Source organism: Ruminococcus sp. 8Y-12, from assembly GCF_058119865.1.
Window position 1 is genome coordinate 1,860,515 of sequence record NZ_CM176623.1, and the last position, 171,986, is coordinate 2,032,500.

Genomic DNA, 171,986 nt, shown 5'->3' on the forward strand with positions numbered 1-171,986 from the left:
GCCCTCAGTTAGTGTCCGTTGAACCGGAGGATGGAAAGACAGGGGCAGCTCTGGACACCAGTGTACAGGCTGTCTTCAGCAAAGAGATCCGTATCCGGGAGGAGAAAGAGCACACCATCTGCCTGCGTTCAGCGGCAGCCAAAGAGACAGTCAGCACGGTTGTGAGCGCAGCAGGAACCCGTCTGACGATCAAGCCGGTAAAGAAGCTGGCATATGGCACTGTCTATGAAGCAGTGATACCGGCCGATGCAATCGAGGACAGCAGCAAAAATACTTTGGATGCTGGGCTAAAAGTAAGCTTTACCACATTGACAGGAAAGCCGTATATTACCGGAGCCAAAGAAGCTGAATACGATTCTGAGAATCCGGCAGAGATCACAGCAGGGCTGGTACTAAGTGGAAACACCATAATAGAAATCCGCAGCAAAGAAAGTATACTTGGGAAGAATGATTACGCCTTGAATGGGGAGAAGATTGTATTTTCCAGGAGCTACCTGGATGGTATAAAAGATAGCACAGAGCTGACGTTTGTGTTCAGCAATGGGTACGAAGACCGCTTTTACATTCAAGTGGTAAAGCATGAGACAGTAGCAGAGTATCACTTGGATGGAGCGGACGGAGTGGTGACTGACCTTACCGGATATGGTAACAGTGGTGAACTGAACACTGGCAGCGCAATTGTAAAGGACATAACAATGGGGGACGTGCTCTCCTTTGACGGCTCCCCAAATTCCGCCATTCAGATCGGAAACAGTGATTCCCTGAGCAGTTTCCGGGATTTGAATATAGAACTGTGGATGAAAGTACCCAAAAAGAATGCTGCTACACAGACCATTGTACACAAGAAAGGCATGGGAGCAGCCGGGTTTGCACTGGAGCTCCAGGCAGACCAGTCCCTGAACTTTGTCATACGCAAGAACGGCGGAAATGTGAACCTGAAAACAGAGGCAGGGCTTATCACAACCGGGGAGGAGGCAAAATGGCATCACGTCAAAGCTGTCTATGACCGCCGGGCGCAGACGATGACCATGACGGTGGATCAGACAGAGAAGAGTGTGGCAGCCGCAGGGGTTACAGCCGCTACTCTGAACAATACCGCTATCAACCTGAACCTGGGACACAGTGTCAACGGGACCACAGCAGACACGGAAAAAGCCAGCTTTTATAAGGGATATCTGGCATATCTCGCCCTCTCCAACACAGCAAAGGATGTGACGGCACCCAGAATCCTGGCGGCGGATGTGGCAGAGGGACAGGTGACAGGCACTGAAAGTCCTGTGGGAATGATTGTCAGTGAGACGGATGTTCAGGTGGATGATGGGAAAATCGCACTAAGAGAAGAGGACGGGGGCGCGGATGTTGAGTTCACTGTTCAGGTGACAAAGAACCGGGTGGAGATTATTCCCAAAGGCCTGAAAAACGGAACCGCCTATCAGCTTTCCGTAAAGAAGGGCGCTTTCGTGGATAAAGCCGGAAACTTTTCAGAGCATACCTTTGTCCGAAACTTTGTCACAGAGAAAGCAGCGGTGGATTTAGAACCGCTTCGGAAGCTGTATGAGGAAAAGAAGAAAATCACCGGGGAAGACTATACAGAGGACACCTATGAGAAACTGCAGGATGCATTAAATACGGCAAAAGAAGTGTTGGACAAGGGGGAAGAGGCAGAACAGAAAGAGGCGGACCAGGCATACGAGACACTTATGACAGCCGCAGACGGACTGACGCTGAAGAAAGCGGAGAAAGGCAAGCTTCGGGAACTCCTGGAAAAGGAACAAGACAGAGATCTCACATATTACACCAAGGACAGCACAGAGGACTACTTAACTGCACTGGAAACGGCAAGGACAGTGGAGAGTGATGAGACATTGACCATCCGAGACCAGCAGAGAGTGGAGGATGCGAAAACGGCCCTGGAGGAAGCTATCCGTAAACTGAGGGTTTCTGAGGCAACCAGGGAGGCTCTCCGTCAGAAACTGGAGGATGCCAAAGGGGCAGATGAAAGTCTCTTTACGGAGGAGAGTGTGACAGCGCTTGCGCAGGCTGCCCAAAAAGCGGAAGATCTTTTAAATGACCCGCAGCTGGATCAAAAAACGCCGGAGGAAATTCGCGAAACCATGGAGACTCTGGAGAAGGCATTGGACAGTCTGGTATACAGAGCAGCGGATACAAAGGCTCTGGAGGAGGAACTGGCTAAGGCAGACAGCCTGGAAGATGCGGATACTTACACAGAGGAGACGGTAAAGGCGCTGCGGGAAGCGGCGGATCAGGCGAGAGAACTGCTGAAGAGAGAGGGCTTAAATATTACCCACCAGGCAGCGGTTGATGATATGACCAGGCAGTTAAAAGCAGCCCTGGAGGGATTGGAGAAAACCAAAGAAGATCCCACGCCGGACAAACCGGACCCGGAGAAGCCGGATGACTCCAAGCCGGACCAGCCGGAACCGGTAATGGTGAAAAAAGTAACCATAACCGGAGAATCTAAAAAGATAGCGGCAGGGAAGAAGATTGGCCTGAAGGTTAAGATCAGTCCTGCAAATGCCACAGACCCGAAGGTGGAGTGGAGCAGCAGTAACCGCAGATATGCGTCAGTGGACAAGAATGGTAAAGTGACCGTGAAGAAAGCAGGGGCAGGAAAGACGGCGGTGATCACTGCAAAGGCGCTGGACGGAAGCGCAAAGAAGGCCAGCTATAAGATAAAGATTATGAAAAGGGCTGTGAAGAAGATCCGGCTGACTGCCAAGACCAAGACCGTCAAAGCAGGAAGGAAGCTGCAAATCACAGCGAAGCTGGCGCCATCCACCAAGATCAACCGGGATATGAAGTGGAGTGTGAGCAACAGTAAGTACGCTAAGGTCAGCCGGAAGGGACTGCTGACAACGAAAAAGGCAGGAAAAGGCAAACGTGTGACTGTGACTGCCAGGGCTTTGGATGGAAGCGGGAAGAAGGCGTCCATTCGGATTCGGATCAAATAGCTTATAGGTTTAAGGGGCTTCTTTAAATATTAATATGCTCCCTTCTAAGCAGACAAGTGAATCAATAAAAACTTGTCTCTTAGGAGGGGGCATAGTTTATTTTAACTCCCGGGAGTTGTGGTATTTGATGAGTCTGACAAATAAGATATTAAAGAATTTATGTAAGATATTATATTTACGTTGTCTTTTTCGTATGATATATGTACTATTATAGACTAATTAGGAGGAAAATTCTATGAATAAGGAGAGGGTATTTTTTTGTAAACGGCTACTCCCCATGCTGCTGACTGCCTTTGTGATTGTTGCCGGGGTTTTAACAGGGGACTTGTTCGAACACGGGGGAAATGAGGTTCAAGCTGCTCCCGCAGGTGCACAGATGATCAGCGCACCGGACGTTGATTTACAGATGTATCTGTGGCTTGAGGACGGGAGACCATATTACAGTATTGTTTTTAAAGACCAGGAGATAGTGAGAGCTTCCAGGATCGGGCTGGAAACCTCGCTGGGCAGTCTGTCAAAGGATTTTACTGGAATTCGTGTGATATCCAGTGACTCGGGCGACAGTACCTGGTCACCGCTGGTGGGCGAAAAAGCGGAGATACAGGATAAATACAATGCCAAGACATTTCAGTTAGAGCAAAGTGGAGACCTGAGTCTCGCAATCGAAATGAGGGCATATAACACCGGTGTGGCATTCCGCTATCTGCTTCCAGATGCATCTGATCACGGAAATTATCGTATAACGGAAGAACAGACCAGATTTGACTTTGCACCTGAGGGGATTGTACTCTGTCATGAAAACGGACAACAGCAGACTCCGTCAAAATATAAGATCGGCGATCTGCAATCGAAGACAAGCAGGATATACCCGCCCCTCACGGCAGTATTTGACGACGGGCCGGCAGTTACGTTGGCTCTCTCAAAGTTAAATAACTATGCCTACAGTTTATTAAAAAGCAACGCCGAAGGGCGCTTAAAGCCGGAGGCATCCACGGTGAATGTCACAGAGGAAGGACCGGAAGCGTCTCCTTACTGGACATTTGTTGTGGGGGAGAACCTTGCAGAGCTGCCAGTCAACAAAGAAATTATTCTCAATCTGAATGATGCGCCGGATGAGGACAAATATCAGTTCAGTGAATGGGTAAAGCCTGGAAAAGCACTGATGATGGGCATGTTTAATGAAACTACCGAGTCAATGAAGCTCCAGATCGATACTGCGAAAAAATGCGGACTTCAATACCTGCTGATGGATTTTGGATGGTATGGTCCGGAGTTTGCAAAAAAATCTGATCCAAGACTGGACCCTGAAAAACTGCAGCCAGATCCCAATGATTCCCCTGAAATTGCTGCGGCAAAAGATTTTATGAGACCCTATGTTCCGCGCAGCGGGGTATTCGATGCGACCGGGAGGCCATTTAACGTATATGAGGATTGTCCCTGGGGAGGGAACATCCAGATGGCTCCCAGCCTGGACATACCGGAAATCGTAAAATATGCGAATTCTCAGGGGGTGGGGATATTTCTCTATGTGAATGATGTGCAGTTAAATGACAAGCTCAACCGGTTTGAGATCGAAGAGCTTTTTGAGCAATTCGTATCCTGGGGCGTCTCGGGAGTGAAACCCGGATTTGTACCGGATAAAACCCAGGAGGCAGAAAAGAGTACGCGAAGATTGGTAGAGATTGCTGCGAAATACAAGCTAATGCTTACTGTACATGATGAATGGGCTGAAACGGGAATATCAAGGCAGTACCCCAACTTACTCAGCGCGGAAGGCGTGCTCGGCGATGAGGGGCTGAGGACTTACCATGTGGAAGGGGATGTAAATGCTCTATTTTCCAGAGGTATCCAGGGATTTGCAGATCATACCACCTGTTATCCGGGCAAGGCATCCAGAGGATATCAACTGGCATCCGCCGTACTGTGGCCAACCGGTCTGAATTGCCTCTACTGGCCATGGGCAAATACTGATACCAATAACCGCGCCACAATTGAGAGTCTGCCGGCTCAGGAGCGGGAATTCTGGAAGTACATGCCGGCCACCTGGGATGAGCTCGTGATTTTGAATGCGGATCTTTCAGAATCAGCCGCTACAGCCAGACGGACAGGAGATGAATGGTATCTGGGAGGAATCAGCGCCGCTTCAAAATATTTGAAGCTTCCTTTGGATTTCCTTACACAGGGGGACCAGTATGTAGCGGAGATATACTTTGACCGAAAAGGAAACAATGGTAACAACAGCAACCGGGATAACCATACGTCAAGCGCTGAGCTGCTATTTGCACGGTATAGGGTTGACAGTAATACGATAATCGGCCGCCAGATGGAATTTGGAACAGGAATCGCCGTACATATCCGGCCACTGGAGGCAGGGGATGAAAATCTGCCGGATTATACAAGCTATCACCAGCTTGAAGATTTGGTTAACACCTGTGAACAGTTGTATCCGGATGTCTACAGTCCGTCTTCATGGGAAACATTTGAGTCTGCGCTAAGGAAAGCCAGGACCTATGTTGGCGGTGAGGTACATGCAGATAATGAACTGCTGAAACAAGTATATACCACCCTCATAAATGCGTACGAAGGACTGGTGAAACTGGCTGAGCCAATGATTGCGGATGCGGATGGAGATGTGACAATTCAAAGCTGGATCAACAGTTCGGCCAATGAGCAGAAGAGAAACTATGGCGGCGCCGGTATACTGAGGTTATTGTCCATGCCTTCAGGGGTATATGGGAAGTATGGCGAGTCGGAGAATACAGTGGATGTCTATAGCCTGGATGCTAAGATTTCACTTATCAGATTCAATATTGAAGAATTAAAGGCTGATCGGAAGCTGGTGGGAGGCAAGCTCTATCTGACCTACAATGGACTTAAAACGGACAACGGCAAAACCCAGACTTCACTGGCCGCAGCCAGGGTGATAGATCCAAACTGGACTGAGGGCACCGGAAACGATGGGGGAGATAAAAACGATGGAGTAATGTGGAACCATTTAAGAGCCGGTCAGGATTATCACTTAAAGTTTGATATGGAGACCTTGTGTGAATCGGAACCGTTCGCTCTGTCTTCGCCATCAGGGACGAGGATTACCATTGATGTGTCGAAGATTCTGGAAAAAGCGCCCAAGGGTGAAAAGTATATTAGCTTTGCCCTGTTTGAAACAGCAGGGGCGGAGATCCAGCTTTACAGCCGGGAGGGCGCAGGAGAGTCGAAGGCATATCGGCCTACGCTGGCCTTACAGTTGGGGGCTACCGACCGTATGGAAGTGAAAGACGTCTCGGTGTATGACAGCAACAATCAACCTTTGACCAGCCTTACCTCTGATACCATGAAAACGGAACTGACCGTTTGGAACGGGTATTCAGGAGAGACGGCTGCCACCATGTCCGTAGCGGTCTATGCACCTGATGGAAAACTCGTTCATTTGGAGAGAGAGAACAAGTCTATCCGGGCATTTACTAAAACCGTTTGTCAGGTTGAGGTCCACATGCCCGAAAACGTACAGGGGCAGTATGCAAAGAATGGGTATTATGCAAAAGTTTACCTGTGGGAGAGTGGTACCGGAAAACCGTTAACAGAGGGAATCCATCTTTTTAAATAATTAGTAATCCAAAAAGGAACTCATTAAGGTCAAGGGAACGTAGAAATGGAGGAAAGAAAATGCGAAAAACGATTAAAAAATTGTTTGTTTTAGCGGCATCTGTATGCATGCTGTGCGGGATTGGAGTCATGCCGGTATCGGCGAAAACCACAGATGTAACCATTACCGCGAATCAGCAAAGCAAAACGGTCAGCGTCACGGCGGAAAATGCAGCAATCTCAGGAAAAGATATTTCCGTAATCTGTTATAACCCGTCATGGGATCAAAACCCGGCTAATATTGAGGGGAATCTGGATAAAATCGAATATCTGGATCAGTACACCATGACGAATGGCAAGGTATCCTTTACGTTTCCGCTTAGCGGCACTCCTGTGGAAGGCGAGTATGCGCTGGTGATCGGTTCTGAGGATGCACAGTCACCGCTGGTAAAGAAATTCCGGGTAAAATCCAGTACTCCTCAGGAGGGAGATAAAACGAACCTGACACAGACCGTAAAGATGTACGAGGCCATCCAAAAGAATAAATATACGACAGAGAGCTGGGCGGTATTTGAGACACAGCTAAAAGCAGCGAAAGCCATCCTGAGTAAACCCGGCGCCTCACAAAAAGAGATTGATGCTGCCCTGTCTGCACTGAAGACAGCCTACAGCGGCCTGACTGAACGGAAGCCGGAACCAATACCAGAACCAAAACCGGAACCGTATTTAAAAAAGGGTACAAAAATAAAGTATAAGAATGGCACTTACGCCGTTTTACAGGCATCAAAATCAGTCAAAGCAGTTACTTTTGTAAAACCCAATAAGAAAACGCTCAAGAGTTTCGTGATTCCGTCCAATATAGTATATAAAGGCCAGAGCTACAAGGTAACCGCTGTGTCGGCGAAAGCATTCTATAAGAATAGAAAACTGGGAAAAGTGACCATTGGAGCAAACGTAAAGCAGATCGGAAACTACGCGTTTAAAGGCTGCGGTAAGTTAAAGACCATCAGCATTAAAGGTAAATCAGTGACAAAGTTTGGAAAAGGAACCTTCCAGTCAATCAACAAGAAGGCGAAATTTATGATACCGTCAAAGCAATATAAGAAGTATAAAAAAGCGATCATCAAGGCGGGAGCTAAGAAAACGATGACCTTTAAAAAAACAAAATAAGGTGAGAGGAAATTTAAAAGAAGGGAGGGGGAGAGGTGAAAAAAACATCGGGAAGCAAAAAGATCATCCCCGTCTGTATGGTTTTAGCTATTTTATTGTTTGCCTTCATAAAACCTGGGAATTGGCCGTTGGGCTTTTACAATCTGAACGTTTATGCGCAGGATATAGCTTCAAACCAAAGCAGAGCCATAGCGGATAAGGCCGCGCCGCCTAAAGAAGCGTACGGAAACATCTATCTGGCGGATTCCGTAGATGGCATCAAAATCCGGTGGAATTCCGGCAATCCAGATATCATCACGGATCAGGATAACGGAAGATATAAAAAAGGAGTGGTGACAAGACAGGATGAGGATACTGTTGTAAGGCTGACGGCTTCGTTTACAACAGATGGGAAAGAGCAAACACAGAACTATGATGTTACAGTCAAGGCGAAACCTCCGAAGCAAGAAGATATGGAGGCATATCTGATGGTGACGTTTGGACAGGACCAATTTCCCCACCAGAGTGAGAAAATATTATTCCTGGTATCGGAGGATGGTTTGAACTGGGATGTTCTGAATGAGGGGAATCCAATCTTCACAAGTACGCTGGGCTCAAGAGGTCTGAGAGATCCGCAGATTGTCCGTTCACCTGAGGGAGACCGGTTCTTTATGGTAGCGACAGACCTGAAATCCACTGAGACCGGATACGATACGAGAACTGGTTCCAAATCCATCATGGTATTTGAGAGCGCGGATCTGGTAAACTGGGAGCCGCAGAGGATGGTGAAGGTAGCGCCGGATGATGCCGGGTGCGCGTGGGCACCGGAGAGCAGCTACGATAAGGAAACCGGTGATTATCTGGTGTACTGGTGTTCTACAACCGGATGGGATAATTTCAAGCGGCAAAGAATCTATTGTGCCAGGACAAGAGACTTTAAGAATTTTTCAGAACCGGTCGTGTATATGGAGAAAGAAGGATATGATTTAATTGATATCAGCATCCTGACCGAAGGCGATACTTACTATCGGTTCGTCAAAGATTGTGATCCGGTGGCGATTATCATGGAGCAATCCAAGTCGTTATCCGGCCCCTTCACACCGGTGGAGGGCTACACGTTAGCGACAACGACCGGCTTTGAGGGCCCGGCTGCCGTGAAGGTAAACGGAGAGAAGAAATGGTATCTCTATCTGGACCGCCATATGGAGAATAAAGGCTATGGGGTATATGAGACCACCGATCTAGACAGCGGAAATTTCACACCTGTTAAGACTGCGGTGGAAGATGGGATGACATCACCGGTCACCTTAAGACATGGAGGCGTGCTGCCGATTACCCGGGCGGAGTATGAGAGACTGATCGAGCGCTATAGCCCCAAGGATGTGGTGACAGATAAAAAGGAGCTGCTTCACTATAACTTCACTGAAAACGAGAATGGGTCTTTAAAAGATTTATCAGGCAACGACCATACCGGAACGGTAAAAGGCGGCGCAGTGGTGAAGGATGGCATGATCACCTTCGATGGCGTTGATGATTATGTGCAGATGCCAAACGGAATCCTTAAAGACTGCAGCAATGCGACCATCACCGTAAACATAAAACCGGAACAGGAGAAACAGAACGTGTTTGCATGGACCTTTGGGAATTCTTCGTCTGACGGCTACATCTTCATGAATCCTATAAATCCCGGCGGCTCCTTAAGGACTGCAGTGACAAAGAGCGACTGGAGCGGGGAGAGGGGCATAAATATCAACGGTTTGCCGGTAAATCAGTGGTCAAGCGTTACGGTTGTATGGAAAGGGGCAAACTCTAAGATTTATGTTGACGGAGAGCTAAAAGGAAGCGCGGACTTGAGCATTTTACCATCGGAACTGGGGGATACCATTCAAAACTACCTTGCAAAATCGCAATATGCAGGGGATGCGTATTTCAAAGGGCAGATGCGGGATTTCAGGGTCTGCAACTACGCCTTTAGCAGCGAAGAAGTAAGGAGACAGTCGGATATGCATGCTGTGGAGAATCGGACGGATGGAGGCATGAAAATTACAGCAGTATATGATAAACAGGGTACATTAAAAGAAAAAAAGGTTGAGCGCTATGAAAAAGGCACCAAGATTGACAGCCCACAGTTAAATGAAAATGAAGAAGCAAAGATATTTATCTGGGATGAGAAGCAGCGGCCTCTCATGGATGCATTTGTTTTTAAATAAGTTATAAAAACGATTGCGGGGTCCAAACCATTCTGGTTTGGGCCCCTGTGCTTTCAAGCCCCGCATGTAAAAGATTGTGGCTGGCAGAAACGCGCAGATGATTTATATCATGCACAGCACACGAAGGCGTTCTGTTTATAACACGCGCTTCGCCGCAAATACGCCCAGGCGTATTTCGCCAACATTAGGTCAGGAGGCTTAAAAATAATATGAAATTAAAATTTTCAAAGCGGAGGTTCGTTGTTCTCCTATGCCTTATTCTCACCCTGGTAAGCTCTGCCGGTCAGATCTCCGGACACGGGGTTCTAAGGGCAAAAGCAATGAGTGGGCAGAGTCAGCCAGATGAGCTGGCAGCGTATATTTTTGTCCATTTTATCGGTAACCAGAGTACACCCAATGAAGAACAGGTGTATTTCAGCGTTTCGAAAGATGCTCATAACTGGATCACCTTGAACAACAAAAGACCCGTACTGCGCAGTACGATCGGTGAAAAAGGGGTGCGTGATATGTGCATTGTGCGCTCACCCGAAGGGGGCAAATTCTATATTATCGCGACTGATTTAAATATGTATTTAAATCACAACCGCTATGACTGGGGACATGCCTCCAGCAATGGTTCGGACTCCGTTATCATCTGGGAATCCGATAATCTGGTGGATTGGTCAGAGGCCCGTCGGGTAAAAGTAGCGCCAGAGGGGGCAGGAACCGTCTGGGCGCCGGAAGCGATCTGGGATGAGAAGGAGCAGGCATTTATGCTGTACTGGTCCTCCAATACCTATGAGGGAACCAGCAGCAGGCAGTTTAAAATATACCGGGCATATACCAGAGACTTTAAAAGCTTTACAAAACCGGAGCTTTTTATGTCAAACGGTGATAAAGAAGTGATTGATTCGCACATTATAAAATCCACAGCGGATAATAAGTACTACCGATTTGCCAAGCTTAATGGCTCGGTTACCGGAGAAGTGTGCAAAACAGACTATATTTCCGCCAACGATGCGGACTGGGAACGAACTGGGCTGGTTATTGGAAATTCGGAAGGGCCTACTGCTTTTCAGTTTAATGGAGAAGAGAAATGGGGATTGTTTGTGGATTCAGATGAAAAGTATATGCTGTATACCACAGATGATCTGTCAGCCGGGAATTTTACCAGGGAGCAGTTTCAAACGGAACAAGGGCTGCGGCATGGAACCATTATGCCCATCACCCAGGCGGAATATGATGCTTTGATGGAGAAATACGATATTGAGATCCAAGATCCTGCGGACAAAAAAGAACTGTTGCATTACAACTTTTTACAGAGTTCAGAAGAAATATTGGCAGATGCCTCCGGAAATGGGAACAACGGAACCATTCTTGGTGGTGCGGATGTGAGAGAAGGCAGAATTACGTTTGACGGCGTGAATGATTATGTGACAATGCCGGCAGGGCTATTGCAGGAATGCAACAGTACCACAATAGCGGTAAATATAAAACCATCGGAAGAAAGAAAAAATGTGTTTGCCTGGACCTTTGGGAACTCTTCTGAAAATGGTTATATTTTTATGAATCCGGCAAACCCCAGCGGCTATTTAAGAACAGCCGTAACATTGGGGGATTACAGAGGTGAAAATGGAATTGACATCGATAGTCTGCCGATAAACCAGTGGACAAGTGTGATTGTCACATGGAAAGGTACGGATGCCAAGGTATACGTTAACGGGACATTAAAAGAGAGCGGGAATTTTGGATACTTTCCGTCTGACCTGGGCAGAACCGTCCAGAATTACCTGGCGAAATCTCAATATGGGGCAGATGGCTATTTTAAAGGCCAAATGAGTGATTTCAGGGTGTATAACTATGCATTTAGCAGCGATGAAGTGAAAGAACTGTCTGATATGCATGCAGCGGAGAATATGACAGACGGAGGCATGAAGATCACAGCAATATATGACAGACAAGGTTCATTAAAAGAGAAAAAGGTTGAGCATTTTGAAAAGGGTATTAAGATAGACAGCCCTCCGCTTCATGCGGAAGAAGCAGCCAAGATATTTATCTGGGATGAAAAGCAGCGGCCGATTATGCATGCATTTACGTTTCATTGAGGAATCAAAAGGGAGCGGGGTTCAAACATTTTTGGTTTGAACCCCGCTGTTTTCGTATTGGAAATCTAAGTTATAATTCTTTAGATATATATACAATATTTAAAATTGAAAAGGATATCTGACGATATTAATATTATAGAGTAAGAAGTAACTGTGAAGGTACGGAACAGTTACAATAAGTAATCAGTTACCCGTAGTAATTCTCGAAAAGGGAGGAAGTAATTTTATGAAGAAAAAAACAGTAAGTGTTTTACTGGCAGCAATGATGACATTGACGGCAGTTACAGGCTGCAGTAAAAGCAGCTCAGAACCGGCAGGCTCCACATCGAAAGAGTCCCAATCAACAGAAAAGCAATCGGCACAAGACCAGACGGCAGAACAATCGGCTGAGGAAGAAGCGGATCGTGACGAGGACATCACGCTGACTTGGGCAGTCTTTGAGACGGATAATTATACAGCCGAAGTGTGGCAGCATATTATCGATGCCTTTGAAGCGGATAATCCTGGAATTAAGATTGAGAAGGTCCTGATGACCGGGGATTCCAGACCTCAGTTTCTAAAAACAATGTTGGCGGCAGGCAATATGCCGGATATTAATATTGACCCCGTTGATCTTGCAAGTACAGAGGGAATTTATGCGGAAGTTCCGGAAGAGCTATTGGCCAAATATGAGGAGACATCCATTGCTACATACAATGGAAAACATACATTAGTCCCGGCATACAAAGCACTGCGGACTCAGTGTTTTTACCATAAGGACCAATTTGAAGAGGCGGGGATAACGGAAGAGCCCAAAACCTGGGAGGAATTCCTTGAGGTTTGTGAGAAACTGGCGGCAGCCGGAAAAACCCCATTGATGGGCGTCGGCGCTTCGGATATATGGGCTACCAGCTTTGGGTGGTGGACCGGTGTGACAAATTCAGATATTATGAAGAAATATCCAACATTTAATGAGGATGTCTTGAGCGGAAAGGTCAAATGGACAGATCCGGTGATCGTGGACTCAATAAATGCCTGGAAGACCTTGATTGATGCCGGTTACTATCACAAGGGAAGTATGACATTCAGCTATACACAGGCCAGTGAAGAATTCGCCAATGAGAGCGCAGCCATGTTTATGGATGGTGCATGGAAAGCGCCCACCTATGACGCAGAAGGCAAGACCACAGAGGATATCGGAGTATTTGTGGTACCGGCTCCGTCAGGTGCAAAAAGCTACTGCACCATGCCGCAGTATTGGGGGGTAGCTGAAACCTGTAAGAATAAAGAAGCGGCATTTAATTTCTGCGAATATGTGCTGGGCGGCAATCCCGAAATCTATAAATACTATCTTCAGGCTGACGGAACCTATTCTGTGACGAAAGATCCTGTAGAATACGAGATGGGACCAATCCAAACCGAGTTTGTGGAAAATTATAAAGAGTGTGAGCTGGTTCCGGAAATCATGAAAGCGGTAGGCGATACGGCTATGCCCACCGGATTCGAAGACTTTACGTGTAAATCTTTACAGAATGTATTCACCGGGGCAGATGTGAAAAGCGAACTTGCAACCTGGGATGCTGAGATGGAACGTTTACAATCAGCAGGAAATTAGTGGAAAACCGATAGCTCATCAAATAGCCTGAAGTGCAAAAGAATCCTGTATTTCAGGCTATATTTAATAAGGGATTGGAGTAGTAATATGCGTAAGAAATCAAAAATCTTTTTATTGCCCGCGCTCTTAGTGTACACTCTGCTAATGATCATTCCTATTCTGGGCGCTTTTTATTTAAGCCTGACGAATTGGAACGGAATCTCTCCGGGATTTGACATCATCGGGATTCAGAATTATGTGGCAATGCTAAGTGATACACGTCTCCATAATGCAATCGGTGTCACGGTTACCATAACCCTGGTGGTCAGCATTACGGTGAATGTGCTGGGTCTGTTTATTGCAAGCTTACTCAGCCGTGCAGGAAAAATTATAAATGTGCTGAGAAGTATCTTTTTTATGCCTTATGTAATGAGTACCGTCGCCATATCCTTTATCGGACTTGCGATTTTATCCTATACGGGAGTGCTGAACAGTGTGCTTGAGACCTTGGGATTCGGGAATTTGGCGGGGGATTACATTGGAAATACAAAGAATGCTGTCATAAGCATCTGTATTATTGAAATCTGGCGTACTTTGGGATTTCATATGGTCCTGTACTTAGCATCCTTACAGACCGTGCCGGAAGAATTGTACGAGGCATGCACGGTAGACGGCGGAAGCAGATGGCAGAAATTCCGCTATATCACACTTCCCATGATCGTGCCGGGAATAACGATCAGTGTCATTATGAGCATTATGACCGAGATGAAACAATATGATATCGTAAAAGTAATTACCAATGGGGGGCCGGGCTACTCCACAGAGACGGTCACCTACAATATTGTAACACAGGCATTTGGCAATAATATGCTGGGCTACTCATCGGCAATTGCGGTATTTCTGTTTGTTGTTATTGCAGTGATTTCTGTGATCCAAATAAAAGCCAGTAACAGGATGGAGGTATAGCTTATGAAACATACGATGCGTAAAAAGCTTCGTCCAGGGAATCTGATTCTGAAAACAATTTTAGTGCTCATGGCAGCCATTTTTGCGTTACCTTTATACATAACGCTGATCAATATTTTTAAGCCCACAAAACTAATATCAGCTTCTCCGATGGCTTTGCCAATCCCACCGGTACTGGATAATATTATAAACATATTAAATAACCCCAATATAAAAATTGGCCATATGTATTTTAACTCCATATGTATTACCGGGTTCGGGGTGGTCATCTGCATACTAATATCTTCAATGGCAGCTTATTATATCGTGAGAACCAAAAAAAAGATTGCGGAATATTTATATATCTATTTTCTGTTTGGGCTTATGGTCCCCTATGTAATAGTATATGTGCCGCTGGTGATGATATTTAATAAAACAGGCATAAGCGGTAATCTTCCAAGTCTGATCATGGTGTTTGTTTCCGGAAGCGTTTCCTTTTCGGTTTTTATGTATAAGGGTTTTATCGGGTCCTTGTCATATGAATTAGAGGAGGCAGCGATTATTGACGGGGCGGGGCAATTCACCATATTTTATAAGATCATCATGCCCCTGGTAAAGCCCTGCACCACTACCGTGGGGATTTTTATTGGCTTATCTATGTGGAACGATTTTTTGACACCGTTGCTGATCGGCCAGGTACAAACGATTACGGTTGGGATCTATACGGCTATCGGCCCGTTTACCGCTGATTGGGGAACCGTCTTTGCCTATGTTATGTTTGCCACAATGCCGATCATCATAGCCTATTTACTGGCTCAGAAACAGTTTATAGCAGGCCTGACGGCGGGAGCATTGAAAGGATGAGGCCAATGAGAAAGAAAAGCTCGGAATACAAACTGGGAGATATGCTGATTCAATATTATCAATCTGAACATGGACAGACGGAACTCTGTATTGCACCCTATGAGCTGAGAGACAAGATAATAGAAAATAAGGAGTGTTCCACAGATTCCCTGGTTCAGATAAAAATAGAAGGGGATGCAGCCCCCTTTGGTTTTGGAAACGGACATACCATGCGAAATTCCGCCTCCGTATCTGAATTTTGTTTTAAAGACCAACGGTTTGATGAGAATGGGGATTCCTGTGTGATCAGGACAATCCTGGAGAACCGGCGGGGACAGAGACTGGAACATACATTGACGTATCACAAAGGATATCCGGGGCTTAAGATAAAAACGCGAATCACAAACCAGAATGAAAAAGAAACTGCGCTTGAAATGCTTTCTTCTTTCTCTCTTGGAGGAATCACACCTTTTTCCAGAGAGGAGGGAACGGACATGCTTTTGTTACACCGGATAAGGAGTAAGTGGAGCAATGAGGGACGTAAAGAGACCAGAACCATCGAGGAGCTTCAATTAGAGCCGTCCTGGTCCCGCTGGGGCGTGCAGAGTGAAAAGTTTGGACAAATCGGTTCTATGCCGGTAAGAAAATATTTTCCCTTTGCGGCAATCGAGGATAAAGATAACCAGGTGATTTGGGCAGCTCAAATCGCCTGTCCGTCCTCATGGCAGATGGAGGTATACCGCAGGGATCAGGCACTGTGCTTCTCAGGAGGCCTTCCGGACTATGATTTTGGCCATTGGATGAAAAAAATAAGCTGTGATGAGTACTTTGATACCCCGGAAGTATATCTGACGGTATGCCGGGGGACCCTGGACGATGCGTGCCAAAGACTTACCCGAATGCAGGAAAGGGCGTGCAGGTTTGATAAAACGAAAGGGCTTCCTGTACTTTTTAACGAGTTTTGTACCACATGGGGGAACCCCAGCTTCGAAAGTATTTGCAGGATAGTTGATATTATCAGTGATAAGGATATTGATTATTTCATTATTGATGCAGGATGGTATGCTGACCGGGACCAAGGTTGGGAAAATAATATGGGAGACTGGGATGTTTCCAGTGAACTATATCCCATGGGTATGCAGGCCGCGGTGGATAAAATAAGAGAGGCTGGGTTAAAGCCGGGGATTTGGTTTGAACCGGAGATTGTCGGAAAGGATGCCCAAGTCTCAAAGAAGCAGGATCATTTGTTGAAGAAACACGGTAAGGTAATTAGGGCAGGAAACCGGATGTTCTGGGATATGCGCGATCCATGGACCCAGGAATATCTGGCCGATAAAGTGATCGGGATGTTAAAGAAATATGGGTTTGAGTATATAAAAGTGGACTACAATGAGAGTATCGGAGTCGGCTGCGATGGCTGTGAGAGTCTTGGGCAGGGCTTGTATAAGCAGATGCTTGCCGCTCAGGATTTCCTTGGGAGGATCAGGAGAGAGATTCCTGGTATTCTGATAGAAATTTGTTCTTCCGGGGGGCATCGCCTGGAGCCATCCATGATGGAAATCGGGAATATGGCTTCCTTTTCGGATGCCCATGAGGAAAAGGAGATACCTATTATCGCAGCGAACCTGCATCGGACTATTTTACCAATGCAAAGTCAGATCTGGGCAGTGATCAGGAAGAATGATTCGAACAAGCGAATTGTGTATTCCCTTGCAGCCACCTTTTTAGGGGTGATGTGTCTGTCAGGGGATGTGTTTGACTGCAGCCGTCCGCAATGGGATTTGATAGAAGAAGGGATTCAGTTCTATCGAATGATTTCTCCGATCATTACCCAGGGGTATTCCTGCATTTACGGAACAGAGCAGCAGAGCTACCGCTGTCCCAGGGGATGGCAGGGAGTCATCCGATATGCCGGCAATGAGGAGCATGCGGTTGCAATCATACATACGTTTGCGATAAGGAATCCGGTTGAGATTGCGCTGCCTCTTAAAAACGATTATTATATCCAAAATGTTTTTGCGGCAGGGAGCTATTCAATAGATACAGGGGACAAACACTTAAAGATTATGGTAGAAGAGGGTTTTCAAGCGATCGCAGTTCTGCTCGCGGCCCAATGTGAAACGGGTAATATCTGAGGTGTTCCTATAGGGTAAAGGCGTTATGAAAAAACAAAAGAACAACATCAGGATGAAAATAAGAAGTTCCAGTATTTTTCTTAAAATCACGGTACTATTTGAAGCGGTATTGATCCTATCGCTTGTTTTTGTAGTTCTTTTTGTAACACTGCAATTCTCTAAAACTTTGAAAGACAAAGAGATAGCCCTGGGAGATACCAAAATAGAGAAACTCTCTAACTATATGCTGGAAAGGTATAATCGGATTTACAGCCTTTCAAATTATATGAACAGAGGTGAAATATCTGAAATATTCAGAAAGATTGAAAATGATGAGTCAGAAGCCTATGAATACAGGAATATCAATGCGATCAATGTTTTTTTCGCCGGAGTGGAATCCTCAGATGATGCGATTGTAGACGTAATCTTACTGTCAATTACCGGGGCGGTATTCTCCCGTACCGCAAAAGCCAGCTACGAAGTCAAGCCAAGTTACCCATTCTGGGAGGACGAGCACATTCAGGAATTTATTGCCTCTGAAGAAAATATGGAGATTTTTTATGATGATCCTACCGATTACTCTTTGAGAGCAAGGGAACCGGTGGTATCTTTTGTGGGGAAGATTCATGACGCCAGTTTATATCCACACAAACGGGCGGTAGGTATCTACATTATAAATATCTCCATAAACGATATTGACCAAGGTTTGGAGCTGGAGAAAGGGAATAGCAAAGGAGAGCTGTCCTTAATCAGTGCCGGGGGACAGATTTTATTCAGCACTGCAAAAGAGAAGCTGGGAAAACAGTTTGAAGATTCCTACGGTGAAATGAAAGAAGATGTCTACCGTAAAACACAAAAAATAGGAACATCAGGAATGACCATTGATTACCAGCTGCCCAATGACATCTTATTGTATGATATTAATCAAATAAAATACAATACGGCACTGGTATTGCTGGTTTCAATCGGCATTACACTGCTGATCAGCTATGTGATCTATTACATCTTTAATAAAAAAGTCAGGATTCTTTTGGAATCCATGGAGAAGGTTCAGGAAGGAGATTTCATGCTCAGGCTCCCCTTCAACTCCGGGGATGAGATTGGCTTACTCAGCCAATCCTTCAATGAAATGTGTGAGAGACTGAACAATTATATTGCACAGGTATACCGGGCCGAAATTCAACGGAAAAACGCAGAAATCAATGCATTGCAGATGCAGATAAATCCACACTTTTTATACAATACACTGGAAAGTATCAAGGCGAAGGCCATCGAGGAAGGGGATGAGGTGACACCGGAGATGATTGTACTCCTGGGCAAGCTTTTCCGTTGGAGTATGAAGACAAATGAGAAGATCGTCATTTTGGAGGAAGAAATCGAGTATGTCAGAACTTATCTGGAGCTGCAGTCCTACCGCTTTAACAAAAAGCTGGATATTGACATCCAGATACCAGAAGAATATCTGGATTTTGGAGTACCGAAACTGATCCTGCAGCCACTGGTCGAAAACGTGATAAAACACGCACTTGTCTTAACGGGTAAAAAAGGGATCGTTGGAATAACCGCAAAGCAAAAAGCGGGTAAACTGGAAATAACAATATTTGATAATGGCCAAGGGATGTCGGAAGAACATTTGATGAGTATAAGAGAACGTCTGGAAAATGCAGAGAGCCAGGATGAATTTGACAGTATTGGGATACAGAATATACATCAGCGTTTGAAGCTTTTGTTTGGACAGGAGTATGGGATTCAGATTCAGAGTATATTGCATTATGGTACTGCAGTGAAGGTGACTACACCGGCCATGTCTATAGAGGAGATGAACGCAATTGTATAACATGATCATTGTGGATGACGAAAAACAGATCAGAGACGGTTTAAAGAAAATGATGCCCTGGGAGGAGTATAATATTCAAATTTGTGGTGAAGCTGAAAATGGTCGGCAGGCTCTTGAACTGGTTGAACACCTCCATCCGCAGATAATATTTACGGATATACGGATGCCGGTTATGGATGGCATTGAATTGCTGCAGGAATTAAAGCAGAGAGAAGCAACTTCAAAGGTTGTTGTGCTAAGCGGGTATGATGATTTTAATCTGATCCGCAGGGCTATGAAAAACGGAGCTATGGATTACCTGCTCAAACCTTCCGGCAAAGATGAGATCCTCCAGATCGTTGAAGAGATCATTGAGAACTTTAAGGATGACATTAATTCAAAACTCATAAATAATGAACATTTGACATTGCTGAAAACAAATGTAATGAGTCGATTGATCAGAAATGATCTGTCACGGATGGAAATGAAACAGAAATTTGAACTGCTGGAACTGAAATTACCTGAGGGGCCCTACTCTGTGGTAGTAGTCGAAATCATAGAAAATGGGCAAAATCAAATGTTGGGACAGACGTTTCTTGCCTGTGAAATCTGCCAGGACATGATAGAAAGAAAAAACCGTGGCATTGTATTTATTGATTCCATCGGGAAAGTAGTGATTATCCTATCAGAAGTGAAGCGGGATAACAGCATGCTATACATAAAAGAGACTTTGGATGAGGCGCAGATCCGTATCCATCAGGAATTAGAACTGGACACAGTTATTTCAGCGGGCAGCACGGTAAAGACACACAGGAGCCTGAACCAGAGTTATAAGGAAGCGGCAGATACATTGGGACATCAATTTGTATTCGGAATAAACTGTGTACTTTTTTTTGATGAGATCAAGGAGTATTTTGAGAAAAAAAATAACCTGCCGGCAGTTGAACGCAATGAAATCAGAAACTTGATGCAAAATGGCAGCGCTTCAGAGGCGGATGCCTTTGTAGATGGGGTCTTTGAGGGGTATTTAAAAAAGGAGGTCATTGCGGATCAGTTTGTCCTTCGAAACTGTGCATTGGAAATGATCATACTGGCTTTTCAGTATCTGGATGAAAATCCAATGATAGACAGAACGAAAATACAGGACATGAAGGAGAGGGCGCTAAAGAAGAGTGCAAGCCAGAGCAGCTTAGATCTCATCCAAAAAACCGTCAAACATTGTTTTTATGAAATTATTGATTTGGTGAAAGAAAGTCATGAGGACAATCACTCAAAACTGGTGTATAACATGATAAAACGTGTGCAGCAACAATATTCGGACACGGAATTATCACTTTCAAATCTGGCGGAGGAATTTCATCTGAATACAGCTTATTTGGGAAGGATTTTTAAGAAGGAGACAAATAATACGTTTACCAATTATTTAAATGAGGTTCGTATTGAAAAAGCGAAGGAACTGTTAATCCAGACAAGTTATAAGGGAAGTGAATTGTTTAAGGAGGTGGGATTTGCAAATTATAACTATTTTTACACAGTCTTTAAAAAACGAACAGGCAAAAGCCCCATGGATTATCGGAAATAAACCTGTTAAATCTTGTAAACCAGGTAGTCTGTCTGACTACTCTTAAAAAGTGATTGGAGGAAATGCAAATGACTTTAAACGCCAGCCGGTTAAAACAAATGGTGCGGATTGTTGCTTTACTTTTCATAATATTCGTTCTTTCTGCAAGTACCTTATTTAAAATCCCTGCTTTTGCAGCGGAACCACAAGCGGTTTACTACATCTCACCGCAGGGCAATGACAGCAACCCAGGGACGAAGGATGCGCCTTTTAAGACCATTACAAAGGCCAGGGATGTTGTCCGGACAGTAAATAAAAATATGACAGGTGATATTATTGTGTATCTGAGAGAAGGCAGCTATAACCTGACAGACACCGTTACATTTACCCCGGAGGATTCCGGGACAAATGGATATACAATACATTACCGTGCATATCCCAAGGAAACGCCGGTGATTATGGCTGCTGAAAAAGTGACCGGCTGGACGCAGTATGACGGGGACATATACAGAGCGCCCTTGTCAAGATCAGCCAAGCTGCGCAGCCTTTATGTAAATGAGAAAAGAGCCTATATGGCCAGCAGGACCATCACCTGCCAGGGAGGCTGGGGAGAATATACCGTAACCGGGGGCAGCGCTCCCTGGGCATGGGACAGCGGCACACAGTCAGATGGGATAAAATACCGCGGGGAGGATTTTCCGGCATCGCCCAGAAATCCCTCTGACATCGAAAGCGAGTCCGGTTCCACCTGGAATAAGGCAATCGTCTGTTTCCGGGAGGTGACAACAGACGGAGGCGACAGAATCTTAAAGCTTCAGCAGCCATATGGATCGATTGCCCAGCGGGTGGATTCAGGGGCAGCTTTTCAGACAGGTTATGGTGCATCCCATAAGGTTTCAAACGTATTTGAATTTCTCGATACCCCCGGGGAGTTTTACTTTGACCGGTCAGAGGGATATGTTTACTATTATAAAGAATCCGATGAGGATATGTCTGCGGCATCGGTATATGCCCCAAACGGTCTGGAGACCTTGTTTGATATATCGGGAAGCTCCACAAGCGACAGGGTGGAGAGATTGACCTTCTATGGGCTGACCTTTAAATATTCCGACTGGAATCTGAAAGAGATTGACGGATCATACGGGAAAGCGAATCTTCAGGGAGCAGCAGTTCAGGTTGCTTATGAGCAGGGGAAGTACCAGAATGGATTTATGCGCAGGGATGATGTTTGCCCTGCGGCAATCTGTGTGAACAACAGTGATACCATCGTATTTGAGAGAAATACCCTGGCCCATACCGGTGCGGAAGGAATCAGCATGGTCAACGATGTCAGAAATTCCAGTCTAACAGGGAACGCCATATATGACATTGCTGGCAGTGCGATTCTCATTTCCCATCCCCAGCACGTTTTCATAGGCGACGGAGGACCCCGTGAAAAATATGCGCCGGGCATTGAAGGGGCATGTTCGAATATTGATGTAAAGAATAATTTTGTGAACCAGACAACCAGACTATTTAAAGGACATGCCGCAGTGATGGCATACTATCCGGACACACTGACCTTCTCCAACAACCTGGTCAATGATACTGCCTATAATGGACTCAGCATGGGATTTGGCTGGTGGGAATTTGACGGCGTGGACCGATGGGGAGCGGTAACACCGGGAAATCCGTCCACAACAATGAAAAATAATACGGTAGCGGACAACTGGGTCTTCAATACCATGCAGGAGTTAGCCGATTCCGGCCCCATCTACACCTTAGGGAGCCAGCCTGATACAACGATTAGCGGTAATTATATGAGAGGAGTTCCGGCCGGTCACAAATATGGGCTTCATCCGGATGAAGGGTCCGCTTATATCACAAACATCAATAATGTGATTGATACGGATCTCGGGGTGGATGATACGGTAGAGGTTGGTACCTGGGGCTATCAGCATGATCTGCATTACATAAATAACTATACTACGAAAGGCACCTACCACGATACCAATGTGCCAAACAGTACCTTTGAACCGTTCCATAAATATCCGGATGCGGTATGGCCCATAGAGGCTTATGAAATATGCGTCAATGCAGGTATTGAGGAGGAGTACCAGGATATTATTCCAAGCGCTTTTATGGGGCTGCAGGATATCATCTTTCCGGCCAGCTTAAAGGCAGCAGGGGGGATGTCAATACCTATCAAATCAACAAGAGATGAGACCGATACCGTTTGGCTTGCACCCAGTGGGACAACGGAGTTTCGGGAAGGATTTACGATGAAAACGGCGAAAGGGACGGATGGGACCATTGAGATACCGAAAGCAGACGGCAAGTATAAACTTTATATTGTCAGCAAGGATGGTACTACCTCACCGGAATCCCAGGCAACACTAACTGTCATACCAGAGGCGAACAGACTGCTTCCGGAATCTATTCCAAAAGTTAAACCGGGCAAAAAGATAGCATTTACAGAGAGTCTGAAAGATGCGGACGTATACATATGGGCAGCCCCGGACCAGACAAAAGAAGGAGAATTCGACGAAAACAGTCTGGGAATGAGCAGGGTGCCAGGGGACAGTTCCACGATCCATCTGCCTGTGATAGAGGGGAAATATTATATATATATCTTAAGCGCAGATGGAAAAATACTATCCAAATCAGATACCCACATTTACGTTTCATCGAAATACCTGGTCAGAGATGTTATATGGGCCGGGGACCCTGCCATCGAAGACAGGAGAGGCGCAAACGGAAGTGTAGAGACGAATAATCGGTTTGGCGAATTGCAGAACTATAATCCCAATACGATCGGGTTATTCTTTGAGGAAGGAATAAAAGAGATCGGCGGCTTAACCCAGTTAAACGCTTTGGATAACAGAGGCGGTGACTGGGCCGGATATATCAATATCAATGTTGATGTTCCAAAGACGGATACCTATGAATTGAGCTTTCTGACCATAGGAGGTTCAGGCCGCAAGCTTGAGGCCACTATAGATGGTGTGTCCACAGGAATTTTTGATGTCATAAATGATAAAAGCAGTCCCCATGCTTATTCCACAGGTGATGTATTAAATGTTTTTCAGCTGGAAGTACTCTTAGACAAAGGGAACCATGTGGTGAAACTGCAGGCGCCAAAGGATTATGAGGCTCCCAATTTTATTGCCATGGCGGTAGCAGCAGATGCAGATCCCATAACCGGCGGTATATCAGTGGATACGATCCTGGTCAGGGCTGGGAAGGATACGATACAGGTAGGGGAAAAGTTACAGATGACAGCCGCAGTGCTGCCGTCCTATGCAGAAAAGAAAGGTGTGAGCTGGAGCACAGAGGATCAGACGGTCACAATTGACCAGAACGGGTTGGTGACAGGAGCTGCAGCAGGGAGAGCAACAATCAGGGCAACGGCAAAAGACGGAAGCGGGATCACAGGGCTAAAGACGATTACAATAGAAAAAGCCGCGATTACCACCAAGACTCACACAGTAACCTTAGACGGGAACGGAGGTACTGTTACGCAGTCACAGCTGACGCGGGAGGATGGAAAACCGATTGGGGTATTGCCAACCCCGGCCAGAGCAGGATATGAGTTTACCGGGTGGTATACTTCCAGAACCGGTGACGTGAGGATCTCTGCGGATACCCAGGTAAAAGAATCGTTTACCATTTATGCACAGTGGAGGGCAATTCCGAAGCCGCCTGTCTCCCCGTCAAAAGGATTTCGGTTCAATTACAAAGGTCTGAGATACGCAGTTGCAAAACCCGCTTTATCTGGCAGGAACGGAATTGTACAGGTCACTGGATCGGTGAGCAAAAAAGTAAAGAGTGTATCAATACCGGCTAGGATAAAGCGCGGCACATTTACCTTTTCAGTGGAGAGCATTGCCCCAAATGCCTTTAAGAACAGGACGAAGTTAAAAAAGCTGGTAATAGGCAGCAATGTGAAGAGGATCGGAAAAAATGCATTTTATAACAATAAAAGCTTAAAGAGCATTGTGATTAAAAGTAAAAAAATAAAATTTATCGGCAAGAATGCATTTAAAAATATATACAAAAAAGCGAGGATAAAGGTTCCGGCTTCGAAGATAAGAACATACAAAAAATTGCTGAAAGGAAAGGGACAGAAGAAAACAGTAAAGATTGTCAAATAAAATTTTAGTATATTTGTATAAAAAAGTCCCTTTTTTCCCCCTATTCTTTTTGCTATAATGAGTATATCTGTTAAGCTATATTAGGAAAAATGAAGAGAAGGGAGAGAAGTATGGTGAGAAAGTTTGTTCAAAGGTTGGTATCTGTTTTATTAGCAATGTTACTGTTGATCCAGTCAGCGGTAGTATCTGTGCTGGCAAAAGAAAGCAGGGGTGACCAAAAACCGGTTGATCCTATTCTTGCGTATTTTGTCGATGCGGGCGATCAAAATCCCACAACGATCAACGATGGCGAGATGTACGGTGTTTATAACAGTGTCACAGACCAAGAATATGGAGAGGACGCAGTTACCGGAAAAACCTGGGGCGTCAATTCGCAGACAGACCGGGATGCGATGAGAGATTACCAGGATGGAATGGACAAGAAGCTCAGCTATCGCTGTGGCTCAACGGGTTATAATGTGAGCTACCGTTTCGAGCTGCCGGCCGGAACTTACGATTTGGAAATCGGGATACCACACTATTTTGCCGAGTGGGGTCAGCGGGTGGTCAATGTTACCGCGAAAGAAGGCGAGAATACAAAAACGCTGGCAACAGAGATTAAAACCCAGGATATACCCGAGGGCGAAGCGACATTGGTGGAAGACAGTGTGGTGACGACTGGGGGAGAACTGGAACTGTTATTTACCAAGTTTGAAGATGGAAATTGGGACCCCATTGTGGCATATATCAAAATATATGACAGAAACGCTGCGATGGAGCGGTTGGATGAGGTCAAGAAAGAGGCAGGCACTTATTCCCGGGATCAGTATACTGAGGAGAGCTATGGCGATCTGCAGGCAGCCTTACAGGCAGCGGAGCTCCTGACTGTGGATAATGCCACAACTGCCCAGATCAGTGCAGCAGCGGATCAGCTGGAAGCGGCAATCAAAGGTCTGGTGAAGAAGGATGTGGAAGTTCGGGAAGGAACCGACCCGGCCATCGCTTATTTTGTGGATGCCGGCTCCTATGATCCCAGCCAGACGGCTGAGGGAGATCTGTTCGGTACGCTTAACAGTGTGACGGATCAGGAATATGGACAGGACAGTGTCACTGGGTATGCATGGGGGTACTTTGGAGAGACCGTTCGCTTTTCCGGTACCAAACCGGGAATGACAAAGGAGCAGTCCTGCCGTTTTGGTGACACGGGTTGGGACATTGGGTATAAGTTTGCGCTGGATAAGGGCGAATACGATGTTGAACTGTATGTTCCCAAGGAGGATTACAGGCGTGTATTCGATGTGCTGAAAACGGATAAAAACGGCCAAGAGAAGATCGGATATGCGGAAGCAGCAAATGGTCCGTATACATTCTATACGAAGCTGGAAATGGACGGAGGAAGTGAGGCGGTTATCGATTTTAAGAAGCCGGATGGATCGTATTGGGACCCGGTGGTGTCCTATATTATCATTTATGACAATGCTGCTGCCGAAGATGCCTTCCATGCTTTGATCGCAGAGGCGGAGAAATACCGTGAGGAAGATCTCAAAGAAGAGAGTTATCAGAATCTGCAGGCAGCCATTGCGGCGGCAAAACAAGTCAATCCGGCTGAAATGGAATATCCGGGAAGGGATTTACACGCTGAAATAAGTAAACTACAGCAGGTTATTGACAATTTACTTGATAAAGATACATACAACCTTACGTTTCAGGCAAATGACAGGACTGGCGGTAAATTGCCAACCGGAGGATTTTTAGCTGCAAATAAGGTATATACAATTCCGGAAAGCAATCTTACAAGGACCGGCTATCGGTTTGCAGGATGGAGCTACAGCGGAAATGTCTATCAGGCCGGGCAGGAATTTACCATGCCTCAGGCAGACGTGGAATTTACCGCTGTCTGGAACAAGCTCTATACCGTATCCTTTGGCAGAAACGGAGGCAGCGGACAGCTCCCGGAGGCGTATCAGGATATAGAGGGCACCAAGATTTCCATACCGGAATCCGCCCTGCGCAGAAGCGGCTACATTTTTGCGGGCTGGAGCGATGGAAGCAAAACCTACCAGCCGGGGGAAGAGTATACGATAGCAAAGGAAAATAAAGTATTAAACGCAGTTTGGGAAGAGACGAAAAAATATTCCTTATCCTTTGAATCGCCGGAAGGAACCGGAACACTGCCGCGTACCATGTACAGCGAGGAGGGAGAACTTGTCATTATTCCTGACTGTAGCCTGGCGAGGGAAGGCTATACCTTTACGGGCTGGAGTGATGGAGAAATACAGTACCAGCCGGGAACCTCACTTCGGATGCCGGCAAACGACCTGGTCTTTACTGCACAGTGGGAGAAAAAGGAAAGTCCGAAACCACCAGAGCCAACCCCGCCAGAGCCAACCCCGCCGACTCCGCAGATAAAATACTATACTGTTAAATTTGCATCTTCAGGGAATGCAGCAATCGCCGACCAGCAGATCAAGGAAGGTGAGAAAGCATCTGAGCCCAAGGCACCGTCCAGAAAAGGCTATCTGTTTGACGGATGGTATCAGGGAAGCCAGAAGTACAATTTTACTGCAGCTGTAAATACAGATCTGACCCTTACCTCTAAATGGACACGGGTGAAAACAGCGAAAGCAATGAAGCCATCTGTAAAGAATAAAAAAGGCAGAAAAGCAGTGGTTTCTATCAAAAAGACAAAAGGTGCAAAGGGATACCAGATTCTTTATACAACGGATAAGCGGTTTAAAAAAGGGAAGAAGCAGGTACTGACTGTTAAGACAAAACGAATTATCAGTAAGCTGAAAAAAGGGAAGACCTATTACTTTAAAGTAAGGGCTTACAAAATGGATTCAACGGGACAGAAGGTATTCGGCACTTACAGTAAAGTGGCCAAACTGCGGATTGTGAGATAAGAGTAAAAGAACAGGGGGAAGAAGATGCAAGGTAAGAAAAAGAGTCTGGCATTGTTATTAGCAGCAGCTATGGTGATCGGAATCCCTTCACCGGCTGTTTACGGCAAAACGAGTGAAGAATTGGCGAAAGGTGTACAGGCACAGGAAAGTAGTAAAGTAGAGACCACAAAATGTTTCAATGAAAGCTGGACTGAGGTTACCGGAGACGGCTGGCGTGACGGTATGATAAGTGGAAATGGCGAGAACGGTGTGGTTACCACCGGATCACCTTATGGCGACCGGTTAATATACCAATATATGTATTTTTCCTTCCCGTCTGCGGCGACCAGATTTACGCCTGATGAGACTGGATATCTGGACGAAGCCAGACAGGCAGTCTTTAATCTTGATGACAGCTGGAATGTACACGGACGGAGTCCGGAATATTCTTATGCATTTCATCCCGGGCACCAGCTGGCGCTGAATATGGCAGAAAAAAATAGTTACAGCAATTATCAGCGCTGGACGGATTATGAGACAGCGGAGGTAGGAGTAAAGTATTCTGACAAAAATGGGGACTGGCAGCGCAAGACTTTCGTATCGCGGGAAGATAATGTGGTTATCACCAGGATTGACAAGTCATCAACAGGCGAAAAAGTGAATATGACGGTATCAATTGATGATATTCAGTCAATGAGCAAGTCATGGGATGGGATGTCGACAATCAGCAAAATGCAGTATAAGAAGCTGGTCGATGAGAATGCGGATTACATTGCCGAGGTGGGCCACTATCCGGCTTATGACAATAGTGAGCTGAAGGAAGGCGGTTTTGTCGGTCTCACCAGAGTAGTTACCGTAGGCGGACAGAAAGAACGGGTCTTACTGCAAGATACAAATGAGGCGATCAATGTCGGCGAAGATCAGAATCCGGCGATTAAGATTACCGATGCGGATGCGGTCTATCTCGTGACCAAGTCAAAACGTACCCATACGATGGGAACATATGAGGAATTCAGGAACCAGACCCAATATGATCTGCTGGATGAATTGCTGAATCATATAAACGGTGTCATTGACAAGGAAGAATATCAGACAGACGGTCATTTTGATTACGACAAGGCACTGGCACCTCATGCCAAACTGCATGGCGATCAGTTTAATGCCGTTAAGTTTAAATTGGACGGTGATGAAGCGGATAAATTGCTGGACAACGAGACCCTGATCAACAAGCAGAAAGGTGAGCGCGACCGACTGAATCATGCATTTATTGAGCGCGCCTACAACGCCGGACGCTATGCCCAGCTTTGCTGTGCCGGAATATCGGCGCCTCGTCTGTACGGCATGTGGACCGGAGAATGGCAGCCGGGATGGCGGGGCATCTATACTCTTGATGCCAATGTCAATATTCAGGTATCACCGATGAATACCGGAAATATGGAAGATTCGGCCCTTGGATACATCACTTTCTTTCTCAGAAATGCTCCGGACTTTGAAGTGAATGCCGAAAAGATTTATGGTATGCACGATGCAATTCAGGTTCCGGTAAATTCCGACGGTGAACGCGGAATCCTGGTGGAATATTATCGAGATTATCCGTTCCAGTACTGGAACTCCGGTGCGAGTTGGACGTTACTGCCGATTTTTGAATACTGGCAGTGTTACGGCAACCGTCAGATCCCGCTGACTGATATGTTGGATTATCAATCGCTGAAATCAGTTCTCTGTGTCGAGGATGGCGGATACACCGAAGAAGAAATGGAAGCGGTAATAGCAAAGGGATACCTGGATCTGGAGCAGGATATTTTACTGCCGCTGTTAACGAAACAAGCGAACTTCTGGGAACAATTCCTGACCCCGGAATACTATATCGATGAAAATGGTAAAGCCTGCTATCAAAAAGGTAAGACGGAGTTAGAGCCGGGTGAAACTTATATGCTGATCCCCACGTATTCACCGGAGAATCATCCGCGCGGCTATAACAGTACGATAACTGCAAATTCCACCATGGATATTGCAGCAGCCAGGGATGGCCTGAGCATGGTGATCGAGATGGAAAAGGCGGTGGGCAGACCGGGCAGCAAAGCGGCCATAGAGAAGTGGGAAAACTTAAAGTCACTGCTGCCAAAATATAAGTTTGACAATACCGATTCCGGTAAAGGTGCCCTGAGAGAATGGGCGATGGAAGAGTATATCGAAAATAATGACCACCGCCACCTCAGCCATCTCTATCTGGCCTGGCCGGGTTATGAGACCCAGAATGACGAAGCGCTGTTTAAAGCGGCAAAGCAGGCTGTCGCAAACCGCAATGATTATAATTACGGTGATACGACGGCGAGCCATGGCTGGATGCATAAGGCTCTGGTCAATGCAAGACTGAAGGATGGGGAAGGAATCATTACGGCACTGAAACCGTTGATGACAGACAATCTTTATTATACGTCAATGATGGGGGATCACGACACGAATCGCCGCAACGGCACATATTGTACAGATACCATAATCGGTACCGTAGGGGTGATCCAGGAAGCAATGGTATTTTCGAATACCGGCGAAATAGAAATCATACCGGCACTGCCGGAAGACTGGAAATCAGGCTCTATGGACGGTATACTGGCCAGAACCAGAGCGGAAGTTGAGAAGATGAGCTGGAATACCGAAAAAGGAACCGCAAATGTTCAGATCCGTTCGGATATCGATCAGACCATCCGGCTTAAGTGCGGCATGGAATGGAGCGATGCAGTTGTCTCAGAACCGGCAAAAGCAGAGATCGAGTACAGTGATTACATCACACTTAACCTAAAGCAGGGCGATGTGGTTACCGTGGACTTTTATAACGGGGATGTAACGAATGGTTCTCTGGCAGAAATGATCGATGCAGCCAATTCCCTGCTTCAGCAGAACAAGCCGGACAGCCAGTTGTACAATAAACGCGCCAACGAAGAGCTGCAGGCAGTTATCAATGCAGCGAAGGATGCCTACTTTGGCGAAAATTCCGACTCTAAAGCGATCCGGGAAGCAATCTGGAAACTGCAGGATGCAATGAGGCAGTATGAGGATTCCTACCGTTATCAGCTAGTGGGATCGCTTCAGCCGGGAATATACCAGAAGCGGCAGAAACTGGCCATTGAACACACCCAGAATGATCGGATGGAAGTGCGGTATACCCTGGATGGCAGTGAAGTGACGAGAGATTCCTGTCTGTATAGCGGTGCGGTCACGTTACCCACCGGAAAGGTAAGCGTTCGGGCAGCACAGTTTATTAAGGATACCGGTGTACCGGTCGGGGACTCTTTTGAAGCGGACTATTTGATTTATGCCAATAAAAATGAAGCGCTAAATAAAGCAGCGGCGATTAACCGCAATATATATAATGGGCAGGGAGCAGATAAGGCGGTAGATGGAAATGCCGGTACAAGGCTTTCGGTCAGTGGAAACTACAGCGACTATATTTTAAGTGTTGATTTAGGTGAGCCAACAGTGATTAACCAGGCTTATCTCGATGAATACGTGGAAACCGTAGACCGTGAGACAAACCGAATCCAGACATTTGAGCTCCAGTATCAGAATTTAGAGACAGGAGAATGGCAGACCGCTTACAATTTTGATGGAAATAATGTTGGGGCAGATATGTATTTATCCAGACCAAATCCGGGCGGAAGTTCAGCTCATGCGTATTATGGCATCAAATTTGATGAGATTACCGCTCGTCAGGTACGTCTGGTCATGACTGCGACCAAGGAGATTTCGATCTGGGAGTTCCAGCTTTTCAACCAGAGAGAGGAGCTGGGGCTGGCCAGTGCGATTGCAAAAGCAGAATCCCTTCTGGCAGATGAGCAGGAATATGATACGCAATCCTGGGCTGACATGGTAGCAGCATATCAAAAGGCGAAGGAATTGTTTGAGCGGACGGATGTAAGTCAGGCGGAGCTTGACACTGCAGTCAAAGAATTAAACAGTAAAGTATCGGCTCTGAAACGTAAAGAACCGGAAACAAAAAAGGATTTTACAGTATCCGCACCTTCCTCTCAGGTCTATACCGGAAAAGCCATCACACCTGCGGTTACGGTGAAGGACCAGGGTAAAGTACTGAAAGCCGGAAGCGACTATAGCCTTACCTATCAGAATAATGTAAATGTGGGCAGCGCCACGATACAGGTCAATGGATTGAATGGCTATAAAGACGTGAAGAAGAGTGTCTCCTTTACCATTACAGCGTACCCGGCCGCAAACCTGAAGATTAAAGCAGACTCGAAAAAAGTTTATACCGGCAAAATGATCAAGCCGGTACCAGTGGTCACCCATGACAATACGAAACTCCGGGAAGGGAGAGATTATACGGTTTCCTATTCAGGGAATAAGATGATTGGTACGGCAAAAATTACAATCAGAGGAATAGGAAATTATGCAGGTTCAAAGGCGGTTACGTTTACGATTATTCCGAAAGCGCCTGAGAAACTAAAACTGAAAAAATCAGGGGCGAATGGAATCACACTCAGATGGAAGAAGGTAAAAGGAGCATCCGGATATTATGTTTACCGGTCCACGGCTAAGAATGGTAAGTACCGCAAGGTAAAGACCTTAAACAAAGCCGGCATGGTGTCCTACCGGGCCGCTAATTTGAAAAAGAATAAGAAGTATTACTATTATGTGAAGGCATTTAAGAAGGTAAAGAATAAAAAAATTGAGAGTAACCGTTCGAAAGTCGTGATTAGAAAAAAGTAATATAAGCATTAAAGGTAAAATGATTACTGTTCACTCAGGTCTGAGCATCTACTGCTCAGACCGTGAGAAAATGATTCAAGGGTGCATAAATCCCATCGTCGAAGGCGATTTTGCATGGGTTTATGCATGTTACTGTGAACGTGTGAACAGTAACGTATAATGCGGAGGAGGATCGGCTCGGAACTCTTCCGCATTTTCGCGATACGGGTTAAAGCGAATAATATTTACTGGGATGACCGTAAGAAAATGATTCAGTAGTGCAAAAATCTCATACATTTACCGGATAAAAACGGGTATCAATTCAATTTTTAAACTGGTAAACTGAAAGACAGGAGGAATTTTACCAAAGCACGTTTGAAAGGTTAAAAACTGACATTAAGGCGGCGTATTTTACCCATTCAATTACTCCGAATTTACTTGTACTATATAGCTATCAAACGAATTAATAAAAGAAATCGTAAGGGAGGGATGCTCAAAATATGTATCAAATAAAGCATAAATTGTATAGGGCAATGGTCATAGTAATCGTTGCTCTGAGCCTGAATATGTCTGTAATGCCTCAGGTTCTGGCTTCCGGAACGGGTTTTGGTGATAGTGAAAGCCGGCTGGAAGGTGGAAACTGTTCTATGACAAGGGAGCTGGAGGCAGTTGTATCTTTAAACCGAAATTTTCTTGAGGTGTACGGGATAAAAGCAGATTTTCAATTGTGCAATAAAAGGACCACTGACAGAAATGTTTTCATGGTACTGAGCCTATATGACAGCCAAGGAAAACTTTTGAGGATTCATAATCAGACGCTTGCATTACCGCCCAATGCGGCGAAGCAAGCTGCCCTCAAGATATCCTTGTCACAGGAAGAAGTGACAAAATTTAAATCCGCCAAGGCATTTGTCTGGGATGCAAATACGTTGCGTCCGCTTACCTCAGTGGTACTGAAACAGGATATGTTCGGAGATACGGTGGAAACGCTCACAAAGGCGGCCATATTTGATGGGTTTGATGTGGGACTGAAGGGAGATTCTTATTTTAAAGAGCAGTTGGAAACGGGTGCGAAGTATCTAAAGTATTATGAGCCGGACAGATTGGCAGCCTCCCTGTATATCAATAATTTTCCGGAGAGATCACCGGCAGAACCGTATGGTGGTTGGGAAAGTGGCGGATTGCCCGGACATTCCGTAGGGCATTATCTTTCCGCCTGTGTTTCTATGTATATGCAGACTGGGGATGAAGATTTCAGAGATCGGGCATTGCGGCTAATCTATCTGATCGGGGAAGCCCAGTATGACGACGGATATGTGGGCGGTGTGGCAAAGAGCAAAATGGATAATGTATTTAATAACCCGGAAACCTTCTGGGCCGGAGGATACAACGGTGCTTACCTGGATGGAATGTGGGCTCCGTGGTATTCGATCCATAAGATCTATGGTGGACTGATTGATGCCTATCTTTATATGGGAGAAGAGAGGGCACTGGAAATTGCGGAGAACATGGCCAAGTATGCCAAAAGAGGTACGGATAAATTGTCTCCCGCACGTATGGATTACATGTTGGATGGCGAGTATGGCGGCATGAATGAGTCCTTTGCCCAGCTGTATGAGATTACCGGAAAAGAGGATTATTTAATATTGGCAAAGAGATTCAGCCACAAAAAAGTCATGGACCCGCTTTCACGTGGAGAAGACAATCTCTCTGGCCTTCATGCGAACACTCAGGTACCTAAAATGATTGGGGCGGCCAAAATATATCAGCTTACCGGAGACGAATATTATAAAAACGTAGCGGAAAATTTCTGGAAGTTTGTAGTTTATGACCGTTCGTATGCAACTGGCGGGCACTGTGATAAAGAGTTTTTCACAGAGCAGGGGACAGAGCCGCGCTCCGTTGAATCTACTGAAACGTGCAATGTCTACAACATGCTAAAACTGACCGAATATTTATATTCAGTAGACCCCAAAACAGAGTACATCGAATTTTATGAGAATGCCCTTTATAATCATATTTTAGGCTCGCAAAATCCTGTTGGGGACAAAACTTATAATATTGACCTGACTATGGGCGGACATAAAAAATACTTTGAGCATTTTAAGGATATGACCTGCTGCGAGGGTACGGGTATGGAGAACCCTGGAAGGTTTTACCGGATGATCTATTCACATGCAGACAATGGCATTGCGGTCAATCTATTTATAGATTCCGAGCTGCAGATGAAGGAGAAGGGAATCGTATTAAGGCAGACCACTGATTTCCCGTACTCAGATGAATCGACTTTGAAATTTGAACAGGCATCCGGCAAAAATCTGCCGCTTAAAATCAGGATTCCAGCCTGGACAAAGGGAGCGCAGATCGTGGTAAACGGAGAAAAAGTGAATAGCCAGCCAGGTGAGGATGGCTATGTTACCATTACAAAAGCCTGGTGTACCGGAGATACGGTTAAGCTGACATTGCCCATGGACTACAGCTTATATGAATCCAGGGAAGATCAGGAAGGCAAGATTGTTGCTTTTAAGTATGGACCGATTCTTCTTGCAGGTGAGTTTGAGGGGAATAAAGTTCCATATATTATTACCGAATCAAGAGATCCGAAAGAGATTTTAACCAAGACGGATGAAAGCAAACTTAGATTTGAGATCAGAGATATTTTGCAGCCGGGTTCAAAATCCATTTCGCTCAAGCCGTTCTTTGAGTTTGTTTCTGAAAAATACATGGTTTACTGGAATTTATACACACAGAAACAGTATGAAGAATCACGGGGTCCGGAAGAGATCTTTCAAGATCAGTTGGACAGTGCAACATACGATATGGTTCAGCCCAATGATTCCAACTCCGAGGCAGCACACAATCTTCAGGTGAACGGCACGACATCCAGTGGTATGTGGCAGGAGAAAGGCTGGAGAGACGCAGCAGGTCCAGGTTCCTTTTGCTATGATTTGAAGGTTAAGCCCACCTCTGTGAACTATTTGCTGAGTGTTTTTTATGGCAATGAGTACGGTAACGCCGGCATTCGAACATTTGATATTCTAGTGGAAGGGGAGGTGATCGGGACATATACACTTGATAGGAACAGACCAAACGATCCCTGGGAATACCATTATCTGGATATACCCAGCAGATTGACGGACGGAAAGACTAAAGTAACCGTTACCTATCGGGCAAACGAGGCGGGCTATACGGCGGGCGGAGTATTTGAAGTCCGCACCACCAGTGCGAAGCTGTGGCCTTATTGAGTAACGGGTAGATTTGGAAACGATAGCTGGGGGAAAGAGGGATACAGAGATTATCACGAAATCCTGTATAAGTATTTAAAGGAAAGGATATTGCATATGAGAAATTTTAAGAAAAAGAGTATGAGAATGACTCTGCTGATTTTGGTTTTGCTGACAATGATCTTGATGCCAATGAGTGCATCAAAGGTAATGGCAGGCTCATACAACAAAGGAGCCTGGGGCGACAACGGCGATGGAACTTACAACAATCCGATCTTGCCGGGGGATTATTCTGATCCCGATGTGATTCGCGTTGGTGACGATTACTTTTTAATCACTTCGACCTTTCAATTTGTACCGGGTATTACTGTTTTACACTCAGTGGACATGGTAAATTGGGAGACCTTGGGCGGTGCTATTAAGGATCTTACCCTTATAAGCGATAAATACAATTATGACAAAATGGAAAGGTATGGGAGGATTGTCTGGGCTCCGTGTATTACATTCAATCCGCATGATGAGAAATTCTATATTCACTTTGGTGATCCTGATGAGGGCTTGTATGTGGTAACGGCCACAAAGGATGGTATCTTTAACAACGAGTGGTCCGATGTTCAGCCTGTAACACGTGCAAACGGCGATTCATTCGGTTTCGGGTGGAATGACTGCGGTGTACTTTGGGATGATGACGGTCAGGGCTATCTGATTGCAAATAACTTTGGCGGCGGATATGGCAACTATCTCTTTAAGCTGTCCGCTGATGGAACAAGAGTCCTGGATAACGGCGTGAAGATTCATTCATCGAATGATGGTTTATTGGTTGGACGGGGAGAGGGGAACCCGGAGGCATATAAAATATTTAAAAAGGATGGTTATTACTATTTTCTGCATAACGCGGTAGTAAATGGACCCAGAGAGCTATTCTTTATGCGGTCAAAGAGTATCTACGGTGATAAAGAGGATGGTACCCCGGGTACGTTTGCGAATCCCGGAAAATATGAGCATAGTCAGCGCGGTGTTGTGGAGAATGGGTACAATGAGTGGTGTCAGGGGAATATCATTGATACCTCAGAGAATTATCAAGGCGAGAAGAAGTGGTACTTTTTGAGCCATCAGGGGAGTGGACAGCCTGGATTAGGACGCTGTATCTGCCTTGTTCCGGTGGAATGGGGAGAGGATGGATTCCCGGCAGCGAAGGAACATCGGGAGCAGTGGGAAAATATCCCCAAGCCTCTTTCGGAAAGCCAGGTGAAACGTCCGCAGACATCGGATGATTTTAATAACAGTGAACTGGGAGTTCAATGGATGTGGAGCTACCAGCCCAAGAGTGATATGTGGTCCCTTACGGAAAAACCGGGCCATTTAAGGCTGTATGCATATAAACCGATTACACCCAACCGTTTAGACCGGGCAGGAAATTCACTTGTTCAGCGAAGCTACGCTACGGATGCAAACATCGTGAAGACCAAGATAGACATATCCGGTATGGCCAACGGACAAAATGCCGGGCTGCAGCATTGCGCATCAGACGGATACGGCGCCCTGGGTATTATGATGAAGGATGATGTAAAATATATATGCTCTTATTCAGGCGGAGGTGTCAACCAGATAGCGGAGGTGCCCAAAGACGTAAATGTAGTGTATCTTAAGTCTGAATGGGACATCAACATGATGAGCAAATTCTACTACAGCTTTGATGATGCAAAGTATATTGGGGCAAATTCCTATGGCTTGGAATGGAGATCATACCGGGGGGATTCCGTTGGTTTCTTTAATTTCAACAACGATGGGGAGAGCGGCTATATCGACATCGATTATTTTACCTATGACATGGATGTCCATGAAAAAGCCCCCCTCATTATCGGTGCAGACAACGGCAGCGTCTATAAAAGAAGTGTAAGTGTGAAAATCCCCAGAGGCGTAGTCACCTTAAATGGGAAAAAACTATATAGAATTAAAAATTTAGAGTTAAAAGAACCGGGCGAATATACGCTGAAGGTTGAGGACAACGGTCTTGCCACGGAAATATCCTTTACCGTTATGGAAGCAGAAATGACTCCGCCTCCCGAGCCGATGCTCCATTACGACTTTGAAGATGACAACTGGGAGAAAAACTTTGTAAGCGTAAAAGATGGAAAACTTGATCCTTTGGGATCAACACCCAAGCTGGAGTATTCCGAGGGGAAAATCGGCCGCGCTCTTAAATTTGACGGCTCCTTTGGTCTAAAACTTGGTTCCATTGAGGGTAACACTCATACGGCATCCATGTGGGTCAAGCTTTCCACACCGAATCTTGGCGCCTGTAATTCCGTTTTGTTTGGAAACCGTGATGGAGGAACGCGCAGCAATGAGAACTGGATCAGCACCAGGTTTATAGATGGACGTCCGTTTTTGTGGAGTAATGGCAAAGGTTCTTCAAAGATCTGGCTACAACATGGAGCCAGTGTGGCAGAACGATGGGCTAATTATACCTATACGGTAGATGAAAACAATAATGCTACGCTTTATGTAGACGGTGAGAAAATCACTTCGGGAAAAGATGGTGTAGATACTCCGGCATCAAAGATCGATTTCTATGCGGGTGGCACTTTCTGGGACGGTGATGTTTTCTATGGATATCTGGATGATGTAAAAATTTATGACTACGCGTTATCGGATGATCAGGTTTATGGCCTCGTTCATGATGACACGGATATCCCGGTTGAAGAAAAGCTGTCTCAGGCAGCTGATGATATCACTCCGGAAACATACTATCTCGGCGTCGGTATCAGAGTTCCTGTAGTGGGGCTGTATGGTTCCACCATCAAGTGGACCTGTGACGATGAGAAAGCTGTGATGGATGAGGAAGTAGATCCTAAGGATAGAATCTGGATAAGAGTCAAGCGTCCAAAGGAGGGCGAGAAAAAGGTAGTACTCACTGCAGACATCACCATTGGGAAGACATCCATCAAACGCGACTATGAAGTGTCTGTGCCTTCAGGCTATTCACAGGAATATACAGGGAATAACAAGGTGAAGGTTCTGGCGGAGAATATGAAGTACGAGGATCCGGTATATGACGGAGCAGCAGATCCCACACTCGTATACAACCGGCAGACAAAGGAATGGTGGTTATTCTATACCCAGAGAAGAGCTTCCGTTGATTATGAACCTGGAACCAGCTGGGTATATGGATCGGATATCGGGATTGCAAAATCTGCAGACGGCGGAAACACCTGGGAGTACGTGGGTGTTGCCCAGGGACTTGCGCTTGGCAAAACCTATGGCTCCAGAGATACTTACTGGGCACCCGAGGTTATTTACAATGATGGAATCTATCACATGTACGTGTCGTATGTAGAAGGAATCCACTCCAATTGGGGAGGAGCCTCGAACATTGAACATTATACCAGCAAAGATTTGATTAACTGGGATCATCAGTCATCCGTTCCCGGACAGCCATCGGGAGGTATCATTGATCCGTGTATCTTCCGGCTTGAGGATGGAACCTATGGAATGTGGTTCAAGGCTGAAGGATCACAAACATATGTGTCATTTTCCGATGATTTGTATCATTGGGGGCCCTCTAAGAATATCAATATTTCAGGTGGCAAGGAAGCCCCAAATGTATTCTTCTGGAAAGGAAAATACCGGATGATTCTCGACTATAACCAGAGGCTGACGCTGTTCTCATCGGACGACGGGAAAACCTGGCCGATGGATTCCCAGATGGATATAGGCGGCCAGCACGGCGATGTGGTGAATCAGGACGGAGAGGCAATCCTGGTGTATTTTGCTGAAAATTACAATTTGCCAAGCGGCAAGGGAAATAAAACGGCATTATATTTGAACAAACTTGCCGAGAAGAGTGACGGAACCATCTGGTGTGATCATGAGGCAGTCTATGAGTATAATCTCCATGCCCCTGAAATCAGGAAAATAGAAGTAAAGACAAGACCGTCCAAGCTTACCTACAATGTGGGACAGGAGCTTGATTTATCAGGGCTGGAATTGTCGGTGGATTTTGCTGACAGTCTCCATGACACTTTGACAGCGGATGATTTTAAAGAATATTCCATTACGTCAAGTATTGCCCCGGGAAGCAAGCTTAAGAAGGGCGATACAGAAATCAAGTTAAGCACGGAGTATGGCGGAAGCGTTACGATTCCGATTACAGTGAAGGATGAGGGGACAGAGGAGCCGGTCAGGAGCATATCTTTGAATAAGAAGACGCTTGCACTGCAGCCCGGAGCGAAAGAGACTCTGACAGCGATTGTTTTGCCGGATGCTGCGGCTGACAAGAATGTATTATGGAGTACCTCCAATGGGGCTGTGGCAACGGTGAACAATGGTGAAGTAACAGCAGTGTCAGAGGGAACGGCAGTTATTACGGCAATGCTTGCTTCTGATAAAACAAAAAAAGCAGAGTGCACTGTGACCGTCAAGAAAGCGGCGCCGGATCAACCTTCAAAGGATCCTTCAAAAGAACCTCCAAAAGATAAGGTAAAACGGGGAGATACCTTTACCATAGGCAGTCTTAAATATAAAATAACGAAAATGCCCACTTCGAAAGCGGATGGAACCGCCCAGGTGATCGCGATTGCCAGCAAGAAATCTAAGACAATCAGTGTGCCGTCTGTAGTAAAGCATGGAGAGTACCGCTTTAAGGTCACCAGCATGGCATCGAATGTCTTCAAAAACAATAAAAAAGTGACCGCCATATCAATTGGAAATGGAATAGCCAAAATACCGACAAAAGCATTTTCAGGCTGTACCTCACTGAAAAAAGTAACCCTAGGGACAGGAATTACCAATATCGGGAAATCGGCATTTTCAGGTGATAAGAAGCTGAAATCTATAACCATTCGGAGTAAAAAACTGAAAAAGGTAGGATCAAAGGCATTCTATAAAATCCACAGCAAGGCTAAGATTAAGGTGCCAGCCAAAAACCTGAAAAAATATCGCAGGATCTTAAACAAAAAAGGGCAGAAAAGTTCAGTTAAAATCGTTAAGTAGAGTTATGTGAGGTGATTTTTACCCACTTAAAGCATGATCGCAAGGAGAGGTACGATGAGAAATAATGTGAAACGGGCAATTACGTTTATTACTGCAGGAGCGATGTTGTTATCCGTCGCCCTTCCGGCACGGAACGTTCAGGCAGAGGAGCTGTCTGTTACCAGTGAAACCGCTGGTGTGACACAGTTTATGGACTGCTTTGAACCAATGCCGATTGTAGAAAGTCTGTCAACTGATTGCTGGGGCGCCCCGGAGGTAGGGGCGCGCGATCAGGGCAATGGGCTGGAGGACAGAAAAATGGCGGCCTACTCTTACTGGGATGGCGGCATTGTGAAGGACGATGAGACCGGGAAGTATTATATGTTTGCCAGCCGATGGAATCAGGCTGGCGGGCATTGGGGGCAAGATGGGATTCCCGGATGGCAGGGGTCACAGGCCGTTTATGCGGTCAGTGACAATCTGTATGGACCATATGAGGATAAAGGTCCCATTTGGCCGGATTGGTGCGAAGGTGCCGGACATAATGTCTTTCCGTTTGCACTCAGCGAAGATGATCCACTGTACGATAATGGGTATCGGTATGCCATTTCAATCAGCGATACCGGTATGCATGGAGAGACGGCTAATGGCACGATTCATATTGCAAAGAGCGTTGCCGGACCGTGGGAATTGGTATCTAACAATAACGGCGGCAAGTTAAAAGCGTCAGGGGGGACGGGATTTTCCCTGTCCAATATCAGCATCATGGTCAGGCCGGACGGCAGGTACGAGGCCACAAACCGAAACGGCGATATTGCCATAGCGGATTCTCTCGCCGGTACCTGGGATGTAAAGGTTAACGGACTTTGGTGGCAGGTACCCGGAATGTCCACCGAAAATATTGAAGATCCGGTGATCTGGTACTCAGATGGCTTATACCACATTGTAGTGAATAAGTGGGATGCACGGATGGCGTATTATCTGACCTCAAAGGATGGGATTACAAATTGGAAGCGTCATCCGGGAACGGCTTACACACCGGATGCAGAGTTCCTGAGATATACGGATGGAACCGAGAATAACTGGACAAAGATCGAACGCCCAAACATTTACGTGGAAGATGGAAAGATCAAAGCCATGACCTTTGCAGTGATCGATGTCCAGAAAGAATCAGACTTTGCCAATGACCAGCATGGAAGCAAGGTGATTGTAGTTCCGTTTTCTTCTGAGAAGCTCACAGCATTCAGCCAGCAGCCGAACCCCTTGGAAAACCGGGGCGGAATCCAGCCTGTGGAAGATACCAATTCACAGTCCTGGGAGGATGAAATCGGAAAGAATTATGGAGCCGAACATTATATCCAATTGCAGAAAGATCCGAATCATCTTAGCTATGGAAATGGTTACCTGGGAGAAGGAAGCAGACCAGTCAATAACTACGATAACAAAATAGGCTACCTGAAATACGATATCTCTGAATACCAATTAACAGCCGAGACAGATGTGGAAAAGGCCTATTTATCCCTGGTATATATCAGCCAGCCAGCTGGCAATGCGGAGAAGGGACAAGTGCAGGCGGTTCTGGCGGGTTCTGACTGGACAGAGGGAATCGGCCGGGAGAGTGTAAACGGGAATTGGGCAGATCCGGGAACCTTAACCTGGCAAAATCAGCCGGCGTTGTATTACGATACAGACGATATGGAGAATACCATGGCTTCTTCAGAGGCATTTCGTTTTGCGGATTTGGGAAAAGAGGTCAAACTGGATGTCACCGATTTGGTCAGACAGTTTATCAAAAAGAATCCCGGAGAGACAGTAATGAGCTTTGCGTTAAACATAAGTGCGACGGGCAACAGAATCAGGATCGGCAGTCGGGAGGCCGGTGAAAGCAATGCCCCTAAACTCTTGATTCAGGTTGACAAGTCAGAGATCAGGAAGCTGCTGGAAGAAGCAGATGAATACGCTTCTACCCTTTATACTAAAGACTCCTGGAACACATTTGCCCAAGCCTTAGAGGCTGCAAAGCAGGTAGAGCTGGATGAAAATGCAGCTGCAAAACAGATCAGGGATGCAGCGGCGGCGCTGCAGGCGGCAATCAGCGGACTGGTCAGGGAATACGCTGTCACCTTGGATTTGAATTATGATAACAAGGTGTCAGGACAATTAAAATACGCCGCTGGTACGCCACTGGGAAGTCTGCAGTCACCGGCCAGAACAGGCTATCATTTCCTGGGCTGGTATACCTCCCCCGCAGGAGGGCAGCAGGCCACAGCGGGGGTGAAGGTACAGTCAGATTTGACCTTGTATGCACGGTGGGAAAAGATACCTGAACGGCCCGACCCCTCTCCGAAGGCTGGATTTACGTTCGCAGCCGGTGACATCCGGTATAAAGTAACGAAAGCGGCATCCGGGGGGAAAGCGGGCAGCGTACAGGCAGTGAAATCACTGAAAAATAAGCGCACCAGCGTAAAGATACCGGATACAGTAAAATATCAGAATAATACTTATAAGGTAGCGGATATCGGTAAAAACGCGTTTAAGAATCATAAGAAAATGAAGACAGCCGTGATCGGAAATAATGTCAAAATGATTCAGAGCAATGCGTTTGCCGGGTGCAAGGCACTCAAGAAGGTAACGGTTGGTAAAAATGTTGAAAAGATTGGAAGCAAAGCATTTTATAAGGACAGTGCGCTGAAAAAAATCACGATTAAGAGTAAAAAGCTGAAGTCAGTTGGAGCGAATGCGTTAAGAGGTATCCATAAGAAAGCAAAAATATCAGTGCCGTCTGCAAAGCAACGGAACTACAAGAACAAAGTTCTCAAAAATAGAGGACAGGCAAAAACAGTTATCATTACAAGATAATGCGAGGCAATCATCAGGGCCACGGTTATATGGGAAGCCTTATAACCGGGGCCCCAAAGAGTTTATGGCATTGCATAGACAGCAGCGTACATATGGATGAAGGGTGAGACAATGTATAAAGTATTGTTAGTGGATGATGAAATACTGATCAGAGAAAAAATTTCAAAGCGGATTCCCTGGAATGATCTGGGGTTTGAGCTATCGGCCTGTTGTGAAAATGGAAAAGATGCAATTGAGTGGATGCAGAAAAATGAGGTTGACGTGGTATTAACGGATATTTGCATGCCATACGTGGATGGATTGGAGGTTGCCAGATATGTAGAGGAGAATATGCCGAGTACAAAAGTGGTCATTATCACCGGCTATGATGAATTTGATTACGCAAAAAAGGCACTGGAGTATCATGTGTTCTCTTACATATTAAAGCCGATTACAGCCGCTGAGCTGATCGGAAATTTAAAGCAGATATACCAATTGCTGGAGAGCGAACGTAAAAATCTCCAGGTATATTCGTCATACGAAAATAGTTTTCCAGCACTCAAAAATCAATTTTTAAATCAACTTATCCGTGGCCAAATATCCCGTGTAGAAATTCCCCGAAAGTTAGCGGAGTTTGGCATTGAACTGAAAGGTTCCTTTTATTCTACAGTTATTTTGATTCCAAAAGATTCATCTAAGCGAAATGAATTAGGGAATGCCATAAGCGTGATCCAACGGGATTTTGAAGGAGAAATGCTTGCCTTTGAGGGAAATGACGGAACGGTTATCGCCATAGTCAGTCAGGAGATGATTGAGAAGACAAGAGGGGTGATTAGATTTCAATGCCAGGCTTTATTAAATTCACTGCATAAGAAAACAGGGATTGTATTCTCTTGTCTGGTTGGTCCTGCAGTCCCCGAGCTTTTTCTGATGAATAGTTCCTATGAAAAAGCCAGAGAGTTAAGTGAATTTACGTTCCTGGAACGCCAGGGCTGCATATATGAATGGGAAATCTATAATAAGCAGCGGCTCAGTCTCCAGTGGGATCTCAAAAAAGAGGATCTGGAAAAGCGCCTGGTGTTTGCAGTTCAGAGTAACCTTACCGATGATATCCGAAAGGATATTTGCAGTATCCGTGAAGAATACGGCGAAAGATGGATTGCCAAGACCAAGGTGGTAATTATATACCAGAATTTAATGATGACGTTGATGAACTGTTTTGAAAGATTAAATATCGAAGACAAAGAGTTCTTTCAAAGGCACCAGGAAGTCATATCCAGATTATATAGCTGTGAGTATATATCAGATATGGAAAAGGCCGTATTGGACTACTTTTTGGCAGCAGCAGATTTGATGAATAAAAAACGGAGCAGCTACGGGGATCAGCAGGTGGAGATTGCGCTGGAGTATATGGATACACATTACGGTGATTATGAGCTATCACTTCAGCTGATGTGTGAAAAACTTGCGATCAGTGTCAGTTATTTTAGTACAGCCTTTAAAAATTACACCGGAATGACGTTTATTGAGGCTTTAACCAAAAAGCGAATTGAAAAGGCAATGGAACTATTGGCGAACACTTCCATGAAATTCTACGAGATAGCCGAAGTATGCGGTTACAATGATGCCAATTATTTTGGGTCTATCTTCAAAAAGACCGTTGGGAAGAGTCCTCGTGTATACGTGAAAGAGTTGAAAAATGATGAAAAGAGGACCAAGGTTTAAAAGTATAAGGACAAGATTGATTGCATATTTTTCCTCCTTGATTTTGCTGACATTGATGATTTTTATGTTTTTTTCGATCCGATATACTAAAGACAATATGACGGAAAATTCCGAAGAAAACAGCAGGATGCTGGTGGAACAGGTAAATCTAAACATTCAGAACTATGTTGAATATATGGAAAGTATTTCCCAGGTCGTTATCAACAACCGGGATATGAAGGAATACCTGTTTGGCCAAAGCGACAGGGAGGTTACCGCAAATCTCATTGAACAGTTTCAGACGCTGCTGAAGGCGAGAAAAGATATTTTTAATATTGCAATTATAGGATATAACGGAAAATATCTGATCAATGATGGGGAAGGGAAATTGAATCCCGGTGCATATCTGGACCGCAAAGAGTGGTATCAGGAGGCAAAAGAGGCAGGTTCAGACATTACGATATCCTCTTCGCATGTTCAGAATATGGTGCAGGGGGAGTACCGTTGGGTGGTCACATTAAGCAGAGGGATCACGAATCCACATACCAATGAAGTCGAAGGTATCCTGATTATAGATATGAATTACGATTTGATTAAAGACCTGTGTGAATCGGTTCGATTAGGGAATAAAGGTTATGTCTATATTGTTGATAAACAGGGTGAGATTGTTTATCATCCGCAGCAGCAATTGATTCTAAGCGGAGTGAAACATGAGTTGTTGAAAGAAGTTCTGAATGGCCGGTCCAGTATCCGCTTTCAGGATGAGAGTGGGGAAGAGAAGATATACACGCCATTTTTATCCCCAAAAACAAAATGGACATTGGTGGGTGTGGTTTACACCTCCGAATTGGTGAAAAATAATCAGGCGGTCAGGCTGATGTATTTTGCGACGGCATCTTTGCTTATCGTATTTACTATCGTAATTGCATTCGTCATTTCAAATAATATTGCCAAGCCAATCAAGCGCCTGCAGACCGCGATGCAGGAAGTAGAGAATGGGAACTTTCAGGGCCTCCACATTGAGGTTGGCGGAGATAATGAAATCGCCAGTTTAAACCGTTATTTTAACCGGATGATGGACCATATTGATGAATTAATGCAGCGCAATATGAAAGAACAGGCAGAAAAGCGCAAAAGTGAGATGAAAGCACTGCAGGCCCAAATCAATCCCCATTTTTTATATAATACTCTGGATTCGATCATTTGGATGATTGAAACCGATGATTCAGAAGAAGCGATTAAAATGACCTCTGTTTTGGCTCGTTTTTTCCGTCAGGCCATTGGAAATTCGGATGTATTTGTAACAATATGGAGGGAACTGGAGTATACCAGAAATTACCTTTTGATTCAGCAGATGCGTTACCGGGATAAGATAACATTTGATATTGAAGTGGATGAAGAAATCTACGATTGCCGGATTGTAAAATTGGTATTGCAGCCATTGGTGGAAAACGCCCTGTACCATGGCTTGAAATATAAAACACAGCAGGGAAATATTAAGATAACCGGTTATCGGGACGCAGAGAAAGTAATCATTCGTGTTACCGATAATGGTATTGGCATTGAAGAAAGTAAGCTGGAAAAAATATTTTCTATATCGGACAACAAGGAAAAGAAGGGACGGCATACGGGTGTTGGACTGGGAAATATTCAATCCAGATTAAAGCTACATTACGGAGAGGAATGTGGGATTAAGGTCGAAAGCAGAGTAAATATTGGAACCACGATTACGGTCACGATCCCGTATCAGAAGATGGAGTTTTCCGAAGGAGGGGGTTCCGATGAAAAGAATTAAGAAAAGCAGGGTTGTGAAGGCTGTATCCGCTGTTCTTCTTATCTTGGCTGCAATGTTTCTTATTCGGGATAAGTGGCAGCCGGAGAAGGTGCCGAAAATCGTTTTCTTACCCAAAGTAAAGGATGAGACCAATGACTTTTGGATGTCAATTATATCAGGTGGACACAGTGCCGCAAAAGAATTCGATGCGGAGCTCATCGTGCTTGCCCCGGATATTGAAACGGACTATGAGCTTCAGGAAAAATATGTCGAGGAAGCGATCAAGCTAAATGCAGATGCGGTGGTCATCTCGCCGATTTTGTATGAAGAGATGACGGATACGGTTAGAAAGGTAAAGGAAGCTGGGATAAAGCTGGTTATGATGGACTCTAACCTGGACGAGAGTCTGGAGGACTGTTATGTGGCCACAAATAATGTGGAGGCAGGCATAAAAATGGGCGAAAAAATTTTGGATTTCATTGAGGAAGACAGCAAAATAGTAATTATGTCCCATGTAAAAGATTCTTCTACTGCGATGGAGCGGGAGCAGGGGCTGCGGCAAGGACTTGGGCCCTATGAGAAAAATATTGTTGAAGTGCTGTACGCCAACTCGGATTACGAACAGGCTTATCAGCTGACCAAGGAGTTACTAAAACGGCGGAGTGATATTACCTTGATTGCCGGAACCAATCTCTATTCAACGGTTGGAGTCGGCCGGGCAGTGCGGGAAATGCAGTTGGAAGACCGGGTCCAGATTGTTGGTTTTGACAATGATGTAGAAGGGATACAGTATATGGAGGAAGGGATAATCGATACCCTGATTGTACAGAATCCCTTTAATATGGGCTATCTTTCCGTTCAGAAAGCGGTGGAACTGGTCAAAGGGCATAAGGTGGAACCTATTATTTATTCCGATACAGAGGTGATTACGCTAGAAAATATTTATGATAAGGAGAATCAAAAGCTGCTGTTTCCGTTCTAAATAACATACTGATAGAGTGTTGAAGAGGATTCGCTGATGCGTAAAATCCTCTTCTTTTTATATAAAATATTCTCTGTAAATCATATTTTAAAGCAGATATACTGATATCAGTCAGTAACCAGTGTTGGTGACAAGGAAAGAAGGTGAAAATGTGGAAGAACGATTGCTTAAAATGGAAGGCATTGACAAATCCTTCCCCGGGGTTCATGCACTGGATCATGTTGATTTCGAAGTCAGGCGCGGCGAGGTACATGCATTGATGGGGGAAAATGGTGCCGGTAAGTCTACCCTAATGAAGGTGCTTACGGGCATTTATAGTAAGGATTCCGGAACGATTGTATTTGATGGCAGAACAGTCGAATTCACGACTCCAAAAGAAGCACAGGAAGCAGGCATTGCAATCGTACATCAGGAATTGAATATGATGAGCCATCTCACAGTTGCACAGAATATTTTTATTGGCCGTGAGGTCAGGAAAGGCTGTTTTATTGATGACGCTTACATGAATAGAGAGGCAGGAAAAATCTTTAAACGGCTGAATATTGAAATTGATCCCACTGAAATAATGGGTAATTTAACGGTGGGTAGGCAGCAGATGTGTGAAATTGCAAAAGCGATCTCAAGAGAAGTCAAGCTGATCGTATTCGATGAACCGACAGCAGCATTGACGGAGTCGGAGATCAAGGAGCTGTTCAAGATCATTGAGGACCTGCGGTCAAAGAATCTGGGGATTGTTTATATTTCCCACCGTATGGATGAGATCAAGATCATAACAGACCGGGTAACTGTCATGCGGGATGGTACATATGTGGGGACGCTGGATACAGAAGCGTGTACCAAAGACGATATTATTAAGATGATGGTCGGAAGAGCGATCTATGAGGACCCAAAGCAGTTCAGCAGCATTTCTTCAGATGCACCCGTGGTGTTAAGGGTGGATTCGCTCAATGCAGGAAGGATGGTTAAAAATGTCAGCTTTGAGTTGCACAAAGGCGAGATACTCGGATTTTCAGGCCTCATGGGAGCTGGACGGACGGAAATGGCAAGGGCCATCTTTGGAGCAGATAAAAAGGACAGCGGTGAGATTTATGTGAACGGCAGAAAGATAGAGATAAAAAGTACGGTAGATGCAGTGGAAAATGGAATTGGTTATCTTTCTGAAGACCGAAAGCGGTATGGAATCGTGGTTCAGAAATCGGTTGCTGAGAATACCAGTATGGCAGTTTTGAAAAAGTTTGTTAAGCGGCTTTTTATCGATAAGGCCAAGGAAACCCGGGAGGCTGAAAGATATGTCAAGCTGCTGAATACGAAAACTCCTGGTGTAGACCAACCGGTCTTGAATTTGTCCGGAGGGAATCAACAAAAGGTAGTAATTGCGAAATGGCTGGTGCGGGACTGCGACATCCTGATTTTTGATGAGCCCACCAGGGGGATAGATGTGGGAGCCAAGAGTGAAATCTATCATCTGATGAATCAGTTGGTGGAACAGGGGAAATCAATTATTATGATTTCTTCGGAGATGTCAGAGATACTCCGAATGAGTGACCGGATTATCGTTATGTGCGAGGGCAGGATTACCGGAGATATACCGATCGAAGAGGCCAACCAGGAATGTATCATGTCGGCCGCAACGATGAGGAGTTAGAACTGGAGGAAATAGCAATGGATAAAATAAAAAATAGTGCGTTAGTAAAAGCAGTTGGTACCCAAAGGCTGGTAGCACTGCTGGCGCTAATCGTTTTGTATCTGGTTTTTGGCCTGATGAATCCAAGATTTGCTACCTATAATACGTTGGTTAATATTTTTGACGCCTCTTATTATATTGGATTTATGGCTATCGGTATCTGTTTCGTCATTGCCACCGGAGGGATTGATCTGTCCATCGGAACGGTACTTACCATGGCAGGGCTGGTTTCCGGTTTCCTGAGTGTACAAAAGGGCATTCCTATCTGGCTGGCGATGATCATTTGCGTGATGATCGGTACAATCTTTGGAATTGCAAACGGAATATTGGTAGCCAAAATGGGGCTCCCCCCATTTATAGCCACACTGGGAACCATGATGCTTTCAAAAGGAATTGGCTCAACCATAACCGGTGCCCAGTCAGTCACCTGGAAAGCGGGTACCGATGCGGAGGGCTGGTACCGGATTCTCTTTAAATGGAAAACAGAAAGCGGACTACTGATTCCAACCGGTTTTATTCTGCTGATAGCAGCAGCGGTTATCATGGCAATCGTATTGAATAAAACCCGGACGGGAAGATATATACTGGCGCTTGGCAGTAATAAAGAGGCAACCAGACTTTCAGGAGTGAATGTTGATAAATATCTGATTATTGCTTATATCATCAGCGGAACGTTTGCGGGCATTGCGGGTCTGGCCTATGCCACGATCTATTCCACCTTGCTGCCGGGCGGCGGGGGCGGTTTTGAAATGGATGCAATTGCCGGTGTGGTGATCGGCGGAACTTCGATGACAGGCGGCGTCGGAACGATTGCCGGAACCATGATAGGTGTCTTCATCATTTCCATATTGAAGACGGGATTGCCCTTTGTGGGCCTGCAAACTCACTTTCAACAGATCGCAACGGGTATTGTTTTAATTATTGCCGTTTTTGCCGATGTATACAGGAGCAGGAAAAAGAACTAAAAACGTAGTAGTTGGAGAAATATTTCACATACCCACAAATTTAAAACAGGAGGAATTGAAAATGAAGAAAAAGATTGTATGTACCTTATTAACCGTGGCAATGAGTGCGGCTATGATTACCGGATGCTCCGGAACACCCGCCAGCAGTCCTGCGGCTTCGGAAAACAGTGAAACGGTTTCCGGCAGTCAGACACTGGCCGATGCGCCTGAGAAGAAAGATAATGCAGCATCAAACGAAGATAAAACGGTCTACCTGATTGCCAAGGGATTTCAGTCCCAATATTGGCAGGCAGTGCTCCAAGGTGCTCAGAGTGCAGCCGATGAGCTTGGCGTAAAGCTTGAGTTTCAGGGGCCGGACTCAGAGTCAGATATCGCCCAGCAGGTTCAGATGATGAACAATGCCGTGCAGATGAGTCCCAGTGCAATTGGTTTGGCAGCCCTTGATGTATCGGCCCTAAATGATTCGATCAAAGCAGCCCAGGATGCCGGAATTCCGATCATCGGATTTGACTCCGGAGCGCCGAACGCCCCCGCAGGCTCAGTTGTGGCCAATGCGGCAACCGATAACTATAAAGCAGGTGAAGTTGCAGCGGAAAACACCTATCCGCTCATTGCAGATAAGATCAAAGAGGCATCGGGAAGTGTGAGAATCGGCGTGATGAATCAGGATGCCACCTCAGAGTCAATCATCAATAGAGGACTTGGCTTTATCGATAAGATCACAGCCTTGATTGAGGCGGACGGAAAGACCGTAAGCATAACTGGAAATGACCGGTTTGTAACGGATGCAAAGACAGAAAAAGGCGATTCCGCACAGGTCATCCTGGATGTAGCGGTTCCGTCAAAGGTAGAGGCATCCCTGATGACAACGGACGCACAGACCTTATTAAATAAAGATGACACAATCTGCATCTTTGCATCCAATGATAAAACCGGTGAAGGAATGATAACCGGTGATGAAAACCTCGAAAGACTGGGAAATGATGTGGTCGGTGTGGCATTTGACTCCGGAACAATGATCAAAAATGCCATTAAAGAGGGCAAATTAGCAGGAGCAGTTACCCAGGCACCCGTTGAAATCGGCTATCAGACGGTACAAATTGCGGTTAAGGCGGCAAACGGAGAGAGTGTAGAAGATGTGGATACCGGAAGTCAGTGGTATAATGCAGAGAATATTGAAAACCCGGAGATCGCGGATAATTTATATGATTAAATTTATGTTGCAGAGAGGTTTGGAGCGGATACTCCAGACCTCTATAACTTTTTTTAACTTTGTGATTGTCTGTAAAGCCGCCATGCCATCAAAACAATCCATACATAGGCCAGTGTTTTAGGGATCATAAGCATACCGACCATCGGTGCAATACCACTGAACAGGACGACGGGCAGATAAAATCCGAAAGAGAGGAAAACTGCCAAAGGTATGTATCGAAATACACGGTCGTCTGTTTTTTTGGCTTCCTGTGCAAAAATGATGATGATAATAATTCCCATAATGGCGAAAGGAATATTGCGAAGCACACCAAAGAAAAGAGGCTGATGGTAATGAAACCATTGATTTTGCGGAAGTAAGCAGAGAGCAATGCGCAGTATGGACAGCAGCCAGATTGTCCAGGTAAGGCTTTTACGGCCTTTAATCTGATAATGGTCGCGCCAGATATAGTACAGAATTAAGTAAAAGATGGTCATGGTAATAGAAGTAACGAATTTTCCAAAACCTAACGCAGACGCGTTCGCTTCCAGTCCTGTTGTCCAAAGGGCATAGGAACGGGGGACAAGATGGAAGGAATCCCCTGCCCCAAGAAGAGCAGCCATTAAACCTGCTTTTTTTACCAAAGGATTACGTCCCCTTACTAACATCGTAAGTCCTGCAATAAGTGCAAAGCTCAGATATAATACATCAAAAACAGTTTCAGCGATTGCCTGTGGCATAATCATTTCTCCTTTTCATTTAATAAATTGTACGTTTAATGATAATTATTAAAAAATCGATGTTGGGTGCGTCCACTTTTAATAGCATTATTATATTCAACATTAGAAAGCGCGCAAATTGCTCTTTTGTAAATACATCATTCCAAATATCTTTTCGAACATTGACGTCTTGCTCCATTCGTTGAATGAGAGCTGCTTCCAATTCTGACTGCATGGTTTCCATACGTGCCTGTCCTGTCATTTCTACATTTCCAAGACTGTTCATGAGTTTTCCGGCTGATTGGTTTATTCGCTCTTTCAGAAATGCAAATATCACTTGCAGCTGTCGGCAGAAGGAATCAGCAGAACCTAGTGCTTTTAGTTCTTGCAGTGTTTGTTTCCAGTATTCTTCCGTTAGGGCAAGTAGAATCTCATCTTTGTTCAAGAAGTAATTATACACTGTTCCGGTCGCTACGCCAGCTTTTTTAGCAATAGAACGGATATTGACCGCATATATGCCTTCCGTATCTGCAATATAGCGGGCTGAGTTCAACAATGTATCGCGCAGGGTATCGTCTTTTCTTCTCACAGAATTCCTCCTTTCGCATATTTTGTGAACGCGTTCATCTATAAAGATTATATGCAACGGTTGCTGATTTGTCAATGAAATTACACTAGTGTCGTGGAAGGCGCCAGCTCTTTTATTTTTCTTAAATAATACGTATCTTATATTTTTCCAGCCAGTAATTTACCTGCAGCATGTATGCCAGCATTTGAGGCCCGGCCATGAGCTGACCGTACCAGGGCCTTCCATAGTCTGAGGGACTGTCTAAAAAGCGCTTTACCTTTTGGCGGTCCAGCAGTGTGCGGATCGGGGCATTGGGATCAGAAAGCACCTCTTTTAACCGGGAACCCAGAAGCTTTTCGTAGTTTGGATCATAAGTCTTGGGATAAGGGCTCTTTTTGCGCCACAGTACCTCCTCCGGCATTTTGCCCGCACCGGAATGGCGGAGAAGGCCCTTTACGATTCCACCAGGACACTTCATGCTCCAGGGAACATTAAATACATACTCCACAATCCGGTGGTCAGCCAGGGGAACGCGTGCTTCCAGGCCATTGTACATGCTGGTGCGGTCCATCCGGTCCAGCAGGGTCACCATGAACCAGCGCAGATTCAGGTAAGCAATCTCACGGCGCCTTTTTTCCTCCGGCGCTTCCCCGGGAAGCACAGGGGTTTCCCGAATGGTCCTCTCATAGGCAGCCCGGGCGTAGGCTTCCATGGGGAGCTCCCGGATCACCTCATCCGAGAGAAGCGTCTGCCGCGGCTCCATGCTCATGGACCAGGGGAACGCGTTTCCCTCAAAGGCTTCTTTTTTGTGAAACCAGGGATAGCCTCCAAAGATCTCATCCGCACATTCCCCAGTGAGCGTAACCTTGTTGTGTTCAACTACCTGGGAGCAGAAGTACAGCATGGAGGATTCCACGTCCGCCATATTGGGCAGATCCCTGGCATCCACGGCCTTGAACAGACAGTCCAGCTGCTCCTGGTTGCCGCATTCCAGGAAGCGGTGGTTGGTCTTTGTATAAGATACCATCTTTTCCACCCAGGGACGGTCCTGGCTGGGCTGGAAAGAGTTGGAGGTAAAGTACTTTTGGTTGTCTGTGAAGTCAAAGGAGAAGGTGTTGAGCACCTTGCCCCGGGCAGCCAGCTCCTTTCCGCAGATTGCGGTCACCAGGCTGCTGTCCACACCTCCGGACAGGAAGGTGCTTATGGGGATGTCGGAGAGCATCTGCAGCTTTACCGCATCCTCCACAAGCCAGGCGGTTTTTTCCACGGTCTCCCCGTAAGAGTCCTCGTGAGGGCGGCTCTCAAGCTGCCAATAAAAATGGCTGGTTAATCCATGGCGCCCCAGGCAGACGCATTGGCCCGGAAGGACTTCCCAGATGTCCTTGAACACGCCCTTTCCGTAGGTTTTTGCAGGGCCCAGTGCAAAGACTTCACACAGTCCCTCCTGATCCAGTACGGCAGTGACCCCCGGATAGGCAAAGAGTCCCTTGATTTCAGAGGAGAAGATCAGTGTATCCCCCAGGCGGGTGTAGAAGAGGGGCTTTACGCCCAGGCGGTCCCGAAAGAGCCACAGCGTTTGCTTTCGCTCATCCCAGATTGAGACAGAGAAAATGCCGTTTAGCTTTTTCACATAGTCTGCGCCGTGAAGAAGGTATCCGTTTAAAATCACCTCTGTGTCGCTGGCGGTGGTGAATGTGGCTCCCTCCTCTTCCAGCTCCTTTTTCAGGGGTTTCATATTGTAGATTTCACCGTTGTAGGCAATTGCGCATTCGCCGGACGGCGTGGCCTTTATCATTGGCTGGTGGCCTGTGACAAGATCGATGATGGACAGGCGCACGTGGGCCAGACCACAGCCGCCATTTAGGTAAGTGCCTTCATCGTCCGGTCCTCTGCGTTTTTGAGCTTCATTCATCCGGTCCAGAACCCGGGTCCACTTGGACGTTTCCTCAGCGTAATTACGCTGAGGGTTACAAAAGCCTGCAATTCCACACATATAGATACTCCTTTCAGTCTGAGTTGTACCGTGCAGCCATTTTATTCCCTGCCAGTTTGCGGTGGAATCTTTGACTGAATCACAGGCTGGTACTGCCTGCCTTCAAGGGCGGCCTCCAGGGAGGGGATCAGAAGGTCTGTGTGGGCGATCATGGAATTGGGTTTCTTTTCCGGATCATCCTGACCAAAGGGAACAAAATAGACATTTTTGGCATTGAGGAGCAGGCCGATGTTTTTCATATTCATGCCCAGTGCATCATTGGTGGAGATGGAGAGAAGCAGGGGCTTATCATTGCGCAGGTGAGCCTTGGCAGCCATCAAGACCGGTGTGTCAGTGATGCCGTTGGCAAGTTTGGCAATGGTATTTCCCGTGCAGGGAAGGATGACCAGGATATCCAGAAGACTTTTGGGCCCAATGGGTTCTGCCTGGCTGATGGTCAGCATGGGATTTGTTTTGGAGAGGACGCGGGCCTTTTCCACAAAGTCTTTTGCCTCCCCGAAACGGCTGTCAATGGTCTGGGCAGCGTCCGAGAAAATAGTCTGGATCACAGCCCCCTCTCGGGAAAGATTTTCCAGTTCACTAAATACTTTTTGATAGGTACAGAAGGAGCCAGTAAAGGCCACTCCCACTTTTTTTCCTTTTATAGTCATAACTTAAACTCCTTTTCATTCTATTTAAAGCGGATAATCATGCATTACCTTCAAACGATCTGATCTGCGAAAGCACAGTGTCGGCGATGGCATTGGCCGAGGACTCGGGGGAATACTTACCGGGAAGGCCCGGGCAGAGCCAGGCGGAAACCCCCAGTTCTCTGGCAGCAGCATAGTCTACCCCGCCGGGGGAGGAGGCAATGTCTATGATTAGTGTACCGGGTTTCAATTTAGATAAGTTCTCTTTGGTGAGAACCAGGGCCGGGACTGTGTTGAATAAAAAATCATACTCCGGCAGGCAGTCTCCCAATTGAGAAAACGGGATTGCATTGTCGGCATTCAGTTCAGCCTCCGCGCGCGCGGCCGCATTTCTGGCACAAACGGTTACCTGAGCGCCCAGACCTTTTAGAGAGCCGGTCAGTGTACGGGCGCATCTTCCAAAGCCCAGTACCATACAGCAGCTGTGGTGCAGGTTTTGGCTGCTTTTACAGATTGCCTCTGCAAGAGCACCCTCCGCTGTGGCAATGGTATTGAAAACAGCCAATTCCCCGGCTTTCATCAAGTCATAAGTCAGAACGCCCTTTGCAGCGGCGGCTGCTTGAAAGTCCGCAGGAATACAGCCTGCAAACAAACGCTGATTTTTCAGCAGGGCATTTAAGAGGTGGGACATGGAAAGGTCGCAAGCCTTGGCTTGTTGGCTTATATTTTGCCTATCCTTACTGATCGGGACAGGGGCCAGAATCGTTTCTGAGTGAGCCACTGCGTCCTCCAGGGAGGATGCTGTGAGAACATTCGGCTGCTTTTGTTCACTGCACAGGGCGTATGCACATACACGAAAGCCCTGCTTTGAGAGCTTGGAGGCCAGATATACCTGCCTTGCGTCTCCTCCAATGACCGCGAAATCAAAATCTATTTTCTGCATAAATATGCTCCCAAGTGACTAAACTCTTTTTAATATATGTAGGAAAGTGGTAAGATGTGTAAAATTCCCGTTGACTGAGGGTAGACCGCAGAGCCCAGGGATGTTATCCTAAAAGAAAAGTCTCTCCAAAACGTACAGGGATTGAGAGGACAATAATTTTACAAACATGTATAGTAAAAGACGTAAAGGAGCGGATAGAATGGATTGGATCGAACGATTAAACAGTGTAATGGACTATATTGAGGGACACTTGGCGGATACAATTTCAACGGAGGAGGCAGCGAGGATTGCGTGTTGTTCCTCCTATCACTTTCAGAGAATGTTTGCCTATATGGCGGACATGCCACTTTCAGAGTATATCAGGCGCAGACGAATGTCTCTGGCTGCAAAGGACCTGCTCTCAGGAGAGAAGGTACTGGATGTGGCGCTAAAGTATGGATATGCCTCGCCCACAGCGTTTAACAGGGCTTTTCAGTCAGTCCATGGAATCGCCCCCTCCCTGGCAGGGAAAGAGGGCGTATATCTGAAGACCTATCTTCCTATCAGCTTCAAAATAACAGTAAAAGGAGCAGAAGAGATGAACTACAGAATTGAGAAGAAGGAAGCATTTCGTGTGATGGGAGTGGCAGCGCCCCTGGCTAAGGAAATTGAGCAGAACTTTGCTGCAGTGCCCGAATTGTGGCAAAAGGCAGCCACAGACGGCACGATTCCCAGGCTGGTACAGCATATGAACGGCAAATGGCAGGGGGTTTTGGGCGTGTCCGCATGTATGGCGGAGAATGAGTGGAGGTATTATCTGGCAGTAGCCACAGAGGACGCTCTGGAGGAAGGATGGGAGGAATATACGGTTCCGGCCTTCACCTGGGCGATCTTTGAGGGAACAGGCCAGTGTCCACAGGCGATTCAGGAGTTGGAAAAACGCATTGTCACAGAGTGGCTGCCGTCCTCCGGCTATGAGTACGACAACGGACCGGACGTGGAACTGTATATCAGCCCGGACCCAATGAATGCCAAGTTTGAGGTCTGGATACCAGTTGTGAAGAAGCAGTAACTATGGGGTGGCATTCATAAAACAGCATAGAATTATTTCCGCTTTGCTTTGTTCCCAGTAATGGCCATAGAAGCAGAAAGAAAAATTTCAGAATAATGTACAAAATAAAATACAATACAACCCTGCCGTACTTTTTAAAATTTATGTTATAATGATCTTGGAATAATATGTCCTTTGGGATTCATTATATCCAGCCTTGTGTCGGTGAATCCAGTGAATCTACCGACACCTAAGTAAACGGAGTTCAGAGGGTGAGAAAAAGGCACTTCTTTGTCAAGGAGTGCCTTTTTCGAAGTCAGGAAAATGATTTTCTGCAGTCTTGCAAAGTGGGAATGCTATAAGATGCCTGCGAGTAAGATGATAAAAAGAATATTGTTGATTTAACAGGGGAAGAAAGCGTGAATATAGGATGGAACACCTGAATAACAAAAATGAATGCTGGTGCAGGCAGCGCCGCGAATATTTGATCACCCCAGAGGAAACGGGTGAAAGAATCAGAATGCTTCAGCGGAGGGGATATAAGGCAATCCCTGACAGGCTGGTCAAGGATAAGGAAGAGATAAGCAGGATCAGAGAGAGCGGCAGGGTCAATATTGCAGTGCTGGACTATGTAGCTGCAAATATCAAAGAGGGCATTACCACAGAGGAGATTAACCGGTGGGTATACGACCAGACGCTGGCCTGCGGGGCGGTTCCCGCGCCTTTGCACTATGACGGCTTTCCAAAGAGCGTGTGTACCTCTGTGAATGAGCAGGTGTGCCACGGAATTCCATCAGAAAAGGTTGTATTGAAGGACGGTGATATCATAAATGTAGATGTCTCAACAAACCTGGGGGGATATTACTCAGATTCCTCCAGGATGTTCTGCATAGGGGAGGTGTCAGGGGAAAAGCAAAGCTTGGTGGATATTGCAAGGAAGTGTGTGGAAAAAGGCCTGGAGCAGGTTAGACCTGGGGCACTTATGGGGGATATGGGATGGGCGGTGTACCGCTGCGCACATGCAAACGGCTATTCAATCGTGAGGGAGATTGGAGGGCATGGTATTGGGCTTGCCTTTCATGAAGACCCCTGGGTGGGTTACGTCACGCGTCCTAAGACAGGGCTGATCATGCGGCCAGGGTTTATCTTTACCATTGAACCTATGGTAAATATGGGAAGACACGATATTTTCATGGATGAGAAAGACGGGTGGACCATCTACACCCGGGATGGGAAGCCTTCCGCCCAGTGGGAGATTCAAGTGCTGGTTACCCAGAGAGGTTACGAGATACTGGCCTATTAAAAAAATAAGATGCAAAAGGAAGCTGCTATGTGGAGCGATAGGAGGATAAACGATGGCGGTTAGAAAACTTAGGTATGAAGGGGATGCAATACTCAGAAAGAAATGTAGAGAAGTGGAAAAAGTGGATGACAGAATAAATCAGATTCTGGACGATATGATGGATACGCTGCATGAACTTGGGAACGGTGCTGCGCTCGCTGCCTGTCAGGTTGGAATACTGAAACGGTTGGTGGTGATTGATTACATGGGGAGAACCATGAAGCTGGTGAATCCCAGAATCGTGGCATCGGAGGGCAGCCAGATATGTATGGAAGGATGCCTGAGCATTCCGGAGCGGACGGCTAAAACACTGCGTCCCCAAAAAGTGGAGGTGGAGGCCATGGATGAACTCGGAAATCCGCTGCATATTACAGGGGAGGACGAGATGGCAAAATGTCTCTGTCATGAGCTGGACCATCTGGACGGAATCCTCTTTCTGGATCACGAGGTGGCGGATCAGGAGACAGAGGCAGAGTAATCTCATTTGAACCGGCTATTTTAGATACAAACAGAGAACGGCGCTCTATTGACGCCAAAGTGACAAAAGAAGGGGGAGAGATTTGGAATACTCAATCTATCATCTGTTGTGGTTTTTCCTGGTTTACTCGTTTGCGGGGTGGGCTGTGGGGACAGCGGTGGCTGCAGTACGGGAGAAGAAGTTTGTGGATGTGGGCTTTTTGTATGGGCCTTACTGTCCTGCTTATGGACTCGGCGCCGTTGCATTTGCGGTTTTTCTTCCGGAGCTGCGAAATAAGCTGTTCTTTTTATTTTTGGGTGGCGTGGTGTTGTCTTTTGGAGTGACGCTTCTCACAGGGTTTGTGTTGGAGCGGATTTTTCACAGAAAATGGTGGGACTATTCCAGAAAGAGATTTCAGTTCGGCGGTTATGTAAATCTCCCCTTTACTGTTGTGTGGGGAATTGCCTCAGTACTGTGCATCTCGTTTGCCAACCCGTTTTTGAAAAAGGCAATTTCCTTTATACCGGACGGTGTGGGCCAGATATTCTTGATTGCCTGCTATGTGATTGTGGGACTGGATCTGGTGGGGACAGTGACCGGTATTGCGGCAGTACACTCCCGGCTGCGAAAAGTTTTCATCATTGAGGATGTATCAGAAAATCTTCAGAAAACGGCGGACCTTATGGGTGAGGGGCTGGCTGGATGGGTACAGCGCCATATGGCCAAGGCTTACCCCAGCCTGGAAGCCAGGGAACTGGTCAAAGCGCGTCAGGAAAAAGAGAAAAAGCAGGAGGAAGCCAGGGAGAAGGCCGGAGTCTTTGCGGTAGGCTGTTCCTTCTATAAGCTGGTTTGTCTGTTCTTCCTAGGGGCGTTTTTAGGTGATATTACAGAGACGATTTTCTGCCTGATTACCACCGGAAGACTGATGAGCCGCAGCAGTGTGGTCTATGGTCCTTTTAGTATTGTATGGGGGCTGGGATGTGTTCTTCTGACCTCCATACTGTATCAATACCGCAGTCGCAGTGACGGATATATTTTCATGTTCGGCACTGTGCTGGGGGGCGCCTACGAGTACATATGCAGTGTTTTCACGGAGCTTGTTTTCGGCACCGTATTTTGGGATTACAGCGACATCCCTTTTAATCTGGGAGGCAGGATCAACCTTCTGTACTGCTTTTTCTGGGGAATCGCCGCAGTGGTGTGGATGAAGCTGATCTATCCCCGCCTCTCAGTCTGGATAGAAAAGATTCCTAAAAAACCAGGTATGATTGCCGCCTGGATAATGATTGTATTTATGGCTTTCAATATTGTGATTTCCGGGCTGGCATTAAACCGCTATACGGAGCGGCACACCGGCTCCAAGACAGAGGAGAGCACGGTCACCAGGTTCCTGGATGAGCATTTTACGGATGTACGCATGGAAAAAATCTATCCAAATGCCATATTGGTGGAGTGATATACGGTATTGTATAAAAGGAATCCCTTCTGTGTATAGCAGGAGGGATTTTTGTTAAGGATGGTAAGAAACAGACTTTTGAAAGGGGTACAATTATGGGAGAGATTTTTTGTAACGGCACAATACTGACCATGGAGGAGGGGACACTCTACACAGAGGCAGTGCTTGTTGAGGATGGAAGGATTGTGGAAACCGGTAGTCTCCGGGATTTGGAAGAAAGGGTGCCGGAGGCTCGGATAATAGATTTACAGGGGGCTGCGATGCTGCCGGCTTTCATTGACGCGCACAGCCATTTTTCAGGGTTGGCCTATGGACAGCTGCAGGTAGGTCTGGAGGAGGCTGCGGATCTGGAGGAGGTGCACAGTAGGATCACAGCATTTATGGAGGAGAGACAGGTACAGCCGGGAGAGTGGGTGAGCGCAAAGGGATATGACCACAATCTGTTCCTAAATGGAGAGCACCCCTCCCTGGCATTTTTAGATGAGTGCGCACCTGAGAATCCCCTGGTTCTTCAGCATAAGTCCGGCCATATGGGGGTGTTCAACACCTGCGCTCTGAACCGCCTGGGAGTCACCACACAGACAGAACCGCCCAAGGGGGGCGTGATCGGGCAGGCTGAGGGCAAACTTACCGGATACATGGAGGAAAATGCATTTGTCAGTTATCTAAAGCAGATCCCTATGCCGGATCTCGGGATGCTGACAGACGCATGCAGGAAGGCCCAGGAGAAGTATGCGGGCTATGGGATCACCACTGTCCAGGACGGAATGATGGTGGAGCAGATGATTCCGCTCTACCGCCATTGGCTTGCGCAGGATGAGCTGAAGCTGGATGTGGTGGGATATCCTGCCGTGGACGAGCTGGATGTGTTGGAGAAGGCGTTTCCTGAGAGCGTGGGAAGGTACTGGCGCAACTTCCGGATCGGCGGCATCAAAGTGATTCTGGACGGCTCGCCGCAGGGAAGGACAGCATGGATGAGGACGCCATATCAGCTTCAGGAGGGGTACTATGGATACGGTACCATGGAGGACAGGAAGGTGAAAGAAGCGCTTGCACAAGCGGCAAAAAGAAAACTGCAGATCCTGGCCCACTGCAACGGTGACGCGGCAGCGGACCAGTATATTCGGTGTGTGAAGGAGACGGAGGAGAAATATCCGTATTTTCGTAAGCTTCGGCCTGTGATGATACACGCCCAGCTGCTGGGACTGGATCAGTTGGCAAAGGTGAGAAAGCTGGGGATTCTCCCATCCTTTTTTGTGGCGCATGTCTACCATTGGGGAGATGTGCACAGGAAAAACTTTGGGGAGGAGAGAGCTGCAGTGATCAGCCCGGCGGCCTCAGCGCTTCGGGAGGGAATTCGTTTTACGTTTCATCAGGATTCACCTGTGATTGAGCCAAATATGCTGGAAACGGTGTGGTGCGCTGTCAGCCGAAAAACCCGGTCCGGGTGGGTGCTGGGAGCCCAGGAGGCTGTGACAGTGCTGGAAGCCCTGAAGGCAGTGACCATCCATGCAGCGTACCAGTATTCCGAGGAGGCCGAAAAGGGCAGCATCCGGGCGGGAAAGCGTGCAGACTTTGTGATTCTGGACAGAAACCCGCTGGAAGTGGAAACGGAGGAGATTCCTAAGATACGTATTCTTCGGACCATAAAGGAAGGGACCGTTTTGTTCTCTGCTGATTAGTCGTAACTGTCCAGTACCTTCACAGTACACTAGTTGTTCAATATGTCTGTAGGGCCGTCTGGCACTGGAGGAGCAGAGACACTGATGTCGCAGCTGTCTGTTTGGTTTTTTTGTTTGTTTAGTGAGGAACGAAAGGTGTCAAGTTCCTGTTGTGTGAGCGAGTCAAATTCTTCAGGGTAAAGACTGGCATATAGTTTTATTTTCTCGTATGTTTCAAAATACACAGGCAACAGCTCCTTTCCGTTTACTTTGATTGTCTTTTATACTATAATTATAATTGTAAAATGATATTATTAATATATAGATTTAGACAAATTATATAAAAATAAAGACAAGAAACCGAAAAACTATTATAAATGGGAGGGCGTTGTGAAGATAAGGCTGAAGGACAACCAATTGGAAGAAATCGAGGGATTGTCACCGGATTATCCCTACGTCTATCACTATGCAAATTTGTCCGCTACAAAGATTCCATGGCATTGGCATGAGGAGTTGGAGTTCAACTATGTTGTGAGTGGGAAAGTAAAGCTGATTACCCCCAATGAAACTTATCTGTTTCACAAAAACGAAGGCTTTTTTATCAACTCCAATGTATTATGCACCATGGAACAGGAGCTGCCGGCTGTCATGGATTCACATCTGTTTCACCCGGTTTTTCTGTACGGACATTTTAAGAGTGTCTTTGCCACGAAATATGTGGAGCCTGTTCTGCAGAATAAAAAGCTGGAGATCCTGGAGATCAGGGGGGTGAACCGAAGACAGAGAGAAATGCTGGTAAAGCTGAAGGGAGCAGCTTATCTGCAGAAGAGGGAAGACACGGAGTTTCAGACGAGAAACCTGTTTTCCGAAATATGGCTGCTTCTCTTGGAGGAAATGAAACAGCAGGATTTCCGGGAGGCGCCGGATACGAGGATGAACCAGGAACGGATTCAGTTCATGATGGCGTTTATCCAGCAAAATTATCAGAAGAAAATATCTCTTGAGGACATCGCACTGTCAGCTTCTGTCAGCAAGCGGGAGTGTCTGCGTTGCTTCCGGAACTGCATACATAAAACACCATTTGAATATCTGCAGGATTACCGGATAGAGATGGCAAAGCGTCTGCTGAGAACCACAGATCTGCCGGCCATGCAGGTGGCTTTACAGGCAGGGTTTTCCAATGGGGCATATTTTGGTAAGATTTTTAAGAGTATCTGCGGCCAGACGCCGGGAGAATATAGGAAAATACAAAAGCAGTAGCGGAATGGCATATAAAATACTTGACAGAAGGTGAGATAAGAGTTATAAATATAACTGTTATAAAAAGAACGTAACTGTTCAGTAACTGTACAGTTTCCTAAGCACATTATTTTGCAGGAGGGAATATGAAAGCAGAATTTTTGCCTTATCTCAACTATTATAAAAAGCTGTACAACCAGATGTTCAGAAAGCCGGCTGGTAAATATGAGCTTACACAGATAGAGATTGATATTCTATTGTTTTTGCATAACAATCCGTCATTTAACACGGCAAAGGATATCGTGGCTCTGCGGGGGCTGGCTAAGTCCAATGTCTCTAATGCATTGGATAATCTGAGGAAAAGAGGATACCTGGCCTCTGAGACGGACCCGGAGAACAGGAAGCTGGTGAGACTGACTCTTCTGGAAGAAGCAGGGGAGGCCGTGAGGGAATTGAAGGACTGTCAGAAGCAGTTCCAGGAGATCATCTATGACGGTTTCACCGGGGAGGAGCTGATGCTGCTCCGAAGCCTGCAGGAAAAATGCAACTTGAATGTGCTGCGGGCATTAAAAAATGACAGTGATGGAGGCGACAGCAAATGAACTTATGGATCAAGTTTATCGTATGTTTTATAGCGGGGATCGGAGCAGGGCTGGGAACGGGATTTGCGGGTATGAGCGCAGCCGCAGTGATCAGCCCCATGTTGATTACCTTTTTGGGAATGGACCCTTATCAGGCAGTGGGAATTGCTCTGGCAAGTGATGTGCTGGCAAGCGCCGTTTCCGCTTATACCTACGGGAAAAATAAAAATCTGGATATTCGTAACGGGCTTGTCATGATGGGCTCTGTACTCTGCTTTACTCTGGTTGGCAGCTATGTGTCCAGCCTGGTTCCCAGCCAGGCAATGGGTGGATTTTCCACCTTTATGACACTGCTTTTAGGTATCAAATTTATTGTAAAGCCCGTAATGACCACAAAAGAGAGCATGGCCTCGGTGAGCCGCAAGAAGCGCTTTATTCAGTCTGTGCTGTGCGGTGCATTGGTTGGATTTATCTGCGGGTTCGTGGGAGCGGGCGGAGGAATGATGATGCTTCTGATCCTCACCAGTGTCCTGGGATATGAGCTGAAGACTGCGGTGGGGACCAGTGTGTTTATCATGACCTTTACCGCCTTTACCGGCGCCGCCAGCCATATGGTTCTGGGCGGTATGCCGGATCTGTTCAGCCTGGCAGCCTGCATTGCAAGCACCCTGCTATGGGCCAGGATTGCCGCGAAGTTTGCCAATAAGGCGGAACCAAAGGTACTCAACCGGGCCACCGGGGCGGTGCTGACTGTTCTGGGTATTGCCATTTTGGCGGTAAATTACCTTTGATGTGCGTATGTGAACAGACCTGGTAATGCGCTGTGAATGTGTGAATAAGGGAGGAAGGTGCAGACAATGGAACACCTGCAGATACTCATAAAACCAGTGTCCTCTGACTGTAATTTAAGGTGCGCCTACTGTTTCTATGAAGATGAGAGCAGAAAACGGTCCTGCCGTTCCTACGGGCGCATGACAGAGGAGACCGCAGAGACAGTGATTCAAAAGGCCCTTGACAGTGCCAAAATCTCCTGCACCTTTGGATTTCAGGGGGGAGAACCTGTGCTGGCAGGACTGGATTTCTATAAACGCTTTGTAAAAGCGGTAAGGGAGAGAAAAAAACCGAATACAAAGGTATTCTATACCCTTCAGACAAATGGAACCCTGGTTGATGGAGATTGGATTCCCTTTCTGAAAAAGGAGAAGTTTTTGGTGGGGATTTCACTGGACGGCACAAAGGAGCTACACAATCGGAACCGGAGGGATGCAGGGGGGCGGGATAGCTACGAGACCGCAAAGCAAAATGCTCAAAAGCTCATAAACTCCGGAGTGGATGTAAATGTGCTCTGCGTGCTCACCAGACAGACAGCCAGGCATATTGCTGCTGTGTACCAGAATCTGAAAAAGGAGGGCTTTCGATATCAGCAATATATTCCCTGTCTGGACCCACTGGGGGAAAAGAGGGGAGCGCAGCCCTGGTCACTGCCCCCAAAGGACTACGGAAACGCTTTGAAGACCCTCTTTGACCTGTGGGTGCAGGATTTTGAGAGGGGAGAACAGATCTATGTGAGGGAATTTAATCAGTGGCTGGATGTGCTTGGAGGAGGGCAGCCCCAGGCATGTGTATGGGTAGGGAGATGTTCCATGCAGAATGTGGTGGAGGCCAACGGGGATATATTTCCCTGTGATTTCTATGCGCTGGATGACTGCATGGTGGGAAATGTGCAGGACGAAAGCTTTCAATTTGGGGCGCCTTCAGTAACGCATACATTTTTTACAAGAGGAAGGGAGCGCGGCGAAGACTGTCCCCAGTGCCGGTGGTATCCCCTGTGCCGGGGAGGCTGTATGAGAGACTACACAGAGGGGGAGGGCGGTAAGCAGAGAAATTATTACTGTGAGAGCTATCGGGCTTTTTTTCCTTATGCAATTGAACGGATGGAGATGCTTCTGCGGTCTGGCATAAGGAGATGATATAAGAGCAGCCTTTCCATATTTGACAGTAATGCAAAAAGCCTGCCGCCGGCAGGCTTTTTGCATTACTCTATATAGGGCTTGTAGGGGCGTCCGGGAATCAGAACGGTTCCGTCTGAGAAGCCCTCAGGCCTGTCTTTTAAACACTTTACCAGGTGGCCTCGCAGCTCATTGATACGGACGGCGTACCTGGGATTGTCAATCTCGTTGTGCAGCTCCCTGGGATCCTTCTCCAGGTCAAAGTACTGCTCCATCCCGGTCTGAGTATACCAGATATACTTGTCCTTTTCTGTTACGATCCACTGGTTAGAGACCGGGCCGTACTCGTGTTCCCCCTGAAGAAAGGTCCGCACCTCTTTTTTTATGTCTGATGTCAGAGGCAGAAGGCTGGCTCCATCCACGGTATCCGGAATGGGAGCACCTGCAAAATCCAGAATCGTAGGCATTACATCTCTAAGCTCCGCAACGGACGAACATACACTACCTGGCTGTATTCCCGGAAGCAGTTTTTCATTTCCACAGATCAGTAAGGGAATGTGGGTGCTGCCCTGGTAGGGTCTGGACTTTCTGAAATAGTGATGGTCACACAGCTCCTCCCCATGATCAGAGGTAAAGAGAATCAGCGTATTTTCATATAATCCATGCTCCACAAGAGCCTGGATTAAGCGGCCGATCTGGTGATCCAGGTGGGTAATGCAGGCGTAGTAGCCGGCCTGCGCCTGGTGAATCAGATCCGGGTCCATGGGGCCGCATTTGGAGTCAAAGACCCGGCCCTGGCTTCTTAGAAGCTCGGTATCCTCCCAGTCTCCCACCGCGGGGGGTGTGAGATCACGGCGGGCATAGAGATCCAGATAATAGGACGGGGCGTCAAAGGGCGGATGGGGCCTCAGATAGGAGGACATCAGGAAAAAGGGCTGGCCCGGATCTCTGCGCCGCAGAAAGTCAATGCTGCGGTCCGTCACCCAGTTGGTGGGATGATATTTTTCCTCATAGATCCAGGGCCTTGTCACCCAGCTGTTGCACTCGAGTCCCGTGTCTGTTACATCTGCGTCAATGCCCTTTGCCTGCTTCAGCCAGTGGAAATAGTCATCTGCGTTTTTCTGGGATTCCTGCCAGGGAACATCCGTGTATCTTGCGGAGTGAAGATAACCGTCGTGAAGCTCCACATGGTGAAAGCCCAGGTAGCTGCGAAGAGGATGGACATGCATTTTGCCCACGCACTGGGTGTAGTATCCGGACTTTGAAAGCTCGCCAGCCAGGGTGTGTGGATAGTCCCAGGGGATTCCATCCTGATAGCCTACACGCCTGTGGTGCTCCTGGGACATACCGGTGTGCAGGGCTGCCCTGGCAGCGATACAGCTGGGGCATGCGCTGTAGGTGTTTTCAAAGGAAACACCTCTGGATGCCAGAGTGTCCAGATAAGGTGTCTTTACTTCCGGGTGGCCTGCGTAGCCCAGGCAGTCACCTCTGAGCTGGTCTGTCATGATCAGCAGAATGTTCGGTTTATTTGTATCCTTCATGGTGTCATCTCCTCATGCTTGTATAAATTTGTTCTTTTATATAGCTCTATTGTACCAAGCCTCAGAGTCGGTGACTAGAGCAAACTACGGATATTTTTTGCACTTTCTCACAAATAATTACAATAAAATGGAATAAATCCCAAAAAGTTTGTGAATAATTGACGGGGTTGCATCCTGGGGAAAAAGTGTGTACGATGTGTAATACGACTTTTTACTTTTCATTTGAACAGGAGGGATTTCATTGACTGTTTATCAGGCTTTGCAACTCAATGCAGCAGGTTCTAAGGCTCTGATCCGTCAGGCCGGGGAGAAGAAGGAGAAGGTGAAATGGTCTTTTGTGTATCTGCTTAAGATACTGCTCACGGTTGGGTTCTGTTTTACCTTTGTCACGGTCTTCAGTCTGGTGTTTGGCAGCAGCAACAGTATTGCCGGTGTGGCTGTGCTGCTCACACTTCTGGCAGTGCGCCAGGCTGACTTTGGTATCAGGACTTCACACGGCACAGTGAATCTTTTGCTGGTATTTCTTATTTTTATCATTGGCCCCAAGCTCTCGAACCTGACAGGGCCTATTCCGGCCTTTTTTATCAATGCAGCCTGCATTTTCGGGATGGTACTCTTGGGATGCCACAATGTGATCATGTACAATCAGTTTACCTTTGTACTCAGTTATCTTTTGCTGCAGGGGTACGATGTCTCCGGGAGAGATTATGCCGCCCGGGTCTGTGCACTTGGATTTGGAGCTGCACTGTGTTGTTTTATCTTTTGGATAAAACACAGGCATATCTCATACAAGCGGACATGGAGGGATATCTTCCGGGAGTTTGACATCCATACACAGCGCACAAAGTGGCAGATTAAGTTTGTTCTCGGTATTTCCCTGGGAATGCTGATAGCATCCCTGCTTCATTTCCCACGGGTTATGTGGGTGGGGATCAGTGTGATGTCCATGCTGGTGCCTTTTTATCACGATACCGTCTATCGGGCAAAACGCAGAGCTCCCTTTAATATCGTGGGCTGTCTGCTGTTTTTGGCTCTCCACTATATTCTTCCACAGGAGGTTCTGCCGATTGTAGGTATTTTGGGAGGAATCGGTGTGGGATTTTCAGCAGGCTACAGCGCTCAGACCATATTTAATGTGCTGGGAGCCTTGACGGTTGCTGTGGGTATCTTTGGACTTTACGGAGCGATTGCAGTCAGGGTGTTGGCAAACGTTTTCGGAACCATCTACGCGCTGGTTTATCAGAACATTTACGAACGGATTGTAAAATGGAGCGTGTCTTGACCTGCTGTGCTATACTGAGAGGGTGACGAATGACATTCCCAAGCAGGGAAAAACTACAAAGGACGCAAGGAGATCAATATGGAAAACGAAGATATCCGCATAGAGAATGCCATTGTACATATTTTGGATTCCGCCATTGGGATGCCGGTGCTCTCCGACACCCTTTTGGATCATGGATCGGATTTCGGGGACTTTTTGCGGGGGCATATTTTGCGCACCGCCACCAGCGATGACCTGAAAAACTGCAGCTTTCAGCAGGAGGAATCGGATGTGTTCGCTCTATTGCAGGATTGGGATTCCCAGAGGTTTACAGCCGTATCCCAGGAGATCGGCAAAGCGCTCTACACAATCATGAATCAAAATATTGACATCCCGCCTGCCGATCTGCTGGTGGTGGAGTACACGGTGGAACAGCACCCATTTCTGGCGCTTTTAAAAATGAATTACAAGACCTCCTACACACACTTGACCAGCTCGGACCCATGGGGAAATAATAATGATATTATAAAACAAAAGGCACTGCTTCCCGGAGATAAGCAAAAGCTTCAGGAGGCAGCGCTGATCAACCTGGAGGATTATTCCATAAGGCTGATTGAGAAAAAGTATGATGTCAATGGGGTGAAGACAAACTACTTTTCTGCCATGTTTCTAAAGTGCAAGGGCTCCATGTCTCCCAGAACAAAGCTGGCCATTGTAAACAGGACGGTTTCGGATATCCAGAAAAAGTATTATGGCGAGTCAGAACAGTTTGAGGTACAGATGGAGACAAAAAGCATTATCAACCGGGAGCTGGCCGAGAAAGGCAGCCTGGACGTGCCGGTTGTGATTGACAGGATATTTAAGGATAAGCCGGAAATGAGGGTGGAGGTGGAGGAGAAGCTGGAAAAGTGGAACCTCACAGATGCGCCAGTGGCTCCTCAGAATCCCAACACCACAAAGAAATTTGGCAAGCAGCATTTGATGACGGACACGGGGATTGAAATCAAGATTCCTATGGAGGCCTATGATAATAAGGACACCATAGAGTTCATCACAAACCCGGACGGTACCATCTCCGTGCTTATCAAAAACATAGGAAGTATTGAGAGCAGATAAAATAAGCGGCTATTTAACAGGTCTGGGCATTTACTGCGCTGATCGTAAAAAATGATTCAGGAGTGCAAAAATAAAATAATAATAAACAAACTGTTAAAAGTAAATAACACATTGACTTTTGAAATCAGAGTGCTATGATGGGCATAGAAACTGAAAAACCGTGGAGGAGAAGCCTATGGAAATTCAGAACTGTGAGCAGACAGCCTCTGATTTTTGCTTTTTACTTTTGAAGATTTATGATATTTTCCTGGAGTATCCGGTAGACACCGGAAAATACCGGATCGATTCCAATGCCTTCCGCGCCCTGTGCTGTATCAGCCGGTGCAAAGAGTCCCAGATCAGCCTTACGGAGCTGACAGACAGGATGCATATTGCTAAGCAGCAGCTTACACGCCTGGTAAACGATCTGGAGGAGGCAGGACTGGTGGAGCGCAGACGGTATACCAGCAACCGGAGAGTGGTGTATCTGGCTCTGAGTGAAAATGGCCGGGAATACTTGGATACGGTTAAGCAATCTGTCCAATGCTCCATCAATAAGGGGATAGCTCAGGAAGAACCGGAAAGGCTGGAGCTGCTGGCCCGGGCAGCCGCAATGATGCGGGAAGCGCTGCAAAAGAAAGGAGAGTGATTTTGTGAAGGAAGTAAAGCCGCCGAAAAAACCAATTTTATTTTACTATGTATTGGCCATGATCGTACTGATGCTGCTAAATGCCCTGCTGTTTCCTAAACTGCTCAGCCCTAAGGTGACAGAGGTGGACTATGGCACTTTTTTGTCTAAAGTTGACGAGGGGGATATCGGGGAGGTGGAGATTCAGGCAAACCAGATCATCTTCAGCAATAAGGACAAAGAAAATCCGGAATATTTTAAGACCGGGAACCTAAATGATCCCAATCTGATTGAGCGCCTCTACAGTAAAGGTATTACATCATTCGGAACGCCTATCGTGGAGGAGATGTCTCCCATTCTGAGCTTTTTGGTCAGTTGGATACTTCCAATTGTACTGATCGTGGGCGTGGGGCAGCTTCTGATGCGCAGCATGACCAAGCGGATGGGAGGAATGGGAAATGCTATGGCCTTTGGAAAGAGCAATGCCAAGGTCTATGTGGAATCCAAGACAGGGATCAAATTCTCCGATGTGGCCGGTGAGGATGAGGCAAAGGACATCTTAAAAGAGATCGTGGAATTTCTACACAATCCAGGGAGATACCGGGAAATCGGTGCCAAGATGCCCAAGGGCGCGCTGCTTGTGGGGCCGCCCGGTACGGGGAAAACCCTGCTGGCAAAGGCGGTGGCCGGGGAGGCCAGCGTACCGTTTTTCTCCATCTCAGGCTCTGAATTTGTGGAGATGTTTGTTGGAATGGGCGCGGCAAAGGTGCGCGACCTGTTTAAGCAGGCCAACGAGAAGGCCCCCTGTATTGTGTTTATTGATGAGATAGATACAATAGGAAAGAAACGAGATGGCGCAGGTATGGGCGGGAACGATGAGCGTGAGCAGACACTGAACCAGCTGTTGACAGAGATGGATGGATTTGACGGGGGAAAAGGTGTGGTGATACTGGCTGCTACCAACCGTCCCGAATCCTTAGACCCTGCACTTTTGCGCCCCGGACGCTTTGACCGGAGGGTACCCGTGGAACTGCCGGACTTGGAGGGCAGGGAGGCGATACTCAAGGTGCACGGAGCCAATGTGAAGCTGGGCGACAATGTAAACTTTGCCGCGATTGCCAGAATGGCTGCGGGAGCCAGCGGCGCGGAGCTTGCCAACATCGTCAATGAGGCGGCTTTAAGGGCAGCCAATGACAATCGGAAATTTGTCACTCAGGCTGACCTGGAGGAAAGCGTTGAGGTGGTCATTGCGGGCTATCAGAAAAAGAACCGGATTCTCTCTGACAAGGAAAAGCTGGTGGTGGCCTACCACGAGATCGGGCATGCGCTTGTGGCGGCGCTGCAGACCGAGTCAGCCCCTGTCACAAAGATTACCATCATACCCCGAACCTCAGGCGCTTTGGGCTATACCATGCAGGTGGATGAGGGAGACCGCAATATTCTGTCCAAGACAGAGCTGGAGAACCGCATTGCCACCTATACCGGAGGGCGTGTTGCGGAGGAACTGGTCTTTCAATCCATATCCACCGGGGCGGCCAATGACATTGAGCAGGCCACTAAGATGGCCAGAGCTATGGTGAGCCGCTATGGTATGAATGAGGATTTCGGAATGGTGGCATTTGAGACCATCACCAATCAGTATCTGGGTGGCGATGCCTCCCTGGCCTGTTCTGAGAGTACCGCAGCCAAGATTGACCAGAAGGTGATTGATATTGTGAAAACGCAGTATCAGAAGGCCGCAGGACTTTTGCAGGAGAACATGTCCAAGCTGCATGAGCTGGCAAAATATCTGTATGAAAATGAGACAATCACTGGAGATGAGTTTATGGAGATCTTAAATCATAATACACAGATCCCCGTGCTTCAGGCACAGGAATAGGCAGAAAATACAAAAGAAATGCAGGCTTATCTTGAATAAGAGCAGCTAAGTTTAAAGAGAAAAAAAGATCCAACGCATGGTACAGTAAGTCTATGCGTTGGATCTTTTGATTATTTTGTAAAGCTGTGACTTAATTCTGCTCCAATAGGCTTAGTTCTGCAATGACAGATATAAAAAATTGTGCTATGATAAAGCCAATAAAAAATGTCGTTTGTTAAGCAAAGGCAGCTTATAATAATCAAGTGTATCAAAATGAGGGCAGAGAATGAACAGATACGAGTACGGTAAAATCTTAGGACAATGGAGAACAACCCACTTTAGAGTGGGGCTGGTGGCTGCATTTTGTTGTCAGTTGCGGAGATTGGTATGTTTTGGGACGACCGATATACCAATTGCTCCTTACATTCTAACAGCTTAAGCAACAAGATGGATAATTCCTTACTGGCTGTAAGGGATATTAACCATAAATATATTGAAGCAGGTGGCGAGAGGAATCACCTTAAACAAGCTTAACGGCAGTGGAGGGCGGAGAGAAAACGGTAACCCCCACTGACATGAAGTCAATCAACGCATTGAAAGATGTGGTCGTACTCTGTTAAATTACCGAGCGTGGATTGAAACAACAGCGTGTGCGTCATATTTGTGGTACCCATCTTTATGACCGTGGTGTATGCGGATAAGAAACTGACCACCTGGATCACCCAGTGGGGTCTGTCCTGAACTAGTAAGTTCACAGCTGATACAGTGGGATACGGAAAAGGATATCACCGAGTCGAAGCCTTTTGAACTGGCCGGGATCTTTAACCGGACAGCCATTAGGCGGTATCTGGATATTCTGCTGGAGGAAGGACGTGGAGAGAATGCCTATCTGGCTATGTTGGATATCGATGATATTAATCACATTAATGATACCTGGGGGCATACCGGGGAGACAGAGTAGTGAAGAAGGTCTTAGAGCTGATGGAGCCGATGCAGCAATGTACCGGGCAAAGAGAGAGGGAAAGGACTGCATACGCATCTTCAGAGGGGAGGAAGAAGAATGAGGCTTGGAATTTGCCAGACGCAGATAATGTGGGAAGACAAGGAAAAAAATAAGGAGAGTGCCCGTCTCTGGGTTGAGAAGGCCGCAGGGAAAGGCGCAGAGCTTGTGCTCTTTCCGGAGATGAGTTTTACGGGATTCTCTATGAATATACGGACCACTGGAGAGACGGACGGCCAGACGGTTCAGGATATGAGGGGACTTGCGGCCAAACAGCAGATCGCAGTAGGGTTTGGATGGACCAAACTCCGGGGCGGGAGGGGAGAGAACCATTATACTGTGGTGGATGATATGGGAAGGGTGACGGCTGATTACATCAAGCTGCACCCTTTCAGCTATTTGGGAGAAGACAAGTGCTTTTGGGCAGGGGAAAAGCTGGCGTCCTTTTCATACCGTGGAGTGTGTATAGGTATCCAGATCTGCTATGACCTGAGGTTTCCGGAAGCCTTTCAGATGCTCTCAAAGGAGTGTTCTCTGATTGTGGTTCCAGCCAACTGGCCTGCCGCCAGAAGGGCACATTGGAAATGTCTGCTTCAGGCCAGAGCCATTGAGAATCAGGTTTACGTGGCCGGAATCAACTGCTTTGGTGCGCAGGAAGAGACGGCTTACACAGGCGACAGTGCAGTTTTTGATCCCCTGGGAAGCCGCATTGCCGGATTTGCCGGACAGGAGCAGATGATGCTGGTGGATATTCCGGAGAATATAACAAAGTACCGCAGCTCCTTTCCGATGAAAAAGGACAGGCGCTGGGAACTTTACCAAAAATGGTATAGAGAAGATATGGGCTTATAAACCGTATTACTTACATTTTGCTTACAACCCAATGTATATTTTTGTGTGTACTTTCCTGTATACTGAAAAAAATGAAAAAAAATGAAACATTTTTGATGAAAAATGACTCTAATAGATGGAACTATTTTTGTAACTATATTTTTCAGATACAGGGGGAGCCGGCCATGGAGAAATATACACTGAGGGAATATTTGGAATTGTTAGAGGAGGAGGGACTGGTGGAGTACAGCAGCCTGAGGGACGCAGGCGGAGCAGAACTTGTGCATCTTACCTACGCGTCCGGACAGGCAGTGCCGGGCACCCTTTTTCTATGTAAAGGGGCGGCCTTTAAAGAAGAGTATCTTCTGGAGGCCATACAGAGGGGAGCCACAGCTTATGTGAGTGAGCAGTGCTATGAGGCATGTGGTCAGGTTCCCCATATTATTGTAAACAACATGCGCAAGGCTATGGCGGTGCTTTCCAAAAAGTTTTACGGAGCTCCGGATGAGCAACTCAAGGTAGTAGGGGTCACAGGAACGAAGGGGAAAACCACAACTGCCTATTATATTAAAGCCATCCTGGACGCATATCAGAGGGATCATGGGAGGCAGCCCTGCGGTCTGATTTCTACTATAGAGACCTATGACGGATGCAGCTGCCAGGAGTCCAGACTGACTACCCCTGAATCACCGGAGCTGTTCGGGCATTTTAGGAACGCGGCGGATAGCGGATTTCAATACATGACAATGGAGGTGTCCAGCCAGGCCCTGAAATATCAGAGAGTCAGAAAGATAACCTTTGACGTGGGAGTATTTTTAAATATATCTGAGGACCATATCAGCCCTTCGGAGCATCAGGATTTTGAGGATTACTTTAGCTCCAAGCTGTCCATATTCAGGCAGACAGGGACAGCCTGTGTGAATATGGATTCTGACCATGCCCAGCGCATTTTGAAGGCAGCGCGCATGGCGGAGCATATAGTCACCTTTGGGACCAAGGGAGAGCCGGACATTCTGGGGAGAAATGTGCGGATGCAGCAGGGGCATCTGTCCTTTGAGGTGGTCTGTAAGGAATTTACCAGGAAATTTGAGCTGGCTATGCACGGCCTGTTTAACATTGAAAATGCGCTTGCTGCTATTGCGGCAGCCTACAGTATGGGTATTCCCGCTGAATATATGGAAAAGGGCCTTGCGAAAGCCAGGGTCAGGGGGAGGATGGAACAGTACTGCAGTGCCGACGGTAAAGTGGCTGCTATCGTGGACTTTGCCCACAACCGTCTGAGCTTTGAAAAGCTCTTTGATTCCGTTATGCTGGAATATCCGGGCTGGAGGCTGGTGTCCATTTTCGGATGTCCGGGCGGTAAGGCGTACAACAGGAGGAGGGATCTGGGGCTGATCGCAGGGTTGTACTCCCAGAAACTGTACCTGGTTGCAGATGATCCCGGAACCGAGGCACCCATGGAGATCTCACGTGAGATCGGTCAGTATGCGGAGATTGTGGGATGCCCCTATGAATGTATTGAGGACAGGGGACAAGCTATCCGAAAGGCAATCCACGAGGCAAGGGAGAAAACAGTCATTCTGGTTTTGGGCAAGGGCAGTGAGGCCAGACAGAAGTACGGCAGGATCTCCTATCCCTGTCCTGCGGACGGGGAGTACGTGGAGCAGGGAATGCGGGAATATGACAATCAAAACTGCCGGAAAAATGCTTTGGCAGTGTAAAGGCAATAGAACACCGGGACCGTTGGCAGAGAGGCTGACGGTTCCGGTGTTTTATGTCATAGTGTAAAGAAAGGCTGACGGTGCCAGTCTTACTGCGCTCTCTATAATGTCAAAATAGTGTAGTTTTTGGTTAGATTATGCGAAGAAATCAACAGGAATCCCCACTATAATAGTAATGTAACGGTTTAATTAACGAACTTATTGGAAGTTGGATAAAGACAGAAAACGGAGGTTTTGGTATGGATAAAAAGTGGTGGAAGGAAAGCGTTGTTTATCAGATTTACCCCAGAAGTTTCAAGGACAGCAATGGAGATGGAGTGGGAGATTTGAATGGAATTACACAAAAGCTGGATTACCTGAAGGAGCTGGGAATTGATGTGATCTGGCTCTCCCCGGTCTACCAGTCACCCAATGATGACAATGGGTATGACATCAGCGACTACCGGGCAATTATGAAAGAGTTTGGGACCATGGAGGACTATGACAGAATGCTGGCAGAGGCGCACAGGAGGGGAATCCGTATTGTCATGGACTTGGTGGTAAACCATACCTCAGATGAGCATTCCTGGTTTGTGGAGAGCAGAAAATCCAGGGAAAATCCCCTCCGGGATTACTATATCTGGAGGGAGGCCAGGGAGGGAGGGGAACCCAACAACTGGGGGTCCTGTTTCGGCGGTTCCGCCTGGCAGTATGACGCTGCCACGGATATGTACTATCTGCACCTTTTCTCGAAAAAGCAGCCGGACCTGAACTGGGATAACCCCAAAGTGCGGGAAGAGGTGTTTGATATGATGGACTGGTGGTGCAGGAAAGGCATTGATGGATTCCGCATGGACGTCATCAGTATGATCTCCAAGGACGAGGGGCTTCCTGACGGGCCGATAGGCAGGAGCGGATTCGGTGACTTCTCACCCTATGTCTGCAACGGACCCAGGGTGCACGAATACCTTCAGGAGATGAACCAAAAGGTGCTATCCAAATACGATCTGCTTACAGTGGGAGAATGCTCAGGGGTGACTGTGGAGGAGGCAAAAAAGTATGCGTCTGCGGATGGAAAAGAGCTAAACATGGTTTTTCAGTTTGAGCATATGGATCTGGACGGTGGAGAGACCTTTAAATGGAATGACAAAAAGATTGATCTGCGGGAGCTGAAGCGGGTGATGACAAAATGGCAGAATGGTTTGGAGGGAAGTGCGTGGAACAGCCTCTACTGGTGCAACCACGACCAGCCCAGGATGCTTTCCAGACTTGGGGATGACAGTCCGGCCTTTCGGGAGGTGTCTGCCAAGATGCTGGCCACCTGCCTTCATATGATGCAGGGGACCCCTTATGTGTACCAGGGGGAAGAACTGGGAATGACAAACGTGCCCTTTGGGGATATCGGGGATTTTCGGGATATCGAGAGCATTAACGCCTATCATGAGCTGACCGGCAAGGGCGTGTTTGATGGGGATACGATGCTTCAATATCTGCGGTATAAGAGCAGAGATAATGCCAGAACGCCGGTTCAATGGGATGACAGTGAGAACGCTGGCTTTACAGCAGGAACTCCCTGGATCATGGTAAATCCAAACTATAAAGAAATCAATGCAGCCAGGCAGACAGGTGATCCGGACTCCGTCTTTTCCTATTATAAAAAGTTGATCCAACTGAGAAAAGAACAGGAGATCATTGTGTACGGGTCCTATGAACTTCTGCTGCCAGAGCACGGACAAATCTACGCATATCTGAGAAAGCTGGGCGAGGAAAGACTGCTGGTGGTATGCAGCTTCGCCAGGGAGGAAATCAGCATCCCAGCCTCGGAACTGGGGGATTACGCTGTGGTAGAACGCCTGATCGGTAACTATCCGGAGCAGGCCTGGGGAGAGCAGTTTACCCTTCGGCCCTTTGAGGCATTTGCGGTAAAGGTCCGGTAGATATATTGTAAAAAAGTGTGAAAAGGGTTATACTTTTGGAAAACGGTAAAGGATGGACTATATGAGAAAGATAATATTGGCCTCCGCGTCTCCGAGACGCAGAGAACTTCTGACGCAGGCAGGCGTCCGCTTTGAGGTGGTGGTGAGCGATGCCCAGGAAGTGATTACCAAAAGTGACCCCGCACAGATAGTAGAGGAGCTGGCATACACAAAGGCGAAGGCAGTGGCGGGACTGATGAGGGAAGAGGCGGCAGTGATCGGAGCCGACACCGTGGTTGCGGTGGAGGGTGAGATTTTGGGAAAACCTGGCAGTGAAGAGGAGGCTTTTGCCATGCTGTCAAAGCTGCAGGGCAGGACCCATCAGGTCTTCACTGGAGTGGCCGTGATCGTAAAGGATACGGACACAGAGGAAGTTCATATTTTTTCAGAGAAAACGGATGTGACCATGTATCCCATGGAGCCGGGGGAGATCAGGGACTATATTGCAACCGGAGAGCCCATGGACAAGGCGGGAGCGTATGGAATCCAGGGACGTGCCGCTGTCTTTGTGGAAAAGATTCAGGGGGACTACAACAATGTGGTGGGGCTGCCTATCGCCCGCCTCTATCAGGAAATGAAACAGTGGCTGAATGACCAGGGGGAGAGGGCATGAAGATCATTGACGCACATTTTCACTTTCACAGCTATGAGGACTTTTCCAGACAGGCAAAAGCAGCGGGCCATGAGAATACCGGGGAGCATCTTTCGCAGGTATATAGACAGACAGGGATTGTACACGGCATTGTGATGGGAAACGGGGGACTTGCCCTTGAGACACACAATTACCCGGAGTTTATGAGCTATTGCATTGGTCTGGATGAATCGCTTCCAGAGGGACTGGAGCGGGAAAGGGCGGTCTGGCTTGTGGAGGAGCATCTGCGCCGGAAGTCCTGTGCGGGGATCAAGATCTATGCAGGCTATGCCCACCATTACGTGACGGATAAAATCTACACCCCCTTTTATGAACTGGCCGAAAAATACCATAAGCCCGTGGCCATCCACACCGGGGCCACTGCCGGGCATATGGGGCTTTTAAAATACAGCCATCCCATGTCCGTGGACGAACTGGCATGTGCTTTTCCACAGGTACAGTTTGTCATGTGTCATCTTGGCAATCCCTGGATTCAGGACGCTGTGGCGGTGATGGATAAGAATGAAAATGTGGCGGCGGATTTATCCGGACTTTTGGAGGGGCGAATTGATATCCCCCAATTTTTTTACGAAAAGAAGGGATACCTGGACTATATCCGCACCTGGCTGTCCTATTTGGGAGACTATGACAGGATTCTCTACGGAACAGACTGGCCTCTTGTAAATCTGTTTGAATACATTGAACTGGTCAAAGAGCTGATTCCCGAAAAGCATTATGACAAGGTTTTCTATGAAAATGCCCAGAGGATTTACAAGCTTTCGGTATCATAAAAGAAGGGGGAAAGATTTATGTATTTTTATATGCCGGTAAAGATTTACAGTGAGAAAAATGCGGTGTCAAACCATGCCGGTGAGCTGGCCGCTCTGGGAAGCAGGGCGCTGATTGTGACAGGACGTCGTTCTTCCAGAACCAACGGGTCCCTTATGGATGTACAAAGAGCCCTGGATGGGGAGGGGATTCCCTATGAAGTTTTTGACCGGATTGAGGAAAACCCCTCCGTGGAAAATGTGATGGAGGCCAGGAGAACAGGGCTGGAGGCAGGGGCGGACTTTGTGATCGGCATTGGAGGCGGTTCCCCTATGGATGCGGCAAAGGCGGTTGCATTGCTTATGAGACAGAGGGATGCAGGAGAAGAGTGCCTATACCAAAAGGGGGATGACAGTGCCCTTCCGGTGGCGGAGATACCCACCACCTGCGGAACCGGATCTGAGGCCACGCCCTATGCTATTTTGACTGTTCATACCAGAAGGACCAAGGCAAGCATCTCCCACAGGGTATTTCCGGCCCTCTCCCTTTGTGATCCTGGATATCTGTCCAGTGCGGGCAGGGAGGTACTCTGCTCCACCGCTGTGGACGCCCTGGGCCATTTTGCGGAGAGCTATATCAATTCCAATGCAACACAGTACAGCAGGATGCTCTGTGAAAAGGGGCTGAAGCTTTGGAGCAGCGCCATGGATGTGCTCACCTGGGAGCGGCAGGCGGTTTGGACGGACTATGAAAATTTGATGAACGCCTCCACTCTGGCCGGCATGGCTATCACACATACCGGAACCTCTCTTCCCCATGGACTGAGCTATTATCTCACCTACCAGGATGGGGTTCCCCACGGAAAGGCAGTGGGGGTGTTCCTGCCAGGCTACGTAAAGGCAGCCAGAGAGGAGGACAGAAGGGCCTTTCTCTCCCTGATGGGGCTTGCCAATATGGACGAGTTTACTGCCCTGATCAGACGCACCTGCAGAGACATTCAGATCAGCGCAGACCTGCGAAGGGAGGCAGCGGAGGGGATGATGGGAAATGAAGCCAAGCTGGTGAACTGTCCCTACCCGGTTTCCCGCAAGACACTGGAAGATATTTTCAGAGAGTTCTTTGGGTAATTTACATTTTGATGATTCTTTTCACTCCCTTCATGTGGTAGAATCATTAGCATGGAGGGAGTGACGTCTTTGCAGAACAGAATATTGGTAATAGAGGATGATACGGCAATTTCAGATTTAATATGCATGAATTTAACGGTGGCAGGCTATGAGGTCCTGCCTGTTTTTGATGGAGATAAAGTGGAGGAAGTGCTGGAGACAGAGGGGAGCTTCGATATGGCGCTTCTGGATGTGATGCTGCCCGGAAAAGATGGATTTGAGCTGATGGAGGTGATGAAGGCCAAAAGTATCCCGGTGATCTACCTGACCGCTAAAGCGGATGTGGGTTCCAAGATTAAGGGACTGAGGGCCGGAGCTGAGGACTATATTGTGAAGCCCTTTGAAGTCCTGGAGCTGCTGGTAAGGGTGGAAAAGGTGCTGGAGCGGACCGGAAAGCAGAGGGATGTGATAGAGATCGGGGATGTGGCGGTCTACCTCTCAGAGCACATGGTCACCAAGGGGGGAGTGCAGGTGAGCCTGAAACCCCTGGAGTACGATCTGCTGGTCATGCTGGCGAAGAATAAGAATGTGGCTTTCAGCAGGGATCAGCTGCTGAACCAGGTTTGGGGTAGTGACTACCTGGGTGAGACCAGGACGATTGATGTGCACATCGGACAGCTGCGCAAAAAGCTGGGACTCTCCAATGTGATCAAGACCATTCCAAAGATTGGATACCGCCTGGAGGATTAGCTATGAAATTGTGGAAAAAGATCTCCCTGCTGGCAGTGCTCATGATTCTGCTGGCTACGGGGATATTTGGAGCTGTGGTGCTCTACCAGACAGCCACCTACAGCCTGAATCAGACCATTGCAGGTTACCGGAGACAGGTAACTTCTAATATTTATGCCATGTCCCAGGAGATGAAGGACAACTCCTGGCAGCAATTTGGAGAAACGGCCAGGAGGTCGTTTTTTCAATATATGCTGAACAAGTATGGGAATAATGATTATATGCTTCTGCAGGGGGACCGGGTGCTGTGCAACACGACGGATTTTGATATGGTGAATCCAGACTATGAGCGGTGGAGCAACCAGCAGGTGAACTATGTGGTTCAGAAGGATGGAAACCAGCATGTGCTGATCATGGGGAAAAAATTTTCCACTGACGGGAGAAATGTGTTCCTCCTTCTGCTGGTGAAGGATATCTCCTATATCTACAGCAATATCCAGCAGCAGCTGGGTCTGATGGCGGTTGTCTATCTGGCGCTGGCTGCGGTGGCGGTGAACATTATCTTCTGGGTGACCAGGCGGATGCTGAGGCCCTTGCATGAGCTGCAGAGGACTGCCACAGCCATCAGCGATGGAGATTTGTCCAGGAGGGTGAAGGTGCGCAGGATGGATGAGGTGGGACAGGTTGCCCAGGTGTTTAACCAGATGGCGGACCGGGTGGAAGCCCAGGTGGAGGAGCTGGAGGATGTCTCTGAGCGCAGAAAGCAGCTTTTGGGAAGCCTGACCCATGAGCTGAAGACACCCATGACCTCCATCATTGGCTATTCCGATACCCTGCTCCACGTGAAGATCAGCGAGGAGCAAAGAGACAGAGCTCTGGAGCACATCAACGCGGAATGCAAGCGACTGGAGAGACTTTCCGGCAAGATGATGAACCTGATCGGACTTTACAACAATGAGAGCATCCACCTGGAGGAGTTTTCCGTGCAGGAGCTTTTGGACCGGGTGGTGGCCCTGGAGCGCTATCACGTCAAGGAAAGTAACATGCAGATCATCGTGACCTGCACTATGGATAAGCTGCCTATGGACGTGGATCTCATGGAGAGCCTTCTGGTGAACCTGATCGACAACTCCATAAAAGCCTCAGGGCCCGGAGACACCATTGATGTTCTGGCCATGAACAATCGGATCACTGTGCGGGACTGGGGAAAAGGAATCCCGCCTGAGGAGATTCCCAAGATCACAGAAGCCTTTTATATGGTAGACAAGTCCAGGAGCAAGAGAGCAGGGGGAATCGGGCTGGGGCTGGCCCTGTGCAAGCAGATTGCAAAGCTGCACGGAGCACATCTGGAGATCGAGAGCTGGCTGGATGATGGAACCGCCATCAGCGTGGTGTTTGAGGATTACAAAACGTTTACATCTCAGTGCGGATTTTCGGGACAGAGTGAGGTATAGTATTGCTATCAAAAGTAAAAGGGAATCGAGGAGTGAAAATGAGAAAAATAAGAGGAGTTCTTTTGCTGACTCTGGCGGCACTGTTTTTGTCTGGCTGCCAGGAGACACCGGAAGCGCCCATTGTGATACAGAAAAAGGCAGCCACTGAGGCGGAGACGGTGACTGCAGAGGAGGGAATGAAGATCGCCGACCAGGTGCAGGTACCAGAAAAATATACGGCAGCGGTAAAGGATCCCAACGGAATTATTAAGGTGAATGTGGATGCGGATATTGTCATTCCGGAAGCGGAGGGATTTCGGCTCAAAAAAGTGGAGGGGCGCGTCTTTAACCAGGAGGATCTGGACAAGCAGGTGGATGTGCTTTTAAAAGGAGGAACACTGACCGCTAAGGTTTACCGGGAGGATGACCCGGCTGGCGGATGGACCAAATCGGAGCTGGAAGAAGTTATCGTACAGCTGAAAGCTAAGAGAGAGGCTGGCGTGGACTTTGATGAGTACTATGGGGAGGGCAACTACAATGTGGATGAGGAGATCGCCAAATTTGATAAGCTCTACGAACTGGCGCCTGAGACTGCAGAGACAGAGGTGGTAGAGCCGGTTATTAGCTACGATGAGAACAGCCAGGATTTGAATGATAATCAAATAGATGGGGAAGTGGACATTGACGGGAACCATTATTGGTATTATATGACAAACAGCTGGTCGCATGACTGGAAATGGGTTCAGAATTCTCTTCGCAGGGCTGGACTGAGCAGCAATTACTCGGAGATTTACGGGCCGGAATCCAAGGACAACGATCTGCCCATGAAACTGACTCCCGAGGAGGCCACAGAGAAGGCAGACAAGCTGATTGCAGACCTGGGATTTGACTATATGAAGGCGGCTGGAGGGGAATATTTTACCACAATAGCGCCGGAGGAGGCCGAACTCAGTACCGCTAAAGCCACAAAGGGGTATGGAATCCATTATACCAGAGTAGTGGATGGGATTCCCATCACTTATACGGACAATCCGGGGGCAAGTGTGGAGGAGACGGAGAACGATAAGTATACCACATCCTGGCCCTATGAGGTTCTGAAGGTGGTCTATGACGATGTGGGTCTCGCGGAATTTAACTGGGAGAATCCCTACACCATCTCGGATTTGTCCGATGAATATGTTTTCCTGCTTCCCTTTTCCGAGATTTCGTCAATCTTTGAGCAGATGATCCTGACGAAAAACGCGGATATGACTTCCGAGTATTTTAAAAGTGTAGAATTCAATATCACAGAGGTGCGCCTGGGATATTCCAGAATCATGGAAAAGGGGAGTCCTGGCAGCGGAACCCTGGTGCCAGTCTGGGACTTCTTTGGTTCCCAGAGAATGGTATATCAGCCGCAGGCCCTGGAGGATGGGACCACCACGGAGCTGGAGGATTCTAAAATGAATTTACCTTACCACAGTTTTATGACCATCAATGCCATGGACGGCACGGTGATCGACCGTGGGCTGGGATATTAGGTGCGGAGAAAGGCGGGCATTCAGGATGCCTGCCTTTTCCAGGCTTACGATAAAAAAGAGATGATGCAGGAGGATGGGAGATGGAAGAAATCAAAAGGGGACTGACATCCAAAAGCTTTCTTTTTACCCTCTTGGCTTCCGCCCTCTGTCTGGCGGCGGGGGCTGAGTTTGGATCTGTCACAGGGAGGCTGCCTGCAAACTATCACGCCGGCCTTGTGATGGGGGCTATGAAGAGTGATCTGTGGGCCATGGGAGTTCCCATACTTTCTGTTCTGCCCTGGACCACGGCCTTTGTGGAGGAGGTAAACTCAGGATATGTGAAATTTTACCTGATCCGCACCCGTAGGAGGACCTATCTGTGGGGAAAGGCAGTCTGTGCGGGAGTTTTGGGAGGACTGGGGGTAGCAGGGGGTGCGCTTTTGGACTATGGGCTTGGATGGCTGGTCTTTCGCCCGCTGGAGGAGGCGGCACCCCAGGGAATGTGGGGGGAGTTTTCAAAGCTGCTGTTGAACACAGGACTTACAGGGGCTGTCTGCGCTTTGGCAGGCGCCCTTCTGGCGGCATGGCTGATGTCTAACTATATGGCATATATTGCACCTTTTGTGCTGTACTATTTTCTGATCATGCTGGTGGAGCGGTACTTTACCTTTCTGTACTGCATTTACCCAAAGGAGTGGCTGGCACCCACACATTACTGGGGGGAAAACGGATGGGGGCTGAACGTCTTTTTGGCCCTTCTGTGCACAGTGCTGCTTCTTGGTTGTGTGCAAATGATGGAAAGGAGGTTATGGGATGTTTAAGGTGCGTCAGGTGGCACAGATTTCACTGTACAATTACAGGCAGTGGGTCAAAAGCCCTCGGATTTTCATGACTTTTGCGCTGTCATTCACGATCTGCTTTCTGCTGAGTGATAAGGCGCTGGATTTTTCCGCATCTTACGCCAAGGCCATGCAGGCGGCGGAGCCGTTTATCTGGACCTTTGGGGATGCGTCCTCTATAATGATTATTTCCACATTGCTGATTTTGCTTTACTCAGATATTCCCATGCTGAATGCAGGAGTGCCCTTTTATTTGATGCGTACCACCAGGAAACGGTGGCTGCTGGGCCAGGTGGCATATATTTTTTCATCCTGTGCCGTATATATGGCATTTGTGTTGGTATCCACAGTGGCTATGTGCGCGAAAAACTGTTTCCCGGGTAATATGTGGAGTGCCACAGGGGCGATCCTGGGCTACTCCAAGATGGGGGAGAAAGTGCAGCTGCCCATTGCGGTGAAGGTAATGGAGCATGTAAAGCCCTATGAATGCATGGGGCAGATTATACTGCTGATGCTGTGCTATTGTCTGAGCCTGGTGCTCTTGATGTTGGTACTGAATCTGAGATGGGGCAGGAGGGCCGGTATCGTGGGGGGAATCACATACAGCCTATATGGGCTGTTGTTAAGCCCGGAGGCCATACGAACTGTTTTTAATATTCCCCAGGAGGAGTCCTTTCGGGCAAATGTGATTCTGGGATGGATTTCCCCCCTGAATCACGCTACATACGAAATGCACAATTTCGGGTATGACAGGCTGCCCACACTTTCCCAGTCCTATTTCCTGTTTGCAGTATTGATTGTGGGACTGACGCTTCTGGCAGTCTGGCTTATGGGAAATTATAGCTTTCATTTTGATACGCAGTAACGATTCAGCAGTCCGGTTTTTTTACTGCACCGTTACGATGTACTTAGAAGCAGGGAGGTTAAACATGATAGAGTTGATAGAAGTCTCCAAGAAGTTTGGGGAGGAGACGGTTCTGCACAGCGTTTCTCATCGGTTTGAGATGGGAAAGATACACGGAATCGTGGGAAACAATGGTTCCGGGAAAACGGTGATGATGAAGTGCATCTGCGGTTTTTTACATCCCAGCACTGGAAAGATACTGGTTCGGGGAAAACAGGTGGGAAAAGATATGGATTTTCCGGAAAATCTGGGGGTGATCATTGAAACACCCGGATTTCTTGGGAATATGACAGGTAAAAAGAATCTGCAGATCCTGGCGTCCTTAAACCGGAAGGTGATGGACGGAGAGATAGAGGCAGTGCTGAGACGGGTAGGGCTGGACCCGGGACTAAAAAAATCTGTACAGAAATACTCACTGGGAATGCGTCAGAGACTGGGGATCGCCCAGGCGATCATGGAGGACCCGGATCTGCTGATTCTGGACGAACCCTTTAACGGGCTGGATAAGCGTGGAGTGCAGGAGATTCGAACCCTGCTAAAGGAGCTGAAGCAAAAGGGAAAAACCATCCTTCTGGCCAGTCACAACGGACAGGATATTGATGAATTGTGTGATACGGTCTGCGAGATGGATGCTGGGATTTTACAAGTGGTCCGGACAGAACATGTAAAAGAGGGGAGAGACGTTGCGCTATGAAGAGAGGAAAGAAACTGGTCATGCTGTGTCTGGCGTTGGCCTTGACAGCAGGACAGACAACCTTGGCCCAGGGAATGTCTGCGGGAAATGATGTGGTGAAATCAGCGCAGAGTGAGGCGCCGCAGAACCAGGAGGGGAAAAGCAGTATGTCTGCTGAGGCTCAGGGGGCAGGAAAACAGGCAGACCAGACAGAGAACGAGGGAGCATCTGAGGGGGAGGCCCAGAAGCCTCAGGATGAGCAATCAAAGGAAACAGAGACCAGCGGGAGTGAGAGTCCCGGAACGAACACACCGAAGGAGCCGGAAACAGGGGATGACAACCAGGGACAGGAGTACCAGGGGCCCTATCTGGAGATAGACAACAGCCATGTGTACGACGGCATGGACAAATCTTTCCAGGAGGGGTATCTCCCCGCAGTCAGGAAAAATAAGGCATCCCTCACAGTGCCTTTTACGGAGCTGGCTGCTGTCCAGGGAGGAAAGGTACAGGCTGAAATCGATCTGGGGGATGCCTCCAGTGCACCTTTTGTGTTTAAGAACTATAACACCACTCTGGAGAAAAAGAGCTACCGTCTCAAGGAGGGCAGCATCCAGGCGTATCTGCTGAAACTGGAGTTAGAGTTGAAAAAAGACCGGCAGCCTGGATCGTATCCTGTAGTGGTCACGCTAAAGGGTAAGGGGGAGAACGGGCAGGCTTTTTCCCAGGTACATACGTTTTATATAACCGTACAGGCAGGGAGCGACAGGAATCCGGGGGGCGGGCAGGGAACGGCAGAGCCTGGCGGGGGCCAGGATTTGGGCGGCTACGGAGGCGGGGAGGGAACACAGGAGACAGAGATTAAACCGCAGCCTAAGGTCATACTTCAAAATGTCAACATGGGTAACAGTATCCTGAGTGCGGGTGAGGAGACCGGGATTGAGGTTGTTTTTCTAAACACAAACAAGTCCTCCTTTATTCAGAACATAACAGTGGCTGTCAGCGCTGAGGGGAATTCCATGCTGTTTGAAAAAAAGAGTTTCTATATTGACAAGGTAGCGGCTGGAAATACTTTCTCTGTAAAACTGAAGGTGACGGTGATGAAGGATACCCTGATTACCACAGACAAGCTGCAGTTTACCATTGAGTATGAGGACCCCAAGGCCACAGCCATCACGGAGACTGAGGACTTTATTTTAAAAATCACCCAGCCTGTTGTCCTGGAGACTGAGAATCTGGATATACCCGCTAAGGTGTATGCAGCGGAGACCATACCGGTCTCTATGAAGGTGATGAATATGAGCAGAGTGAAGATTTACAACGTACGCTTTTCCATGGAGGCGCCGGGATTGATGCCCAAGGAATCTGCCTTTATCGGGAATATGGAGGCGGGAAGCGCAGCGGTGGGAACTATGTCTGTGTACATTGGCACCAAGGATTTGGTAGAGGCGGACGGAGACGTGGATACGGACGGAAGCGGGGTGAAGTATGGGACAACCCAGGGAAAAATCACCCTGACCTATGAGGATGAGTTTGGAGAAGTCTATACAGAGGAACAGGAGTTTACCACCAATATCAACAAACCGGAAATACTAAGTCCCGTGGTGCCCAAGGAAGAGCAGGCGGCAGGACAGTGGTGGATTTCCATTCTGGCTGCGTTTGGAGGCATGGCTGCTGTACTGGGAGCGGCAGCCCTTCGCAGGTTTGTGCTGAGAAAGGCGGATACCTATGGAAAGTAGCGGGGAAGGAAAGAACGTTTATCGGAAAATTTACAGGAAACAGAATGCTGTGTTTTTTGGGGCAGCGGTGATGCTGGCGGCGGCAGCGCTTGTAATCTGGGTGATGGTTATGGGGGCAAGAGCCAGCGCGCAGAAGAGGGAACAAGGGTATCTGAAGGCAGAGGCGGATAAAGTGGGGATTACGCAGGAGGTACTGGACTATCTGGGAGCCATGTCGGAGGTACGGGCAGCCACTGGGCTTTTGGCGTTTGAGGGGAGTATTGCCATGGGAGATTATCAGTGGAACGGTACGGTCTGGGGACTTGACTTTGAAGGGGCGGACTTGAGATTTAGATATGGGGGAGGAGATTTGGAAGGGGGAAGCCTGCCCTCAGTGGTCTTTGCACACAGGGTTTCAGAAGATTTTGTGCGCAGGGATGGGGAGAAGATGGGAGAAAAGGAGAGAAGCATGCTGGAAAAGAAGATGACGGAGGAGGAGCTTAGCCTCTCGTGGGTAGAGCTGGAGCCAGTGGAGGGAGATCCTGCCACCAGCTGGCCGGCTGATGGCAGCACAGTGCAGGTCCGATTTGGAGGCATACTTAAGGAGGCGGGGGATCTGCTTGACTGCTCTGTGATGATTCCTCTGAGGGAGGCATCCAAAATGCAGCGGATACAGGGGAACACGGGGGAACCCCAGGGACTGCTCATTAAGGTGGAACATATTCAGGATGCCAAAAAAGTCATAGCCGAACTGCAGAAAATGGGAATTCAGTCTGAAAATCCCTATGAGGAGGCTCTCGGGCGGGTGGAGGAACAGGAGAAAACTCTGAGAGTTTATTTTTGCATGGCACTGCTTTTGCTTCTATTTTCCGCCCTCTATGTGAGGAGCCTGATAAGAGAGCCGCTGGCGGCGTAATACCGCCAGCGGCATTCTTTATGCGCCCAGCGGCGCACGTTTTGGTTTCCACGCTTAACTGCAGTTTCCACTGAGCCGTGGAACTGGAGGAGGATCACAATTCTGAAAGATAGTCTCGGACAATGGCATTCGTCTCTTCTGTACTGTAGATCAGGCGGCTTTCCTCCAGAGAGGAGAAAAAATCAGAAAAAGCTTCAAATATGCTGGATTCATCCAAAAATGCAAAACGAAAATCAAAACCGGAACAGAATTTGGAAAACATGAGGGTACGCTGGTCAAACATATCCAAATGAATATGGGTGGGAATTTTGAAATCTTCTCTGCATAAATGCCATCTTATACTGCCATAATTATTTAAACTAGCATTATTATTTAAGGCCAGTATCTTATTAAGCATCTTTTTCCGCTCGTCGATAGTAAAAGCGGGAAAATAGCAGGCGATTTGGCCGGTAACCTTTCCGGTCTGGCAAAAGAGCATGAAACCAGGCAAGGTAAATAAGACTTGGGGAGAGTGACTAAGAGAGCATTTTATTTGATCAAGCAATGTGGAAACAGTAGAGGTAACAATGCTGCTGTCGGAGTAACAGGCTTGTATGGTTTGTTTCATATATTTTGCAAAACGTTCCTCTGGCATAAGGGGCGTGATACAAGGATAGGATTCTAAAGAGTAAGAAATCCAACCGGAATTCAAGGAAGCTGTTCTATAAAAATGCAAAGATTCTGGAGCTGTTTTGGTACAGTGGACCAGGGATTTGGCATTTTGAAGAAGAAGCTTTAACTGCTCTTTGTATTTCTGTACAATGTTCGGATTGTCATGCAGGATTGCGGCCTTCATATCGGAGGAAAGAGCCAGGACATAGTCATTGGTCACCAGATAATAGGGCATGGGGAGATAGTCAATATCTGCGGGAAGATATTGGCTATAGGTGTAATATGGCATATAGTTCTGAAAAGGGGACAGCGCCAGCGGCAGGATTTCATGAAGAATTTCCAGATTACAGTTTACATTTTTATAACCATGCGGATTGGAGTGAAACGTGAGCAGATGCTGGATCTCCACATCCTTCTGATAACATTGAAAAAAGTAACGCAAATCCTGCATAAAAAGTGAAAAAGAAGAAGGAATATTAGTGATGATGGACTGCCTCTTCTCAGAGCGGAATGCGATGCCCAGGACGGAGGTAAGCAGCATATGAGTCTGGAAGGGATTTTGACTGTAAGAAATCATGGGTCTGTTATCAGAAGACAGGAAAAGATCCTGGTTTTCCTGATAATAGGTAGATGCTAATGACACTTCCTCCATCTCCGCCAGATGCTCAATAAGCTCCAGGATATATTTTCGGTTTTGATATTTTTCTCTTCCTATTTTTTCTTCCAGATAGAGTTCTCTAAGCTCCAGTCTTTCATTGGGGCTGATGCGAAGGAAATCGCAGAATTTATCGAAAAAGTCCTGGGGCGGTATCTGCCGGCCTATTGTCATGCGATGCAGTGCAGTACGTTCTAAATTGGTCTGCTTAGAAATACGGTAGACGGATGTATTATTTGCTTCGATTAATTGCTGGCAGCGTGTGCTGAATTCAGACATGTGATGACTCCTTTTTGTTTTTATTATACCTCCGTATTTTCATAAAAGGTAGGTAAATAAAAAAAATATAAGTGCACAAAACGATGCACTTATAGACATTAAGGCAATATTTGACTATGATATGTTTAAACGGAATAGCAAAAGAAGCAGGTTTGATTAGGTGAGCGGTGTTTTATAGGAAGATAAACCTAAAAGATAATCAGCGCTCACTTGATAAAGCCTGCACAAGGAAATTAGGTGACGAATTGGTAATTCATTTGCACCACGTTCATAACGGGCATACATAGTTTGCGAAGTGCCGAGATAATCAGCTACTTTTTGCTGCGTCAGATCGTGGTCTTCTCTCAAATTTCGCATACGAGTGATGTAATTCATAAAAATAGTATTCCCTTTTTTAAACAGCTTATCACAGTACGTATGTTTGCTATTGTATTTAGTAAACATTTGTACTAGAATAGAAATAAGCAGGAGGCTTGAGGAAGGGAAAAAAGCTACGCCCTATCAGATTGAGATGCAAAGGATCTAGGATCCCGGAGACATTTTGGGCAGAGGGAGAATGTTAAGTATGAATGAAAGCTTTAATACAATTTGTCCGAATTGCTTTGCCGATCGTATAGAAGACAATGTATGTCCTGCATGTGGCTATGATCGAAAAGCGGAACAAACGAATTCAATGGCGCTTCCACCATTTACTATGCTGCATTCCAGATATCTGACGGGACGCATCATAGGTTCAGGAGGATTTGGGATTACCTACATCGCATATGACATTATGAGTAACAAGATTCGAGCAGTTAAGGAATATGTCCCACTGGGAATTGCCAGTAGGATGGCTGATCATGTGACGCTGGCAGAAACCGCCGCAGATAAATATGATTCCTTTGTACATGGAAAAAAGAGATTCTATGAAGAGGCAAAGGTATTGTATGCTTGCAGTGAGATCCCTGATGTAGTAGAAATTCTGGATTATTTCCAGGAAAATAACACGGTTTACTTTGTGATGGAATACATTCGAGGCGTGACACTAAAAAGGTTCATTGTGTCAAATGGCGGAAAACTGCCTCTCGATATTTCCATGCAGATTATATGTGACGCAGGAAATGCACTGGAACAGGTACATCAGAAAGTTGCCATCTTTCATCGTGATATTAGTCCAGAAAATATCATGATTACAACAGAAGAGAAAATAAAAATTATTGATTTTGGGAATGCGAAGACGATTGACAGGGGAAAGCTTTCCGTGGTATTAAAACCTGGTTTTGCTCCTCCAGAGCAGTATTCCAGTCAGGCAAAACAGGGCAGATATACAGATGTATATGCTCTGGCGGGAACCTTCTACTATATGGTGTCAGGAGTTACACTTCCTGTTGCGCCTGACCGGTTAACAGGGAGCGATTATATAAAATTAAAAGACATGAATTTGGGAATAGACGCTTCGATGTCCAATGCTGTAGACAAGGCGCTGGCGCTAAATAATAAGGACAGGTATCAAACGGTGGGAGAATTTATTAATGCACTATTCCCAATTACGGTAACGAACTATAATGAACCTAAAAAAGAATATAGGAACGACTTGTCGGCAAAGCATAAGAGTAGTGTAGAAAAAGGAAGCCCTTATTTGGAAATTATAGAAGGTGTAATGGTAGGAGCAGGTTGGAATATAAAAAGCAATACACAAGTAGGAATAGGCAGGGCGGAAGCGCAGGCAGATATTGTAATTGAAGGAAGTCTGGAAATCAGCAGGCTGCATTTTCTTCTGGAATACAATACGCAGACAGGCAGCTTTTACATAGAGGATGTATCACAGAATGGCGTTTTCGTAGAGGGTTATGCACTGGAGAAATATAAAAAATATGAGTTGCCGGTAGACAGCAAAGCCGTATTGGGAGTGGACGTCTGTACCGTGAAATTAGGAGTGGAATATGGAAAAACATGACAAGAAAATAGAAAAATCAAATCAGTCGGAAATTATCACGGTAAAACTGTATACAGAAGACGATATTTTTGAAGACGAGGGGTTCCAGGGAATTTCCACAGGTATATGCAGTGTGCTGGGGACTAGAAAGAGTCAGCAGGATTCTGTGTTTGCTGAGTTTAACGGGGAACGGGGGATTGCCATTGTCTGTGACGGAATGGGTGGTTTGCAGGGGGGAGAGATTGCAAGCCAGACAGCGGTACAGATATTGGCAAATGATTTCTTCCTGGAAGGTGAGATTTTGGATATTCAGGAGTTTTTATGCCAGGAAGCTTATAAGACAGATCAGGAGGTGGGAAATCTGTGTGACGAGAACGGGATGTCTTTGGAATGCGGTACTACATTGGTTTCCATAATTATTGATAAAGGTCGTCTATACTGGCTTTCTGTGGGTGACAGTAAAATATATTTTATAAGAGATCATGAAATTATCTGCTTGAACAGGCTACATAACTATCGTATGACTATGGACGACATGCTGAGTCAGGGGCAGATTAGCATGGAGGAATACTGTGAAAAGGAGACTCAGGCTGAAGCACTGATTAGTTTTGTGGGAATGCGTAATCTCTCACTGATGGATGTGGGTCCAAAAGGGGGATTGGAACTGAAAGATAATGATATTATTCTTTTGACCAGTGACGGGCTATATCGACTTCTTACGGATAACGATATTATAGAAATTGTGAAGCGAAATATGTTTGATATGCAAAAGGCCGCAAAGGCTTTGATAAACGAAGCCGCCATGCGTGTCACGGGGTCCCAGGATAATACCTCGGTGGCTATTATTCGCTACCAGGAGGAAATAAAATAATAAAACTACGGTATATGGAGGGAAAATTATGAATTTAAAGAGATGCCAAAACGGACACTTTTATGACGCGGATAAGTTTACAGCTTGTCCGCACTGTTCACAGCCGGAGGAAAATCCTCAGGCACACAATCCTACCATTGGAATTAACAATGCCGTTGGAGGGGCAGTCACCACACCGGTACAAGGTGACGTCATATCGCCTGTACGTATACCTGAGCCGAATATCCTGAATATGCCGCCCTCACAGTCCCAGCCAATTTCTATTAAAGACAGCGTTAGTAATCTGGCCACCACTCCGGATACCAGAGCTGACGATGAGGACAGCAAGACAATTTATTTTAAAGAGGATAAAGGCGTGGATCCTGTGGTGGGCTGGCTGGTATGCATCAGTGGTAACTATTTTGGGGAAAGTTTTAAACTTAAAACAGGCAGAAACTTTATTGGCCGTGCTCAGGGGATGGACATTGTTTTGGCAAAGGATCGGAGTGTGTCCAGAGATCGGCATGCCATAGTTGTCTATGTGCCGAAAAGCCGGGATTTCCTGGCGCAGCCCGGGGATTCCAGAAGCCTGTTTTACCTGAATGAGAATGTGGTTTTGACGGCGGTGAAATTAAAGCGGGGAGATATTCTGAGCCTTGGTGATACAAAGCTGATGTTTATACCATGCTGTGGGGCTGACTTTGGATGGGATGAGCTGGAAGCGGAAGGGTAGAACAATTCTATGATAAAGGAAGCAAAAAAAAGCAAAATATGCAGCATTGTTACAATGGGACTGTGTGCATTAATATCCGTATGTTTTTTTCTGCCGTTACTGAAGCTGGATTTGTCTCCGGTAACGGGGAGTATCTATCGGTTTTTTACAGATCATTCGGTATGGCAGGAAGGGTTAAAATATTCAACATTTACTATAGTGAAGGAAGTGTGGAAGTACCGCAATGAGATAGGCAAATATTATTGGCTGTTTATGGTTTGTGGACTGGCCCCATATTTTTTTGCGTTGGTGGTTTTTGTGCTGTCATGGCTGAGAGGGCGATGGAAATATATTACAAATCTGATTTTGTCCGGCACCGGTTTTTTGATTACCTTTTGTGCTCACAAGCTGTTTATTCCCCTGGGAGTTAAGAACGTTTTGGAAGAACTTGTGGATGATTCCATAGCGGGAGATATATTGGATATTTTTCATGTGGAAAGCCTAACGGATATTTTTGCAAAGGAAGCATCAAAGGTCTATTCGGGGAGTCTGAGTCTTAGTTTTTACTTTCTATTGACGTTATTTTTCCTGATGGTTGTTGTATCGGTAATTGGACTTGTGCTGTATAGAAAAGCTGCTGATATAGCAGGGGAAACAGCTGCGCTGATAGGTCTGGATGGAATTTTTAAGGGGGCTGTCATTTCTATAGAAAAGAACGAAGAACTGATTATAGGAAGAGATCCTGCCCAGTGTAATATCATCATAGAAGCAGAGGAAATAAGCCGAAAGCACTGCATCGTAAGTTTCGACTCCATTACCGGGCAGTATCGGGTTACGGACTATTCTTCCAATGGAACCTTTATAAACAATGAAAGACGAATTATGAGGAACCAGCCTCAGTTTGTAAAAAGAGGAGAAGTTATTTACGTGGGAGGCGAAAAGAACCGTTTCCAATTGTACTAAAATGAAAGGTGTCCGGCATGGCAGAATGCAGGACGGGTATATACGTTGTTTATGCGCAGTAATGTAAAACCCGCAGGCAAAAGGCGCCATCATCGGAATGAATGGACAAATGATACATAATTTGATGATTATTGATGCAAAAGGAACTATGCGCCAGATGAACTTGTCTTCGTTTAGAAAGCAAAGGATTTTGATGGGAAGAGATCCGGAGCAGAATGATATTGTTTTACCGGAGAATTTTGTATCCAATCTGCATGCAAAGTTTAAACTGGTGGCTGATACACTCTGGTTTGCTGATCTTGGGAGCACACACGGAACCGATATTTATGACGGTGGTGTACAAAAGCGTCTCAAAGGAAACCAGAACTATTGCTTACTAAGAGACGGGACTATTTTGAGAATACAGTATGAAGGGGAATCTATACTGATTTTGTATACCTTCAATCAGCAAGAGGAAATGTGGATCAGATACGATATGGAATTTCCTGAAATTCGTATCGGAAGGAATGTGGAAAATGATATTGTACTAAATCACCCGTCTGTTTCCAGGGTTCATGCCATCCTTAAAAAAGAAGAAGAATCCTGGAGAATCCGGGATAATCACAGTACCAATGGAGTGATTGTAAATTTTGTTCCTTTGGAAAACTCTATGCTTCTGCAGGATAAGGATGTCATTCAGATTTTCAATTCCAGACTGATTTTTACAAAAACAGCGGTTTATTATCAGAATTCCATGGAGGGTATCTCATTACATGTCAGGAATGTGAATAAATTTGTGGGGAAGAGCAAGAAAAAGATTTTGAATAACGTGTGCTGTGATATCAGAAGTAATGAATTTGTTGCCATTATTGGAGGGTCCGGCGCCGGGAAAACTACACTGATGAACGCAATCAGCGGATTTGATGAAAATATAACCGGAGAGGTTCTATGTAATGGAATTCCTCTGCACCAGAACTTCAGGGTAATGAAGAATCTGATCGGATATGTTCCACAGCAGGATATTATTTATGAAAATCTGACGCTGCGAAAAATGCTATATTACACGGCACAGCTGAAGATGCCTGCAGATACCCAAAAGCAGGAGATGCAAAAACGTATTGGCGATGTCCTTAAGATGGTAGAACTTCGGGAGCATCAATCTACGTGCATCCGAAAGCTTTCAGGCGGACAGAAAAAGAGGGCAAGTATTGCGGTGGAGTTGTTGGCAGATCCCAGTCTTTTCTTCCTGGATGAACCGACGTCGGGACTGGATCCAGGTACTGAAAAGAAGCTGATGCAAACCTTGAGCAGACTTTCAAAGACCCAGGGAAAAACAATTATTATGGTGACGCATACGACTTCGAATCTCCATCTGTGTGACAAGGTGGTTTTTATGGGACCAGGGGGAAAGCTCTGCTTTTACGGAACCACAGAGCAGGCAAAGATGTTTTTTGACACGGATAATTTGGTTAATATTTATAATAAAATAGCGGAAGCGCCTGAAATGTGGGCTGCACAGTTTGCGGGCTGCATGCTTGAGGAAGAAAAGCCTCAGACGGTGCAGAGTCAGATTGATATGAGCAAGAAGCATGTGAATGCGTTCCGTCAGATGAAAATTTTGACCTGCCGCTATATGGAACTCATATGGAATGACAGGCAGCGTTTACTTTTGCTGCTTTTGCAGCCCGTACTGATTGCTGTGCTGCTGACGGTGGTAGCTGCGGAGCATGTGTTTGAGGTTTATGATGGAACGAAATCCATTTTATTTGCTCTGAGTTGTGCGGGTATATGGATCGGACTTTTTAACTCTATTCAAGAAATATGTAAGGAACGAGTCATACTAAAGCGTGAATATATGGGGAATTTAAGACTTAGCGCTTATATGCTCTCCAAATATATTGTACAGTTTCTGATAGGCCTTGTACAGGCATTTCTGATGACAGTAATATTTACTCTTGGTGTAGGTAAACCGGAGGCAGGCATTTTTTTTAGAAGCGCTTTGCCAGAACTGTTCCTTGTATTTTGGTTTACCATTCTTGCCTCAATGGCAATGGGGTTTGTGGTCTCAGGGATCGTGAAAAGTGGGGATAAAGCGATGACAGCCGCTCCATTTTTGCTGATTATACAGCTTCTTTTTTCCGGCATACTTTTTGACTTAAAGGGATTAGGGAGCCGGTTTTCTTGTCTGACCATTAGTAAATGGTCAGTAGAAGGATTTGGAAGGCTGGCGGATTTGAATACCCTGCCTTCCAAACTGCAGGATGAGTTTCCGGGCTATGTAAGAGAGGCAGAAGAGATGTTTCAGCACACGAAAAGGGGAATTGCTGCGGATATGACGGTTCTGAGCATATTCATGATCGTGTGCCTAATGACGTGTATATTTGTATTGCGAAGCGTAGCAAAGGATAGCAGATAGGATAATAATAGGAAGCGCTGCTGCTTTGGCAGATATTACATACAATAGAAAAGCTTCACCAAAATGGCATTAAGTGGTTTATATGCGGAAAGGTGAAAAATACACAGAATATTGCCGCGGATATAAAAAATAGTGCAAAAACAAAGCGGGAACAGGAGGAATAAGAGATGAGGCTGAAAAAGGGAAGAAAAAAAAGAGTTGTCTGGCTGATAACGCTACTGATGGCATTACAGCTAGGAGGCGGTGCGTTAAAGGCAGAGGCTGAGGAGACAGAAGGATATACAGTTACCTTTGATGCAAAAGACGGGATGTTTACTACAGTACTGCCGGAAAGCACAGATGATAAATACAATCTTCTGGAAAATGGACAGCTTGAAGTAAAAGGGATTCCCAAAGGAACCACATTTGGAGATATAACAAAGGACTTGTTTGAGCGCTTCACGCTAAGCTATAACGAAGAAGGATATACAGCTGGCTGGTATATAGGCACGGTTATAGGAGAGGCAAAATTAGATGATGATACGGTATTAACAAATGCAGATGCTTTCGAGGTCTACGCAAAATGGGAGAAAACAAAGTATAATGCTACGGTGATACCAGATTACCCGTCTGGCGATAAGGGGAAGGATATACTACTCTCAGATAAAGCAGTACATGGAGAAAACCTTCTTAAGTATCTTAGTGAAAAGTTTACTCCGGATCCCGAACAGCCAGGGTATGAAATCGGAAAATGGTCTTATTTAGATGCTCAGGGCAACATAAACGATGTGACTGAGGATATGATCATCAATGACGACGTGGCATATGATACGGAAGAAAAAAAGATAAAGATCAAACCAATCTGGCAAGGGAAAACTTATGAGATCACGCTGAATGAAAATCACGAGGGCGGTCAGGAGAAGACAGAGAACATCACATATAAGGGTGACCAAACACAACTTCCTGGTCCGGAATGGGAGGGTCATGATTTTTTAGGCTGGTGTACAGAAAAAATAAATGGAGATGAATGTGAAGACATTGAGGCTTATAAAATCACTGGGAAATCGCTTTATAAGATAGAATCAAACCCTGTTTTATATGCTTGCTGGCGAAGCAAGTCCTATAAGGTCACTTTGCGTTTGTATAAGAATGGGGAAAATTGGGAGGAACAGGAGATTACCGAGGTAAAGTATGGCACAGATCTTTCCAAATGGATTGAGGAAGAGAAGGTAAAGGAAACAGTTGCTGAAAAAATTCAAAGTTATTCTGGGCATAGTTTTGATGGCTGGTATCTGCGTCTTTTTGATGAGAGTGAGGGCGGCACACAGGATGTGAAGCTCGGAGATAATACGATTTTGAAAGAGGATGTTTATTTATATGCACACTGGAAAGAAAAATACAAGGTTACTTTTAATGTAAATGGAGAAACGTGTAATACAGATAGTATCACAGTGACTTTGGGTGAACCATATGGCAGTCTTCCGGTGACTGCCGCCCGTACAGGCTATACCTTTGCCGGCTGGCAGGATGCAGATGGAAAAACGATTGACTCCAAGAGTATTTACGAAGAAAAGGGGGACAGTACACTTTTCGCAAAATGGCGGCTTATCAGCTATTCTCTTTCTTACAACTTAGAAGGAGGAAAAACAGAGAAAAGAAATCCGGATACCTATAACATAGAGAGTGACAAAATTATACTGGTAAACCCAATCAGGGAGGGATATGTATTTGAGGGCTGGAGCGGAACGGATTTGAAGGGCAATACGAATAAAAATGTAATGATTAATAGAGGCAGTTGGGGAAACCGCAGCTATACGGCTCATTGGAAAAAGAACCAGCCGTCTCCTTCTGTGCCCGATCCAATACTTGGTAAGGCTACTGGCGTAAAGGTGTCTCGGAGCAAAAAAGATGCGACTCAGGTTACCATTCGCTGGAAAGCGGCAGAGAATGCGCAGAACTACAAGGTATGCTGGAGTACAAAGAAAAAAACAGGATATAAGGTATGTAAAACGGTCGGCAAAAAGACCCTTACTTGTGTTAAGGGTGGATTAAAGCCCGGAAGGATTTATTATTTTAGGGTAGTGTCGTCCATGCAGGTGAATGGAAAAACGGTGGCTAACAGATCAGCGGTAAGCAGCCCTTATAAATGTATTCCGAAGAAGCCAAAGCTTCGAATAACAAAAGTAGGAGATCAGCAGCGGCTTAGCTGGGGTAAGATGGAAAAAGGCACTGCGGGAATTGAGATACGAAAGAATAATAAGTTTTATGCAGGCGCGAAGAGAAATGACCTGAAAACCTATGAGATACACCAAGAAAGAGCGCCTAAAGGAACTTCATTTAAGATTAGAGTTTATTTCCAGGCCGGGAAGAAAAGGGTGTACAGTCCCTGGTCAAATACCGTAAAAGTAAAAAACTAACAGCAAAAAGTGAGGAGTCATAGACCATGAAATTTTGCATTAATTGTATGGCAAAAATACGAGATACAAAGGATGTATGTCCATTTTGCAACCAGCAGCAGAATATCGGTGTGAAAAGCTCGTTTCACTTAAGTCCCGGAATCACTTTGAAAGAGGGCAGGTATCTTTTGGGGAGGGCGCTTGTATGGGACGATTTTTCCGTAACCTATGCAGGGCGTGACATGATAGAGGATCAGATTGTAACCATTCAGGAATATGTTCCGGAGGCAATCGCAAGGCGGGAGCAGAACGGGATAGGACTTGCCTGTATCTCTCAAGATGTGTTGAGGGATTATCGCAGAGGTCTGAAAAGCTTTGTGGAGACAGGAATGTTACTAAAGGCAAAAACAGATAGCCTGACCAATATAGTGAGGGTTTTTGACTGCTTTTATGAGAATGGGACGGGATATCTGATTATGGAGCATGTGAATGGGCAGAGCGTAAAGGAGCTGCTGAGTGAGGAGCATATTTTTTCCCCGGAGCCGGCAAAGCAGGTCATTTGTGCGGTTCTGGAAGGAGTGGCTACTCTGCATCAGGCGGGTATTTGGCATCAGGATATTCATCCGGGGAGCATTTTACTTACTGCAGATGGTTGGATAAAGATTACCATACCAGGAGGCTACCGCTATCAGGTTATAGGAAATAAAGTACAGCGCACATCCGTAGTTCGGGATGGCTACAGTGCACAGGAACAATATCGTAACCGTGGGGAAATAGGAGCTTATACAGATGTGTATGAAGTGGGAGCAGTTTTGTTTCATATGATTACCGGAAACAGGCCTCAGTCTGCAGCTGACCGTGTTTACAAGGATCAACTGGCATTTTCAGATAAAATGCGGAAGGAGCTTCCCCCAAATTTTCAGAATGCCCTGTGGAACAGCCTGCAGATCATTCCGGAGGAGCGAACACATACCCCTTTGGACTTTCAGCGTGAGCTTAGGGCGAAAAAGGTGGACAAAATCTCAGGAACTTTTGCGAACAAGAAAACGTTGAAAAAGAGAAGAACGCTTTTTGTTGGAGTGTCGGCAGCAGTATGTGTCTGTCTGGGGGCAGCAGCAGTTACAGGACTGCTGGGGCCAAAAAAACGGACAGAATACGCTGATGCTGCTATAGATATACTGATCCCCAACCTTTGTGGGATGTCGGTTGAGGAAGCGAAAAAGACTGCCAGAAAAGCAGGTATCAAACGGGATAACGTAGAAGAAGCAGATATGCTTCCCGGTGATAAAGGAACGGAAGGTACCATCATCCAGCAATCGCCTGAGGTGGCGCAGTCACTTGGGGGAAATGATACGGTAAAGCTGACAGTAAGCGGCGGCGACGAGCGCGTATGGCTTCCAAATATGAGAGGAAAGACAGCAGAAGAAGCGAAAAAAGAGTTAAAGAAGCGCAACCTTGTCTTTTCGGAGGAGGAATTTGAAGAGATTTATACTTCTGATGAGGACAGCAGGCAGGTGAAAAAGGGCAGCATCCTTGCTGTGTTGTTGGAGGGAGAACCTCTGAGAGAGGAGTATCGGGAGATAAATCAAGGGACCAAAGTGAATTTAAGAGTATCTCTGGGAGATTACGAAAAAGAAGTGAAGAAGCTTGAAGTCCCAAACCTTGTTGAAGAGGGGACGGTGTATGCAGCACAAGAACGTTTGGAAAGACTGGGGGAAGAAAGCGGCTTGGGATTGACCTTTTCCATTGTACTGGACGAGGAAGGTGCAAAGGATGATCCGTTTTTTGCATATCGAAGCATTACTGCTCAGGATGTGGAAGCAGGAACCATGGTGCGGCCTTGTGCAAAGGATGGCGCTGTCCAACAGATCAAGGTAACGCTGGGGCCGAAAAAGGCAAAGGTTCCGGAAGTCTATGGATTAAGTGAAAAGGAGGCAAGGCTAAATCTGGAAGCGGCAGGATTGTCCATAAATGCAGACATAGCATTGGACTATTCCGAGGAAGTGGACGAAGGAAATGCAATCAGTACATACCCGGGTGCAGGCGAGCTGCTGGATCAGGGAAGCGAGGTAACATTGAGTATCAGTAAAGGAAGCAGACCTGCACCGCCTCAGACGTCAACACCAACTCCGATACCGGCGCCTGTCCAGCAGCCTGCGCAAACACCGGAGAACACACAGAATGCCGATGGCGGCTGGGGATGACAGGCGCAGTTATGGGAATAAAAGGATAAAGAGTAGGAGGTATTTAAATGGGAGTAGTGCAATGCCCCAGAGGTCATTTCTACGATGATCGAAAGTTCAGAAGCTGTCCGCACTGTGAGAAAGCAGCAGGCAATGAGGATTCCGCCACAGTCAGAATGGCAGATGATGTGATAAAGCCGCAGACATTAAAGGTTCTCATGGAGAATTCAGTTCATTACGAGGGAGACTTTGATCAGGAAAAGACAGTTGCCTTTATTGCAAAAGAGAAAGGAAACGACTTTGTTACGGGCTGGGTGGTATGTACAGAGGGACCAGAAAAAGGCCGCTCCTATACTCTGCATCACGGTTTTAACAGAATCAGCCGAAGCAATGACCCTGAAACAGATATACAGCTGGCGGAAGACAGGCAGATTTCCCGGGGCTGTCACTGCGCCATTGTCTATGATTACAAAAAGAACACATTTTATCTGGTTCCGCGGGAAGGGAATCTGGTCTATATGAAGGATGAATTTTTGCAACAGCCTGCAACGCTTACCACGGGCGACTGTTTTAAAATCGGAGACAGTGAGCTTACATTTGTTGCATTTTGCAGAGGAGAGTGGAAATGGGAAAGATAGGACGAAAAAATCTGGGAGTTATGTTGGTACTTCTTCTTTGCATGGTTTGTCAGAGCAGGATACTTACACTTCAGGCAGCGGGGGCGGAGCAAAAGACAGAAAAGCTTCGCATTGAACAGGCCCATGCTGTAATGCCGGATATAGAGCTTTATTGTTATCTGGATAATGAGGGCGTAAATGAAAAGATAGAGGATATAGAAGGCGTATATGCAGACAAAGAACTAACGGTAGTATCCATAAAGGACTGCAAGCCTGAGAGTGGTATCGACTATTATTTCCTGTTGGATGTGTCAGCGTCTATCAGTGAAATATATTTTCAAAGCGTTCAGCAGGCAATCATTCGTTTCCAATCTGAAATGAATAAAAAGGATAATCTGACCCTGCTTACCTTTGGGGACCAGGTGAACGTAGTTTTTGAAAAGAAAGGGGCGGAGGATGACTGCAGCGGACAGATTAACAGCCTCAAAAATAAGGATATGACGACTGCTCTTTTTCAGGCAATAGATCAGGCCGCGGCAATGGCGGATACAGAAGAAAATGCCAGGAAACGAAGCATTGCCATAGTGATCAGTGACGGAGAAGACTTCAGCACAAATAAAACAACAGCAAATGAAGCGCTGGCTATTTTGGAGGACACAGGACTTCCCATTTATTCCCTGGTGGCGGAGGAGACGAACAGAGGGGAGGAAAACACTTATATCAATACTTTTGGAGAATTCAGCCGTCAGAGCGGCGGACGCCTAGCTACGTTCAACGACACCACCGCATGGCAGAGTCTGGAAGGGATTCGGAACGGACTGTACAAAGCAAAAGTTCTCACGCTGCGTGCCGACACAAACCATACTATGCAGACGGCTCAGCCTTTAACGGTGACAGTAGACAAAAAAGCATCGGCCACAATCAATATGCCGTCAAAATATTCCGTACCGGATAACGTCAGTCCGACGGCGTCCGTACAGGAGATATCAGACAGGGAAATACGTATTACGTTCAGCGAACCGGTCATAGGTGCTGCTCTTCCGGGAAATTATCGGATTACTGGAAGGGATGGAAAGCCATTGGCAAATTACACGGTTGCCCGACAGGAGAGCAGCGGCTGCGAGATGGTACTAACCTTTTCTGAGCCATTTTATAATGGGGATTATGAGATCACTTATCTGAATATTTATGATAATTCAAAGGAAGCCAATAGGGTAAACAGTGTAAATACACTGACCATAGAGGATGGAGTGAAAGAAGACACAGGTTTTGCAAAGTTTTTTAAGCAATATTGGATGATTTTGGTGGCAGTTTTGACTGTGCTGATAGTGGCGCTGTTTTTCCTTCTGTTTTATTTCAGGATTAAACGGCGAAAGGGTATGGTGGTAATGGATGGAAAGGTGATGCTCGGAAATAATTTAGAGATAAAGCAGAAGGTAGAACTGCAGCAGAAAAGCGGACATTCCATTGTCTTCGAAATAAATGACAGAGCGCAGGGGAAGAAGAAAATCCCCATGTCGGTGGAAGAAAGTATTTTTGTAGGACGTTCTGAGATCTGTGACTTATATTTCAATGATGAGATGCTTTCCAAGCAGCATTTTGTCATAGAAGAGGGCGCAGACGGGTTCTATATACAGGATCTGGGTACCACGAATGGAACTATGGTAAACGGTGTGAAAATTCATCAACGAAGAAAACTGAATCAGGAAGATATCATCAATGCGGGAATGATTGAGCTTAAGGTGACCTGGTAGTTCATGGAGGATAGCTTTATGGAATTAAAAGGGAAAAACAGAAATGTAAAATTTTTTCTTCTGGTTGTTATCATCGGCCGAGTTTTGTTTGGAAGAATAGGCAGGCACCTGTGGACAATTTTAATTGATATAATGAACGCGTGTTCATGGGAGATTGCCTATGCAGTCGGAGCAGCGAGAGATAGCCTTCTTGGAACCTTGATTTTTGGTTCGCCCCATATATGGGTCACCGTACTTTCTTTGTTGGGATCTGTCTTTATCAGCGCATTCATGTTTTATGTTCTGTGGTTTGCCTTGGAGGATCACAACAAGCTCTGCACAAAAGCGCAAAATGGGTATGCTCTTAGAACACCCAATTATTTGGTAGTCTGGCTGCTTTCATGGCTTATCCCATTTGGGATCTATCCGATCTACTGGTTTTATAAGCAGGGAGACAAGCTGAGGGAGCTTGGCAGACAAAAGGGCATAACAATTCGGGAAACGGGAAAGACGTATTTAAAGCTTCTTCTGATCCCGGCGCTGATTGAGTGGACATCCGGGCTGATCATGATTATTTTGACAATTGCTTCAAGTGTCGGTATTGCCAGCACGGCCAGTTCCATACTCTCAGGCGCGAACAGCGGGATCGGATTCCTGGCAGGCTCGGCTATCGGTGTATTTATTTTTGGTAGCCTGTCTTTGCTTGCGTCATTTGCCCGAAATGGAGTGACGACATATGTGGCATGGGGGCTTTATCTAAAAAATCTGAATTACGTTATGCAGTCGGACGATGCAAGAGAAAATTACAAAGAACAATCCTCTGCGGCGCAGGGAAATGGGCAGTTTAAACATCCTGTACCGCAGCCAGTACCCCCAATCAAGGAGGATCAGCCTACACAGAGTATGGGAAGCGTGATGCTGCTGACCGGACAATACAAGGACGCGGTAATCCCGGTGAGAAGCGGAGAAGAAATCATTTTGGGAAGGGACAAAGGGCAATGCCATCTTATCTTTGAGAATCCGCATGTAAGCAGGGTACATTGTGGAATCCGTTATAATCCAGGTGAAAATAAGTATTTGATTACGGATTATTCCACAAATGGAACATTTCTCAAGGACGGCAGCCGGATTGAAAAAAATCAGCCAGTAAAATGTCGAAGAGGGACAGTAATCGTCCTGGGAAAAAGCCAGGAAGAATTTATCGTGCGATAGAGTAAGGCTGGTATATAGTAGAAAGGAGATGTGAAATGTCTTTAGGTGTAAAGGTTCATTTTGCCATGCTCAGTAAAGAGGGGGGAAGACCAAGGAACGAGGATTATGTACGGGCAGATGAAAAATCTGGCGAGTATTTGTTTGCACTGGCGGATGGTCTGGGGGGACATGGAAAAGGAGATGAGGCATCCAGGCTGGCAGCGGAAGAAGCTTGTTTAAGCTTTCAGCAGGCGCCGCCTCATGCAGATTGTTTAAAGGATGCTTTTGAAAATGCTCAGCGGCGTATTCGGGAGGAGAAGGTTCACAGAGGACTTTTTTCGGCTATGAAAACAACGCTGGTCTTGTTGCAGCTGGATGGAGAAAAAGCCATGTGGGCACATGTGGGTGATTCCAGACTTTATATGTTTCAAAATAACAAGCTTAAGAGCCGCACTCGGGATCACAGCGTGCCGCAGATGTTGGCGCTGATTGGAGAAATTAAGGAATCAGAGATCAGGAATCATCCGGATCGGAGCCGGCTGCTGCGCGCGCTGGGAGGGGAGGAGGAAACATGCCAATGTGAGCGTTCAGAATCCCTTATTCTAACCGGACGTTCAGCTTTTTTGCTGTGTTCGGATGGATTCTGGGAACTGGTCAGGGAGCGGGACATGGAACAAACCCTGAAGAAATCAGCAGATCCGGCCGAGTGGCTTGAAAGAATGGAGAAGATTCTTCAGCAAAATGGAGCCGCAGCAGATCAGGACAATTACTCTGCAATTGCCATATGGGTATCGGAGGAATAAATGGAGCAAAATAAATTATGCATGAATTGCTTTAAATGGAAAGGTGAATATGAAGTATGCCCCTACTGTGGTTATGTGGAGGGGACGCCTCCTGCCCAGGCGTATGATCTGATTCCCGGGACTATTTTAGAAAACCGCTATATCATAGGAACTTGTATTGGATTCGGCGGTTTTGGAATCATTTATCTCGCCTATGACATGGTACTTGGAATCAAGGTGGCGGTCAAGGAATTCTATCCGGCAGGTCTTGTAAACCGGGCACCGGGAGAAGCAAAGGTTGGCGTACTCTCAGGAGATAAGGAGACGGAGTTTTCACTCCAGTTGAAATGCTTTTTGGATGAAGCGCGCAATATGGCCATCTTTTCTAAAGACAAGGATATTGTAAACGTCTATCATTTTTTTCAGGCCAATGGAACCGCATATATTATCATGGAATATATGGAAGGTACTGTTTTAAAAAAGTATTTGGCGGAAAATGGGAAAATGGATGTTGAGACGGCGGTGTCGTACATGCTGCCTCTTTTAGATGCGCTGGAAAAGATTCACAGTCAGGGAATTATACACCGTGATATAAGTCCCGACAATATTTTCCTCATCGGTGAGGGAGATATAAAGATTTTTGATTTTGGCGCTGCCAAATTTCCGAAGGGGCCGGATAAGATGTCTCCTGTAGTGATCAAGGCAGGCTATGCGCCGCCGGAACAGTACCGAAGTACCTATCAGCCAGGCGCATTTATGGATATTTATGCAGCCGGCGCGGTGTTTTATGAAATGATAACAGGAATTCGTCCAGAAGAGGGGACAGACCGCAGTGTGCAGGATGAGCTAAAACTTCCCTCCCAGCTTGGAATTTCTATTGACAAAAATTTGGAAAAAATCCTGATGAAGGCTCTTGCGGTAAAACCGGAGTTACGGTTCCAGACAGCAAGGGAGTTTAGGGATTGTATCGAAGAGAATACTGAGGTACTTCTTCCGGAGGAAGAGCTTAAGAAGAAAAGGCGCAGGCGCGCGGTTCAACTTGGCTTGTCGGCGGTTGGAGGAGCATTCTTTGTGGTTGGGGTGACGGCAGGTATTTTTTACTATATGGGAAAGGACATCCTTCATCCGGAACGCATCAGAGAGGATACGATTTCTGTGTGGCTGCCAATAGATGAGGAACATAAAAACAATCTGACCACAGAACTGGAAGAAAAATTTAATGAAATATGTCCTCAGGTAACATTAAATATTACGGAGATACCAGAAAAGGCTTACGAAGAGAAACTGCGGGAGGCATGTAAGGAGGACAGTCTGCCGGATGTATTTTGCACAGACAGCCTTACAGATGAGATGAAAGAATACTGCGGAAGTGTTGAAAAGCTTTATAATACTCTGGATGATTCAGAATACATGTATTTTGAGGAAGTGAAGGATACCCGCGCGGTTCCGACAGGAATCGAGGTTGGGATTGCCTATGAAAATGTGGAAAAAATGCAAGAAGATCTGAAACTGCCCGGACTCTCGAAACAGCAGGAGGAATCAATGGAAAGGACTAACAAATCAAGGGTGGATAAAACTCAGCTTCTGACGTTTACAGAAATTTCCGGGACTCCAAAGATAGAGTGGGGATTTCCCGAGGACATAGAAGAATTCGGAAAGGCTGACAAACCTGTCCGTATCATAGCTGGGGATCTCTCCTGCTTTGATGACATTTTGAAGGTGACCGTACATGCCATCCCTGCCCGGGAGCTAAAGGTAGTCCCTGTACTTAATAAAGCTGGAAAATTTGCCGCCGTATTTTGCGATCGCTATGGAATCAATAAGAACAGCACCAGCAATCAGCAGGAGGCTGGCATGGTATGTATTTCCTGTCTTCTGAACGAATCCCTCCAAAAGGAAGCATATCTTACAAATTACCGGGCGTTGCCCATCCAGAAGAAAGCGCTGGAGCAGTACAGACAGCTTAAATTAACCGGGTACCTGGAACTTGTTGGAGATTTGTTGGACGAGATGGAAGTCAGTCAGGATGTCTCTACCATTCGGGAGGCATATTATCATTAGGCAATTGCCTGGCAGATTATTGTTATTGAAAGGATAAAACTATGATTCGTTGTCTAGGATGTATGGAAGAATATGAAGATCATATGACAGCCTGCCCTCATTGCGGCTATCAGGCAGGGGAAGGACCGAAGGAGGCATACTACCTGGTACCCGGCACGGTTTTGAATGGTCAATATCTTGTGGGAAAGGTGCTTGGCTACGGTGGTTTTGGAGTGACTTATATTGGCTGGGATATGACGCTCAAACGAAAGGCAGCGATTAAGGAATATCTCCCCAGTGATTTTGCCACACGGGTTTTGGGATGCAAAAATGTGACTGTTTTCTCGCAGGACGCAGCAGAGCAGTTTTGTGCAGGGCTTGAAAGCTTTATTGCCGAGGCGAGGAAGCTTGCAAAATTTAACAATATTCCTGAAATCGTGGATATTTACGACTGTTTTTTAGAAAATAATACAGGATACATTGTAATGGAGTTTTTGTATGGTCAGACGGTAAAGGAGCTGCTGACAGAAGGGAAGGCTTTTCCTTATCCAACTGCGCTCAGTATCATAAAGGCAATTCTTACAGGGCTTGCACATGTGCATAAAGAAGGAATAATTCATCGGGATATTGCGCCGGACAACATTTTTATTACAACAATGGATGAGATACGCCTTTTGGATTTTGGCGCCGCACGTTATGCAGTATCAACCCATTCCAGAAGTCTGTCTGTCATTTTGAAGCCTGGGTATGCACCGGAGGAGCAGTATCGGAGTAAGGGAGAGCAGGGGCCATGGACGGATGTTTATGGAGCCGGGGCGACATTGTACCGCATGCTTACTGGTATCCGTCCACAGGAGTCTATTGAGCGCAGGGCAGACGACCAGCTAAAGCCGCCGTCTGCGTTAGGGATTGAACTTCCTCTTAATGTGGAGAATGCTCTGATGAACGCATTAAATGTAGAAAAAGAATATCGTTTTCAGTCCGCAGAAGAATTTTTATCAGCTTTGGACAGCGATCAGGTAAGGCGTATTGTCCCTAAGACAGCTGCAGAGGCACATGTAAGGACGCCACGTTGGGTCAAAGGGGTGATGATAGGATGTTTTTTTCTGACCGTGGGAGCAATCTTACTGCTTGGGAAAAGGGAATTTTCAGGCTTATCAAAAGCAGAGGAGGTCCAGGAAAGACTTCCGGAGGGACAAGAATATGTACCGGATATGACAGGACTGAGCTACGAGGAAGCCAAGAACAGATTGGGAAGTGCTATGTCGCTGTTGATCGGCGGTAAGAACTACAGCACGACGGTGGAATACAATAAGATTGTATCACAGACCCCATCTGCCGGTGAAGTGGTTCAGGTGGGAGATGTCGTGCAGGTTATTATGAGCGGCGGGACACGGGAGGTGACGATGCCTGATTTGGAATCCCTCTCAGAAGAGGAGGCTGCTGCTGCGTTGAATGCACAGGGACTTGTTTTGGACAAAAAAGCGATAGACAGTGATTTTAATGATTTTGTGGAAAAGGGACGTGTCTATTTTCAGAGTGTGGAGTCCGGGGAGAAGGTTACTCCGGGAAGTACCGTTTCTTTTTCTATCTCACTGGGGCAGTTAGCAAAGGAAACAGCGTTGGTGACTGTTCCGGATTTGTCAGGAAAAACAAAAAAAGAAGCGGCAGCAGTGCTTGAAGCATTGAAAGCAGAGAAAGGCTTTACCTTTCCGCTGGGAAGTATTGATAAAAAGTATAATGCAGAGGTTCCCAAGGGTAAGATCCTGTCTCAGAGCCTGAAAGCAGGTTCCATAGTCCGCACCAATGAGGCCATTGATCTGGTAATCAGCAAGGGGCCGCGGATGGTTGAGATGCCAGATGTGGTTTACATGGAGAAGGATGAGGCAGTCAAGACGCTGGAAGCCCTAAAGATAAAAGTTACTGTGGAAACTATTTACAGCGCTGCTGTAAAATCAGGATCTGTCGTGAGCCAAAGTGTGGATGCAGGGAAAGAGACGGCAGAGGGCAGTACTGTTATCATCCGGGTCAGCAAGGGAGCAGAACCGGTTTTGCAGTCACCAGCCAGCTCTAACCCGGTGCCTCAGACGAACCCGCCTACACAAGATAATCCTCCAAGCGGCTGGATAGTGGATGATGACGATGGAGGCGGCTGGATCATAGAATAGTACATCGTTTAATTTTAGACACTCTGTGGTAAGGGCTGCTATTTGCGAGGGCACAAAAATATGACTGGATATTAACGGGAGGAAAAATGAAAGAGCATAAAAGGTCGGGTATATTTATCATAGTATTTATCATGTTTTTTTGCTGTTCTCTGCTGTCGGTATCGGCACAAGAGGAGCCTGAAGAGCAGCCAGAAGTTTTAAAAGCTTCAAGAGCACAATACGGTACAAACATTTCGGTTGATTGTGTACAGAGAAATGCCTCACAGGGTTCTATGCCCAGTGGAACTACGAACCTGATTTATAATGAGAGCTATTATTTTAATATGTGCGTTACGGAGGATATGTACTTAAAATCCGGAACGTTATATATCTATAAAAATGGAAATTTGTATGACACAAATTACTATGAAGCTTCCGGGTATTTCAGATGGCGGGGAGTACCGTACAATTTTACAGAAACCGGGAATTATTCTTATAGGTGGGACATTTCTACCACAGATGGAAGAGTTTTCAACCTGCAGGAAAAGACATTTACGGTATCCTATGATGTATCTATATCATTCTCAAAGACAGGGATGAGTTTTACATATGGAGATACCGGGGTCACGAATACGGTAACGATTTCCGGAAATGGCGTGTCCACTGTAGCCTACGGTATCAGTAATAATCAAATTGTATCAGCCAGATGGGGGAATTGGAATCAGGGAAATATCCCACTGACCATTACACCAAAGGCTGCTGGCTCTACTACGGTATGGGTTGATGCAAAAGATAAAAATGGACACGTAATAACATCAAAGTCTTTCCAAGTCACGGTCAATAAAGCATCACCGCGACTGAGTTTTGCCAGTTCGTCCCTTCATAAAACATATGGAACCGGCAGTTTTACCAATACACTGACAAAAACGACGGACGGAACCATTAGCTACAGTTCTTCTGATACCAGCATTGCATCTGTAAACAGTGCGGGTATGGTTACGATTAACCGTGCAGGGAGCTGTACTATCACAGCCACTGCTTCATCCGGAAATAATTATACGTCAGGAAGCAGCAGATATACTTTGACGGTAGACAAAGCCTTCCCAAGCATGAGTTTTGCAAACTCATCGATTACAAAAACCTATGGAGACGGAGCCTTTTGCAATTCATTGACAACCAATACGGACGGAACCATTAGCTACAGTTCTTCTAATACCAGTATAGCATCTGTGAACAGTTCGGGTTTGGTTACCATTCATCGCGCGGGGAAATGCACCATTACAGCCACTGCTTCATCGGGAAATAATTATTTATTTGGGGACCGTGACTATACTTTAACGATCAGTAAGGCTTCGCCAAGCATGAAATTTGCAATCTCATCGATTACAAAAACCTATGGAGACGGAGCCTTTCGTAATTCATTGACAACGAATACGGACGGAACCATTAGCTACAGTTCTTCTAATACAGGGATTGCATCTGTGAACAATGACGGAATGGTTACCATTCACCGGGCAGGAAGCTGCATCATCATGGCATCGGCTCTGGACGGAACAAATTATACGGGGGGAAGCATAGGCTATAAGTTGACAGTAGTGCCGGAAAAAGATGCCACTCATACGGAAGATCAGGATGCTTTGGAGTCTTCTAATATTCCAGATTCCCAGGATTCTGACAGCTCAAATAAAGATACAGGGAGCAATATACAGAGCGGGGGGAACAGTATACCCCTACCATATGCAGCCTTCCAGAAGATAAAACCCTCAGTCAGCGCAAGAATCGCCGGAGCCAACAAAATAAAAATATCATGGAAGAAAATATCAGGGGCACAAAAATACAGCATTTTTTATACCGCTTCTCCCAAAAAGGGATACCGATTTCTGAAAACCGTAAGCGGCGCCTCTTATACGGCCTCCAAATTAAAAACAAAAAGAACCTACTACTTTAAAGTGAAAGCCAGTGTAGTCGTAAATGGAAGGACAATTAACACCGATTATTCCAACGCTATCTCTAAAAAGGCAGTTGGAAAACCGCCAAAGCCGAAATTAAAAGCAAAGGTATCTGGCAATATGTTAGTACTGAAATGGAGGAAATTGTCAGGGGTCAAAAATATCGTCGTCTACCGGAGCGTAAATAATGGAAAATACAAAGCGATCAGACAGGTGAGCGGCAAGAGCAGTTCCTGCAAACTCTCAATTGCAAACTACAGCAGAGCGAAAAGTTATAGATTTTTCATTAAATCTTATTATTTGAAAGACGGAGTTAAGATTTGGAGCAGCGATTCCAAGTGTCGCGTACTTAGAGGAAAGTGATGGCTGCCTGTACTTTTGAGGCCGATGAAGTTTACCTGCAATACGTAAAAGGGTAATAGAATTTAAATTGTTCCTAACACATGGGTGCATTCCTCAGAAAGGTGGGTCAAAAATGAAAAGAGAAAAAAGGTTTTGGAAAGCAGCCATCTGTTTGTTACTGCTTATGTTACCGTTCAGGTGAATAACCGTGCAAATATCGTTACTGCAATGAGAACCTTTAAGGTTACCATCAAAAAATCCGGCAGCAGTCAAGAGGGCAATTATGCACAGTATCCTTTTCAAGACAAAGAGCTGGCAATACATACTCAAAACGCTGGCCCAAACAAAATAAAAATTTCATGGAAAAGGGTGCAGTGGGCGAAAAAAGTATTATTTTAAGATAGGCGTAAGCGTTGCTTTCAGCACTGGGGCATTCGGGACGATTTATTCGGAAGAAGTATCTGCAAAGGCCTTGGATAGGCCGCCGAGACCTTCTCTGCATGCAGAGATAAGGGGAAATACAATGGAGCTGAAGTGGAGGAGCCAGCCGGGGACGGCAAAGGCAGAGCTTTATCGAAAGGTTGGAACCGGGGGCTGCAAGCTTTACAGGACGCTTAGCGGTAAAAGCATCTCCTATAGGATATCTCTTGATCACTATAGCAAGAAAAAAAGCTATAAATTTTATTTAATGACCTGTTATTTAAAGAATGGGAAGAAGATATGGAGCAAGGATTCTAATTTAGTTAGTTTAACTTCGAGGAAGTAAACAGAAAGGATTTCAATGCAAAGCAGCAGACTTTTGATAGGTGAGGAATAAGAAATGAAAAAGAAAGAAAATGCTTATATTTTTATCATAAGCTGTACAGTAATAGTAATATTGGGTGTAGTTTTGGGAATACAGAGCCAGGCTTCGACCAGTGTACCAATTAATATAGATAATTTTCCATCTGACAGCTTTAGGCAGTATGTAATTGATAATTTTGATACAAATGGGGATCGAAGCTTAAGTGATAGTGAGTTAAAAAATATAACTACTATTAAAATATATACTAATGATTTAAAAGGAATTGAATACTTTAGAGGGCTGAAGAGTTTGGAGTGTAAATGGAGTAGCCTGAGTAGTCTGGATGTGAGTGCCTGTCCGGATTTGACACATTTGGATTGTTCTGGTAACCAATTGAGTAGCCTGGATGTGAGCAGTTGTCCAAATCTGACATACTTAAATTGTAGCAGTAACAAACTCGGTTGTTTGGATGCAAGTGGTTGTCCGAATCTGACAACTTTGTACTGTGGCAGTAACAGATTAAGTAGTTTGGATGTGAGCGCCTGTCCCAACTTGCTAGAGTTGGGATGCGGTTACAACGGGCTAGAGAATTTGGATGTAAGTGGTTGTCCAAACCTGACACACATAGATTGTGAGAGCACTAGGCTGGATAGTTTGAATGTAAGCGGTTGTTCTTATTTAGAAAGTTTGTATTGCGCTAATAATTATCTAAGCAGCCTAGATGTCAGCAAATGCCCTCAAATAAAAATTTTAGATTGTGAGAATAACAAGTTGAGCAGTCTAGATGTGAATGCTTGTCCTGATATGAGAGAGTTAATTTGTTCGACTAATAGTCTGAGCAGTTTGGATGTAAGCGCTTGCTCTGAACTGACAGAATTTGTATGCGACTATAATAGCTTGAGTAGTTTAAATGTAAGTTCTTGTCCTAATTTGAAAAGATTAGTGTGTTCATATAACCGATTAAGCAGTCTGGAAGTAAGTGGTTGTTCCGCTCTTGAGAGGCTTTTGTGTCAAAATAATATTCTGAGGAATTTAGACGTAAGTACTTGTTATAGCTTGATGCAATTGGATTGTTATTCAAACAATCTGACCAGCCTGAATGTAGAAAATTGTAACAAATGTCCAGCCGTGCGGGCTTTCGATAATAAAATAGAAATACGGGACGCTAACATCGATACAAACACATTACAAGGGTTTGATATACGAAAAGCATCTGATTGGGTAAATGCGGTTATAGAAGGTACGGTTGTAAGAGCAATAGATCCTGAAAAGGAGATTACGTATAAATATGATTGTGGAGGGGCGAATTTGAATAATTTTGCTTTTATTCCACCAGGCCGTATTTATACAGTACATTTCGATGCCAGGGGAGGAAACTGCTCCATTGAAAATAAGCTTGTAGCGTATGATACTTCATATGGGGTTTTACCAACCCCTACGAGAACAGGATATACTTTTAACGGATGGCTAGACAGCATAGCACCTAACCAGGATCATCATTTCATACGGGAGGGAACTATATACAAGAAAACAGCAGACAGCACCCTGTATGCCAGTTGGGCTGTCAAGTTGTACAAAGTGACCTTTGATGCCATGGGTGGAAGATGCTGTAAGGAATACATGTTTACATCTTACTATAGTGGGTCAAGTTTGTGGTACGACTATTTACCTGTCCCTACTAGGGAAGGCTATACTTTTGCTGGATGGTTCGATGCGAGTACAGGTGGTAATTTAGTTGAACATGGAACGAAATATACAAAAACAACAGATAGTACATTATATGCTCATTGGCTTGCTAATCAATATATTGTTACATTTGATGCAGCGGGTGGAAGCTGCACGGTAAAAAATATTTCCGTAAAGTACGGAACCCCCTTTGGAACGCTGCCTGCTGTCACCAGAGACGGTTACAGCTTTGATGGCTGGTATCTGCAGCCAGAAGGCGAAGCAGCCTATAAAATAACCCCGGAGACAATTGTCGCGATTACCACGGGTTCAACCGCATATGCACACTGGAGGAAAAATCCGGTTCCCACACCAAAGCCTGCGCCCAACCACATTTCGGGCGGCGGAACAAGCGGGGGCCACAACAGTGCTGCTGCCCCCCAGACAGCATCTTTTCAAAAGAAAAAGTCCGTCATCCGTGCAAAGATCGCAGGAGCGGGAAAGATAAAGCTCACATGGAAGAAGATAAAAGGTGCATCAAAATACAGCATTTACTACAAAACCTCTGCAAAGGGGAAGTATAAGCTTTTAAAGGCCGTAAGAAAAACCTCTTATACAGTGCCTAAATTGAAGTCTTCTAAAAAATACTACTTTAAGGTAAAGGGAAGTGCTGTCATAGGGGGCAGGACGGTTTTCACACAGTTCTCTAAAGCTGTATTCAAAAAGGCTGTGGGAAAGCCGCCTACGCCGAAGCTGAGTGGCAGCATGAAAGGCAACATACTGATACTGAACTGGGGGAAGCTGAAAGGAATTTCAAAAATTGTTATTGATAGGAAAGTAGGGAATACACGATATAAAAGATTTAAGACAGGAAACGGTAAGGGAATTGGCTACGTTAAAAAGCTGGAAGACTATAATCCATCACAAAAATATAGTTTTCGTATCAGAATTTGTTATTTGAAAGACGGAGTGGAGATATGGAGTAGTTCATCCAACTCCGTAATATTGTAAGCAACTTCATAAGAAGATACAATTCACAAAAAGTTATTATATTGGAACGGAACAAGATAGCCCAAAGGGGCATTGCAGGCAGTGAAAGATACTGCCGTAACACGTCAGGAGGTTTAGAAAATGAGAAAAGAATTGAAAAAAATAGTAAGCATATTAGCCGTTGCATCAGTGGTATTTTCGGCAAATCCAACACAGGGAGTCTATGCAGCAAATGGGGCGGAAGGACGATACAAAACGGAATCAACAGTTTTGCAGGAGACTCAGAATACGGGAGAAGTACCGGAGCTGCAGACAGAACAATTTACGGAGGATGCACAGTTACAGGCAGACCAGGGCGTGGAGGCAGTGCTAATATCAGAGCAAGGACCATACTACAGACCGGTCAGCATAGACGAGACGGTAAGCGATTCTATAAAAGAAAGCGGTGAAGGCGGTAATAAATATTATACGTTCTCGTTAAAGGAATCCGGCAGGTTGGACATTCGCTTTGTATCCCATATGTCTGGGTACAGCGTTTATTTATATGATGTGAATGGAACATGGATATGGGAGAGTACTTCAAATGGTTGGAATGAAGCTACCCAGATGGTTTCCAATACGCACACCATTGATTTGATGCAGGGTACGTATCAGATGGTTGTAAGCGGATATAAATATTGGAGCCCATGGGGGACGGGGGATTTCCAATTCGGTTTGTCTTTCCAGTCTTCCGGGGAGAGCTATGGGAAGCTACATAACAGTGTTTCGACAGCTCCCCAAATCGCATTTGGTCAAAGAATATATGGGCAGATCGCGGAGATCGGAGAAAAGGAAGAGGAGGAATATTTCCGGTTTTCTACGCCGTCGGCAGGCCGCCTTTCCATCCATATCACGTCCTATATGCCCCAGTATAGTATTTATTTTTATGACGGTACAGGGGCAAAAGTGGAAGAATTTACAACGCAGTCCTGGAATCAGGCTACGGGAACAGTCACGAATGCGTATACAATTGATCTTCAAAAGGGAGATTACTATATGATTGTAAATGGATATGGCTATTGGCGTGACTGGGCAACTGGAAATTTTAATTTTGCGCTGACATTTGCAGACGCAGGTGAAAGTTTTGAAGAGCCGAATGATTCCATTCGGGATTCAACCAGGATATCCATTGGACAGACGATAGGAGGACAGCTTGCTAAGCTGCCAAATGACGAGAAAGACCGTGATTTTTTTGTCTTTACACTGAATAAAACGGCATCTATTAATATAAAGGTCACTTCACAAATGCCCGTTTACAGCATGTATATCTATGATGCTTCCGGAAAGGAGGTTAAGAGCTTTGAAACAAACAAATGGGATGAGACCAGCAGGAAGGTGGTGAATACACATCAGGCGGATTTGCCGGCGGGCAGTTATTATATCATGTTTAATGGATATGGCCATTGGATGGACTGGAGTACCGGAAACTACAAGTTTACAGTTTCCTATGCAGCTAAGTCCATAAGCGCTAAGTTATCGAAAAGCGTATATACGTATGACGGAAAATTAAAAAAACCAGCCGCAGCGGTATATGCAAATGGCAAAAAGCTGACAGAGGGACGCGACTACTCGCTTACCTATGTATCAAATAAAAATCCAGGGCAGGCAAAGGTGAAAATCGAGCTGAAAGGCGCCTACTCAGGGAATCTTGTAAAGACATTTACGATTAAGCCCAAAATCCCTTTCATGAAAAAAGCCAGCGGCGGAAAACGAAAAATAACAGTCAGGTGGAGACGGGAAAAATATATTTCGGGTTACCAGCTCCAGTATGCGTCAAACAAGAAGTTTAGGGGAAAGAAGACCCTGACGCTTACCAAAGCTAAAATAACATCAAAAACGATTACCGGATTGATGGGACGCAAAAAGTATTATGTGAGAATTCGGGCTTATAAGAAGGTTGGAACGCAAAAAATTTATGGGAAATATTCCAGGACAGTGTATGTTAGAACGAAAAAATAGAATTTAAACAGAAAATTAAACTGGTGCATGGCAACGAACTGTGTCTGTGGTATACTTAATTTATATCAAAAAATTGCTGAAGTCTCACGACCTCAGCGATTTTTCTTTGTGGGCCCAGCGGTTTACGTTTCTAAACAGTGAAAGTCGTGTGTTCTGCAAGCTGTTATCAGCTTGCCAGTGAAGGCTTGTCAAGGTAATCGCCAGTGAGCCTTGTAGCAGGCCTCCAATGCTTTTAGGTGACAGCTAGGTATGCCTGAGAGAAACAGATACAAAATAGCAGTTTAATCATCCGCATTAGCGGGGTTGTCTTTGGAATCATCCCCTCCTGAGGAGGCATCCCCGGCGCCGGAGGGCTTATCAGCGTCCTCCTCAGCCTTGGGTTTGTCCTTATTCTTGTCTTTATCTTTATTTTTGTCTTTTTCTTTATCCTTGTCCTTGGTGCTTGCCTCAGGGATCTTATCCTTATCCTTTCCGTTAAACAGATCCTTAATCTTATCCACAATAGTGTGTCCGGAACACGTACCGGAGGGCGGCGCATACTTGGAGTCGTCCGTGGTGCCCTCACTGCCCTTAGGTCTCTGTATAAATATTCTTGTGGCAGTACTGCATGTGGCGGTAGGCTTGAGCCCAGTCTCGGAGCACACCTTCATAGCAACGTGGACGTCACAGGTGTCCGTGGGGGCGGTTCCCTTGGCAAAATATTCAGTGTAGACCTGGGACCCTCTGGGGTCTGCGTCGCAGACACCTTTGACTGCCAGCTTGCCTGACTTTTTGCATACCTGGGCAGTTTCGATATTGTCCGGCTTCTCAAACTGTTTTACCCGGAGTGAGGCATGTACCCGGTTCATGATGGCGTTCCAGAGCGTCTTGTGGTAAGTGTGGTAAATATCTGAGTTAGGCAGATCGTCATTGTTGTCATAGCCTCCCCAGACAGAGCAGGTGTAGTAGGGAGTATATCCGGAGAACCAGATATCCTTGTAGCTGGATGTGGTTCCGGTCTTGCCTGCGACAGGCATATCGCCCAGATCGATGGCTGTTCCCGTACCGGATGTCACCACATCCTGCATGGCACTGGTCAGCAAAAAGGCTGTACTCTCCTTTAAAACAGTGGTGCTCACGGGGCTGTTGTCTATGATCACATTGCCGTTCTGGTCCTCAATGCGGGTATAGAACTTAGGATTGTTATACTGGCCCCCATTGGCGATGGTGGCATAAGCCTCGGTTAGCTCCAGGTTTACAACGCCATCGGTGACACCGCCCAGAGCCAGGGGCTGACGCACATCCAGGCCCTCATCGTCGTAGAGGGTGGTGATGCCAAATTTTTCTGCGTACTCAAAGCCCAGGCGGGGAGTAATCTCCGTGAGGCATTTTACAGTCACCACATTGATGGAGTTGGTAATGGCGCTGCGGATGGTGGTCAACCCTGTGTAAGCGTTGTTGCTGTCCCAGTTGTTCACTTCCACGCCGTTGGAGTATGCATAGGGAGCATTGTCGAATACGGTTGCCAGAGTCATGTCAGCGCTGTCCAGAGCCGGGGCATAGGCGGCGATCACCTTAAATGTGGAGCCGGGCTGGCGTCTGGCATAGGTGGCGCGGTTGAGCGTCAGGCTGGCCTCCTTGTGGCCTCGTCCTCCCACAATCGCCTTGACATAGCCCGTGGCCTGGTCAATGATGACTACAGAGGCCTGGGGCTGGGGAATGATATATATCCGCTCCCCCTCCACAGTATCGCCGCTCTTCAGGACAGACTGGCGGTACTCCTGGATGGCCGTGCGGGCAGAGGATTCATCCGGGAACATCATGTTGAAGGAGGGATCTTTTTTCAGCATAAAGTCTTTAAGTGATTCGTTTCCATAATTGGTGACCTGTCCCTGGGGATCGGTGACCGTAAGAGCGTAGTCCACACCTACCTCGGTCCCTGAGGGAAAATTGGCGGGGTTTGCAAACTCCTCATCGCAGATTTTCTGTATATGCTCATCCTGGGCGGAGAAGATCTTCAGACCCCCTGAGTACACCAGCTTATAGGCCTGCTGCTCTGTGTAGCCCTGCTGCTCCTGAAGATCCTCCAGGACCTGGTCAATCAGGGCATCCACGTAGTAGCTGTAGATGGAGATTTCCTCCGTCTCCGCGTCATTTTTCTGGATTCTGGAATACACATCATCTGCCAGTACTTCATCGTATTGGCTCTGGGTGATATACTCCTGCTCCAGCATGTGGTTCAACACCTTTTCCCGTCTCTTGGCATTCTGCTCAGGGTAGAGGATGGGATTGAACTGGGTCGGGTTCTGGGTGATTCCGGCTATTACGGTGCTCTCGGAGAGCGTCAGCTCTGAGACATCCTTATTAAAATACCGGTGGGCAGCAGCCTGTACGCCGTAGGCGCCGGCGCCCAGGTTGATGGTGTTCAGGTAGTCCTCCAGTATCTGTTCTTTGCTCATCTTTTTTTCCAGCTCCAGCGCCAGGTACTGTTCCTGAAACTTCCGCTTGAACTTTTCCACCATGGAGGTCTCCTGAGTCCAATCCGTAAACACATTGTTTTTCAAAAGCTGCTGGGTGATGGTGCTGGCGCCCTCTGTAAAACCGCCATTTTTAATTCCCACGAAAAAGGCGCGGAAGATTCCGCGGATGTCGATTCCATTGTGGGTGTAAAAACGCTCATCCTCAATAGCTACCACTGCGTGCTGAAGGTCCTCCGGGATCTGCTCCAGTTTTACGAGAGTACGGTTTGAGGTGGGAGCTGTCAGCTTCTGCAGTTGGTTCCCATCCATGTCATAGATATAAGTAGCGGCCTCAGAGGGGGCTACGGAGAGGTTGGAGATATCAGGAGCATTTTCAATCAGCCCTTTGATAATTCCATACCCGGCTCCGGCGCCGATCACTACCAGACCGATAAAACAGACCAAGAGCGCTTTTGCAAAGATCAGTCCAGCTTTCCGGCCAACCTTTTTACCTGTTTGTTCTTTTCGCTTTTTCGAAGCACTGTCTTTGTCAAACTTCATAAATCAGCCTCCATTTAGAATATGTATTGTTAAAATGTAAATTGGCAAAATCCGGTTTGGTCTAGTATAACAAATATCTTGCCTGAAATAAAGGCTTATATTGTAAACCGGGTTACTGTGAACAGTAACTAAACAGGAATCTCCCATTGAGAAATTCCGAAACCTATCTTATAATGTACCCAGAATCCTGCTTTATAAGCAGAAATTTCCGGAAAGGACGGATCAAATGATGAAATCATATAAAACCACCTACAAGGGCGGGGAATCGGAAATTGTTGAGAAAAAGTCCAGGTTTATCGCCACAGTGCGCCCGGTGGAATCAGAGGAGGAGGCCCTGGCTTTTATTGCCGAGATGAAAAAAAAATATTGGAATGCCACCCACAACTGCTCCGCTTTTGTGGTGGGGGAAAATCAGGAACTGCAAAGATGCAGTGATGACGGGGAACCACAGGGAACGGCAGGCAGGCCCATGCTGGACGTGCTGCTGGGCGAGGCGGTTCACAATACCGCGGTGGTAGTGACCAGATATTTCGGGGGAACGCTGCTGGGGACAGGAGGCCTGGTGCGCGCATACTCTAGGGCTGTTCAGGAGGGACTTAAGAGCAGTGTAGTCATAGAAAAACAGCAGGGCTATCTGTTGAAGATGCAGACAGACTACAATGGGGTGGGGAAAATTCAGTATCTGCTTGGGCAAAATAGGATCTCTGTTGTGGACTCCACGTATACTCAGGAGGTGGAGCTGCAGGCTCTGGTTCCGGCCGCAAACCTGGAGAAGCTGAAGGAGGAGCTGACGGAGGCCACCAGCGGCAGGGTGAAGTATGGGGATTGTGAGGAAGTGTGCTTTGCAATGGTGGAGGGGGCTCCTCAGATTTTTACTTGAATTATTCAGGGATTGCGGTTAGAATAAGTAAAGACCCATAGAATGATTGAGGATAAGGAAATGAAAGATAGATGTAATGCGCCCATTGGGATCTTTGATTCCGGAGTGGGCGGGCTCACAGTAGTGAGAGAGGTTATACGCAACATTCCACAGGAGAAAATTGTGTATTTTGGCGATACCGCCAGGGTTCCCTACGGCAGTAAATCCAAGGACACGATCCTTCGTTATTCCAGGCAGATTATACGCTTTCTGCGTACCCAGGATGTCAAAGCCATTGTGGTGGCCTGCAATACCGCCAGTGCTTATGCTCTGGAGGAGATTAAGCAGGAGCTTGACATTCCCATTATCGGAGTGGTGGAGCCGGGGGCCAGAGTGGCGTGCAAGGCTACCAGGAACGGCAGGATCGGTGTGATCGGCACAGAGGCCACTGTGAACTCCGGGATCTATACAGAGTTTATTCAAAAGAAGGATGCCCATATTCAGGTCCTGGGCAAAGCTTGCCCTCTGTTTGTCCCCCTGGTTGAGGAGGGATGGCTGAAAGATTCTGTTACAGTGGAGGTGGCCAGCCGCTATCTGAGGGAGTTGACGGATCAGGATATCGACACCCTGATCCTGGGCTGCACCCATTACCCTCTGCTCAGATCCACGGTGCGGATGATCGTGGGGGACGCGGTGACTCTTGTAAATCCGGCCTATGAGACAGCAAGAGAGTTAAAGGAACTTTTGAAAAGGGAAAATTTAGAGCGGCCTGAGGCTGTGGAAGATGAGGGGGAACGCTGCCAGTTCTATGTGAGTGACCTTGCTGAAAAGTTTCAGAAATTTGCCAGCTCTATCCTGCCTTTTGAGATTGAAATGACAAAGCAGATCAATATTGAGGAGTACTAGTGATTATGACAAAGGATATTTTATTGAAGATCAAAGGTCTTCAGTTTTTAGAAGAAAACAGCGAGGAGCAGGTGGAGGTGATAACACCTGCCAGCTATTTTCACAAGGACGGAAAGCACTATATCAAATACGATGAGGTGATGGAGGGCTTTGACGGCTCGATCCAGAATCTGATCAAGGTCAATGACAGAAGCCTGGAAGTGACAAAGCGGGGTCTTGCCAATGTGCACATGATTTTTGAGGAAAATAAAAAGAACGTGACCTACTACGACACGCCTTTTGGAAATCTTCTCGTGGGAATATCCGCAACAGACATTCAGGTCAGCACTGCAGAGAACAAGATTGATGTGAAAGTGGACTATGCTCTGGAGGTGAACTATGAGCATCTGGCTGACTGTACCATCAGCATGAATATACAGGCCCGTGACGGAAAAGAAGCCCATCTGTTTTCTTGACAGATGGGCTTTTTCCGGTTACTTTTTCCCGGTTACTTTATTTTTCATTCTCTTGAAAAAGCTTTCCTTCTTCTTAGGAGCTTCCAAGGCACCCCGTACACCTTTTACCTCAGTTATGTAGATACCGCTCACGGTAGCCTTCACTTCTTTTTTTACAGGAACCATGTCGTAGATCTTGGCATCGCAGACAAGAGTCATGATTCTGGGTCCTACCTTTGCCTTTACGATGGGAAGTTTGGAGCGTCTCATGAGCTTGGGCGTCTGATCGATGACTACCTGGGGAAGACCGGACTCTTTTATCCGCATCATTTTTTTATCGATGATCAGCATGGAAACGGTTTGCTTGGCAGCTTCCATCTGCTCTTGCTGGATTGCCTGCTTTTTCTGGGCTTTTTTTCCAAAGAAGTATAAAACAATTAGTAAAACGACAAGCACTGCCAGAATAATCAGCAGCACGGTTAAAAATGTGGACATAGTCGACCTCCTGATTTCATTGTTTACATTTCTACATTCTACCATATAATTGGGGAAATTTGCAATGTTTCTTGACATTTTATTATTTTTTCTTAAAAACAAAAAAGGATGTGGTAATTAATGCGAAATATGCTATAATATTAATCTGAGCATACAAAAGAGTATGGTAACGTGTGGGTAATAAGGGAGGATATCATGGAGGAGAACGAAAGAAGGCAAAAAGCTGCCGCAAGAAGGGCTAAGAGGCAGCGGCAGGTCTTGATCTGCAAAATTCTTATCGTGGTTCTGCTGATTATCATTGCAGTGCTGTGCTTTCTGGTGGTGAAGGGAAATCTCGGAAAGAAGAAAAACAGCGGCAAGAAGTCTGGGGTGCAGACAGAGTCACAGGCAGTTTCACAGAAGGACCAGAAGGAGTCGCAGACCGAGGCGCAGACAGAACCGAAGGAGGATGTCATGGCTAAGGCCGGGAGACTGGCAGCCATGTATGATTATGATGCGGCCATTGAAATGCTGAAGAGTGCACCGGGTTATGACGGAAATGCACAGATGGCCGCAAAGGTATCAGAGTATGAGACAGCAAAGACAACTCTGGTGGAATATCCGCTGGAGGAAGTGACGCATGTCTTCTACCATACACTCATCAGAGACCCCGGTCTTGCCTTTGACGGGGACAGCAAGGAAGCGGGATACAACCAGGTGATGACCACCGTTGAGGAGTTCAATAAGATCACGCAGTCCATGTACGAGAAGGGATATGTGATGGTAAGTCTTCACGATATGTGCACCGTAAACGAAGACGGCACGGTCTCCAGAGGAAAGATCATGCTTCCGCCTGATAAGAAAGCCTTTGTGCTTTCTCAGGATGATGTGAGCTATTACCACTATATGGATGGAGATGGCATGGCCACCAAGCTAATTATTGACGAGAATGGACAGGTGAAGAATGAGTACAGGGAGGCAGATGGGACCATAAGCGTAGGTGACTATGATATGGTACCCCTGATCGACCGCTTCGTGGAGGAGCATCCTGATTTCTCCTACCGAGGCGCAAAGGGAACCATCGCGCTCACCGGATACAATGGTGTGCTCGGATACCGGACGGACATTTCTTACAAGACAAGGGAAAACTTAGATGACCAGCAGGTGAAATTTTTTGAGGAAAATCCTGACTTCAATGAAGAGACATATAATCAGGAAGTGGAGGAGGCTACCAAGGTTGCCAATGCCATGAAGGAAGAGGGATGGGAGTTTGCCAGCCACACTTGGGGACACATGAATGTCACTGAGGCATCTGTGGACCGCTTAAAGACGGACACTGAGAAGTGGCTGAGCTATGTAAAACCCATCATCGGCGATACAAATATTATTATATTTGCTTTTGGGGCCGATCTGGGAGACTGGCAGCCTTACAGTTCAGACAATGAGAAGTTTACTTACTTAAAGAGTCAGGGCTTCGATATCTACTGCAATGTGGATTCCACCCAGTATTGGGTGCAGTTCGGCGACAACTTTATGAGACAGGGAAGAAGAAACCTGGACGGATACCGGATGTATTACAATCCGGAGATGCTCACAGATCTCTTCGACGCCAATTCGGTATTTGACCCTGCGAGACCTACCCCGGTTCCGCCGATGTAAAGTAAGGGGAGTAAAACAGGGTGTGGCATTAAACACAGAGAGGATTAGAAACAGAATGAAGAAAAGATTACTTATGACAGCAGTCCTGTGCGTTGCAATGACAGTGGCAGGCTGTGCAAACGGAAACACAAAGACAACAGAATCCAGCACAACGAAAGGGACCGAGGCTCAGACCTCTGAGAATGCGGATGCCGCCACGGAGAGTTCCAGCGAGTCAGCCAAAACAGAGGCTGCTGCCGAGAGACCGGAATACAAAGCGTTGGATTACGTTACGCTGGGCCAGTACAAAGGGCTGGAAGTGACGCTTGCCCCCACTGAAGTTACAGATGAGGAGATTCAGTCGGAAATCCAGAGCACTCTTTCCCAGAATGAAAAGCTCACTACTTTGGAGGAGGGCACGGTTGAGGAAGGTGATGTGGCAAACATCGACTACGAGGGAAAAATCGACGGCGAAGCATTTGACGGCGGTACAGATAAAGGGTTTGATTTGACCATTGGTTCCGGATCTTTCATCGAGGGGTTTGAAAGCGGACTGGTTGGCAAGAAGATCGGCGGGGAGACAGACTTGAATCTGAAATTCCCGGATACTTATACCAATGCAGATGTGGCTGGCAAGGATGTGGTTTTCCATGTTACAGTCAACTCCGTAAAGCGTGCTCCGGAATTGACCGATGAATTGGTAGGAGAGATTTCTGATTACAAGACAGTGGATGAGTACAAAAAGTCAATTGAGGATTCCCTGATTGAGCAGAAGAATTCTGTACAGGACAGCCAGAAGCTGAATGACCTGATGTCACAAGTATATGAGAACTCTGAAATAAAAGGATATCCCCAGGAACTGGTGGATTACAATATCAAGCAGTACAGAGATTACTATGAGGGATATGCCGAGCAGTCGGATATGACCTTCGCGGATTTCCTGGAGCAGAACCTCCAGATGTCAGAGGAGGATTTTAACACCCAGGTTGAAACTACAGTGAAACAGAGCCTGGAACAGGAGATGCTTCTGAGAGCCATTGCTGAGAGTGAGGGTATTACGATCTCCGATGAGGAATTTGCTGAGGGTGCGGAAAAGTACGCTGTGCAGTTGGGTGCTGAGAGCGCGGACGCGTTAGTTGAACAGTACGGAAAATCCATGGTTGAGATCAGCCTGATGCAGGACAAGGCCATTGAAATCGTACAAAATAGTGCGGTTGTAAAGGACGCAGCCGACACAGAGAGTGAAACCTCCTCAGAAGGCAGTTCTGAGAGCGGTTCAGAAAAGACCTCGGAAGCTTCCTCTGAAAAAGAGAGCGAAACAGAGAAAGAGAGCCAGACCAAGGCTGCTGAATAGAGAGTGAACAAGGATGGGTCTTATCTTCCAGGAGAGGGTAAGACCCTTTTTTAATCATAGGAAAGTCCTTCGGAATTCCCTATGATATAAAAAGCCCTCCGGGTGGGATCGCACTGCGGCGGAGTGGAAGATGGCTGCCGGGGCAGCCCCGCCGCAGGCGGAGAATCCTGCGCGCAGGATTCTTTTTTTTATATATAGCATAAACTTATGGCAAAACTGCCATTGACCAGACAAAGGATGGGTTTTAGAGAAATTATGAGAAAGATAGTTTGTTTTGATATGGATATGACCCTTCTGGACCACAGGACATTTGCCATTCCAAAGTCAGCCATGAGAGGGCTGGACGGGCTGAGGGCGAAAGGCCATATCCTTGTGATTGCCTCCGGCCGGGATATGGACAGTGAGTTCAGCCGCCATCTGGCAGAACTGGTGCGGCCGGATGCCATTGTGCACAGCAATGGGCAGAAGGTAACAGTGGGGGAAAAGAGAATCAGAGAGCTGTTTATGGAACCGGAACTGATCCAATCTCTTCTTCGGTTTGCAGACGAGAGAAAGATCTGTATAGGCTCCAATATTGGGGATAAGGGATGCTATGTGAATCAGGAGGAGGTCATTGCGCATGAAAAAAAGGTTTTCGGGGATTGCAGCCGGGAGTTTATAGATCCGGTAAATCTGCCGGACTTTCCACTTTACGCCCTGGCCATGTTTGGCACGCCGGAGCAGGCTTTGGAGATTGAGGAAGCCTTCCCAATGTTGAAACTGCCCCTCTTTGCGGGGAGGGATGGAGCGGATGTGATTTACCGAAAAGCCTCCAAGGCAGAAGGAATCCAGGCGCTGCTGGAGTACTATCAAATGGGCTGGGAGGACGTGGTGGCATTCGGAGACAGTATGAATGATATGGAAATGATTGAATACGCGGGCCTTGGAATCGCCATGGGAAACGCCATCGAACCTCTCAAAAAGGTGGCTGACTATGTGACAGATCCCATTGACCAGGACGGTGTGTGGCATGGCCTCATCCATGCAGGCATCCTATAGAAACAAGTAACGGATCAGTACCTTTTCAGTTACATGCAAAAATCCATGAATCATTTTCTTACGGTCAGCGCAGTAAATGCGCAGACCTGTTGCATAGTTAACGCAAACAATAAAAGTAAGGTGGTTATAGATAATGATAAGAGAATTAAACAGAGATGAAGTGGCAGAACTTTATGAGACAAATCTGAAAGAGGATTTTACGCCCGAGGAGCTTAAACCCATCATGGCCATGGAATATCTCATGGAAGAGGGAAACTACTTTGCATACGGGATGTATGAGGAAGAAAAACTAATGGCATATGCATTTTTTGCCTCAGCCCAGGAGAGGGAATATGTACTTTTGGATTATTATGCAGTGACGGCAGATGCCAGAGGAAAAGGGATCGGCACCAGATTTATGAGGGAATGGCAGGAGGCCTTGCGGGAATGCGGCTGCAAAGCTGTGCTGGCTGAGGTGGAAGCCCCGGATGTGATCGAGGATGGGGAAGAGAGGCGCAGCAGTGAGCGACGTATGGAATTTTACAGGAGAAACGGTCTTCGGGATACGGAAATTCGAACCTGGCTGTTCAGTGTAAAGTATAGAATCCTCTCTTTGGATCTGGATTCTCCCAAACCTGGAGATTTGCTTTACAAGGAGCTAATCGGGATTTACCGCAGGATCTTTCCGGACTTTTATTTTGGAAAAGAGGTAGTTCTATCCAATGACGCTAACTGTGATATGATACAACCCGGAATCTTTTTGTCTTGTAAGTAAATAAGACTTCATTTATTGCGAAACTCGGTTGGGGTATAGCCCGTATACTTTTTAAATGCGGTGCAGAAACTGTGTTCACTCTGGAAACCGCATGAGTATGCAATTTTCTTGATGGTATCGGAAGTAGTCTTTAAGTAAAATCTGGCCAGATCCAGCCGGCCGGTGAGAATATATTCGTGTGGTGTATAGCCTGTGGCTGCTTTAAAACATCTCGAAAAATGATAGGGGCTTAAAGATGCCAGATCTGCCAGCTTATCCAACGGAAGGTGTTCCTCTAGGTGACGGTTTATATACGTGAGACAGCAGTCTATACCGTTCACGGTTTTACTGCTTCCCTGGACGGAACCAGAGGAAGCGAAGAGCGTCAACAGGTCCGTGATATACTTGGACATCATAGGTTCGGAAAAAGCCGGATGGGACTTCATAAGATCCCTGAGATTCCTCCAGGTGTTGATAAATTCCAAAGGTTCTTTTATGGTGGCAGGCTGCCTGACGTTCTCCGTCAGGTATTGATAATATTCCAGTGCATAACTTCCGTCAAAGTGCAGCCAGTAAAAATCCCAGCTTTTGTTTGGATAATAACTATGAGGGGCATAGCAGTCCAAAATCATAGCTTCCCCTGGGCTCAATATGTATTTTCCAGACCCTGTCTCAATAGTACCTGATCCGCCACAGGTAAACAGTAGAAGAAGACTGTCATACCGGTTCCTTCGGAGATAGTAACCAGTCTGTGTCTGATAGTGTCCGATATAGAGGGGATAGAGAAATACTCTTTTCCCCGAAACGCTGGGTATATAGGAAAAAAATGTGGACTCTTTTAAGACACCTTCTTCTCTGGGAATTTCCATGGTAACACCTCCGTTTTAATAAAACGATCTGGCGGACCTGTTTATTTCTGTACCGCTGCAAATATATTATATAGATCCTGGGTATAGTATGTCAATCGACAAGAGTTTTTTTGCAGCACAAATCAGAAAAAAGTCCTTGCATATTTTTGAATTTGTGTTATAGTAGTTATAGAACAAGTGAAAATACACCCAGGAGGAGGTTTGATTATGAATATTAATAAATTCACCCAGAAGTCTCTCCAGGCCGTTAATGACCTGGAGAAAATTGCGTATGAATATGGAAATCAGGAAATCGAGCAGGAACACCTGCTGTACAGTCTGCTGAACCAGGATGACAGCCTGATCTTAAAGCTGATTGAAAAGATGGAGATCAATAAGGAGCATTTCGCGGGAAATCTGGAAAATGCACTGAACAGACGGACAAAGGTGTCAGGCGGACAGGTCTATATCGGGCAGCATTTAAATAAAGTGCTGGTCAGCGCGGAGGATGAGGCAAAGGCCATGGGAGACGAATATGTCTCTGTGGAACATCTCTTTTTAGCTCTGCTGCGCTATCCCAATGAGGGGATAAAGGCATTGTTTAAAGAATATGGAATCACAAGGGAGCGGTTTCTGCAGGCACTGTCCACGGTGAGGGGAAATCAGAGAGTGACCACAGACAATCCGGAGGCCACCTATGACACCCTGAATAAATACGGGCAGGATCTGGTGGAAAAAGCCAGAAACCAGAAGCTGGACCCCGTGATCGGCAGGGATGCGGAGATCCGCAATGTAATCCGCATCCTCTCCAGGAAAACCAAGAATAACCCGGTGCTGATTGGTGAGCCGGGGGTGGGAAAAACCGCAGCTGTGGAAGGTCTGGCCCAGAGAATCGTCCGCGGGGATGTGCCGGAGGGCTTAAAGAATAAAAAGATTTTTGCACTGGATATGGGAGCCCTGGTAGCAGGCGCAAAGTACAGGGGAGAATTCGAGGAGCGTCTGAAGGCTGTTCTTGAGGAAGTGAAGAAGAGCGACGGAGAGATTATCCTCTTTATCGACGAACTGCATCTGATTGTGGGCGCGGGCAAGACAGACGGGGCCATGGATGCGGGGAATATGTTAAAGCCCATGCTGGCCAGAGGAGAGCTTCACTGTATCGGCGCCACCACTTTAGATGAATACCGTCAGTATATTGAGAAGGATGCTGCTCTGGAGCGCAGGTTCCAGCCTGTTATGGTGGATGAGCCTACAGTGGAGGATACCATCTCTATCCTGCGCGGACTGAAGGAACGGTATGAGGTCTACCACGGGGTGAAGATCACAGACGGGGCCCTGGTGGCGGCAGCCACTCTCTCCCACCGGTATATCTCGGATCGGTTTCTGCCGGACAAGGCCATTGATCTGGTGGACGAAGCCTGTGCCCTGATCAAGACAGAGCTGGACTCCATGCCCACGGAGCTGGATGAGCTTCAGCGCCGGATTATGCAGATAGAAATTGAGGAGGCTGCGCTGAAGAAGGAGACGGATAAGCTGAGTCAGGACAGGCTGGAAAACCTGCAGAAGGAGTTGGCGGAGTTGAGGGATGAGTTCAGCGCCCAGAAAGCCCAGTGGGATAATGAAAAGCATTCCGTGGAGAATCTATCCAAGCTGCGCGAGCAGATCGAAAATATGAATAAGGAGATTGAAAAGGCCCAACGGGACTATGACTTGAACCGGGCTGCTCAGTTGCAGTATGGAGAGCTTCCAAAGCTTCAGGGACAGCTGGCAATCGAAGAGGAGAAGGTGAAGAGCCAGGAGATGCATCTGGTGCATGAGAGTGTGACCGATGAGGAAATCGCCAGGATTATCTCCCGATGGACGGGGATTCCGGTGTCAAAGCTGACCGAGGGGGAGAGGAGTAAGATTCTCCACCTGGACGATGAGCTGCATAAGAGGGTAATTGGACAGGAGGACGGCGTGACAAAGGTGACGGACGCCATTCTCCGCTCCAAGGCAGGGATCAAGGACCCCACAAAACCCATCGGTTCCTTCCTGTTTCTGGGCCCGACAGGAGTGGGCAAGACAGAGCTTGCAAAAGCGCTGGCGATCAGCCTCTTTGATGATGAGCAGAACATGGTGCGTATTGACATGAGCGAGTACATGGAGAAGTACTCTGTGTCCAGACTGATTGGTGCGCCTCCGGGATATGTGGGATACGAGGAGGGCGGACAGCTGACCGAGGCGGTGCGCAGAAAGCCCTACTCAGTGGTGCTCTTTGACGAGATTGAGAAGGCACATCCGGACGTGTTTAATGTGCTTTTGCAGGTGCTGGACGACGGTCGCATTACGGACTCCCAGGGACGGACCGTGGATTTTAAAAATACCATTTTGATCATGACTTCCAATATAGGCTCTGCCTATCTGCTGGAGGGAATCCGGGACAATGGAGAGATCCGGGCGGAGGCGGAGGACATGGTGATGAATGATCTGCGCAGCCACTTCAGACCTGAATTTTTGAACCGTCTGGATGAGATCATTATGTTTAAGCCCCTGACCAAGGCCAATATCAGTGAAATCATCACACTGATGATGGCAGATCTGAACCGGCGGCTGGCGGACCAGGAGATCACTTTGGAGTTGACGGACGCGGCGAAAGATTATATCATAGAAGGCGGTTATGATCCCGTCTATGGAGCAAGGCCGCTAAAGCGTTTCCTTCAAAAGAACGTGGAGACACTTGCAGCAAAGCTGATTCTCTCCGGAGAAATCGGCGCGGAGGACACAATCGTCATCGACGTGTGTGACGGAAAGCTGACTGGAGCAAGGAGAGGAAAATGATACCCAAAGATCCAATGATCCTGCTCAGCTATGTAAATACACAGCTGAGGGACTACTATGAGTCACTGGAAGCCCTGTGTACCTGCAGGGGCTTGAACAAAAAGAAGCTGACAGAGCAGATGGCAGCCATTGATTATCATTACGACGAAAAAACGAACCAGTTTAAATGAGAAACAACCTAAGACGGTGTAGCTTCGGCTATGCCGTTTTTTTATATCATAGACTAACTATGTCAAGTGTTTTTTTGAAAGTTAGTTAAATATGTTTTTTTGAACCTTGATAATTGCATGACAAATAAAGCACCTATACAGCTGCTTTGAGAAGTATGTTATAAGAAAAAAATTACTTGCTGTATGCAGTATGATGTATTTCCATACTGTATAGAGTTCTGACCAGCTTCTTGGCTACATGAGATACTGCCACATTGTAGTGCTTTCCCTCAGAGAGTTTTTTCTGAAGAAACTCCTTGAACGTATTGTCCCATTTGCCAACATTTTTAGCGGCAGTAAAGAGTGCATACCGCAGGTATTTGGAACCTCGTTTCACCATTTTTGCATGAGTCGAAGTATATTGGCCTGATTGATAAATGGAGGGCTCCATTCCAGCAAAGGCAAGTATTTTTTCGGCCGATGAAAAATTAGAGAAATCACCAACTTCAGCATGGATCATAGCCGCAGTAATGTAGGAAATGCCAGGTATTGTAATGAATGGAGAATCACTTTCCTTGATGATATCCTTGATTCTTACTTCAACAATGCTGATTTGCTCTCGGAGGAGTCTGATACGGGCAATCGTCTGCTGCATTTCAAGCTTGAGTATTCCATCACTGGTTCCAATGGACTGCATTGCGGCATTGCGTATTTCAATAGCTTTCTCCCGGCCATAGTGTCCTTTGGAGTATTTCCGGAGAAGATTTGTAAGATGTGTCAGATTAGCATTTGAAACAGCAGCAGCATCAGGATATGCAGACATAAGCTGATACACAGAATTCACCTGTAATTGGTGAACAATCTTTTCTAACTCAGGAAAGATAATATTCATAAGTCTTGAAAAAGAGACTTTTAAGACAGAACAATCCTGCACCAGATTGAAACGGTATCTGGTTAGTGACTTGAGTTCTTTTCTATGGTATGATACAGGTACGTAGGGCGTAAGCTTCTGCGTCATAAGCATTGATACGATAGAGTGAACATCGGCCTTATCCGTCTTAGTCTTTCTAAAGCTTAGACTTTTTCTGTAAAGACTGGTATGTAACGGATTGATAATGAAAATAGGAAGATTTTTGTTAACGAGAAACTCTGTAATGTTGTTGCTATAATGACCGGTTGCTTCCAGCCCTATTTTCATTTGGGAGAAATTGTCAGAGCAGGATTGGATACGAGAAAAAAGTAATTCAAATCCCTCCAGAGAGTTAGAAAAGGTAAAGTTATCAAATAGAATATCACCATCAGAATTAGAGATAAGGCAGTCATGCTTATCTTTGGAAATATCGATACCAATGCAGATCATAGTAATGCTCCTTTGCAATGTATTGACACTGTATGGAGAACCCACAGAACTGCCTGCTATGTAGCCTCGTGCGAAATAAAACGTCATGCGTTATCTAACTGATTAACATTAAAGCAGACAACCGTGGTTAGAGCCTATGCTCAAACGTCAAAGCGTTAGGAAAGTTCAACTAATCCACAGTGTCTATAAACAGTATACTCATTCAAGAACAGAATGGGGAACTAATAATAATTTAACATACGAGGAAAGTCCTTCGGAATTCCCTATGATATAAAAAGCCCTCCGGGCGGGATCGCACTGCGGCGGAGTGGAAGATGGCTGCCGGGGCAGCCCCGCCGCAGGCGGAGAATCCCGCGAGCGGGATTCTTTTTCAATTACATGGCTACAGTCCTGTTTCTTCACATAAGACTTGACATCTGAAGAAAAATTATCGAAAATAGTACTAAAGAGGGAGGGGTTACACATGATAAAAAAAGAGATTAAGCACATCCTGTTTTCCATACTGTCAGCGGTGATGATGGCGGCAAATATCAACTCCTTTGTAAATGTAGCAGGTCTGTATCCAGGAGGGTTCAGCGGGGTTTCGCTGCTGGTGCAGAGGGCTGGTTCCAGCTTTTGGGGTGTGAACCTGCCCTATTCTGTGATAAGTTATGTCCTAAACTTTGTGGCCCTGCTGCTGAGCTACAAGTATCTGGGGAAAAAGTTTTTGGCGTACACCTGCCTTTCTGTAGTCCTGACAGGAGCTCTTACGGATATCATACCTGCTCTGCCCATCACAGACGATGTACTGCTGGCCAGTGTGTTCGGCGGCATCATCAACGGTGTGGCGGTCAGCTTAACTATGCTGAACAGAGGATCTACAGGTGGCCTGGATATTCTGGCAAACGTATATGGGCAGAGATACAATAAGGACCCGTTTAACTATGTACTTGCCACAAACTGTCTGATTCTGCTTGTGGCGGGACTGCTGTTTGGGTGGGACAAGGCCCTGTATTCTATACTGTTTCAGTATGCTTCTACCCAGATCATACATCTTCTCTATACCAGATTCCAGCAGCACACCTTGTTTATTGTCACCGAAAAGTATGAGGAGGTATATCAGGCAATCATGGCCTGCACAAATCACAGCGCCACAGTTCTGGACGGCACCGGATGCTATACAAATGAAGATAAAAAGATGATTTACTCCGTAGTCTCCAGCCAGGAAGTAAAGATGGTGCTGAATGAGATTAAGAAAGCGGATGAGAGTGCGTTTGTCAATATTATGAAAACACAGCAGGTGGACGGGCGTTTTATAGTGAAATAGAGTAACGATTCGACAGGTCTGCGCATTTACTGTGCTGACTGTAAGAAAATGATTGTGAAGGTACTGAACAGCTACAAAATTGAAAACAGAGCGAAATAAAATACTCCATGGAAAAGATTTGCGTTTCCGTGGAGTATTTTTGCAGAGGCAGCCGCTCAGTCAGCTTAATTGCCAAGAGGTTTGATCTTCATGCGGTAGATGCGCTTAAACAGAAGACTGGAAAGAAGTACGGATACGATCTCGGCTAAGGGGAAGGACCACCACACCGCGTGCAGCCCAAAGACCATGGCAAAAAGGTAAGCGATGGGCAGGAGGGTCACCAACTGGCGGGCAATGGAGATCCAAAGGCTGTACACGCCGTTTCCAAGCGCCTGGAATACGGAGCTCACGATAATACAGTATCCAGCAAAGGCAAAGCTCACACTGATAATGCGCAGTGCCGGGACACCGATGGAGAGCATGTCCGAAGAAGCGTTGAACAGCAGCAGAAGATCCTGAGGGATGAACTGAAAGAGTAGGACACCTACCAACATGATTCCCACCGCAAGGCAGATGCTGAGTTTAATGGTCTCTGTGATGCGCTTCTTATTTCTGGCCCCATAGTTGTAGGCAATGATAGGGATCATGCCATTGTTCAGGCCGAACACAGGCATGAACACGAAACTGTTCAGTTTGAAATACACCCCGAATACGGCAGCCGCTGTGGAGGAGAACATGAGCAGGATCTTATTGAAGCCAAAAGTCATCACAGACCCGATTGCCATCATGATAATAGAAGGTACACCCACCTGAAAGATTACCTTAATGGTTTTCATATGAGGCTTAAACTTACGGAAGGAGAGGGCGATATCGTGGTTCTTTCTGAGATTGAAGAAGATGGCCAGCAGCATGGCTACAATCTGGCCCGTTACCGTGGCGATGGCAGCGCCCGCTACTTCCAGGCGCGGCATGCCGAAAAGTCCAAAGATCAGGATCGGGTCCAGGATAATATTGATGATAGCCCCGGTTCCCTGGGTGATCATCGTGTAGAAGGTCTTGCCTGTGGACTGGAGCAGACGCTCAAAGCCGATCTGCAGAAAGGCGCCGAAGGAGCAGACGGTTATAAAAAACATATAGTCCTGCCCGTATTTTACAATCTCGGGATGCGAGGTCTGGCTGGCAAAAAATAAGTGGGAACAGGTTGCCCCGAAGAGGGCAAATAATACATAGAATACCAGCTCCAAAAAAATGCCATTTGTTGCGGAAAGATTTGCTGACTTTTGATTTTTCTCCCCCAGACTTCTGGAGAGCAGTGCGTTGATGCCCACAGCAGTTCCTGAGGCCACGGCAATCATCAGGTTTTGAATGGGAAAGGCCAGTGATACGGCTGTGAGGGCGGACTCGTTGATTCTGGATACAAAAATGCTGTCCACCACATTGTAGAGGGCCTGCACCAGCATGGAGAGCATCATGGGCAGGGACATAGAGATAAGTAGTTTAGGTATGGGCATGGTGCCCATTTTGTTTTCTTTTACAGTTGTTTGTTGATCCGACACGGAAATACCTCCTTTATTGTATTATGGACAATAACGACTATTGGTTACTGTTCACTCAGGTCTGAGCATATGCGCTCAGACTGTGGGAAAATGATTCAGGGGTGCATAAATCCCTTCGCCAGAGGTGACTTTGCATGGATTTATGCATGTTACTGTGAACGTGTGAACAGTAATGATTATTGTACGGTCTATCAATTTTATTGTCAATAGAATTTGTAATTTCTTGCAGTATATGCTAGACTGAATGTAACAGTTAGTACCCCAGAGCGTTGCGCGTGTTTGCGTGAGCGTTGCCGATGCCCGGGTGACGTTCGGGTAGTAACGCACGTAACAGATCTAACCCGTCTGAACTGTTGCGACCGAATACCAGAAAACGGGGAAGGATGGAAGAAATGAGAGAAAGTGAGAAGCTAAAAGGACATTTGATGGCACTGTTTTCTGTGCTGGTTTGGGGTACGACCTTTGTGTCCACCAAGACACTGCTGCAGGATTTTGATCCTGTGGTCATTTTATTCTTGCGTTTTGTGTTGGGATTTGTGGCACTGGCGGTGGCCTGTCCCCGCATACTCAAGACAAAGGGATGGAGGGAGGAACTCTGCTTTATGGGGGCAGGACTCTGCGGCGTGACCCTCTATTTTCTGTTTGAAAATATTGCCCTGACCTTTACCTTTGCATCCAATGTGGGGGTGATTGTGTCCATAGCCCCCATATTCACCGCGGTTTTAGCCCACTTTTTCCTGAAAGGGGAGAGATTAAGGACAACCTTTTTTATAGGTTTCGTGTTTGCGATCGGCGGAATTTTTCTGATCAGTTACAGCGGAGCCAGTGCCTTTGCGCTGAACCCTATGGGAGATATACTGGCTGTACTGGCTGCCTTTGTTTGGGCAATCTACTCGGTTATCATGAAGAAGGTGGGCAGCTTTGGGTATAACACCATTCAGACTACCAGGAGGACGTTTCTTTACGGGCTGGTGTTTATGATTCCGGTACTGCTGGTGTATGACCTGGACTGGAATCTGGAAAGGCTGATGCACCCGGTGGCGGCGCTTAACTTCCTTTTTTTGGGACTGGGAGCCTCCGCGCTCTGCTTTGCCACATGGAATGTGGCGGTGAAGGTCCTGGGCGCAGTCAAGACAAGCGTGTATATTTATCTGGTGCCTGTGGTGACCCTGATTTTTGCGGCCCTGGTTCTTAAAGAGCAGATCACAGGGCTGGCGGCCCTGGGGACGGGACTGACTCTGGCCGGGCTTGTGTTATCGGAGAGCAGGTTACATATTAAAAGGAGAGTAGCAGAGGAGCAGATGCCTTGAACGTAACGGTTCACGCGTGTCTGGAAACATGCATAAAGTCTGCGGGCGGTACTTGACAGGAAAGTTTTGTTATGTTAGCCTAAACCATAGAGAAACGCAGAGATGAAGAGAGTACATCTTTTGGAATATTACAGAGAATTCCCATAAGCTGAGAGGGAAGTAGGAAGGAAGATGGAAGATGGCTTCTGAGTGGTGCACCGAACTATGAGAAGGAAGCGAATACCTCGCTAAGTGCTATAGGAAACACCCTGCCACTAGGTTCGAAAAGACCTCACCAAGTGGACAGGGTGTGCATTCGCACTAAGCTCGAGAATACCTCGCTAAGTGCTCATAGCAGGCTGCAACAGGGTCCGCCTGTTATAGCGGGGGAGTGTTCATCCCACAGGGGTGCGCACTTGTGAAGGTCTGCTTTGTGAAAAGTGGATAAAGTGAAGTGGTAACGCGGGGAAATACTCGTCTTCTCAGGTATGGGAGGGCGTTTTTTTCGTGTTGGCGACAACCCAAAGTGTATAATGAGAAAGGAAGAGAATCATGGATAAGAAAAAGTTTTATATGACAACAGCCATTGCCTATACTTCAGGAAAACCGCATATCGGAAACACTTACGAGGTGGTTCTGGCGGACAGCATCGCCAGGTTTAAGAGACTGCAGGGGTATGACGTATTTTTCCAGACGGGAACGGATGAGCATGGACAGAAGATCGAGCTGAAGGCCGCAGAGGCAGGGATTACCCCTAAGGAATTTGTGGACAATGTGGCTGGGGAGATCAAGAGAATCTGGGATTTAATGAATACTTCGTATGATAAGTTTATACGGACCACGGATGACTGCCATGAAAAGCAGGTGCAGAAAATTTTCAAAAAACTGTATGACCAAGGGGATATCTACAAAGGGCACTATGAGGGGATGTACTGTACGCCCTGTGAGTCTTTCTTCACAGAGTCCCAGCTGGTGGACGGAAAATGTCCGGACTGTGGCAGAGAGGTGCAGCCGGCCAAGGAGGAGGCCTACTTCTTTAAAATGAGCAAGTATGCGGACCGCCTGATTGAACACATCAATTCGCACCCTGAGTTCATTCAGCCGGTCTCCAGAAAAAATGAGATGATGAACAACTTCCTTCTGCCCGGTCTCCAGGATCTGTGTGTTTCCCGTACCTCCTTTAAGTGGGGAATTCCGGTGGACTTTGATCCCAAACACGTGACGTACGTTTGGCTGGACGCCCTTACCAACTATATCACCGGAATCGGATACGACTGTGACGGGGAGAGCACAGAGCAGTTTAAAAAGGACTGGCCAGCGGACCTGCACCTGATCGGGAAAGACATTATTCGTTTCCATACCATCTATTGGCCCATCTTCCTGATGGCTCTGGACCTGCCTCTGCCGAAGCAGATCTTTGGGCATCCCTGGCTGCTGCAGGGGGACGGCAAGATGAGCAAGTCCAAGGGAAATGTGCTCTATGCGGATGAACTGGCAGACTTTTTCGGTGTGGATGCTGTGCGCTATTTCGTACTGCATGAGATGCCCTTTGAGAATGACGGTGTGATCTCCTGGGAGCTGATGGTTGAGCGCATGAACTCTGATTTGGCCAATACCCTTGGAAATTTGGTCAACAGGACCATCTCCATGTCAAACAAGTATTTTGACGGCGTGGTGGCTGACAAAGGGGTGGCTGAGCCTGTGGATGAGGAGTTGAAAGCCATTGTCTTAAAGACACCGGGAGAAGTGGCTGCAAAGATGGACGATCTGCGGGTTGCGGATGCCATCTCAGAGATCTTTATGCTCTTTAAACGCTGCAATAAATACATTGACGAGACCATGCCCTGGGCTCTGGCAAAAGATGAGGCGAAGAGAGACCGCCTGGCCACCGTGCTCTACAACCTGGTGGAGAGTATTTCCATAGGGGCTGCCCTTTTGGAGGCGTTTATGCCAGAGACCTCAGAGCGCATCCTGAACCAGTTGAATGCGAAAAAACGTTCCCTTGGGGATATGAAAGAGTATGGACTGTATGAGTCCGGAACACGGGTGACGGATAAACCCGAGATCCTTTTTGCGCGTCTGGATCTGGCGGAGGTGCTGGCAAAGGTGGAGGAGTTACACCCTGCAGAGGAAGCAGAAGAGGAGCAGGAGGAAACTGCCGGAATTGATATCGAGCCCAAGGAAGAGATCAGCTATGATGACTTTATGAAAATGCAGTTCCAGGTGGGGGAAATCATTGCCTGCGAGGAAGTGAAAAAGTCCAAAAAGCTGCTGTGCTCCCAGGTTCGCATCGGAAGCCAGGTAAAGCAGATTGTCTCCGGCATCAAGTCAAGTTACAGCGCCCAGGATATGGTGGGCAAGAAGGTTATGGTACTGGTAAACTTAAAGCCCGCCAAGCTGGCCGGGGTCCTGTCAGAAGGAATGATGCTCTGCGCAGAAGATGCGGACGGAAACTTATCTCTTATGGTTCCGGAAAAGGAAATGCCGTCAGGAGCGGAGATCTGCTAGGGATAATGAGACGTTATTGGGACGCAGGACCAAGAGCGGCAGGTGTTTTGGGAGGATGGAACAATGATATTTGACAGCCATGCCCATTACGATGATGAGGCATTTGATGAGGACAGGGAGGAGCTCCTGTCCGGGATGGCGGCAGCGGGCATTTCCCATATAGTGAATGTGGGGGCCAGCCTCAGCGGGGTGAAAGCCACCGTAAAGCTGGCCGAAAAGTATGACTTTATCTATAGCGCGGTGGGGATTCACCCCGACGAAGTGGGGGCACTGGACGAGGAAAAGCTGAGATGGCTTAGGGAATTGTGTTCCCTGGAAAAGACGGTGGCTGTGGGAGAGATCGGACTGGACTACTACTGGGATAAAGAGAGCCACGGCAGGCAGAAGGAATGGTTTGTAAGACAACTGGCCCTGGCAAAGGAAGTGAAGCTCCCTGTGGTAATCCACAGCCGGGAGGCCGCTAAGGACACTCTGGATATCATGAAAGCGGAGCACAGGGGAACCACGGGCGGTGTAATCCATTGCTTTTCCGGCTCCAGGGAGATGGCCAGGGAGTATCTGGACATGGGCTACTACATTGGCGTGGGAGGCGTGGTCACCTTTAAAAACGCCAGAGTCCTGAAGGAAGTGGTGGAGTACGCACCCCTGGACCGGATCTTGGCGGAGACGGACTGTCCCTATCTGGCCCCTGTGCCGTACCGCGGAAAGCGCAACTCATCCCTGATGATTCCCTATATTTTGGATGCCATTGCCCAGATCAAGGGAGTGAACAGGGAGGAAGCTGAGAGAGCCACCTGGGAGAACGCTATGAGGATGTACCGGTTGGTCTGAAAAGCGGTGCGCCGAGCGTATTTAATTCGAAAAGAAATTGAGGTAAGGATGGAAAAATTATCAAATCCGCAGAAAACGATAGAGATTATACAGAAATACCAGTTTGATTTCCAGAAGAAATTTGGGCAGAATTTTCTGATTGACGGTCATGTACTGGACAAGATCATTGCCTCGGCACAGATTAGCAAAGAGGACTTTGTGTTGGAGATCGGCCCCGGAATCGGGACAATGACCCAGTATCTGGCAGAGGCGGCCGGACGCGTGGTAGCGGTGGAGATTGACAAGGTGCTGATCCCCATACTAAAGGAGACGCTGGTTGACTATGAAAATGTAACAGTCATCAACCAGGATGTTCTGAAGCTGGATATTGGAAAGCTGGCCCGTGAGGAGAATGGGGGAAGACCCATCAAGGTGGTGGCGAATCTGCCCTACTATATTACTACGCCTATCATTATGGGGCTGTTTGAGAGCCATGTTCCCATAGACAGTATCACAGTTATGGTGCAAAAGGAGGTTGCAATGAGGATGCAGGCAGGACCGGGCTCCAAGGACTACGGAGCCCTGTCCCTGGCGGTCCAGTATTATGCCAAACCCTACATTGTGGCCAATGTGCCCCCCAATTGCTTTATGCCAAGGCCAAAGGTGGGGAGCGCAGTGATCCGGCTCACCAAGTATGAAGAACCCCCGGTGACCGTAAAGGATGAAAAGCTGCTGTTTCAGATTATACGGGCCTCTTTTAACCAGCGAAGAAAGACTCTGCAAAATGGGCTGAACAATTCACCGGAGATTCCAGCTGCGAAAGAGGAGATTGCGGGAGCTATTGCAGAGCTGGGAGTGCAGCCAAGCGTGCGAGGGGAGGCGCTTACCCTTGCGCAGTTTGCAAAATTGGCTGACTGTCTGGCTGCCAGGATCAAATAGGGTAGTTAGCTCACTTTTTTCTTCACAGAATCTTAAAGAGTTTTTGATAAATCTGTGGTATATTAAAGGAGAACCTGAGGCTTCTGAGGGAGAGGGCTTTGGGTGGAGGCAGAAAAAGTTAGCTGCCATATGATAGAAAAGGGGTGACACATATGGTAAATAAACAACATTTTGAGTTTCTATCCAATGATCACATCACATTGATCCATGCAGTGAAGTGGGTGCCTGAAGGGGAAGTAAAGGCAGTGCTTCAGATTTCACATGGAATGGTGGAGTTTGTGGAGCGGTACGATCTGTTTGCACAGTATTTAGCCGAGAGGGGTGTCCTGGTGGTGGGAAACGACCATCTGGGGCATGGAAGGTCTATCCGAAGCAAGGAGGATTACGGCTATTTTGCCAGTGAACATGGAAACATGGTTCTGATTAAGGACATTCACAGACTGCGAAAGATGATGCAGGAGCTCTACTCGGCAGCACCTTATTTTTTGCTGGGACACAGTATGGGGTCCTTTTTAACCAGGCAGTATATCTGCTGCTACGGCAGGGGGCTTAGCGGAGTCATCATTATGGGTACGGGATACCAGCCTAGGGCAGTGGTGAAGACAGGCATGATGCTGTGTGAAAGTCTGGCAAAGGTCTATGGCTGGAGACACCGGAGCAGACTGGTGGATGCCATGGCTTTTGGGGGCTACAACAGAGGAATGAGCCAGCCGCGCACAGACAGAGACTGGCTGACAAAGGATGAGAAGATTGTGGATGCCTATATTGCGGACGAGCGATGTCAGTTTATGTTCACATTAAATGCCTACTACAATATGTTCTTAGGTTTGTATAAGCTCACAAGCCCATCCTACCTGAAAAAGATGCCCAAAAAACTGCCAGTATTTTTTGTGGCAGGGGCAGACGACCCGGTGGGAAACTACGGGAAAAGTGTCATGAAAGTATACGGAGAGTTTAAGGATCTGGGTATGCGCGATGTAAAGTGCAGGCTTTATCCAGGAGACAGGCATGAGATACTGAATGAACTGGACAAAGACAAAGTTTTTGAGGAACTGTATAAATGGCTCTCGGAACACTTGGAGAGTGAGGAACAGACAGGAGGAAAATAGATGAAGAAAAACAGACTGATCGCAGTGGTTTTGGCATTGGCAACCTTTCTGACTTCAGGTATGACCGTATTGGCGGATCGGGTGGATGCTAAGCTGGATAAGCCTTTTATTTCTCTGGGGGCGGACCTAAACGCTGAAGAAAAAGCGCGGGTGCTGAATATACTGGGGGTCAAAGAAGAGGATTTAGGGCAGTATGATGTCCTTACTATCACCAACAGCGATGAGCATGAGTATCTGGATGAATATTTGGATGCCAGCGTGATCGGCACCAAAGCACTCTCATCCGTGCTGGTGGTAGGCAAAGAGTCCGGATACGGGATTCAGGTCAGTACCAACAATATTTCCTACTGCACTCCCGGCATGTATCAGAATGCATTGATTACCGCAGGGGTGGTGGACGCAGATGTGACTGTGGCCGGTCCCTACTCTATCTCAGGAACAGCCGCTCTGGTGGGAGCCATCAAGGCCTACGAGGCCATGACCGGGGAGGATGTCTCCAAAGAACAGCTGGATGCAGCAAACAATGAATTGGTTATCACTGGTGAAATTGTGGAGAGCGTGGGAGACGCCGAGAAGGTGGAGCAGTTGATTGCCCTTGTGAAGCAGAAAGTGGTTGAAGGGGGAATCAGCAGTGAGGAGGATATCCTGAATCTGGTGGATCAGGCTTCAGAGGAGCTGGAGGTACAGCTCTCCGATGAGGACAGGGCCAAGATTGCCAGTCTGATGGAGAAGATTGACGGCTTAAACCTGAATGTGGATGCCATCAAGGAACAGGCGAAGGAGCTGTATGACAAGCTGGATCAGCTGGATTTCCATTTTGACAAAGAGAGCGTGGGGAATTTCTTTACGAAGATCATTGATGCCATTGTAGGCTTTTTCCAGAATTTGTTCGGATAAAATATCGGCTAATTGAGAAGAGGGTGTAGAAAATCATCAAAATAGATGATTTTCTACACCCTCTTTTTTTGATTTTTTCCGCAGAAAAAGAGCTGCTGCTCCAGTAAATTATTTATCTGCTTTTGCAACAGCCCCTATTGATATATTCAGTGTTCACTGCTGTCCGATGATCCTTCCATAAGGGAATCCTCCTCCTGGGGTATGTAGTGATCAAAGATCCGTACAAACATCAGAGAATTAAGGAAGGCGATCAGGGAGAAGCCCACCATGATCCAGACAATCAAGCCATAGGCAAGCACAATGGGAATCGTAAGGGTGGCAATCGCGGGGGCGAAACCAACCAGGAGAATCACAATGGTGAAAGGCAGATGGCGGATGGACATCAGCATGGCATTTTTAAAGGTATTCTTTATAGTATTGTCAAACTTAGCCAGAAGCGGAAAGATATAGGAGAGCACCATAGCATAGATCAAAGCGACCATATAAAGCCCGTAGGTAACCACCTTGAGAAGTCCTGTACTTTCCACCTGCTGGACAATGCGAAAATCCATACCCAGCAGCAGACCGGCTACAAGCAGGATTAGCCAGATAATAGTTGCCTGTTTAAAATTTTCGCGGAAGGATTTGAAAAAGCTTTTTACTATGTAGGATTCCTCATTGCGCGCCATCTTCATTGTCACATAATTCATAGCAGTCACGGAAGCGCCAATGGTTACGATGGGAATACAGCAGACGATAAATACCACATTCAGAATGATCAGGTCTGCCACCCTGCTCATAAAGGTGAAAAATTTGTTATCCATGTTGAATATCCGGCCCATACCTGTACCTCATTTCTATTATTATCAGAATAATTATAGCGGATTGGGATGTAAAAAGCAAATAAAGAAATCATAAAAAGGGAAATTCGTGTAATATTGAGTAATGTAAAAATTCAGAAGGGGGAGGTCTGTTACTTGCGTTGCCACCCGGGTGACTGTGTTCTGGAACATAGAAATTCCCTAGAGCTTGTTTGGAGATCGCCTGAGTGGCACCATCTCCCGCCTACGGGAAACAGCTTCCACCGGCGCAGGGCTATCCTTCGTGGACAATTAGCGTGCGCTTTTAATGTAGATGAAATCCTCTGCTTACGGAAACTTAGGGACGAAGGAGCTCCTGAGTCCCTTAGTTGTAGTTAGCAGATAGTTCATCGGAATGTTGCACGCGTCCACGAAGGATAGCCCTGCGCCGGTGGAAGCGTCCCCCTCATCCAATAACGGACCAAACCTGTCTAAACGGTTACTATATTGAATGTTGGGACGGATTCGTGTATAATCAATGTACATGCCCAAAGGTTGGACAGGGTAAATTGTACAGAAGGAGATTTTTTATGGAGATGGATGAAAGGAAGAGACGGAAGATCAGAAATGGAATTACAGCGGTGTCCCTGGTGCTTTTGGCAGGGGTTGCGGTGTTTCTGTTTCTCTCAGCCAAACAGCAGAGTGTGAACCAGGGGGCTTTTATGGGAATAATCATTGGTTTTTTGGTCGTATACTGGATTCTGCTGGATATTGTAGAGCCAAGGCTGCTGCATGAGCTGGACGACATCACACCGGAGAGAAAGAGCGCGTATTACAAGTATATTTTTATGGATGCAGTGGGATATGCAGGCCTGGCCTTTTTTGTCCTGAGTCTGGGCGAAAAGGGAAGCATGGGAATACTGGGGGCAGTGGTTTATGTAATGGCAGTCAGCATGAAACGCAAGGCAAAGGATGAGTTTTTAGGATATGTGCCTGAGAGTGAGCAGGAGGAAGACATCCAGGAGGAGCAGGCCATAGATCAGGAACAAGGGACGGACATGGAGTTTCTGGAAGAGAGGCCGGAAGCACAGATCGAAGAAGAGGAGCAGCAAACCGGTCAGGAGATGCAAACTGAGTACAGAGATAACGGAGACGAAAAACCTGAGGAGTGAGCATAATAAAGAATGGGAATGCGTATAATGGATTAACATCTTTTAGGGTGGCATTTTTTTGAAGTGGAGAAAAGCGATAGGATTCATTATAGCGGCAGTCTTATTATTGGGATGGGGGCACGCGGCAGCGAGTCAGGCAGCCTGGGCGGACATACAGGAAGTAAAGCCCAAAATTGCCTTGACTTTTGACGACGGCCCCCATCCTATATATACGCCAAAGCTACTGGATGGGCTGAAGGAGAGAAAGGTAAAAGCGACCTTTTTCGTGGTGGGCAAGAATATTGTGGGAAATGAAGAGATCATAAAACGTATGGATCAGGAGGGACATCTGATCGGGAATCATACCTATGATCATGTGAAGATCACAGCTCTCAAGCCGGAAGCGGCCTGCGAACAGATCGTCAAGACCAGCAGTCTGGTAAAAGAAATCACAGGGAAGGATACAGAGTACATACGGCCTCCCTTTGGGGAGTGGGATAAATCGCTGGAGTGCGGGATCAATCTGTTTCCGGTGCTCTGGAGTATAGATCCCCTTGACTGGACCACAAAAAATACGGACCAGGTGGTAAACAAAGTAGTGGAGGAAGCGGAGGAAGACGCAATTATCCTGTTACACGATTACTATGATTCCTCTGTGGAGGCGGCTCTGCGTATAGTGGATATACTGCAGGCAGAGGGATATGAATTTGTCACTGTGGATAAACTGATTTTAGAATAGAAGGAATGTACGATGGATTTATTTGATTATATGAGAAGCAATTCAATGGAGAAAGAAGCCCCCTTAGCATCCAGGATGCGTCCCAGGACCCTGGATGAAGTAGTGGGGCAGCAGCATATCATAGGCAGGGACAAACTGCTCTATCGGGCAATTAAAGCGGACAAGCTCAGTTCTATTTTTTTTTACGGCCCTCCGGGAACCGGAAAAACTACCCTGGCCAAGGTGATCGCAAACACTACCAGCGCCATTTTTACACAGATCAATGCCACAGCGGCGGGCAAGAAGGATATGGAGGAAGTGGTGAAGCAGGCTAAAGACAATATGGGGATGTACGAAAAACGGACAATCCTCTTTGTGGATGAGATACACCGATTCAATAAAGGGCAGCAGGATTACCTTCTCCCCTTTGTGGAGGACGGAACCCTGATCCTGATCGGAGCCACCACGGAAAATCCTTATTTTGAGGTCAACAGTGCTCTTATCTCCAGATCTATTGTCTTTGAATTGAAGTCGTTGGAAAAAGCGGATATCCGGCAGCTCATAGAGCGGGCTGTGTATGACAGAGAGAGAGGGATGGGGGCATACAATGCTGTCATTGACCCGGAGGCAGAAGAGTTTCTGGCTGACATCGCAGGCGGGGATGCCAGAGCGGCTCTAAATGCAGTGGAACTGGGCGTTCTCACTACCCAGCCAGGAGGGGACGGAAAGATTCATCTGACACTGGAGGTGGCCTCGGAGTGTATTCAGAAGAGAGTGGTCCGCTATGATAAGACAGGGGACAACCACTATGACACCATTTCCGCTTTTATCAAGAGTATGCGGGGATCAGACCCGGACGCGGCTGTGTACTATCTGGCCAGGATGCTCTATGCGGGAGAGAGTGTCACCTTTATCGCGCGCAGGATCATGATCTGCGCCTCGGAGGATGTGGGTAATGCAGATCCTCAGGCTTTGCAGGTAGCCGTGGCGGCCGCGCAGGCCGTAGAGCGGGTGGGGATGCCTGAGGCCCAGTTGATTCTGGCCCAGGCAGTCTTGTACGTGGCTACTGCGCCCAAGAGCAACTCCGCCACCAATGCCATCTTTGCTGCAACAGAGGCGGTTAAGCGCACAAAGGCAACTGTGCCTGTGCATCTCATGGATTCCCACTATAAAGGAGCATCCAGGCTGGGCCATGGTGTTGGATATGAATATGCACACAACTGCCCCAGGCACTTTTCCAGACAGAGATATCTGCCTGAAGAGCTGGAGGATGAGAAATTTTATGAACCCAGTGAAAATGGGTATGAGAGGACCATCGCAGAATACCTGAGATGGATCACATCAGCTCCTTCATGAGATACGCGTAAATTTCCTGGCATTTGTCCTTCCAGTGGTCGCAGATGGCCACTGCCTGTTCTTTGGCCGGGACCGTGAGCGTTAGTTCAATCAGATCGGAATGCTTTTCCTTTACGCGGCACTGGACAGCATACTCGCCGTCCGTATTTTTGTAGTAGTCAGCCACTACGGACACTTCATTGCGCAGCCGAAAGCGATTCTTTTTCAAATAGCGGTTGATATCATCCAGGATGGGCTGGGAGATCTTGTTTTCAAAGTACTCCAGTGTCTCGATGCCGGAGTCGGTGATGTGGTACTGGGAGGTATTGCGCACCGTCTCCGCACGGATCAGCTCAGATTCCTTCAGCTCAGAGATCGCCTGCTGCAGTGTAAAATAAGTGGTGTATCCCTGCTCCAGTATAAAGTCAGAAAGTTGACCATTGGTGAGAGGAAAATTCACTTTCTTGAGCATGTACAAAATGATCAGCTTGTATAAAGTAAGGGGTTCAGCCATAATTACTCCTTTCCCGGGCGTAAAGACGGCCCTGCCAGGTGTTTCGGATTTTCATTTCACGGTGAATCTGGTTTAAAACGGATCGCTTGTTTGTGCTCCAGAGGGGGGCGGTCAGCAGATCCTTAGGCCCGTCCCCTGTGAGGCGGTGGACGGTGATTTCCGGGGAGAGCTGTTCCAGGCAGGCGATCACCAGATCCACATACTCATCCTGCTCCATGATATGAAAACCGGTGGAAGCATAGTAGTCCGCCAGGTCAGTTCCCTCCAGAACGTGGAGCAGCTGAAGCTTTACGCCCTGAATATCCATGCGGTTCAAATAGCGCATGGTTGCAAGTATATCCTCCCTGGACTCACCGGGGAGCCCCAGAATCGTGTGGACCACCACATCCAGTCCCTTAGAGCGCAGTCCGTGGACAGCCTCATCGAAGCAGGAGAGGGGATATCCTCTGCGTATCAGAGCAGCGGTCTCTTCGTGGATCGTCTGCAGGCCCAATTCCACACTCACCGGTTTAAAACAGTTCAGTTCAAAAAGCAGCTCCAAAACCTCCCGGGGAAGGCAGTCCGGCCTGGTTCCCACAGAGAGGCCCACCACATCCGGATGAGACAGGGCTTCTGTGAAAAGAACGCGCAGGTACTCAGGTGGAGCATAGGTGTTCGTATAAGCCTGAAAATACGCAATAAAACGGCGGGCTGGGAACTTTTTTTGTATCCCGGTCTTCTGCGTTTCAATCTGGTCCGTGATGGAGAGGGAGGCATCCCCGGCAAAGTCACCGGAGCCCCCTGCACTACAGAAGATACACCCGCGGGAATCCAGAGTTCCGTCCCGGTTGGGACAGGTCATGCCCCCGTTGAGGGAGACTTTGTAAATTTTTTCGCCATACTGCTTCCTCAACTGATAATCCAGGGAACGGTATGGCTTTTCGCCCCATAACATGTCTGTTTACACCCCATTCATAATGATTTTTGTTTCAATCTACGCTCGGTAATTTAACAGGATACGACCATATCTTTCGATGCGTTGATTAACTTCATGTCAGTGGGGGATACCGATTTCTTTGCGCCCGCCACTGCCGTTATTCTTGTTGAAAAGCTAATGTTATCATAGCATCTGTGAGACAAGATTTCAACAACCCGAGACTTTTTCATCAAATGAATAGGTGAGGCTTCACAGATTCTGCAAAATAATGTATAATCATTACAATACGTAAAGAAATGAGGTCATGCCTATGAATCTTACGAAAGATCAGAAGGAAAAGCTTGTGATGGCGGTGCAGGCAGTACTGGGTGCTCTGTTTATCGGACTTTCCATAAAAAACAGTGCGAAGACCCAATCAGATCAAATGAAAAAGGTCTTGGCAAAGAATGCTAAGCAGGCGGGAAAACTGTATAAGCTGGAGTACAAGCTTCAGAAAAGAGAACTAAAGCGAAAGTATAGACATACAGGCACTGTAAAAAAGGAATCCTGGTTTGCCAGACATATCAGCTAAACCAGATATCACCAGTACAGTACACTAGGAATGAAAGTCAGGAAAGGAGTCCAGAAATATGAGCCTGCTCATTAAAAATGGAAGAGTCATTGACCCCGGAACGGGGAGAGACGGAGAGTATGATATACTGATAGAAGAGGGACGCATTGTAAAGGTCGACAAAAACATAGAGGAAGAGACGGATGAGGTGCTGGACGCAGAGGGGTGCTACGTGATGCCGGGTCTGATTGACCTGCATGTGCACCTGCGGGACCCGGGATTCACCTACAAAGAGACAGTGGAATCTGGGGCCATGGCGGCTGCGAGAGGCGGCATCACCACAGTTGTGGCTATGCCGAATACCAAGCCGGTGACGGATGAGAAGACGAGAGTGGCCTATGTACACCACAAAGCAGAGATGATGGCCCCGATCCATGTGCTCCAGGCAGGGGCAATCACCAAAGGACAGGCAGGGAAGGAACTGGCTGATATCGAGGGCATGGTGGCGGCGGGAGCGCCTGCCATCAGCGAGGACGGCAAGTCTGTAATGGATTCCGGGCTTTACCGCCAGGCTATGCGTAAGGCTGCAAAGCTGGGAATTCCGGTTCTGGCACACTGCGAGGATATCAATATGGTGGAAGGCGGAGTGGTAAATGAGGATGAAAACACAAAGGCCCTGGGACTGAAGGGGATCAGCAACGCTGTGGAGGATGTGATTGCGGCCAGAGACATCATGCTGGCAAAGGAGACAGGGGCAAGGCTGCACTTATGCCACTGTTCTACAGCCGGCAGTGTAGAGATGGTCAGAAAGGCTAAGGCTGAGGGAGTTGCTGTGACCGCAGAGGTATGTCCCCACCACTTTATCCTGTCTACGGAAGACATAAAGAAAGCGGATGCCAATTATAAGATGAATCCCCCCCTTCGCACACGCCAGGATGTGGATGCGCTGGTGCAGGGACTTAAAGACGACATCATGGACGTGATCTCCACAGACCATGCGCCTCACAGCGTGGAGGAAAAGAGTCTGCCAATAGACAAGGCGCCTTTTGGCATTGTAGGGCTTGAGACATCTGTGGCATTGACCATGACAGAGCTGGTACACAAGGGGATTTTGACCCCAATGCAGATGGCAGAGAAGATGAGCGCCAATCCGGCTAAAGTTCTCGGGATTGACAGGGGAACTCTGGAAGAGGGGAAAGAAGCGGATGTGACTGTGATTGACCCCAATGCCGAGTTTACCATCTGCGCGGAGGAATTTGCCTCAAAAGGAAGGAACACCCCCTTTGAGGGAAGAGAGGTAAAGGGCAGAGTGATGGCTACTATCTGCGGCGGCAGAATTGTCTACCGCTATACGGACGAAATGAGATAAGGAGAAAATTAGATTATGATACAGAAACTGATAAGCAATATTCAGAAAACGCACGCACCCATTGTTGTGGGACTGGACCCTATGATGAATTATATTCCGGAGCACATTCAAAAAAAAGCATTTGAAGAGTACGGGGAGACACTCAAGGGGGCTGCTGAGGCCATCTGGCAGTACAATAAAGAAATTGTGGACTGTACCTGGGACCTGATCCCGGCAGTAAAGCCCCAGATTGCCATGTATGAGCAGTTCGGCATTGAGGGAATGATTGCGTATAAGAGAACTGTGGATTACTGTAAGGAAAAGGGCCTGGTAGTGATTGGAGACATAAAAAGAGGCGACATCGGATCTACCTCCGCTGCCTATGCGGTGGGGCACCTGGGCAGGGTACAGGTGGGCAGTAAGAGCTATGCGGGATTTGACGAGGATTTTGCCACTGTCAATCCCTATCTGGGATCAGACGGAATCAAGCCGTTTATTGATGTGTGTAAAGAGGAAAAAAAGGGCATTTTTATTTTAGTGAAGACTTCCAATCCATCCAGCGGAGAGTTCCAGGATCAGTTGGTGGACGGACGTCCCCTCTATGAGCTGGTGGGCGAGAAGGTAGCCCAGTGGGGAGCAGAGTGTATGGGAGAGAACTATAGCTATGTGGGCGCTGTGGTGGGAGCTACTTACCCCGAGATGGGCAAGGTGCTGCGCAGAATCATGCCCAAATCCTTTATTCTGGTGCCCGGATATGGAGCACAGGGTGGAAAAGGTGCGGATCTGGTACACTTTTTTAACGAGGACGGACTGGGAGCCATCGTGAATTCTTCCAGAGGAATTATTGCAGCGTACAAGCAGGAAAAGTATGCAAAGTACGGTGCAGAGCATTTTGGAGATGCGGCGAGAGCAGCGGTGAAGGATATGGCAGAGGATATTGACACTGCATTGAAAAACCGATAGAAAAGAAACCGACAGGGGACAAGCGCCCTGATGTTTATCGATACAAAGGAGAGTTAGAATGTCAGAAAAATTTCAAGAGAACTGCCGGATCATCAGCCAGGATAGGATCGGAACCGGAATCTTCAGCATGTGGCTTCAGACCGGGGAAATAGCGGGGAAAGCCAAAGCAGGCCAGTTCATCTCCCTGTACTGCGCGGATGGAAGCCGTCTGCTGCCGCGCCCCATCAGTATCTGTGAGATCAGGCCGGATGAGGGACTGCTGCGCATCGTTTACCGGGTTGCAGGCGAAGGAACCGAAGAGTTTTCTAAGTTGAAGGCACAAGAGACGGTCAGGGTGATGGGCCCCCTAGGAAATGGTTTTCCCACAGAGCGGACCAGGCCTGGTATGAAGGCCCTGCTCATCGGAGGGGGAATCGGTTTGCCTCCTCTTGTGGAGTTGGGAAGACAGCTGGCAGGTGAGGTGCAGGTAGCTGCCGGATTTCGGGATGAGCGCTTTCTGGAGGAGGAGCTCGGTTCTTTTGACGCTTATGCGGTGGCCACCGAGGATGGGAGCGCAGGAACAAAGGGAAATGTGCTGGATGCCATCCGCGAGCAGAACCTGGAGGCGGATATTATCTATGCATGCGGACCTACTCCTATGCTTCGGGCGCTGAAAGCGTATGCCCAGGAGAAGGAGATCGAGTGCTGGTTGTCACTGGAGGAGAGGATGGCATGCGGAATCGGCGCCTGTCTGGCCTGTGTGTGCAAGTCCAAAGAGGTAGATGGACACACCCATGTACACAATAAGAGAGTCTGTAAAGAAGGACCAGTCTTTTTATCCACGGAGGTGGAGATATGATTAATACAAAAGTAAACATCGCGGGCGTAGAGCTGAAGAATCCAATGATGACAGCATCCGGAACCTTTGGGTCAGGGGAAGAGTACAGTGAATTTATAGATTTGAACAAGCTGGGGGCAGTGGTGACAAAGGGTGTGGCTAATGTGCCCTGGCCGGGAAATCCCACGCCCAGAGTGGCGGAGACTTATGGGGGAATGCTCAATGCCATTGGTCTTCAGAATCCGGGTGTGGAAGTATTTGTAAAGAGAGATCTGCCCTTTTTAAAGCAGTTTGACACGAAAGTGATTGTGAATGTGTGTGGAAAAAGTGCGGAGGATTACTGTGAGGTTGTGGAGCGGCTCTCGGATGAGCCGGTAGATCTGCTGGAAATCAACATCAGTTGTCCCAATGTGAAAGAGGGAGGGATCGCCTTTGGGCAGAATCCCGCTTCCGTGGAGGAGATCACCAGGATGGTGAAGCGGGTGGCAAAGCAGCCCATTATTATGAAGCTGAGTCCCAACGTTACGGATATCACTGAGACTGCCCGTGCTGCCCAGGCGGGCGGAGCGGATGCACTGTCTCTGATCAATACACTCACAGGAATGAAGATTGATGTGAACCGCCGCACCTTTGTGCTGGCAAATAAAACTGGTGGAATGTCGGGGCCTGCTGTGAAACCCATTGCTGTGCGCATGGTTTATCAGGTGGCCTGCGCGGTGAATCTGCCCATAATAGGGATGGGGGGGATTTCCAGCGCGGAGGATGCCCTGGAATTTATTTTAGCAGGAGCCACAGGAGTTTCCGTGGGCACGGCCAACTTTTATAACCCACAGGCCACGAGGGAAGTGGCAGAGGGGATTGCGGACTATATGGAGCGCAACGGGATTGAAAAGATTACGGAATTGATCGGGGCTGTGCGTTGAGCAGCGGGGAAGCAGAAGGAAAATTTTTAGAGGAAATAAGGAGAAAACCAACATATGGAGAGTTACAAGAAAGAGTTTATCGATTTTATGGTGGACAGCCAGGTGCTGAAGTTTGGGGAGTTTACGTTAAAGAGCGGCAGAAAGTCTCCGTTCTTTATGAATGCGGGAGCCTATGTGACGGGCACTCAGCTGCGCAAGCTGGGAGAGTATTACGCTAAGGCCATCCGCGACAATTACGGGCTGGACTTTGACGTGCTGTTCGGGCCGGCATACAAGGGAATTCCTCTGAGTGTTGCCACAACTATGGCAATCAGCGACCTTTACGGTAAAGACATCCGCTACTGTTCCAACCGTAAGGAAGCCAAGGATCACGGAGATGCGGGGATTTTGCTGGGGAGTGCCATCCGGGATGGGGACAGAGTGGTTATTATTGAGGATGTGACCACCTCCGGAAAATCTATTGAGGAAACCTTTCCTATTTTGAGGGCACAGGGAGATGTGGAGATCAAGGGGCTTATGGTATCGCTAAACCGGATGGAGAGAGGAAAAGGCACAAAGAGCGCACTGGAGGAGATCCAGGAGAAATACGGATTTCCGGCAGCTGCGATCGTGACCATGGAAGAGGTGGTGGAGTGTCTTTACAATAAGGAATGTCATGGGCAGATTGTCATCAATGACGCCATAAAGTCTGCCATTGACGCATATTATGAAGAATACGGAGCAAAATAAGCAGGCGGAATATCAGAGGAGGACTTTGCATGAACGAGAAAATCTATAAAACCATGGGCAATGTTGGCGGAGCAAACCTGGTTATGGGCATCATAATCATGGTCACAGGAATTTCTGCGGGTATCATGATGATTATCAACGGGGCAAGACTCTTAAAGAATAAAAAGAATGTGTTAATTTAGATTATGAAGAAGGAAACAAAGAGAATGATACGTATCGCCGGCTTTGTGATGTTTGTGTGCTACCTGCTGGCGCTTACGTACTTTCTGTTTTTTGCAGAGAGCTATGGAAGAGCGATACAGGACAGGCAGTACTCATACAATCTGACGCCCCTAAAAGAAATCAAGCGGTTCTGGACATACAGAGAGAGCCTGGGTTTGATGGCAGTCTTCCTGAATCTGGCGGGAAATGTTCTGGCATTTGTCCCCTTTGGGGCAATACTGCCGGTGCTGTGGAACCGGACCCGCGGGTTTATCCGGATTGGAGTGATGACCTTTGAGTTTAGCTTGCTGGTGGAGACCATACAGCTGGTATCCAAGGTAGGGAGCTTTGATGTGGATGACCTGCTTTTAAATACGCTGGGGGGAATCCTGGGGTACGCAGCTTTTGTTGTCTGTAATTACATGAGGAGAAAGTTATATGGCTAAAAAACGTATGTACTCATTTGCTGAGAAAAAGCATTCTCAGAGAGGGCTGGTGTCCAGTATTCTGGGAGGGATTTCTCTAGTGATTTTCCTGGTTCTGTCTTACCTGGCGTACTATCTGGGAGGAGAGGGAGGAGCATATCTGGGCTCCATTGGGCTGACAGGTGTGATCTTTGCCATAACGGGCTTTATTCTGGGGCTTTTAAGCTTTCGGGAGTCCAATACCCTTTATTTTTTCTCCAAATTGGGCTCTATTTTAAACGGATGTGTACTGGCGGTCTGGATCTTTGTAATCTTGATCGGAATCTGAGATGGAGGGTGGAAAAATGGACAGGCTGAAACAGCAGATGGATTTTATTTTAGAAGTGGACAAACTGAAAAATATTGGTAGGCAGACATATCTTTCAAGCGGTGAGCGAAAGGAGAATGATGCGGAGCACTCCTGGCATCTGGCTCTGATGTGCACCCTGTTGGCGGAACATGCAAACAGGAAAATTGACGTTCTGCGGACTATGACCATGGTGCTGATCCATGATATCGTGGAGATAGATGCAGGAGATACCTATGCCTATGACGCGCAGGGAAATGCATCTAAGAGGGAGCGGGAAGTAAGGGCAGCAGAGCGCATCTTTCATCTTCTTCCCGATGATCAGGCCGCATACATGAGAGAGCTCTGGGAGGAGTTTGAGGAGGGGGAGACTGCGGAGGCTAAGTTTGCTCTCACCTTGGACAAGGTGCAGCCGGTGATGCTCAATGCAGCTTCCGGTGGAAAGTCCTGGAGAGAGCATGAGGTGGGACTTCCGCAGATTTTGAAGCGCAACGAGCGCACTCCGGAAGGGTCAGAGGCGGTTTGGCAGTATGCGAAAGGCCTGATTTGTGAAAATGTAGAAAAAGGAAATATTAAGGAGTAAGGGATATGCAGGAAGAGATTCAGATTGTAAAAGAGCGCTATGAACTTACTATAGAACGTATCTCCTCTATTTTAGAGGAGGATACGGTACCGGAGCCGTTTGACGATTATTTCAGAAAAACGGCCTCTTTTCTTTTAAAGATGAAAACCGTGAAGGAGCAGATTGAGAGCGGGGCGGTAAGTACGTTTTCACTGGAACAGTGGCAGGAGATGAACCATGGGATGTACGAGGATATTCTGCCGGAAAATTACCACGAAAGCTACGGAAATCCGGACTATGCGGTGGAGAAGCTGGGTGAGATACACGGTAGAATCCTGAGTTTTCTCTATACGGAACTGAGGGGCATTATCGTTTACGTCTTTGAGGAGCGCCTGGAAGAAATAACGATTCTGCAGGAGCTTTTTATTGAGATTTACAACTGCTTTGAGGAGGAGCTTCCCACCTATCGGACCATCCAGCAGATTGTCTACTGGTTTGTCAGTGACTACAGTGATCTCACCGTAACCCGGCGGGTACGTGAGGCGGTAGATCCCGCCTTAGATTTTGCTGTGAGAATCGTGATGGAGGGGGATCTGCAGGACCTGCGCTATCTGTATAAATACGGAGAGTATATTTCGGAAAATGAGATCGAGACAGCCATACATCTCAATAAGCTTCCGGAGGAGACCATAAAGCTGATGGCATCCACCTACACGGAGGGATACCGGATTGGGTTTGAGCTGGGAAACAAGGACCTGTCAAAAAAGAAAACGGTAAATATCCGGTATAAGATTGGCTTTGAGCGCATGATACGCCAGGCGGTCCTCAACTTTGAAAAGATGGGGCTAAAACCAATCATCTACCGGGCAGCCACTGCAAGCATTAACAAGAGACAGCACCATAGGATAGGTTATTATGGAGGGATTCCCAACAAGCAGTTTGACTATGATCACAGGGCAGACAGTGCAATCTATCTGGACAAGCCTTTTGCTGAGCGGAAGCTGGGTGTTCAAAGGACTGCTTACGAGAAGTATAAGGAGATGGCCTATGTCCACGGAGGACCTGCGTGTGTGGAGACCTTCGGGGAGGATCCATTTGTACCCTGTAACAAGGAGAGCGCTTATCACCTCTCACCAAAACAGCAGCAGCTCAGCGTTTATCTGGACAATGAATCTGTTCAGATTACCAACCGGTATATCAGGGGGGAGGAGCGCAGCTTTACCATTATTGCATTTCCAATCCCAGAGATCGGAGATCAGTTTGCCGAAATCTTTGATGAAGTGGTAAAGATCAACACCCTTGACTATCAGAAATACAGCCGGATTCAGCAGACGATCATAGAGGCCCTGGACCGGGGGTGTGCGGTGCACATAGAGGGACAGGGCGGCAACCACACAGACCTGACCGTGCAGCTTCATACACTGAAGGATGCTAAAAGGGAAACCAATTTCGAAAACTGTGTGGCGGACGTAAACATTCCGGTGGGAGAAGTATTCACATCACCAGTATTAAAGGGCACAAACGGTATTCTGGAGGTGAGCCGGGTCTATCTTAACGAGCTGTGCTACCAAGGCCTGCACCTGGAGTTTCAGGATGGTATGGTTACTGACTACACCTGTACAAACTTCGAGTCAGAGGAGCAGAATCAGGAGTATATCCGGGAGAATATTTTATTTCACCACGCCTCTCTTCCTATGGGAGAATTTGCCATAGGCACCAATACAACTGCCTACGCTGCGGCAAGAAGATACGGGATAGCTAAGAGGCTGCCCATTCTGATCGCGGAGAAGATGGGACCCCACTTTGCTGTGGGAGACACCTGCTACAGCTGGTCTGAGGATACGCCGGTGTTTAACCCGGATGGACGGGAGATCATTGCCAGGGACAATGAGGTTTCCATCCTGCGCAGGGAGGATGCGGGAAAAGCTTACTATGGCTGCCACACAGATATCACCATACCATACCAGGAGCTGGGGCATATTGAGGTGATCTCTCCGGATGGAAGCAGGATTCCCATTATCAAAAACGGCAGGTTTGTGCTGCCGGGTACGGAAGAATTGAATATACCTCTGGAGGAAAAGGATGAAGTATAAGATAATGGTGTTTGATTTGGACGGAACCCTGACCAACTCTGAGAAGAAGATCACACCCTACACAAAAGAGGTACTGCTGCGGTATCAGCAGAGCGGAGGAAGGGTAGTGCTGGCATCCGGGCGTCCCACTTATGGGGTGGCGCCTCTTGGGGAGGAATTGTCCCTGGACAGGTACGGGGGCTTTCTTCTCTCCTTTAACGGCGGAATGATCACGGATTGCCGTACAGGTAAGGCAGTATATGAGAGTTCTTTGAACCAGGAGGCTGTGAGGAGGATTTGTGATCTGTCGGTAGAGCATGGGACAGCGCTGGTGTCCTATCAGGATGAGTGGCTGATCACAGAGCAGCCGGATGACTTCTATATTTTAAAAGAGTCCAGCATTAATCATATGGAGATTAAAAAGGTGGAAAGTCTGGTTGATTATATAACCTTTCCAGTGACAAAGTGTCTAATGACTGCCAACTCCCATCATCTGGCGCAGGTGGAACCTAAGGTGAGGGAGGCACTGGGGACGAGGTTTTCAGTTTACCGATCAGAGCCGTATTTCCTGGAGATCATGCCAGAGAATATTGATAAGGCGGCCTCCCTGCAGCGGCTACTCAATATTTTGAAAATGAACAGAGAGAGCTTAGCGGCATTCGGTGACGGATTTAACGACAAATCCATGCTTGCCTTTGCGGGGCTGGGGGTGGCTATGCGCAATGCCCAGGAGGCAGTGAAGGCAGTGGCCGACTGTGTTACTCTTTCAAATGACAATGAGGGAGTGGCGTATATGGTGAACAAACTGATGGAAGAGGAAGCAGAATAGTTGACAAGGAAGCCCTGAGTTAGTAAAATATAAAATTAGGGAACGTTTGAAAATACATAAAAAGGAGATATTATACCATGGCAAAAGTAGGTATTGTAATGGGTAGTGATTCAGATATGCCAATCATGGCAAAGGCAGCAGACATTTTGGAGCAGCTTGGAGTGGACTATGAGATGACTGTAATTTCCGCTCACAGAGAGCCGGATGTATTCTTTGAGTACGCAAAATCAGCTGAGGATAAGGGATTTAAAGTGATTATAGCAGGCGCAGGAATGGCCGCTCATCTGCCTGGAATGTGTGCGGCAATCTTCCCAATGCCGGTGATTGGTATTCCAATGCACACCACTTCTCTGGGCGGAAGAGATTCCCTGTACTCTATTGTACAGATGCCAAGTGGTATACCGGTGGCAACCGTAGCAATCAACGGCGGTGCCAATGCAGGTATCCTGGCAGCGAAGATTCTGGCTACTTCAGATCCTGAACTTCTGGAGAGACTGAAAAAATATTCATCTGATCTGAAGGATCAGGTGGTTGCAAAAGATGAAAAGCTTCAGAAGATCGGATATAAAGAGTATTTAAAGCAGAAATAAAATACGTGATGGAAGAAAAGGATCACAGTACCAGGAGGAAGAAAAATGGATTACAAGAACGCAGGCGTTGATATTGAAGCCGGATACAAGTCGGTTGAACTTATGAAGGAACATATTAAAAAGACAATGAGACCGGAGGTGCTGACAAACATTGGCGGCTTTTCCGGAGCCTTCTCCATGGAGGCATTTAAAAATATGGAAAAGCCCACCCTGGTATCCGGAACGGACGGTGTGGGCACGAAACTGAAACTGGCTTTTATTTTGGACAGGCATGATACGGTTGGTATTGACTGTGTGGCTATGTGCGTCAATGATATCGCATGCGCAGGCGGTGAACCTCTGTTCTTCCTGGACTACATAGCGTGCGGTAAGAATGTGCCGGAGAAGATTGCCACCATCGTCAGCGGCGTAGCGGAGGGCTGTGCCCAGTCAGGCGCTGCTCTGATCGGCGGTGAGACGGCTGAGATGCCCGGTTTTTATCCGGAGGATGAGTATGACCTGGCCGGCTTTGCCGTGGGTGTTGTGGATGAGAAGGATCTGATCACCGGTAAGGAGATTAAGGACGGTGACACACTGATCGGTATTGCATCGTCAGGTGTTCACAGCAACGGTTTTTCCCTCGTTCGGAAAGTTTTCCAGATGGATAAGGAGACCTTAAATACGTACCATGAGGAGTTGGGAACTACGCTGGGGGAGGCGTTGATCGCGCCCACCAAGATTTATGTAAAGGCGCTTAAAATGGTAAAGGAAGCAGGTGTGCGCATCAAGGGCTGCAGCCATATTACAGGCGGCGGTTTCTACGAAAATGTTCCGCGTATGCTCCCGGAGGGTGTGTGCGCTGTGATCAAAAAGGACAGCTACCAGGTGCCCCCCATCTTTAAGCTGCTGGCAAAAGAGGGAAAGATCGCGGATGAGATGATGTACAATACCTACAATATGGGTATCGGTATGGTACTGGCAGTGGATGCGGCGGATGCGGAAAAAACAATGGAAGCAATCAAGGCATCCGGTGAGATACCCTATGTGCTGGGTGAGGCTAAAGCCGGGGAAAAAGGAGTAACATTATGCTAAAGATGGCAGTTTTGGTTTCTGGCGGTGGAACAAACCTGCAGGCCATTCTTGACAACATCAGGGACGGCGGGATAACCAACGCAGAGATTTCCGTTGTGATCAGCAACAATAAAAATGCGTATGCCCTGGAAAGGGCAAAGCAGCACCAGATAGACGCAGTCTGTATCTCTCCCAGGGAATTCGCTTCCAGGGAAGAGTTTAACATGGCGCTTTTGGAAAAGATCCAGTCCTACCACGTGGACCTGGTGGTGCTGGCCGGCTGTCTGATAGTCATACCTGAAATCATGGTAGATGCCTACCCCAACAGGATCATCAATGTACATCCCGCGCTGATTCCGGCATTCTGCGGAACAGGTTACTATGGACTGAAGGTTCATGAGGCAGTTTTGGAGCGGGGCGCAAGGGTGACAGGGGCCACAGTTCATTTTGTGGACCACGGCACAGATACCGGTCCTATCATTTTGCAGAAGGCTGTGGAAGTGAGGCAGGGGGATACCCCGGAAATCCTCCAGAGAAGAGTGATGGAGGAGGCGGAGTGGAAGATTCTGCCCAGAGCCATCGACTTAATCGCAAATGGTAAAATACGTGTTGAAGATAACCATGTCTTGATAGAGGAGAAGGGGCAGCAAGGATGAAAGTATTAATTGTGGGAAGCGGCGGAAGAGAACATGCAATTGCATGGAAGGTGGCCCAGAGCAAAAAAGTGACAGAGATTTACTGTGCGCCTGGTAACGCTGGGATTGCAGAATATGCATCCTGTGTGGATATCAGCGCTATGGAATTTGACAAGCTGGCAGAGTTTGCAAAGGACAAAGAGATTGATCTGACCATTGTGGGTATGGATGATCCCCTGGTGGGCGGTATCGTGGATGTATTTGAAGCACAGGGCCTGCGCGTATTCGGCCCCAGAAAAAATGCTGCGATCCTGGAAGGGTCCAAGGCATTTTCAAAAGATCTGATGAAAAAATATGGAATCCCCACAGCCGGGTATGAGAATTTTGAGGACCCCAAGGAGGCCTTAGCTTACCTTGAGAAGGCACAGTTCCCGATTGTTTTAAAAGCAGACGGCCTGGCTCTCGGCAAGGGGGTTTTAATCTGCATAACTCTTGAGGAGGCCAAAGAGGGCGTCAAGAGCATTATGGAGGATAAAAAGTTCGGCACAGCAGGGAACAAGATGGTTATTGAGGAGTTTATGACAGGCCGGGAAGTGTCTGTGCTGTCCTTTGTGGACGGAAAAACCATCAAGACCATGACTTCCGCCCAGGACCACAAGCGTGCAGGGGACGGAGACACCGGGCTGAACACAGGTGGGATGGGAACCTTTTCACCCAGCCCGTTCTACACAAAAGAAGTAGATGAATTCTGCAGAAAATATATTTATCAGGCCACTGTGGATGCCATGGCTTCTGAGGGCAGAGCGTTCAAGGGGATTATTTTCTTTGGACTGATGCTGACGGAAAATGGCCCTAAGGTATTGGAGTATAATGCACGATTTGGTGATCCTGAGGCCCAGGTAGTGCTGCCCAGGATGAAAAATGACATTGTGGAAGTGTTTGAAGCCTGTGTGGACGGAACCTTAGATCAGATTGACCTGCAGTTTGAGGACAATGCGGCCGTGTGTGTGGTTCTGGCATCTGACGGGTATCCTGTAAAATACGAAAAAGGTTATGTGATTAAAGGGCTTGAGAACTTTCAGAACCGGGACGGGTACTATGTATTTCATGCAGGTACAAAACAGACAGAAGAGGGTATTGTGACAAACGGAGGGCGCGTGCTGGGTGTGACTGCTACAGGAAAGGACTTAAAAGAGGCCAGAGCAAATGCCTACGAAGCAATCAAGCTGGTGGAATTTGAGAACAAATACTACCGCCATGATATCGGAAAGGCAATTGACGAAGCGTAAGCGACTCACACAAATGGAGGAATTTATGAGAACAATGAAGAGAACCCGGAGATTTGTCCTGGCTCTGGCAGTGCTGCTGCTTTGGGCTATGGCTCTTCCCGTACTGGCCGCATCCGATGACAATTCCCTGTCAGCACTGAATGTGCACAATGGAACCGTCACGCCGGATTTTGCCTATAATATATGGGAGTATGAGGTGACAGTGGAGCCGGGAACTACAGAGCTTCTGCTGGAACCCACCACCTCGGACGCAAATGCATCCATCACTTCTATCACAGGTACTGTGCTGCAGGATGGAAAAGCAACGGTATTCATCAATACCATGTCGGAGAGCGGATCTCCCATGACCTACACTCTGTATGTGAGCGAGGGAGGAGATGCGGCGAAGGAGACGGAGGCAGTCCAGACCGAGCCCCAGACTGAGAAGGCGACGGAGGCGATGACCGAGGCGGTGGCCCAACCTCTGGCGCAGACAGAAACCCAGACAGAGGCTGCGGCAACTAATACGCTTCAGGATCAGATCACAAAGTTGAAGTCCAATTCAGATTTGATGATGAAAATTGTGTATGGGCTGATTGCACTCGCAGTAATTTTATTGTTTTTGATTATTAACTTAATTTTGAAAAATAGAGATCTGAAAGATGACTTGAAGGATGCTGAGGATCAGCTGGCCTATCAGACAAATGAGTTTGCCAGAAAAGAAAAGTCCATGGTGACGGATAACTACTATGCGCCTACCCAGCAGGGCAGGTCAGGTGGAGAAAAGAACACCCAGGATATGCAGCAGGATGCCGCGGCAGCTCCGGTAACGCCGGTGGCACCGGCAGTGGAGGAGACCTTTGGCACAAGAGGGACGCCGGGAGGCTACCAGGGAATGCAGCCGGAGGATGTCTTGCCCAGCAAACCGATTACAGCCGACATCTCTGCACAACAGCCGGTAACTCAGGAGACAAATGGCAGCCAGCCGGAGCAGACGCCACAGGAGGCAGCGGGCAACAGAGAGTCTGCACCAACAGCGGATGATGAGAAAAAAGATGTAAATGTGACAATGGTTGAACTTTAGATGAGAAAGCGAAAGGGGCTTGAAAAAGGCCCCTTTTGTGTTGTGACTTGACAGTTCATTCCACTTGTTATAATATAAATATAACAAAAGAAAACAAGAGGGTGACACTATGGTGATTAAGATTGATTTTCAGAGCGATGAAGCCCTGTATATACAGCTGCGAAACCAGATTATTATTGGAATTGCTACTTCCGTGATTCAGGAGGGAGATGCACTTCCATCTGTCAGGCAGCTTGCAGAGGACATTGGAATCAATATGCATACAGTTAACAAAGCCTATGCAGTGCTGCGGCAGGAGGGATTTCTCACCATAGACCGCAGACGTGGCGCCATAATTGCGCTGGATATAGATAAACTGCAGGCGATGGAGGAGATGAAAAAGAATCTCCGGGTAATTTTGGCCAAGGCCAGATGCAAAAATATTTCAGCCCAGGAGGTTCATGATATGGTGGATGATCTTTTTGACGAATATCATGCACAGGAGCATAGCTGAATTTAGACAAAACAGGAGGATGCGACATGCGGGAACAATATACGGAAAATGCCAGAAAGGCATTGGAACTTGCCAGGAAGGCGGCAGACAAATACGGACATGGATATGTGGGTTCCGAGCATCTGCTGCTGGGACTGATCGAGGAGGAAAAGGGAACAGCGGCGATGGTACTGTCGGAAAGCGGTGTGGATGAGGACAAGCTGTTGGAGCTGATTGAAAAGCTGATCGCACCGGAGGGAAATGTGAAAGAGGCCTGGAGAGAGGGGTATACGCCCAGGGCCCAGGCTTTGCTGGAGGGGAGCCTTAGGGAGGCATCCCTGTTTCATATGGACCAGGTGGGCACAGAGCATATCCTGATTACCATGATCAAGGATGGGGAGTGCGTGGCCACCAGATTGCTGCACACCCTGGGAATCAATATCCAGAAACTCTATATGGCAGTTCTTGAGACCATGGGAATTGAGGAGGAGATGTACAAGGAGCTGGCGCAGGGGGCCAAGGCGGCTAAGAACCGGCAGGGCACCACCCCTACCCTGGACCAGTACAGCCGGGATTTAACCAGGATGGCGGCAGAAGGAGAGCTGGACCCTGTGATCGGCAGGGAGGAGGAAATAGAACGCATTCTGCAGATATTAAGTCGCAGAACAAAGAACAATCCCTGCCTGATCGGCGAACCGGGAGTAGGGAAGACCGCGGTGGTGGAAGGGCTGGCACAGAGAATTGTCACCGGGGCAGTGCCACAGACAGTCCAGGATAAGAGAGTAGTCACTCTGGATCTGGCCAGTATGATTGCCGGCTCTAAGTACAGAGGAGAGTTTGAGGAGAGGATAAAAAAGGTACTCAGAGAGGTTTCTGACAGCAGGGATGTGTTGCTGTTTATTGATGAACTGCACACCATCATCGGAGCCGGAGGGGCGGAGGGGGCCATGGATGCCTCCAATATCATGAAGCCGGCCCTCTCCAGAGGTGAGATTCAGCTTATTGGAGCTACCACCATTGAGGAATACCGTAAGCATATAGAGAAGGACCCGGCGCTTGAGAGGAGGTTCCAGCCGGTCACGGTGGAGGAACCCACAGAGGAAGAGGCCATCGCCATCTTAAAGGGACTGAGGCCCAATTACGAATCTTTTCACGGTGTGGAGATTACGGATGAGGCAGTGGAGGCTGCGGTAGAACTCTCCAACCGCTATATCAATGACCGTTTCCTCCCTGATAAGGCCATTGATCTGATTGACGAGGCATCCTCCAAGCTCCAACTTCGTGGTTACAAAGCACCTGATCACATTGAGCAGATACAGGAGGAAATAGACCAGCTTTATAGCGAGAAGGAGGAGGCGATTAAGGCCGGTGATTTTGCGTTGGCCAGGAATCTGAAGGCAGAGCAGGAGGAGAAGGAGCAGAGGCTTGAGAAGATGCGGAGGAATCTGGAAAAGCGGAGTGCATCCAAAAGAGCTGTGGTGCAGGAGGAAGATATTGCGGAGGTAGTATCTACCTGGACAAAGATTCCGGTCAAGAGGCTGGCACAGAAGGAGACCCAGCGGCTGCTCAAGATGGAACAGATCTTGCACAAGAGAGTAATCGGACAGGAGGAAGCGGTGTCAGCGGTGGCCAAGGCCATCAAAAGAGGGCGTGTGGGCTTAAAAGATCCCAAGCGTCCCATTGGGTCCTTCCTGTTCTTAGGGCCCACGGGAGTGGGTAAGACAGAACTCTCAAAAGCGGTTGCGGAAGCAGTGTTTGGAAGCGAGCAGGCCATGATCCGGGTTGACATGTCCGAGTATATGGAAAAGCACAGCGTTTCCAAGCTGGTCGGCTCCCCGCCGGGATATGTAGGGTACGATGAGGGGGGACAGCTCAGTGAGAAGGTCCGGAGGAATCCTTATTCTGTCATTTTATTTGATGAGATTGAGAAAGCACATCCGGATGTGTTCAATATCCTGCTTCAGGTGCTGGATGATGGCCATATCACAGATTCCCAGGGAAGAAAAGTGGACTTTAAAAACACCATACTCATCATGACCTCCAATGCAGGGGCGCAGTCCATAATCTCGCCCAAGAAGCTCGGCTTTGCGGCGGCCAATGACGAGAAAGCCAACTATGAGACTATGAAAGGAAGTGTGATGGAGGAGGTCAAACGGATGTTCAAGCCGGAGTTCCTCAACCGCATTGATGAGATCATCGTATTCCACTCCTTGAATCACACACACATTAAAAGTATTGTTTCCATTTTGCTTAAGGATTTCGCAAAGCGCTGCAAGGAGCAGATGAACATTACTTTAGAAGTGAGGAGCTCTGCGAAAGAGTTGATTTCCCAGGCAGGATTTGATGAAAAATACGGTGCTCGTCCACTAAAGCGTGCGATCCAGAGCAAGATAGAAGATGCCCTGGCACAGGAGATTTTGGAGGGAAGGGTAAAGGCAGGAGACACGGTGGCTGTGGGGACAGCCAACAAAGAAATTAAATTTTCTGTAAAGTAGAGAAAAGCTCTGGCATAATTCGAGGTTTTATGATAGAATTTAGCACATAGAGACAATACCAGGAGGGCATAAAAATGTCAGTAATCAGCGAGTTAATACGCACAGAAGCAGATGGAACGATCAGTTTCGGCAACTATGAACTGGATCAGAAATCCAAAGTTTCCGATTTTGAGCACAATGGTGATTTGTATAAAGTAAAGACCTTTAGGGAAATTACAAAGCTGGAGAGAAATGGGATGTTTGTTTACGAATCTGTTCCAGGCACTACGGTGAATCACCTGGATGTGACAGAGTCGGGAATGACTTTCCAGGTAGAGGGACCGACAGATGCGCAGATCACAGTGGAGCTGGAGGAGGATACGGAGTATCAGATCTTTGTGGAGGACAGTGAAGTCGGTGAAATGAAGACGAACCTGGGCGGCAAACTTGTGCTCAGTGTAGAGCTTGAAGGCGCGGAGACAGTAACGATTAAAATCGAGAGAGCTTAGTCTTGCAGTAAGATCCGTATACAGGTGGGAGACATCTGTATACGGATTTTTTCATATCATAGGAAAGTCCTTCGGAATTCCCTATGATATAAAAAGCCCTCCGGGCGGGATCGTCCTGCGCGCAGGATTCTTTTTATTATTACATAGAAAAGTCTTTGACACGTATGCTGGAGAATGATGGAGGAAGACAGATGGCAAAAGGAAAGAGTACGGTATTTTTCTGTCAAAACTGTGGTTATGAGTCTGCCAAATGGATGGGACAGTGTCCCGCATGCAGAGAGTGGAACAGTTTTGCTGAGGAAACGGTACAGAAGGCCCCGGGGGCAAAGATTAGCAGAAGGACAACAACGGCTGAGCCGGTGCAGCTAAATAGCATTGAGACAAATGAAGAAATTCGGACCGCTTCCGGAATGAAGGAGCTGGACAGGGTACTGGGAGGAGGCATTGTCCCCGGATCTCTGGTGCTGGTTGGAGGGGACCCGGGAATCGGGAAATCTACCCTGCTGCTGCAGGTCTGCAAAAACCTGACAGATCAGGGCAAAAGGGTTCTGTATATATCAGGTGAGGAATCGCTGCAGCAGATCAAGATGCGCGCCAAAAGGATTGGTGAGATCGGTGAAGGACTGTTCCTGCTGTGTGAGACCAATCTGGCATCTGTTCGGGAGGCTATAGAGCGAACGAAGCCGGACGTGGTGGTCATAGATTCCATACAGACTATGTATAATGAAGAAGTCTCCTCAGCACCGGGCAGTGTGTCCCAGGTGCGGGAGTCCACAGGAGTCTTCATGCAGATTGCAAAAGGCATGAGTATTACCATTTTCATTGTGGGTCATGTGACAAAAGAGGGGGTGGTGGCAGGACCGAGAGTTCTGGAACATATGGTGGACACTGTACTCTATTTTGAGGGGGACAGACACGCTTCGTACCGCATACTCAGAGGGGTGAAGAACCGATTTGGATCAACCAATGAGATCGGTGTTTTTGAAATGAGAGACAGGGGATTGGAGGAGGTGGAAAATCCCTCCGAGTTTATGCTGAGTGGGAAACCTGAGGGGGCATCCGGGTCCATAGTGGCTTGTTCTATGGAAGGCACCCGTCCCATTCTCATAGAAATTCAGGCACTGGTTTGCCAGAGCAATATGGCAATGCCCAGAAGAACAGCGGTGGGAACAGATTACAACCGGGTAAATCTGCTGATGGCTGTGCTGGAAAAACGGCTTGGGCTGCACCTGTCCTCCTGTGATGCCTATGTGAATATCGCTGGAGGGATTCGGATGAACGAGCCGGCCATTGACCTGGGAATCGTTCTGGCGTTGATCTCCAGCTATAAAGACAGGGCAATTGATGAGAAGACCATAGCTTTCGGCGAGGTGGGACTCAGCGGGGAGGTCCGCGCTGTCAATATGGCGGAGCAGAGGGTGCAGGAGGCAAAAAAGCTGGGATTTACCACTGTGATTATGCCCCAGGTATCCATAGCGGCGGCTGAAAAAATTAAGGATATCCGTATTGTAGGGGTGAGAAGCTTAAGAGATGCTGTAAACTGCATCTAATCCATTGGCTTTTCGTCCAGCAGCCTGCGGACAATCTGATTGGTTTCCTCCAAGGTGTATGCATGGTCGGAGAGATACTGCACAAAATCCAGAAAGGCCTGGTAGATACCGGGTTCCCTGAGGATGGCAAACCGCATGTCACATTGATCTAATAGCATACAGAAGAACACCTGGTTTTCCGCAAGCAATTCAAAATAGAGGCTGTCGGGAAAGGCGATGGTTTCCTTCAAAAGCAGGCTGTAAGCCATTGTCTTTCCATTTTCTTGAATAAAGGTTTCAAGGGTTTTTCTGCGGTCCGCAACCGTCAGGGGAGGAAGGCAGGCAGTGGCCTGACCCACAATCCTGCCCGTTTCCCACAGCAGTTTTAAACCTTTCCATGAAAAAAAAGCAGTTGTGTTGGAAAGGCGTTTTCCGGGTTCGCGATGCGCAAGATATTCACTGGTCAGATATGAGGACAACCCCAAGGATTGGAAGCCGGAAAGTACAGTTTCTTCAGGGATACAGGAAGTCAGGCAGGGCTGCTGCTTAAAAAAAGCCACAAGTGGTATACAGGGATCGCTTCCGTGCTTGTAAAGGGAAGCGGCATCCTCTGGGGTGTGAGTGATCTGCATCATCTGTTTGGCCTTTGAAAAGGCATTCTCCATCTCCTGGCGATAGGCTATGATTTTGGCGGGGTCCTGGATACAGATACTTTTTGTCATATCGGATGAAATCACCAGTACAGCCATATCAGTAATCAAGTAGTAGGGCCAGGCCCTTTCCGCTGTGGCCGCCATCCCTTCCACACAGTATGAAAAATAAGGTAAATAGGTCTCAAACCTGGAAAGGGCAAGAGGAAGCACATGGCGCAGAACCTGTAAATTCTGGAGGCGGCCGGAATCTTGCTTGTCCTCCTGAATCAGAAAAAACAAGTGCTTAAAACAGATCTTTTTGCGGTATTTGAGGTGATACTGATTTAATGCAATGGAAATAGGAAAGGGGGAGTCCGGAGGCAGATTACACAGCAGCGGCATATTTGTATCCAAGGAAGCAAAAGCACGCTCCAGAAGGCTAAAAACCAGGCAGGTGGTCTGCAAAAGTGTATCAGACTTCAGAGGCAGCTTGTCTGTAGAATCCGGAGCCTGCAGGTTTACAAACAGAGGAGCCTTGTTGGTGTCAAGCTCCATTATTTCAGAGAGCAATTTTTTTATGTGTTCTCTGTTTTGATAAACAGCGGCTCCTGATTTTTCTTCCTCATAAAGATTCAGGATTTCTCTGCGGTCCCTGGCATTTATGCGCAGAGAATCACAAAAGCTGCTTAAAAAGGCCTTGGAGGGCAGCCTAAGACCGCTGACAAGGCGATGTATGGACGCACGATCCAGACCGGTATTTTTTGCAAATGTATATACTGTGTAGCCGTTCATTTCCAGATGCTGTCTGCATCGTTCACTCAGTTTTGACATCTGACGCTCTCCCATTTTTTTAATCAATGTTTATTTGATTTAAGATGTACCGGTTTGTCTCAAGCAGAGAATAGGAGTTGGCAGAATCGCTCATATATTGGAGATAATCGGCAAAAGCCTCAAAAATACTGGATTCGTTGATTAAGATAAAGCGAATTCTGTTGTTCTCTTCAAACATGCAAAACAGCAGCTGGTTTTCCGGCAATAGCTCCAGATAGAAATTTTCCGAAAAGGGAAAATTTGTTTTCAGCATTTTACATTCCTGAAGATTTCCATTATTTGTCTCCACAAACCGTCTCAAGAGGCTTCGCCTCTGCTCCAGATCCAATGGGGGCAGATAGGAAGACATCTGTCCTCTTATTTGCCCTGTCTTAAGAAAACTCCTTAAGCCTGCTTCAAAAAAGTAAGAGGGGGACGCCTTTGATGCCGGAGCATCGGCAAATTGGGGGAATGATCTTTGCAGCCGGCCATCCACATCATAGGAGAAAAGGGGCTGCAGCAGGCTTTGGGGTAGGCAGGGGAGAAAGCAAGGCATGCTCTCCATAGAACTGCACACAGGCCCTTTGGCGAGCTTTGCATTAAGGTATAAGCTCAAGGAGTCATTAATTGAGCTGCTGACAGACATCAAAGGGCGTGAATCTTGAAAAATGCGCTCCATCTCTGAACGGTACATTTCAACATGTACGGGATTCGTGTGCAGGATACTCTTTGTAAAGTCTGCGGAAAAAACGAGCACAGTATCATGTGCAATCAAGTAATAAGGCCAAACACATTGGAAGCAGTCAGTCTCAGATATTTGACTGTAGGTATAGTATGGAAGGTAATTCGCAAAGCCTGAGAACACCAGGGGGAGTACATTGGAGAGGGTCTTCAGGTTACAATTGCTGTTAATCTGCACATGAGGATTAGAAGAAAAGGTAACTAAGTGTTTCAAAGAAATTTTTCTTCTGTATTTTATGTAGAGC

The 171,986-nt window shown here is 47.1% G+C and carries 127 protein-coding genes (1 of these 127 cut by a window edge); 109 read left to right on the plus strand and 18 right to left on the minus strand.

Going from position 1 to position 171,986, the window contains the following annotated elements; all coding sequences use genetic code 11:
- The 23 genes from AC0THY_RS06765 to AC0THY_RS06875 form a co-directional block, all read left to right on the plus strand.
- A protein-coding gene (locus AC0THY_RS06765) for a LamG-like jellyroll fold domain-containing protein (protein ID WP_489993677.1) crosses the window boundary here: on the plus strand, positions 1 to 2,972 show its end. The gene continues 4,768 nt to the left of window position 1, outside the view; 2,972 of the gene's 7,740 nt are visible here — the last part of the coding sequence; the start codon falls outside the window, past its left edge; its stop codon occupies positions 2,970 to 2,972.
- 235 nt (positions 2,973 to 3,207) lie between these two features.
- The gene (locus AC0THY_RS06770) at positions 3,208 to 6,576 is read left to right on the plus strand and encodes a glycoside hydrolase family 97 N-terminal domain-containing protein (protein ID WP_489993678.1); all 3,369 of its coding nucleotides are present in this window, start codon (positions 3,208 to 3,210) and stop codon (positions 6,574 to 6,576) included.
- Positions 6,577 to 6,635: 59 nt separating this feature from the next.
- A complete protein-coding gene (locus AC0THY_RS06775; protein ID WP_489993679.1) occupies positions 6,636 to 7,724 on the plus strand; it encodes a leucine-rich repeat protein in 1,089 nt (362 codons plus the stop codon).
- A gap of 35 nt (positions 7,725 to 7,759) precedes the next feature.
- A complete protein-coding gene (locus AC0THY_RS06780) occupies positions 7,760 to 9,913 on the plus strand; it encodes a LamG-like jellyroll fold domain-containing protein (RefSeq protein ID WP_489993680.1) in 2,154 nt (717 codons plus the stop codon).
- Between the two features lie 209 nt (positions 9,914 to 10,122).
- On the plus strand, positions 10,123 to 11,997 hold the full coding sequence (locus AC0THY_RS06785) for a LamG-like jellyroll fold domain-containing protein (protein WP_489993681.1): 1,875 nt from the start codon (positions 10,123 to 10,125) through the stop codon (positions 11,995 to 11,997).
- A 226-nt stretch (positions 11,998 to 12,223) separates the two neighbouring features.
- The gene (locus tag AC0THY_RS06790; protein ID WP_489993682.1) at positions 12,224 to 13,591 is read left to right on the plus strand and encodes an ABC transporter substrate-binding protein; all 1,368 of its coding nucleotides are present in this window, start codon (positions 12,224 to 12,226) and stop codon (positions 13,589 to 13,591) included.
- A gap of 87 nt (positions 13,592 to 13,678) precedes the next feature.
- Entirely contained in the window at positions 13,679 to 14,536 is an 858-nt protein-coding gene (locus AC0THY_RS06795; RefSeq protein WP_489993683.1) for a carbohydrate ABC transporter permease, read from the plus strand.
- A gap of 3 nt (positions 14,537 to 14,539) precedes the next feature.
- On the plus strand, positions 14,540 to 15,379 hold the full coding sequence (locus tag AC0THY_RS06800) for a carbohydrate ABC transporter permease (RefSeq protein ID WP_489993684.1): 840 nt from the start codon (positions 14,540 to 14,542) through the stop codon (positions 15,377 to 15,379).
- A gap of 5 nt (positions 15,380 to 15,384) precedes the next feature.
- On the plus strand, positions 15,385 to 17,493 hold the full coding sequence (locus AC0THY_RS06805) for a glycoside hydrolase family 36 protein (protein WP_489993685.1): 2,109 nt from the start codon (positions 15,385 to 15,387) through the stop codon (positions 17,491 to 17,493).
- A gap of 25 nt (positions 17,494 to 17,518) precedes the next feature.
- Entirely contained in the window at positions 17,519 to 19,309 is a 1,791-nt protein-coding gene (locus AC0THY_RS06810) for a sensor histidine kinase (protein WP_489993686.1), read from the plus strand.
- Between the two features lies 1 nt (position 19,310).
- Positions 19,311 to 20,870: a response regulator gene (locus AC0THY_RS06815; protein WP_489994151.1), complete on the plus strand. Its 1,560-nt coding sequence runs from the start codon at positions 19,311 to 19,313 to the stop codon at positions 20,868 to 20,870.
- A 68-nt stretch (positions 20,871 to 20,938) separates the two neighbouring features.
- Positions 20,939 to 24,982, plus strand: coding sequence for an Ig-like domain-containing protein (locus AC0THY_RS06820; protein WP_489993687.1), 4,044 nt, complete (start codon positions 20,939 to 20,941; stop codon positions 24,980 to 24,982).
- Between the two features lie 110 nt (positions 24,983 to 25,092).
- Entirely contained in the window at positions 25,093 to 27,864 is a 2,772-nt protein-coding gene (locus tag AC0THY_RS06825) for an InlB B-repeat-containing protein (protein ID WP_489993688.1), read from the plus strand.
- 24 nt (positions 27,865 to 27,888) lie between these two features.
- Entirely contained in the window at positions 27,889 to 32,565 is a 4,677-nt protein-coding gene (locus AC0THY_RS06830) for a glycosyl hydrolase family 95 catalytic domain-containing protein (protein WP_489993689.1), read from the plus strand.
- Positions 32,566 to 33,044: 479 nt separating this feature from the next.
- Positions 33,045 to 35,789, plus strand: a complete 2,745-nt coding sequence (locus AC0THY_RS06835) for a beta-L-arabinofuranosidase domain-containing protein (RefSeq protein ID WP_489993690.1) — start codon at positions 33,045 to 33,047, stop codon at positions 35,787 to 35,789.
- 96 nt (positions 35,790 to 35,885) lie between these two features.
- Positions 35,886 to 40,763 carry a family 43 glycosylhydrolase gene (locus AC0THY_RS06840; protein ID WP_489993691.1) on the plus strand — a complete coding sequence of 1,626 codons (4,878 nt, stop codon included), beginning with the start codon at positions 35,886 to 35,888 and terminating at the stop codon, positions 40,761 to 40,763.
- A 54-nt stretch (positions 40,764 to 40,817) separates the two neighbouring features.
- Positions 40,818 to 43,601, plus strand: coding sequence for a leucine-rich repeat protein (locus AC0THY_RS06845; RefSeq protein WP_489993692.1), 2,784 nt, complete (start codon positions 40,818 to 40,820; stop codon positions 43,599 to 43,601).
- 111 nt (positions 43,602 to 43,712) lie between these two features.
- Complete coding sequence (locus tag AC0THY_RS06850) at positions 43,713 to 45,305, plus strand: response regulator transcription factor (protein WP_489993693.1); 1,593 nt, start codon at positions 43,713 to 43,715, stop codon at positions 45,303 to 45,305.
- A complete protein-coding gene (locus AC0THY_RS06855) occupies positions 45,280 to 47,079 on the plus strand; it encodes a cache domain-containing sensor histidine kinase (protein ID WP_489993694.1) in 1,800 nt (599 codons plus the stop codon). Before AC0THY_RS06850 ends, AC0THY_RS06855 begins: the two co-directional genes overlap by 26 nt.
- Positions 47,066 to 48,040 (plus strand): substrate-binding domain-containing protein, encoded by a 975-nt coding sequence (locus AC0THY_RS06860; protein WP_489993695.1) that lies wholly within the window; start codon positions 47,066 to 47,068, stop codon positions 48,038 to 48,040. The genes AC0THY_RS06855 and AC0THY_RS06860 overlap by 14 nt, the downstream gene beginning before the upstream one ends.
- Positions 48,041 to 48,212: 172 nt before the next feature.
- On the plus strand, positions 48,213 to 49,685 hold the full coding sequence (locus AC0THY_RS06865) for a sugar ABC transporter ATP-binding protein (protein WP_489994152.1): 1,473 nt from the start codon (positions 48,213 to 48,215) through the stop codon (positions 49,683 to 49,685).
- Between the two features lie 17 nt (positions 49,686 to 49,702).
- Positions 49,703 to 50,689, plus strand: a complete 987-nt coding sequence (locus tag AC0THY_RS06870; protein WP_489993696.1) for an ABC transporter permease — start codon at positions 49,703 to 49,705, stop codon at positions 50,687 to 50,689.
- Positions 50,690 to 50,750: 61 nt separating this feature from the next.
- Positions 50,751 to 51,902: a substrate-binding domain-containing protein gene (locus tag AC0THY_RS06875; protein ID WP_489993697.1), complete on the plus strand. Its 1,152-nt coding sequence runs from the start codon at positions 50,751 to 50,753 to the stop codon at positions 51,900 to 51,902.
- A 53-nt stretch (positions 51,903 to 51,955) separates the two neighbouring features.
- On the opposite strand, the gene AC0THY_RS06880 is transcribed toward AC0THY_RS06875, so the two are convergent.
- The 5 genes from AC0THY_RS06880 to dpsA form a co-directional block, all read right to left on the minus strand.
- Positions 51,956 to 52,621, minus strand: a complete 666-nt coding sequence (locus tag AC0THY_RS06880; protein ID WP_489993698.1) for a hypothetical protein — start codon at positions 52,619 to 52,621, stop codon at positions 51,956 to 51,958.
- Positions 52,622 to 52,640: 19 nt separating this feature from the next.
- On the minus strand, positions 52,641 to 53,189 hold the full coding sequence (locus AC0THY_RS06885) for a TetR/AcrR family transcriptional regulator (RefSeq protein ID WP_489993699.1): 549 nt from the start codon (positions 53,187 to 53,189) through the stop codon (positions 52,641 to 52,643).
- A gap of 121 nt (positions 53,190 to 53,310) precedes the next feature.
- The gene (gene asnB, locus AC0THY_RS06890) at positions 53,311 to 55,161 is read right to left on the minus strand and encodes an asparagine synthase (glutamine-hydrolyzing) (protein ID WP_489993700.1); all 1,851 of its coding nucleotides are present in this window, start codon (positions 55,159 to 55,161) and stop codon (positions 53,311 to 53,313) included.
- A 41-nt stretch (positions 55,162 to 55,202) separates the two neighbouring features.
- Positions 55,203 to 55,811 (minus strand): dipicolinate synthase subunit B, encoded by a 609-nt coding sequence (locus AC0THY_RS06895; protein ID WP_489993701.1) that lies wholly within the window; start codon positions 55,809 to 55,811, stop codon positions 55,203 to 55,205.
- A 37-nt stretch (positions 55,812 to 55,848) separates the two neighbouring features.
- Positions 55,849 to 56,733 (minus strand): dipicolinate synthase subunit DpsA, encoded by an 885-nt coding sequence (gene dpsA / locus AC0THY_RS06900; RefSeq protein WP_489993702.1) that lies wholly within the window; start codon positions 56,731 to 56,733, stop codon positions 55,849 to 55,851.
- Positions 56,734 to 56,932: 199 nt separating this feature from the next.
- Here dpsA and AC0THY_RS06905 point away from each other — a divergent pair, with 199 nt between their 5' ends.
- From AC0THY_RS06905 to AC0THY_RS06945, 9 genes are all read left to right on the plus strand, one after another.
- Positions 56,933 to 57,784, plus strand: a complete 852-nt coding sequence (locus AC0THY_RS06905) for an AraC family transcriptional regulator (protein WP_489993703.1) — start codon at positions 56,933 to 56,935, stop codon at positions 57,782 to 57,784.
- 409 nt (positions 57,785 to 58,193) lie between these two features.
- A complete protein-coding gene (gene map, locus AC0THY_RS06910) occupies positions 58,194 to 59,066 on the plus strand; it encodes a type I methionyl aminopeptidase (protein ID WP_489993704.1) in 873 nt (290 codons plus the stop codon).
- Positions 59,067 to 59,118: 52 nt separating this feature from the next.
- Positions 59,119 to 59,583, plus strand: coding sequence for a peptide deformylase (gene def / locus AC0THY_RS06915; protein ID WP_489993705.1), 465 nt, complete (start codon positions 59,119 to 59,121; stop codon positions 59,581 to 59,583).
- Positions 59,584 to 59,665: 82 nt separating this feature from the next.
- Positions 59,666 to 61,018 (plus strand): putative ABC transporter permease, encoded by a 1,353-nt coding sequence (locus AC0THY_RS06920; RefSeq protein ID WP_489993706.1) that lies wholly within the window; start codon positions 59,666 to 59,668, stop codon positions 61,016 to 61,018.
- Positions 61,019 to 61,113: 95 nt separating this feature from the next.
- Positions 61,114 to 62,700 carry an amidohydrolase gene (locus AC0THY_RS06925; RefSeq protein WP_489993707.1) on the plus strand — a complete coding sequence of 529 codons (1,587 nt, stop codon included), beginning with the start codon at positions 61,114 to 61,116 and terminating at the stop codon, positions 62,698 to 62,700.
- 369 nt (positions 62,701 to 63,069) lie between these two features.
- Positions 63,070 to 63,939 carry a cupin domain-containing protein gene (locus AC0THY_RS06930; protein WP_489993708.1) on the plus strand — a complete coding sequence of 290 codons (870 nt, stop codon included), beginning with the start codon at positions 63,070 to 63,072 and terminating at the stop codon, positions 63,937 to 63,939.
- Between the two features lie 125 nt (positions 63,940 to 64,064).
- Positions 64,065 to 64,520 carry a MarR family winged helix-turn-helix transcriptional regulator gene (locus tag AC0THY_RS06935; RefSeq protein ID WP_489993709.1) on the plus strand — a complete coding sequence of 152 codons (456 nt, stop codon included), beginning with the start codon at positions 64,065 to 64,067 and terminating at the stop codon, positions 64,518 to 64,520.
- The gene (locus AC0THY_RS06940) at positions 64,517 to 65,290 is read left to right on the plus strand and encodes a sulfite exporter TauE/SafE family protein (protein ID WP_489993710.1); all 774 of its coding nucleotides are present in this window, start codon (positions 64,517 to 64,519) and stop codon (positions 65,288 to 65,290) included. The genes AC0THY_RS06935 and AC0THY_RS06940 overlap by 4 nt, the downstream gene beginning before the upstream one ends.
- Before the next feature lie 66 nt (positions 65,291 to 65,356).
- Positions 65,357 to 66,469, plus strand: coding sequence for an anaerobic sulfatase maturase (locus tag AC0THY_RS06945; RefSeq protein WP_489993711.1), 1,113 nt, complete (start codon positions 65,357 to 65,359; stop codon positions 66,467 to 66,469).
- A 65-nt stretch (positions 66,470 to 66,534) separates the two neighbouring features.
- On the opposite strand, the gene AC0THY_RS06950 is transcribed toward AC0THY_RS06945, so the two are convergent.
- Positions 66,535 to 67,989: an arylsulfatase gene (locus AC0THY_RS06950; protein WP_489993712.1), complete on the minus strand. Its 1,455-nt coding sequence runs from the start codon at positions 67,987 to 67,989 to the stop codon at positions 66,535 to 66,537.
- Between the two features lie 241 nt (positions 67,990 to 68,230).
- Between AC0THY_RS06950 and AC0THY_RS06955 the strand changes: the two genes are divergently transcribed.
- The 19 genes from AC0THY_RS06955 to AC0THY_RS07045 all read left to right on the plus strand — a co-directional run bounded on the left by AC0THY_RS06955 (position 68,231) and on the right by AC0THY_RS07045 (position 89,551).
- Complete coding sequence (locus AC0THY_RS06955) at positions 68,231 to 69,271, plus strand: FUSC family protein (protein WP_489993713.1); 1,041 nt, start codon at positions 68,231 to 68,233, stop codon at positions 69,269 to 69,271.
- Positions 69,272 to 69,349: 78 nt separating this feature from the next.
- Positions 69,350 to 70,366, plus strand: coding sequence for a nucleoid-associated protein (locus AC0THY_RS06960; RefSeq protein ID WP_489993714.1), 1,017 nt, complete (start codon positions 69,350 to 69,352; stop codon positions 70,364 to 70,366).
- Positions 70,367 to 70,541: 175 nt separating this feature from the next.
- Positions 70,542 to 70,994: a MarR family winged helix-turn-helix transcriptional regulator gene (locus AC0THY_RS06965; RefSeq protein WP_489993715.1), complete on the plus strand. Its 453-nt coding sequence runs from the start codon at positions 70,542 to 70,544 to the stop codon at positions 70,992 to 70,994.
- A 4-nt stretch (positions 70,995 to 70,998) separates the two neighbouring features.
- The gene (ftsH, locus tag AC0THY_RS06970) at positions 70,999 to 72,852 is read left to right on the plus strand and encodes an ATP-dependent zinc metalloprotease FtsH (RefSeq protein WP_489993716.1); all 1,854 of its coding nucleotides are present in this window, start codon (positions 70,999 to 71,001) and stop codon (positions 72,850 to 72,852) included.
- A 763-nt stretch (positions 72,853 to 73,615) separates the two neighbouring features.
- Positions 73,616 to 73,792 (plus strand): diguanylate cyclase domain-containing protein, encoded by a 177-nt coding sequence (locus tag AC0THY_RS06975; RefSeq protein ID WP_489994153.1) that lies wholly within the window; start codon positions 73,616 to 73,618, stop codon positions 73,790 to 73,792.
- Positions 73,793 to 73,891: 99 nt separating this feature from the next.
- The gene (locus AC0THY_RS06980; protein ID WP_489993717.1) at positions 73,892 to 74,683 is read left to right on the plus strand and encodes a nitrilase-related carbon-nitrogen hydrolase; all 792 of its coding nucleotides are present in this window, start codon (positions 73,892 to 73,894) and stop codon (positions 74,681 to 74,683) included.
- Positions 74,684 to 74,847: 164 nt separating this feature from the next.
- A complete protein-coding gene (locus AC0THY_RS06985; RefSeq protein WP_489993718.1) occupies positions 74,848 to 76,383 on the plus strand; it encodes a Mur ligase family protein in 1,536 nt (511 codons plus the stop codon).
- 239 nt (positions 76,384 to 76,622) lie between these two features.
- Positions 76,623 to 78,299 carry a glycoside hydrolase family 13 protein gene (locus AC0THY_RS06990; protein ID WP_489993719.1) on the plus strand — a complete coding sequence of 559 codons (1,677 nt, stop codon included), beginning with the start codon at positions 76,623 to 76,625 and terminating at the stop codon, positions 78,297 to 78,299.
- Between the two features lie 61 nt (positions 78,300 to 78,360).
- Positions 78,361 to 78,951: a Maf family protein gene (locus tag AC0THY_RS06995; protein ID WP_489993720.1), complete on the plus strand. Its 591-nt coding sequence runs from the start codon at positions 78,361 to 78,363 to the stop codon at positions 78,949 to 78,951.
- Entirely contained in the window at positions 78,948 to 79,760 is an 813-nt protein-coding gene (locus AC0THY_RS07000; protein WP_489993721.1) for an amidohydrolase family protein, read from the plus strand. The genes AC0THY_RS06995 and AC0THY_RS07000 overlap by 4 nt, the downstream gene beginning before the upstream one ends.
- An 18-nt stretch (positions 79,761 to 79,778) precedes the next feature.
- Positions 79,779 to 80,864, plus strand: coding sequence for an iron-containing alcohol dehydrogenase family protein (locus AC0THY_RS07005; RefSeq protein WP_489993722.1), 1,086 nt, complete (start codon positions 79,779 to 79,781; stop codon positions 80,862 to 80,864).
- Positions 80,865 to 80,933: 69 nt separating this feature from the next.
- Positions 80,934 to 81,593: a response regulator transcription factor gene (locus AC0THY_RS07010; protein WP_489993723.1), complete on the plus strand. Its 660-nt coding sequence runs from the start codon at positions 80,934 to 80,936 to the stop codon at positions 81,591 to 81,593.
- Positions 81,594 to 81,595: 2 nt separating this feature from the next.
- The gene (locus AC0THY_RS07015) at positions 81,596 to 83,026 is read left to right on the plus strand and encodes a sensor histidine kinase (RefSeq protein ID WP_489993724.1); all 1,431 of its coding nucleotides are present in this window, start codon (positions 81,596 to 81,598) and stop codon (positions 83,024 to 83,026) included.
- A gap of 38 nt (positions 83,027 to 83,064) precedes the next feature.
- Positions 83,065 to 84,525: a DUF6034 family protein gene (locus AC0THY_RS07020; RefSeq protein ID WP_489993725.1), complete on the plus strand. Its 1,461-nt coding sequence runs from the start codon at positions 83,065 to 83,067 to the stop codon at positions 84,523 to 84,525.
- A gap of 80 nt (positions 84,526 to 84,605) precedes the next feature.
- A complete protein-coding gene (locus AC0THY_RS07025) occupies positions 84,606 to 85,325 on the plus strand; it encodes a hypothetical protein (RefSeq protein WP_489993726.1) in 720 nt (239 codons plus the stop codon).
- The gene (locus AC0THY_RS07030; RefSeq protein ID WP_489993727.1) at positions 85,318 to 86,208 is read left to right on the plus strand and encodes a hypothetical protein; all 891 of its coding nucleotides are present in this window, start codon (positions 85,318 to 85,320) and stop codon (positions 86,206 to 86,208) included. Before AC0THY_RS07025 ends, AC0THY_RS07030 begins: the two co-directional genes overlap by 8 nt.
- Positions 86,209 to 86,272: 64 nt before the next feature.
- A complete protein-coding gene (locus tag AC0THY_RS07035) occupies positions 86,273 to 86,941 on the plus strand; it encodes an ABC transporter ATP-binding protein (RefSeq protein ID WP_489993728.1) in 669 nt (222 codons plus the stop codon).
- The gene (locus AC0THY_RS07040) at positions 86,938 to 88,656 is read left to right on the plus strand and encodes a COG1361 family protein (RefSeq protein WP_489993729.1); all 1,719 of its coding nucleotides are present in this window, start codon (positions 86,938 to 86,940) and stop codon (positions 88,654 to 88,656) included. Before AC0THY_RS07035 ends, AC0THY_RS07040 begins: the two co-directional genes overlap by 4 nt.
- On the plus strand, positions 88,646 to 89,551 hold the full coding sequence (locus tag AC0THY_RS07045; RefSeq protein WP_489993730.1) for a hypothetical protein: 906 nt from the start codon (positions 88,646 to 88,648) through the stop codon (positions 89,549 to 89,551). Before AC0THY_RS07040 ends, AC0THY_RS07045 begins: the two co-directional genes overlap by 11 nt.
- Positions 89,552 to 89,645: 94 nt before the next feature.
- Here the strand turns inward: AC0THY_RS07045 and AC0THY_RS07050 are convergent, their stop codons facing one another.
- Complete coding sequence (locus AC0THY_RS07050; protein WP_489993731.1) at positions 89,646 to 91,136, minus strand: hypothetical protein; 1,491 nt, start codon at positions 91,134 to 91,136, stop codon at positions 89,646 to 89,648.
- 156 nt (positions 91,137 to 91,292) lie between these two features.
- On the minus strand, positions 91,293 to 91,511 hold the full coding sequence (locus tag AC0THY_RS07055) for a helix-turn-helix domain-containing protein (protein WP_489993732.1): 219 nt from the start codon (positions 91,509 to 91,511) through the stop codon (positions 91,293 to 91,295).
- 190 nt (positions 91,512 to 91,701) lie between these two features.
- Here AC0THY_RS07055 and AC0THY_RS07060 point away from each other — a divergent pair, with 190 nt between their 5' ends.
- From AC0THY_RS07060 to AC0THY_RS07145, 18 genes are all read left to right on the plus strand, one after another.
- Entirely contained in the window at positions 91,702 to 93,072 is a 1,371-nt protein-coding gene (locus AC0THY_RS07060; protein ID WP_489993733.1) for a protein kinase domain-containing protein, read from the plus strand.
- A complete protein-coding gene (locus AC0THY_RS07065) occupies positions 93,059 to 93,922 on the plus strand; it encodes a PP2C family protein-serine/threonine phosphatase (RefSeq protein WP_489993734.1) in 864 nt (287 codons plus the stop codon). The genes AC0THY_RS07060 and AC0THY_RS07065 overlap by 14 nt, the downstream gene beginning before the upstream one ends.
- A 28-nt stretch (positions 93,923 to 93,950) precedes the next feature.
- Complete coding sequence (locus tag AC0THY_RS07070) at positions 93,951 to 94,634, plus strand: FHA domain-containing protein (RefSeq protein ID WP_489993735.1); 684 nt, start codon at positions 93,951 to 93,953, stop codon at positions 94,632 to 94,634.
- 9 nt (positions 94,635 to 94,643) lie between these two features.
- Positions 94,644 to 95,576: an FHA domain-containing protein gene (locus AC0THY_RS07075; protein WP_489993736.1), complete on the plus strand. Its 933-nt coding sequence runs from the start codon at positions 94,644 to 94,646 to the stop codon at positions 95,574 to 95,576.
- A gap of 97 nt (positions 95,577 to 95,673) precedes the next feature.
- Entirely contained in the window at positions 95,674 to 97,971 is a 2,298-nt protein-coding gene (locus AC0THY_RS07080) for an FHA domain-containing protein (RefSeq protein ID WP_489993737.1), read from the plus strand.
- A 167-nt stretch (positions 97,972 to 98,138) separates the two neighbouring features.
- Positions 98,139 to 100,367: an InlB B-repeat-containing protein gene (locus AC0THY_RS07085; protein ID WP_489993738.1), complete on the plus strand. Its 2,229-nt coding sequence runs from the start codon at positions 98,139 to 98,141 to the stop codon at positions 100,365 to 100,367.
- 26 nt (positions 100,368 to 100,393) lie between these two features.
- Positions 100,394 to 102,550, plus strand: a complete 2,157-nt coding sequence (locus tag AC0THY_RS07090; protein ID WP_489993739.1) for a PASTA domain-containing protein — start codon at positions 100,394 to 100,396, stop codon at positions 102,548 to 102,550.
- A gap of 47 nt (positions 102,551 to 102,597) precedes the next feature.
- Entirely contained in the window at positions 102,598 to 103,167 is a 570-nt protein-coding gene (locus AC0THY_RS07095) for an FHA domain-containing protein (protein WP_489993740.1), read from the plus strand.
- On the plus strand, positions 103,155 to 104,900 hold the full coding sequence (locus tag AC0THY_RS07100; protein ID WP_489993741.1) for an FHA domain-containing protein: 1,746 nt from the start codon (positions 103,155 to 103,157) through the stop codon (positions 104,898 to 104,900). The genes AC0THY_RS07095 and AC0THY_RS07100 overlap by 13 nt, the downstream gene beginning before the upstream one ends.
- Positions 104,901 to 104,918: 18 nt before the next feature.
- The gene (locus AC0THY_RS07105; RefSeq protein ID WP_489993742.1) at positions 104,919 to 106,091 is read left to right on the plus strand and encodes an FHA domain-containing protein; all 1,173 of its coding nucleotides are present in this window, start codon (positions 104,919 to 104,921) and stop codon (positions 106,089 to 106,091) included.
- A gap of 35 nt (positions 106,092 to 106,126) precedes the next feature.
- Positions 106,127 to 106,873, plus strand: a complete 747-nt coding sequence (locus tag AC0THY_RS07110; RefSeq protein ID WP_489993743.1) for a PP2C family protein-serine/threonine phosphatase — start codon at positions 106,127 to 106,129, stop codon at positions 106,871 to 106,873.
- Positions 106,874 to 108,913, plus strand: coding sequence for a protein kinase domain-containing protein (locus tag AC0THY_RS07115; RefSeq protein ID WP_489993744.1), 2,040 nt, complete (start codon positions 106,874 to 106,876; stop codon positions 108,911 to 108,913).
- Positions 108,914 to 108,954: 41 nt separating this feature from the next.
- On the plus strand, positions 108,955 to 111,060 hold the full coding sequence (locus AC0THY_RS07120) for a Stk1 family PASTA domain-containing Ser/Thr kinase (protein ID WP_489993745.1): 2,106 nt from the start codon (positions 108,955 to 108,957) through the stop codon (positions 111,058 to 111,060).
- An 86-nt stretch (positions 111,061 to 111,146) separates the two neighbouring features.
- Positions 111,147 to 113,351: an immunoglobulin-like domain-containing protein gene (locus AC0THY_RS07125; protein ID WP_489993746.1), complete on the plus strand. Its 2,205-nt coding sequence runs from the start codon at positions 111,147 to 111,149 to the stop codon at positions 113,349 to 113,351.
- A gap of 132 nt (positions 113,352 to 113,483) precedes the next feature.
- Entirely contained in the window at positions 113,484 to 113,729 is a 246-nt protein-coding gene (locus AC0THY_RS07130; protein ID WP_489993747.1) for a hypothetical protein, read from the plus strand.
- Positions 113,730 to 113,853: 124 nt separating this feature from the next.
- Positions 113,854 to 114,096 (plus strand): hypothetical protein, encoded by a 243-nt coding sequence (locus tag AC0THY_RS07135; RefSeq protein WP_489993748.1) that lies wholly within the window; start codon positions 113,854 to 113,856, stop codon positions 114,094 to 114,096.
- A 54-nt stretch (positions 114,097 to 114,150) separates the two neighbouring features.
- Positions 114,151 to 116,790: an InlB B-repeat-containing protein gene (locus tag AC0THY_RS07140; protein ID WP_489993749.1), complete on the plus strand. Its 2,640-nt coding sequence runs from the start codon at positions 114,151 to 114,153 to the stop codon at positions 116,788 to 116,790.
- Between the two features lie 120 nt (positions 116,791 to 116,910).
- A complete protein-coding gene (locus AC0THY_RS07145; protein ID WP_489993750.1) occupies positions 116,911 to 118,767 on the plus strand; it encodes a hypothetical protein in 1,857 nt (618 codons plus the stop codon).
- Between the two features lie 281 nt (positions 118,768 to 119,048).
- Here AC0THY_RS07145 and AC0THY_RS07150 read toward each other — a convergent pair whose 3' ends face one another.
- The gene (locus tag AC0THY_RS07150; protein WP_489993751.1) at positions 119,049 to 121,766 is read right to left on the minus strand and encodes a transglycosylase domain-containing protein; all 2,718 of its coding nucleotides are present in this window, start codon (positions 121,764 to 121,766) and stop codon (positions 119,049 to 119,051) included.
- A gap of 226 nt (positions 121,767 to 121,992) precedes the next feature.
- Between AC0THY_RS07150 and AC0THY_RS07155 the strand changes: the two genes are divergently transcribed.
- From AC0THY_RS07155 to AC0THY_RS07165, 3 genes are read left to right on the plus strand one after another with little or no spacing between them, the layout of a single operon-like run.
- Positions 121,993 to 122,646 carry a YigZ family protein gene (locus tag AC0THY_RS07155; RefSeq protein WP_489993752.1) on the plus strand — a complete coding sequence of 218 codons (654 nt, stop codon included), beginning with the start codon at positions 121,993 to 121,995 and terminating at the stop codon, positions 122,644 to 122,646.
- Between the two features lie 60 nt (positions 122,647 to 122,706).
- On the plus strand, positions 122,707 to 123,531 hold the full coding sequence (murI, locus tag AC0THY_RS07160; protein ID WP_489993753.1) for a glutamate racemase: 825 nt from the start codon (positions 122,707 to 122,709) through the stop codon (positions 123,529 to 123,531).
- A gap of 5 nt (positions 123,532 to 123,536) precedes the next feature.
- The gene (locus tag AC0THY_RS07165) at positions 123,537 to 123,986 is read left to right on the plus strand and encodes a YwiB family protein (protein WP_489993754.1); all 450 of its coding nucleotides are present in this window, start codon (positions 123,537 to 123,539) and stop codon (positions 123,984 to 123,986) included.
- Between the two features lie 18 nt (positions 123,987 to 124,004).
- On the opposite strand, the gene AC0THY_RS07170 is transcribed toward AC0THY_RS07165, so the two are convergent.
- Positions 124,005 to 124,460: a hypothetical protein gene (locus tag AC0THY_RS07170; RefSeq protein WP_489993755.1), complete on the minus strand. Its 456-nt coding sequence runs from the start codon at positions 124,458 to 124,460 to the stop codon at positions 124,005 to 124,007.
- Positions 124,461 to 124,655: 195 nt separating this feature from the next.
- Between AC0THY_RS07170 and AC0THY_RS07175 the strand changes: the two genes are divergently transcribed.
- The 4 genes from AC0THY_RS07175 (at position 124,656) to AC0THY_RS07190 (ending at position 129,223) form a co-directional block, all read left to right on the plus strand.
- A complete protein-coding gene (locus AC0THY_RS07175) occupies positions 124,656 to 126,098 on the plus strand; it encodes a polysaccharide deacetylase family protein (protein WP_489993756.1) in 1,443 nt (480 codons plus the stop codon).
- A 55-nt stretch (positions 126,099 to 126,153) separates the two neighbouring features.
- The gene (gene tig / locus AC0THY_RS07180) at positions 126,154 to 127,431 is read left to right on the plus strand and encodes a trigger factor (RefSeq protein ID WP_489993757.1); all 1,278 of its coding nucleotides are present in this window, start codon (positions 126,154 to 126,156) and stop codon (positions 127,429 to 127,431) included.
- A gap of 255 nt (positions 127,432 to 127,686) precedes the next feature.
- Entirely contained in the window at positions 127,687 to 128,469 is a 783-nt protein-coding gene (locus tag AC0THY_RS07185; protein WP_489993758.1) for a Cof-type HAD-IIB family hydrolase, read from the plus strand.
- 133 nt (positions 128,470 to 128,602) lie between these two features.
- Positions 128,603 to 129,223: a GNAT family N-acetyltransferase gene (locus AC0THY_RS07190; RefSeq protein WP_489993759.1), complete on the plus strand. Its 621-nt coding sequence runs from the start codon at positions 128,603 to 128,605 to the stop codon at positions 129,221 to 129,223.
- Positions 129,224 to 129,231: 8 nt separating this feature from the next.
- On the opposite strand, the gene AC0THY_RS07195 is transcribed toward AC0THY_RS07190, so the two are convergent.
- Positions 129,232 to 130,071 carry an AraC family transcriptional regulator gene (locus AC0THY_RS07195; protein WP_489993760.1) on the minus strand — a complete coding sequence of 280 codons (840 nt, stop codon included), beginning with the start codon at positions 130,069 to 130,071 and terminating at the stop codon, positions 129,232 to 129,234.
- A 207-nt stretch (positions 130,072 to 130,278) separates the two neighbouring features.
- Between AC0THY_RS07195 and clpB the strand changes: the two genes are divergently transcribed.
- Positions 130,279 to 132,867, plus strand: coding sequence for an ATP-dependent chaperone ClpB (clpB, locus tag AC0THY_RS07200; protein ID WP_489993761.1), 2,589 nt, complete (start codon positions 130,279 to 130,281; stop codon positions 132,865 to 132,867).
- Positions 132,864 to 133,037, plus strand: a complete 174-nt coding sequence (locus AC0THY_RS07205) for a DUF4250 domain-containing protein (RefSeq protein WP_489993762.1) — start codon at positions 132,864 to 132,866, stop codon at positions 133,035 to 133,037. Before clpB ends, AC0THY_RS07205 begins: the two co-directional genes overlap by 4 nt.
- A 172-nt stretch (positions 133,038 to 133,209) precedes the next feature.
- Here AC0THY_RS07205 and AC0THY_RS07210 read toward each other — a convergent pair whose 3' ends face one another.
- Positions 133,210 to 134,376: an IS110 family RNA-guided transposase gene (locus tag AC0THY_RS07210; RefSeq protein WP_489992258.1), complete on the minus strand. Its 1,167-nt coding sequence runs from the start codon at positions 134,374 to 134,376 to the stop codon at positions 133,210 to 133,212.
- Positions 134,377 to 134,839: 463 nt separating this feature from the next.
- Here AC0THY_RS07210 and AC0THY_RS07215 point away from each other — a divergent pair, with 463 nt between their 5' ends.
- Positions 134,840 to 135,682 carry a YitT family protein gene (locus tag AC0THY_RS07215; protein WP_489993763.1) on the plus strand — a complete coding sequence of 281 codons (843 nt, stop codon included), beginning with the start codon at positions 134,840 to 134,842 and terminating at the stop codon, positions 135,680 to 135,682.
- Positions 135,683 to 135,846: 164 nt separating this feature from the next.
- Here the strand turns inward: AC0THY_RS07215 and AC0THY_RS07220 are convergent, their stop codons facing one another.
- Positions 135,847 to 137,181: an MATE family efflux transporter gene (locus AC0THY_RS07220; protein WP_489994154.1), complete on the minus strand. Its 1,335-nt coding sequence runs from the start codon at positions 137,179 to 137,181 to the stop codon at positions 135,847 to 135,849.
- A gap of 428 nt (positions 137,182 to 137,609) precedes the next feature.
- Between AC0THY_RS07220 and AC0THY_RS07225 the strand changes: the two genes are divergently transcribed.
- The 6 genes from AC0THY_RS07225 (at position 137,610) to AC0THY_RS07250 (ending at position 144,769) form a co-directional block, all read left to right on the plus strand.
- Positions 137,610 to 138,527: a DMT family transporter gene (locus AC0THY_RS07225; protein WP_489993764.1), complete on the plus strand. Its 918-nt coding sequence runs from the start codon at positions 137,610 to 137,612 to the stop codon at positions 138,525 to 138,527.
- Between the two features lie 531 nt (positions 138,528 to 139,058).
- Positions 139,059 to 141,014 (plus strand): methionine--tRNA ligase, encoded by a 1,956-nt coding sequence (gene metG, locus AC0THY_RS07230; RefSeq protein WP_489993765.1) that lies wholly within the window; start codon positions 139,059 to 139,061, stop codon positions 141,012 to 141,014.
- A gap of 63 nt (positions 141,015 to 141,077) precedes the next feature.
- Entirely contained in the window at positions 141,078 to 141,845 is a 768-nt protein-coding gene (locus AC0THY_RS07235; RefSeq protein ID WP_489993766.1) for a TatD family hydrolase, read from the plus strand.
- Between the two features lie 48 nt (positions 141,846 to 141,893).
- Positions 141,894 to 142,763: a 16S rRNA (adenine(1518)-N(6)/adenine(1519)-N(6))-dimethyltransferase RsmA gene (gene rsmA, locus AC0THY_RS07240; RefSeq protein ID WP_489993767.1), complete on the plus strand. Its 870-nt coding sequence runs from the start codon at positions 141,894 to 141,896 to the stop codon at positions 142,761 to 142,763.
- A gap of 152 nt (positions 142,764 to 142,915) precedes the next feature.
- Positions 142,916 to 143,872, plus strand: a complete 957-nt coding sequence (locus AC0THY_RS07245) for an alpha/beta fold hydrolase (protein ID WP_489993768.1) — start codon at positions 142,916 to 142,918, stop codon at positions 143,870 to 143,872.
- Complete coding sequence (locus tag AC0THY_RS07250) at positions 143,873 to 144,769, plus strand: DUF1002 domain-containing protein (protein WP_489993769.1); 897 nt, start codon at positions 143,873 to 143,875, stop codon at positions 144,767 to 144,769. It begins immediately after the preceding gene.
- A 146-nt stretch (positions 144,770 to 144,915) separates the two neighbouring features.
- Here AC0THY_RS07250 and AC0THY_RS07255 read toward each other — a convergent pair whose 3' ends face one another.
- Positions 144,916 to 145,572: a YesL family protein gene (locus tag AC0THY_RS07255; protein WP_489993770.1), complete on the minus strand. Its 657-nt coding sequence runs from the start codon at positions 145,570 to 145,572 to the stop codon at positions 144,916 to 144,918.
- A 566-nt stretch (positions 145,573 to 146,138) separates the two neighbouring features.
- Between AC0THY_RS07255 and AC0THY_RS07260 the strand changes: the two genes are divergently transcribed.
- The 3 genes from AC0THY_RS07260 to AC0THY_RS07270 are packed head-to-tail and all read left to right on the plus strand — an operon-like array spanning position 146,139 to position 148,773.
- Complete coding sequence (locus tag AC0THY_RS07260; RefSeq protein ID WP_489993771.1) at positions 146,139 to 146,720, plus strand: hypothetical protein; 582 nt, start codon at positions 146,139 to 146,141, stop codon at positions 146,718 to 146,720.
- Between the two features lie 58 nt (positions 146,721 to 146,778).
- Positions 146,779 to 147,438 carry a polysaccharide deacetylase family protein gene (locus AC0THY_RS07265; RefSeq protein ID WP_489993772.1) on the plus strand — a complete coding sequence of 220 codons (660 nt, stop codon included), beginning with the start codon at positions 146,779 to 146,781 and terminating at the stop codon, positions 147,436 to 147,438.
- 12 nt (positions 147,439 to 147,450) lie between these two features.
- On the plus strand, positions 147,451 to 148,773 hold the full coding sequence (locus AC0THY_RS07270; protein WP_489993773.1) for a replication-associated recombination protein A: 1,323 nt from the start codon (positions 147,451 to 147,453) through the stop codon (positions 148,771 to 148,773).
- Here the strand turns inward: AC0THY_RS07270 and AC0THY_RS07275 are convergent.
- On the minus strand, positions 148,754 to 149,266 hold the full coding sequence (locus AC0THY_RS07275) for a DUF4364 family protein (protein ID WP_489993774.1): 513 nt from the start codon (positions 149,264 to 149,266) through the stop codon (positions 148,754 to 148,756). The two genes, AC0THY_RS07270 and AC0THY_RS07275, sit on opposite strands and share 20 nt — an antisense overlap.
- Positions 149,259 to 150,200 carry a tRNA modification radical SAM protein MnmL/YtqA gene (mnmL, locus tag AC0THY_RS07280; RefSeq protein WP_489993775.1) on the minus strand — a complete coding sequence of 314 codons (942 nt, stop codon included), beginning with the start codon at positions 150,198 to 150,200 and terminating at the stop codon, positions 149,259 to 149,261. Before mnmL ends, AC0THY_RS07275 begins: the two co-directional genes overlap by 8 nt.
- A gap of 292 nt (positions 150,201 to 150,492) precedes the next feature.
- Between mnmL and AC0THY_RS07285 the strand changes: the two genes are divergently transcribed.
- The 21 genes from AC0THY_RS07285 to radA all read left to right on the plus strand — a co-directional run bounded on the left by AC0THY_RS07285 (position 150,493) and on the right by radA (position 169,579).
- Entirely contained in the window at positions 150,493 to 150,753 is a 261-nt protein-coding gene (locus tag AC0THY_RS07285) for a hypothetical protein (RefSeq protein ID WP_489993776.1), read from the plus strand.
- 58 nt (positions 150,754 to 150,811) lie between these two features.
- The gene (locus AC0THY_RS07290) at positions 150,812 to 152,101 is read left to right on the plus strand and encodes a dihydroorotase (protein ID WP_489993777.1); all 1,290 of its coding nucleotides are present in this window, start codon (positions 150,812 to 150,814) and stop codon (positions 152,099 to 152,101) included.
- Between the two features lie 15 nt (positions 152,102 to 152,116).
- On the plus strand, positions 152,117 to 153,043 hold the full coding sequence (gene pyrF / locus AC0THY_RS07295; RefSeq protein ID WP_489993778.1) for an orotidine-5'-phosphate decarboxylase: 927 nt from the start codon (positions 152,117 to 152,119) through the stop codon (positions 153,041 to 153,043).
- 58 nt (positions 153,044 to 153,101) lie between these two features.
- Entirely contained in the window at positions 153,102 to 153,881 is a 780-nt protein-coding gene (locus tag AC0THY_RS07300) for a dihydroorotate dehydrogenase electron transfer subunit (protein WP_489993779.1), read from the plus strand.
- Positions 153,881 to 154,783 carry a dihydroorotate dehydrogenase gene (locus AC0THY_RS07305; protein WP_489994155.1) on the plus strand — a complete coding sequence of 301 codons (903 nt, stop codon included), beginning with the start codon at positions 153,881 to 153,883 and terminating at the stop codon, positions 154,781 to 154,783. Before AC0THY_RS07300 ends, AC0THY_RS07305 begins: the two co-directional genes overlap by 1 nt.
- Before the next feature lie 54 nt (positions 154,784 to 154,837).
- Positions 154,838 to 155,512, plus strand: coding sequence for an orotate phosphoribosyltransferase (pyrE, locus tag AC0THY_RS07310; protein ID WP_489993780.1), 675 nt, complete (start codon positions 154,838 to 154,840; stop codon positions 155,510 to 155,512).
- 29 nt (positions 155,513 to 155,541) lie between these two features.
- The gene (locus AC0THY_RS07315; RefSeq protein WP_489993781.1) at positions 155,542 to 155,694 is read left to right on the plus strand and encodes a hypothetical protein; all 153 of its coding nucleotides are present in this window, start codon (positions 155,542 to 155,544) and stop codon (positions 155,692 to 155,694) included.
- A 24-nt stretch (positions 155,695 to 155,718) separates the two neighbouring features.
- On the plus strand, positions 155,719 to 156,159 hold the full coding sequence (locus AC0THY_RS07320; RefSeq protein ID WP_489993782.1) for a VanZ family protein: 441 nt from the start codon (positions 155,719 to 155,721) through the stop codon (positions 156,157 to 156,159).
- On the plus strand, positions 156,152 to 156,466 hold the full coding sequence (locus AC0THY_RS07325; RefSeq protein WP_489993783.1) for a DUF6142 family protein: 315 nt from the start codon (positions 156,152 to 156,154) through the stop codon (positions 156,464 to 156,466). Before AC0THY_RS07320 ends, AC0THY_RS07325 begins: the two co-directional genes overlap by 8 nt.
- Positions 156,467 to 156,482: 16 nt before the next feature.
- A complete protein-coding gene (locus tag AC0THY_RS07330; protein WP_489993784.1) occupies positions 156,483 to 157,067 on the plus strand; it encodes an HD domain-containing protein in 585 nt (194 codons plus the stop codon).
- Between the two features lie 5 nt (positions 157,068 to 157,072).
- On the plus strand, positions 157,073 to 159,139 hold the full coding sequence (locus AC0THY_RS07335) for an aminopeptidase (protein ID WP_489993785.1): 2,067 nt from the start codon (positions 157,073 to 157,075) through the stop codon (positions 159,137 to 159,139).
- Positions 159,129 to 159,947 (plus strand): Cof-type HAD-IIB family hydrolase, encoded by an 819-nt coding sequence (locus tag AC0THY_RS07340; protein WP_489993786.1) that lies wholly within the window; start codon positions 159,129 to 159,131, stop codon positions 159,945 to 159,947. Before AC0THY_RS07335 ends, AC0THY_RS07340 begins: the two co-directional genes overlap by 11 nt.
- A 77-nt stretch (positions 159,948 to 160,024) precedes the next feature.
- Entirely contained in the window at positions 160,025 to 160,537 is a 513-nt protein-coding gene (gene purE, locus AC0THY_RS07345) for a 5-(carboxyamino)imidazole ribonucleotide mutase (RefSeq protein WP_489993787.1), read from the plus strand.
- A 45-nt stretch (positions 160,538 to 160,582) separates the two neighbouring features.
- A complete protein-coding gene (gene purM, locus AC0THY_RS07350) occupies positions 160,583 to 161,608 on the plus strand; it encodes a phosphoribosylformylglycinamidine cyclo-ligase (protein ID WP_489993788.1) in 1,026 nt (341 codons plus the stop codon).
- Complete coding sequence (purN, locus tag AC0THY_RS07355; RefSeq protein WP_489993789.1) at positions 161,602 to 162,243, plus strand: phosphoribosylglycinamide formyltransferase; 642 nt, start codon at positions 161,602 to 161,604, stop codon at positions 162,241 to 162,243. Before purM ends, purN begins: the two co-directional genes overlap by 7 nt.
- The gene (gene purD / locus AC0THY_RS07360) at positions 162,240 to 163,511 is read left to right on the plus strand and encodes a phosphoribosylamine--glycine ligase (protein WP_489993790.1); all 1,272 of its coding nucleotides are present in this window, start codon (positions 162,240 to 162,242) and stop codon (positions 163,509 to 163,511) included. Before purN ends, purD begins: the two co-directional genes overlap by 4 nt.
- A 25-nt stretch (positions 163,512 to 163,536) precedes the next feature.
- Positions 163,537 to 164,574 (plus strand): cadherin-like beta sandwich domain-containing protein, encoded by a 1,038-nt coding sequence (locus AC0THY_RS07365; RefSeq protein ID WP_489993791.1) that lies wholly within the window; start codon positions 163,537 to 163,539, stop codon positions 164,572 to 164,574.
- Between the two features lie 109 nt (positions 164,575 to 164,683).
- Positions 164,684 to 165,067 carry a GntR family transcriptional regulator gene (locus AC0THY_RS07370; protein ID WP_489993792.1) on the plus strand — a complete coding sequence of 128 codons (384 nt, stop codon included), beginning with the start codon at positions 164,684 to 164,686 and terminating at the stop codon, positions 165,065 to 165,067.
- A 26-nt stretch (positions 165,068 to 165,093) separates the two neighbouring features.
- Positions 165,094 to 167,541 (plus strand): ATP-dependent Clp protease ATP-binding subunit, encoded by a 2,448-nt coding sequence (locus AC0THY_RS07375; protein ID WP_489993793.1) that lies wholly within the window; start codon positions 165,094 to 165,096, stop codon positions 167,539 to 167,541.
- A 74-nt stretch (positions 167,542 to 167,615) separates the two neighbouring features.
- Positions 167,616 to 168,029 carry an endosialidase gene (locus AC0THY_RS07380; protein ID WP_489993794.1) on the plus strand — a complete coding sequence of 138 codons (414 nt, stop codon included), beginning with the start codon at positions 167,616 to 167,618 and terminating at the stop codon, positions 168,027 to 168,029.
- Positions 168,030 to 168,220: 191 nt separating this feature from the next.
- The gene (gene radA, locus AC0THY_RS07385) at positions 168,221 to 169,579 is read left to right on the plus strand and encodes a DNA repair protein RadA (protein WP_489993795.1); all 1,359 of its coding nucleotides are present in this window, start codon (positions 168,221 to 168,223) and stop codon (positions 169,577 to 169,579) included.
- Here radA and AC0THY_RS07390 read toward each other — a convergent pair.
- Positions 169,576 to 171,021, minus strand: a complete 1,446-nt coding sequence (locus AC0THY_RS07390; protein WP_489993796.1) for a helix-turn-helix domain-containing protein — start codon at positions 171,019 to 171,021, stop codon at positions 169,576 to 169,578. The two genes, radA and AC0THY_RS07390, sit on opposite strands and share 4 nt — an antisense overlap.
- A 19-nt stretch (positions 171,022 to 171,040) precedes the next feature.
- On the minus strand, positions 171,041 to 171,370 hold the full coding sequence (locus AC0THY_RS07395; RefSeq protein WP_489994231.1) for a hypothetical protein: 330 nt from the start codon (positions 171,368 to 171,370) through the stop codon (positions 171,041 to 171,043).
- Positions 171,371 to 171,986 lie beyond the last annotated feature (616 nt).

Coding starts and splice junctions, on each gene's coding strand:
- AC0THY_RS06770 (WP_489993678.1), top strand. CDS start 3,208: ATGAATAAGGAGAGGGTATTTTTTTGTAAACGGCTACTCCCCATGCTG.
- AC0THY_RS06775 (WP_489993679.1), top strand. CDS start 6,636: ATGCGAAAAACGATTAAAAAATTGTTTGTTTTAGCGGCATCTGTATGC.
- AC0THY_RS06785 (WP_489993681.1), top strand. CDS start 10,123: ATGAAATTAAAATTTTCAAAGCGGAGGTTCGTTGTTCTCCTATGCCTT.
- AC0THY_RS06790 (WP_489993682.1), top strand. CDS start 12,224: ATGAAGAAAAAAACAGTAAGTGTTTTACTGGCAGCAATGATGACATTG.
- AC0THY_RS06795 (WP_489993683.1), top strand. CDS start 13,679: ATGCGTAAGAAATCAAAAATCTTTTTATTGCCCGCGCTCTTAGTGTAC.
- AC0THY_RS06800 (WP_489993684.1), top strand. CDS start 14,540: ATGAAACATACGATGCGTAAAAAGCTTCGTCCAGGGAATCTGATTCTG.
- AC0THY_RS06805 (WP_489993685.1), top strand. CDS start 15,385: ATGAGAAAGAAAAGCTCGGAATACAAACTGGGAGATATGCTGATTCAA.
- AC0THY_RS06810 (WP_489993686.1), top strand. CDS start 17,519: ATGAAAAAACAAAAGAACAACATCAGGATGAAAATAAGAAGTTCCAGT.
- AC0THY_RS06815 (WP_489994151.1), top strand. CDS start 19,311: ATGATCATTGTGGATGACGAAAAACAGATCAGAGACGGTTTAAAGAAA.
- AC0THY_RS06820 (WP_489993687.1), top strand. CDS start 20,939: ATGACTTTAAACGCCAGCCGGTTAAAACAAATGGTGCGGATTGTTGCT.
- AC0THY_RS06825 (WP_489993688.1), top strand. CDS start 25,093: ATGGTGAGAAAGTTTGTTCAAAGGTTGGTATCTGTTTTATTAGCAATG.
- AC0THY_RS06830 (WP_489993689.1), top strand. CDS start 27,889: ATGCAAGGTAAGAAAAAGAGTCTGGCATTGTTATTAGCAGCAGCTATG.
- AC0THY_RS06835 (WP_489993690.1), top strand. CDS start 33,045: ATGTATCAAATAAAGCATAAATTGTATAGGGCAATGGTCATAGTAATC.
- AC0THY_RS06840 (WP_489993691.1), top strand. CDS start 35,886: ATGAGAAATTTTAAGAAAAAGAGTATGAGAATGACTCTGCTGATTTTG.
- AC0THY_RS06845 (WP_489993692.1), top strand. CDS start 40,818: ATGAGAAATAATGTGAAACGGGCAATTACGTTTATTACTGCAGGAGCG.
- AC0THY_RS06850 (WP_489993693.1), top strand. CDS start 43,713: ATGTATAAAGTATTGTTAGTGGATGATGAAATACTGATCAGAGAAAAA.
- AC0THY_RS06855 (WP_489993694.1), top strand. CDS start 45,280: ATGATGAAAAGAGGACCAAGGTTTAAAAGTATAAGGACAAGATTGATT.
- AC0THY_RS06860 (WP_489993695.1), top strand. CDS start 47,066: ATGAAAAGAATTAAGAAAAGCAGGGTTGTGAAGGCTGTATCCGCTGTT.
- AC0THY_RS06865 (WP_489994152.1), top strand. CDS start 48,213: ATGGAAGGCATTGACAAATCCTTCCCCGGGGTTCATGCACTGGATCAT.
- AC0THY_RS06870 (WP_489993696.1), top strand. CDS start 49,703: ATGGATAAAATAAAAAATAGTGCGTTAGTAAAAGCAGTTGGTACCCAA.
- AC0THY_RS06875 (WP_489993697.1), top strand. CDS start 50,751: ATGAAGAAAAAGATTGTATGTACCTTATTAACCGTGGCAATGAGTGCG.
- AC0THY_RS06880 (WP_489993698.1), bottom strand. CDS start 52,621: ATGCCACAGGCAATCGCTGAAACTGTTTTTGATGTATTATATCTGAGC.
- asnB (WP_489993700.1), bottom strand. CDS start 55,161: ATGTGTGGAATTGCAGGCTTTTGTAACCCTCAGCGTAATTACGCTGAG.
- AC0THY_RS06895 (WP_489993701.1), bottom strand. CDS start 55,811: ATGACTATAAAAGGAAAAAAAGTGGGAGTGGCCTTTACTGGCTCCTTC.
- dpsA (WP_489993702.1), bottom strand. CDS start 56,733: ATGCAGAAAATAGATTTTGATTTCGCGGTCATTGGAGGAGACGCAAGG.
- AC0THY_RS06905 (WP_489993703.1), top strand. CDS start 56,933: ATGGATTGGATCGAACGATTAAACAGTGTAATGGACTATATTGAGGGA.
- map (WP_489993704.1), top strand. CDS start 58,194: ATGGAACACCTGAATAACAAAAATGAATGCTGGTGCAGGCAGCGCCGC.
- def (WP_489993705.1), top strand. CDS start 59,119: ATGGCGGTTAGAAAACTTAGGTATGAAGGGGATGCAATACTCAGAAAG.
- AC0THY_RS06925 (WP_489993707.1), top strand. CDS start 61,114: ATGGGAGAGATTTTTTGTAACGGCACAATACTGACCATGGAGGAGGGG.
- AC0THY_RS06935 (WP_489993709.1), top strand. CDS start 64,065: ATGAAAGCAGAATTTTTGCCTTATCTCAACTATTATAAAAAGCTGTAC.
- AC0THY_RS06940 (WP_489993710.1), top strand. CDS start 64,517: ATGAACTTATGGATCAAGTTTATCGTATGTTTTATAGCGGGGATCGGA.
- AC0THY_RS06945 (WP_489993711.1), top strand. CDS start 65,357: ATGGAACACCTGCAGATACTCATAAAACCAGTGTCCTCTGACTGTAAT.
- AC0THY_RS06950 (WP_489993712.1), bottom strand. CDS start 67,989: ATGAAGGATACAAATAAACCGAACATTCTGCTGATCATGACAGACCAG.
- AC0THY_RS06960 (WP_489993714.1), top strand. CDS start 69,350: ATGGAAAACGAAGATATCCGCATAGAGAATGCCATTGTACATATTTTG.
- AC0THY_RS06965 (WP_489993715.1), top strand. CDS start 70,542: ATGGAAATTCAGAACTGTGAGCAGACAGCCTCTGATTTTTGCTTTTTA.
- AC0THY_RS06980 (WP_489993717.1), top strand. CDS start 73,892: ATGAGGCTTGGAATTTGCCAGACGCAGATAATGTGGGAAGACAAGGAA.
- AC0THY_RS06985 (WP_489993718.1), top strand. CDS start 74,848: ATGGAGAAATATACACTGAGGGAATATTTGGAATTGTTAGAGGAGGAG.
- AC0THY_RS06990 (WP_489993719.1), top strand. CDS start 76,623: ATGGATAAAAAGTGGTGGAAGGAAAGCGTTGTTTATCAGATTTACCCC.
- AC0THY_RS06995 (WP_489993720.1), top strand. CDS start 78,361: ATGAGAAAGATAATATTGGCCTCCGCGTCTCCGAGACGCAGAGAACTT.
- AC0THY_RS07000 (WP_489993721.1), top strand. CDS start 78,948: ATGAAGATCATTGACGCACATTTTCACTTTCACAGCTATGAGGACTTT.
- AC0THY_RS07005 (WP_489993722.1), top strand. CDS start 79,779: ATGTATTTTTATATGCCGGTAAAGATTTACAGTGAGAAAAATGCGGTG.
- AC0THY_RS07015 (WP_489993724.1), top strand. CDS start 81,596: ATGAAATTGTGGAAAAAGATCTCCCTGCTGGCAGTGCTCATGATTCTG.
- AC0THY_RS07020 (WP_489993725.1), top strand. CDS start 83,065: ATGAGAAAAATAAGAGGAGTTCTTTTGCTGACTCTGGCGGCACTGTTT.
- AC0THY_RS07025 (WP_489993726.1), top strand. CDS start 84,606: ATGGAAGAAATCAAAAGGGGACTGACATCCAAAAGCTTTCTTTTTACC.
- AC0THY_RS07030 (WP_489993727.1), top strand. CDS start 85,318: ATGTTTAAGGTGCGTCAGGTGGCACAGATTTCACTGTACAATTACAGG.
- AC0THY_RS07035 (WP_489993728.1), top strand. CDS start 86,273: ATGATAGAGTTGATAGAAGTCTCCAAGAAGTTTGGGGAGGAGACGGTT.
- AC0THY_RS07040 (WP_489993729.1), top strand. CDS start 86,938: ATGAAGAGAGGAAAGAAACTGGTCATGCTGTGTCTGGCGTTGGCCTTG.
- AC0THY_RS07045 (WP_489993730.1), top strand. CDS start 88,646: ATGGAAAGTAGCGGGGAAGGAAAGAACGTTTATCGGAAAATTTACAGG.
- AC0THY_RS07050 (WP_489993731.1), bottom strand. CDS start 91,136: ATGTCTGAATTCAGCACACGCTGCCAGCAATTAATCGAAGCAAATAAT.
- AC0THY_RS07055 (WP_489993732.1), bottom strand. CDS start 91,511: ATGAATTACATCACTCGTATGCGAAATTTGAGAGAAGACCACGATCTG.
- AC0THY_RS07060 (WP_489993733.1), top strand. CDS start 91,702: ATGAATGAAAGCTTTAATACAATTTGTCCGAATTGCTTTGCCGATCGT.
- AC0THY_RS07065 (WP_489993734.1), top strand. CDS start 93,059: ATGGAAAAACATGACAAGAAAATAGAAAAATCAAATCAGTCGGAAATT.
- AC0THY_RS07070 (WP_489993735.1), top strand. CDS start 93,951: ATGAATTTAAAGAGATGCCAAAACGGACACTTTTATGACGCGGATAAG.
- AC0THY_RS07075 (WP_489993736.1), top strand. CDS start 94,644: ATGATAAAGGAAGCAAAAAAAAGCAAAATATGCAGCATTGTTACAATG.
- AC0THY_RS07080 (WP_489993737.1), top strand. CDS start 95,674: ATGAATGGACAAATGATACATAATTTGATGATTATTGATGCAAAAGGA.
- AC0THY_RS07085 (WP_489993738.1), top strand. CDS start 98,139: ATGAGGCTGAAAAAGGGAAGAAAAAAAAGAGTTGTCTGGCTGATAACG.
- AC0THY_RS07090 (WP_489993739.1), top strand. CDS start 100,394: ATGAAATTTTGCATTAATTGTATGGCAAAAATACGAGATACAAAGGAT.
- AC0THY_RS07095 (WP_489993740.1), top strand. CDS start 102,598: ATGGGAGTAGTGCAATGCCCCAGAGGTCATTTCTACGATGATCGAAAG.
- AC0THY_RS07100 (WP_489993741.1), top strand. CDS start 103,155: ATGGGAAAGATAGGACGAAAAAATCTGGGAGTTATGTTGGTACTTCTT.
- AC0THY_RS07105 (WP_489993742.1), top strand. CDS start 104,919: ATGGAATTAAAAGGGAAAAACAGAAATGTAAAATTTTTTCTTCTGGTT.
- AC0THY_RS07110 (WP_489993743.1), top strand. CDS start 106,127: ATGTCTTTAGGTGTAAAGGTTCATTTTGCCATGCTCAGTAAAGAGGGG.
- AC0THY_RS07115 (WP_489993744.1), top strand. CDS start 106,874: ATGGAGCAAAATAAATTATGCATGAATTGCTTTAAATGGAAAGGTGAA.
- AC0THY_RS07120 (WP_489993745.1), top strand. CDS start 108,955: ATGATTCGTTGTCTAGGATGTATGGAAGAATATGAAGATCATATGACA.
- AC0THY_RS07125 (WP_489993746.1), top strand. CDS start 111,147: ATGAAAGAGCATAAAAGGTCGGGTATATTTATCATAGTATTTATCATG.
- AC0THY_RS07135 (WP_489993748.1), top strand. CDS start 113,854: ATGGAGCTGAAGTGGAGGAGCCAGCCGGGGACGGCAAAGGCAGAGCTT.
- AC0THY_RS07140 (WP_489993749.1), top strand. CDS start 114,151: ATGAAAAAGAAAGAAAATGCTTATATTTTTATCATAAGCTGTACAGTA.
- AC0THY_RS07145 (WP_489993750.1), top strand. CDS start 116,911: ATGAGAAAAGAATTGAAAAAAATAGTAAGCATATTAGCCGTTGCATCA.
- AC0THY_RS07150 (WP_489993751.1), bottom strand. CDS start 121,766: ATGAAGTTTGACAAAGACAGTGCTTCGAAAAAGCGAAAAGAACAAACA.
- AC0THY_RS07155 (WP_489993752.1), top strand. CDS start 121,993: ATGATGAAATCATATAAAACCACCTACAAGGGCGGGGAATCGGAAATT.
- murI (WP_489993753.1), top strand. CDS start 122,707: ATGAAAGATAGATGTAATGCGCCCATTGGGATCTTTGATTCCGGAGTG.
- AC0THY_RS07165 (WP_489993754.1), top strand. CDS start 123,537: ATGACAAAGGATATTTTATTGAAGATCAAAGGTCTTCAGTTTTTAGAA.
- AC0THY_RS07170 (WP_489993755.1), bottom strand. CDS start 124,460: ATGTCCACATTTTTAACCGTGCTGCTGATTATTCTGGCAGTGCTTGTC.
- AC0THY_RS07175 (WP_489993756.1), top strand. CDS start 124,656: ATGGAGGAGAACGAAAGAAGGCAAAAAGCTGCCGCAAGAAGGGCTAAG.
- tig (WP_489993757.1), top strand. CDS start 126,154: ATGAAGAAAAGATTACTTATGACAGCAGTCCTGTGCGTTGCAATGACA.
- AC0THY_RS07185 (WP_489993758.1), top strand. CDS start 127,687: ATGAGAAAGATAGTTTGTTTTGATATGGATATGACCCTTCTGGACCAC.
- AC0THY_RS07190 (WP_489993759.1), top strand. CDS start 128,603: ATGATAAGAGAATTAAACAGAGATGAAGTGGCAGAACTTTATGAGACA.
- AC0THY_RS07195 (WP_489993760.1), bottom strand. CDS start 130,071: ATGGAAATTCCCAGAGAAGAAGGTGTCTTAAAAGAGTCCACATTTTTT.
- clpB (WP_489993761.1), top strand. CDS start 130,279: ATGAATATTAATAAATTCACCCAGAAGTCTCTCCAGGCCGTTAATGAC.
- AC0THY_RS07205 (WP_489993762.1), top strand. CDS start 132,864: ATGATACCCAAAGATCCAATGATCCTGCTCAGCTATGTAAATACACAG.
- AC0THY_RS07210 (WP_489992258.1), bottom strand. CDS start 134,376: ATGATCTGCATTGGTATCGATATTTCCAAAGATAAGCATGACTGCCTT.
- AC0THY_RS07215 (WP_489993763.1), top strand. CDS start 134,840: ATGATAAAAAAAGAGATTAAGCACATCCTGTTTTCCATACTGTCAGCG.
- AC0THY_RS07220 (WP_489994154.1), bottom strand. CDS start 137,181: ATGGGCACCATGCCCATACCTAAACTACTTATCTCTATGTCCCTGCCC.
- AC0THY_RS07225 (WP_489993764.1), top strand. CDS start 137,610: ATGAGAGAAAGTGAGAAGCTAAAAGGACATTTGATGGCACTGTTTTCT.
- metG (WP_489993765.1), top strand. CDS start 139,059: ATGGATAAGAAAAAGTTTTATATGACAACAGCCATTGCCTATACTTCA.
- AC0THY_RS07235 (WP_489993766.1), top strand. CDS start 141,078: ATGATATTTGACAGCCATGCCCATTACGATGATGAGGCATTTGATGAG.
- rsmA (WP_489993767.1), top strand. CDS start 141,894: ATGGAAAAATTATCAAATCCGCAGAAAACGATAGAGATTATACAGAAA.
- AC0THY_RS07245 (WP_489993768.1), top strand. CDS start 142,916: ATGGTAAATAAACAACATTTTGAGTTTCTATCCAATGATCACATCACA.
- AC0THY_RS07250 (WP_489993769.1), top strand. CDS start 143,873: ATGAAGAAAAACAGACTGATCGCAGTGGTTTTGGCATTGGCAACCTTT.
- AC0THY_RS07255 (WP_489993770.1), bottom strand. CDS start 145,572: ATGGATAACAAATTTTTCACCTTTATGAGCAGGGTGGCAGACCTGATC.
- AC0THY_RS07260 (WP_489993771.1), top strand. CDS start 146,139: ATGGAGATGGATGAAAGGAAGAGACGGAAGATCAGAAATGGAATTACA.
- AC0THY_RS07270 (WP_489993773.1), top strand. CDS start 147,451: ATGGATTTATTTGATTATATGAGAAGCAATTCAATGGAGAAAGAAGCC.
- AC0THY_RS07275 (WP_489993774.1), bottom strand. CDS start 149,266: ATGGCTGAACCCCTTACTTTATACAAGCTGATCATTTTGTACATGCTC.
- mnmL (WP_489993775.1), bottom strand. CDS start 150,200: ATGTTATGGGGCGAAAAGCCATACCGTTCCCTGGATTATCAGTTGAGG.
- AC0THY_RS07285 (WP_489993776.1), top strand. CDS start 150,493: ATGAATCTTACGAAAGATCAGAAGGAAAAGCTTGTGATGGCGGTGCAG.
- AC0THY_RS07290 (WP_489993777.1), top strand. CDS start 150,812: ATGAGCCTGCTCATTAAAAATGGAAGAGTCATTGACCCCGGAACGGGG.
- pyrF (WP_489993778.1), top strand. CDS start 152,117: ATGATACAGAAACTGATAAGCAATATTCAGAAAACGCACGCACCCATT.
- AC0THY_RS07300 (WP_489993779.1), top strand. CDS start 153,102: ATGTCAGAAAAATTTCAAGAGAACTGCCGGATCATCAGCCAGGATAGG.
- pyrE (WP_489993780.1), top strand. CDS start 154,838: ATGGAGAGTTACAAGAAAGAGTTTATCGATTTTATGGTGGACAGCCAG.
- AC0THY_RS07315 (WP_489993781.1), top strand. CDS start 155,542: ATGAACGAGAAAATCTATAAAACCATGGGCAATGTTGGCGGAGCAAAC.
- AC0THY_RS07320 (WP_489993782.1), top strand. CDS start 155,719: ATGATACGTATCGCCGGCTTTGTGATGTTTGTGTGCTACCTGCTGGCG.
- AC0THY_RS07325 (WP_489993783.1), top strand. CDS start 156,152: ATGGCTAAAAAACGTATGTACTCATTTGCTGAGAAAAAGCATTCTCAG.
- AC0THY_RS07330 (WP_489993784.1), top strand. CDS start 156,483: ATGGACAGGCTGAAACAGCAGATGGATTTTATTTTAGAAGTGGACAAA.
- AC0THY_RS07335 (WP_489993785.1), top strand. CDS start 157,073: ATGCAGGAAGAGATTCAGATTGTAAAAGAGCGCTATGAACTTACTATA.
- AC0THY_RS07340 (WP_489993786.1), top strand. CDS start 159,129: ATGAAGTATAAGATAATGGTGTTTGATTTGGACGGAACCCTGACCAAC.
- purE (WP_489993787.1), top strand. CDS start 160,025: ATGGCAAAAGTAGGTATTGTAATGGGTAGTGATTCAGATATGCCAATC.
- purM (WP_489993788.1), top strand. CDS start 160,583: ATGGATTACAAGAACGCAGGCGTTGATATTGAAGCCGGATACAAGTCG.
- purN (WP_489993789.1), top strand. CDS start 161,602: ATGCTAAAGATGGCAGTTTTGGTTTCTGGCGGTGGAACAAACCTGCAG.
- purD (WP_489993790.1), top strand. CDS start 162,240: ATGAAAGTATTAATTGTGGGAAGCGGCGGAAGAGAACATGCAATTGCA.
- AC0THY_RS07365 (WP_489993791.1), top strand. CDS start 163,537: ATGAGAACAATGAAGAGAACCCGGAGATTTGTCCTGGCTCTGGCAGTG.
- AC0THY_RS07370 (WP_489993792.1), top strand. CDS start 164,684: ATGGTGATTAAGATTGATTTTCAGAGCGATGAAGCCCTGTATATACAG.
- AC0THY_RS07375 (WP_489993793.1), top strand. CDS start 165,094: ATGCGGGAACAATATACGGAAAATGCCAGAAAGGCATTGGAACTTGCC.
- AC0THY_RS07380 (WP_489993794.1), top strand. CDS start 167,616: ATGTCAGTAATCAGCGAGTTAATACGCACAGAAGCAGATGGAACGATC.
- radA (WP_489993795.1), top strand. CDS start 168,221: ATGGCAAAAGGAAAGAGTACGGTATTTTTCTGTCAAAACTGTGGTTAT.
- AC0THY_RS07390 (WP_489993796.1), bottom strand. CDS start 171,021: ATGTCAAAACTGAGTGAACGATGCAGACAGCATCTGGAAATGAACGGC.
- AC0THY_RS07395 (WP_489994231.1), bottom strand. CDS start 171,370: ATGTCTTCCTATCTGCCCCCATTGGATCTGGAGCAGAGGCGAAGCCTC.